Here is a 179,012-nt window from a genome sequence, read left to right on the forward strand (position 1 = left end):
GTTTCAGGGGAGCAGGTCATGAGACGCGATCGGAATGCGGAAGTACGAGAAAATCAGGGCGATGAAAAAGAGATTGTCCAGGCCGAGCGATTTTTCGATCAGGAATCCTGTAAAGAATAGAACCGCGGCCGTTCGCCCGTCCGGTTCACTCCCGGCAAGATCGAGCCCGACCCTAATGATTCTGATATAGAAAAAAGATCACGACATTGAAAGCGAGAGCGACGGTGATCCATCCCGCGCTCAATATCAGCGCCTCCTTGAAGGCTATCGTGCGAGCCTCGCGATGAAGTACACCGAGATCCAATGCCACCAAGAAGAATACGAAAACAATGAATGCCACCCACAGCCACATCAGTAACCCTCCCGATTCCGAAGATTCTTAAGTGCTGGTGCTGCGCCTCCATTTTGCACTTACTGCACTTACCGGACCAATCCTACGGGGCCCCGTGCGCTCAGCATTGACAGAGGCCAAGTCGCGCAGGAACTCTGTGAAGGATGAGACTGCCAGTCCTGCCATGCTAACGAATTGACCACGCGGCAGTGCCGCTCCTCCGATCGGCAGGCGCGGCTGCATTCAGACACGGTGCCGGCCAAGTCGAGGCTTTGCTGGCTTGCCCTCCTTGATTTCCTTCAAACTACGGCCGGTAAGAACAGAGCGATCGAAACGAGCGCTATCGATGTCCCACGACGGATCAGCGTACTCGTCGCGACTTTTGACGAGCAACCAATAGTCTCTTCGGCCAGAATTCATGGATCGATTTTTGGTTTGAATCAATGTGAAACCGCCGCGCAGTTTTTCTCCCTGCAGCACAATTTGAACTTTGCCGCGAGCCAGTTGCTCCTCTGGCGGCTGATTTTCCAGGGGCTCATATTTTCCCAAGTCCCAGACCATCACGATCCCTGCTCCGTATTGGCCGGGCGGGATCACGCCTTCGAACTTCGCATATTCGAGCGGATGGTCCTCCGTCCTTACGGCCAAGCGCTTGTCCGCAGGGTTCATTGAAGGGCCTTTTGGCACTGCCCAGGATGCCAAAACCCCATTTACGGCGAGCCGGAAATCATAGTGAAGCCGGCTGGCAGCGTGTTTTTGAACCACAAAGGCACGCGTGCGACCGCGTTGCCGCCCTCGCCCGACCGGTTCGGGTGTTTCCGTAAAGGCTCTTTTGCTGCGATATGCTGCGAGCGACACCTGTTGTCCTTTAGACCGATATAGAGTTCCGCCGGCGGTATTGGCGATTTCGCCTCATCGCACATCAGCCCTCACGCACGACATCCACCGGCCGCCTGTCATCCCGCAGGCCGAGAAATCGAGGGTGTCTTAACTTACCTCCTACCGTCCACTCGGTGAATCCGATCTGCGCGACGAGCTTCGGCTTCACCCAATGCACGCCGCGCCGCGGCAACCCATCCTCGGCAAAGGGGGAAATCGGCGTCTCCAGCCGAGCGAGCTTTTTGCCAAGACGCCGCAGCAGATCGTCGGCGAACCCCGTCCCTACCTTCCCGGCATACACGAGCTTTCCACCGCGATAGTAACCCAGCAACAACGCTCCGAACCCGCTGCGGCTCCCTCGTGGATCGGTGTAACCGCCAATGACAAACTCCTGTTCTCGCTTGCACTTGAATTTGAGCCAATCGCGCGTTCGCCTGGACACGTACACACTGTCCGCGTTCTTTGCGATGATACCTTCCCCTCCCGTCCGACACGCCTGTCGGTAGTAATCCTCGCCTTCAGTCGTGCGATGTTCTGTGAACCGCAAGGCGTCTTGGAAGTCAAAGGCCTGGCGAAGTACCTGCTTTCGGTACCGGAGCGGAACCCGCCGGATGTCGTAACGGTCCAGGTAGAGCAGGTCGAACAGATAGAACCATACCGGCACCTTGCGAACCAGTTCAGTCGGCGGACGCTCCACCTGCATGCGAGCTTGCAGCTTTGCGAAGCTGGTGATCAGGCCGTCGAGCGCGACAATCTCGCCATCCACAATAAAGCAAGTGGCTTCCTGCTGATGCATTGCCTGGATCACTTCGGGATATTTTGCATTCAGTCGAATTCGATTCCGCGAAAAGAGAGCCAGATCGCGACCGCGGCGAAAGGCGAGGCAGCGCTCCCCATCCCATTTCGGCTCAAATATCCATGCCTGTCGCGAGAAGACTTCATTCGTGAGCGTCGCCAACATGGGCGCAACCCATTTTGGCTGCGCGCGCCTTTGAAGCCGGGCCCTGGCGTCAGTGGGTAGTCGGTCGAGCAGATCGCGGCCGAACATGGGGCTCTCGCCTTGACCTCGCAAGAAGTCGCTAGACACCATCGTGTTACCTCACCGGAAGGGCTCCCAATCGTCTAAAGCGACGAACACGTTTTCTGATTTTGGCGTTCAGCAAGAAGCCGCTCCTGCCAACCTGGCACGACTCTTCCCGCACGGTGATCGCAACATCCTGATTTGTTGCATCGCCGATGCTGATCAACAAGATTGCGGTGGAGCGCAAGCGTAGGCGTGTTGTAGTACGTACTGACTAGCCTCGACCTGGCCTCCGATTTTGCGGTGAGCATCGCCAGGAGTACGCGCGTCACCTTTTCCAACTTCTCCGCGGCGCGGCGAGTTTCAGTTTCAACTCGGTTAAAATGGGACTTCTCCTTGCACGCACTCAGGATCATGCGCACTGGGGGGCCTCCAAGGGGCCAAGAACCCGCGCTAAATTCTCACGCCCGGCTCCGTCAGTGCTACCGCAGATGATTCCTGCACAAAATTGTCCAGAACAGCAGCCGCAGCCGCAGCAACAATGCCGGCGACAAAGCATGCGACGACGAACGCGCGCATTTTATTTCTCCTAATTCCGGTTACATCGAACGCAAGATGACACTCACCCGTTCCGCTATTGCTCGCGCTCTCTTCCTACTTTCCGATGCGGGGACGTCTTCTGATCACGTTGGCGCTTGACGAAAGGACGATCGACATGATGCTCGGCGATGAACTGGGCGACAATTTTCACGACGTCGGGCGGCATTGGTATGGCTTCCACATGGTTGGTATCCGCGTTGGTGAACCCTTCTCCCTCGGCTGGATCGGCCGTTACGGCGAGGATTTCATACGGCCCTGGCCCCGACGCAACTGGACGCAAGGCTGTCCATAACGCCGGTGTTCCCGACGCTAGGTTGTCTTGATAGTTGGCAGTCTCGGTTCGGTGCAGTTCGATCACGGCTTGACCTAAAAAAAACAAGGTCATGTCCTCTCGCGTGTCAACAGGTGTCCAAGGAGCGGCCGTTGGTGTTCCGGCAAGCACCGAAACCGGTCCCCACAGAAAGTCGGCCCAGACGCTTTTCGCCTTGCGCCGTTCAACCAAGACGCCAACCGGAATCACCGCAAGAGCTGTTGATCTCAATGAAACGCCTCCCTTCGGAGCGCCGGCAATTTCTCATGCAGAGTGAGCGCCGTCCCGCCGACGCTCATTCCGCCGTAGTCGCCGAAGGCGATCTCAACCGGACTTCATTTTGCGAGTTGTTGAGCGATCCAATGATCGTGGTGTTCTTTAGCCCAGTTGAGATCGACCTCGCCGGTACCCATGGCCTCGAATGCACCCTCCATTCCGATCGTACCGATATAGATGTGGGCCAAGATCAGGGCGATGAACAGAACGGCCACCACAGTATGAACGATCTGCGCGAGTTGCATCCCGGCGATGCCAAAACCAAAAAACGGGAACAGCATCAAGAACCCCGATACGGAGACCGCAGCGCCGCCCGCCATCGAAAACCAATAGACAAGCTTCTCGCCAAAGTTAAAGCGTCCGGCTGGGGCATGTTTGTTCTTGATGAAACCCCCTCCCTGCTTGATCCAGTCGAGGTCAATTTTTTGGAAAAGGTTGTCCCTGAAGAAGATCATGACAAGGAGGACGAGACCGATCGCAAACGAGAAGCCTGTAAAGTCGTGCACGTACTTTGCCGCCTGCGAGACGAGCGTGAAGGCGTCCGGGCCGATCACCGGCAACAGCAAAACTTTGCCGAAGGTGAGGTTAAGGCCGGTCAAGGCAAGAACGACGAACGACACCGCCGTCAGCCAATGCGCAAATCTCTCAAACGCCTTGAAGCGGAGGATTTTCTTTCCCGAGCGCCCCTCGGCAATCCGGATCTGTCCCACACTCAAGTACGCCAATCCAAGGATCGCGATGGTACCGAGGATTATGACCGCGCTGGCCCGATGCAGTAGCACCTCATGGACATACTGCCACGTTCGTCCAGCTGGTTCGATCAAAACACCGGCCCTGGGGTCGGGAATATCTACCCGACCTTCGACACGGGGGGACTGCTTCAGAAGCGTCTGCTCATCGATGACGCTGGCTGTTGGGTTAGGGGCGCCATCGGGGCCGCGTTTTTGCGCTTGGGTCGGAACCGCCGCGGCAATCGAAAGGAGGGCGACTGCGACGACAAGAAGGCGAACACGCACTGGAAACGCCATGACGACAACCTCTCTGCATTTCCACCTAACACTTCACTGCCCACTCCGCGTTGCGGTTCAAACTCGAACTGCCTCGCCATAAGCAGTCATCCAACCCCATGCGCCAGAACCGTAACCGCGCTTGAATACTCGTTCCTTGTAGATCTGAGCAATGACTTCGCCGTCACCGGCCAGCAACGACTTGGTCGAGCACATCTCGGCGCACATCGGTAACTTGCCCTCGCCGAACCGGTTCGATCCGTATTTTGCGAATTCCTCGGCACTGCCCGGCGCTTCGGGTCCGCCGCCGCCGGCGCAGTAGGTGCATTTATCCATCTTGCCGCGCGAGCCGAAATTGCCGACCTGCGGATATTGCGGCGCGCCGAATGGGCACGCATAGAAGCAGTAGCCGCAGCCGATGCAGAGATCCTTCGAATGAAGCACGACGCCGTCTTCGGTCGGATAGATGCAGCTGACCGGACAGACGGCCGCGCAGGGCGCATCGGTGCAGTGCATGCAGGCCATCGATTCCGAGCGCTCGCCGGGCTTGCCATCGTTGATGGTGACGACCCGCCGGCGGTTGATCCCCCAAGGCACCTCGTTCTCATTCTTGCATGCGGTCACGCAGGCGTTGCAGTCAATGCATCGATCCGCGTCGCAAAGGAATTTCATGCGCACCATCGCTTTCATCCTTTCATACCGCCAGGATCTGGCGATGGGTCGCCATCGGCTCCTGCATGACAGTCGCTAGATCGTAGCCGCAGGTCGTACGTGTTCATGCTCTCGCCGGCTACTGGGATATTCAGTAGCGCTGGCGGTCGCCGGCTCCCGTACCAAGGGGCAACCGGCGCAGCTTCCGCACCGCCAATCGCAAAGCGAAGCAGGTCGCGCTGGACCACCTTCGTCACAACATAAGCACCCATCCAAAAAATTAGAGCGCTAAAGCTGACTGGGTTTCGCTTTCCAACTGGACTTAGCGCCTTGGCAACGGGTCTGAAAATGACGGACGTCAATTACGAAAGATCAAACAGATCCCGACGACGACGGCCGTTCCATAGAATGCGGCGGCGACCTAGATCGCAGGGCCGACGATTAGGATCAGCAAGGCACGTCCTGCATCGATGGACATTTTGACGTTTGTCAACGACATTTCCGTCAGGCAATACCATGATGCTAAGAACTCGACTGCGGTACGTCGATGCGAACGCTCGCAAATTGCGATCCTTGATCGGTTCTAGGTTCATCTTGATCCTGGCGTAGCAATCGAGAGCTGGTGCCCGGCTATGATTCATTCAGTGATCGTGCGAATTGTCGATTTCTGCGCTCGCAATCGATGGACGATCGTTATTGCCGGCGCGCTGCTGATGCTTGGAGCCGCGGCCTTTGATGCCGCCCGCTTCTCGATCAATACTGACACAGAGGGTTTGATTTCTCAGGATCTGCCATGGCGTCAGCGCGAGCTGGAATTGTCCAAGGCTTTTCCGAGGAAAGGCATTCTGGTTGTCGTGAAAGCGACGGCGCCCGAAAACGCCGCGCGAGCGACTAGCGCGCTGGCGCAGGCCCTCTCGGAAAACCCTGATCTGTTTCCCACTGTGGAATTACTCGACAGCGGGGATTTTTTCGAACGCAATGGATTATTGTTCGAGTCTCCGGCCGATGTCAAAAGGACCGCGGAGGGATTGACGAGAGTCGAGCCGCTCATTGCGGCGCTCGCAAGCGATCCGAGTCTGCGCGGCGTTATGACGGCGCTCTCGTTTGCGGCCGAGGGCATCCGGGCAGGCCAAATCACGCTGGATCGGCTTGCGTGGCCTCTGTCATTGGCAGATCGAACACTCAGCCAGGTTCTGTCCGGGAAGCCGGCCACATTTTCCTGGCAGGAACTGTTGGAGAATCAGCCGCCGCCGGCAAGGCGGCTGCGGCACCTTATTGCAGTTCAACCCACGCTCGATTTTGCCGCGCTTCAGCCTGGTCACAAGGCGGAAGACGGGATACGGCAAGCAACCTTCGATCTGGACCTGCAAAACAAATTCGGCGCGACGGTTGATCTAACCGGTGAGGTGCCGATGAATGATGATCAATTCTCGGTCATCAGATACAGCGCTGTGCGCGACACGCTGACGGCGGTGTTCGGCGTTCTGATCATTCTCTGGCTGGCTCTTCGTTCCTGGAAAATCATTGCTGCGGTCTTCTTCAGCCTGATAGCCGGGCTTGCGGCGACGGCCGCTCTCGGCCTCGTTCTGGTCACCTCTTTCAATTTGCTCTCGATCGCATTGTTCGTGCTGTTTGTCGGCCTCGGAGTAGATTTCGCCATCCAGTTCAGCGTGCGCTACCGCGCCGAACGGCACGAGCACCCTGACTTGTACGACGCTCTGCGATCGGCTGCCCGCAAGGCGGGCGATCAGCTCTCAATGGCTACCGCGGCCACCGCCATCGGATTTTTCGCATTTCTGCCGACCAGCTATCGCGGCCTGTCGGAGTTGGGCCTGATCGCCGGTTGCGGCATGCTGGTCGCATTCGCCTGCAGCATCACATTGGTACCGGCGAGCCTGGCGCTGCTCAAACCTCCAGGCGAGCCCGCGCCGGTTGGCTTTCGAAGCCTCGCACCGCTCGACAATTTCCTTCAACGGCATCGCATTGCGGTAATCGTTGGCACGTTTCTCGTCCTTCTCTCCGGTATACCGCTGTTGTTCCATTTGGAGTTCAACTTCAATCCAGTCGATCTGCAAAATCCGAATTCTCCCTCCGTGGTGACCTATCGTGAATTACAGAACGAGCCGGAAGCCAGCGGCAACGATGCTCAGATATTGGCGCCGTCACTCGAAAGGGCGGATGAAACGGCCAAACGTCTGGCTGCACTTTCCGAAGTCTCACGAACATTGACGCTGAGCAGTCTGATCCCAGCCGATCAAGACGAGAAGATTGCCTCGTTGAAGGCCGCCTCGAAACAGCTTGGCCCAGCCCTCAATCCTCCGATGCGGCGGCCTGGCCCGAGCGATCGGGAGAATATTGCTGCCATTCAGAAGGCAGCCGACGTTCTTGGCCTGGCCGCAGGAAACGGAAACGACTCCGGCGCCGAGGCCGCACGGCATGTTTCGGATTTGCTGAGGCGCCTAGCGAGCTCAGATGCCGGCATCCGGGCCAAGGCTGACGCCGCGATGGTGCAACCGCTGATTTACGATCTCGACCTTCTACGCAAGTCTCTTGTCCCGGAAGTGGTCACTATCAAGACGATGCCGCCAGATCTCCTGCGCAATTGGGTATCGTCCGACGGCAGAGCCCGCGTTCAGGCGCTGCCAAGCGGCGATCCGAACGATACCAACGTGCTGCGCAATTTCGCGATCGCAGTACTTCGTGTTGAACCGTCGGCGACGGGGGGGGCGATCAGCCTCTATGAAGCCGCGAGGACAATCATGTCAGCTTTTGTCGAAGCAGGTGTTCTGGCAATCGCTGCGATCGCCATTCTGCTTCTTATAGCGCTGCGCCGCTTCACTGATATGCTGCTGACACTCATCCCCCTCCTCCTCGCCGGCGTCCTTACGCTTGAGGCTTGCGTGCTGATTGGCGTCTCGCTCAATTTCGCGAATGTCATCGCACTTCCGCTGCTGCTCGGCGTCGGCGTCGCATTTAAGATCTATTACGTTATGGCGTGGCGCGCCGGAAGAACCGGCCTGCTACAATCGACGCTAACCAGGGCGGTACTATTCAGCGCCTTGACCACTGCGATTGCGTTCGGGAGCATGTGGGCGTCGAGCTATCCCGGCATGTCGAGCATGGGCAAGCTGATGGCCTTGTCGCTGGTGTGCACGATGTGGGCCGCTGTGTTCTTCCAGCCGGTTCTGATGGGGCCGCCGCGGCAAGTGAAGGTATATTCTGATCAGGACGCAAATTGGCGCCAAGCCGCGGAATAGGCGTCAGTGCCACCACAAGACTTCGACGCAAAGCCGACGACGACGCGCTCGGAAGGACATGCGCGAAATAGACGCCGAAGTCCTTTTGCGGTTCGAATCCCATTCTGAAGTTCGCCGGCGCGGCGGGAGAAATGTGACGATGGGCCCGGCACTCTGGTCAATGGAGTTCTGACGGCCGTCAAGGAGAATTCCATTGGCGATCCCCATCATGGAATTATCCATCCTGAATTGATGATGATATGTTAACCAGGACAACGACACTGGCCATATTCGTGGCCGCCCTCCTGCATTCCTCGGTACCAAGTGATGCCCTACAAAGCCCCTTCTCAGGCTTGAGCGGGAGTTCGGGCGGCGGCTTCATCAAACTGGCTAGTGGCCAACGTGAACGCCTACGCTGCCGGGCGACCTATGGCGTCACCGAAAGCGATACACGACTGCAGCAATGCTTGCGCTGCGCAAGCGACAGCTACCGATTCGATGTGATAGCAACATTGTTTCAGAAAGGCGGGGCACTGCATGGAACCTGAAGCGAAACCAACCGCAACGCCTCCGGTAGTGTTTCCGGCCGCATGAGTGGTGGCGAGTTCCAGGCTAGAATTGACGGTGCCGGATTTTCAGCCCGTTTGACCCTGAATACGCGAGGTGACCGGCAATCCGTGGTGATTGGGTCGCCGGGTCACGATATCACTGAAGTCTCTGTCGCGGTCGCGCTCGCCAGAACAAGGTGAGGAGAACTCGAGCTTCTCACTATCGGTAGAACGGCTTGCCGCCCACCCGCTGTGCAAGTCTGCCCAAAAACGTCACCGTCGGCCGCAGGATCAAGAGGTCTGCGGCCAACGCCGCGAGCATGGCGAACGCGCTCAACCAACCGAACAGGCGGAGCGACGGCAGACCCGAGAAGACGGTTACAATCAGGCCACACGCAAGCACGATGGACGTCAGAATTAAAGGCGGACCAACCAGGACGGTTGCCCGCTCAACGGCAACGGCCGGATCCTCATCCGGTCGTTCCTCGTGCCGCAGCCGATTCAAAAAGTGAATGGTAGCGCTCAGGCCCAATCCAAAAGATACCGTCAGCGCCACGACGCTCGCGAACTGCAGGCCTTCTCCCAGAATCCATAACACCAATCCAGAGAGCACGATCGGGAATATCCCGGGCAGGATGCTCGCCAGCATGACGACGAACGAGCGGAACGCGAGACCGATGAAGGCGGCGACAAACAGGAACTCAAGCGTCAGACCTCTGTTCAACTTGTTGATCATGAGGGCGCTATTACGGGCGGCAATAGCCGACAGGCCCGTCACGGCTATTTTGTAGCTCGGATGCTTTGTGCGGACAGCATCCAGCGCTTTGTCGAGGCCTTCGATGACGGGCAGAAGCTGACTGGAATCGACGTCCGGAACGCGGCCGGAAACCAGAACGGCGTCCTGTTCCGCAGAAATGAAGCGACGCGTCAGATATTCGGGCAGGATATCGACATACTGCTTCAGCGTCGCCACGTCGGACTTGCCCAACTTCTCCGCAAGCCAGCGCCGCAGTGTCTCCAGCGACCATACATTGGCGATGCCAGGCTGCTTGTCGAGGGTCGCATGCACCTCCGCTATCACGGCAAGCGTTTCCGGATCATAAAGTGATTTGCCGTCGGGAACCTTGATCAGAATATCGATCGGATTGGCACCATTGAGCTTGGCATCGAGACGATGGCTCGCGGCAACGGCCTGCTCCCTGTCAGGCACCTGATCGGCCAATCGATAGCGAGGTTGAAGATTGGCGTAGACTAGCCCAAGGCCGCCGACAACCAGGACGCCGAGCAGGCTGTACAGCCCCGGCCGGCTCACCATCCGGGCAGCAACCCAGAAACAGAAACGCCGCAACACGTCTAAAGCGGAGTCCGCGCCCCTGACTTCCGCAACAAACATCGCTTCGTTCCGGACCAGCAGAACACCGAGAAGCGGCACCAACATCAGAACCGCGAACATGGCAATCAGAGTTGCGACCAGGCCGGCCTCGCCGAACGTCCGGATCAGATCGGATTCTGAAAATTGCAGCGCAATAAACGAAAGACCAGCGGTCACATGCGTCAGTACGCATGCCGGCCCGACCACAAGCATGGCGTTGCGAAATGCCTCGAGCCTCCCCTCGCCCTGCAGCAGCCGGTCGCGGGCTGCGAACGTCAATTGCATGCTGTCCGAAAAACTGATCACCATGATCAGCGGCGTCATGACGTTGAGAAACATGTTAAGGCGAAAATCAAGCCAGCCAAGAGCGCCGAGAGCCAGTACGATGGCGATCAACGGTGGGCCGGCGCCGATGAACATGAATGACAACCGGCGGAAGAACAGGATGGCGATCAAAGCTCCGGCCGCGAAGCCGAATGCATTGTAGAGCAGCCGATCGCGCTCCACGGCATTGCGGATCTCGAGCTGCATGACCGGTACTCCGGACAGGCGAGCGGTAAGTCTGCTGCCGGCCAGGTCATTATCGATTGTTTTCTGTACTTCGCCGATGACGTCGCGCAAACGGCTGCTCGCAACGACATCCGGGTCCAGTGCGAGCACAATGAGCGTCAATTGTCCATCTTCGGACAGCAATTTACCGCGAATGATCTCGTTGTTCAGGACGCGCTGGACCAGCCGGTCATATTCGGCGCCGGCAGGAAGCTGATCCGGAAACAGCGGCGCGGGCAAGTCGGTGCCCTTTGGCGGCTCGCGCGCTGAAAACAATGAGATAATGCCTCTTGTGCCTTCGATCAGTTGCAGGTCGGTGACTAGATCGCGCAGCTTTTCGACCGAATCGCGCACCAGCAGATCTTTGCCCTCCACCACGATGAGGACGTCGAATTCGTTCGACGGGAAGCGCCGCGTCACTTCTTCGAACGTCCTGAACTCGGGTGTCTCGGACCGGAACAGCTGGCTAAGGGAGTCATCGACCTTGATGCGCGCTATCCCGAATGCTCCCGCTATCAACAGCACGACGGTGGCAAGCCCAACGAGCCATGGAAAACGTAGCGAGACCAGACCGATGCGCTCCAGACCGTATGCGATGCTTCGCGAGGCGCTGATTGGACGCGAGTTGGGCTCTGGCTCTGTATATCGCAACGTATCCATGTTCGGTGCCCTGCGAGATGAGCATCCACGCGGCCAGCCGGACTTTGCCGCGAGCTTTCAGTTACGCTCTCAAGTCTACGAGCGTGCCTGCGCCGCGACCATGACGGGCATCAAATCCATGCTCCCAAGCGATCGATCTCGATTTTCAGTTCATCGTCCCTGCCCGCGCGTTCGGAGCTTCGGCTTGATGGTCGTCAGCGTTATCACACTTCCTGCGACGGAGCACGTCGGGCCGGCCCACCCGGTCCCAGTGGCTTACGCGGCCACGATGAGATAGCGCTTGAACCAATCGCACGCCAAGCGCGCTACTTCATCCAGTGCTCCGGGCTCTTCGAACAAATGCCCTGCTGCCCTTACAATCGCCAATCGCTTTTCGCAACGCAGCTGCGCGAGAGCGGCTCGGTTTAGCTCAAGCACTTTCTTGTCGTCTTCTCCGACAATCAATAACGTTGGAGCCCGAACGCGCGTCAAGGCCGCATCGGCCAGGTCCGGACGGCCGCCGCGCGAAACAACTGCGCCTACTGGATCGGGGCGGATCGCTGCGGCCGCCAGCGCGGCTGCGGCCCCGGTGCTGGCGCCGAAATAGCCTATTGTGAAGTTCTTGGTATCGGGGAACTGGATAAGCCAGTCGGTTATATCGACGAGCCTCTCGGCGAGCAGATCGATGTCGAAGCGCAAGTGCGCCGTGCGCGCATCGACCACTTCCTCGTGCACTGTTAACAGGTCGATCAGCAGGGTTGCCAGTTTCGCCTCGTTGAGCACACGGGCCACATACCGGTTGCGGGGGCTGTGGCGGCCGCTGCCGCTCCCATGGGCGAAAAGCACCACCGCACCTGCGTCCTCCGGGATGGTCAGATTGCCGTTGAGCGTCACGGAGCCAGCAGGGACGCTGACCAATTGTCCCTCAATCATGTGAGCTGCGGGACTGTTCATGGCATGCTTCCTTTTCGCTTGCGATGGCCCGACGCTCATACCGCGAACGGGAATGTTTCCGGAAGTTCTCCGGCTTCCCACGTCTCGCTGGTGTCGAGCGGCTTGAGAGCAACTGTCTCATCGAAATGTACCACCGCATCAAATTGGTCCGGTAGCCGCGCTTGGAAATAGTGACTCTGCCGCTCGGTTTCGGGACGGTAGATCACACCGATCGCGCGCTCGAGCCGAGGCACGCCCAGTTGCCGCATCACCACATCGCTGTCGTCTATGATCAGCAGGAATCGATCGCGCCCTGTAGCATGGAACAGCGCCTCGTAGCTGCCGGCGAGCGCCGGCCGGACGCGCTTGCGCTCGGCCGAACTGCCCCAATCGGAAGCGGCCGTTACCGTGCCACGATCCGTAGTAAAGCCGATCAGAACCGCGTCGTCGGCATATTTATCGCGTGTGAGCTGGCCGACATTCAATTCGCCGCGCCGGCCCATTTCCGTCGCGCGAGCGTCGCCGAGATGCGAATTGTGCTCCCAGACGGCAATTTTGGCGCGCCCGGCTTTTCGATCAAGGTAGCTGACCAGGGCGTCGAGCGTTTCAGCCATATGTCGGTCGCGCAAATTCCATGATGACACCGCCTCGAGGAACACCGAGCGGTAATAAGTCTCGGCGTTCTTCACCAGGCGAGCATTCTGTTCGGCATAGAAGAGATCATCATCCACGGCGCCGCCACGGCGCATACGGTCGGCCGTCCGGCGCTGCAACTCGAGCAACTGGTTGACAACCTCCTCCTCGCACGATTTGGAAAGGTTCAGGCGCGTCATCAAGCCGTAGGCTTGGGTATCCTCGCCGACATGATCGAAGCAGGCGTAACGTTCGCGCGCCTGGATCGCCGCCCCGGGATCGACCCTCTCCAGATAGCGGAGCACCGCTTTCATCGATGCGTGCAGGCTGTAGAGATCGAGCCCGTAGAAACCGACCTTTTCGACACCCGGCGGAAGCCCATCATTGTGTGCCCGAAGCCACTCAATGAACTCGACCACCACCGCGTTACGCCACATCCAGGTCGGGAAACGACGAAAATCGGCGAGCGCGTCTACCGCATCGACGTCTTCGCCAGCGCCGCGCACATAGCGATTGAGACGATAAGCGTCAGGCCAATCTGCCTCCACTGCGACCGCCGTGAATTTCCTTTCTCTGATGAGCCGCTTCGTGATTTCGGCCCGCTCGCGGTAGAACTCGTGGGTACCGTGAGACGCTTCACCGAGCAGAGCAAAGCGCGCCTCACCGATCCGCCCGATCAGCGGATCATAGTCGCGCACGGATCCGACCAGCGGATACGCAGTCTCGCGCAAGGCATTGACGAGCACATCATCTGCTGCGGGAGAAAGTGCGGCTTCAGCGTCGGACTTTCTTTGGCTCGCCAACAGCTCGCGCACCTCATCGTCTGTCGTCTGTGAAAACTCCTGATACCAACGACCCACCGCCTGGAATGGCTGCGGCGTGATTGCGCAAATGACTTCGTCGGCCCTTCTCTTCATTTCCTCGCAGGTATCGGGCGATGCCGTCGGGACCGCAACGACAATGCGCTTAGGCCCCTGCTGCCGTAACGCTTCGATCGCGGCATGCATGGTGGCACCCGTCGCCAACCCGTCGTCAACCAGGATCACCGTGCGGCCGCGCACGTCGGGCTGCGGACGGCCGTCACGGTAGAGGCGCTCGCGCCGTGCCAGCTCCTGCCGTTCGCGCGCCGCAACGGCATCGATCATAGACGCGGGAATGCCGAGGCCTTCGACGATCTCGTTGTTGAGCACGCGCACGCCACCTGTCGCGACCGCGCCCATCGCCAGCTCCTCATAGCCGGGGACGCCGAGCTTGCGAACCACAAAGACGTCCAGAGGAGCGTTGAGCGCGCGGGCTACCTCATAGGCGACGGGCACGCCGCCGCGCGGCAGCGCCAGCACGAGCACGTCCGGGCGATTGGAGTAGCCTGCAATTTTCTCGGCGAGGCGTCTGCCCGCATCTCGACGATCGAGAAACAGTCCTGGCATCATATCTCCTCCCTTGCCTGCGCAGCCGTTCGGCGCTGGCTTTTCGAATGAAGCTCGCCGCGCGGGCGGTCGGCCGCCAGTCGCTCCAAGGCAGAGGCCAGCAGCGGTGCAATGGCGACCGTTCGCAGTTCAGGCCAGTTCTCCTCGTGCACGTCCACCGAACCCGTCACCAATACCTCGCGAACGGCTGGAAGGCTCAGTTTCTCACGCGCATTCACGAGTCCTCTTCCACGAGCGACTCCTGAACTGGACGTGAGTAACGTTAAACCGATTTCGGCCACCTTGATGGTCGTCAACTCCGGAAACCTGTTCTCGCAACGAGACCGGCGAGATCGTCGGTGGCGTTTCAATCCTGCAAAATGTCGATCGGAAGAAGCGGGCCGAACAGGGGCTGCCGAAAGCGAAGCGCGGCTGCAGGCCGCCGTCGATCAAGCGCTGTTGGAACAAGGGAGCTGGGCCAGCAATTATCACAACTTCGTCGCGTCGTTGACGGGTTGACGCCAGTCAAGGTCTATGGCCGGGCGCGGGCGCCAGCCTGCTGCATTGAACGAACTCCGGTGTCGAGAGTTGGGAGCGGAACATGTCACAGACAGTTGCCGACATTCTGGTAAGTGCCCTCGAACAGATCGGCGTTCGGCACATCTTCGGACTGATCGGCGACTCGCTCAATCCGCTTGCCGATGTGGTCCGACGCAGCAAGATCGAGTGGGTCGGCGTCCGCCACGAGGAAGGCGCGGCGCAGGCCGCCGCCGGCCAGGCCAAGATCACGGGCACGCTCGCAGTGTGTGCCGGAACCACTGGACCTGGCAGTAATCATCTGGTCGCTGGTCTTTATGAAGCCGCCCGCGATCATGCGCCAGTGCTGGCCTTGTCTGGCGACATGCCGCGCAGGCTACATGGCACCGATTACATCCAGACCACCGAACCGGATCTCTTGTTTCGTGACGTGTCGCTCTACACCGAAACCATCTCGACCGCAGCGCAGGCACCGGCGGTCATCCATCAGGCGATAGCAGCCGCTTATGCCGGCCCGGGCGTCGCACATCTGACGCTTCCGCAGGACGTGATCGCAGCGAAAGCGCAAGGCAGCGTTCCCAGCATTTCAACCTTGATGCCGCGGTCCGAAGTCACCGCCAGCGAGGCAAGCATCGCCGAACTAGCCCGGCGGATTGAACAGGCGGACAAGATAGTGATGATGTGCGGCGCCGGCTGCCGCGGCTCGGTTGACTTGTTGTGCTCTCTCTCGGATCGGCTCAAGGCTCCGCTGATCCATACAGTCAAGGGCAAAGACCTCCTGCCCTACGACGATCCCCGCTGGATGGGCGGTCTCGGCATGATCGGGACGCGGGCCGTCTACAATGCCGTGATGCGTTGTGACCTGCTGCTGATGATCGGCACTGATTATCCCTATTCCAACTTCCTTCCCACCAAGAGCACGGTGATTCAGATCGATGATCGACCACAGGTGCTAGGTCGGCGCGTTCTGACCGCGCTCGGCATTGCCGGATCGGTCCGGCCGACGCTGAAACAATTACTCGGCCGGGTTGCCCAGAAGACCGATACCGAATTCTGGGACGAGGTCACCGACGAGCGCAGGAAATGGGACGCCATGCTCAACAAGCAAGCGGATATCAAGCGGAGCGACCATCAGATCCATCCACAGGCGGTAGCCCGGGCGGTTAGCGATCTCGCCCGTTCCGACGCGATATTCGTCCTGGATACCGGCCTAAATACGCTATGGTCCGCCAATTGGATCCGTCAGACCGGGACGCAGCGGATCATCGGATCCTTCAACAATGCGGCGGTGGGAACGGCCCTCGGCCAAGCCAATGGCATACAGGCGTTGAATCGCTCCCGCCAGGTGATCGCGCTGACCGGCGATGGCGGGTTCAATATGCTGATGGGCGAATTTCTGACAGCAGTGCATCACAACCTGCCGGTTAAGGTCATCATCTACAACAATTCGTCGCTCGGACTGATCACGCTGGAGGCCGAAAGCGTCGGACTGGTGCCATTTCGCGAAGCCATCGACTTTCCAAACCCGGATTTCGCAGCATTAGCCCGTGCGTGCGGTGGCCACGGATACATGGCCAAACGCCCGTGGGAATTGATGGCAGCGGTAGTCGAAGCTTTCTCGATCGATGGCCCGGCAATTGTTGACGCAACCGTCATTTCAAATGAAATGCCCAATTTACCGCACGTCGATTTGGAGATGATCGGGCATTTCGGGCTGGCCAAGATCAAGGAAGCCGTTCTCGCCGTAACCGGGGGATAGCGAGCACAGGTCGGCCTGGGCGCACCGGAACCAACCGCAGCCGGCGGCTACACTTCGCCCTCCCGCCCGAAAATTGACGATCATCATGGTCCGTCCAGGAATCTGGGCGCAGTGTCTACCGGGCATCGCGGAATGGTTGCGAAGAGGCGCAGATGTTCCCGATTAGGAATACTGTCCCGACCCGTTACCCGCCGGTGATCACGTGGGTGCTGATCGCCACCAACTGTATCGCGTTCCTGTTCGAGATCAGCCTGAGCCCCTACGAGCTTGAGCAGCTGCTGTATCAATTCGCGCTTGTCCCTGCGCGTTATTCCGAGATTCTTGCGTCCGATGAGATCAACCCGGTCATCGACGACGTCCTGCCGCTCTTCACCATGATGTTCCTGCACGGCGGGTGGCTGCACCTCATCCTGAACATGTGGACGCTATGGCTGTTCGGTCCGACGATCGAAGATCGACTGGGCCATAGCCGCTATTTGGCATTCTATCTTACCTGCGGCGTTGTCGCTTCTGTCGCGCATATCTTCTTCAACCCGGTCTCGATCGTACCGGCATTGGGCGCCTCGGGAGCGATCGCCGGCGTCCTCGGGAGCTACATGCGCCTGTTTCCCCTCGCCCGGGTGGTCGTGGTGGTCCCGATCCTATTCATCCCGCTGTTCTTCGAAGTCTATGCCTTCTTCTATGTCGGGTTCTGGTTCCTCATGCAGGTCTTGCAGGGAATGCTGGACCTGGCGGTAACGCCCACGCGCGCGGACGTCGCGTGGTGGGCCCATATCGGCGGGTTTGTGGCAGGCTTCGCACTTGTCCCCCTCATCGTCCAGTCCGAACGGCGTTACCGGGCCTACTATCGGGACGAAGGCGTGCTCGGCTTCGATCCTGAAGGGCGGATGTGAGGTACTATTCGTGGAGGCTTCCATGTCGATCGGTGATCTCTTCTGGATCTTCTTCATGTTCTCGGCCATCCAGCCGCTGTTGCGCCAGCGCATGCTCGAGGCGATGCGCGTGCGCAAGATCTCGCAATTGGAGGCCCGGCGAAAATCGCGGGTGATCCTGCTGGTACACCGGCAGGAAACCATGCGGCTACTGGGTTTCCCGATCGCCCGCTACATCGACATCAACGATTCGGAGGAGGTTCTGCGCGCCATTCAGATGACAGACGAAAATGTGCCCCTCGACCTCGTGCTGCACACGCCGGGAGGGCTCGTGTTGGCAGCGCTGCAGATCGCCAGGGCGATCCGCGAGCACAAGGCGAAAGTCACGGTCTTCGTGCCGCACTACGCCATGTCCGGCGGCACGCTGATCGCGCTGGCTGCCGACGAGATCGTGATGAGCAGCCATGCCGTGCTCGGTCCGATCGATCCGCAGCTCGGACAGTCGCCGGCAGTCTCGCTGATCAAGGTTGTCGAGGAGAAGCCGCTCGCCAAGATTGAAGATCAAACGCTGATAATGGCCGACGTCGGTCGCAAGGCAATTGCGCAGGTCAAACAGTCGGCAAGCGAGCTGCTGGAGCGGCGGCTGCCCGCCGAACAAGCCGCCAAGCTGGCGGAACAGCTCGCATCCGGTGCCTGGACGCATGACTATCCGATCTGGGCGTCGACCGCGAAGCGGCTGGGCCTCCCCGTGAACACTGACTTGCCTGACAGCGTTTTCGAGCTCCTGAAACTGTATCCGCAACCCGTCCGCATGCAAAACAGCGGCGGCGTGGAATATCTGCCGGTGCGGCGAAGTCTGCCGGACGGAGGGGATTCTGTGGAGGTGGACTGACGTACAGCGGGTCCGCCTCAGATCGCTGCCAAACTAGCATGGCATGCCGACGCGCTCATTAATGGGTCGTCTCGTCAACGCGCCCACCGACTATTCAAGCGCTTGCATGCGGATGCGCCCCCATCCAATACGAACTGAACCGAGAAAGCCGCGAGCAATATCTCGAGCAGCCGGGAAAGCACGGCATTTCCAATGTTGCCCAGTGTTGCCCAGTGTTTCACGATCGGCACGGCCAGAGCGAAGCAAATCACGCAGGTCAGGCACACGAGCAAAATGACGACAACCAGTCTCGATGTCGTGCCTGCGGCGCGGGACAACAATAGCGTGGTGGCAATTGCGCCCGGTCCGGCCATCAGCGGAATAGCCAACGGAAAGACGGCGATATCCGAAACATGCTCGGCCGGGGCGCCGAGCACGCCGCGCGGACCAGCGGTTCGCGCTGAATAACGTCGTCGAACTTCTCGGGTTCTTCGCCGTTGAGCGGCTGTACCCTAGCCATGATCTCCTTCTGCCGTTGCGTGCAAGACAAATCTGACTATTTCGGCGGCCTGAGCTCGCTTCTAAGCCAACCTACCGCATCACTCCTGAGCGGATCGATGGGGATTGAAAGTGTCGTGGACTGGCCGCACGTCAAGCAAGCAAAGGTGAGTACTTGATAACCGAGCGCGCCTGGCGCGGCCCTGCCCGCGGCCATAGCGCGTCCACACTTCGGGCATGCGGGTCTCTTGATTGTAGCAAACTCTTCGAGTGTATCAGATGGAGCCAGGAACATTGGTTTCGCCGGCGCGAGCCGCCCTTCTTTTTATGTGTGCTGCGAGCACACGTATGACTGAACCGCGCAGCCTACGTACTTATGCAATATCGGCCGCACGCAGGATGCGCTACGTCGTATTTTTACGTAGCAATCAACTTACGACCGGTCCATCGCAGCTGGTCGAATAACTGGCCAGTGATGACTGGCTGACGCGGCCGATACGATCTCGACGACAGTCAATGCGGGCGCGACGAGGCATGCGCAAATATAGATTATAGGCTCGTTGTCTCAATGCTGGGTCGCCAGCTTGTGAAATGCAGTTGGCCGGGCTTTCGATCAAGCTGCCAGAGTTCGAGGTCGGCAGATACTGGCACGGGTGTGTCGATTCGCCTGACGACAATCAGCGGCCGCGATCCTGGACCAATGGTGGAAATGTGCCGCCAAGGAAGAAACAGTGTTGAAGCGCTCACCCTTTGAAGCGAGCAACGAATTTCGCGAAGGCCGTGAGCTGATCGGCAACCACCTTCCTGGTCGGGCCGTCCTTCAGTTCCAGCGTATGCGGATCAAATTTGGTCTGGGCTAGTCCGACGAATACTTCCGGTGTCCCAAACACGAAGGCGCTGAGATAGGTAAGCGCCATTCGCAGATGATACTGCATTCGCGCGCCGCCCAGGGGACCGCCGGTGGCGGACTGAATGGCGACTGGCTTCTCCCTGAAGGGCTGGTTTTCCAGGCGTGACACCCAATCCAGCGCGTTCTTCAGGCCTCCGGGAATAGTCCAGTTGTATTCGGGCGAGACGATGATTATGCCATCGGCTTTCCTGATGGCTTCAGCGAAGGTCGTCACTTCACCTGGAAAGCCGACGGCCTGAACGTCCGCATTGTACAGGGGCATGCCGCCGTACGGCGGCGCCTCGGAAAGATGAAGATTCGAAGGCGCAAGCTTAGGCAGCGCCCTCATCAGCGCGGTATTGTACGAGCCCTTGCGCAGGCTGCCACTGATCGTCACCACGTTGAGTACCATTGACTACCCCTTTTGCTTGCATGAGACGCTGAAACACCTCACCTCAAGCGGCGATATTTTTCTTTGACGATTGCCCGCTTTCGCCACCGGCAGCAGCACAAAAATCGTATTCGAGGAACCAGAACGGCTGGTTGGCATTGCCGGTGGGCCCGTTCAGCGTTCCGGCTCCGCCTCGGCTTGCGCAGTTGGACGCGTCGCCGGGCGCTGCGGCTCGGCGCGATCCTCCGCAGGGCACGTCTCCCGGGTGAGATTCAAGGCGCAACAGATCAAACCCACATGGCTGTAGGCTTGCGGAAAAATTGCCCAGCATGCAGCCGGCGAACGGATCGTATTCCTCGGCGAGCAATCCCACGTCATTGCGACGCGAGAGGAGACGGTCGAACAGCTTGCGGGCCTCCAAATAGCGGCCCTGCAGAATGTAATTGTCAGCCAACCAAAAACTGCACGCCAGAAACGCTCCTTCTCCCGGGGGCAGGCCGTCACCGGGATTTGCGCGTTCATACCGCAGAACAAACTCGTCCTGGACCAGCAGTCTTTTTTCGATGGCCCGCACTGTATTCCTCATGCGCGGATCAGTTGCAGGCAGAAAGCCCACTAGCGGTATCAGCAGCAGACCAGCGTCGAGTCGTTTCGAGCCATAAGCCTGCACGAAACTTTCGATATCGCGGTCGAAGCCGCGGTCGCACACGTCGGCGTGGATCTCGTCGGCGACCGCTCGCCAATGTCGAGATGCCTCGATAGCTCCCTCGGCGGCGAACTCATTCGCGGCACGATCGAACGCAACCCAGGCCATGGCCTTCGAATGGACGAAGTGCTGTCGCTCGCCGCGTACCTCCCAAATGCCTTGATCAGGCTCGCGCCAAGCGCTGGCGAGATATCTCAGCATGATGGGCTCGGAGTGAAACTCGACTCGCCCCTGTCGACCGACAAGGATGCGCACAAGATCGGCGCGGTCTCCCGGTGTCATGAAATCGATAAGCGTCACACTGCCACCGTTCGTTCGAAATTCCGTTTCGAGGACCAAAGTGCCTGCGCGGTAGCACCGCAGGGTCTCGATCGGCTCATCCTTCGGTGCAATGAGCCACCGTCCATTTTCTGCTTCGCCAAGCAGGGCGGCAAAGCACGCAGCCGAATCGAATCTCGGCCAGCACAGCCAATCGATCGAACCGTTGCGCCCGACCATGGCTGCTGCCTTGCAATCGCCGATCATCGCATAGTCTTCGATCTTGAGCGCCATGCACGCCTCCGGCCCGGTCTGCGCGCGCTGCCCGCGCTGCCGCTCTCAGATATAATCCCTAAATTCCCTTTCGAAGCCCAGCCTGCTCGAAGACTGCTGGTGCTCATATCCCTTGATAAGCGATGAGTAAGCGGATCAACCGTATCGCGGTCAACACTGGATCCTTGGCCACAACCGCTCGGCGGCTGTTTCCGCAAGCGCATCGCCTTCAGAGCTTCCGCCAGCTTCGGCCATCGCGCTTCAAAAGCTCGACTGCGCCCGGGGGCCCCTCGCTGCCCGCAGGATAGAATTCCAACCCTTTGGTGCCCACTCTCTTCCAGGCATCGAGGAAAGGCTGAACCGTCCGCCAGCCGGCTTCCACGCCGCCGGCGCGTTGAAAAAGAATGTTGTCGCCGATCATGCAATCGTAGATCAAGGTCTCATAGCCCGTCGCGGGCTCGGCCTTGAAGTAATCCTTGTAAAGAAACTTCATTTGTACGCCGTTGATCCTGATCACAGGTCCTGGCACCTTGGTGTTGAATTGCAGCGTGATGCCTTCGGTCGGCTCGATGCAGATGACGAGATAGTTCTCAGCTAGTTGCTCGACGGGCGTGTATCGAAACATCGCAAACGGCGCTTCGCGGAATTTGATCGCCACTTCCGTGCGCTTCGTGGCGAGCGCCTTGCCCGTGCGCAGGTAAAAGGGGACGCCGGCCCAGCGCCAGTTGTCAATGTTCAGTTTCATCGCAACGTAAGTCTCCGTAGCGCTGTCCGGCCTGACATCCGGAGTCTTTCGGTAATCCGGGATCTCGGTGTCGCCGATTTTCCCGGCAGTGTACTGGCCACGCACGGAGTTTTTCAGCGCTTCCTCTTCGCTCTGGGTCTGGATCGCCGCCAGCACCCCGTCTTTTTCCGAACGCACGTTATGGGCGTCGAAATGTCTCGGCGGCTCCATTGCGATCAGCGATAACAGTTGAAACAGGTGATTCGGTACCATGTCGCGCAGCGCGCCGGTCGCGTCATAAAAGCTACCGCGGTGGCCAACGCCGAGCTGCTCATCCACAATGATCTGCACGTGATCGATGTGATGGCGGTTCCAGATCGGCTCGAACATTCCGTTGGCGAAGCGCAGCACCAGGATGTTCTGGACGGTCTCTTTGCCCAGGTAATGATCGATTCGGTAGATCTGGTGCTCGTTGAGGATGTTCAACAATTCCGCATTCAGCGCGCGCGCCGATGCCACATCCGTCCCAAACGGCTTTTCGATCACGAGCCGCCGCCAGGCGCCGCGATCCTCCTTCAACAAGCCGAGACGGCCGAGTTGGCGCACGATCGGTGCGAAGGCATCCGGCGGTGTCGCCAGATAAAACAGCCGATTGCCCCCTATGTCGCGCGCGGCTTCCAGCCGTTCAAGCTGCTCCCTGAGACGGTCGAAAGAAGGGTGGTCGCTGGGATCGGCCTCGACAGAGGTGATGCATTCTAGCAGGCGATTCGCGACCTTGTCTTCCACGGGGCGGGTTGCGAACTGATGCAGGCCCTTCATTAGGCTCTCGCGCAGCGCTTCGTTCGACATGCCGCAGCGCGCGACGCCGACGACGCAGAATCTTTCCGGCAATAGTTCGGCTGCCGCGAGATTGTAAAGCGAAGGGATCACCAGCCGGTTGGTCAGGTCTCCCGTGACACCGAAGATGATAAGGGCGCAGGATTGCGGCTACTGCTCGGGCTGGAAGTTTCTCACAAACGGCTGACCGTGGGGTTAACGATATCACGTCGCCCTCTGCGCCTGGGGCGGGAGCGACACCAATTATCCGCCCCAGGCTTATCAGGCCTGCTGAGCAGGTTCGATTTCAACGCGGTCATCCTGCTCGGCCGAATAGACAGAAGCGTGCTCAGCGTGAGCCCCCCTCTCCTTTACCAGCCGGGTGGCGGGCAATTGAAGCACCCGAGCATGCTGTCCTTCCGACAGGACATTCACAAGAACGATGGTGCCGTCGGGAAACAGCAGGCCATCGTGGTGCTGCTTTGGCGGTTTCGGTTTGATCACGCAGAATTGGGCGACACGGAAGCCTACGCTCTTGGTCAACAACCAGTTGCGATTGTATCTCACGTCCTGCTCGAATCCGAGCTCAGTGCCGGGCAGCAGACAAATGGCGACAGTGGGTTCGTCTTTGGCGGCAAAGCCGCGGGTCGATGTACCGCAGAAGCTGGTCGACACCAAACTCTCTCCAACCTTTGCTGGGCGTGACGTAACGGCATGTAGGCTGTAGTCGCACATGGATTTTCTCCGCTGGTTTTCCTGACCCGACCGATGATGCCGCAAACCGCCGAGCTATCCCTTGACCGCCGTCAAGATATTGGTGGCTTGTTTGGAAATCGCGACCGCCGGGGATGGTGGCTCTCATGATCGCATTCGAACAGCTGCTCGAAGCTGCGGCGGCAGCTCGATGTCCGAACAGATCGGATCCGATCCACCGGTGCCGACCTTGCGACGGTCAACATCGCAAGTCGTGGCCGCGCTACATCTCGGCACTCCGCCGTTCACCGCGGTGATGGGACTGTACGTGCGTTTGGCGGCTTCGTGCGCGTCTTGACTGGCGCTTCGTTCCCCTCGCGTCGCACCTCAAGCGCCATTGCAGCCTGGCCGTTGGCAAGCAAGCGCAATGTGTAGCTCCGCGCCGACGACGGCCCCCTCACCGATCGCAGCACCCACGCGCTTGACCGACCCGGATCGGACGTCGCCGGCGGCGAATACACCGCGCACGCTGGTTTCGAGCAGCAGCGGGCGGCCAGCCCCACTCTTCGAGCGGATGCTGGAGGGAATGTCCCATCCCGTCAGCACAAAATTCTTGCTGTCCAACGCGATCCCGGCGTCCTTGAGCCAAGCCGTTGCCGGGTCCGCGCCGATGAAGAGGAAGAGGTGGCGGATCGGCTTCTCAGTTTCTTCGCCGGTCGAGCTGTTGCGCCAGCGTACGCGCTCCAATTGCCCTTCCCGGCTGCCATAAAGCGCGACCACCTCCGTGTGAGTCAGCACCTCGATATTGTCGAGATTCGCGATCCGGTCGATCAGGTAGCGCGACATGCTCTCCGCGAGGCCTGGTCCACGGACCAGCATCCAGATTTTTTTTGCGAAGTTGCGCAAGAATACGGCGGCCTGGCCCGCCGAATTTCCGCCTCCGACCAGAACGATCTCCTCGTCCCGACACAGGCGTGCCTCGATCGGCGAAGCCCAATACCAAACGCCGCGCCCCTCGAAACTCGGTAGATTCGGCACGTTGAGGCGACGGTAGCGGGCGCCGGTCGCAACCACCACCGTCGAGGCCCTCACACGCCGGCTATTCCCCAGGCACAGCGTGATCGGCGCGCCGCTCACATCGAGCCGCGATATGCCCGCTGGGATCACCATCCGCGCGCCAAATTTCTGGGCCTGGACATAGGCGCGGGCGGTGAGCGCCTGGCCGGAAATGCCGGCGGGAAAACCGAGATAGTTCTCGATCCGCGCGCTGGCGCCGGCCTGCCCGCCGAAGGCACGGGCGTCGAAGACGACGACCGACAAGCCCTCTGATGCCGCATAGACCGCCGTCGAAAGGCCCGCCGGGCCGGCGCCTACGACCGCGACATCATAGGTTCGGCTCTCGTCGTCGATCGGCACCATTCCAAGCGCGCGCGCCAGCTCTGCCTCGCTCGGATTTTTCAGGATCGTTCCTTTCGGACACACGGCAAGCGGCAGGTCTGCCGGATTTGGAGCATATTGCTGAACAAGCTTCGCCGCGTCGGCGTCCTTTGCTGGGTCGAGCAATTGATGTGGATACGCATTGCGGGCGAGGAAGCCTTGCAGACGCACGATGTCAGGGCTCGATTCCGCGCCGATTAGGACCGGACCACCGGCGCCGGCCTCGACCAGCGCGACGCGGCGGAGGATCAAAGCCCGCATGATCCGTTCGCCGAGTTCGGGCTCCCCAATCATCAACGCGCGTAGATTTTCCGGCGGGATCAAGAGCGCTTGGACATCGTCGATAGCGTGAACATCGACAAAGGCAGGCTGGCCTGACAATTGTCCCACTTCGGCGACGAATTCGCCGGGTCCCTGCTCCACAATCGGGGCGCAATGGCCTAGCGGATCGCGCCTGACGACGCGCACCGAGCCCTTGATCAGCACACACATGCCCGGCGCGACTTCTCCGGTCACGAACAGCGCTTCGCCGGCATGGTAGTACCGCACCGTGCCGAAGCGACGAAGACGATCGATTTCATGTGCCGTAAGCTTGGGAAACATTTGCTCGCGGCGGCTATCAATCGTCGGCATCTGCAATCTCGCTGTCGGGGCAAGGTGCCACGTGTTCCTAGTGCGCCATCAGCAGCGGGATAGGCGCTTCATGCAATAGGCTGTAGGTCACTCCGCCGAGCAGCCGCTCGAGCAGGCGCATATGACTATATCCGCCCATGACAATAAGGTTCGCCTTCCGGCGCTCGGCCTCCGCCATCAATTGTGGCCCGACTTCGCTGGAGCGGCACTTGATGCGATGCAGGCTGGCCTCGATTCCATGATGCCGAAGATGATTGACGGCATCGATCCCCATCACGGCTTCCTCCTCGGTAGGCTTTTCGCCGGTCGCAACGATGACCGACACTTTTTCCGCCTTGTGCAGAAATGGCATCGCTTCGGCAAGCGCACGAGCCGCTTCCCGGCTCCCGTTCCAGGTGACCATGATGCGGTCGAAGGCGATCTTCGGCCGCTCCGTCTCGGGAACGAGATAGACGTTCCTACCAGAGCCGAACAGCACGCCTTCGACGAGCTTCTCAGGATCCATCGCGCCATTGGGACGAAGCGCCACGAAGGTGTCGGCGGAGCGCGCCTCTCGCGCGGCAATTTTGGCAACGTCGTCGGACAGGACATCGAACCGCCGGATCTCGACCACCCGATCCAGCATTCGCAGCCGCTTGGCTAGCGCCTCCTCCATCGCATCGCCAGTTTCGCGCGCATGCTCGACGATCGCGGCGGTGGTGTCGCCCTCGATCGGCCCCGGCAATGGCAGAACGTTGAGATACAACCCGATCACCACGCGGGTCTCGAGCCGCCGGGTCATATCGGCGACGGCTGCTAGGCGAATTTCATCGGAGGCGCCACCGTCCAGCCACACCATCACATCTCTGATCATCGCTCTCTCCTCGCTCACGACAGCCGTCGCGATGTTTGGCTACTCTGCCGTTCGCGCAGCTGCAGCAGCAGATCGAAAATACGAAAGCACTTCCGCCAGTGCTCGCTCGATGGATTCTTCAGCCCGGGATCGATGATGTTGAACGTATGCGCGAGCGCGACACTCAGACCTCCCGCGATGTCCGGTAGGCGAGTCTCGATATCCTCACCGTAAGCAAGGTCAAGCGGCGGGCGCGTGGCGAGGCGGTCGAGGATCGGCCGCAACTCGATCTCTTCGTCGAGCCTTTCGAATTCATGGATGCATTCCTGCAGTCCCTTGGTAATCGGCAGGTCGAACGGCTCCAACAGCACACGGCCATTCGCCTTGGCGGCCGCCTGGGCCCGCAGCAGGAGATCATAAAGTTTTTGGTTGACGAAATCGCTGTAGCGCTTGAGGTCCTGCTTGTCGACATCGAGGCTGGCGACGATTCGAAAAAATCGCTCGAATCTCGCCACGCTCATAACATGGCTGGTGAGCGGCTGGTTCGATTGCACGGCGGCGATCATCATGGCAGCGGTCTCCTCGCCTCATGATGCCGTGCGCAGGCCGGCCTCCCCCTTGATGGTCGTCAGTTTCGCGCGATTTTCTCGCACGGACATGAAATTGATCTTTATCACGGCGCCTTCCTCGATGTTGCAGCATCATAGTGGTGTGCACTTCAGCGCAGGTCACCATCGTGCGGCTGTCCTAATGCGGGTTTACCCTCCAAAGGAGGGAAGATAGACGAGGCCACCACCGTTGCGGCAGCCCTCGCGTCAGGCAGACTGCGGACACCAACACGCTGTTCCAGCCGTACCGGTGGGACCTTTTCAGGCTGCCGCATCGAATGGTCATGGCGTCGTTGACCCGCTCGCGGGCGCGCCAACCGGGCAACGTGCCGAGCTCCCTCGCGGCCTGTTACTACGCGCAGCGTGCATCTGCAGCCCTGATCGTGAGCGAGGCAACCCAGCTGTCGATGCAAGGCTAGGGTTACGCCTGGACTCCCGGCATCGACGCCACAAGCAGGTGGAGGCATGGCGTCAGGTCATGAGAGCGGCGGACCAGGCTGACGGATTGATCTTCAATCAGCTCTGGCATGCCGGGCGCATTTCGCGTCCGGCGCTGCAGCCCGACAATATGCTTCCCGTCTACCGACGACCTAGCGACCTCCTTAAGTTAGCAGCGCCCAGTTCCAGCGCCCGCTGCTCCTCGACGGACATCTCCGGCTCGAAAATCCGAAGCACTCCCTCGCGCCCGACGACGCTTGGAAGTGAGAGAGTGACGCGAAATCTGTCGTTATAGCTGCCGATCGGAATCACCGCTCGTTCATCGCGAAGAACAATTTCCGCGATCCGCGACGCAACGATACCAATGCCAAACTGGCTCGCGTCGTTGCCTTCGATGATAGAGATATTCGCGTAACGAACGTCTGCCTCGATCTGCCTGCGCAAACTGTGAGGCACTCGGCCACGAAGTCCGACGAGCTCGCCGACCGGCACGCCGGCGATCCGGGCGCTTGACCAGAGGAATACCTGCGAGATCCCATGTTCGCCGACCACCTGCGCCTCTACCTGATTGGCATCGATGCCGAAATGCGCCGCCAGATGAACGCGGAAACGCAATGTATCCAAAAACGTACCAGTGCTTAGCACGCGATCATGGCTTACGCTTGCGCGCGCAATATCGGCGAGCGGATCCGGCGGATCGGTCACGACCAATATCACCGCGCGAGGCGCGGCGTGCACAATGCGCGGAACGATCTCGTGATAAATCTCGGCATTCTTGTCGAGCAACCGCAACCTACCCTGGGGATCGCTGCGGTCGGTGGCGCCGCCCGCCTTTTCATTGATGCCGGCGGCAATCATGACCAGCTGAGCGTCGGCAAGCTCTTCATAGTCGCCATCAACAATGGTGGTCTTTGGGCCGAGCGGCGCTCCGTAACGAAGATCGGTGGCGACCGCCCTCGCCCGCTTAGGCGTTCGGTCCACGATCACAATCGTCCGGGCACTCCCCCGTACCACCATGGCAAGAGCACAGGAACACCCTACCCTGCCTGCTCCAACGATTCCGACCTTCATGATGAACCTGCGTTCCAAAGGGACCGTCAAGCGATGCCCCAACACGAGTGCATTATTTGTCGATCGCGTGAACGCCGGTTCGCAATGTTCGCTAGCGTTCGAGGACTTAACAATCAAGACCATCAAAATGTCTGAGCAGGCTTCATACGGATACAATCTCCGCATGCTTTACGGAACAAAACCCGGACAGACCGGCTTAGGCGGAAGCGGGCGTGCCGGATAGTATCGCAAGAGCGATGCATTTTTTCCCGAGCCGCATAGAAACTTCCTTCGCTGCTGGGACCGCAAGAAGCATGAACTGCGCAACGGCTTCAAGCATTGACCATCGTCAAGTCCTCTCACGAGCGCCTCGAATGTCAATCGGCGCAGGCTTAATGCGTCTTCCGTAAACAGTGATGTCGATCAGCTTGGGCGCGGTCGGTCGCAATCCCACAGCCTGTGATGAACAAGCATATAGTCCCTAGCTCCCTCCTGCGCACCGAATAATACGGACGAATTGATGGCTATCAAGGAATCTAGGAAGTAACAGTCTTAGTTTTCGCTACGCACGTCGGGCCTCGGCCCCATCCTTTCGTCGGGCAGGCGCCCGATCGGGTTGGCGAGATTGTACGCATCGAGATGAGGCCTCTGCATCGATCACCATCGCCCTGCGGCAGCTTGGGCTCGCTCAGGATGTCGTCAAGGTCGAGTGCGGTGACGTTGCCAGCGGATGTCCGATCGGAGCGCCCGGCGCGGTTCTGACCACTCGCCTGCTCTCTGCAATGAAACGCGACGATGTCCAGGCGCAGCGTGGCGAGGATGGCACCGGTGGCACTAGGGTATCGCCTGATGCTCGAGACGATTCACCCGATTGGCAAAATTCAACGTAGGAGAGCGGTTATGAAGGCGCTGGTATACCAAGGCCCCGGAAAGAAGGCGCTTGAGGATCGCCCAAAGCCAACGATTGCCGCGCCAACGGACGCTATCGTCAAGATCGTTAGGACGACGATTTGCGGCACAGATTTGCATATCCTCAAAGGCGACGTGCCGACCTGTACACCAGGCCGTATCCTTGGGCACGAAGGCACCGGTGTCATCGAAGAAGTCGGCGCCGCCGTCACCGCCTTTCGGGCCGGCGACCGCGTGATCGTGTCCTGCATCTCGTCCTGCGCAAAATGCGACTACTGCCGCCGCGGAATGTACTCGCATTGTGTCAACGGGGGCTGGATCCTCGGCAATACGACTGATGGCACCCAAGCCGAGTATGTCCGCATTCCTTTTGCCGAAACCAGCCTATACCGCATCCCCGCCGGAGCGGATGAGGAAGCATTAGTAATGCTGAGCGATATCCTGCCCACCGGGTTCGAATGCGGCGTGCTCAACGGCAAGGTTCAACCCGGCGCGACCGTCGCGATCGTCGGAGCCGGCCCGATCGGGCTTGCGGCGTTGCTGACGGCTCAATTCTACTCACCGTCGGAACTCATAGTGATCGACTTTGACGACAACCGGCTCGAAATATCGTCCCGCTTCGGTGCGACGACAACAATAAACAATAGGGACGGCAAGGCAGTTGAGAAAATCATGAAGATGACCGACGGTCGTGGCGTCGATACCGCGATCGAAGCCGTCGGCGTTCCCTCAAGCTTTCTCACTTGCGAGGACATCGTGGCGCCTGGTGGCGTCATCGCTAACATAGGCGTCCATGGCGTCAAGGTAGATCTGCATCTGGAACGCCTCTGGGACCGTAACATCGCGATCACGACAAGACTCGTCGATACCGTCACAACGCCGATGCTGCTCAAGACTGTACAATCACACAAGATCGATCCCAAGCGACTGATCACGCACCACTTCAAGCTCGACAATATCATGGACGCCTATGCGACGTTCGGCGAGGCGACCAAGACGAACGCTCTCAAGGTCATCATCTCAGTAACCGAAGCTTGACAGATAATCTAGGTAGACAGGCTTGACGGCGGTGCGACATTGATGGCGCGCAAAAAGCCGAAGAGCTCGGCTCCCTGCGCGAATTGACTCGCCACCGAGGGCTGAAGGCAGTTTGTTGGTAAGGTTCCCGAATGGATGAAATGGATGATGAAATGGATGAAGAGAGCGATCAGATAAACGGCTTTCCGCCCGTCACCGCAACAGTCGCTCCTGAAGTGTAGCTCGACAGCGGGTCCGCCAGCATAACAAAAGCCGTTGCAAGTTCGGCAGGCTGCCCTGCCCGCTTCATTGGGACCTGCTCGCCGAAATTCCTCACCGCTTGCTCTGGCATGGTCGATGGGATCAGCGGCGTCCAGATCGGTCCGGGCGCCACGGCGTTGACGCGGATACCCTTCTTGGCGAGCATCTGCGCAAGACCACCGGTGAAGTTTTGGATCGCCCCTTTGGTGGTAGCATAGGCGAGAAGGATCGGGTTCGGCGCGTCCGCATTGATCGACGTAGTGTTGATAATTGCGCTGCCGGGCTTCATGTGGGGCACCGCCGCCTTGGTTAGATAGAACATCGAGTGGATATTCACCTCAAAGGTCAGTTGCCATTCCCTGTCACTGATCTCGCTGATGTCTTCGAATGTCGCCTGATGGGCTGCATTGTTGACAAGTATATCTATGCCACCAAGTTCGTCGACAGCGTGTTTGATGATGGAGCGGCAATGTTCGGGATCACTAATGTCGCCGGCGATCAAGATACCCTTGCGCCCCTCTTTCTCGACCAACGCCTTGACCTCCTGCGCATCGTCGTGCTCGATTAGATAGGCGATAAGGACGTCGGCACCTTCGCGCGCATAGGCGATTGCCACCGCACGTCCAATGCCGCTGTCGCCGCCCGTGATTACAGCCCGCATGCCTTTCAACTTACCTGTGCCCCTGTAGCTACGCTCGCCATGATCCGGACGCGGATCCATCTTGGCGGTCCAACCGGGTGCGGGCTGTTTCTGATTGGGGTAAGGCGGCTTCGGATAGTCAGACAACATAAATATCTCCTCTTTCGCGTTAACCGCCATCGATAGGGCGCAAGTCTCTTTTTGATCGCATGGGCGCGCCTCTGATTTTTTAAGACATCGAGAGCGCGTTAGCTTTTTATTGGCGCTTCCCACTCTCGCCTCTCGAAGTGTCATGCCTCGCCGATAAAATTTCTAAACAAGCGCCAAATTGAACCTTGACGCTCGTCAACATCGCAAGTGTATCCTTCGGCTTTCGTGGACAAAGGAAGTTGATCCCTATCACGTATTTCCCTCACCTCTGCTGTCGGCGTACCGGCATCCATCATCGCGTCATACCCATTTCAGCTGTCGAATGTGCCTATTAGGGCGTGGGCGCCTCATCGACCCAGGATATTCCGAACTTGTCCAGGCCCTCGGCCAGGAAATCGCCCAACAGCGGTTCGCCGAGCAGGTAGCGCGCGGTCTCCCAACGCGGGTTGCGGTATCCGTTTCGCCGTTCAGCCGCCTGGCTACGCAGATCTTCCCACTCCTCAATCGTGCCATCGCCCCGTCCGAGCCACATCAACGCGACAAGGTCGATCTGTTCGTCCTCGTTCAAGGCCCTGATGAAGCTCGCCATCTCGGCAGCGACAGCGTCGCAACCATCGTCCTGCAAAACGTCGACTTCAGCATCATCAGTAGGATTCGATCCGGACTCCTCATCGGCCGGCAGGTCCTTGACATCAAACTCATGCGCTTTTTCGATCAGAAAGCTGACCTTTTCGCGTGAAACGGTTAGCTCGGACATCGCTTGCTCCCTTAGTTGCGGGCGTTTCGATCAACGCGCCGGACCACGAGATGATCCATGGCGTGATACCGCGGAAATGCGCCGCTTGCCGATCCGCCCGAGCGGCACGTTCCGCCAATCATCTATTGCGATCGATTGACAGGTTCGTGGAGTTGAATGCCTGAGGTCGGAGCTGTCTTCGTCTTGCAGCACTGTCGGGGGCGCTCGATCGCTCCCGAACTGATGATTCCGGATGCGGCTGAATCGGGCTATTTCTGCGGCATCCGTTCTGAACTTCGCTTGTGCGAAGAGCCGTTTGAAACTATGACGCCTGAGCATATGCTACTCGGCTCTGATCGCGAGCAGACGCCCGATTGGATGATCGCGGCATTTCTGCGCGCTCCAAAGCATGAGCATTCGTTTGTTTCTTTGAATTGGTGGAAGATCAGCCCGCCTTTACCGCAGATGGCGCCGGCAGCATCAGAGGATCTCTGAGGACGACGATCTGACGCACGCCGTCCGCGTCGATAATCTCAAGGCTGGTAAACTCCAGACCTTCGCCTTCGATGTATATTTCTCTGGGTTTGTGGATCAGATGGTCATGTCCTTCGAGCACGAGCGAGATTAGGTCGTCCTTTGGATCATAGGAAACCCCAAAGAACGGTAGCCAGTGCGCCTCGACCTGATCACCGAGCTTAAGCGACGTCACCTCGATCTCGGCACGTTTGCCGCCCAGTGCTTTCGAAATGAGATCGAAATAGACGCTCCACTGTGATTTTTCGAGTTTCATTCGGAGTCTCCGAGTTAGATTCCGCCAGATTCCCGACGCCAGTAACCGGCAGCCCGTTTCTACGCGCTGACAACGATCAATTTTCCACGAAATTTGCCCTGCCAACACAACGCATCCCGTCAAAGCCCAAGCTCAATCATCTCAAGAAGTGATCTTTGTCATCTATCGCGCGATAGCAAAGTTCGACGCCGTCTTCGGTGAAAGACGCTGCAGAAGATCTCCAGTACCTCACTAATTTCTTTCGCATCAGCAACGACTGAGTCAAAGTGCGATCAAACCCTCGATCGCTGACAGAAATGCAATGAATCAATGGGCTGATTCATCCTCCCGCTCAGAGATTGAGGAGAGCGATCCCGAGATCGGGGCGCTTTTTCCGCCGCATATGCTTGACTGTTTCGTTGATCGTGACTTCCAGCGTCGGCCGCACCGAACCTGACAGAAAGTGACCACCGCGCACCGAGCCATCCCGCAGACCAAGCACTGCGTGAAGGTGAAGGCTGGCCTTGCCGCTATCGCTCTCCGCCACATCGCCGATCAGGCTAAGGACTTCGCATTGCTCGTTGACAGCAATGCGCTTGTAGCTTTTGGCCGCGAGGTCGAACCAGCCAACTTCGGCATGCGCGAAGGCACCGATCGCCGTCACCGCGGCGCCGCTGACCTGCTCCTCATTCGCGAAATCGGTGATCGCCCCGAACGCCTCCTCTCCCTGGTCGAGCACGAGGACAAAGGTCCGCTCCGAACCGACAGTGACCGACTTTGCTTTCATCTCTGATTCCCGAGCGCGTTTGGGTCTAACGTCCGGCTGCGACTGCTCAGTTGATCGGCCCGAACGACGTCGTTCTGGCCATGGCGGTGAATTCGTATCTTTCGGACCGTTGTCATTAGTGACTCCTGCGATTCCACAGCGGGGCGCAAGGGGCCCCGGCGAGACGCGGTCGCTCCCGCTTCGGCTACTATTGCACCACAACAGCCGACACACGGTGGCTAGGCTACGTTCCGCCTGACGTGGCGGCCTTCCTTGACCTCCTCGATGATCTTCGCGCTGAACGCTTCGAGGTCACCGGGGTTGCGCGAGGTGATCACGCCCTGGTCGACCACGACCTGGGAGTCCTCCCATTTCGCACCGGCATTGATGACGTCAGTCTTGATCGACTTGTAGGACGTCATCATCCGTCCCTTCGCGATCCCGGTCTCGATCAACAGCCACGGTGCGTGGCAGACCGCGGCGACGATCTTCTGGGCGTCGAAAATCTCCTTGATGAACTTGAGGGCTCTTGGTTCGACCCGGAGCAGGTCGGGATTGATCTGCCCGCCCGGTAGCACGATCGCGTCGTAGTCCGACGATGAGACTTGATCGAGCGACTTGTCGACCTTCACCGGCCGACCCCAGTCCTTCATGTCCCACCCCTTGATTTCGCCGGTAGCCAACGAAATCACCTCGACGGTTGCACCCGCTTTCTTCAAACGGTCGCGAGGCACTTCAAGTTCGGATTGTTCGAAGCCATGGGTCGCCAGGATCGCGATCTTCTTGTCTTTCAGGTCCATCAGGAAACTCCTTCAGAAGAACTCCCCTATCAATCGGCTTTTCGCCCTATCGTTCCTGCGGCTTCAAACGCGCAATTTTTTATCTGATTGCGGTACGAAGCGATCGACTGTCCTGGCAGTGGCTAGATCATCACTCTTTTGATGGCCGCGGTAGATGCCATCCCATTGTTGCGTCGAGCACAAAGCCAACGGTCGCCGGAGTTTGGTTGCGCATGGGCATCTTTCCAGTGGTCCCCAGCGGGGGTTATCGTTCACTCCCCTCAAGCATTCCAGCCAACCCTCTAAATTCCGAACGAAAATGCTGATACTCGTCAATTGAGGATAAAAATAATTCACCTGTGCATCCGTGCAGCCTCGTTCCGCATACATTGACTGCGTCGCTTATGGACGGGCAGGCCGGGTGAGACCTAGAACTCTTTGCAAGGCCGTCACTCCGCAATGCTTACGGTCTGGACGAATGCTCCGAATTGACGCCCATCAAGGCGCCCTAGGCGGTCGCGCGCAAAATCTTAAAGCTTTGGGGGTCGTGACCGACCACTCGGGCTCGACCCGCATTCGGAATGTCCGCATTCAATCCGGAAGGTGTGATCATGAGCTTGACCGGCCTAGAAGTGTTTGACGAAACGCTTCACAAGACGAACACGTGGCTCAAGGAAATCGGAGAGATGCTAGGCTCCGATCGTCACGAGGCCTATCAGGCGTTGCGAGTGGTGCTGCATTGCCTCCGCGACCGCTTGACAACGGATGAGGCGGCTCATCTCGGCGAACAACTCCCGATGCTAGTACGTGGTATCTACTACGAGGCATGGCGTCCGGCCCGGAAGCCGGAAAAGATTCGGTCGCGGGACGAATTCCTAGCCTGGATTGACACGCGCCTCCCCAACACAGCGCTCGTCGACCGCGAAGATGCTGTAGGTGCCGTCTTCAAGACCCTCGAGAACCATGTCTCCGCAGGAGAAATCGGCCACGTAGTTCAGTCTCTGCCGAAGGAGATCCGCGCGCTTTGGCCAGTCACCTGGGCGTCGTCTGGCCCTGTCGCAAAGTAGGCAGCCCAGCCAGAAATTCGTTGCAACTAGCTGACACACGATAGATCTGCGAATGGAGAGGTTGATGGGCCCACGTGCTTACTGGAAGGGCTATCTGCGTGTGTCGCTAGTATCGTGTCCGATCCAGCTGTTTCCGGGGATCTCTGACCGCGAGAAAGTCCGATTTCATCTGATCAACAAGAAGACCGGGCACCGGATCAAATACTGCAAGCTTGATGCCGAGACGGGCAAGCAGGTAGACCCGCAAGACATCGTCATGGGCTACGAAGCCGGTAGGGGGCAATATGTCGCCCTCACCGAGGATGAGCTCAAGACGATCGAGATCGAAGGGACGCATACAATCGAGATCGACCAGTTCGTGCCACGAAGCGAGATTGACGATCTCTATTTGAGCCGTCCCTACTACATGACCCCGGCGGGAGACATCGGCCGGCAGGCCTACGTGGTCATCAGAGAGGCAATCAGGAAAGAGGGTATGGTAGCGCTCGGCAGGGTGGTGCTCACGACGCGCGAACATGTGATGGCGATTGAGCCGCGTGGCAAGGGCCTGGTGGGCGTGACGCTGCGATATCCCTACGAAATCCGGGACGAGAGGGATTATTTCGGTGATCTGCCAGAGGAGAGAGTACCGAGAGAAATGCTTGAGCTCGGGAGGAAAATAGTCGCGATGAAGGCTGGTCACTTTCATCCCGAACAATTTGAAGATCACTACGAGCGAGCCCTGCGAGCGTTAATTAAGAGGAAACAACGCGGCGAAAAGATCGATAAACCAAAGGAGCGGCCCTCGGCTGAGGTTATTGACCTGATGGATGCATTGCGCCAGAGCGCAGGAGATGGCCGCAGCACGCCTTTAGCGCATCATCAGCATGTCACTAGGAGATCCAAGCAAGTCGCGGCGAAACGGTCGTCGATGCGGGCCAGGAAGGCAAGCTAATTGGCGTCGCAGCGATACCTGCGAGGGCACTTAGCATCGTCTCCGATGACCAATCCTGCAATCTATCGCTTCGGCGCATTTTTCCGCGTTCCGCTCGCCCACGGAACTCGTGTCGGCGTCGACAAGCCCCGCGATAGCCACGCATTCATGCGTTCAGCTGTATCAACCTGGCTCAGTTTCCTGACCAATACATCCCTTTCGGAACCAGTAGGCAGCTTCGCGACCTCTTGTTGCAGCCGCTCCTTTGCTACCGCTAGCTGGTCTTCAAAACGGTGTGGCTTTGATCGATGGCGCATGGCGGACGGGACCTTTACCGAGCACGACCGTCAGACGAGGGCCCGACGGTGCCCGCGAAAGACGGTGCGTTCCCTGTGATTTGCGCCTGCTTACGCAGGTCCGCCGCAACCTCACGAAGCTGCCGCGCCAGCCTGCCGTTGTAGATTCGCGCCTCATAATCCGTAGCCAGATCAGCAATCAAGGCCGATTCGGCCGCCTGGATCTCTATCTCATCGATCCGCTTCTGAATGTCCTGCATGCAGCGCCTCAATTCGCTTTGACTTCACTGACTGGTAACTACTAAGAGTCCGACGCAGTCGGAAAGTCAGTACTTTTACGTAGCTGCTGATTATCTTTCCTCTGGTCGCGGCACGCTGCGCTACGAGCCAAACGCCGGCGGCGGAACGATCTTCCGGTTTACCTTGCCTTCTGCCAAAGCCGGCCGATGGTCGTTAAAAAGCGATTGGTCGGTTGACAACCGTCAACGCCCATTGAAGTCTCCTGGACTAAATTGAGCTCTCCTAGACTAAGCAGGAAATCCGGAGTGGGAAGATGCTGATATTCGGTGAACCTCGCCAACTTGATGATGGACTGCCACGCAAAACCGAGGATGACATCCAGCAGGAGTTGCTTGGACCTCGTGGTGTTCCCGGCAAGCCATCGCCGGCAAAAATGACGCCGCAACGCGCGAAGAAGACGCCGACATATCTGGATCCACCGCACACGGCCTAGCGTTGGCGATTTGCGCTCCATCATTCAATTCCCGCAAATCTTGGCGATGGTCTCCAGGCCTGCCGCCTTGCCGTTTCCTTGCGAGTACAATGGCCGACGCACGACGCCGGGTCCCGATCCAAGAGATAACACCATGCAGAGACCTCTTTGTGCAGTCACCGTCACCCTTGCACTTCTTGGCAGCGCAGGTTTCGCCGCTGCCCAGAAGGCCGATACCGCCCGAGGTGATCTGACATCGAGTCAGCAACAAATAATTAGCCAGGGACTTGCGGCCTCGCCATCGCAGTCCGCGCCCGGCAGCACGCAACCGCAGGTCGGAAGCAAGCAGCCGGACTCGATGAATGCGCAAGCGCTTCCCAACAACGTCACCGATCAGGTGCCGGAGGTCACGAGCCTTCTCTTTGTGAAGCTGCCCGACCGGATCGTGTTCATCAATCCCGACACGAAACTCGTGACCGAGAGTGCAGGGGAGCCTACGACCAGCGGCTCGAGCTGCGAGAACACCGTCCGTCGTTCAAGCTGTGGCACCGGCACCGCACCCCCATGCTAGTAACGCGCAAACGCCTCTACGGAACTCGACGGAAGCCTCCCCAAGGAGGGCTTCCTTCGCCGTGGCTTGCTGCGGTTGCCGTTGTCCTCTGCTGTTTGCCGGGGCAATACTCGGCGGCGCAACCAGTCGGGCTGGTTACGCTTGATGTCAACGAGGTCGCGAACGGCTATCCCGCGGAGACGCTGAAGTTGAAGACAATCGTCAACGACAAGAACGAGACGATCGGAAAGATCAACGATTTCATTTTCAGCAAGGATGGACGTGTCTTTGCCGTGCTTTCTGTGGGCGACTTCATCGGCGCCGGACCCCGCCTGGTCGCCGTTCCCTTCAACAGTTTGAAGCTGGACGATTCGCGCGGCTTCATCGTGCTTCCGGGAGCAAATCGCGCGGCATTGGATAAACTGCCTGTTTACCTGTACAACGCGCAACCTCAGGCGTCCTCGTCCAAGCGCTGATCACGGTCGCGCACCGATCAGTAGACGAGGCCCAGCGCTCCACGAGCACGCAGCGAAGCATCCGCCCACCGGGTCACGAAGGTTGAGCGAAAATTGAGCGTTGTCAATGCGGGGCTCCGTTCTATTCGTAGTCTTGCATAATCGGCAGTATCCTCCTGCCGGTGCCCCTTCCCCGGGGTCTTGTCTTCTCCCCAGACTTCGGCCGCCGGCGAAATCCGAGCGGCCCTTCTTTTTCGGCGAGCTAGCGACGTCTTGCGAGCTCACTATGATCAATCAAGGACATCTTGGTTCGGTTGGATGGGACAGCAGGAGACTTCGCGCGGCTGGCCGCTGTCAGCCGGATCGCCGCAACTTTCGAAAGTCATATCACCGGGCTGCTATTCAACGTCTTGCCGGCGGCTATATCAGGTGTGGTCCAGGATGCAGGGTCCCGTGGACCGGCAAAACTGCTGCACGATGCAAGGAAGGCCGGCGACGCCGTCGAAGCAACGGTACTGCAGCGGCTGGAGTGGTTGCAGCAACCAACCTTCCTCCGGCGGTTCGATGTGGAAGGCGAACGCGACGCCGCCGATACTGCTTCGCTCCTGGCACGAGCCGGCGATACCTTCGTGGCGCTTCGCCCGAACGGCCAACCAAACGAACCGCGGGGTCTGATCGAAGAACTCCTCGACGGCGCGGGACGTCATCTGTTTCTGGTTCCGGAGGACAAGAAAACCATGGCGCCCCTCGATCATGTCGTGGTTGCCTGGAACGGAAGCCGGGAATCTGCGTGCGTTCTTGTCCGAATCCCTCCCCTATCTGCAGCGAGCGAGGAAAGTTTGGCTTCTCGTGGTGGAAAACGAACGTCCGGCCGAGACCGATGCGCTGAGGAGCAACGATGCCGCGCAGCATCTGCGGCATCACGGCATCAACGCGGTAAAGTATCGCGCGGTCGGAGTGGACGACGAAATTGCCGACATCGTGATCGAGGAATGCCGGCGGCTAGGCGCCGACCTTCTCGTGATGGGCAGCTATGGCCACTCGCGCCTGCACGAATTGTTGCCAGGCAGCACGACCTCACGACTCCTGCATCATTGACCGGTACCACTGGTCATCGCCCACTAGGACGATGCCGGATGGCTGCCGGTTGACGATCGTCAAGGTCACCTCTGGAGTTGCGTCATAGGCTCGACGGGCACGCGCACGAGGATGAGCACGCGCACGAGGATGACATGGCCGCAGTCGATCCAGGAACACTTATGTGGGCCGCTGCCTGCGAAATGATCGAGCGCGCCGAGCGCTTGCATCGTCAATTCTTCCAGCCGATCACCGCCATCGCTTCCGCAGCCCGTTGGGAGCCTCCAATTGATATCATTGCGACCGATTCCGAGGCTCGAATAACGGTCGCTCTTCCCGGTGTCGACCGCGACGACTTGAAAGTGACGATCGACGATGATGGCGTTTCGGTCGTTGGCCTTCGCCGTCAGGGCACGATTCCGCGCGATGGCACCGCGGTCCGTCTCGAAATCCCTTACGGGAGGTTCGAGCGCCAGATTGCGTTTCCGACTACGGGCCTACGGTTCGGTCAATCGGAATACCGCAACGGATGTCTCGCGCTCACCTTCTTCAAGCAATCGATGGAAGGACCGATTGATGGCTGACGCATTCAAACGCGAATCCGGCACCACGACCGATCAAAGCCCGGCTGCCGTGCCCGAGGATGCAATCATCGTCTTGCCGGTTCGCAGTATACTGCTGTTCCCCGGTATCGTGCTGCCTTTGACGATTGCCCGGCCGTCGTCCATCGCTGCCGCACAGGAAGCCGTCCGCAGCGGTCGCAAAATCGGTCTGCTGCTACAGAACGACCCCACCGTTGAGGAGCCGGGGCCAGAGGATCTGCGGCGCGTCGGCACGGTGGCCGAAATCCTGCGCTATGTCACTTCGGAGGCGACCCACTATGCGATCTGCCGCGGTATAAACAGATTCCGCGTCAAGGAATTTCTTTCCGGTTTTCCCTACATCGTAGCGCGCATCGAGGAAGTCGGCATATCAGAGGTGATCACCCCCGAGGTCGAGGCGCGCATGAGTCTGCTCAAGATGCGCGCGCGGGAAGCGATCCAGTTGCTACCGAATCTGCCGCCGGAATTTTCAGCGGCGATTGAAGGCCTGGATTCGCCGTCCGTGCTCGCCGACTTTCTCGGCGGCATCATCGATATTCCTGTAGGCGAGAAGCAGGATCTGCTAGAAACCTTCGACGTAACCCAGCTTCTCGACAAGCTGCTCGGCCTGCTGGCGAAGCGAATCCAGGTCCTGCAGCTTTCAAAGGCGATTAGCGAACAGACGCAACAGACCCTTTCGTCGCAGCAGCGCGAGCACATTCTTCGCGAACAGCTTCGCCACATTCAGAAGGAACTAGGCGACGACGACGCCAAGTCCATTGAACTGAAAGAACTCAGTGACAAGATCGACAAGGCCGGAATGCCGAAGGAGGCCGAGGAGCAGGCCAGGCGGGAATTGAAAAGGCTCGAACGCATGCCGGAGGCCGCGGCAGACTATGGGTTGACGCGAAGCTACCTCGAATGGCTGACCGAGCTGCCTTGGTCGAAGCTGGATCCGGAGCAGATTGACATCGTCGAAGCGCGGCGAATTCTCGATGACGATCACTATGGCCTTGAGAAGGTGAAGCGGCGAATTCTTGAACACCTTGCTGTGCGCAAGCTCAATCCGGAAGGCAAAAGCCCAATCCTCTGCTTTGTGGGCCCTCCCGGCGTCGGCAAGACCTCGCTCGGCCAAAGCATCGCCCGCGCCACGGGACGCAAGTTCGTGAGATTGAGCCTCGGCGGCGTCCATGACGAAAGCGAAATACGCGGACACCGCCGAACCTATCTCGGCGCGTTGCCGGGGAACGTCATCCAATCGATCCGGAAGGCAGGAACGCGCAACCCGGTACTGATGCTGGACGAGATGGACAAGCTGGGTGCGGGATTTCACGGCGACCCGGCGGCGGCGCTGCTCGAAGTGCTCGATCCCGAGCAGAACGCGGCGTTTCGCGACAACTACCTTGCGATTCCCTTTGATCTCTCCAAGGTCATGCTGATTGGCACCGCCAACGTTATCGACAATATCCCGGCCGCGGTGCGCGACCGGATGGAGATCATCGAGATGCCGGGTTACACTGAGGAGGAAAAGCTGGCGATCGCCAAACGCTATCTCCTCGCGCGTCAACTGAAGTCCGCTGGTCTAACCAGCGAGCAATGTGAAATCTCGGACGACGTCGTTACAGCCATCATCCGCAACTACACGCGCGAAGCCGGCGTGCGGAACTTGGAGCGCCATATCGGCGCCATTTGCCGGCACGCGGCTATGCGAATAGCCGAGGCGAGCGTCACACGCTTTATCGCCGCGCCGACGGACCTTCCTGCCATTCTGGGGCCGCCGCGTTTCGAGCAGGAGGTCGCGATGCGAACTAGCGTGCCCGGTGTCGCTACCGGCCTCGCCTGGACTCCCGCCGGCGGCGATATTCTCTTTGTCGAGGCGACCAGCATTCCCGGCCGGGGCAAACTGATCCTCACCGGTCAGCTGGGTGCGGTGATGAAGGAAAGCGCGCAGGCGGCACTCTCCCTCGTCAAGTCACGCGCCATCGAATTTGGCATCGATACGATCGCGCTGCAGAAATCCGATGTCCACGTTCACGTCCCGGCAGGCGCCATTCCCAAAGATGGCCCAAGCGCCGGCGTGGCTATGTTTCTGGCACTGACTTCACTTCTGACCCGCCGCACGGTCCGGAGCGATACAGCAATGACCGGCGAGATTTCACTGCGCGGCCTGGTCCTCCCGATCGGTGGCGTGAAGGAGAAAGTGCTTGGCGCGCTGCAGGCAGGGATTACCACGATCATGCTCCCTGCCCGCAATCGAAGGGATATCGAGGAGGTCCCTGAAAATGCGCGCAACCGATTGCACTTCATATGGCTTGAGCGGGTCGACGACGCGATTGATGCTGCGCTAAATCGCCCGCAGACGCGCGATCCCCGCTTCGAGGAAACGCCACAAGTAGCGCCCGCGGAGCGGCAGGCGGCGCGTTCCCGATAGCCAGCATCTTCTGGAAGCAAACACCAGCCACGTCACCTCTTTATGGGCTCTGCCGGTGATGGATCATCGTGTGACAGCGTTCACCTAGTCCCGCGAGCTTTTCGAAGAGACTACCGAGGCAAGTCAATGACGGGCGTCAATGCATCCCTTGAGCGCATGGAATAGGACAATCAAGGTGCAGAGGCAGCAACACTTCAATTGATCGGAAACCAGGTTGCACTTGGGAGAATGTCATGGCGAGCAGCACAGTTAATTCCGTTTTCGGTGCCGAAACCACCTCGGCGAGCGAGAATTTGGCGCAGAATTGGTGGCTGTTCCTGCTGCGAGGCATTTTGGGTATCCTTTTCGGCGTTGTTGCGCTGATCTTTCCCGGCCCAACGATGCTCTCCCTGGTACTCCTGTTCTCGGCATACACACTTGTCGATGGCGTGGCCGGCATCATCTCGGCCGTAAGGGCGATCCGGCGCAAGGAGGAGCGGTGGGGATGGCTGATCTTCGAAGGCGCTGTTAATATAGCCGTAGCCATCCTTGCCTTTCTGTGGCCCGGCATGACTGTTCTGGCCTTCGTGTTGCTTGTTGCCGCCTGGGCAATTGTCTCGGGCGCGCTGATGACGGCCGCTGCTTTCCGGCTGAACGTCAGCCACGGCAGATGGTGGCTCGTTCTGGGCGGATTGTTATCCGTCGGCTATGGAGCGCTTCTGGTCGCCACGCCGCTCATCGGGGCGATCGTGCTGACATGGTGGATGGGCGCCTATGCCATCGCATTTGGCGTCGCACTCGTCATCCTATCCTTCAAGCTCAAGCTGCGTCTCAGACAGAACCAGCAGATCAACCGAACGGCTGCCCGAACGGCCGCCTAATAGAAGCAGGCAATGGCATTGATGTAAGAATAGTGGATCGCCTCAGCGCGGTCGCGCAACTCCGGCCGCGTTCCTCACAGTTGCGAAACCGATCGGGGCGGGTTGCCTCTTGCTGGATATCCGGGTGCAAGGCATGACGAACTGGGGCCATTGCGACAGGCAGGCAGTCCGATTACAACGACGAGGTTGCGGACGCAGCACGGCGGATCACGAGTCTCAGTCCGCGCGAGCGGCAGGTGCTTGACGGCTTCATGGACGGTCACTCCAACAAGGCGCGCGTGTGCAATCTCGGCCTCGGCGACGACGGTCGAAGTTCACCGCGCGTATGATGGACCGGCTTGGCATGCGCTAGCTCGCGCAAGCCCTTCTTTTGAGGATAGAGCTAGGCCCCTGCTCCCTGGTTCGCCAATATGGTCTTCCAGCGCAGCGCGGTTCAGGATTTTGACTGTACGCTTGCCCGCCAGCCTAATGGCACCCCGCTGCTGCAGGTTGGTGAAGGAGCGACATACCGTCTCGACCGAAACCGCAAGGTAGTCAGCGATATCGTAGCGCGAGACGGGCAGCACAACCTGTCCATCTTCGCCCGAGGAACGACCGTCGAGTGAAAGGAGAAAGGAACCGACCTTCTCGAGTGCGGTGACGCCCCCAACAATCATCAACTGGGCCTGGGATCTGCCTAACGCCCGGAAGGCTACGTCGCGGAGCTCGCGCGCAAACTTCGGATCACGCTCGGCCAGCTGTTCGATCCCCTCGCCGGAATAGCTGGCAAACGCAGTCTCGTCCACAATCGCTTCGATGGTGACCTCGTCCCCGTCGCCTCTCACAAAGAAGAAGTCTCGGGGCAGCATCAGATCAAGGATTTGCCGCCGTCCGTCGGTCCGGAGCGCGCACCTGCGAGCCGCCCCGGAGATGACGCAATACCAGTGACCGGCAGAACTCTCACTTCGTGGAACTTTCTGACCACGATTGCAAAGCACAATCTTGGCGAATGCATCTAGTTGCTTCAACGAATGGGCCTGCTCCGAAAGAATCCGCCGATAGTAGTCTGCCGCATGCGCGCTTGCTTTCATGATTTTACCCCTGTTTCGAAGGTCGCCGGCACTATCTGGTCCCATAAGTGTTCCAGGATGCCCACGTTCCACAGGTTCGCGGGATTTGCGTATCGTAAAATTACGTAACGCCGGCCGGCTCTGCGCCACGCCGCTCCGTCTGCAGCCATGGTGAAGATTTGTACGCCGCACAATTGACGGCAATCAACGAAGCAAGCGGCTCATTCTTCTTGAACGGTATCGATTCAATTCGGACCGCGACTCGCGCACGAGGGAAGACGATGTCATCCATCCTGACTGCCGGTATCGTCGCGCCGAACTTCACGCTGCGTATCACCCCCGACCAAGCCTGTCATTCTGGCGTTTTATCCAGCTGACTGGAGTCCAGTCTGCGGTGATCAGGTGACGCTATATAACGAGTTGCTTTCCGAATTTCACAAATACAACGCGGAGATACTCGGAATTTCGGTCGACGGCGTTTGGCGCCACCCGGCCTTCGCCCGTGACCGGCATTTACATTTCCCCCTGCTCGCTGACTTCGAACCCAAAGGCGCGGTCCAGGACGAATAGCGCACGCTCGCAAACGCCTTCGCTATCGCGATAGGCGCCGAATTTCTTTGCTACCGGCCAGGGAACGATCGCATGGAGCTATTGCTCACCGGTTGCGGTCAATCCCGGCGCAGATGGGATTCTCGACGCTCTCGAACAACTCTCCAACCAGGCAGACGCACATGGTCAACTTGAAAACGCCGATCAACAAATGTGACCATATCCGGGGACCGGCACACGCTGGGGGCAAGTCTCGTGGAGTACGGCGATTATCAATGCCCATTTTGCGCTTCGGCGTGTGCCGTCGTCGACCAACCGGAACCGTATTTCGAAGGACAAATACGATTTGTCTTCCGCCATTTTCCGCTAGCCGAAGTGCATCCCTATGCCGAGGTCGCGGCCGAAAGCGCCGAATTTGCCGGTGCGGCGGGCGTCTTCTGGGAAATGCATGAGGCGCTGTTTCGAAGCCAAGCTATTCTGAGTGTTCCGACGATCATGCGAATTGCCGAGAAGCTTAGGCTTTCCGAGACGATGATGCGCCATGCTCTCGAAACGGGACAGTTCAGAAGCAACGTACGGAACGACTTCATGGGCGGTGTACGCAGTGGCGTAAACGGCACACCGACCTTTTTCATCAATGGTGTCCGTCATGAAGGTCCGTTTGACTTCGCGTCCCTGGCGTCGGCAATTCAAATCCGCCTTACAGCCGATAGCCATGCTTGATAGACCAACTGGTCGGCGTCGGACGTGTCGAGCGATTAGCGGCCCACCACATTGACAACGATCATCGCCACTGCCGGGATTGAGGGTTTAATTCTGCAACCACGATCAACCCCAGGAGATACCCATGATTGCATTCAACAGACTTGGAGCCTCTCTTGACTCTGACACCCGCACGGCATCGCCGCACTCCCCCAGTCGCGCATTGCGAGCGCACAGGACTGCTCCCGACTGGATGATTTGGTTTGCGCTCGCGTCGATCACGGCATTCACTACCACTACTACTCCGGCACTTCCGCAAGCCGGCGTAAGTCTCGTCAAGGTCGACTTCTCGGTTGTGGCCAATGGTTACCGCATGAGCAAGCTGCTCGGCAGCAACGTTATCAACGACAAGAACGAAAAGATCGGAACCCTCGATGATGTCATCGCGGACAAGAAGCAGGTGAACTTTGCCGTGCTGCAGGTCGGCGGGTTCCTCGGCGTGGGCGGCCGCCTGATAGTGGTGCCCTATGAGAGCCTCGCCATCGATGACAACGGACAAAAGATCACCCTACCCGGCGCATCAAAGGAAGAATTGAAGAAGCTGACGGAATACCATTATAAATCGTCCTAGTCGGACTGGAGCGCGCGTCCGATGTCCGGACCTTCCGATGTGCTTGATCGGCTCCGTACACGAGAGGTGACGGGCGTCTTCCATTCCCGGAGAGCGCTCGACACCGCGGCGCAGGATTTGTTGTCCTCGGGATTTGACCGGGCCGACATCGACGTCAGCGCCTCGCCCGACGAACAGCAACGGCGTCTGAACTACCAGGCTATTCCGGCTGCCGACCTTGCCGACATACCGGCGGCGGCGCGGAGGCCCTACGTAGGCGGAGACGATCGGCTTGGCCTCGAAGTCGTCACGGCCAGCGTGGTCGGCTGCGTTGTCGCCCTTGTTATGGCGTTCTATCTCGTATCGCGCGAAATGACGCCACCGAGCGTTATCCTCGTCTCTGTCCTCGGCGGGATCGTCGCGGCCGCTGTTGCGATACGTCCGCTGCGACGGGTGATGCAGCGTGACCGGGTTCGCGGATTGGAACCTGCTGCCGAATGGGACGGGTTGCTGATCTGGGTACGGGTTCAGTCCCCGGAGAAGGAAGCGTTGGCACAGGAAATCCTGCTTCGCCACGGCGGAGAAGCAGTCCACATCCACGAAATCGATATCGCCAAGACGGCCGACGATCTCCCGCTTCACTCGCTGCGGCCCGATCCGTGGTTAGGGAACGAACCGCTGGGGCGGCCATAGTTCATCGTTCATTGGAGCCAGCATTGCGCAGCACTCTCGGGAAACGGCTTCATCGACCGCACAAACCTTGTGAGGAAGTTGATGATCGTCATGGCCGCATCCATTGGCCAGCATAGATTCAACTCCATCGGCAAAAATGATGCGCCGAGTCAGCTCACCGAGTCTCGTGCAGACCAGGAGAACAACATGAAATCCGATAACGAAATAGAGCGCGATGTTCGGGAAGAACTGAAATGGGATCCCGATCTGAATGCCGACGATATAGCCGTATCAGTCAATAATGGTGTCGTTACGCTGGCGGGGTTCACCCACAGCTACACCGACAGGCTTGAGGCCGAGGCAGCAGCGAAGCGCGTGGCCGGTGTTCTTGCCGTCGCAAACGACATCGAAGTGCGGCTACCAGCAATCGACCAACGTCCGGATCCGGACATCGCCCGAGACGCAGTTGCCGCACTGAAGTCACAGCTGCCAATTTCCCACGACCAGATAAAGGTCATCGTCAAGGATGGCTGGATCACGCTCGAAGGCACGGTGGAGTGGCGATACCAGAAAACCACCGCAGACACGGCGGTCCGCAAGGTCAAGGGCGTGAAAGGCGTCACCAACGTCATTACACTGAAGCCCAAAGTCCAGCCCACCGACATCCAGCGCAAGATCCAGGATGCCTTCAAACGCAGCGCCGAGGTGGATGCGGAGCGTATCAGCGTGGAAGTGAGGGGCAGCGAAGTGGTGCTGGAAGGCACCGTTCGTTCCTGGATCGAGCGCGAGGAAGCCGAGCGTGTTGCATGGTCGGCGCCCGGCGTCACAAAGGTCGACGACCGGATTGTCGTCCGGCCTTACTAGTCCTCCCCAAGCTAGCAGAACTTCACTCAAAGAAGGAGAATTCCAATGAGGTTAAAATCACTGGTCCCGTTTGGAGACGCCGGCGCATTGACGCGACCCGATTTCGGGCTATTCGGTCTGCATCGGGAGATCGATCGGCTTTTCAGTGAGTTCGCGCAAGGCACCGGCCCGAGCGGCAAAGCGAACATCGTTCCGAACATCGAAATTTCCGAAAACGACAAGGCAATCGAAGTTACAGCCGAGATGCCCGGACTCGAGCGCAAGGACGTCGAGATATCGATCGAGGACGACGCTCTCACCATTCGTGGCGAGAAGAAAGTCGAAGAACAGCAGAAGGATAAGAACGTCCAGCACAGCGAGCGCAGCTATGGTGTGTTCTATCGCGTGCTGCAATTGCCTTCCGGTATCGACCCTTCGAGCGTTCAGGCAACCATGTCGAACGGAGTCCTGAAAATCACGATTCCGAAGCCTGCCAAACCGGAGCCGAAGAAGATCGAGGTCAAGGAAGCCGCCTAGCCCCGCGGCTGCGGGACGCGCAAATCGTTCTCCTCACGGCGCTTTGTGCGTCCCGCTCAACCTGCTGATGCGAAAGCACACCAACACATCTGGTGGACGACGTCAGCTCCGTAACTGAGCGAGCGCGACTACATCGAAAGGAGCCAGTCATGGCGAAAGCAATCGGTATCGACCTCGGGACCACCAATTCCTGCGTCGCCGTGATGGAAGGAAGCAAGGCCAGGGTCATTGAAAACGCCGAGGGCGGTCGCACGACGCCGTCGATGGTCGCTTTCACCGATGAAGGCGAGGTCCTTGTCGGGCAACCCGCTAAGCGGCAGAGCATCACCAATCCGGAGAACACCGTCTACGCCATCAAGCGGCTAATCGGGCGGCGCTATGACGACCCGATCACCGCGAAAGACAAGGGTATGGTTTCCTATCACATCGTGCCCGGCGACAACGGTGACGCATGGGTCGAAGTGAGGGGCAGGAGGTATAGCCCAAGCCAGATCAGCGCTTTCATTCTGACCAAGATGAAGGAAACCGCCGAAGCCCATCTAGGAGATAAGGTAACGCAGGCTGTAATAACCGTACCTGCCTATTTCAACGATGCCCAGCGTCAGGCAACCAAGGACGCCGGACGGATTGCCGGCCTCGAGGTACTCCGTATCATCAACGAGCCGACCGCGGCCGCGCTGGCCTACGGCCTAGACAAAAAGGGCAGCGGAAAGATCGCCGTCTACGATCTCGGCGGCGGCACATTCGACGTTTCCATCCTCGAGGTTGGAGATGGCGTGTTTGAGGTGAAGGCTACCAACGGCGATACCTTCCTCGGTGGCGAAGATTTCGACAAGCGCATCATCGACTATCTGGCAGACGAATTTCGCAAGGAGAATGGCATCGATTTGCGCAGGGATCGCCTTGCACTACAGCGGCTCAAAGATGCCGCCGAGAAGGCAAAGATCGAGCTCTCGAGCGCCACCCAGACCGACGTCAACCTGCCCTTCATCACGGCCGACCAGAACGGGCCGAAACATCTCAATATCAAGCTCTCCCGGGCGAAGCTGGAAGCGCTGGTCGACGATCTGATCGAGCGCACCGTCGGACCCTGCAAGGCAGCGTTGAAGGATGCCGGGCTGCAGGCATCCGACATCAACGAAGTGGTGTTGGTTGGCGGCCAGAGCCGCATGCCGAAAGTGCAGGAAACCGTGCAGAACCTGTTTCAGCGTGAACCGCACAAGGGCGTCAACCCGGACGAAGTGGTCGCGATCGGCGCCGCAATTCAGGCCGGCGTGCTTCAGGGCGACGTCAAGGACGTGCTGCTGCTCGACGTGACGCCACTGTCGCTGGGCATCGAGACGCTGGGCGGTGTTATGACCAAGCTGATCGACCGCAATACAACCATTCCGACCAAGAAGAGCCAGGTATTCTCAACTGCGGAAGACAACCAGACGGCGGTCACCATTCGCGTATTTCAGGGCGAACGGGAAATGGCAGCCGACAATAAGCTGCTGGGGCAATTCGACCTCGTCGGGATTCCGCCGGCACCCCGCGGCGTGCCACAGATCGAAGTCACTTTTGATATCGATGCCAATGGCATTGTCAACGTCTCCGCCAAGGACAAGGCCAGCGGCAAGGAGCAAAGCATCCGGATCCAGGCCTCCGGGGGTCTTAGCGAGGCGGATATCCAGAAGATGGTCAGAGAAGCCGAAGCCCACGCCGAGGAGGACAAGCGCCGCAAGGAACTCGTCGAAGCACGCAACCAAGCCGATGCGGCGATCTACAGCACTGAAAAGACCCTGAAGGAATCGGAATCCAAGATCCCTGCCAATCTCAAGAAGGAGGTCGAACAGGCAATCTCCGATGCAAAGCAGGCCCTCACGGCCGAAAACCCGCAATCGATTCGCCAAGCGACAGATCGTTTGCAACAGACCGCCGCCAAGATCGGCGAGGCACTGAACCGCGCCGCCTCGCAAGGCGCCAACGCGCAGGCGTCGTCGAGCGGAAGCGGTTCTTCCGGTGAAGACGTCGTCGATGCCGAATTCGAGGAAGTCGACCCGCGCGACCGATGAGCATCGTGAAGCGCGAACTCGCACATGAAAACAGGCGAATGACATGGCAACAAACCCCGTGGACGAGGATCCTGACAGGGCGCAGGCGAATAGCCGCGAAACGCAGGTGAATAGCGTCGAGACCGGGAGCGGCGATCTCGAAGTCGAGAATGAACTTTTGAGGGAACGTTTGATGCGCGCGCTCGCCGAGACCGAGAATACCCGCCGGCAAGGCGAGCGGCGCACAGAGGAGGCACGGAGGTACGCTATCGCGAGCTTCGCCCGCGAACTGCTGCAGGTGGTCGACAATCTGCGGCGGGCGATCGGTGCCGGCAGTAACCGGGCTGACACTGGCCAGCAGGATCCATTGATCGAAGGCGTGACAGCAACTGACCGCATCCTGACGGAGGTCCTGAAGCGGTTCGGCGTGGAGGAGATGAAGGCGCTGGACGCACCGTTCGACCCCGAGAAACACGAAGCGGTGCTGGAGATAGATGCAGTCGGTCAGCCGTCCCGAAATGTGGTTCAGGTTCTCGAGAATGGCTACACGCTGCACGATCGTCTACTGCGGCCGGCGCGAGTTGCGGTAGCCAAAGCCCGACAGCCATCTCCGCAGGCAACACGACAGTGAGGCGGGCCGCGCGCGGCCCAACCGCGTACAAAGGAACGGGAGCGGATATTGGCTGCAGACCCTTATGCGACACTGGGAGTAAAAAAGGATGCCACGCAAGCAGATATCCAGAAGGCCTATCGCCGTCTCGCGAAGAAATCGCATCCTGACCTCAATCCCGGCGACAAGGCCGCCGAGGAAACATTTAAGGAACTCTCCGCCGCCTACGATCTGTTGAACGATCCGGAAAAACGCGCACGCTTTGATCGCGGCGAGATCGACAGTTCGGGCACTGAGCGACCGAGACGGCGGTACTATCGGGATTTCTCCGATCAAGACGGCTGGTCGACCTACACCAGCAACTCCGGTTTTGCCGATTTCGGCGACTTTTCCGGTGGCGAGGATATCCTCTCGGAGATTTTCGGTCGCGCGGGCCGCGGCGGCCGCAGACGGGGCCAAGATGTCCGCTATCATATCGACCTCGCCTTCCTCGATGCCATCAACGGCGGCAGGCAATCGCTGGTGCTTCCCGATGGATCCACGCTCGAGGTCAACATTCCGCCGGGCGTGCGGGACGGCCAGATACTGCGTCTGAAAGGTAAAGGCCGTCCGGCGGCCGGCGAAGGTCAACCCGGCGATGCCCTGATCGAAATCAGCGTTCAGCCGCACCCCTACTTCACCCGCAAAGGCGACGACATCTATCTGGATCTACCGATCTCGCTGAAGGAAGCGGTGTTGGGCGCTAAGATCAGCGTCCCCACGCCAGGTGGGACAGTTACGGTGACGGTGCCGAAATGGTCGAGCACCGGTCGCTTGCTCCGGCTGAAGGGGCGCGGCGTTCCGCGTCCTGACGGTGTCAAGGGCGATCAATACATTACACTCAAGCTGGTTCTGCCGCAAAAGCGGGATCCGGAACTCGAGAAATTCGTCGCCCGATGGCAGCCGGCCGCGGAAAGCCCGCGGCAATCGATGGGGGTTTGACATGCAGATGCAGGAATTCATCGACCGATCACATCTCGACCTCCCGACACTAAATGTGTGGATCGAAGCGGAATGGCTGGCCCCCATCGCTGCCAAAAGAAGATTGGACTTTTCTGATGCCGAACTTGCGCGGGTGCGCTTGATCCAGGATCTCAAGGCCGATTTCGGCGTCAACGACGAAGGCATTTCGATAATCTTGCACCTGCTGGATCAACTGCACGGGCTGCGTTGCCTGGTCCAGGATATCCAGACCATGGAGGCGCTGGATCGTACGAGGCATGGGGGCTGAAGCCGCATAACAATAAACGGCGCAAATCCTTCATTCAAAAAAGGAAAGACTGATGTCAATTCCCAAGGGCCCCGGTTCGTGGCTCGTCATCATTCTATTGTTGTTGCTGCTTGCAGCCGCCGGTTTCGTTGCGAATGAGGGCTTGCGCCTCGGAGATGCCGAGGTGCCCGCATCGGGTTACATTGCCATGGCACTCGGCGTGACCTTCTCGCTTGTCTTCGGCTTCGGACTCATGGCCATGCTCTTTTACAGCAGCCGGAAGGGCTATGACGAACCTGCCGTGCTGATTAAGGACCCCAAGCCAGGAGCCGATCCAGCGTCACCCGCCTCGGATTCGAAATAGCAAGCTTCGGATTCAGAAGCAGCAATCTTGTGCCGGCGCGGGATGTCAATCAAGCCGGCCGGTCAGCTCTGGCTTGTGGCGAAGGAACGCACCCCCTACGCAATCGCCATTGCCCCGCCCAGCGCACAGCGAGCAACCCTTTTGAGGAAACGAGAAGAGCAAACTCCTTCGAGTTCAAACCTCCAATCGAAGCGCTGACCGTCAGCGTCGCTGCACTGCCGGCTAGATCGTTGACGACACACTCCCGCCGCCAAGCGCCATCGATTGCCATCGAGTGCGCAGGGCGGCTGCGCTCAAATCTGCTCCGAATGTCGGCAGCCCTTCCTTTGGACATTGCCGTGCTTTCGCGCGACCTTCGCACCGGTCTCTTATCCCAAGACAAAGCCCGGAACGGATTGGGTCCCAGCGTATCCGTATCGATTGCTCACGTAGTATTCAGAGGTGCGATCGTTTTCCTTGAGCCGATGCTCCCACGTATTTGTGGTAGCGCAGTTGCGACTGGTCCAACGCTATGGATTGTGGTGTGGAGTTCGGCGAACATAGGGATGCCGAGCACAATCGCTACGCAGATTAGCGAGATCGACAAAGCAGTCTGCTTGTCTACGCAATACGTCAGCGGCCAATGCTGGGCTGGTAGCAATCGTCGAAACGACAGTGACGCGCACCCCTCGTCGCTGCACTGCCTTAACGACAGGCTGAAAATCTCCGCTTCCGGAGAATAGCACGATCTCGTCTAGTTGCTCCGCCAACGCCATTGCATCGACTGCAAGTTCGATGCGCATGTTGCCCCTGACTTTCAGTCGTCCACCAGCGTCCACATACTCCTTGGCCGACTTCGATACGATACTGAAGCCGTTGTAAGCTAGCCAATCGACAAGCGGCCGAATGCTGGACTGCTCCTGACTCTGAGCTATCGCTATGTAGTAGATGGCGCGCAAGATAGTCCCTCGGCTCCGGAATTTCTCGAGCAATTTTCGATAGTCGAGCTCAAAGCCGAGAGCCTTCGCGCTGAGATGAAGATCTTCCCCATCGAGAAAGAGCGCGATCTTCTCTACTCGGGTACGTGTTCCTCCGCCCCCGTATGTCATAGTAGACCAGCCGCCTGTGTTCGCCTCCGGGTGCTAGAAGCGGATACACGCCGTGATGCGCCTGTCTCGGCTATACGGGAGCAATTGATCGGCTTTTTACGCCTAACTGGGCAACCGCTCGTCAGCGAAGAGGTTGTGTCACCTAGCTGCGCCGCAAGGCTGCTCCGCCATCTCTTCGGTAGGTGAAGGCCGACGCGCAACCATCGACTTGTTGCCCGGCAAACGATAGACTGCAGCCATTAGCCAGATTGCTAGACTTTCCTAACCGGCCGAACGGATGTATGCTTTCGTGCCTATGATTCAGCGCTGAAGATTCAAGTGAGTGAAGATCTGAAACCAGCGATGCGGTCAAACTGCGGACGCGCTTCGCCTCGACATCATGGCGCGGCTGTCCTCACGCAGTTCGTGGTCAGGGCTAGCTCAGGGCGATAAGTTGGGACGGAATTGCTACCCGCCGAGCCGCATGGCATCGTGGTCGTTCTTCTCCTTAAGGCATTTCGATCGATAATCCTGACGGTGCGTTTTCCCGCCAGCCTGATCACGCCACGCTGCTGCAGGCTAGTGAAGCAACGACAAACGGTTTCGACCGAAACTGAGAGATACTCGGCGATGTCGTAACGCGTCAGGGGCAATACGACCTGACCCTTATCGTTCGGCGAACGACTCGCCAACGCAAGCAGGAATGAACCGACCTTTTCGACCGCCCTTACGCCGCCGATGATCAGCAATTGATCCTGAATCCGCGACAGGGTCTGAAATGCAACATTGCGGAGCTCGCGGGCGAACTCCACATCGCGCTGCGCCAATTGCTCGACCCTTTGACCAGAGTAACTCGCCAGCGCTGTTTCCTCGACGATTGCGTCAACCGTCAGATCTTCGTTGCTATCGACGACGACGAAGAAATCTCCCGGCAACATCAAGTCGAGAATCTGCCGCCGCCCGTCTGAACGGATGGCGGATCGCCGGACCGCCCCCGAAATTACGTAGTACCAATGGGCCGCCGGCTCCGAATTGACTGGAACCTCCTGGCTCCTGGCAAACAGTATAATCTTGGCATGCTCATCGAGCCGTTTCATCGCATGGTTCTGCGCGGCTAACATTCGCCGATAGTAGTCCAGTGCGCGCGTTTTCGCCTTCATGGCTGCACCTTACCTGTTCTCGTTATTTCTTATGCTGCCATTCCAACCACACCAACGTTGTGATGATCCAAACCTTTTGCACATCTCTGTAGCGTAAGAATACGTAATTGGCCGCCCAGGAGGTCTTTACGGACCGCAATAATTGACCGCAGTCACGACACGCTAGCGCCGCGTGCGCTGGAAGAGCGAAATTCGTCAATCAAGCGTAGACGGAGGAATACTCATGGCCACCTTGAAGGCGCAGATCAACCAAAGCGTAATATCCGCGGAGAGCTGACGGCCACCAGACCGACCAACAAGGAGAGTGCCAAAGAGACTACGATCACTTGTCCCATTCGTGAGACGCGACCGGACTTCGGATTGGCCGGGTTGCATCAGGAGATCGATCGGTCGTTCAATGAATTCGCCCAAGGACCAAATTCCAATGGCGGATCGGCGAATCTGCTTCCTACGATCGACATCGCAATACGATCGAGGTCGACTCCCGGCCTCGAGCGCAAGGATGTCAAGATATCCATCGACGATGACACCCTTTCAATTGGCGGCGAGAAGAGGATCGAAGAGGACCAGAAGGACAAGAACGTCCAGCACAGCAAGCGCTGCCACGGTGTGTTCATGCGCGTGCTGCAACTTCCCTGCGTCGACCCTTTGCGCGCACGTTGCGATGTCGAACGGCGTCCTGAAGATCACGATTCCGAAACCGGCCAACCCGGATCCGAAGAAGATCGAGGTCAAGGACGCTCCAATGAAAACGACCCGGGCGGCCCTCGCGGGACGCGCATGGGTACCTCCTCACGCGAGCGTGCGTCTTGTGACCTGCGCTAACGGCGTTGCAGTCGTCGCTGGAGGCAACCAATGGATATTGAAGGAAAATGGCGAAGCGAAAAGCCAGATTGACCGGACGAATCGCAGGATCTCGTTGACCGTCGACGGCGGTTTTCAACGCGCTTGACAGACGAATTCCTCACAGCCGTCCAGCACAGGCTACCGGTCGAGGTCGTCGTCTCGGCAACAATTCGACCCTAGGCCCCACACGGCCTCGTGCCGTTTCGCCGGACATTCGGCCGAACTGATATCGGCGCTGGCCGAGGTTTTACTCATCGAGAACCGCGATCGTGAAGGCCGTAGTGGTTGCCGATGAGATGCCAAACCCTAGCTCATCGCGATTTTGAGCAGGTCGAACACTTTGCACTCGCCACAAAAATCCGTGCTCGCTGTGACGGGCGGCCATTGCTCCGGCCCGTTTGGTTGACGATCGTCAGTGAGGACGGTTCTCCAGGTGGCTAGGATTGTAATGAGGCTCTTCCCTTTGCAGGAGCAGGCGATGGATGACGTGGCGACAGCGACAGCGACACCAACGCAAGAAGCGAGCCGGGAGACGGATACCGCACCGCTGTTCCGGCCGTACCGCCTTGGTCCATTCAATCTGCCCCATCGCGTGGTCATGGCCCCGCTGACGCGCTCGCGCGCCCGCCAGCCCGGCAATGTGCCGGGCGTGCTGGCGGCCTGCTACTATGCGCAGCGCGCCTCGGCCGCGCTGATCGTCAGCGAAGCGACGCAGGTGTCGATGCAGGGTCAGGGCTATGCCTGGACACCCGGCATTCATAGCCGCGAGCAGGTCGAGGCGTGGCAACGTATTACCGACGCGGTGCATCAGGCGGCGGGCCTGATGTTTTGCCAGCTCTGGCACGTCGGCCGCATTTCACATCCGGCGCTACAGCCCGACAACATGCTGCCCGTCGCTCCCTCGGCCATTATCCCTGCTGGAAAGGCCTTCATCGAGAACGAGCGTGGCGAAGGCACGCTCGTTCCCTTTATACGACCTCGCGCACTTGAAATTGAGGAGATGCCCTACGTGCTGGCGCAATATGTGCGTGCCGCAAAGAATGCAGTGGCGGCCGATTTCGATGGCGTGGAGATTCACGCGGCGAACGGATATTTGATCGACCAGTTTGTCGAGAGCGGCACCAATCGGCGCGCCGACGCCTACGGCGGCTCGGTGGAGAACCGCAGCCGCCTGCTGTTTGAAATCGTCGAGGCCCTGATGCGGGTCTGGGGACCGGATCGCATCGGCGTGCGCATATCCCCGATGGGAAAATTGAACGACATACATGACGACAACGCGCAAGCAACCTTTGGCTATGTGGCCGAACGACTGAGCGAATATAAGTTGGCGTATCTGCATATGGTCAACCCTGCGCTGGAGCAGATGCAGAATGGGACGGAGCCCGATCCAGACGCTCTCGATATGGCGAAGCTGGTCCGGAACAGGTTCAGTGGAACCCTGATCGTGGCAGGAGGCTTCGATGCCGAGAGCGGAGCACAGTGGCTTCGGGAGGGATGGGCCGATCTGATCGCGTACGGCCGGAAATACCTCGCAAACCCCGACCTGCCAGAGCGTCTGCGTCAGGGCGCGGCGCTCAACGCCGATGATCCCAGCACTTACTACGGGGGAGGTGAGAAGGGATATACCGACTATCCGTCGCTGGCCCAGGACCGCGGCGAACAGCCTAAGACGTGCGTGGACCAGAGCTGGCGATAATCAAGCTGGCATTTTGCAATAGCGCATTGATGGCCGTCATGGTCTATCTGATCGGCGTAGTGCCGCCCGGCCGAGCGTGATACGAGGATCCATGCGCCATGACATTTCAATCCATCAACCCCACCACCGGTGAGCCGTTTGCAACGTATGACGAATGGCCGACCGAGGAGGCACACGACGTCGTCTGCAAGGCTCATCGGGATTACCTTGCCTGGCGCCGAACCGGTTTCGAACACCGCGCTTCGCTGATGCGCAACGCAGCCGAGATCCTGAACAAGAAGGCGCGCGAATATGCGCAACTAATGGCGGAGGAGATGGGAAAGCCCCTCCAGGACGGCATCGCGGAAGCGGAGAAATGTGCCCTGGCCTGCGAGTTCTTTGCCGACAATGCGGAGAATTTCCTGACCCGTCACCCGGTATGGACGGAGGCACGCAGGACCTTCGTTGCGTTCAATCCTATCGGGGTGGTGCTCGCGGTAATGCCCTGGAATTTCCCGTTCTGGCAGGTCTTTCGCTTTGCGGCACCGAGCCTGATGGCGGGCAATGCCGCACTGCTCAAACATGCCTCGAACGTGCAGGGTTGTGCGCTCGCGATCGAACAGATCTTTCGCGACGCAGGCTTTCCCGAAAATCTGCTCCGCACATTGATGATCACAAGCAAGCAAGTCGAGGCCGTGATCGGGCATCGCTTCGTACGCGCGGTGACCCTGACGGGCAGCGGCGCCGCCGGGCGCGCCGTCGCGAGCAAGGCTGGCGCCATGCTCAAGAAGACGGTTCTCGAGCTCGGCGGCAGCGACCCCTATCTGGTCCTGGAAGATGCCGATATCGACTCCGCCGCCGCCATATGCGCCAGAGGGCGGCTGCTGAATTCGGGCCAGAGCTGCATCGCTGCCAAGCGATTCATCGTGGTCGAAAAGGCCAGACCGGCTTTCGAGAAACGCTTCGTCGAGCTGATGAGTCAGACCAAAATGGGAGACCCGTTCGAGCATGGGACAGAGATAGGTCCGCTGGCGCGGCACGATTTGCGCGACAGGTTGCACCGGCAGGTCGTCGCCAGCATCGGAAAGGGTGCACGCCTGCTGCTCGGCGGCGTCGTGCCCAATCATCCGGGAGCCTACTACCCGCGGACGGTTCTCACCGACGTGAGGAAAGGCATGCCGGCCTATGGAGAGGAATTGTTCGGTCCGGTTGCGGCAATCATCCCGACCCGGAACGAGGCCGAGGCGATTGCGGTCGCGAACGACAGCCCATTCGGACTTGGCGGCGCCGTGATCACCCGCGATCTTGCGCGCGGGGAAAGGATCGCAGAGTTCGAGATCGAATCGGGAATGGTCTTCGTCAACGACAACGTTCGTTCCGACCCGAGAGTGCCTTTCGGAGGTATCAAGGAAAGCGGCTATGGGCGTGAATTGTCCTGCTATGGCATCAGGGAGTTCGTCAACATCAAGACCGTGATAGTGGCGTGAGGCGCCTTGCTCCGCGGCTCATGAGGCTGCAGGCGCGGCCGATGGCGCATGCTGGCGCAACCATTGGCGCAAAGCCTCGGCACCCACAGCACCAGCGCGTTGCGCGACGATATTTCCTTTATGGAACAGCATCAGCGTTGGAATGCTTCGAATGTTGTAACGGGCCGACAGCTCGGCTTCGGCCTCTGTGTCAACCTTCAGAAAACGAAGTTCGGGTTCGAACTCGCCGGCGGCGCGCTCAAAAACCGGTGCCATCACCTTGCAGGGCCCGCACCACTCCGCCCAAAAATCGACCACGACGGGAATATCGTTGAGCTGGATGTGGGTGGCAAAGCCGCGAGCGGAAACCGGCGTCGGATGCCCCGTAAACAGGAGTTGGTGGCAATGGCCGCATTTCGCCCGGCGCGCATCTTTCCCGGCCGGAATTCGGTTGATGCTCGTGCAATGCGGACAAACGATGTGGCGACCTTGTGCACTCATGTCGGATGGCTCCCGAATTGGCCTCAATGCGTCGCCAGAGGTTGTTTGCGGTCGGGCGGCGGAAAGATCTCATCGAGATCGGCGAGATCCTGTGGCGTCAGGCGAACGTCGAGCGCACCACGGTTCTCGCGAACATGCTCCGGCTTGCCCGACTGCGGTATCGCACATACGCCGTCCTGGCGCAGCACCCAGGCCAGCGCAACTTGGGCCGGGGTCGCGCCGAGCCGAGCCGCAATCGTCTTGAGTGTGACATGACGCAACACGTGGCCCTGCTCGATCGGCGAATAGGCTATAACGGGAACGCCGCTGCGCTGGCACCACGGCAAGAGGTCGAACTCGATTCCGCGGCGCTCGAGATTGTAGAGCACCTGATCGGTCGCGACGTTGGTACCAGCGGGCAAGTCGACTAGTTCCTGCATGTCGCCGATATCGAAATTACTAACACCCCAGCTCCGGATCTTGCCTGCGCCCACTAAACCCTCGAAAGCATCGACGGTTTCTTCCAGCGGAGTGAGTCCTCGCCAATGCAGCAGATAGAGATCAATCTCATGCACCCCAAGCCGGGCAAGACTTCGGTTGCAAGCCGCTATCGTGCCTTGTCGGGTGGCGTTCTGAGGCAGCACCTTGCTCACCAGATAGATCTCGTCGCGCCGTCCCTTGATGGCCTCGCCGACAAGCCTTTCGGCGCCACCGTCGGCGTACATTTCGGCCGTGTCGATCAGGTTCATGCCGAGATCGATGCCGAGACGTAGCGCTTTGATCTCGTTGGGCCGGTTCAGCGGATTCTCGGCCATGTGCCAGGTCCCTTGGCCGAGCATTGGAATGTGCTCACCTGAAGGAAGTACGATAGTACGGGTGGCCTCCGTTGCGATCATGGGTGACTCCTCTGTCTTTCACTGCAGACTAATTTTCACGCATAACCCGGCGTGACGGATGGCGCAAAACTGAACATCGCCGCTGCCTGGATCGATAAACCAGATCACCGGCAGGAACGGGTTGAATATCGTGGAGCCCGTCACTGGATGCGCCACATATGCCTCGTTTAGCGATGGCCGGCCGATCGTCGGGTCGAGCTTGATGCACGAACCATTGTTCGCCGTCACGTCACGATAATCGTAGCGCGCCGAACATACAAAAAATTGATTTTCCTTCTTGTCGATCACATAGGCCGTGGCGGTCCGATAAGAGGCGTTGGACTTCACATCCGGCTCAGGGAGCAACTCGTAGCGCACGCTGCCTTGGGTGAACGCTGGGGATGCGACAGCGATCGCGAAACACGTGGCAATGCCTTGCATCATCTTTCGCATGGCCAATCCCGAACGAATAACCACGCTAGCCCGCTCCTGGCGAGGAAGCGTTGACCGCTGTCAATTCAGGAATGGAAACGGGCATTGCTGGCCGATAGCTGGCCAGGGCTGATCAGTCGATGTTACCCTCGCCATGCCGTCGGCGTTCGTTGCGCGCATGATCACACTGCGACCGCCCGACAAGATGCGCCTCTCATAGGGCTGTGAGATGAGGCGTTACATGCAGAGGAACGTTGCCCCGGTTCCCTGTCCGGTATGTGGAGCGCTGGACCGCTTCGTGATTGCAGCGACGGGTAAATTCGAACTAATATACGTCAATTGTCCGGGCGGCGATCCGCTGTATTGGCCCCGCCTCGCGAATAGCGAACTGCGTCCGCCTCAGTGAGGGCTCGCATCTAGCGTGAGGAATAGGCGATCGGCAACCCTCATCACATCGAGACCTGTTCCCACTACGCATCGATGCGGCAGATCCACGCCGCCATCGAGCATTGGCGGCATGGTGATTTCGAGTGTGCGATTGCTCTGGCCAGTACCGCGGCGGAAATGTTGCCCGACGTCGACGAGCCCCATTTCCGGGAGCTGCAAAACATCTCGCGCGTCAATGAGATATCCAACTGGTTGATCCGCGGCGCATCTCGAGAGCGCCTGAAAAGCGGTCAAATCGACACGGTAGTCATTGAAGAGCTCGACACCGTCCTCGCGATCCATCGCGCGATCCTGAAGTTCGAAGCGGTCTTTTGGAAGGACAAAACCCCGCAGATGAAGAGCTTTCGCAATTGCGCACGCACGCAATGCAGGTCAAATCCCAATCAGTCGTGAGGCAGAGCAGCGTGGTGACTGACACCGGGTGTAAAATTGCTCGTTGTCAACGACAGCGTTGACTCACGACGTTACCATCCAGATCGCGCCCTCAGCTCCAACATCCCGACGCGAGAGTGATGTGTTCCGAAAGCGCTTGAAACGACCCATTGCCATTTCGGCTGCTTGTATCCTCGCGCTGGCATCGCCGATACTATCGGTGCACGCACGCGACGACGGCCGCCATGCCAATTCGCCGCTGAAGGCCTGGTTCGACCAGCTGAGATCAGGCAAGGGACCCTGTTGCTCCGACGCCGACGGCACGGCGGTCAGCGATGTCGATTGGGAAACCCGCGACGGCCACTACCGCGTACGGCTCGACAATCAATGGATTGACGTTTCGGACGATGCCGTCATCACCGAGCCGAACAGAGTTGGAAGAGCCATGGTTTGGCCAATCCGCAACTATATGGGAACCACGGTCCGCTGCTTCATGCCCGGCAGCATGACTTGATTTGAAATGCTCGTGATTCATTGATCCCGAGGCACCTGATCTTAGACCAGCGCCGGGGTGACTTCCTCCGCCAGTTCGCCGTCAGTGCATGGCTTCTGTAAAATCGGCTTCTGCAAAAATCCGTGTCTTGCAATTTCCTTCAACTGGTCCATCTCGCCATTCGCGGTCATCAATATGAATGGCAGACTGCGAGCGTAGAACATCGGGCCTCCAGCCAGCACGTTCAGCGGTCGACTAGATGACTTCCGTCCGCTGTAAATCGGGCCGTGACGTTCTCTGGACGAACCAATTCGAGCGGGCCGGCTTGAGGCGCAGTACCGGTTATGTAGAGTCCTTCTGCCGCTCCGCCGGTAGCTCGGCAATCCGGTCATACTCCTCGGCGATCTTCAGCAGGCGATCGCGCGAGATTCGCATGCCGAACTGCTCAGCCAAGCGGGCGCGCCATAGCTCTCGACCATTGAGAAGATCGAAACGCCCGCAGGCATTGTCGGTCGTCGCGGCGACGAAAATCAATCCGCTGCGCGTTACCACCGCGCCGCCGATGTTTGGCGCGCCGGTCGCCAGCGGCAGCGGCAGGCACAGTTCAAAGGGGCCGGTATCCCGCGAGGTTCCGAGGGTCACCTTCCACAGCAACATGCGCGTCTTCAAAATCGACGGCAGAGAGCGGGCCCAAGGTGGTGCGGCGCAGGGCGTCCGGAAAATACCAAGCCACGGGCGAGCGCAGCGATATAGGGCGTGTTCAGCCCCCTCTTCGGCGGGGGCGCTTCGCCGACCTGGCTGCCGTCGGTAACCTTTTCGCCCTCAGCGCTGCCGCGCGGGATCAAGCGAATCTGAACGGCATCGTCATGGTGTCGAGCACCATGATCTTGCCCTCGGGATCGATCGGCCGCCGCCCCAGTCGGGGACGCCATCGAAGGCAGGATGGCCGATGATGCCGTCCGTACCGTGTGGCGGGTAGATGCCGTCATAGCGCAGGCGCCTGAATTCGATCCGGCACATCAGCTGATCGATCGGCGTCGCGCCCCACATCTGTCTCATTGAGCTTGGCCGGCGTAAGCGACGGCATGCCGACGGAAGACGGCTGGGTCGGTGAAACCGGCTGGCCTGGCGCGGCCCTGCGGTCTTTCCTCGACCGCTGCGATCGGCGTTCCGTTTTCGCGGTTGAGCAGAAATATCTGGCCCTGCTTGGTGGTTTGCAACAGCGCTGAGATCACTCCGCCCGAAGGTCCGGGCAGATCGACCAGCGACGGCCCGACCGGGAGGTCAAAGTCCCACTGATCGTGGTGGACGGTCTGGAACGAGCAGCCTTGTTCGCCGGAGGTGATATCGAGAGCGACAATCGAGCTTCCATATTTGTCGTCGAACGGCCTGCGGCGGCCGATGAAGTAGTCAGGGGTGGCATTGCCGAGCGGCAGATACACCATATTCCGCTTTTGGGGCGGCACCGCGTCGTCTTCGCGCCTCATGTCCCAGGCCCAGAGCAACGCGCTTGTTTTCGAATGGCAGGCACGCACGACACCGGATTGGCCCGTCCACCGCCTGATTATCGTGAAGGCGCTGCCGATAATCATGTGGTTGTTGATGACCAGCGGCGGATAGGCCGAACTGGCGCGCGCTGCGCTCTAGCTCTGCTGCTCGAGCGAGCCCTTGACAGCCATCAATTCCGGCCCGCGCCTCATGTGCTTTATTTTCACAACCGACGGCAACATCCAACATCGTGAAGCGTTGGGCACACCCTGCCAACCGGTCAAATTGCAAGGAGAGACAGCATGAGAACTTTCGTGATAGGCCTTGCGGGTATCATGACGACTTTGGCCGCATGGCCCAGCTCAGCTCAGGTCTGGGAAGAAGAAGTCGTTCGTCCTCCACCTCGCATGGTCGAACGCGACGTGATCGTGCGCGAGCCGGCGTGGCGTAGCTACGCCTGGGACGACTGCCGGATAGTAGTCGAGCGCCGCCAACGGCCCGACGGCACTTTGATCGTTCGCAAAGTCCGACACTGTTAGAATCGCGGACAGGTTCCTGCGCTGGCAGGCGGTCGGCGCGGCGAGGATCACGCCATGCCCGCTAAGACTCCGTCCATCTCAATAAGACCGTAGCGGCGGCGGTGGCCGCGGCGTCACGGAGGGCCCGCTCGCGGCCGGGGAGCTTGAGCTGCACCATGGATATTGGCCATTTCCTATCGAGGCAGTGAGTTGCGCCGTTTGGCGGCTCCCCAACAGTCGACGTTGGATTCGGATTCATGCGAATCGCACAGATTGCCCCCTTGGCGGAAAGTGTTCCTCCGAAGCTCTACGGTGGGACAGAAAGGGTCGTCGCGTGGCTGGTCGATGAGCTCGTAGCGCTTGGGCACGACGTGACCTTGTTTGCGAGTGGTGATTCGAGAACGCACGGCAAACTCCATCCTGTCTGGCCTCGTGCTCTTCGGCTCGGCCGCCCAGCCGCAGATCCCATGGCGGCGTGCACGGCTCTGCTTGAGGCGATGTCGAAGCGCGCCAAGGATTTTGATGTGATACACGCTCACATTGATTGGATACATTTGCCGCTGTTGAGCCGCCTCGCTGTACCTTTCCTCACCACAATGCATGGACGCCTTGATCTACCTGGCCTCTCTGACGTGGCTCGGGAGTTTCCAACGGCCCCTTTCGTGTCAATCTCAAACAATCAGCGTCTGCCGCTTGCCGCTGCGAACTGGTGCGGCACGGTCCATCACGGCCTCCCGATGGACCTATTTAGTCCTTCGTACCAGCCAGGCTCCTATCTGGCCTTTCTGGGGCGACTTACCGCCGAAAAGGGGCCTGAAAGCGCAATTCGCATCGCGCATGCGACGGGAATGCCGCTTCGGATCGCAGCAAAAATCCCTCGAGATGAGAGAGGCTATTTTAAACAGACTCTGGAGCCACAAATTGATGGCAAGCATATCCAACTTATCGGCGAAGTGGACGATAAGTCAAAGGCATCACTTCTTGCAGGTGCCGCGGCTCTACTGTTTCCAATTGAATGGCCAGAACCGTTCGGTCTTGTCATGATCGAAGCAATGGCATGCGCGACGCCTGTAATTGCCTATCGATCCGGCTCGGTGCCAGAGATAGTAGAAGAAAACGTTACGGGCTTCGTGGTCGAGGGTGAGGAGGAAGCAGTTCACGCGGTTAGCCGTCTCGGCCAGATTGACCGCCGCGGGGTACGTGTACGTTTCGAGGAACGCTTCACCGCAAATCGTATGGCACAGGAATACCTCGACAAGTACGAGTCCTTGATGCGCATCCGGAGGGTCTCGAAGGTCATCTGAGCCTACCGCGCGTTAGACCGTGCACATGCGTTGACGGCCGTCAATGCAGCGGACGCAATGGCAGCGTAGCTGCATGCAATAGAGTTCAAGCCTCCGAAGCCATCGATTGGTAGTCCGTGGGGCCGATACTCTGGTTTTGAATGTGCCAATCAAGGAGACCATCAATGGTGACTACAATGCAGCGCGCACCCGCGACGGAGAGCGGAACTGCGTCTTCCCTGATCGCAAGCGACCGCGTCGAAGGCACTGAGGTCTATGATCCACAGGGCAAGCACATCGGGAAGGTCGAGCGGCTAGTGATCGACAAGGCCGGCGGCCGCATCGCCTACGCGGTCCTGAGTTTTGGGGGATTCCTCGGTATCGGTGGAACCCACTATCCGATTCCTTGGCCGATGCTGAACTACGATGAGAAGCTCGCTGGATATCGCGTCGACATCACCGAGGAGCAACTCAAGAAAGCCCCGAAGGCCGAACTAGTGGAAAGCTGGGAGCAAGCGAACCCAGGCCGCGACGAGCGGGTCTATGGTTATTGGGAGCAACCCGCACCGGTGCAAGAGGGCCACACTTCGTCCCTCATCACTAGCGACAGCGTGGAAGGAATGCCGGTTTATGACGTACACGGCAAGCGCATCGGGAAGGTCGAGCGCCTGATGATCGACAAGCTCACCGGCCAGATCGCCTACGCGATCCTGAGTTTCGGCGGCTTCCTCGGCATAGGAGAGGACCACTACCCTATTCCCTGGTCGATGTTGACCTGCAATGAAAAGCCGGATGGCTTCCAGGTGGACATCACCGAAGAGGAGCTTCGGAACGCGCCGAAGGTCGAGCAAGGGGAAAACTGGGAGCGAACAACTCGGGCCCGCAATCAGAACGTCTACGACTATTGGCAGGTCAGATACTATTGGATTTCTGCTTCCGATTTTCCGTGAACCCTGTCGCGGGCCTCTCATCGAAGGCATCACGCCTCGGCGCCGCCGAAATCGGCGATACCAGCGCGGCGGATGCAGTGGCTTCGGTTGGCAATCCCGCCCTCCGGGCGCGCGCTCGAACTGACGGCAGAGGCGATAGCTGAGCGGTTCGGGCGCTACGATCTCGCGTTGGAATACGATCTCGCGTTGGAAATTGCATATCATGGATTAGCGAGCGAAGTCGTGCACTTGGTAGCGGAGGTCCGCCCCACCGCGATACCAACCTCGCAAAGAATTGAAACGTGATCTTCGGGTTCGGACGGCACAGTCCGTTCGACGCCGAGCTCGCCAAGTTTCACGCAGGTTGGCGAGCAGACGACCGTACAGCGAGCCGGTCAGATCATGGGACGCATACGGCAGCAGCCGGCCCTTTCCGAGCCCGACAAACAGATCAAAATACTCCCGCGCAGCGCCTTGCTCGCTCACGCTGCAGGCGGCCTTCCCCAACGAGGCATGATCTCGTCCGAGCGGCGTTCGCGTCGCCTATCAGCAGCGCAATCTGAGTCAAACCTTGACCCGCGGCAAGGCACTGCCATGTGAACGCCGGTTTGGCGCACCACCATTCCAGGATCGCGGCGGGTTTCCGGCGCATCGTCAAATGTCCTGCCCGCACTCCGGTCAAGATTGGTGGCCTTGCGATCCAACACAGACGACTGCGCTTGCGCGCGGACGCCGGCAATACCGCCATTGTTTCCGCGAGCCTATCGGCCGCCTTTGCGCGCCCCGACCTCGCGACGTCTTGCCGCGACCCGAAATTGACCATCGGATATCTTAATCACGTGAACGATGATGCTTCAGAAACAGGACATTCCACGAAAGAGGCTGCGCCGGCTCTCGCCTTTATCTTGGGGCCGATCACGAGAGTAATCCAGTTCGAAATCGGAGCGCCCCGGTCTGAGCTAAGCAACGCAGGTTCAAGATCTAAAGGATAATTTATTTGCCTGACGACGACTCGGCGACTCGCAAACTTTCACGTGCTGCAGCGCAGCGGTTTTTCTTGATCTCGGTTAGTTACTGACGGGCAGAGCCAAATGCGCGAACGGCCTGTCAGGCCTCGGTGTTTTTCAGCCGTTGTCTTGATTTCGCGGTATCTTGTGTACGCCAAGCAAAGGCGGGAAATTTCATCAACTTGTCTCGGGTAAGGCCGAACAGGCGCTCGACCAGGGCAAGCTTCAAAAGTTCGACGACAATCAATGTGACGCGACAACAAACAAGAGCCTGTGCCCATCAGCGCTGGATTGAACTTTGACGGCAAAATTGATGACCCTCAACGAACGTCGAGCAATGATGCCCGATGCTCCACTGCCACCCAGGCGCTGAGCAGAGGAGCAAGCCTCCGATGAGGATATTGATCGTACTAACTTCGCACGACCGACTTGGGGGCACTGGGAAGAAGACTGGCCTCTGGTTCGATGAATTCGCTACGCCCTATTACATCTTCAAGGACGCCGGCATCGTTCTCACACTTGCATCTCCCGACGGAGGCCTGCCCCCGGTCGATCCGAGAAGCGAGTGGGCCGAGGCGGAGACCGAAGCGACTATTCGCTTTCGGCGCGATGGTCACGCGCAAGCCGAGTTGGCGAACACCCGGACGCTGTCGAGCATTTCGGCCCGCGACCATGATGCCGCCTTCTATCCAGGCGGCCACGGGCCGTTATGGGATCTCGCCAATGACCCCCACTCAATCGCACTGATCGAAACCATGGCCTGCACGGGTCGTCCATTAGGGCTCGTCTGCCATGGGCCCGGCGCGTTGCGTTACACTATGGCATCCAATGGCCTTCCCCTTGTAGCCGGCAAATCCGTCACCGGATTTTCCAACCTCGAGGAGGCTGCAACTGAACTGACGGACGTCGTACCGTTCCTGGTCGAAGATATGTTGAGGAACAACGGCGGCAACTATTCCCGGAAAGAGAAGTGGCAGCCCTATGCCATCTCCGATTGCGATTTGATCACGGGACAAAATCCCGCATCCACGGAAGCTGTTGCCAACGCTTTACTCGATCGACTGGGGATCAAGGGCCAGACGCAAAAGTTGGGGACGTCGCGGCTCGGAGCGCCTGAATAGTACTGCGGGCTTTGCCCGAAAGCGCATGAAACCCATTCTAGGTTCACTTAACCTGTTTGACCGGCGACTTCACCGCCTTTTTCACTCCTGCCCTTCCGCCAGCAATGCCTTGCGGACCAGCTTGAACTCCTGCAGCGAAGGAGGGTCGACCTTGGGGAACTGCAGATCGAGCCTGTCGAGCGCGCTGACCACAGTGGAGCCGATCACCACTCGCGCGAACCATTTGTGATCGGCCGGCACCACGTGCCACGGCGCCGCCTCGCTTGAGGTATGCCCGATAACCTCCTGATACGCCGCTTGGTATTTCTCCCACAGTGCGCGCTCGGCGATATCGGCCATCGAAAACTTCCAGTTCTTCGAAGGCTCTTCCAGCCGCGCGAGAAAGTGCTGGCGCTGCTCTTCCTTCGATATGTTGAGGAAGAACTTCAGGATGATTGTGCCATTGCGCGCGAGGTAGCGCTCGAAGGAAGAGATGTCCTCAAACCGCTCGCGCCAGATATTCCTGGTAATCAGCCGGGCGGGAATCTTCTCCTTAGCGAGAATCTCCGGATGCACCCGCACCACCGCGGCAGCGCGATCACGCTGCGCCACATGAAATCATGATCGAGCTCAAGCGTTGACGGCTGCTTGAAGGAATGGACCTCGCAGCCCTGCGGATTGATGCCCTTGAAGATGCTCTTGATGGCGCTGTCTTTGCCGGCGGCGTCCATGCCCTGGAAGATCAGCAGCAACGACCAGCTGTTCTGCGCGTAGAGCTTTTCCTGGAAATCACTCAACCGTTTGTAGTTGGCCTCGATGATCTCCTCGCCCTGGCCCCTGTCGAGACCTCCCCTCTCTCTGGTCTTCTGCGATTTGAGGTGAAACTCGCTTGATCCGTCGAAGCGGAACGGAGCTACAAAAGGCTTCAACTCGACCACGAGAGATTGCGAAGACTTTTTGTTCATGATGGATGAGGTGTTGGTCAGGGTAATCAATTTCCAGCATGCAATTCTGCGCTGCTTCGATTGTGACATCGGCGACCGCATTACGTACTTTTACGGTGCGGGAAATTGCAACATTTAGTTGAACGTTCTTGCGGAGCGATCGTTCATCTTTCCGGCCGGCTTCCTCGAAAGGGTTGCGGCGCGAGTATGAATACAAGAACCTATCCCGTGGACTGCTATCGACGGATACCGCGCGAAGTGAAGCGGTTGGATCGTTCGCCAAGATCATGGCCTGCAATCATGGTCAGGAAATTCTCAAACAATCCGCGGCCTCCGGGCCACTGGAACTACGTTATCAATGGCGCCGTCCGCCGCTGCTCCGTGCGTTCGGATGGCCGGCGGTAGATGGTTGATCTAATACTTCCGCGGGATTTCGCTGTCTCGGATATTCAGAACGAGGCGACGATTGATGCCATCGCCGACTCGCTTGTCATCTCGCAGCGATAGGAGAGCCAGATGCCCAAGTTGAAGACCAAATCAGGCGCAAAGAAGCGCTTCAAGGTGACTGCCACCGGCAAAGTGATGGCGGCCCACGCCGGCAAGCGCCACGGCATGATCAAAAGGACCAAGAAGCAGATTCGGCAGCTTCGCGGCACCCGCGTGCTGTTCAAGACCGACGGCGACAACATCAAGAGATACTTCTTGCCGAACGCCTGAGCGCGAGCCGCGATCACGGTCCCAACCGAGTGGCGTCCCCGCTCGACCCGGCATGTCGCTTTTCCTCTGCCGGTGGGGACCAAGCTGACATTCAGTAAGGGAAATGTGAGCAGTTGCGACTTTTAAGTACGCTAACGCAGAACGGTCAAAATATTCCGTCGTTCTCCCCAGCCAACCACCCCTTGGATCCGCCACCTCCGGCTTGCGATCCGTCAATGCAAATAGCTGGGCCAGGGGGGATATTGAGCCAGCACAAGCGGAATGGCGAACATGGATACGGTACAAGTCGTTCTAGGCCTATTGCTTCTCCTGTTAGTCGGTGGCGTCGCATATTACCTGTTGCAGCATGGATCGCAGTCCCTGCGGCCGGGTCCGGCGACGCGGCGACAAGCCGACTTGCGGCGGCAATCGGAAACCCAGCGGGATTTTCAGCGCGTCTTTTCCATGACGAGCGCGCAGGGGAAGGAGGGCCTGATCAAGCGCTGGATGGATCGGACTGGTTGCGATCGCACGGAAGCCATGCGACTGGCAACGGAAGAGTGGCGCCGGGATAATCGCTGAGAGCCAAGTCTATCTCCAAGTCAGTTAAGCGCTAGGTCCGATTGCACCTTTAGCCCTGACTTGCTTTACGGCCGTCAACCAGCCTTCCGACGGACCAACCGGGCGTGAAGCGGCAGGTGCTGGACCGCATCGGAGCGCCGGTGGCTCGAAGCCTGAGACAAGGGCCAGGCGATCGGGCGCGCCAAGGGGGCTCGGAGGATGTCCGACGATGAGCGTTTCTCAATCGGCTCTCCGCGCATCATGCGACGACATCGCCGGACCGCTCCTTGAGAGCCCACGTGATGCAAGAGCCCACGTGATGCAGGTGGCTCTGTTCAAGAGTCGCGGATGTTGCGTGATATCAATGCGCCGCGCCGTCCGACCTCTATGATCGATGAGATGGCAGGCACACTGGTTGCCACATTCGCTGCACCCGAGCGCGAAGGAGCATCGCATGAACAGAAATGTACCCTTTGCAATCATCTTCCTGATCGCGATGGTCTGCGTTGCCATTGTTCTGATGCTCTGGGCCATGGAAGGAACCAGCAGCGGACGACGGGAGTTCCAGGCCTCCGACACGCCGCGAAGCGCATATACACAATCCAATGCAAGCCCCGTTCCAGCGGTCCCGGCACCCGATAACGATACCCGTGCCGACAGCGCCAGGGGCAGCAGCGATCCCCAAAACAAAAGCCGGTAGCGAGGTGGATCCACCCCTGGTCCGCTGAGCAACATCGTCCGTGCTATGCGCCTTCAGGACCATGGCCCCTGTACGGCGGAAGCATTCCAGGGAAAGCCTCGCGGCGCGTGCTGTGCCGTCAGCCACTGGTCGGTAGTAAAAGCCTCGATGGCCCAAGAGCCGTTGAACCGGCCGATGCCGGAGTTCTTCTCGCCGCCGAACGGACAGGTCGGCAAATCGATGACAGGCTGATCATTGACATGGGCCATACCGACTTGCATTCGCTGGGCAAAGTGCATGCCCCGGTGCACGTCGCGCGTGAACACGGCGCCGCTTAAGCCAAAACTCGTTTCATTGGCTACAGCCAACGCTTCCTCGGCATTGCCGACTCGGAGGATCGGCGCCACCGGCCCGAATATTTCCTCTGCCGCAAGTTCCATTTGGTTAGTAACGTTCACGAAGATATGCGGGGGCAATACCGATCCGTTCGGCTCGCCCCCGAGCATCTGCTTCGCGCCGTCTTCGCGGGCGCGGCCAATGCGTTCCATCAACTTGCGAAGCTGCGAGTTGTTGATGATCGGGCCGACCATGGTGTCACCGTCGCTTGGATCGCCGATTTTCAGCCTCGCGACCCGCGCGGCGAAGCGCTCGACGAACGTGTGATAAACAGCCTCCTCGACAATGATGCGGTTAATAGCGATGCAGATCTGGCCCTGGTGCAGAAACTTGCCGAACACTGCGGCCTCGATGGCCTGATCCAGATCGGCGTCCGCGAGCACAACGAAGGGAGCATTGCCACCGAGCTCCAGATCGACACGCTTGATGATCGGCGCCTTCGCCGCAAGTTCCGCGATGTTGCGGCCGACCGGCGTCGAGCCGGTAAACGAAACCACCCTCGGAACGGGATGACTGACGAAAGCGTCACCGATTTCGCTGCCCGCGCCGACCACGACGTTGAGGAGTCCCGCCGGCAGGCCGGCTTCCTCGAAAATTTTCGCCAACAGTAATCCCCCTGTCACCGGCGTATCGCTCGCCGGCTTCACCACGACGGCATTTCCTACCGCCAGTGCCGGCGCGATGGTGCGGTTGCTCAGGTGCAGCGGCCAGTTCCACGGACTGATCGCGCCGACGACGCCGACCGGTTTGCGCCACACCTGACTTTCCTTGCCCGGAATGTCGGACTGAATGATGCGGCTTTCGACGGCATGCGGCACCGAGGTGGCCCACAGCATGACGGTATGAGTCACTTCCCACTCGAGGTTCGCCTTGAGCCGCGTGCTGCCGGATTCGCTTATCAGCCAATCGGCGATTTCGCCGCGGCGGGCTTCCATGATCTCTGCCGCCCGGCGAAGTACGTGCGCTCGGACGGGCGGTGCCGAGGCAGCCCACTCCACTTGAGCCTTGGCACCCCCTGCAAATGCCGCATCAAGATCGCTGCGATCGGCCTGCTTGATTTCGAGGAGGACGTCGTCGGTATAAGGATTTGTGTCAACCAACCTGCTTTCTGCCCGGCCGTGGCGCCAGTCGCCAGCGATCGGAAGCAGTTCGAAGCGATCATAAGGTTGCAGGTCTATCGTTTGAATTTTTGCGCCAGGCTGTTCTGTGGCTTCGCCTCGATCGGAATTCCGTTTGGCTGTACGCGCGACCATGTCCATCCCCTTACCAGGTTGGCTTTCGTAACCGACGATGACGATGCTCCACCTTGAGGGCCGTCAACGTAATCGTCGGATCATGCGCCATCAGTTGGTCTCGCTTAGGACGGGCATTGCCCACGCCTTTACAGCCCACCTGCAGCGCGGCATGGCATCAATAAAATCTCGGGATCGAACCTCCGTGCGGCGTCGGCCGATCCGACAAGTCAAACATGATTTCATCAACGTAACACCAGCCCCAGCCTTCGGGCGGATCATAGGCTTCAATGATCGGGTGATTGGTTGCATGAAAATGCTTCGTTGCGTGGCGGTTGGGCGATTGATCACAGCAACCGACATGACCGCAGGTTCGGCAGACGCGCAGATGCAGCCACGGATCGCCCAGTTGCAGGCATTCTTCGCACCCAAGGGCACTGGGAACAACGTCGCGAATTCCCGCCAAATGCCTGCAGCCTTGTGCCATTCCATACTCAATGTCTGCTCTACTTGTAGCATAGCGTGCGGGCCGGCTGGACGGCCTTGACGGTCGTCAACTTTCCAGTGCTTCTGCCTTTCGAGGCAGCAGATCGTGCTTATGGGTCTCAATGAGAAGCCCAATACTGGAACTGTCGCCGCGCAAACCCGTTTCACTCACGATCAATCATGGCCGCCAGCACCTCGCCAAAATCAGAGAAGGTCGTCTACGTTGCCGTTGTGGGCAATCTGCTGGTGGCCCTTACCAAGCTAACGGCAGCCCTGCTGACCGGCAGCTCTTCCATGCTCAGCGAAAGCGCGCATTCTTTTGTCGATACCGGCAACGAGGCATTGCTGCTTTATGGTTATTACCGGTCGCGCCGGGCACCAGATCGAACTCACCCATTAGGCTATGGTAGGGAACTCTATTTTTGGAGCTTTGTGGTCGCGCTGCTGCTCTTCGCACTTGGGGCTGGAGTGTCTGTCTACGAAGGGATCACACATATTGCGGCGCCTTCTAATATTGAAAACATAGTCGTCAACTACATCGTTCTTGCGCTTTCGGCCGCATTCGAAGGCACGTCTTGGTATATCGCGCTCATTACGTTCCGTGCCGTCAAGGGCGATCTCAGCTACTGGGACGCCATCAGGCGCAGCAAAGACCCGCCTTCTTTCATGGTCCTTCTGGAAGACACGGCCGCGCTAATGGGCATCTCGATCGCGGCCCTCGGCATCTTCCTTGCGGATCGCCTGCAAATTCCGTCTATCGATGGCGTCGCCTCGATTCTGATCGGCAGCATTCTGGCGATCATGGCGTTGATCCTGGCGCGAGAGAACAAGGAGCTGTTGATCGGCGAGCGCGCCGATGAAGCAATCAGCACCTCGATACTTGAGCTTGCGGCAAGTCAGCCGGGAGTGGAGGGCGCAAACGGCGCGCTCACTGTGCATCTTGCGCCGGACCAGATTGTTGTGACACTGAGCCTCGAATTTTCGGATGATCTGCGCACGCCAGAAATCGAGCAATGTGTAGAGTCGCTTGAGCGCCGCATTCGGGAGAAGCATCCTGAAGTCGTTTCCGTTTTTGTCAAACCGCAGACAGCCCGAGCCTTCCGGTCCTCCCGCAAGGCCAGATTCGCTGAACGGCTCCGGCCCTAACCTTGAACGAAGAGCGAAGGTCCGCTTGAGCCAAAAACCGGGACTCGACCCGCTCCCTCCCCGTCCGTTCTACCGCAAAAGGCGGCTATCGGTGGCTGGCGCCATTAGGACACCGCGCATTCACGAACCACCGCCTATGGACTCGCAGGGCTCCATCAGGCTTCGAACCGAAGGCGAGTATCGTCCAGTTGCCTCCGCGACGCGGCTACGTGCCGCCGGACCAGCGAGTCGGCGAGCAGGCTCGATTCCCTCTCGAGGAGATCGCTTAAGTAGTTGCGGCTGAGCGGAGGGTGATCTCGCATGAATTCATTGCGATTTTGGATTTCCTCAGCACGCGGGTGCCAGTTCGCGGTGTTGTGGCCGAAACACCAATCTCGCTTGAGGCGGCGTCCATTTTTGATGACCGATAGCAGCTCGTGCTCAGATGCTGGGCGCGAAGCAGTGCGCGAATACTGGACGCGCCAGAGGACCATAGTCAGTCCGCACGTCGAGCCTGTAAGCTTTCATCGAACTGCGGATGGCGCGATCATCGCGGAAGTCCGGCAGTCAGTCCGCGATCTCGAAGGCAGGCCCCTTCAGGGACAGACGCACCGGTTTAAAGAGAAGACGATCGGGCACGTTTTCCCTCTTCGAGAGGGCAAGGTGGGTCGCTTTGACATACAGGATGCTCCCTAGAGCAGATTCCGATCAGGTTGAACTGTATCCTGCGGCCATGAAGTAGTTGGCGCATTCGGTAGGGGTGAATGCTCTGTAGGCGTCGGCGATTGCGGCTTCGAGTGTGTCGACGGTCCTGGCTGCGGCTTTGCGCAGGCTCGATTTGAATTTGGCAATAGAACCCTAAACTTGTTTTCGATCCGAAACACTAGGGGCAAATGCGATTCCTGAGAGGACGTTGTCCGGCACGATGGAAACAGTGCCAGCGTCGCGGAGCCACCGCCGCACTGCCTAGCCTGCTTGAGGTGCGCGCATAAAGAGCAGTCAGCGACGGACTACACAATGACGTCCGAGGTCCGCTCGGGCCGCCTTCGAGAATAGTTGCGGATATCGACCTACCAAGTGAATGAAGCTGAGCTCCCTGCCGTAGATCGGCGCGGGATTGCTGACTGCCGGAATCATCGAGAAATTTGGTGAGCTATGTTTCCTATGCTGTTTAGGGAAATCCCTTCACGACAAACTTAGAATGAACAGCCGATGTTCGTTGGAAGGGAATCAGTGTGATTGCGTTTGGTCGCCCCGCGCGGCTCACTAACGGCAGGAATACCTCCTCGACAATCTCCTTAATCGCGTCATCCGACAAGGGCTGGAAGGATCATGAGGATTTCATGGCGTGCAAGGTACCGTCGGAAGCGACACAATCCGCGGGGTGAGGCGGATAGAAGTGATTTCTCGACGTTCAATCGCACGCCCGAGAATGGCTTGCATGGTTCGTCAAGTTGCTCCCTCAGATGGGCTCTCATGTCCGAGAAGTTGGAATGCCTGTCAGCCAAGTCCTTCTGCATATAAAAAAACAACCTAACCATCTCTGGTCGGGCAAGATCGACAATCGGCGATGCAGTAGGCAGAGTTCCTCGCGGATGCTTCCGAGATTGGGCACGACGATTGGATTCTTGCCGGCGAACTGGCGGTGCATGCGAACCCCGCCGACGCCTTTTCTTCGTACGAACGGATAACATGACCTTTCATGCAAGCGAAAAGCGCTCGCCAACAAGGGCAGGAGCCTGCTTATGCCCCGTACACAGGAAGAACTCGATGCCCGCAACGCCGCGCTTGCAGTGATGCAAGCTTCCGGGAAGGCTCCGCCGTGCGCACCTCAATTCAGGCAAGCGCGCAACTCGCTGAGGCTACCCGACTACGGCGATGGTCCTACGGCGTCACACTAGCCGCGTGGCAACGTGCAAGCTGTGCGGCCGTTAACTCATAGGTTCAGCCAAATGCCGGATATCCGGTGGAAATCCGTTGGCCGCGGGCTGTTGGCGGCCTTCTTCGCTTACGGACCTTCTGGTCAAACAATCCAGGTTGAGCCCGATCTTGCGGGCACGCAGAGTCTAACAGACAACTGAGAACGTCGCTCCGCCGCCAAGCTCCGACCGTGAGTAAAAGCCTCTCAGTGAGATAATATTTTCTCAAGAAATAGTTGCGCACGATCGGACCGGGATTGCCGATTTCCGAAAAACGGTCCCGTCGGACAATCTTCCACTACGTCGCCCTTGTCCATGAAGACCGCGCGGCTGGCGACGCGGCGCGCAAAGCCCCATCCTGCCACTCGCGGCCAGGTCTCGATGTCTCGCGGTCCCTTCTTAGTGACCGTAACCGGTCTGATCGGTCGTTTTGCCGCGAAATACCCAGTAGGCGAAGGCGAAGTACGCCAGGATGAGTGGCACAATCACTGCAGTGCCGGCTCCGACGAAGGCGAGCGTCGGCGGGGACGACGCCGCCTGCCACAATGTCGCGGTGTAAGGCACTGCGTAAGGCCATATACTGATGCCGAGCCCGAGGAACGCCAGCAGAAACAGCAAGACCGCCAGCAGAAAAGGTAGCCAGTCGCGAGTGTCGGAAATCGCGCGCCAGGCGCAGAACGCGACACCCGCCGTCACGATCGGGACCGGTGAAAGATAGGCGATGTTGGGCCAGCTAAACCAACGCGTCGCGATCCGAGGAAAGGCGAGCGGCGTCCAAATGCTGACGATCGCGATGAACGCGAGCGTCAAAGGCAAGCTGATACGGGCAGCGAGACGGCCATAATGCGCGGTGGTGCCACTGCTCTTGAAGATGAGCCAAGTGGCTCCAAGCATTGCGTAAGCCGCAAGTAAGCCCGCCCCACAGATCACCGCGAAGACACTCAAGAATCCGAAGGTGCTGCCGCGAAAGGATCCATCTGCGACAGGAATTCCCTTGATGAAGGCGCCCAGCACGATGCCTTGGCAGAACGTCGCGAGCGTCGATCCACCGATGAATGCCAGGTCCCAAAGCCACCGGAAGCGCCTCGAGCGAAAACGAAATTCGAAGGCGATGCCGCGGAACACCAGCGCGAACAGCATGATCATCAGCGGCAGGTAAAATGCCGGTAGCAAGGTCGCGTATGCGAGAGGAAACGCTGCGATCAACAGAGTGCCGCCGAGAACCAGCCAGGTTTCGTTCCCGTCCCAGAAGGGGGCAATCGAGTTGATCATAGCGGCACGTTCCGCCTCGCCAGGCGCAAAGACAACCAGGATGCCGATGCCCAGATCAAACCCATCCATCACGACATACATGATGACGCTGAACACGACCGCGAGCCCGAGGAGAACAGGGAGCCAGTCCATCGCCTACTCCCCAGCCTGACCGGCCGGGGCGGATACCAGGCCGGGCTGTACCGCCGCAGGTTGTTCCGCGGCTTCGTCGATTGGACCCCGCAGCACGGTCCGAATGGCGTAAAACAAGAAGGCGATCAGCAATGCTATATAGACTAGGATGAACAGCGCAAATGATCCCGCGACGGCCGATGCCACGACAGGCGAGACAGCATCCGCGGTACGGAAGTGACCATAGACGACGTAAGGCTGCCGCCCGACCTCCGTTACGATCCAACCACAAAGTACCGCCAGAAACGGCAATGGGCTCGAACAGACGCAAGCAAAATGAAACAAGGGCGCCTCGTCGAGGCGCCTTCGCCACATTAGCCAGCCGCCTGCGAGAACCAGCACCAGCATCAAGAACCACAGTCCGACCATTATGCGGAAGGCGAAGAACACGTAAGGCACGTGTGGACGCTCCTGCGGGGAGACCGACGTCAACCCGGGCACCAGCCCGTTCCAGTCGTGGGTAAGGATTAGACTGCCGAGCCCCGGGACGGCGAGTTCGTAGTCGTTGCGCTCGTTAGCAACGTCCGGCCAGGCGAACAGAACGAGGTGTTGGCCCCGGCGCGTCTGCCAATCGCCTTCCATGGCCGCAACCTTGATAGGCTGATATTGGAAAGAGTTTCGGCCGTGCAAGTCGCCCAAGACGCCCTGAACCGGAACCAGAACCAGTGCGATCGACAGGGCAACGGAAAGTCCCGTCTGAGCAAATTCTTGATGGCTCCGCCGCCACAAATAGAACCCGCACACACCGATGACGACAAACGTGCCGGAGAGATAGGCGGCCGTTACCATGTGGAAGTACCGATAAGGCAAGGACGGGGTGAAGATCGCATCCATCCAACTCACCAGCGCGAACTTGCCGTCGGCTTCGAGTCGGAACCCGGCGGGCGTCTGCATCCAGCTATTCGCGGCCAAAATCCAGAATGCGCTGATGACCGCACCGAGGGCAACAGCAAGGCACGAAACGAAATGAAGTCGAGGGCTCACCCGGTTCATGCCGAACAGCATCACTCCGACAAAGCCGGCTTCAAGGAAGAACGCCGTCAGCACTTCGTAGGTGAAGAACGGCCCAATGACGTTCGCGGTCCGCTCAGCAAAGACGCTCCAGTTGGTGCCGATCTGATAAGACATGACCACCCCGGTCACCACGCCCATGGCGAACCCGAGGGCAAACAGGTGAACCCAAAAGCGCAGCAGAGCGCGATAGACCGGCCGCCCGGTGCGCAGCCAGCCTACGCTGATGATGACGATGAACCCGGAGAGGCCGATTGTGTAGGCCGGCCACAGAATGTGAAACCCGATTGTGAAGGCGAACTGCGCGCGTGAAAGGAGTAGGGCTGATCCGGTCATCGAAAGGCCTATGGATTTGCGCGCCGCCCAGTGGTTATCAGCCTCCGCCCGATCCTCGCAGACTTCACTGGCGTTTCGCGCCCAGCACGATCCGGGAATGATGACAGACGTCGACCGGTTGCTCTTCGGTTCGTCCATCCTGAAACACTGCCCGCATCTGATAGTTGCAATTCGTCTCTGTAAACTCCCGGATCGAAGTGGACTTTCCGGGCGGAAGCGGACCGTGCCCGAGCTTGTTCTCGCCCCATTCGGCAGTGCCGTTCGGCTTGATGTCCAGCTCCTTGACTGCGGTTTCGGTGCGGTTTTCGACTTCGATCTGCGGATTGAGGGGCGCCTGGGCCCATGCAGAAGGAAGCACCAACGCGAAGATGGTGAGGAGGACGCCCAGTTTCGCAATCATGGCTAATCTCCCTCGCTGCGGCGCTTTGCCAAGTCATCTGCCTGCAAGGTCGCAGCCTTGGCGCCAAACCGACCGGTAACGTAGTTGACAAGGTCTGCCAGCTCGCGATCGGCGTAACCCGCGCCGAAGCCCGGCATGTTCAGCCGGCCGCGCGCCGCGGAAAGATGGAAGCCCTTGAGCACGACCTGCACCAAGTTTGTCGCCTCCGGGTCATTCAAATCGCGTGTGCCCGCCAGACCGCGCCCATCCCAGCCGTGGCAGCCCGTACACGCGGCGGCAAAGATTCGCACACCAGCGCTCGCATGCAGGCGATTCAACTCGTCGGCGGGAGGGAGCCGAGAGGCGCTTATGGGTGCGTTACCGGCGCCCTCCAAATGCGCCGCCGGCACATTCGAAGTTTGCGGAGGAATCGTACGCAGATAGGTGACCATCGCTCCGACGTCGTCACGGGAAAGATAGCGCAGGCTGTTGTCCACCGCCTCGGCCATCGGCCCGGCGGCAGCCCCATGGGGGCTGTCGCCCGTAGAAAGGTATCGAGCGAGGTCAACCTCGCTCCAGCCTCCGATCCCGGTCGTCCGGTCCGGGGTAATGTTGTAGGCGTGCCAGCCCGCCATGACGGCACCAGCGAATCTCTTGTGAGGATCCAACCCATACAGGAGATTCCGTGGCGTGTGACATTCGCCGCAATGTCCGAGCCCTTCCACAAGGTAAGCTCCCCGATTCCACTCATGTGATCTCGAGGCATCGACCTCGAACCGCTGGCCGGGATTGTAGAGCCAATCCCAGAGGACCATCAGCCATCGCATGTTGAACGGGAAAGTCAGATGGTTATGTGGTGGCGCGTTGGCGACCGGCTCTAGACTGAACAGATAGGCCTTGATCGCGAGCACATCGTCCCGGCTGAGCAGGGTGTAGGATGGATAAGGAAACGCCGGATAGAGCCGCTGCCCGTCCTTGCCGATTCCCTCGTGCATGGCGCGCACGAAATCATCGTCACTCCATTGGCCGATTCCGGTGTTCGCATCCGGCGTGATATTTGGAGAATAGAGCGTCCCGAACGGCAGCTTGAATGCGCGAGCCCCGGCAAATTGCTTGCCGTCCGGTGCGGTATGGCACGACACGCAATCGGCGGCGCGGGTGAGATACTCGCCACGCTGCACGAGATCCGACCGGACATCCGCTGCCGCGGCCGAAAGAACCAGACCGACAAAGAGGGCGAAGGCCGCCATGAGGGACAGCGTTCGCTTCATCCTACGCACGACGCTTGAGCCCCTCGATGCTCTTGATGATCGGCAGCTGGCGAACCCGGTAGCCGCTCGCGGCGAAGATCGCATTTGTCAGTGCGGGCGCGGCGGCCACAGTGCCCGTCTCGCCAAGCCCGCCGGGCGTTTCGCGGCTCGGCACCAGATGCACTTCGACCTCTGGCGTCTCGTCGATCCGGATTGTCCGATAGTCATTGAAGTTACTCTGTTCGACGCGCCCGTTGCGCAACGTCACTTCGTTCCAGAGCGCGGCGGAAAGGCCGAACAGCGTTCCACCTTCGATCTGAGCGATCGCAGTGTCGGGATGCACGATCGAGCCGCAGTCCACGGCGCAGACGACACGTTGCAGAGTTACCAATCCGGCGTCCGATAGGGTTACCTCGACCACCGTGGCAAGATAGGTGTCGAACACATAAGCGAGTGCAATGCCTCGTCCGCTGCGCGGCGGAAGAATCTTATCCCAGCGGCTCTTTTCAGCGGCAAGATTTATCACAGCCAAGGCGCGCGGCGCGTGACTGAGCAGGCCGCGCCGGAACTGGATCGGATCTTGCTTGGCGACAGCGGCAATTTCATCCACAAAACTCTCGATCACCCAGGCATTGTGCGTATCGCCGACGCCCCGCCAGAACGCGGTCGGGATTGCGGGTGGCTCCTCGCGCACGTATTCGACCAGCAAATTGGGAAACGCATAAGGCATCTGAATGGCCCCGTCGACAGCATCGGGGTCGAGCCCGTCGCTCCGCATGGCCTGCGGGGCCCAGCGTGCAAAAATCGACGAGCCGACGATCCGGTGATGCCACGCGAGGAGCTTTCCGTTGGCGTCAAGGCCGGCTCGGAGGCGGTCGTGATAGAATGGCCGGTAAAGGTCGTGGCGGATGTCCTGCTCGCGGGTGAACACCAGTTTGACGGGCGCCCCAACCTGCTTGGAGATTGCGACCGCGAGCGCAACTCCGTCGAGTTCGAGGCGGCGACCGAAGGCGCCTCCTGAAAAGAGATTGTGCACCGTCACCTTCTCCGGCGGCAGACCCGCGAGCTGTGCGGCGATTTCCTGCGCGCGTGCTTGAACTTGCGTAGCCGTCCAGATCTCGCAATTATCCCCGCGCACGTCCGCAACGCAGCTCAGCGGCTCCATCGCCGCGTGGGCGAGGAATGGCATGTAGTTCCTGGCTTCCAGGCGCGTCGCTGCCGTCGACAACGCCTTGTCGACGTCCCCTTCATGTCGCGCCACAAGGCCACCGCGCTCGCTCGCGGCCTCGAGCGCGTGCACGATATCATCCATTCCGAGATGTTGGTTCGGGCCTCTATCCCAGGCGGGCTCCAACGCCGCCAGGCCCTGCTGTGCTGCCCACGTATTTTCGGCGACGACTGCGACGGCGTCGTCGAGGTGGAGCTTGTATCCGCCGACATCGAACTCCTGCGCTCTGATCGTCACCACGTGGTGAACTCCCTTGATGGATCGCGTGGGACTGTCGTCCAGAGAGTCAAGCTTGCCGCCAAATGTGGGGCTTGATGCGACCGTCGCGAACAGCATGCCCGGGAGCCGGACATCGATGCCATATTGGGCGGTGCCGTCAACCTTGCCCGGGAGATCCACTCGAAGTGGCGACTTCCCGATCAATTTGAACTGCTCTGGTTGCTTGAGCCGTGGATTTTGAGGCACCGGCTGTTGCGCCGCGGTCGCGGCAAGCGATCCGTAGCCGAGCCGGCGCTGCGTACCATTATCAAGCACGGAGGCGCGCTCGGTGCGGCATCGCGAAGGATCAACGCGCCATTCGGCTGCCGCTGCCGCAATCAGCATCTGTCGCGCTGCGGCGCCGGCGCGCCTCAACTCCATCCATGAGCTGCGCACCGACGTGGAATTGCCGGTGGCTTGCAGGTGCAGGATCGGATCGGCGTAGAGTTGTTCGTCTGGAGGCGCGGGCTCGATCGCGACCTGGTCGAGACCGACGTCAAGCTCTTCCGCCAGCAGCATCGACAATGAGGTGTAGACGCCTTGGCCGACCTCGCATTTGTCAATGACGAGGGAGATGCGGTCTTCGGAGTCGATCCGAATGAAGGCGTTCGGCGCAAATAGCGCGAGGCCTGCGCTGCTCGCCTCGGCTGATGCTGGCCTCATCTGATATAGCCCGAACCCGAGTACCAGGGTGGCCCCGGCCGCTCCAGTCCGCAAAATATGGCGCCTGGACACGCGTGCATTCATGTCACGTCCTCTTGGCAGTAGCCTGGCTGGAAACGGCCAGCTTGATTGCTTTGCGAATGCGCACGTAGGTGCAGCAGCGACATATGTTGCCAGCCATTGCGGCGTCGATCTGCGCATCGCTCGGGCTTTCGATTTCCGACAACAGGGCGGCGGCCGACATGATCTGCCCGGGTTGGCAATAGCCGCATTGCGGGACTTGGATCATGAGCCAAGCATTCTGCAGCGCACGCCCATGCGGTGTTGCGCCGATCCCCTCAATCGTCATGACAACGCGATCTGCGACCGTGCCGAGACGCGTCACACAAGTCCGCACGGCCTTGCCGTCAACATGCGCCGTACAGGCCCCGCACTGAGCGATCCCGCAACCGAATTTGGTTCCAGTCAGTCCGATGACATCGCGCAGGACCCACAATAACGGCATGTCATCGGGTACATCTACCTCGTGCGTCGCCCCATTTATCTGGAGTCTCGCCAATCTGTCGCTCCTCAGTTGGCACCCTGCTGCTCACCCCCAAATGGAATACATAGCCGCCGTCGGACTTCCTTGACAGCTGTCAACCTTCGATGACGAAGTTGCCAGGATGGTCGGCACCGACCCACGTTTGCCGATCCTGAGCTGAAGGCTGCTGCGGACGATCGCGCCACTTTGTTCGCCATATCTCGCTGGGGCGCGAAGTCGGATGCTGTTTCAAACCTCTGTGAGAACTTTGCATAGACCGGATGGGACCTACAGCGACGGAATCACCTGCGCCGAGGGGCCACTTTTTCAGAGGAGGCAGCCGATGGAAATCTTCTGCCTCCGCGAGAGCCCTTGCTACGCCGCTGGCGCTGGTGAAGGCGCGATCGATCGAGATCGTTTAGTCCCTGCGGGCAGCTCTTTAAGGTTAGCGCTGACCAGATGAGGCAGGAGAAAGAGATCCGATACCCTAACCGACAAATCGCGTGCTACCCAAAAACGTGATGAAGTCACGTCATTGCATGTCCATCGAATCTCAGTAGATGGCATGTTAGCGGTTCAAATTCGTGCTTTGATTGCTGAAATTACCGTCGAAACGTTGACGCAGCGCACAGATGAAGGCACGTCGTGGTGAATGCGCAATAGGCTTGCCGCGGTATTCGCACCAGCGGGAGAGTTCAAGTAGCTAGAGCCCTTGTACTCGTTTACCCACAGCGTTCCGCTGGAGTTGGGGCTGTCATGGTCAGGATTTAGGCGCGCCTCGAAATGGCGGATGCCGCCGGGGTTCAGCTCATTAGGAGAGAGTCCAATGAAATTGGAGGACTACTCCTCATGTCCGCGAAGGCAGAGTCGTTCGGTGCATTGCCTGTTAGCCCTCGTGCCGACCGCGGAAGAACTCGCGATCGTGCTGCGCGGCGTCTTGGTTGCAATCCTGGGCTTTAAGGTAGGAAGAACCTCGACTTCCTGCCGGACGCCACGGTACTGAGTGGCTTGCTGTCGGCAAGCATCGGTGGTTGCGGAGACTTGCAAGCCACCTCAAATTGCCGTTCCAAGCAGTTGGCTGGCTGGACCGTCCAAATCGGCACGCGCTGGGCGAAATCGATGATCGCAGCAATCGACGCGTGGGCATCACGGCAGAAAGATAGCCCCGCTCGCTCCGAAGCCATCCGCCGGCTTGTCGAGCTCGGGTTCACCGTAAAAGCTAAGAGCCGACCCGGCAGCGAAGACCGCCCGACGAGTAATGACCAGAAACAGCGGGCTCGCGAAATGGCGGTCAGCGCGATTGACAAGATGGCCGACGCCTCGGTCAGTCCGGACGACCAAGCCAGCCGTAAGCGGCGGCTCGTCAAAGGGCCCGAGGAATTCCAGAACGTCCGACGCGACCGGCCAAATCGAAAATGAACTGATGGACGCCGTCATCTGGTCGGTATCGGGCTGAAGGCGAAGAGGCCTGCTTAATGCTCGACAAGTTGATGCAGCTTCAGCTTTTTCATTGGTTGATCGTCGCTGGTCTCATCCTGGTGACAATCGGGTCTTTGGGTGTTCTCTTTGGGAGGTGAAAGCGCTCCTCCTCCGCAGAAACTGCCCGAGATGAAGCCGCGGAGCGCTAATAGTTTGGATCGCTCCCCGCAAAGGAACGTTTTAACACGCGGCGAGTCCTAGAGGCATCTTGCTCTTTGTTTTGCGTGCGGCGCAACTAATGGGAAAAGCGGCCGGATATGCGATCTCAGTCGGAATTGTTGGCTTCGGCGCCTGGGTCCTTGTCGCCGGCCTCTATTCCAGCGCACCCGCCTTTTGGGTTTGCGTCGCCCTCGTCCCCATTGCAGTGGGCGTCTGGAGCGCTTGCGGCCACATCTAAAAGACGTTGTCCCGATGGACCTGGCAGCGACCGAACGCGACTTCCTGCACGGCTTGGCTTCGGAATCCTGGACCAGCCCGCCGCTGTTTGACCATGAGCTCGTCGCCCGCCTGATCGAGCTTGGGCTCGTCGAGGCCGAACCACTCGCCTCGGGTGAAACCGAATACAGGATTACCGCGGCGGGCCGCGCTGCCTTGTCCTGATCCGCGCTGTCTGGGGAAAAGCGCCGTTAGGTCAGCCGGTCTGCATTTTCCGAATCGGACACAAGACCATCATCTGCTCGCGGCTAAATTGCGGAGCACGTAAGTGGGTCGGCTTTCAATTGGTCTTTTGATCGCGAGGTTTGCTGCTCACCGCCTATTTCGGCTTGTTGGCTTGGCGCATTTCAGACGACAAAGACCTCGACATCACCGGTGGAATTCCGCACGACACATACGGATGGAAGCCGAGGTCGGCCAACTGATCGGCCGCCCCCTTTCCCTCGCCCTCCGGTTGCGTCACGCTGATCAACAAAGATTTACTCAGGTTGAGTTCTTCGCATTTTGACCCGAAGCAGGCCAAGGCTTGGGGAATGTTCACGACAGCCGAACCCGTTCGAGCTGGACTAGGCATGGACGCGGAGCGTAACGACCTTCGTGATGAGCCCTTAGCCAGTGTTCCTGACCGCCTCAGCTAGAATGGCGTAAAACTGCTGCTTGCTGAATTCCTTAGGCTGCGGCCTCTCTACTGTGCTCCGCGACACCTTCTTTGCTACTAGGCGTGTGGAGGCGGCCGACGACGTTGGCCTTAGCTTCGCGGTCGGCCTTATCTCGGGTCTTGCTGTTGGCGGCTTGTGGCCACGCTTCGGGCCTAAACGGGTTAGCATGCCGCAGACTGCATTACGGCTACACCCGAGACGCCGCGCAATCTGCGCCGCGCTCTGTCCTGCAGCCCAGAGCCTTTTGAGCAGCGCTACGTCTTTGGCATCCCAGCCTATGGGAGATACATTATAGCTCCGACTGCCAAAGATGGGCTAGTCTAGTTTTCGTCCGGCTCGCGTACGACCGCCGGTTCGTCGGCGTCATCCTCCTCTCTGTCCTCTTCATCCTCGTCATCATCATCAGGATCTCGAGGCGGCATCGCGGTGCCCATAAGCACAAGCGACGTCAAGTCGATCGCTGTGGTGAAAACTGCTTCGGGGGTGTGTTGCTTCATGTTGTTGGTACTCCTCGAAAAGCACGCGCAGTCGAATATTCATGACGGACGACATGCGGATGTCCAGGCGCGATCGCTCCAATGCGACAACGAACAGGTCGACTGCAACAGCAAGGGCCGCACCCCCACACAACTGGCGGTTTACGAATACTTTATGTCCGAGGACGCAGCACGTTCTATGTTCACCAAAACCTCGCCGGTAGTGATTTCGGGATCTCCAAGATCGAGGTCATGCAGACTCGCTTGAACAAACTCCAGTATCTTGGCGTTCGCTGCATCGGCGCTTTCGCGGTCCTCGAATATCATCACAGCGACACCAACGCCGTTGCCCCCATCCAGCACATAGTAAGATCTGAATCCGCGCGATTGACTTAGGATCTGACCGACGCCGCTCTTGGCGAGGCGAGCAGCGTCCGCAACCGAACGAACCTTGGTGTACTTGCGAATGACTATGTACATGAGGCCACCACGCCATGCGGTTCCCGCCCCGCGCATCAAAGCATATCGGGTCCCAGTTGGACTAGGCCCTGCTTCCAAGATGGGTCACAAACGCCGGTCGGCGGGCCGCGCAACGCCTCTTTCTCCAGTGAGCCAACCTCGCCCCGCAAGCGGGGCGAGGTGCCGAGGCTCAGGAGCCGTCGAACTTGAACGATACGTTGAGTTTGGCGCGGTAGGCCTCTACTTTTCCCTTGGCATCCAATTGCATATCGAGTTTGACCACCTCTGCAATGCGAAGATCCCGGAGAGATTTTGCAGCTTGCTCGACCGCATTGGCGGCCGCCTTCTCCCATGAGTCGTTGCTGGTACCGATCAGTTCAATGACCTTTGTAGACGCTATCAGGCATGTCGTCCTCCTGTTCGGTATGAAGCAGAAAGCAGTGCTCCCTGCCATCGTGAAATCTAGCAACAGAATATCGGCGCTGACACGACGCGATTGTCTCGGGGAGATCGCCGGAGCCGAAAACGAGCAAACTGCATCTGGCGGGTAAGAGAGGGCACTGGCGGTTGGCTGCTGGGCAGCGCGAGAGGTCAGACGTCGGTCGCTCCGCCGCTTTCGCTTGCTCTGCCGCCGACTGAACAGGGTGCGGGGCATGCCGCCACCACCACCAACAACGCCTGACCGCCGATGGCCGCACCCAAAGCGTCGCTGCCACGAGCGACCGCCAAAAATTCCAGGCCCCCGGCAAAGCCCGATGGCAAGCCATCATCGGCGACGAACGACGCCCTCCCGCCGGACGCGTCCGACAAGGTTTCGTATACACCGGTGATCAGCAGGCCTCCGCCGTCATCGAATCCAGCCATCGACCACGATGGCTTTAGCGCCGGCACCGTCGGACGACAGTGACCTCGGGCCAGGCGGCTCGAACCATGAGGTCACGCGCAGCAAAAGCCTCCAAGCCCAATTCGGAGACGGATAGCATCGCGGGGGAGCAATCGCTTGATCAAGAAGATGAGGCGTTGAAACGCAAGCTTACGATCTGCCGTGGCTGCAAGTAGGAGATTGGGCTGTGACCCATGGCCTCGCGGCGCAACATGGAGCTACGGCACAAAGTCCAAGCCGATCCCCCGGCCCCATTTTGGCTATGGCTTCCTGACCAGGGCGCCGAAGGCAGTGGTCGCCCCCCAATCCCAAGGAGATGCCAATCATCCTGGCGAGCGACGAGGAGCGTGATGTTAGGACGCGCGCGCCATGGGACGAGGCCAAGGTGCTACAGCGGACGTTGTCGGATGATTGTGATGCGGGGCGGACAAAGAGGATGGAGCGGCAGCTTGAACGCGACAACTTTGGTCTGTTAGCTTGTCATTGGGCCATCCAGACGCGCCAGCCCAGCCTCGATCACGACGATGTCCTCCTCGATCTGCTGGATAGTACTCGTGCAGTCGATCCCGATACACACATTGAGGTCTGCGATAAGTTTCCGACGCTGTGCCCGAAGTTGATCAAGCGCCTTCTGGTCCTTGAGGGAAACGTAACCCTCTACGATCAGCCCAATAGCTCCTGACATCTCCCATAACCCCCAGCCTCAACGCGCCCCGAGTTCGTCTAAAACAACGCTCCTCCGCAACTTGTGCGCAGTAGCCGTCAAATGGGGGCCCACTATCAGCCCGAGCCGCCTTAAAGTCAGGAAAACGGCAGAAGCGTGTTACTGATGTTCTCCGCTCGGTCGGCCTGTTGGGTTTCGAGCAGCATTTTCCCAGCCAACTTTCCGGCGGCATGCAGAAGCGCGGGTCAATCGCGCGCACGCTGGTCTATCGGCTAGACGTCATTCTCATGGACGAGCCGTTCGGCGCGCTCGACGCCCAGACGCGCATGGTGATGCAGAGCGATCTGCAGACATTGTCAGTGGAAGCCGGCGCCACCGTCATCTTCGTCACGCATGACATCACCGAAGCCGTGCTGCTCGCCGACGATGTCGTCGTGCTGAGCCAGCGGCCGTCGAAGCTGCTGGCCAACATCGCCATCGACCTGCCGCGGCCGCGCAACATGTTTGAGCCATTTAAAAACCCGGGCTTTGATGCCGCCTATGACGCGGTCTGGACCGAGTTCCGTTCCCAAATTCAAGCCGGACAGATACATTGAACGAGCAAAAGGCAATCAATGATGTTGCCTACCAGTCGTCGACTGCGTCGAACGGACTGGCTGCGATTGGCTCGAAGACCCTCCAAGTAGCGGTCAAGCTGCTGCCGGGCATCGTACTCCTGATCTTCTGGCAATGGGCATCCGGCCGGCTGATCAAGGAAATCTATGTCAGCAAGCCGACTGCGGTCATCGCGCGGCTTTACGAGTTGCTCGCCTCCGGAGAGATCTACCCGCATCTGTGGGTCACCGGACAGGAGCTCGTGCTCGGTTATGTCATCGGCGTCGCCGGCGGCGTGTTCGCGGGCTATGCACTCGGCCGCTCGCCCCGGCTGGCGCGGATCTTCGAGCCCTATGTGATGGCCTTCTACGGCATCCCCAAGATCGCCCTGGCGCCGCTCTTCATCATCTGGTTCGGAATCGGCATCGGATCGAAGGTCGCGCTTGCCTCGATCATGGTGTTCTTCCTGGTCTTCTATAACGTGTTTGCCGGCGTCCGCAGCGTCGATCGCGAGCTCGTCAATCTCACGCTGGTGATGGGCGCCAATCAGCGCCAGTTGACCTATCACGTGTTCCTGCCTGCCGCGGCGCCTTTCGTCATGCTCGGCATGCGGCTTGCAATTCCGTACAGCGTGATCGGCGTGATCGGCGTGATCGTCGGCGGGTTCACGTCCTCGGTCCAGGGGCTCGGCCTCTTCATCCACGAGGCGTCCTCAACCTACGATCCTGCCGGCGTATTCGCCGGGATCGTGATCCTGCTCGGCTTCGTCACGATCGCCAATTTGATCGCCGGCGCCATCGAACGGCGACTGCTACGCTGGCGAACGTTTTCGGGCTCCGGCCCAATCGATGCCTAAACCGAAGAGGATGGTGCAATGCGCGTGACGATGAATTGGGCGAAGATCGCTACACTCACTGCGGCGCTCGCATTGTTACCCAGTCTCGCCGAAGCTCGGCAAGCCGTGAAGATCGGCCTGGGTGCACCGACGCTGAGCTTCCTGCCGATCTGGTCGCGGCGCGCGCTCGACACGTTCAAGCCACAAGGCCTCACTGCCACAGTCGCAGCGCTGCCGGGCGGCGATGCGTCCGCGCTCGCGGCGCTCGATGCCGGCGATATCGATCTAGCCGCAGTCGGCCCGGATTCGATGCTGCGCGCGGCCGCGAAAGGCCAACCATTCGAGATCGTCTACTCCCTGATGTCGGCAGCGCTCAAAGGCGCGACCTTCGGGCGGCGAGCGCGGTGGCCGACCACGAGCTTGCTCATGATATCGGTCAGCGAAAGTTCGATCGCACTCATCGTGCCATAGGGCACCACGAACGCACCCTTCTTGATCCATTCCGTCTTGATCATCGCGCCGATCCGCTCGGCCTTTTCAAGCATCGCATGGCCCAGGGCGATATCGGAGAGCGACAATCCGCGATGCCAGAGCAGATTGGTCTCGTCGTCGCTCTGCCGTCCCGGCTTCAGCCCAGCAACGATCTGCCCGAGTTCGGCGTGAAGCGTTGTCTCCGACAGTTTCCCGGCTTCGACATGGGCGCGGAGGCTGCCGAACTTGCCGCCCTTGCACACTGTCCCCAATCATCGCCGTCGAATACATCCGCGCATTGGCGACGTATCGCGGCGCTGGCGGCCGGCGGGTCATGCAAAGCGCAGGCGCTGGCCGACGCGGCGTTGGCTTGTCGAGGCGCGAGGCCTCCACGACGATGTCCGCACCCTGGAGGCAGGATTGCCAATCCTCGGTCGCAACGACCTTCTTGCCGAGATCCTGACTGAGCTTCTCGGCAAAGCTATTGCGGCTTTCCTCGCGGCGCGCGCCTTGGGGCCTGCTGGCCAATTTAAGCTTCTCGTGAGACTGATAAGGTATGTGCATTTTCCTTATCAGTCCGCGAACTGACTCCATTTTGTTAGAAAGCTTATCAGTCCGCGAACTGACCCATTCCGGCATTCTCTCTTGGGGCGTTCTAAGACAAGTCGAAAGTTACGCCGATCCTGAATTGACTTCGCCAGACTACTCGACACGGTAGACTCAGAAAGTCTTCAGGAACTATCAACGTGAACGCCCCGGGAATTGCCAAGCTTCGGCTTGCTCTTTCCTATTCCTTCGGTCCGCCGTTAGCCCATCGGCACCGATTGTGCTGAATGGATCCCAGGCGTCGACCGCTCCTCGTGTCTCGCGCTCACCTTCGTCCTCCTGTTTGATGGAAACGGGCCAAGACCAAGATTCCAACGTTATCAGGACGGGACAACCGGACTACCTCGCACTTCCAGGGATTACCTGAAGCGCTGATCTACCCGGCCGTAGTCGGCCTCGATCCGACCGGCTTGCAACCGGCAGGTGGTAAAAAGTATAATTGCGCCCAAGCCCCGTTCCTTTCAAATGGGAGTTGGGGGCTCCCGATGGAGCGTTGATCAGAATTTTTGAGAATGGGCTGGCGTCGCCTGGTAGGCATTTCTCGGTGAGACGCACCCGGCTCGACCGAACGGGGCATGTCGAATGAAGAATACGCTGATTGCGATTATGGCCGTCGCAATTCTCGTGCTTGGGGCGTTGGTCGGAGTTCTTCTTGAAGATTCTCAAACAGCAACGGTCGAGATCGACCGTGATCGCGCAGCCGTAAGCGCGGAGATCAGCGCCGCCAAAGAGCTCGCCACAAGGTACAGCGGCGGACTCATCGTCGGCTTGATCAATGTCCGCATTGCGATCCTGGAGACGACGGATGCAATGCTCGGGCAGAAGCGGACCGCCCTCCTCCGGCGCATCAACCTAACTTATCGCGCACCTTTCGACGCGGCACGACCTGCATCCGACGCCGAACTGGATGATATTCTAAAAGAACTCAGTCAGGCCCAAACCCGGGCCGCGGAATCGCGCAAAGGTGCGGAGCGGTACAGCGGTGGCCTGGTGCAGGGTCTCGCGCTCATGAAGGCTGAGACGGACGAGATCGCGGTGTCGGAGCTTCGCCTGAAGTTCTACTCAGCCAAGCACGGCTTCCCAATCCTACCGACAATTTCGGTCGACAAGCAGAACGCCACCCCACTGCCGCCCGGCAAGGCCGCGGGCGATAAGGAAGCGCTATGAAATTTCTATGTAGTGCCCACGTTGCGATCGGCGTCCTAGTAGCTGCTCCTGCCTCAGCCCAATCAACAGGAAAAGCGCCCCTCGGGCTTGAGTGGGGTCAAAGCCAGGATGATACCAAGAAGCTCGGCGTCGAGCTTGGCTCAGGACCGGACGACAGCTTTGGCAAAGGAGCTGCGCTCACCAAGCTTCCACAAGCTGTTGCTGACGCAGAAATCGTCTACGGATCCTATGGTTTTAACGACAAACTGTTCCGGATCGTCATTATCAGTAAGCCATTCGCCAATGATCCATTTGGGAATGGCGTAATCAGTCGGTATTCGGCGCTGCAGGGAATTCTTTCTGAAAAATATGGCAAACCCGCTCAGACACACCGGCTCGGTGATTCGATCTACGCCGAACAACGATACTTCGTGTCGGGAATCCAATCCGGCCGCACCTTCTGGTACTCAAACTACAGCACACCGGAACTAAGCATCCAATTAGGCATCGTTGCCGATGACCAATCCACGGCGCGATGGAAGATCATCTACGAGAACAAGCCACTGAACGCCCTGTTTGAGCAGTCCAAGCGCGCCAAAGAAAAGGGCAGCCTATGATCAATCAGCTCATAGGGTTGGAGTAACCTTCGTGAAGGCAATTGGAATAATCCTGGCCGCCGGGCTCTCCTCTACGCAGGGTTTGTCGTCGGCGAGTGCTATCACTTCGAGGTCTTTCAGAAGATGTTTGACTCCGCACGATCAGCTGACCGAGGATGTTGACCTCAAGCAGTGACAGCTACTACGGCTGGTCAATCAATGGATACTCGCCCAGCAGCCCGTTGGGATCGACATGATGATGAGTAGTCGGCTTCGCAATGTCTACCCGAACCCTCAGCGAGAGTATCGTCAAGACGACCTTGAAGAACTTAGACTGGCGCAAACTTGAGCAGCACCTCTCTACGCTCTTATTGGATCAAGCTTGCGCAACTCAGCTTCTCGGCCTTCTTCGCCGGAGCAGCGACCTTATACAGAAGCGCCTTGATCCGATTCGAAGTCGGGCTCGTGATGCGTTCCTAGAGAACCTCGAAGCGCACCTCCTGAAGCATCTTGGCCTCGATTGGGCGGGTAAAGTCGACGAACTCAAGGCGCTTGGTCATCATATCGAGGAGGGCTATGCGGAGATACTCCGGAGCCTCTCCCGGACACATGCCGCCCAATTAGCACCCGAGGTCCAAGCTGCTTCTGGGTTAGCCTGGTCGGCACATGCATTCGATGAGATGATGAAGGAATTCCAAGCCGACTTGGCGCGCCGAAGACGCATAAAATTGAGCCATTTCCGCGTACGACGTCGGGATGGCACATCGTATAATCCGGACGGCGCGCTCGGCAATTTGATCAACATCACGACCATGACCTTGATGTTGCTAGGCTACCAGCAATCTTGGTTCGATGACGAGGGATTCCTTATCTTACCAACATCGCAGGACCCCACGGGTGATGAAAATGACAAGATGACCGCCACACTATCGTTGGCCGCTTCATGGCGGCTTTGGGAACGCCTGGAGCAGCGCTGTAGATACTTTGGTGGCGAATTGAAAACTCTGGGTGCCCCCGCGCCACAATGGGTGCCGAAGGATGCCGCAAAGGCAATTAAGTACGAGCTCGTTACGCCTGAAGAGGCGCACGATTACTACGCCAATGTACGGCTTTCCGATCAGCTGGCGCGGACGTACCATGGGTTGCTGCAAAATACCAACTTGAAGACTTGGGCCTCAGGGATAGACGGTGCTCTTGAACTACCGCCGAAGGGGTACGTGTCGCCGGAGGAAGGCCATTCATGTATTTCGCTCAGCGACGTGCTCGGCTACTTCATCCTTGAGGACCAAGAGCGCCCGTGTGGCCTGAGACTTATCGAATGGATCCGCGGATATTCCACGCTGCAAAGCGTAATCGGCGAGCGTTACCGGGCGCTCGGTAAAGACGGACTGCGCCACATCGTTTCCCGCAGCGATTTGCGCTCACTCCTAGAACGAGTCGGCCTGAGGAATGGAACCGCCGACATCTTCATTGACCAAACCTCACTACGCAAAACGAGCCGTGATCTTTTCGACCAACCGCTCATGAGGATGCGGGATGGTTCGCTGATGCTCTTTGGCCCCGCGATCTTATATTGCGAGGCTGGTCGCGTAACGCTTTCTGCCGTCGGACGACAAGGCGAGCAGTTGGCGCGCAAAGGCAAGGCCTTCGAAAAGGAAATGCTGCGCTTTTTCACGAGTCAGGGACTAGCGGCAACAGCATTTAAGCTGAAGATCGAGGGAGAAGAATTCGAGTACGACGTCGTCGTGCCATGGGGCGATCATCTTTTCGTCTTCGAATGCAAGAATCGAACGCTGTCGGGCCATAATCCGGCGGCAGCTTACTATTTTGCCTTAGAGATGAAGTCTGCCGTAAATCAGGTCGCCCGTTTGGCTACCGCATTGCACGATCATGCTGACATGGTTCGCGACGTATCCGGGATCGAGACAAAGGACAAGATTATCGTCTCCTGCATTTTGAATTCGTTGCCGTACGCAGCGACCGGCGCGCGGAATGGCGTCTATATGACGGACGTTTCTCTTCTTAAACGTTTCTTCGGCAACTCGCGTGAACCAGCGACAACCAAACGCAGAAACTCTGCCACATCGCTCTGGCTTGGGGACAAACCCGAGCCAGCCGACTTTCTCTCTTATCTCCAAGAGCCCTCAGCACTACAGGACCTAATCGCACGGACGCGCTGCGCACCGTTTTATTTCGATCTTGGCGAACAGACTGCGGTCGCGGTGACGGATATAATGGACAAAGACACGCCTGTTATGAGCATGGGGCGACTTTTCTCCGCCGAATACGGGTTCATCGAACGAGCCAGCTCGCGTTCCGATCTACACAAGAGAAAACTTATGGAACGACAAGCCGTTCGGGAGGCCGACCGAAAATGGCGGAAAGCCCAGCCTCGCACCAAGTGACGCACTCGCTCTGGACACCGCGCTTTGTAGCTCCCGAGGTAGGCACATAAGTGTCGGGCTCTGCACCACTAACCTCGCCACATTGAAAAATCGGGGGATTTTCATCTGAAATTACCCGGGGGCGCTGCGCGTCGCTTGACCGCTTGGACCGGCTTGTTCTAATTTTGTTCTCATGGCCAAGTGAGTCCGCCCGAACCGCCAGGTCGGGCAAGATTCGCCCAAAGCCTTCGAGACAACAACTGCAGCCACCTCTTCGGGCAGGAACCATGCACGAGATCATCTGTCCCCACTGTGCCAAAGCCTTCAAGGTCGACGAATCCGGTTATGCGGAGATTCTGAAGCAGGTCCGCGACGTAGACTTTGAAAAGCAGCTGCATGAACGGCTGGAGTTGGCCGAACGCGATAAGCAGAACGCTGTGGAATTGGCCAGGGCGACTGTTAGCGGCGATATGCAGAAGACCGCCGCCGCCAAGGACGCGCAGATCCTCGAGCTGAGGTCCAAGCTCGACGCGAGTGAAGTAACCCGCAAGCTCGCCGTTACTGAAGCCCTCAGTACTGTGGAGAAAGAGCGTGACACGCTCGCGAACGCGCTGGCCCAGACCGAGCGCGAAAAGAAAGCTGCCTCAGAGCTTGCCGATGCCCTGCTGGCCGGCGAGCTGCACAAGGTCTCTGCTGCCAAGGATGAAGAAATCCAAGTGCTGAAGGCAAAGCTCGACGCTATCGAGCTTGAGAAAAAGCTCGCGGTGACCGAGGCCGTCGGCACGATTGAAAAAGAGCGCGATGAGCTGAAAAGCGGCATAAAGCAAGTTCAGCTTGAAAAGCAGCTCTCTGAACAGTCGCTCAAAGACAAGTACGAGACCCAGATCAAGGATCGCGACGACACGATCGATCGCCTCAAGGATATGAAGGCCCGGCTCTCGACCAAGATGGTTGGCGAGACCCTAGAACAGCATTGCGAGACCGAGTTCAACCGGGTGCGCTCGATGGCCTTTCCGCGGGCGTACTTTGAGAAAGACAACGACGCGCGGACAGGCAGCAAGGGCGATTACATCTTTCGCGACTCGGACGAGGCCGGCACCGAGATCATCTCCATTATGTTCGAGATGAAGAACGAGAGCGATAGAACAGCCACGAAGAGCAAGAACGAGGACTTCCTCAAGGAACTTGACCGAGATCGCGGCGAGAAGGGTTGCGAGTACGCCGTCCTGGTCTCACTGCTCGAGCCCGACAGCGAACTATATAATGCGGGTATTGTCGACGTCTTCCACCGCTTTCCGAAGATGTACGTCATCCGGCCGCAGTTCTTCCTGCCAATGATCACGCTACTGCGAAACGCGGCCACCAACTCTTTGAAATACAAGACGGAGCTGGCGCTCGTTAAGGCGCAAAACATAGATATTACGCAGTTTGAGAATCAGCTTGAGACTTTCAAGAACGGGTTCGCCAAGAATTACGACCTTGCCTCCAGGAATTTCCAGACGGCAATCAACGAGATTGATAAGTCCATCGACCATCTGCAGAAGACAAAAGATGCGTTGATCGGGGCTGACCGCAACCTGCGCCTGGCGAACGACAAGGCCCACGACGTGACGATTAAGAAGCTGACGCGAGGCAATCCGACGATGGCGGCCAAGTTCGCGGAGCTCAAAGCGCCAGCGGTTGAAGCTGCCGAATAAATGGCCGTTTGCACCGAAGTGGAACCGCAATTGGCTTGCCGCGCGGTGCGAGCGCACTATCCTGTTGGCGCCCGAGGCGGGGGGTCGGGGTACAGGCGGCGCTGCTGGCTTGGGCGACGACCTAGGGTGCGGTAGCAGCTCGATGTTCTAGCTTTTCTTCTCAATTCTCACGCAGTGAGGATCTCCAAGCAGCGATAAGAACCGCGCCCGGACAAAGCACCCTTTCACCCTCGGCCCTATGCATCTGAAGTCGCGCGAGCACTCGCTGCTCCATCTCGTAGGCGGCGACCGAAGACTGCCACTCTTGCTGCATGACTAGGCCCCACTTCTCGCCGAGAATCTCGTGCGGAATGTGCTTGTTAATGTCCTGAAGCCTTGCGGCGAGGTCCTGTGCGTGGCCGATCTTCCAGAGGTCCCGACTGCCGAAACGCATCGCATAGGTGTAGGCGGTCACGGCGGCGGTTCTGGACATCTCTCCGGACCAATCAGATGGACGAGGGCCAGTAGTTGGTTTCGCAAAGGTGGCGGCAAGACGCATCTCGGTCCGCGGTAGGATCATCTCAGTCCTTGGCAACGCCAGTACCGTGGCGGAGTCGTCCGCGTCGAGAAGCACAGCGCGTATCGTTGCCTCGTAGGTAAGTTGCTCCTTCAAGACGTCGATGAGCTTCATGCGGGGATCGTCGAAGCGCCACGCGCGCAGTATCGGCAGCGCCCTCGGGTGGACGAAGGTTCCGTCGGGATTAAGATCGTGGGCACCTAACGTGGACCGATCGACGAAATCCTCGGTGGCCACCGCGATGGGCGCGAATTCGGCGAGCCCGAGAAGTCTCCCCCGTTGCCCGGATAGTGTTGGTTCGCCCTGTGTGCCCACGAAGACCAGAAGGTCTCCCGGCCCCCACTTGGCGATGAGCGTTTCGGAATTACCGTGATTTCCGAAGGAAGCGACGGGGCAGCGGACGGGATCAAATTCGTAGCACCTCTTGGCAAAGACCTGCATGATTAGGCAGGTTTCCTGAGGTCGTCGAAGACCTCATCGAGATCAGCTTCGGAAACCGGCGGAGCCAATAGGCCTTTGGACATCTCACGCTTTTTGGCGAGCAGTCGATCTAGTGACATGTCAAACGATTTGTCTGCCCACTTCGGGTGCCGCGCTAGGGGCACGTGAACACTCACGGGCTTGGTTTGTCCAATGCGGTAAACGCGATCGTTGCACTGGTCCTCGACGGCGGGGTTCCACCACCGGCTAAGATGAACGACGTGATTCGCAGACAGGATTGTCAGGCCGACACCAGCAGCTTTTGGCGAGAGGATCATGACATCGAAAGCCTCACGCCCCTCCTCGAAATCGTCCACAAAGGCCTGTCGTCTTGCCCCCGGCGTACTGCCGTTAATGATGATGGGACGGGGAATGCCCATATCCGTCGCGATCGCTTCTGCCAACATCACTTGCATGGCGCGATGCTCGACGAAGACGAGAGCACGTTCGCCGCGGCGTTGGACGTTTCTAAGTATCTCAAAGGTCTTCCCGAGCCTTGCTGATTGACCAATCCAAGCGAGGCAATCTTCGCGCTTAGTCAGGTCGAACTTGCTGGGGTCTCCTGGGAATAGACTGATTCCTCGCAATCGCTGGACGGTCTCGAGCATAGCACCTCGATTACGCTCGCCCGGCGCCAGCGCCTTCTCGACCACGTCGTCGTAGTGCTTCGCTTGTAACGGCGGCATCTCGACAGGGTATGGGATAACTGTCTTGCTCGGAAGCGAGACCTTCACGTCCTCCTTCATCCGACGCAGAATGATCGAGGGCGCGCTCGCGCTCGGCTTCAGAAGAAGGTCGGACAGCGCGCGGTACCGGTCTATGTCAGCATCTCGATATGTCTTGGAGAATGTCTGAAGATCTCCAAGTAGGCCCGGCGACACGCGGTCCATTATCGACCACAGGTCTTCGATACGATTCTCGATCGGTGTGCCGCTCAGCCCAAGGACGAAGTCCGCGTTCATGGCCTTCGACGCCCATGTGTTCAGGGTGCCCGGCTCCTTGATCTTCTGGATCTCATCAAAGACCGCAACGGAGAACTTTATCTTCGCAAAAGCCACGTGGTTGTCGGCCAAGGTTTCGTAAGTCGTCAATACCCAGTCGTGGTCAGCGATCTTGCGCCAGTCTAGCGGTTCGATGTCTGCAGTAGCTTGCTCCATGTTTCTAAACTTCCGGATGCCTGATCCGAAGACATCTGCTCGGTTCGGTCCGAGCGCATCTGACGCGAGATGCAGTCCCACCTCCTTGATCCAGTTTTGGAGGAGGGCGGTGGGAGCAACAATGAGGATCGGAAGCGATCGGCTACCCTTCTTACGCGTTTGAATTTCAGAGTTCTTACGAATCCACGAGAGGAACGCCAGCGACTGGAAGCTCTTTCCGAGCCCCATATCATCGGCAAGAAGAACACCTTGCCAGCCGGCAAGCCAAGAGTGGATCAGCCATTTGAAGCCATCGGTCTGGTGCGGCTTGAAAGCATTTCTGCCGAGGCGTTCGGTGGGTGGGGCCGTTTCAACGAAGGCGCGCCGTGGTACCAGTGTCGCTTCGTAGCTAACATCCTTGAAGTTAGTCTTAATCTGGACGACGAACGAGCCCTTGTGATTGTGCTGGTCTTTCTCGTTTCCACCCGACCGATCTCCCGCATCAGTCGAGATAGCCAAATCAGGGTCCGTAGCAGCGTTTCCGATCACCTGCCCGAGTATCTGGTGAGCCTGCTCTACGCGGATCTCGACGCCCTTGAAAGCGACGTTGTCCCGCTTCTCCACCTCGGCCTGACGACACGCTTCATGCAGCTTCTCGACTTCCTCCCGTGTGACCTCGATCTCAGAGTCGCCCACTCGTACCGGAAATCGTTCGGGCAGCCATTGCGTGGAGGAATTCGACAACCACGATAGCTCGGGGCGCTCCCACAGCCCGAGTCCAGTCACCCGGTCGGAGTATTGGCGGGTCTCCACGAATAGCGCGTTGGAGAGGCCATCGGACGCTCCAAGTCCGAGCTCTTTCGCGATGGCTGCGCGCGGGTTTTTGACAAATTCTCGCTTCTGAGCATCCGGCGCCGAACGAGTAGTCTTGACGATTCTTAAAGCGCCCCTCAGATCCGGATCGATCAGTACGTACGTCGTGCGGCGTAACCGATAAGCCCGGCTGACTTCGTGTTCGCCCTCGAAGGCACGCTGGAAGGCAGTCTGGTCGGTCGCAGCTAAAAGCCGATTTGCTTCCTCGTCGACCAATTCGTCGAATGGGTTCTGGTCTGCTTCGCCGTCTGTATCGAGAGCCGGGGCGTTGTCGTCCAGAGACCTGGCTTTGCTGCGGCTCATAAGTACGGGGACAAAGTCTAGCGAGCCGGGGACGTCTCGGACATCGAGCGAGAATGAGCCAGCCTGAAATACAGTGAAGCTCCTAGTAAATTCATCAGCTTCGACCATGGCCGGGTCGACCCGGGCGAGCGCGGCCGTGACGGCGGCCCACTTCTCCACCCTTTCCTCGATTGGCTTCTGCGCAGCGGCGTTGAACGCCTCGGCTGCGGCGACGAGTTGGAGGAGCGCTCCTTGAAGAACGCCAGACCTGCCGCCCCACTGCAACAGAATGCCCATCCGCTGCGGGTCAATGATCAAATAGCTCGTGTCTTTCCAGATGAGGCGAACAGAGGGGTCGCTACTTAGGGTGCCCGCGAATGAGACGTCCACCATTACTGGTGCGGGACCAGGCAGTCCGATCGTACCGCCAAACGACGAAGTGAATTCGGCGGCCGTGTCATTAGGAATCAGAAGCTTGTTTCCGTCCCAGGTTGCGACCTTATCTCGCACGAGCGCGATTAGGCGGCGAGCGATGGGCTGCAACCGGTCTCCGACAGACGCCCACGCGTCTTGGCCGAGCTCCTTCGGAGCTCCGATTCCGAGAGTTCGTGGTTGGACGAGCCGTACAGCGACATGTTCGCTCTCGCATGTCGAAACAAACTTCGCGCTCATTCCTATCTCACCGTGTATTCGCTCTGCATGATCCGTGTGTTAGTAAGGGCAAAAATTTCGTCAGCCACCTTGCTCTGCCAGCTGTAGCCGTCCGGCGCCACGTGATTGTATGCGCGCCTTGTCCAACGCCGATCGGAAGCCGGAGCCATTACGTCGTTGGACATGTAGCTTTCGGAATGAAGTTCTGGCGCGCTCGGATCTTGAGCGTCGTGCCAGATGTTGCATCTTCCGTTGTGGCTCCATTCGGCGACTAGCCCGTTGCCGATGCGCAGAAGAAGACACGAGTGACCGCGCTCAATCGGTTTGCTTCCACCCTTGCTCCAAATTGAGTAGGGCGTTTCGCCATCGAACATCCGACGAGCGCGCGCGGCTCCGGCCCTGTCGAAAATCACGCACGCGTCGGAGATGAGGTTCCTGTCATAGACGGAGGTCCAGAAAGCCCTGCGGTATTTCCAGTGTCGTTCCAGTGCGATCTCGTCGACGACATCGAGAAATTGCCGCAATGACTGCTCGATGAGCCAGCGCTTGACGACATTTGTGCAGTTCATCGGCGACCATTTTGCCTGGCGCGTCCTCGGATCGCCGAATTTTCCGAGGAGAAACGCGAGCATGCGGTCGCGGATGGGCTTTTCTGGCATGTTGCCCGCGTGAGGCAGTACGAGAGCGTCAGCCACTAGTCCGCGATGCCTCTCAAACGGCGCGCCGCCCTTTCTCTTGCCGCACCAGGACGACACGGCTTCTAGCCGATGGGCCGGTTGCATTTCGGCGGCTGCGATGTGGCGAAGTCCCGCCGCAAATGCCGCTTCGGCTAACCCCGCCTCCGCAGCTAGGTTGCCGATACCTTCAATGGATAGGAGTTCGGATGGCGATAGCTGTCGGACGATAGCAGCCGAGGCTACGCGAGCCGGCGCCTCTGCGGCATCGAAGATACGAAACGATTGATGTGCGGCCGACCAAGCGCCGGTGAACTTGGGCGCGAGCCGGGCGAGACATTCGGCCACAGCCTGCAGCGTCTTTGAATCTTCAGGGAACCGCACGGCATAGGCACCGGCGAGCCTACGGAAGTGCGACTTGCGCGAAAGGGCTTCCACGAGGCGTAGGTATCGATCGAGCAGCTCGGGCTCATCCGCCAACGGACTCACGCCGTCCCAGACACACCAGGGAGCGCGGAGCATGTCCGACGAGTACGGCGACAATCCTGCGATGAGCGCGCGTCTGATCCGCTCCGCGATCTCGTCGAGGTCGGGCGGAGCACGAACTTCGACTGATTCTGTTGGCGGGCGTATGGCGCTTGCCGCGGCCTCAGTAGCGAGCTGCTTAGGAGCGTCGAAGCGAAAGCTTCGAAACGTCCGCAGGTCCTCCAAGGCTGCCTTCAGCGGCATCGAGAGGTCCCCTCCTGATTGAGTTGCGCCATGCGCTCGATTTGCTGTCGGATCTCGTCGTTGAGCGTCTTGATCGCGCGAATGTCGTCGATGCCGTACTTGGTTTCAGCGTCCATCACGAACCGGAGATCGATGCGGCGGTTTCTGGCCCAGAAGTCCCTGCCATCTGCCGCTGTGATTGGACGTGTGGAAGAGTACCCCGCGACCGAAAGGATCTGCTCACCACGCCGGTTCCGGAACTGCCGCAGCTCGGGTTGATCGGCGAGGATTTCACGATAGGTGTTGGTTGCCCGTTCCGTCGACAGCTGCCAATTGTTGCGATCACGTTGGACTGGGTCGGCCACTCCCGTGGAGTCAGTGTGCCCCTCCAGGAAGACCGTCTCAAGCACAGCGCCGCGATGGCCGGAGCAATGGTCCGTCGCTCCGTCTTGGCAGGCTGAATAGCGCTGGATGATCGGCTCAAGCACGCGCGCTATACGCGCCACGTTGTCCCGCGCGGCCGGGTCCAAATCGGATTTGTTCGGATCGAACCGGATGGCTCGCTCAGACAGCCTGACCACACCATTTTGCTCGTCGATCTCGACCTGTTGGATGCCCTCCGCCTCCAGTCTTGACTTAATGTCAGTGAGAAGCTTCTGACGCTGGTCGGCCGCGACCTGCAGTGCCTCAATCGGCCCGCGGATCGTCTGCTGGACCGACGCAATCTTCGTATTGACGTCGGCGCTTAATGCGGCGTTTTCGTTGACGACTGCCTGGAGGCAGTTACGGATGCGTTCCGCATCCTCGTCACCCTTCCTGAAGTTGAGCGCGAACATCATCAGCATAATGATGAACAAGAATAGCATTCCGACCATCATGTCGGTCATGGAGATGAAGTAGTTTTCGTCCTCCGCCTCGTGACTTGACCCCGCGTCTAGTTCGATCTCGCTCATCGCGGTTTACTCCGCTGCCTCTCGCTGCGCGATCCTGCCAAGAAAGTCCTGTAATGCCTCCGCAATATCTGTTGTGTTTGCCTCCAGTGCTGCCGCCGCTCCTGACAGACCAGTGATGGCGCGCCCGCAGTTGGTGTCGATTTGACCGACGAAGTCCTTGATGGACTCTTGGTACTTGTTCGACTCCTCGATGATCGAAGCGACGGCCGCCGCCAAAGACGCGTCGACGCGTTCGAACTTGGCGGAATACTCGCTCCAGAGCTTCTGGAGTGCCTGGTGTTGGACGAGGAGCGACTCTGCGAGCTGTCGTGCTGCACCTTGGCTTTCGTGCAACTCGACGACGGAGGCGCGCAGTGACTGCGACATCTCTTGAGCTGATGTTGCGATCTGCGACGAGGCGTGCACAAGTGGCTGGGTTGCCGCCGCAACTGCCTCCGCGGCTTTTCCAAATGAAAGAGCGACGCTCTCGGAGCGCTCAGTGCTCAGGCGGAGGCCTTCCGCTTGGCGGCTCATGGCGGATTCCGTCTCCTTAAACGTGGAAGACAGTCGCTCAACGTCGGAACGCATAGTGGAAAGGACTTCACCCATCCCCGAGCGCAACGCCTCCGCCGTGTGCGAGGCGGCCTTGGAAGCGGCCTCCATGACCCCATCGAGGGCGGCGCGCGAGCGATCCACTGAGGCGTTCGCCTCGGACGCCGCCAACTCGGTGACTTTGCGCATGTGCGATTGGAGCACTTCCATCTGCTCTTGAGAGCGCTGACGCATTTCCTCTTCGGCCACGCGGAAGCCCTCCGCCGCGCGCGCGACTTCGGTCCGGACACCGTCAAGCATATCCCCAATGCCCGAGCGGATGGCTCCGGCGCCATCTTCGGAAGCCTTGGCCGTCGAGCTCGCCAGCTTCTCGATAACTTCACGAAATCGGGCGGCAGCTTCAGCGGATTCCCGCGTCATCACGTCCTGAAGGCTCGACATGACCCGCCCGAATCCATCCATCTGGCTTCCGACCTTGGCCAGCACGTCCCGCAGACCTTCCTCCATGATTCCCGTAGCGCTTTTCGACGCAGCTTCTGTACTAGCCTGGACCAGATGCCGAGCTTCCTGGGCAGCCGACGTGAGGGTTTGGACCGCATGCTCGACGGCTTCCTTTCCGCCGATGCTAGATTGCGAAAGCTTCTCGGTAGCATCCGCGACCAGACGCGCGAAGTTGTCGGTCGCGCTTTCGATCTTTGTCGCGAACGCGTCCCCTGTCGAAGCCAGCTTTTCCTGCATAGCCCGAATTACCTCGCCACTGCTGGCGAGTGCGGCCGATATCTCGCGCAATTCCCGTCCAGCGCTGCCCTGGACTACTTCGCTAAATTGCTCCAGAAGCCCCTCAGTTCCAGTCTTGGTCGCGTTCTCCATCTGAGTGGCCGTAGCCTCGAGCGTTCTCGAGAGTGGCTCCACAGCTTGAGCGACTGCTGTTCCGATTGTGGGAGCGATCGCCGCCCCCAATTTCTGAAAGTACTGATCCGTATTCATCTCGCGCAGCTGCAGAAGCTGCTGCTGGCCAAGGTCTAAATTTTTAATCGCCAACGCCTGGGCCGAAACGGCCGACGTGCGCGCCTCCAGTGCTCGACAGAAACGATCAAACCCCATATCGATGAGGATGCCATACGACCGAAAAAACATGCTCAGAGCGATTGATGAGAAGAGGCCGGCAATGGACGTAGAGAATTTGAAGGTCGCGGCGTTCAAAAGCTCGCGCAAAGATTGCGTCATGTCGTTCGCGGAGGCGCCTGTGCCGTGGGAAGCTTTCGAGAGCGCGATTACCAACCCAATAAACGTGAGGAGCAGACCGAGACCAACAAAATAGCCCGGAATGCTAGGCATAAGGCGCAGACTGAACATGTGTTCGCGCGCGAGGCCGGAATTGAAGAAGCTTTGGGGGCGGACCGTCGAAAACCGAATGACTCGACCGTTCACTTTCTCGCTGACTTGGGTTTTTGAATAGGCGAACCAAGCGGCACCGATGAGCGGATCGATTGCAAGCGACTGGTTAAGTGCGTCGTAGTTGGCCTCAAATTCCTTCTGGTCCTTCAGTTTCTCAACCTTGCGACGGGCACGCCATAGGAGGAAACGAACGGGAACCACGTCCCCCAGAAGGAGCGCGAACGCGATAGCGATGGCACAGCGCACGATCTCTGATGCAAGTGCGTAGGCAAACTCGGGCCGGCTTACGTTGTCGATGTTGCTTCGAGTGACTTCTTCCAGGACCTCGCGAACTAAAATAGGATTCGCGTGCTCTACGATGAGAGGCAGATGACCTGACATCACGTAGAACGCAACAAAGATACCGATGAGAATCGGCGCCCTGATGATTGGCGACCAAACCAGCTTTGCACTCGAGATCAAGAAAAACGCCCCCAGAACTTATTCCGGACCGAAGCGCATACCCCGTGCTCATCGATCCTTGAATGATGGCCCTCTCACGCTTGCGGATTTGCAGAAAGTGAGCTCAAGCACCGCTCACGAATCGAACAATTGGTGAACGTGCTTGCCGGCATCTGCTGTCCGTTCTAAAGGCTTCGCGGGCCGCTGCAATCGCAACTTACGTATTGTCCCTAGCGCAACCGCGGTCAACTCGCGTAATCCCGGAAAAGTTGGACGCAGGCGCGCTCACGTGGGCTATGGCCTGTGACTTCAAGCGGTAGCCGGTTGCCAGCCATGGGTTGTGCCTCGGACGTTACAACGGACATCAATAGCGGGACCGAGAGGTCCAGAGGACGTACCGTCTATTCGGAAGCTGGCATCTATCCGCCGGCCAATCCTCTTGAGATAGCCTCATTTGCATCCGTGATTGTACGGGGCCATGTCTAGTACCGGCATTGTCCACGCAACTCGCTGCGAGGGAGCGAGTGATTGGCAACCCTTTCGCCGGCATTACTGGATCAGCTGCCCGCCTGATGCAGCACTCATAGGGTTTGGTCGCAAACAGAGGCAGTTTGTTGACTGTTAAGGAAACTCTCAAAACCTTATCAGTCCAGCCCTACTGGAACCGAGCGACTCGTACCTCGCCGGGTTCATAACCTGCAAGTCGCAAGTTTATATCTTGCCTCCTAACCAACTAAGTAGCTGCTCTTCAGCGATAAACTAAGTCGCCGCCCACCACGGGTCACTCTCTCTTGCGCCGTCTCGCCACGCCCAATGATCAGCGCATCCTCTGGCGTATCAATCACCCCAATCGCCGCCCGGAAGCCTCCACTTGGTCATGCCTGGACCACCGCTATCACCAGCGACGACGCCTATCACACGCGACGAGCCGCCGTCGAAAGACGGCGATAGCTCATGCTCTCCGATAGACGCGGCTCTACGACGCGAACCTGGTCGAGAGCATCCGTCAAATCGTACGGGACGACAGACCCCTCGGATGTACCAACGGTAAGATTCAACAACAGCAACAGCGCGCTTGCCTTTGCCTCATTGTCGATTATAGCAAGCTTCTTGACGCCGTTTTGCTCTCCATAAAGGCCGTAATCGAGCATCGACCAGCACTCGAAGGGCACCAAAAAGCGCTCTATCGCACTAACAGCCTCCGCGAATGCTTCGCGACACGTGGCTGGCAGATCGGCGAACGCCTTGCTTACACCTGGCGTCGAAAGCGAACGCTCCTGCGGCCACACATCTCTCAGGAATGGGACGGCAGCAGATCGGAACAACTCTTCGACAGTGCTTTGTTCTCCGTTCCGGCCTGGCTTGGCGGAAATTTCTGCGACAAACTGCTGCACCGAATTTGCTGCGGTCGCTCTGACTTCGTCGTCAAGATTTCGAATCATCTGCGAGATGCGCGCGTTCGGCAGCACGGGCGGCCGCTGTTCGCGGAATGCGTGAAGTGCCTCAACGACCACGCTGAAGGCTAGCCGCCCGCGAATTTGCCGTCCTAGCCTACGGTCTGTGGCCCGCTGGGCCATCGCATCCCCGATAACCTCTAATACGTCCTTGAAGCGCGTGGCGCGAGCGACCGCTCGCCAGAGAGTTAAGGAGGACACTTCCTCACTCAGCAGCGGAGCCACGAGATTGTCGTGGGTCCATTGACGATCGGCCTTCAGAAAATAAGGGAGCGCCTGGATCAGTCGGTGTCGTGCAATGAGGCCGCTGCGACCATGGGCCACAATGAGCGCATCACGCATTTGGCGGGCGTCCGTACCAAGAGCGAACGGAACGGCAATTTGTTCGAGCGGCGCACAAGCTACAAGAAACACCCCAACAAGTCTGCCGGCCGGCGTGTTGAGCGTGTCCAAATCTCTGGGTTCACGATCCGTCGCGGTCGCCGTGACGCTGAGATTAGGCTTGTCTTCGCTTTCCGCCTGATTGTTTGTCGCTGCGACGGCGGCTGGCCATGTCTTTTTCCATGCGGCCAAACCTTGCTGCGAGGCGACGACCTGAAAGCGCCAGCGCTCCAACCAGCTGCTGATGCCGTCGACCGCTACAGCTATTGTTGCTTCGGACAACTGCACCAGGAGGGCGAGCACGCGCTCTGCTTCCTGCTGTGAATCGCCGTGCACAGCACCAGTTGCGTCTGGCTGCCCAGGCGCATGAGTCCACCCAAAGCGATCCCACACTCGCGCAAACTCGCTGCCGCCTCGGTCGGCAACTTCCAGATCGTCAAGCACAAGCAACGTCTTTGTAGGCAGCCTCAGCCAGTCGTCGGCGCGCTGAGATGGATCATTGTTCAAGCTGCGGCGCTCACTTCCGAGCGCTGTCTCCAGCGCGCGCAGTCTCGGAACGCCATTGAGATCGTCATAGCTATTGTCGGGATCAGCAGAAACTTCTCTGACCTGAACCCCTTCGGGATAACCTGCCTCACCTGACATTCCGGCCAGGTCAGGAAATTTGACGACGTTCGAATCCAGGCAACGCTTCGCATCGGGTGGCAAGCTAACGCCAGCCAACTCAATCCGCTTCAACTCCCGCACTGTCCAGTGCAGCTGCCTCTCTTTGACCTTCTTCTTTTCGGTCGTTTTGGGCCAAAATCGTCTTGGTGGGCCTTTGAGTAACCGAGCCGTTAACGTTTTCTGCGCGGCCGCATTGAGCTCACCGAACCGCGCCGCTCGAAGCTCGGCGATCTCGGGATATGCATGCAAGTCCCAGAAATTTTCGTCAGCCAGCGTTGAGAAAAACTCCGCCACATCGGCGGGCGGTATGAGGCGCGAATTCCTTGCGGCGGCGGCCCACAATCGCGAGTGCACCAAAGAGCTCGTCAGCCGCCAGCGACGAACAAACGCCAACTCTGATTCAACATCGAGGCTCCCCAACCGCGATACGACCTCATAGAGCAACTTCACCGCAGGTGCGATGCCGTAGTTGTAAGCGTCTGGGTCATCCAGCCCCGCTTGCGTTCGCCCGCCAGGAACGAGGTAATAGACGCGGTTCAGATCTCCCAATTGCCAGATCTGGCGCTGCCCATCCCAACCTATGCGCCGCCCGATATCCAACCCATGATCGATGGCGCTTTCCAAAGAGCTCGCGAGCGCTCGCAGGAATGGAACGTCCTCGAACGTCCCTAATTCGAGCACGGTCAGATCGACGAGGTCTCCACTGGTAAGGCTGGCCGACAGAAGCTGGCTAACGGTCGTCGGAGCTCGCGTTCGATTCGTGAACTGTCTGCGAGATGAGCTGACAGGCCGGACCCGCAGTCGCGGAGCGACCAGGTCAACGATCGCCGCAATGACCGCCCCCGAGCGATCGCCGGCACGAAGCCTTGCCTGAATGTTGTATATAGACGACGACGAGCCGCGCTCGACAAGTTTTTCGGACCAACTCTCCTCGATCAATCGATATGCGGCCGCCCAAGGCTCCCGAGAAAGGCGACCATTCGGGTTATTTAAAAGGTGATCGATCGCCGCGCGCTCAACGCGCTTATCCGACCCGAGCTGAGCAGCCCATTCAATAGTGGCCGACTCAGTCAGGCGATCGTCCAAAAATGCTACCGCGGACCGAAACAGTGACCGATCTTGCTCGTCGAGATATGTCCATGCCGGGTTCATTTGCGGCGTACCCGTTCCTTCTCGGTACCAATCTTCATGATGGCATCCAGCCAACCGACGTCGGCTTTCGCCGCAGACGCCAAGGCCGAGAGCCGCGCCCGTTCGCTCGGGTTGCCTCGCCTAACCAGGTGGTCGAACAGATCTCGCTCCGGATCAGATGCCGAAACCCTGTTATTGCGAACAATACGCTTGATCGCAGCGTCAATCTTGCTTTGCTTGCCGTTTGCGACCGAAAAGTCCGCCCACTGCTCAAAGGTCGATCGCAGCACGCTGTGACCACCGTTCGAATCGTACCAAATCGGCGTAATGCCGCGCGCCTTCCAATCCTCGAGCGCCACCGGATCAGGAGCGTCCGTACCGAAGAACGTAAATCGTTCCTTGAGGTCGGTGAACCGAAAGCCGTCGGCCGCTACCGCGTTGAGCAGATACCGCATCGGCGGATCGTTTGCGCTGTAGCCGACCAATACGAGATGATACAGACGTGCCGCATCATAGATGAAGTCGGGAACGACACGCCGTCTCAGGTAGAACTCTCCAAAATCCTGATCGGACAGCACAAGTTCTGAAAACCGCTGGGGAGCGCGGTCAAGCGCACCGTGAATATGTAGGATGCCGGCAAACTCGTTCTGCGTACTCGGCCGCGGAATTGAGCCTAGTGAATAGGAGTTTACCTTCGGGCGAATACTGCTGGCTGCTTGCTCGAGAAGCAGATCGAAGTTTGTGGTAATAATGGTCGTAGGTCCACCCCGGTCGGAGAGACGAACCAGCGCGCGATGCAATGAACCAGGCCGACTTCCGGCCCCACGCAGACGAGTGGCGACTTCGCGCCGCACACGACTATCGCCACGCGTCTGGTTGTCCAGGCGGCGTTCGAGCATTCCGAGGACGACGTCATAATCCCCGCCAATAAAGCGCTTCACTTCCGCCGACTGCCGCTCGGTCAAACCGTCGCAATCTGCCTCAAACTGATTGTGAGCGCCGCGAGGAACGCGCTCTAGGACCGCATGCGTTCCCGTGTCGAGGTTCTTATAGACGTCGAGAACGAGTTCACGAAAATCCGGCAGAGCAGGCCGGGAAACCCCGGCCCCACATATGAACAGCACTTCCCCCCTGGCGTGCGCCAGCAAGAGCCGTTCCGGGATTGCTGCCGTGTCGGCTCCAAGGCTGATGACTCGATCCTCGATCGAGACATCAGCGCTCGCCCCGCGATCTACCGACGCCAAACGTTCCCCCACCGAATCCCAGAACTTGCAACCTGCGCGTTTGCATCAGCATCAACGCCACGAAATGGTCAAGCCCTACGATTGGCTCCTCAATCCAAGTGAGGCAGATGTGCTCAGGCTCTCGCCAACCCCATACCGCGGGGCACCAATCATCGGTTGATGAGTCTCGAACCGCGAAGCGCCAGCGGCGCCAATAGACACGCTCAAGGGATTATCGTGGTTCGTCAAGCTTTCGATCGCCCACCAATATCCAACAATCGAAGCGCAGGTTTTCGCGAAGACTGTCGTGTGATTGCTTGGCTACGATCTAAATCAACACGACTGGACGCTCGTCAGCCTTCTGTACAGGGCAGATCTGCGCCATCACCTCGAGCAAAGCGCGTCCCGCCCTTCGAGCATTCTGGACAATCAGCGTCCTGACGCGGTTCGACCAATTGCAGCTTCCCAGTCAGGGCATTGATGTGTTGGTAGTGCAACTGGCGATCCGCGCGCAGCCCCAGGTAATCCATGAGAAAATCATTCACGGCATGCCCTGCAGAGACCGCATTAAGACTGATCACGCTGGGGTTTGGCTCCTCGACGCCATAGGCCTGCGCCTTGCGCTCCGCATCCGTCTTGGCTTCTTTGGCCAGGAGATTGGGATCGATCAGCTGATTGCACCAAAGGCATCCGGCACCTGGTCGAAGAGGACGAATGGCACTGAACGCATCGATGACTTGCCCCTGCTCGTCGGCGCGGACTTTCGAGCCCAACTGAACGGCCGGAATGAGATATTGATGGACCAACGCGTTCACGACCAGGCGTGCCCGCATCGAGTCCGCCGCAAGAAAGATATAGTCGCAGGCTTTGAGGCGGTCCGCGACCGAAGCTTTGGCCACATCGGCATTGAAGTGCTCGATGTGCGCAGATTGGCGAATGCGACTTAGCTTGCCGCCGTCCTCAACAGAAACTCCAAACCAAATGTGGGTCGGCCCAGATCCCTCCCCGTATCGTGACTTCAGAAAATTACGCATCAGGGACGACCGCTTCGTAAGAACCTGAAACGTGTGCCATTTCGCTTGCTCCATGGTGTCGCAAACGCGCGAAATGTACGCATCAGGAATATCCTTGTGAAACAAGTCGCTCATCGAATTTACGAAGACCATCCTGGGCTTGCGCCAGTGGAAGGGCTGATCGACGCGCTCGGGCCGAAGCATCAAGTCAAAACCGCTTTCAAACGCATGTCCGGGCGTCCCCCGAAAGCGTTCCGAAAAGCGCTCCGCGTAGCAATTGTCGCAGCCCGCACTAATCTTCGTGCAACCCGTTACCGGATTCCAAGTGGTATCCGTCCATTCAATTGTTGTCTTGTTTGCCATGGCATGAACTCGTTCGGTAGAGGTTTCTTCTCTCTTGAGAAGTGAAGCAGGACGCTTCGGTCATCGTTTACAAGTTCGACTTTCGAAGCCACCCGCATTTCGCCTGTGCCGCTAGGCATGAATCCGCGAATGCCGAACCTCAAATGAAAACACGCCGCCGCGACCACAGGCAGCCTGTCTGTGAACAGCGTGCTGCACGCTCTGCACACCGGGCTTCGTCGTCCCAGCCGATAATTGATCAGAAAGTCAGTTGCGGCCGCGCGGGGCGGCGAGGTGCTTTCCGGTCGCTGTCGCCTTTCTCGCGCGACCACCTAAGATCGTCGGCGATGGCGCAGCCAAAGTCGAGCCGATGCCCCGTAAACTTCGGCGCGCCGCGCGGCCGGAGTCTGCTGGGCACGGCTCTGTTCAGATCACGAGGCTCGCCTTGTTCGTGGTTTGCCGGAGGTCGCACGGACGACAAACAACTTTTCGGCCGACCGCGGTATGAACTGGCTACGCCGTGTAAAGAGATCGACGACGCTGGAGTTCTGCCGCCACGAAAAGACGCGTTGCGGCACCATCAACGAAAGGCGGTTCTTTGCCCTCGTCATCGCGACGTATAGGAGTCGCCGCTCTTCTTCGACCTCTGCTGGCGTCTTTGCCCTCGACGATGGGATGCAACCATCCACCGCGTTCAAGAGGTAAACGTGGTCCCATTCTTGGCCTTTGGCAGAGTGAATCGTCGAGAGGACCAGACAATCATCATCCGACCGGCCCGGCTTGTTGGGGCCGACTGTGCCTTCCGGCGGCTCGAGAGTGACCTCCACAAGAAACTGCTCACGCGAGCTATAGCTGCTCGCGACAATGCAGAGCTGACCAAGGTCTGCCGCACGAAGCTCGGGATTGTCGTGCTTCATCAGCGGCAAATACCATTTCACCACCTCGGGCAGGCTGGCCTTCCAGGGCCGTTTCTGCAAACGCTTTACCAACCGAACGAATTGCCCCCAATGATCGCCGCAACCGCGAGGTTGGTCGGCGTCTCTGAGCACCAGCCGCCCCATCCGTCCTTCTAGTCGCCCTATCACCTTCATGGCTGCGCTCGGGCCGATGCCCGGCAGCAGCTTCAAGGCCCTCATAGCGGCCACTTCATCACGCGGATTTTCCAGCCAACGTAACAGGCTGAGCACGTCCTTGATGTGCGCGGCTTCGAGAAACTTGACGCCACCCCACTTCTCGAACGGTATGTTGCGCTTCGTCAACTCGATTTCGAGCTTCTGGCTGTGGTGAGACGAGCGCATCAAGACGGCTTGGGCACGAAATGGAATACCTTCCTCCTTTGCTCGAAGAATCTGGCTGGCGATATAAGTGGCTTGTGCCGAGTCGTTCTCGACAACCGCGAGGCTTGGCTTGCCCAAATTCGGCCGGTCGGACCAGAGGTTCTTGGCATATGCACGCGTCGAAAGGTTGATGACCGCATTGCACGCCTTGAGGATCTGGTTTGTCGAACGGTAGTTCTGTTCGAGGTTGATAACCCGGACCTTCGGCAGCACCTGCGGAAAATCTAGAATGTTCTCGACTGTAGCCGCCCTGAACGAATAGATCGCTTGGGCATCGTCGCCGACAACGGTGACGCCTCGGCCATCAGGTTTGAGGCCGAAGAGGATCTTGGCCTGAAGACGGTTGGTGTCTTGGTATTCATCCACCAGCACGTGGCTGAACCGAGTTCGTAACTGGTCGGCTATATCGGGCTGGTTCAGCATCTTCGCCCAGTAAACCAGCAGGTCGTCGTAATCGAAGACGTTCTGCTTGCGCTTTGCTGCCCGGTACTCAGTGAAAAGTTGCCGAAGCTGCTTTGTCCACTTCTTGCTCGCTGGGTACCTCGATTTCAGGACCTCCTTCAGAGGCATGCAGGCATTGATTTTGTATGAGTAGATTTCGAGACATTGGTTCTTGTCTGGAAAATTCACGTCCAGGGTCGAGAAGCCAAGCTGGTGTCTAACCATATCGAGCAGGTCGGCGCTGTCGCCTCTGTCCTTGATCGTGAAATTAGGGGACAAGCTCAATTGCTCCGCAAATTCTCGGACGAGCCGCGCGCCGACAGCGTGAAATGTGCCTGAGTACGGGATCTCACCGACATTCGTGCCTAGGACACGACCAGCCGTGGCAATCGCGCGGCGAGTCATTTCCTGCGCCGCCTTCCGCGTGAACGTAAGCAACAAGATGTTGTCGGGGCTCACTCCGCTTGCCAGAAAATGAACAACCCGGTTCGACAATGTCTCTGTTTTTCCAGTTCCTGCTCCAGCGATGATCAGTAGCGGCCGACCGGGCTGTGCGGGGGCAGACTTGTATCCATGCACAACAGCAGCGCGCTGCGTTTTGTTCATATGCTTCAGATGGTCGAGAGTCATGATTTTTCCTTCGTGAGATATTCGACTACCGACCCCTTTACAGGTTCGTTTTCTCGCGAAGCTTGATAGGCCGGTGAAGGAAACCAGCCCAACGTGCGACACCTTTCGACCACGAATTCAGAGACGCCGCCCAACTAGCCATGAATGCGGGTGCGAGACCTCGACAAGTCTGGTTTCGACACACGCAAGGCAACGCAACAAGCAGGCTGCTGAGCAAGCCTCAGAGCAAGCAAGCATCAGCGCACGTCGAGGTTCACGAAATGGCGGGTCGCACGCAGCGTCAGGCGCGTATCGATGCAAAGTTTCTGTTGCGTGCTCAGCTAGATGTTCTATATTTGTTCTCAGAAACTGATTGAATGAAATGCCTGGCAAACAAGCCAAGACTCTTTCGACTGACCATATCGACGATCTGTTGTTTTTCGCCGAGCGCTCTCGACATCCGCTCCGCAACCGTTTGATCGTTTTGCTCTCAGTCAAGGCTGGCCTTCGCGCGGCCGAGATTGCGAAGCTGAGCTGGGACATGGTCCTGGATCCAAGCGGCGCGGTCGGCGGCACACTGGCGGTACAAGATCAGATTGCGAAGAAGCGCAGCGGGCGAACGATTCCGATTCATGCGGATCTTCGACAGGCACTGGTCAAGGCGCGGCAACTTTGCAATGGGCGCGGTCCCGTAGTCCGGTCCGAGCGCGGCGGCGCATTGACGCCAATGACCATCGTGGTCTGGTTCAACCGCGCCTACAAACAGCTCGGGTTCGAAGGATGCTCGTCGCATTCCGGCCGTCGAACCTTCATTACGCGAGCGGCGCGAGCAGTTCACAAGGCGGGCGGCTCGCTACGGGACGTCCAACTGCTGGCCGGTCACCGGTCAATTCAAACCACGCAGCGCTACATTGATGGCGATAGCGACACCCAACGCAAGTTGATCGCAATGATTTAGCCGAAGGGGCTCTCACTGCGAACGTTGAGAAAGTCGTGCATCTAGATGTCAAACTCAATCGAAAGACACTCTGATCGGTTCCTCCGTGCGGAAGGCTTGATCCGGACCGTCTGTACAGTTGCCGGATCCATGTCGTTTCTCGATGAGATCGACGAGGAGTTCGGGCGGGCAGGTTTAGACCGAGCCGTAGCGCTCGGTGACACAGGCCCAATCGTAGACTGGCTTCTGACGACATTCAGCTTTCAGGGGATCTCCGACCGGGTCGCGCGTGACTACATTGAGAGGCATGGGACGGCTTCCTGGTCCGATATCAACGCAAGCTTTAGGCGACGGCCCTCTTGTCCTAAGCTCCGTAGCTACTGGCATTTCGACCATTGTCGATACGACAAGACAAGCGTCACTTGTTCGGAGCCCGATCATATCGATGCCTGCCCCCTACCCCGCCCTCACCTCCGTAACGGTCGCCTGAACCAGACGGCCTACAGCCTCTTTTTGTTCGTTCGAGACCTTGCGGACTGCGATCTTGTCGGATGGATCGACCGCCAACTGGAAACCGCAAGGGCCGCGCCCGGCACCACGATAGAAGCCGCGCGTCAGGAAGCTCTGGTCGGCCCCCTTCGACACGTTTACGGCGTGTCGGACAAAATCCTAATGATGACGCTTTCGACGCTGCTGATTGGTGCGCGCAACCAGCGGCCAATTTGGTTTGAGACCGGCAAAGCGATGATTGCCGTGGACACGCTGGTCCATAACTTTTTACATCGCACGGGGATCCTTGGAACCTGCGGCACTCCTCACACCTATGGTGCGGCCTGCTATGCTCCTGGCGGCTGCGCCGAAATCATTAGAACTTTGGCTGATCGAATTGATGTGCGCACGTTAAGCCGCGCGTTTCCGCAAAAATTTCCGCGTTTCGTGCAGAATGCCGTCTGGCGCTTTTGCGCAGGTGACGGCTTGAACCTGTGCAATGGCAACCGAATTGACGACCGGCAAGCCTGCGACATCGGCTATTGCTATCTGTACCAAAAATGCGGTCGAGAGCCGCTAAACAGTCGAAAAACTACAGCAAAATCAGTTGTTTATAGCGATATTTAAACAAAAATACTGTTTCATCTGGTCGCAGATTCAGCTATACTGATTACGCAAAGTCTTAGAACGGCTTTGTAACTTTCTAACACTTGGAGATACTTCCATGACTACTTGCCATCGGACTGACGTCGGGCCGCCGCCACTCGGTTCAACTCACATCGCTAGACCTGCAGATCACGGGGCCCTTTCGGGCCCCGTCTGCTTTTGAGGAGGACAAACATGGGAAAACCGAACGAAAAGAAGCCGACCGTTGCTCCGGACAACCTGTTCGTGTTCGGCATCGACGAAGAGGGCAAGCCGCGTGGCGCGCGCTTTGCGGAATTCAACGACAAGGTCGTAAGTGCTGCGAGCAACATGAGGCTCAAGTCCGTTCATGCGGCGTCGGCGGCCTTCAGTGGCATCGCAATGAAACTGCCGACCGGCAGACTGTACGCTAGTGGCAAAGCCTTCGTGCCGCCGATCCGACGCGACCTCGTCGATAAGTTAAATGCTGTCCTGGCGACGCCGGGAGACGAAAGTCAAACTCTAGAGCCCCCCACTACGTCAGCACCGACTGACGCGCAGACGGGGCCTTCCGACGAGCCGAAAGTTCCCGTCGCTGGGCTGCCAAAGACCTGGGACAGTGTTGACGTGGGTTCCGTCGTGCTGGCGATGGATGGCCCGGAAGACGGCTGGTGGGAGTGCGTTGTTCTCAAGCGCGAGGACGCAGTCCTAACCTTGCGCCTGCGCGACTACCCCAAGCAAGGCACCTATATCCGACATCTGACGCAGGTGGCCCTCATCAATCCTGGGGCGGAGTGACCTTGCGCAACTGGCGTTGAAGCTCGGACCACGGCCCGAGCTCTCTTCCTCATGACAGGGCAACGATCGACAAAAGCCCGGCCCTCCATCAAACAAACCATATCGGAGAAATAACCATGTCCATGCAATCGGACGCGGAGAAGACTCGTGTGCTGAACGATGAGTTGCGGAAGCACCTGCTCGGCGGCGGTGCAGTCATCACCGCAGGCATCGCCGAACTAGGACCTAATGTAGTCGAGCGCTTGCTCCTCACCCTTGCCGTATACGATGACTTTCATCACGCCAACGATCCTTACGAGCAGCACGATTTCGGTGTTTTTGAATTCGAAGGCACCCGGGTCGCGTTCAAGATCGACTACTACGATAAATCGCTGACCTTCCATTCGCCAAACCCGGCGGATCCCTCCGTCACTGAACGGATAATTACGATCATGAGGGCGGACGAATACTAGCTCCCTCGCAATCGACCAAGCCTACCCTGCCTGTTCGCTCAAGAGTTTGACGAGCGGCACCGACAATGCCTCAGCAATTCGAGCCATCGCTAAGAGGCTGGGGTTACGCCGCCCTCGCTCGATCCCGCCGATGTAGGTCAAGTCCAGATCAGCCTCGAACGCCAACTTTTCTTGGGTTAGCCGACGCTGCTGGCGAATACGCCGGACATTCTTGCCAACGATGACGCGCCAATCCTGCATTGCCGGATGGAGCACCATCGGGCATATAGTCTCTAGGGACTATATTCCCTATTCGCGAGAATATGGGGTCGAAGCGAGGGCAACTTCCAACACCTTCACTGGAACGAGGAACACCAAAGTGACTGAAGAGCTTTCTGCACCACCGCCGCTGCCGGATCTTGGGGCCGCTACCCAGCCGGGGCCAAACGAGTGGCACTACGTCGTGAACGGCGCTCGGCGAGGCCCGACGACCGCAACGACCATCAAGGACCTCCTGGACAAGAAAGAGATCGAGACCGACACGCAGGTTTGGCGAAAAGGTATGCCTGAATGGAAACCGCTCCGAGAGAGCGACCTCGGTGAACTTGTAGCCTCCGAGCCACCCGCCATTTCGTCGAGCACATCGGCAACGGCTACGTCTGGACGCTGGCCCTCTTACCAATTGTCCTGGGGGTGATCGAAGCGACGGTGAGCGCCAGCAATCAGGACGCTGCGGCCCGCGCTATAGCCTTCGGTATTCCGTACCATGCCAGCCGGGGGCTGCCGTTCCAGGTGCCCGTTGTCATTAACGCCCTGCTCGGTTGGCTCGATGATCGCAGGTTGAAACAGGCGGGATATGGTTCGCGACTCACCAGAGTCACAGCAGTTTTGATTACGCCGGTCTATCTGTTTCTGAGGGCGAAACGCCTGAAGCAACGCCCGTACTACGCAGTTGCCTGGATCCTCAGCATAATCGTGGGCTTCCTGATCTACGCATCCGTTGAAAGCTAGACCCATTGCTACTGCCGGGCTCCACCCCGAGCCCGGCTCTCTCCCCCGAGGGTCATTGCAGTACGACCCAAACGGTGGCGTCCGCTTCGCTGACACTTCGTCGGCAACGCCGCCAAACCAACTAGGCAAAAGAGATGAAATCTATATTTCTGTTGACGTTGTTGCTGTTCTCCGCCGCAGCTTCCGCCGAAGAAGTCAAGATCAAGTGGAAGGGCGACTACCCTCACAACTCAAGCAAGACCTGGACGAAGGACAACCCCTACGACTCCGGCTTCTCAAAGAACTTTAAGAACGGCACGCCGGAAGAGTTCGGCGAAGTGCAGAAGGACGGCGAACTGAAGGCTTTCATATACTCGCCACAGGCCGCCAAAGGTCCGGTGCCGTTCGTCATTCTACTGCACGGCTGCGACGGCCTCGGCACACTTTCCAAGGAGTGGGCGGCGCACGTCGCAGATGTGCTCAACCCACAAGGCACCGGCGTGCTGGTGCTCGACAGCTTCACCACGCGTTATGTGGATCGTTCGTGCGGCCCCGCTGACCTACACTGGGGTCGCCGCCGTGCCGACGATGCCTACTCCGCTCTCGACTACTTGCTCGAGAAGAAGCTGGCAAAGGCCGATGAAGTCTACCTTATGGGTTACAGCAACGGCGGCACGACGACGTTGGTGTCAATGACGACGCAGGAGGCCGACCATCAGCATCACTTTGCTGGCGCCTTCGCGGTGGCCCCAGGTTGCAGTCCATCGTTGCAGCATTCCGCGCTATATACGGGAGCGATTATCATCTTTATGGGTGACCAAGACGACGCGAACAATCCAAAATGGTGTGAAGAACTGGCGAAGAAGAAGCGATCAGTCCCGGTGCAAATGGTCGAGTATCGCGGTGCCAATCATGGTTTCCCAGTGAATGCGCCAGCGCACGAATTCATGGGCTGGCACCTGAGCTACAATCCGACTGCGGAGAAAGACATGATGGAGACCATCAACGCCGCGCTGAAGATGAAAACGTTCGGTGAAGGCGTTGAACTCCGATGACCACTACTATTTATTGAAGATCATCCTGGGTGTTTAATGGGCCAGAAATCGGAACCGCCAGGATTCGATCAGGTCTATGTCCTGGGTCTGGACCACCGAGGCCATCCACGGGGCGCTCGATTCAGCGTCCTAAGGGACAGCATCGTCTCCGCCGCAATGGACATGAATTGCCGCATCCTGATCCGACAGCCCGCCGATGTGACAGCACTGGCCGGAAAACTGCCGCTGGGCTACGTGCACGGCACCGGGAAGACGGTGAGGTTGTTGATCCCGAGAATTGGATACGATCTCTACAGACAGATTTTGGAAGCCGCGCGCACTGCCAGAATTCATGAAGAAACCAGAATCGCCGCTGCGATTTCAATGACCGTGCATTGAGTTTTTTTTCGGCTGGCAAATGGCAAATAACATGACTTGGGAGCGTCCCGACAGCTACGACCGGATGCTAATGCTGAGACAAGTATTAGCAATAAGCCTCGGCAATCTCTGAAGAATGCCCGCAAGCTGCGAGCGCTATGGCTTAGATTAAAAGCCAAGTGGTGAGACTTCCCGCTCCGAGTAGCCGATCGGAACGGGCTCTCTTTTGTTGTCGTCGGTGATCTCAAAGCGCTATTGCTTAGCCGAACTGAACCGCGACCGCAGACACAATACCCAGGTAAGCAATCCGCCTTCCAGACCGACCCGCCGGTTGAAGGAAGAGCCCCCAAGGACTTTTAGTTCCGACCTGGGAATTCACGAACGAGCTTACCATCGACCAACCCGCCACCTTTTCCCTCTGCATCGACCACGCGTGCTTCACGAGCTGTCATACCTTTCTCCACCACAAGCGGGTTGTTGTCATAAGATCCCCACTGCTTATGAAACGGCGCAACATCAAGGCGGCGGCAATCGGCGATGACATCGCGAACCCAATGCGGCCTTAATGTACGTGCACCCGCACCGCTTTCTCCTCCAGATATCAGCCAATCCGGCAAAAGCCCGTTGGTCGGCAACCGCACGGGCCCGAGAGCAGGCTCGTAAGATATGAAGCGAATAACCGCGGGTACTTTCTTTAGACGCTTCCACCGGGAATCAAACCGTGTCTGATCTTCGGCTGTTGTTCCGAGCCAAACGTTGGAATACCCATAGTGCCAATCGGAAGGCAGCATTTTTTCTATATTTTCTGGCCTCTTCGTAAGTACCAGCCAATCTAATGCATCGCATCTTTGGATCACCGCGAACAAGTCCTTGCGCCACGACGAATCAACCTGATTGTCAAAGACGTCCGCGAGCGAAGCGCAAAATACCCGGGGTCGATGGCCATTTTCCTTTTTAAACGTGCGGGCTTGCACGTTCCACTGGATAGGCTTTTTCCAATTTTGTTCTGACGTTCGTTTGCGCTCGCCGTGTGCGCCCCATTGCACCTTTTTATAGCGGTGATCCATCATTGCTTCGGCGTAGCAATTATCACAACCGGGCGACACTTTTTGGCAGCCAATCCACGGATTGAATGTATGATCGCACCATTCGATCTTTGTATTTTCACCCATAACTAAACTCCAAGGTTCAGAGCATCGCTCTGCCCGAAACAACGGTCCCGGTGGCATCCTTTACAAGTTTGTGTTTCTGCTATTGGGCGCGCTGGCCGCTTCGAACTCTCCAAGTGCTGCAGGCGATCTACCGCATCTATATTGATTAGAAGCGCCGCAGGATTACAAAGCAGTCCGCTCATACATTTGCCGACGATCTCAACATTGCTTGGCGCAAAGACATGAGCCCGATCCGCGTGTTGATAAACGCGGTAAGAGTCGCTCGGGCCATTCCAATTGGCACTCTCAGATCGAGTAGCCCGGAAATAACATCGCGAAGGCTCTCGTCCAAGTGATTGATGACGATAGCATCCCTATCGACCTCATAGCCGAGGGAAACCATCGGCCTTGGGGCAACATCAAAAGCCTCGCTTTGGTCGCCAACGAACGTCTCCAGTCGGCTCAGATCCAACCTTAGCGCGGATAGAGTTCTGACAAATCTCCCTCCGTCCAAGCCGCCGAGAACAACGCAGTTCTTCTCCGTGTGTAGATCAGTTCCAGTCATGTTTTTCCTCTTGTTTGCGACGGCACGCCGCCAGTGGCGTGGCTTTGCTACGCAGAGGGAATTTACAAGATCAGTTATCGACTCTAGACGCGCATACGCTATCCTAGCTGAGCCGTCGCTCCGCCGCCTTTGGGCCGTGCAGTTTCCTTCGCCGTCCCTCGACTACGACGCGGGTGCTGCTTGTCCGCCCCCTCGGCACCGAGCTGTCATCCACCTTCAAGGCGACGCGTTTGGCCGTCTTCAAGAGCTTCGCACCATCACCACCAGCTACTGCGAGCTTATCCAGGTGAAGGTGCTTCATAGCGTGAAAAAGCACGATCCGATCACCATGCCGGAGGTTCGCCTTGCCCTGCTTGAATTGCTGAAGAACTACGCCGTCCGCATTCGTAATCGGCCGACCCAGTTCATCTTCCCGATCTCGTACCGAAACCCGATAGCTTTTGCATGGCGATTTCAGAATATACGCCGAGTGCATGGGTAGCCGTCCCTGCTTGATCTTGCGAGTATGGGTGGCATCCAAACCATCCGCGATAGCCGCGTACCAGCCTGCCTGCACTAGCTTCCGGAGCCGTTTCTTCAGCTCCTTTCGCGTGACGCCCCACACCAGAGCATGCAGGTGCCAAAACATGCATCGTTTCCCGGCGTACCGAACCCTCTGCTGCAAATTGACGTAATAGGCTGGCTCGACCATTCCAAAATACGAGAATTCGCGTAGGCCATACCTGAGCCGGTTCTTGATGACTTCCAAGTCAGCCTCAGTTAGTCGGTCCTCCCGCGACCTAGCGCAGGTGACATCCATGAGAGACACGAAATAAACATCCCGGTTGTGGGTGGTGCCATCCCCACCGTCACAAAAGAAGCGCGACAATTCGTTGCTGATGGCTCGTCCCCAGATACGACGTGAAAAAGGGTTTACGGCCAATAGATCAAATCTAAACCTACCTTTCGACAGTTCGCGATCACCCCGCGACAATGTGTGGCGTTTGCGAGACAACTGAAAAGCACGGCGCAGGGCCGACTGCTCTACCGACTGCCAATAGTCGATCCTCGTGTTTCGGTAGAAAGTCATGTTCATCTCCAATCCGCTGCTGGAGATGCTTTACAAGTTGTCGCGTCATGCAGATTTGGGCGTAGGCGGCTTAAAGTGCCCAGTTGGGGGCTGTAGATCGTCTGTTGGTTGATTGGTGTGTTCAAGCAGCAAGCAGCAGCATCTATCTTGTGGCACGAATTATCAATCGCCAATGCTTAACAGGCTGCTGGGCGGTCTCTTTAAGAGAACACCGCATTGTCTCTCCGAGCAGCCGCGGGCCGCATGAGATCGATCCCAAGGATCGCCAGGTTGTTTGGATCGGATCTGTCGAGTTTTTAGCGCGGGCGCAGGAGGCTCCTGTTTGATTGGGCCTCGTCCGACTATTCTGAACCATGTCCTCGGATCGCACACCACGCCCACGTAGCAGCCACGGCATTTTTGGCGACTGACAAAGCCGCCATTGTCGCAACTCACGCCCCGCTGTTGGCGCAGGCTCAATGACCAGCTCCATCGAGCAAATCAGGCTGCCCCGGGGGATGACGAAGCGTTGGACGACGCGTCCGTCCTACCATTCCAGACTTTAGCAGGCGCGCATTGGTCCCGCTTCGGAGATCGCGAATGATCCTCCAGTCCCTTATCGGAGATGCGCGCATAGGTATTAGGCGGCACGCAAGCCCGAGAAAGACCTCCGGTTGCGCCGGAGGTCTTTCCCGCCTCAGATGAAGAGCGTGGTCACTCCTCTGATTCCTCCCAATCTTCGTCTTCGCCTTCGTCTTCGTCTTGGTCGCCAAGGCTATCCACACGCACAACGCGTTTCACGTGGAAATCGCCGTCACTTTCACTTACCCGCGATACGAGCACGGTGAGCCTCGCCCCCTCCTCTTGGTCCATTAGCTGGTCGCGGTCAGACGGCTCCAGCCAAAGGGCAAGCGGGACTTTTCCATCTGGAGTCGACGGTGGTTTGTTCGCCGCCGCCATTTGCCTTTGCTTTTTCTTTTTGCACCATTCGGAGTAGAGCTTCTCGATCCCCTCCTTCTTGAGGGTGGCAGCAGTATCCTTCACAGGCACCTGGCGCTCGCGAAGGAATTCCAAGGCCCCACACCGCTTCGATGCGAGTTTCCTGGCCTTGCGCGATGACGCACCCGTAGCTTTGGCGACAACCTCGAGAGGCCAATTGAAGGGACCTGACTTTTTTCGAACTTCCTTCTCCTTCTTCACTGCGCGCACGAACTGTTTCTGCAGCGCTTCGCTATCTAAAAGTTTGACGATGATGCGTTGTGCCGTCTGCAAGGTGTCGCGGAGCAGAGCTTGATGTCCCTTGTTGGACTTCCTGAACTTGCGTCCGCTGTTGTTGAGTTCCTCCAAAAAACTTTCGATCGTGACAGTCGCCTTTGGAGTGTTCACTTTGCCGCTCTGCTTGCGTGGGGAGGAAGGAGGGCCACTTTTTTTGCGCTTAGTCATGGAGAAGCCCCCCAAAAGCAGGAGCATTACCAAACCAGCGCGCCTCTTCTTCGATCGAAATCAAGGTACGCTTTCCGACTTTCCTCGGGAGAAGACGACCTTCTTTGATTTCCTTGTAGGCGGTAGTCCGTCCAATTCCGTTACGGAAACAGAACTGCTCCAAGCTGACGCAATTTCGTTCCGTGTATTCCGACTTGCTCATGGACATAATTCTCCACACCGCTCGGTCGAGCGGGAAGATCAGTTTCGGGTGAATCTGAAATTTGAGTGGGCTTAACGGTCGTCCGCTAGCTGCAGGCCTAATGCCTGCCGCGTCCGGCGCGAAGCACCATTCGAAACATCAGTCTTCGGTGAATCTGAAATTTGTGGATTCAACGGTCGGCCGCGAGTTGCAGGCATACCGCCTGCCGCGTCGAGCCACGAAGTAGCATTCAGCAACGTCTTCGCGGACACTCGTTGCCTGCAAGGCGGAGCTAATGCAATCCGCCGGCAGAGACATGAAGCCTCGACGTTCTAGTCGTCCAGCGACTCCGAACGTCTCTCCCAATCAGTTGGCCAGTCTAGGATCAGTTCAATTTCTGTCTTGATCCTAAGAGCCAGACTATCGCGTCAACCCACATTCTACAAGCTGTATTGCTGGATCCATCTTGCAATTTCTAGAACGTTGATCTTGCGTGAGACGATGCATGAACCGCTCAATCCGAAACGCAAGCCAACTCGTGAAGGGGTTAAAGCCGCGGAAAATTCGCGCCAAGCTGGAGGCGTTCATTGCCGCTCGGGAACGTCCGCCGAAGAGCGACCACTTTTCAGGTGTTTTGCGTTGAAGAAAATTTGAAGAAGCCAATCAAGACTGCGACCAACAATCGCGTAAGACCTTGATTTTGCTGGCGCTCCCTAGGGGAATCGAACCCCTGTTTCAGCCTTGAGAGGGCCGCGTCCTAACCGCTAGACGAAGGGAGCGTGAGGGCTAGCCAATAACCTCGAAAGTTGTCCGCCGCAAGGACCCGAACCGTCCTTTTAAGGCTCATTGGCAAATTTCAGCTTTCCGGCCGGCTTGAGCGTGTGCGCATCGAAGGTGCGGATCTCGGTGACCCCGCTGATATCGAGCGTGACCACGAGGCGGTCGCCGGCTACGCCGGTGGAGACGATTCTGGCGCCCTTCGGCAGGGTGGCGATGACGTCACCCACGGGTTCGGGCGCCCTTCCCTCCGACTTGAAAAGGCGGTAGCCCACCGCGATCAGGACGGCGCAGATGGCCAGCGCCGAGGTCAACCCCGCGATCAGCATCATCCGCCGCACCCGCGCGAACAGCGCGGCCTGCTCGGGGGTCGGTTCGGGAACAGCGGTATCAGACGTCGTCATGGATAGCTCAGGCTCAGCGCAACGGTTGGAGGTCGTGGTCGAAGGCGACGAGGGTTCGGCCCGGCTTGACCGCGTGCTGGCGGCGCGCCTTCCCGACCTGTCGCGATCAAGGCTCAAAGCCCTGATTCTGGCGGGCGCCGTGAGCGTGAAGGCCACCGCGGTCCGCGACCCCGCTTATCACGTCGCATCCGGCGATACGATCACAATCGACGTGCCGGAGGCGGCCCCGCCGGAGCCGAAAGGCGAAGATATCGCCCTCGATATCGTGTTCGAGGACGACGACATCATCGTCATCAACAAGCCGAAGGGGCTGGTGGTGCATCCCGCGGCCGGGCACGAGACAGGGACATTGGTCAATGCGCTGATCGCCCATTGCGGCACCTCGCTGTCGGGCATCGGCGGAGTGCGCCGGCCGGGCATCGTGCACCGGCTGGACAAGGACACGACCGGGCTGATGGTGGTGGCCAAGAACGACCTCGCGCATGCCTCGCTCACCGCCCAGTTCGCCGACCATGGCCGCACGGGGCCGATGCGGCGCGGCTACATGGCGTTTGCGTGGGGGCTGCCGGGCCGGCATCGGGGCACGGTCGACGCGCCGATCGACCGCCACCCGCATGCGCGGGAGAAGATGGCCGTGCGCCAGGGCGGCCGCGAGGCGGTGACGCATTGGGAGCTGCTCGAGAGTTTTGCGGGCCGCGATGGCAAGCCGATCGCCGGACTGCTGGCCTGCGAGCTCGAGACCGGGCGCACCCACCAGATCCGCGTCCACCTCGCCCATATCGGCCACCCCCTGATGGGCGACGCGGTCTACGGCCCGCATTTCAAGACCAAGGCCAACCAGCTCGGGCCGGAATCGCAAGGAGCTTTAACGGCGCTTGGCCGTCAGGCCTTGCATGCTTATCTGCTGGTACTTGAGCACCCCCGGACCGGAGAACTTCTTCACTGGGAGGCGGGTCTGCCGGAGGATTTGCTTCTCCTGGCGCGCGCTCTGAAAGCGGCGCTATGACGCAGGGGCTTTGAGAAAACCCTTACCTTACAAAAAGTTATAGCTGCCACACGGGGACGTGACGTCAGCAATCCTTCCCTTTTTGACCCCCGATGGGGTATATTGCGCCTGCGTTGGAAATGACCAACGCGGAACATCGCAGCTACGGCCGGCTTTAACCAAGCGGTCGTCTGCCTGGCCCGCCGCTATCGGGGGCCTGAACCTTTGGAGGGCTTAACAATGGCCCGTACCGCTGCTTTGCCGGTCCTCAATGGAGAGTCCGGCCTCTCTCGCTACCTCGGCGAAATCCGCAAGTTCCCGATGCTGGAACCCCAGCAGGAATACATGCTCGCCAAGCGTTGGCGCGAACACGATGATCGCGACGCCGCACATCAGCTCGTCACCAGCCATCTTCGGCTCGTGGCCAAGATCGCCATGGGCTATCGCGGCTACGGCTTGCCGATCTCCGAGGTCGTCTCGGAAGGCAATGTCGGCCTGATGCAGGCGGTGAAGCGTTTCGAGCCCGAAAAGGGCTTCCGCCTCGCCACCTACGCGATGTGGTGGATCAAGGCGTCGATTCAAGAGTACATCCTGCGTTCCTGGTCGCTCGTGAAGATGGGCACCACCGCGAACCAGAAGAAGCTGTTCTTCAACCTTCGCAAGGCGAAGAGCAAGATTTCCGCACTGGACGAAGGCGATCTCCGCCCCGACCAGGTGAAGATCATTGCCAAGCGCCTCGGCGTTACCGATCAGGACGTGATCGACATGAACCGCCGCCTCGGTGGCGACGCGTCGCTCAACGCACCGATCCGCGACGACGGCGAAGCCGGCGAATGGCAGGACTGGCTGGTCGATAATTCGCCCAACCAGGAAGCCATGCTGGCCGAGCACGAGGAGTATGATCACCGCCGCGACGCCCTGAACGGCGCCATGGGCGTGCTCAACCCGCGCGAACGCCGCATCTTCGAGGCCCGTCGCCTCGCCGATGAGCCGATGACGCTGGAAGACCTTGCCGCCGAGTTCGGCGTGTCGCGCGAGCGCGTCCGCCAGATCGAGGTCCGCGCCTTCGAGAAGGTGCAGTCCGCGGTCAAGGGCGCGATCGCAAGGGCCGAACAGGCCGCGCTGGAAGCCGCGCACTAAGCGCAGGCTTCCGCGGCCCACGAATTGGCGGATCGACAAGAGACAAAAAGCCGACGGCAACGCCGGCTTTTTTTGTTGTGTGTGTGAGCTGCAGCATGTTCGCGAGAAGCACCGGCGGGGCATCTTGAACGCACGCGACGGGTCAGCCGACCTACTATCATCGGGCCCGATCCAGAGAACGGACACACGCCGTGTCGATCATCCTGCAATCCACCGTCGGCGGCTTCTCCGCCCAGTTCATGCGCAAGCTTCCGCTGGTCGAGCAGGCCATGCGCGATCACGGCCTCGATCCGTCGGAGTTCGTGATCGCCAAGGATTATGCCTCGACCGCGACGATCCCGATCATGGGGCCGTTCTTCTTTAATTACAGCGTGTATTTCGGCGAGGAGACATTCACCGTCACCGAGCCGAACGACATGGTGTTCCTGGACTACTTCCTCAAACGCGTGCTCGCCGCAGACGGGCCGCCGGAATTGCCGGAGCAGCCGGGATTGATCCGGCGACTCTTCGGCTGGATGGCCCAGCCGGTGTGAGACGCTCGTCTCAATCACGCTTGTCGCAGGCCGCTTGCTGGTGTATGTGCTGCCGCCCCGGCGCGGCGTCGCGCCTTTTTCGTTCAGCGCTTTCGAGGGAGGCGGCATGAAAAGCAGATCGATACGTTCTGACCGCAGCCCATCTCTGATCGGCGACCGGTCTTAGACTGAACGCCGCTTCGCGGCTGCTCTCCATTCATTGCATCTGGCTACGAGGGGCGTGATGCAACACGGCGTCGCGCCGTGTCGTCATGTATTTGCGGTTCGTTACACCGCTCATCCACCCGCACAGCCGCGTGGAGAGCGGCTTCTTTCGTGCGTCCTGGTACATCCAGCGCAACAACTGTCCGGACTGGATTCGGCAGGAGCTCTCGGACCAGTTCACCTGGTTCGCGGAGCATCTGCCGCTTCCAGGGCGCATCGCGCGGCATTTCAAGCGGCGCGATTCGATCTGGGGCATTTGCTGGTTCGATCCTCAGGCACGCGAAGCCGTCAGCCGCGCGCGCTATTGCGCCTGGCTGCTCGAAGAGGGCGGCTTGCCGGTGCGCGCGATTACCACCTCGCGTCAGCGCGAAGTGATCTGGCGCGATGCGCACCAGATCGTCACGAAGCCTTCCGCCGATCTTCCCAAGGCATTTCCTTGAACAGGGGAGGGCTCGGTCGGCCCAGGGATAACGATGAAGTCCGGCACCGGAGGTCTCGGCCTCCGGTTGTCGGCTCGCCTGCTCAATCACCCCAAGTCCGCGCCAGCGTGGCGAGCCAGCAGCCTTCGCAGTAGCGGGCGTCCTTGAAGTCGATCCAGTTGTGGGCATAGACGTGGTCGAGCGGGATGCCGTAACGCGCGCGCAGGACCTGGACCAGGATCTTCCAGGCCGCGACCTGTGCCGCGGTCGGGCCGATCGTGACATCGGGATAATTGCCGGCGAACTCGACGCCGATCGAATTGTCGCGCACGACCTGATGATAGGTGACCGTGTTGTCGATATATTTGTTGTCGTTGCGGTTGGCGCCGTCGGTATGGGTCGGCACCAGATTGTCCGCGACCGACCAGTAGACCGTGCCGTCGGTCTCGACCCAGACCATCACGCCGCGCCGGGTGGGATTCTTCGATTGCTCTTGCGCGCCGCCGCGCGCTGAGCCGATTGGCCCTTCGGTCTGGTGCACGATGATGTTGCGCCAGGCATGGGCGTTGGCGACATCGCCCCATGGCGCAAGCCAGACGATCTTCAGGCCGGGAATGTCGGGCGTGCCGGTGCTGCGCGCGAGCTTGGTGAGCTCGGCGTCCATTGCGGCGGCAGGAGCAATCAGGAGAGCGGCGAGAACGGCCGCGAACAGGCGGGACAGCATCACGGAGATCCAACAACGGACCCGAGCGTAGCAGGGTTCAGGCGAATTTGCGCACGGCTTCGACCGGCTCGGGCGACAGCGGCGGCGCCGGATCATAGACCGCAAAGTCGTTCTTGCCGTTCTTCTTGGCCGCATAAAGGGCGTGGTCGGCGTGGGCGATCAGCCGGTCCGGGAATTGGCCGATGCTGCGGTCCCATTCCGCAACGCCGATCGAAATCGCAATCGGGATGTCGTTGCCGGAGCAGCCGACGGCATCCTGGCGGCAGACCTCGAGCACGCGGCGGGCGATCAGTGCGCCTTCGCGCAAGGAGGACGACGGCAGCACGACGCAGAACTCGTCGCCGCCGGTGCGGGCGAGCATGTCGCCGGGCCTCAGGCGCGTCTGCGCCATCAGGGTGAAGTGCTGGAGGCAGGCATCGCCCGCGGCATGGCCATGGGTATCGTTGATGGTCTTGAAGCCGTCGAGGTCGATCACAAGCAGCGAGAACGGCTCGCCGCTGCGCTCCGAACGGGCGCATTCCTCCGACAGCCGCTGCAACAGATGGCGGCGGTTGGCCACTCCCGTGAGATCGTCGAGCAGCGCGAGGTCGGCGACCTCGTTGCGCAAGCGGTCCATCGCCATCAGCAGGAAACCGAAATTGAGCGTCATCGACAGGAAGAGCAGCACCAGCACCATGACGGCGTGGGTCTGACCGCCCGCCCTCGCCGAGAAATCGTAACCGAGCAGATTGCCGACCGCGCGCATCACGAAGATCCCGATGATGGTGAGGATCACGATGCCGGACAGCCGCGCACCTGGACTGATGCGGCCTTCGGGCGGCGACAACAACAGACGCAGCGACAGTGCCAGGGGCAGGCCTTGCCCAACCGTGTAGCAGAGCATGCGCAGCTGCATTTGGTCGAAGCCGACCATGAAGATCACGACGCCGGCGAGGCTCAGGAGCCCCGTCACGACCATGAGGCGCAGATGCACCGGCCGGTCATAGAAGCGCTGAATACCCATCGCGGCGAGGCAGCTCGCCGCGATGATGCCGGCGGCGCCGAACAGCAGCGGTGCGGGAGAATCGACGAACAGGTGGACGAGCGCCGTCATCGCGCCGGCGGCGCCGACGAAGGCCGATGCCATCCAGTACCGCGCGGCCTCGAATTTCGGATAGGAGCGCGTCACATAGGCCCAGATCAGGCCGAGCGCCGAGAAGTTGACGACGAAGACCGTCCAAAGCGTCGGTACGTTCAGCATGACGCAAGCAGCACGCGCAGCGTCCCGCCCCCTGTCCCTGGCAGAAGTTCGTCCATGACCCGTCCCTGTGTTCTTGCGGAGGATCATGCGCGGTTGCGCTTAACGGAACCTGACTGCGATCGCCGAAAGCGCGCCCTTGGTTTTGGATTCATGAACGGCCCGTCTCGCTTATCAGATCGTTAGGCACGTCACCGGCGTGCATCGCAATCGCGTCGACACGCGTCGCAATGCGGATTCGCGGACCAAAATCACCCGAAAACGCATCTGAGCTGTGGATAACGTAATGACACAGATGTGACAGCGCGGGGCATAGACGCGCGAATCTGCTGAGTTTGTCAGCGAGGATGTTGCGAGGCTGGCCCTCCGCCGAGCGATCCTCGTGTCGCGTTTCACCATTAACCCTTAAGAGGATCCTATGGCTAAGAAAGCGAAGAAGGCGAAGAAGGCGACGAAGAAAAAGGCCAAGAAGGCTGCGAAGAAGAAGTAGCGCAGCAAGTTCTTTGCCCGGGCGGAGCATGCTCCGCTCGGGCCTCAGTGAGGTTAAGAGATCGAAAACGGCGGGCGCGAGGCCCGCTTTTTTATTGCCTACCGCTCGGCAAAGGCGAGCTTGGCACCTAACAGCGCAAAGCCGGCCGCAAAGGAGCGGCGCAGCCAGGCCATCACGCCGGGACGGGAGATGACGCGCTCGCGCACGGACGCCGCGCAGAGGCCGTAGACGACGAACACCACGAAGGTCATCGCCATGAAGGCGCCGCTCAATTCCAGCATCCGCGCCAGCACGGAAGCCTCGTCCGCCGCGATGAACTGCGGCAGGAAGGCGAGGAAGAAGATCGAGAGCTTTGGATTGAGGATATTGATCAGGAAGCCGGTGACGATGACCCGGCCGCTCGAGCGCTCCTTGATCTCGCCGTCGACCGCAAGCGCACCGGTTTCGCGCAGCGCCTGCCAGGACATATAGAGCAGATAGGCCACGCCGCACCATTTCAGCGCGGCAAAGGCGAGCGCGCTGGTGTGCAGCACGGCGGCAAGCCCGAGCATCGCCGCAATCATGTGCGGCACGATCCCGAGCGTGCAGCCGAATGCCGCCGCCACGCTGGCGCGCGAGCCGCGCGTGAGTGCGGCAGCCAGGGTATAAAGGACGCCGGTGCCGGGCGACGCAACGACGATGAGCGAGGTGAGCAGGAAGGACCAGGACATGCCTCGTCCCTACCATCCCTGACGCTTGCCGAGAAGTCACGACACGGTCAGCCGGGCCGCGACGCGCCTCAGTTCAGCTGGGCGATCTCGGCTTCCCGCAGCACATCGAGCGGCGCCCAGGGCTTCGCCCAGAACTTTGCGCCGTCAGGCAAGGGCTGCATCAGGGGGCGCCCCGAGGTGACGACGACGTCGAGCTTGGGGTTGCGGTCCTTGGCGACGTGGGCGAGCTCGACGCCATTCATGCGGCCTGCGAGCTGCACGTCGGTCAACATCAGGCAGAGCGCGCCGGCATTCTTGTCCAGCACGAGTTCGGCGGCCTCCGCACTCTCGCACTGGATGACGAGGTACCCACTCTCTTCCAGCAGGAGACAGAGCATTTCCCGCTGCATGGCATCGTCCTCAACGATCAACGCGGTCGCTGGATAGGTTTGGGCTTGTCCCATCTGGCTGCTCCAATGCTCGCATCCGCTTCAAGTCACGTGGGTTAAGGGGGCCGGAGGCGATATGGTTCGGTTCCATACTGAAAATATGTACATTGAAGTTCCATCTGGGATTGAGGGAGCCACCCATGACTGCGATCAGCGGCGCCGCCGCCATCACCGGAGCGGCGAGCGGCATCGGCCGTGCGCTGGCGATCGAACTGGCAAGCCGGGGCTGCGACCTCGCACTCGCCGACCGCGATGAGGGGGGCTTGAAGAGCCTCGCTGCCGAGATCGGCGCTCAGCGCAAGATCAGCGTGCATCGCGTCGATGTCAGCGAGCCCGACGAGATCGCGCAATTCGCGCGCGAGGCGATCGCGGCGCATCCCGCGCTGAACATCCTCGTCAACAATGCCGGTGTGGCGCTGCTTGGACAATTCGAGGAGATCGACCAGGCACAAATGGACTGGCTGTTCGACATCAATTTCTGGGGCGTGGTGCACGGCACCCGCGCCTTCCTGCCCCACCTGAAGATGCAGAGCGAGGCGCACATCGTCAACATCTCCTCGATTTTCGGCATCATCGCGCCGCCCGGACAATCGGCCTATGCGGCGGCGAAGTTCGCGGTGCGCGGCTTCTCCGAGAGCGTGCGGCATGAGCTTGCGGTCGCAGGCAGCCCGGTCCGACTGTCGGTGGTGCATCCCGGCGGCGTCGCCACGAGCATCGCGCGCTCATCGCGCACCGGCGTGGGCGTTACCGACAATGCGCGCCGCGTGCAGATGATCGACCGGTTCGAGACCGCGGCACGGACCACGCCGAAAGACGCGGCGCTGCGCATCATCAAGGGCATCGAGAGAAACGAGCCGCGCATCCTGATCGGCAACGATGCAAGGTTCATGGACATCCTGCAGCGCTTCCGCCCGGGGACGTACTGGGCGCCGATGCAGCGGAAGCTGGAGAAGATGGCGAAGGGGAAGTAGTGAGACGCGATGGTGTCGCCTCGCCCTCGATATCGTAGGGTGGGCAAAGCGAAGCGTGCCCACGACTTTTCGACAACGCCAGGGAATCGTGGGCACGGCGCTTCGCGCCTTTGCCCACCCTACCGGTTCTGCCCCCTACTGCCCCACCAGCCGATCCGCAAAATAGCCGATCGTCTTGCGGTAGATCACCGCCCTGTTCCACTCGCGCATCGCGTCGAAATTGGCGGAGCCTTCGTCATAGGGCTGGCCCATCTTGAAGCCGTTGGAGTGCAGCAGGTTCGCGGTCGAGGCGAGCACGTCGGGGACGCTGTGGCGGAGGTCGACGTGGCCGTCGCCGTCGAAATCGACGCCGTATTTGATGTAGGACGACGGCAGGAACTGGGTCTGGCCGATCTCGCCGGCATAGGCGCCGATGAGGTCGCGCAACGGCAGGTCGCCGCGCTGGACGATCTTGAGCGCGGCGAGCAGCTCGCCCTGGAACAGCTCGGTGCGGCGGCAATCATGCGCGAGCGTGGCAAGCGTGCGGATCACCGGCAGCTTGCCGATGTCGCCCTTGCCGAAATCGCTCTCCAGGCCCCAGATCGCGACCAGGATCTGCCGTGGCACGCCGAACTGCTGCTCGATGCGCGACAGCAGCGCCGCATGGCGTTGCAGCAGCGCGCGGCCGCCATTGATGCGGCCGGCGCCGACGCGGGTCGAGACATACTGCTCAAAACTTTTGTTGAAGGTGTAGCGCTGGCGCCGGTCGAAGGCGAGCACCGCGCCATCCTGGGTGATTCCGCCAAACGCCGCGCTGGTCACGCCCGCCGAGACGCCGGCGGCCTGCGCTTCCGCCGTCATGCCGGCGACAAAACTGTTGAAGTCGCCGCCGCAGCGCGCGGCCTCAGCCGACCCGCCGGCCAGACAAACGATGGAAGCGACGGCGAGAGCGTATCTCAACATGCGGGAAAATCCTTGGGGAACCATGCGCGGAAGGCGGCGTGCGATCATGCCCGGGAACTGGATTCGCGTCAAAGCGGACACGGAACCGATCATCTCGGTGCCCGCTTAACTGCCCCGAAACAAAAACCGAAAAACAACCCCATGCACAGTAGGAGCACGGCGACGATCATTGCTATTTTTCCGAATCGAGTTGACCCGTCGGGCAAAACAGGGGTATCGTACCAACATCACAGACTCCGGTCGTTGGCGCCTGCCCGCGCCGCATCCGAAGAGCGTCATGCGATCCACCATCATGCCCGACGATACGGACATCCCGCTGCGCATGGTGGCAGGCCTCCTGCAGCTCAATCGCGGCCACCGCGCGCGTGCTTGCTGCGTTGCGAGAGCGCGGTGAGATGAACAAACTATTTTGGCGATCCAAGCATCTGCTTTTCGAAATTGCACGAACGCGATGATGCCGTCAGTTGCATATCTGATGCGCTTGCTGCGACATCAACACCACGACGATTTATCTTGCCACCGCAGAGCGCAAGTTATAGCCTTCTATCTCAGGTTGTTGCCCTGCCAGCCCCGGGCGACGCTGAAGACCAAAAATAAACGGCGGGCTTTTCGGCCCGCCGTTTATTTGAGGGTAGGGTCGCATCGGACCTTGCGGGACGCCTGGCGCCCCGGTCGGGCGAATAGGTCGCCAATCGATTGCACAGAAAGCTGCCGGATTGACGCTGGCGGCCGTCGAAGTCATTTGACTGCGGCGCCCTGATCGACGAAAAGCCCGCCATGGCCAAAAAACCCGGAACCAATCCCAAAGGCGAATTCGCCTTTTTCAACGTCTTCTACGAAGACGGCTCCCAACGCTCCAACCGGCGCGTGCCCTCGGAGCTGCTCGGCGGCCTCGATGGCGATGAGCCCGCCCGCGCCTTCATCATGGAGCAGGACCGCGAGATCGCCGAAAAATCCGGCCGCCCGCCGCTCGAGATCAAGAGCCTCGACCGGGTTGGGGCGAAGAAGAAGTAGGCGCGGCTCGCGAAACGCGCGAAGCAACAGCACAAAGAAAAACGGCGGGCTTTGGGCCCGCCGTTTTCGTTTGTGCTGAGGCTAGATAGCGATCCACAGATATTCTGCCCCTTCCATCTATCGCCGAACGTCTACTTGCACCAAAATGTAAACTCGCCCACTGGTTTCACGCAAGACGTGTGGAACCTGCGAAGCGCCTTTTACGAATGCGCGTCGAGGAGCCGCGCGTTTTGGCCACAGGTAATAGGATAGACATTGTCTCCATGCGCAGTCCCTGCGACGCAGCATTCTATTGAATCGGATCAGCATAATTCTTCAGCACGAACACTCATTGTTATTTCGCAAGCCGATCGAAGAGCGGCCTTCGGGCGACACCTCCAAACACAAAGCGGGCTGATCACAATGGATGATCGAGCCAGTACAGGACATCAGAATGAAGTCGATAGCCATCTTCAATAACAAAGGCGGCGTCGGCAAAGATTCGCGACGAGCGTTAGACTACTCAAGTCGCAAAGAAAAACGGCGGGCTTTGGGCCCGCCGTTTTCGTTTGCATGGATGGTTGGATCAGTTATCCAAGAAGCTCCGCAGCTTCCTTGACCTTGACGGATGCTTCAGCTTCCGCAGCGCCTTGGCTTCGATCTGACGAATACGCTCTCTCGTCACCGAGAACTGCTGGCCGACTTCTTCCAGCGTGTGGTCGGTGTTCATGCCGATGCCGAAGCGCATGCGCAGCACGCGCTCTTCGCGCGGGGTGAGCGAGGCCAGCACGCGCGTGGTGGTCTCGCGCAGGTTCGACTGGATCGCGGCGTCGATCGGCAGGATCGCGTTCTTGTCCTCGATGAAATCGCCGAGATGCGAATCCTCTTCGTCACCGACCGGTGTTTCGAGCGAGAGCGGCTCTTTGGCGATCTTGAGGACCTTGCGGACCTTCTCCAGGGGCATGCCGAGCTTTTCGGCGAGCTCTTCCGGGGTCGGCTCGCGGCCGATCTCGTTGAGCATCTGGCGGCTCGTGCGCACGATCTTGTTGATCGTCTCGATCATGTGCACGGGGATGCGGATGGTGCGCGCCTGGTCGGCGATCGACCGGGTGATCGCCTGCCGGATCCACCACGTCGCATAGGTCGAGAACTTGTAGCCGCGGCGATACTCGAACTTGTCGACGGCCTTCATCAGGCCGATATTGCCTTCCTGGATCAGGTCGAGGAATTGCAGGCCGCGGTTGGTGTACTTCTTGGCGATCGAGATCACGAGACGGAGGTTGGCTTCCACCATCTCCTTCTTGGCCTGGCGGGCTTCGCGCTCGCCCTTCTGCACGGAGTGCACGATCTTGCGGAACTCGACGATCTCGAGGCCGGTCAGCGCAGCAAGCTGATGCACCTCGTGACGGAGGTCCTTGATGCGGTCCTTCTCGTGATGGACGAAGTTCTTCCAGCCTTTTGCGGAAAGCTTCGAGACACGGTTGAGCCAGCGCGGATCGAGCTCCGAGCCGGTGTAGTTGCGCAGAAAATCCTCGCGCGCGACGCCGTGGCTGTCGGCGAGGCGCATCAGGCGGCCCTCATGCGAGACGAGGCGCTTGTTGATGTCGTAGAGCTGCTCGACCAGTGAATCGATACGGGCCTGGTTCAGGCGCAGCGACTTCACCTCGACGATGATCTCGTCCTTCAGCTTCTTGTACTTGCGCTCCTGGTGCGGCGAGAGCGACTCGTTCTGGAGCTGGTTCTGGATGTCCTGCTCCTGAAGCTTGCGCAGCTTCTTGTAGCTGTCGGCGATCTTGTCGAAGATCTCGACCACTTTCGGCTTGAGTTCGGCCTCGATCGCCGCAAGCGACATCTGGTTCTCGAACTCGTCGTCCTCGTCCATGTCGGCTTCGGCCGCGGACTCCGCAGGATCCTTCTCGGCCTCGCCAACATTGCCGCCGACGGGCGCGGCGCGGAACGGGGTCGGCGCCGGGGGTGCTGCGGGCGGCGCGACATGCGCGGGCGCACCCACGACCGCTGCAGCCTGGACGCCTTCGGCCGGAGCTTCACCGTTCTCGCCGTTGGGACCGGCGATCATCGCAGTGTTCATGCCGGCCTTGGCATCGGGGCCGGCATAGGTCGCTTCGAGATCGATGATGTCGCGAAGGAAGATCTTCCCTTCGTTGAGCTCGTCGCGCCAGATGATGATGGCCTGGAAGGTCAGCGGGCTTTCGCAGAGACCCGCGATCATCGCCTCGCGGCCGGCCTCGATGCGCTTGGCGATGGCGATTTCGCCTTCGCGGGAGAGCAGTTCGACCGTGCCCATCTCGCGCAGATACATGCGCACGGGGTCGTCGGTGCGCTCGCCCGGCTCGCTCTTCTTGACCTCGGTGACGGCCTTCTGCGTGACCTCGACGAGCTCGTTGTCGGTCTCGTCCTCGCCGCCCTCGTCCTTGTCTTCCTCGCCTTCGCTATCGTCGGCTTCGGTGACGTTGATGCCCATGTCCGAGAGCATGGACATGATGTCCTCGATCTGCTCGGGCGAGGTCTGGTCGGACGGCAAAACTTCATTGAGCTGATCGAAGGTCACGAAGCCGCGCTTCTTGGCCTGCTTGATCATCTTCTTCACTGCCGCATCGGACAGATCGAGCAAGGGAGACGGCGCGTCCTGGGAGTCCTTCTCCGGCGCGTCCGCTGCCTTGTCGTCTTTTTCCTTATCCTTCGCCTGCAGCGTCTTTGCCTTGGTGGCCATCCATTGCTCCTAAACGCGCTTCACACGGAAGGCCGATCGGCCCGCCCGCCTGAATTCACTTGAACCTGTTGCTCGACGCTCTCGCTTCGTCAGATCTCGACACGGAAAGGGCGGCGCGAACATCTGATCGCCACCCCGACCCTTCTCTCGCCGGATTTGCCTAACGCTTCGTGAGCCTCTTTGTCGCAGCGGATGCAGGTGAAGTGCCAACAGCTATTGCGCGGATTCATTCCTGACGCGTCTGTTCTGCCTGCGGCCGCCTGGGGGCCAAAGTGCTACAAGACCGTTAAGCCTCGATTAACCCTGTTTTTGCCGCCAAACCTTGGATTTGGCGAGTCTTTTAGCGGTTCCGGCCCTAGCCGTCCGCATGATTCTTTCATCACACGCTCTTCTGGAACCGGCCCGACAGCTCGCCAAAACCCTCGATCAGGGCCTCGGTGCCGTCGACCTCGGCCAACCGAGCCTTCACATCACGCAGCCACGCCAAATTGGCCTCGCTGGGGTCCTCCCCCAAGGCCAGCTCGGCGTCCTTCAACTCTCTAAGTAGTGAATGGTATTGCCGATGCAAGACAACGAGCTGGTGCCACGTGGCAAGAACGTCGTCCCGCGCCGCGCCCTCGCGGGCGCCCCACACTGCCGCGGTGGTGATGCCGCCCTCAACTCTTTGAAGAAGCTGCGAAAATCCGCCCTTTTCGATATCGGCCCGCATCTTTTCGGCCAGCTCTCCGGGGTCCGGTGAGTGGTGATGATCGTTGGCGAAAGCGGCGATGATGCCGGCCCTGAGCTTGTGGGCCTCAGGGTGGGCGAATTCCAGCGCCATCACCTCTTCAAGGTACTCATGCAGCAGCCAGGGGTGGTTCATCAGGCTTTGCAGGATCAGGGCCTCCCGGCGGGAGATGGCGCTGCGCTGGCCCCGCATGATCGGGCTCGCCGCGAGCTGGGGACTGGCCGCCTGGTAGGGGCCGGAGGGCAGCGGAGCCGGACCGGGCGGGCCGCGGCGGCCTCCACCAAACCCTTGCCCGAATCCCTGGCCACCGAATCGATTCGCCTGCCCCCCGCCGCGGGGCTGGAACGGGCGACCGCCGCCCTGGCGGAAATTGCCCCGGCCGGCAAAGCCGCCGCGCCCGCCATCGGGCGAGAAGGTGCGCTGCAGCCGCTCGACGAACTCGTCGCGGTAATAACGCCGCACCACCTCGTCGCGGATGCCGTTGGACAATTCCTTGATGCGCGCTTCCAGCGCGGCGCGGCGCTCGGGGGTTGCAAAATTGCCGCCTTCGAGCTCACGCGACCAGATCATGTCGGCGAGCGGACGTGCCGCCGCGATCACCTCCTCGATCGCGCCACGGCCGCCGGAGCGCGCGAGATCGTCGGGATCCTGCCCTTCCGGCAGTAGCGCAAAGCGCAGGCTCTTGCCTGGCGCGAGAAAGGGCAGCGCGAGGTCGGCAGCGCGATACGCAGCCTTCTGTCCGGCGCGGTCGCCGTCGAAGCAGAGGATCGGCTCGTCCGCCATCTTCCAGAGCAGCGCGAGCTGGTTTTCGGTCAACGCAGTGCCGAGCGGCGCGACGGCGCCGGCGAAACCCGCAGTAACCATGGCGATGACGTCGACATAGCCTTCGACCACGATCAGCGATGCCCCGTCATGGGTGGCTTTGCGCGCGGTCTGGTGATTGTAGAGATTGTCGCCCTTGTGGAAGAGCGGCGTCTCCGGCGAGTTCAGATATTTGGCCGGAACATCCTTTTCCAGCGCGCGTCCGCCGAAGGCAATGACGCGCCCGCGCACATCCGTGATCGGAAACATCACGCGATCGCGGAAACGGTCGTAGGGCACGGGGATATCGTCGCCGGCCACCAGAAGCCCGGTCTCGACCATGTCCTCGACGGAGACGCCGAGCTTGCCGAGATGCTCCTTCAGCGCAAACCGCTCCGGTGGCGGCGGCGCGTAGCCCAGCCGAAACTGCAATTGCGTTGCCGGCGAGATCGCGCGGTCGGCAAGATAGCCCCGCGCTTTTGCACCGACGCGCGAGGCCAGTGTCTCGGAGAAAAATGTGGCCGCAAGCTCCATCACATCATGCAGCGTGCGCCGGCGCTGCTCGTGTCGCGCCGCATCCGGCGTCACCGCTGGCAACGGCAGGCCGGCCATGCTGGCGAGCCGCTCGACCGCTTCTGCAAACGGCAGGCCGTCGGTCTCCATCACGAAGTTGATGATGTCGCCGTGCTTGCCGGAGGAGAAGTCGTGGTAAAAGCCCTTCTGGTCGTTGACGTAGAAGGACGGCGTCTTCTCCTGCTGGAACGGCGACAGCCCCTTCCACTCCCGCCCCGCCTTCTTCAGCTTGACGCGCTTGCCCACGACTTCGGAGACCGAAAGCCGGGCACGCAGCTCGTCAAGGAATTGGGGCGTGAAGCGCATGGCCATTGGCTGTGTGTAGCGCGAACCAGGGTGAGTCGGGCGAAAGATCAGGGATATAGGTGCGGGCTGGCTAAAAGTCAGGTTTGTCAGGATTATACGCGCTGTTCACAGCCCCTTTCGGGCGCGGAGCGCCAGCCCGGATTGAAAGGGGCCTTGAACCCCGCCCGGTTCCACGCTTCGATAGGCCATGTTCAGGACCTTTCGGGGTGGCCAGAGCGGGGGCTGGCGTGTGACCTCGCTGTCATCAGTGACGGGCGAGCCCCTGCCCTTCGTGCCGGCGCTGTCGGTCAACGACAGCGACGCCGTCTCGTTGCCGCTGGTGCCCTCGCGCAATGCGTGGCGCCTGGTCGGCGTGCCCAGCAGCTTGCGCTACACCGAGCGCACCGAGAAACAGCAGCTCGTGAGCGTGCAGGCCGGCCTCGGCAGGCTGGAGGCAACCAGCGCCGCGCTGATCCCGATCCGCAAGTCGGCCGCCTGGTGGGAGCTGACACAGGAAGAGCGCCGCAGGATCTTTGAAGACAAGTCGCACCATATCGCGAGCAGTCTTCGTTTTCTGCCCGCGATCGCGCGCCAGCTCTATCACTGCCGCGACCTCGGCGAGCCCTTCGATTTCCTGACCTGGTTCGAGTTCGCACCCGCAGACGCCTCGCTGTTCGAGGAGCTGGTCGGCATGCTCAGACAGACCGAAGAGTGGACCTATGTCGAGCGCGAGGTCGACGTGCGCGTGGTGAAGGAAGTGCTGTCGGCTTAGTGCTCGAGGAAGCGGCCGGACTCGATGTGCGGCAGATCGGTGACCGGCCAATTGTAGATGTAGGTCCAGGCCGGCGCGGTCGTGCCATCCGCGCCGGTCACGTCGATCAGCTGGCGCAGATATTCCGTCGGCTCCGGAAAGCCCTCGCCACAGGCCTCATACATGTCGAGCTCGCGCAGGAGTTCGTCGCCTGCACGCAAGTGGAAGAGCTCACCGTGCGCCACGTCGGATAAGGCGTCGGACAGCAGCAATCCCGGATAATGCTTCACCAGCACGAGCCGGCCGCGGCATGTCGCTTCACCGAGGAAATCCGCATGCTGCGCCAGCAGCCGCGCCATTGGATGGTCGAAGCCGCGCATCAGGGTGCCGTAGACGAAGAGACGATCGGAGGTCATGGCCTTCTATAGCCGTCAATCAGCAGCGTGCAAATCGCGGCAGATTCACAAGACCTCCGCTTCCAGCTCCTCGCCGCTGCGCTGCTCGTCCGAGACCACCCTGATGCTGACGTCCATGACGTCGAAGGCATCCTGGGTGCCGACATAGATGCCGTGCAACGGGATGGCCTGGCGCGGATCGCGGGCGACCGCAACGCGGATGAGGTCGCGGGTGCCGACGATGCCGTTGGTCGGATCGAACTCGATCCAACCCGCGCTCGGCAGATAGACCTGCACCCAGGCATGGGTCGCGCCGCCGCCGACGTGGTGCTGCGCGATGTCTTCGGGCACGAAGATATAGCCGGAGACGAAGCGCGCGGCGATGCCGAGCCGGCGCAGCGCCTCGATCATGAACAGCGCATAGTCGCGGCAGGTGCCGGTGCCCCATTGCAACGTATCGAACGGGGCTTGCGTGCCGGGCTCATGACGCCTGCGGTATTTGAACTGCTTGCGGATGGCGTGCGTGATGCGGCACAGGATCGTGAAGGTCGGCGACGGCGCGTCCTCGTCGAGAAAGCTGCGCGCCCATTCCGCGATCTTGCCGTCGGGATCGGGATATTGCGGCGTGATGTACTGGACCAGATCGGGCAATTCCGCGTCGTGATAGACGAAGGGATAGAAGTAGGCGGGATCGTCCGGCGTCAGCGCGAATTCTTCCACCGGGTTGTGCTCGACGGTGACGTGCCAGTCGAAGGTCAGCCTATCCGCGCGCGCGTCGAAATCGGCGATTGCGACCGAATTGCCGAACACGTCGTGGATCCAGCGCAACGACATCGGCTCCGGCGAAATCTTGAGCCTGGAGTCGAGCACCCGCAGATCATGGCCGTCGCTTGGACGCAGCATGAATCTGTGCTCACCGAACGCCACGGGACGGTTGTAGCGATATTCGGTCTTGTGATGAATCGTCAGCAGCGGCATCGTCGGGAGATCATGGTGATTTTGGGCAGACCCATTGTGAATGATTCTTTGCCCAATTTCCGGGGGCGACTGCTTTTTCCATAGGCAATCAGGATGGCTTTCAACACAGCCGAGGCGACGGATCAACTCCTGGGACAAGGTGATATTCCGCCAGTGCATGAGGTGAATGCGGCAGGCACATCGCCCTTCCTGCTCACATCGGACCATTACGGCCGCATTCTGCCGCGCGCGCTCGGCGATCTCGGCGTCTCGGAAAGCGAGCTTGTCAGGCACATCGCCTGGGACATCGGCATCGCCGGCGTCGCCGAGCGGATGGCGGAGATGCTGGATGCGCATCTGATCGCACAGCGATATTCACGGCTCGTGATCGACTGCAACCGCGCACCGGGCGTGGCGAGCTCGATCCCTGTCATTTCCGAGGCAACGGCGATCCCGCGCAACGAGGGCATTTCGGACAGCGAACGCGCGGCACGGCGGCGCGAAATCTTTGAGCCCTATCATCACCGCATCGACGCGGCGATCGACAGCCGGATACACGCCAAGCGGCCGACGGTGCTGGTGTCGCTGCACAGTTTTACGCCTGTTTATGCCGGCGTCGCGCGGCCCTGGCACATCGGCGCGCTCTACAATCGCGACAGGGTGCTCTCACAGCTGCTGCTGAAACATCTGCGCGCCGAGGGCGATCTCGTCGTCGGCGACAACGAGCCCTATGCGGTGAGCGATCTCAGCGACTACACCATCCCCGTCCACGGCGAGGCCCGCGGCCTCGTCAACACTGGCATCGAGATCCGCCAGGATCTGATTGCGGATCAATCCGGCCAGCGGCAATGGGCGGAGCGGCTGGCCAGGATCTTTGCGGAGATCGAAATGGAGTTGAAGCCGGAGCTGTTGGCCGGCTAGCCGCCGCGCGTCGCGACGAACAGCGCGAGCGCGGCAAAAACCGCGGCGATACCCCACAGCACATAAGCGATGCGGCCTTCGCCGCGAGCATCCAGCGTAGCCTCGGCAGGGTTGTCGGGATTGACGTGGACCTCCACGGTCGCGCCGTCCTGATAGCGCGACATCAGCTTCTCCAGCATCTTGGTGGAGGCCTGTGGCGTGCCTGCCGCAACCCGCGCGCATTCATTGATGTAGCGGACATTCTGGTAGCTGTAGGTATAGGTCACGCGCTTGCCGAACATCTCGACGCCACGGCTTTCGCCCGGCTCGCTCGCCTCGTGATATTCCTCCATCTCCGATAGCTTGATGGTGCCCGGCACCACCGGCCAACGCGTCGCCATCGAGGCCTGCCGCCGCACCGCCCAGCCCATCAGCGCAATGACCAGGCCGAACGCGCCGAAGCCGACGACCATGCCGGCAAGATCGGGCCGGCCGACATGATGCGCGAGCCAGTTGTAGCTCTGGTTGAGGCCGAACGCCGAGCCGAAGATGATGGCGACCACGATCGCCGAGCCGATGCCAAGACAGCCCCAAAGGCCCTTCGGGAGGTCGCGCTCCAGCACCGCCTGATCGGGATGGCGCGGATTGTAGTAGACCGTGACGATGCTGCCGGCCGGGTATTTCGCGAGCTGCTCGGCGACCTGGAAATTGCCGAGATCCTCGCCGATCGAGATGCGGTTACAACTCAGCTTCCGGCCGCTCACCGAATATTCGTAAGCGACGTTAGCGAAGTTGCGGCTCTCCATGCGGTAGCCGTCCTCGCGCTCGTCGTCGGACACCCTGACCTCGCGCACCTCGGCGACTGATGTGACGACCTTGCCTGATGCCTGCGGCCAGCACCGCGCCTCGCGCGCCTGCCAGGTCTTCACGATGGCGGCAATCAGGACCAGCGCCAGCGGCGCAAGCAGCATCGCGTAAACCAGCGGAGGCAAATTCGGCACGGCAAAATCCTTCGTCAGCGGCAATGCTTCCTTGGACGCATCGCCACGGACGAAGGTTCAACCGGGTTATCGGCTCATTTGGCCCGGATCAGCGCCAGCCAGATGCCGCCGCCGATCATGAAGCCGCCGGACACGCGCGACACCATGCGGGTGCGGCGCGCCGAGAAAAAGCCGCGGACCTGACCGGCAAGCAGCGCGTAGATTCCGTCCGTCAAGCCGGCAAGCACCATGAAGGTGATTCCGAGCACCAGGACCTGCGACAGGTGATCCTTGCTCATGTCCATAAACTGCGGAATGAACGCGCCGAAGAACACCAGCAGCTTCGGATTCGACAACGCCACGACAAAGCCCTGCAAAAGGAAGCCGCCGCGAGGGGGCGGCGGCGGCGCGTCGGTGTCGACGCCTTCAACCGGAGAGCGGATCAGCTTGAAGCCGAGCCAGACCAGATAGGCCGCGCCCGCAAAGCGCACCCAGTTGAACCAATAGCCCATCGTCGCCATGAGCGTGGTGAGGCCCACCGCAAGGATGCCAATCACGATCAGCAGCCCGACCTGCACACCGAGAATGTTGGTCAGCGCCGCGCGCGTGCCGTGGCGCAGGCCGTTGGCGATGACGAGGGTGACGATCGGGCCCGGCAGCAGCGCGAGCGCAATGCAGGCAGCGACGAAGGCGAGATAGGCTTGCATGGACATCATGGGGAGGACTCGGCTTGGGGCGTTTGCTTGTATTAATGCATGGCACTTACTTCCCGTCCAGCGCCGCTGTCATCCACGCTTTCATCTCCTGCGTCTCCAGGAATGCGAGCGCCGCATGCTGCATCGCGCTGGCGTCGCCCCGCCCCTGCGCCGCCGCGACGAAAAGATCGCAGCGCCGTGAGACGGCAATTCCGACCGCGGCATGGCTCGCACCGTCATATATCGCGAGATCATAGCGCCGCGCACGACCGTGCATCTCGCCGACATGCACGACCTCGCCCGGCGTGGTCGCCGTAAAGCGTGGGGTGATCAGATCGATATCGGCGACACGATCGACCTCGTCGTCATCAGCGACGCCGCTGTCGCAATTGCAGAAGCCGCGCTTGGCGCGGACATAGAGCTCTGCGCCGTCGCAGGCGCCTCCCTCGCAGCGAAACGCGCGGCCCGCAGGCCAGCCGTCGCGCGGGAACGGCCAGGCGAACTCGCGCCAATGCGCCGATGTCGGCGTGGGCGACGGCCCGAGCTGATAGGCCCCGACGGCGGACATGCCGAGCGCGGCAAGGGCAAACGCGATCGTCGCCGCCGACCGCATCGTCAGTTCTTCGGCAGGCCGGCGACGGCGCGTGCCGGCCCGGTCAGTTCGAGAATGTGCAGGCCGGTGTTGGCGCGGTCGACGATGTAGATGTAGCCGCGGTCGTCGGTCTCGACATTGTTGGTCTGGATCGCGACCTTGCAGCGCTCACCGCCTTCGACCGGAATGCAGCGCTTGTCGGTCGCCTGCGTGATCGCCGGAATGAAATAGCCGACTTCCCTGGGATGATAGGGATCGCGGATGTCGAGCGCGCGCACGCCGGCATTGAAGAAAGCGATGAAGGCCATCTTCTTGTAATAGACCGGCGCCATGCTCTCGTTCGCAGAATGCGAGCCGAAGCGGCCGCCGCGCTGGCAGAATTGCCCGCTCGCCTCCGGCACGGTGTAGCTCGAGATCATCATCGGCCGCGTTTCGGTGGTGACGTCGGCGAACCACACCATCTGCCGCGCCTCGCCGCATTCGTTCAAGATCGCCTCGTCGACGATCATGACAATGTCGCGGGTCTTGCCGTCCTTGTCCTCGGCGAATTCCGCAACCGGCATGTCGAGCATCGGAAACGTGGTGTGCGCGCCGTTGAACGCCGACATCGGCATTCGCGAGATCTCGGGAAGGCGCAGATTGTCCGGCGTCGGCTCCTTAGGTCCGTTCAGAAGCTTGTCGCGATCAACGATCTGCAAAATGCCGCCCTTGTTGGTGCCGTAACCGAAATAGACCCGGTTGCCATTAGGCCCGGTCGAGATCGGCCCGTGCAACTCGGTCGGCACCGCACCGGTCGATCCGGGCTCCTGGCCGGGCAGGCCGAAGTCGCGGATTTTCTGCGGATGGGCGGGATCGGAGAGATCATAGATCTGAGTCATGCGCCGTGTGCGCCAATCCGGCGCGCCCGAGACGAGATAGGCAATGCCGGTGTCGCATTCCCACCAGCTCTTGTGCGTGTCCTTCAAGCCACTGAGGCGCGTGATCAGCGCGGGGTTGGCGGGATCGGCAACGTTCCAGATCTCATGCGCCTCGCTGCCAAAGGTGCGCAGCATATAGACCGCGCTGGGATCGCCTTTCGGCAAGCTCTTGCCGTCGCACACGCGCACCATCTGCGCGCCACCGGATTCATACTTGCCTTCCTGTCCCGGCAGATGCCTCAGATATTTGGGATGCGCGGGATCGGTGACATCGACGATCGAGGTGCCGTTCGGCTCCGCCTGGCCCGTCATCGGATTGACGGGCGCTGGCACGTCGTCGGTGCCGCCGTGGTGTCCGATATAGGCGATCCAGCGGTCGCCCTGGCGATGGATGGTCGGCTGATAGGCGCTGCGCGCCTGCAAGTCGTTGGTGCCCACCAGCTTCATGTTGGACGCCTCGGGCGGCGCCCCGATGGTCTGCTTCTGGGCATGAACAAAAGTGCTGCCGGCGAAAAGGACGAGGGCGGCAGCAGTCAGGACGCAACGGAACATCAAAGTCCTCCCGGAACCAATCTGCGTTGGCTGAGATTCAAGGCTAGCACAGCCGTTTGCAGGCGCCAAAGACATCATCTTGACATGCAACCTTTTGGTTGCCTATTATCGCCACCATGGATGAGGTCTTCAAAGCGCTCGCCGATGCGTCGCGACGGTCGCTGCTGGACAGGCTTCACGCCAGGAACGGCCAGACCTTGAACGAGCTTTCCGAAGGCCTGGAGATGACGCGCCAGGCGGTGACAAAACACCTGGTCATCCTGGAAGAGGCCCATCTGGTCACGACCATCAGGCATGGCCGCGAGAAGCTGCACTATCTCAACCCTGTGCCGATCCACCAGATCGGCGAACGCTGGATCAGGAAATTCGAGCGCGGCAAGCTCGCCGCACTCAGCGAGTTGAAACGCCAGTTGGAGAAGCGTGATGAGTAAGCCGCAATTCGTCTATGTCACCTACATCGAGACCACGCCGGAAAAGCTGTGGGAGGCGCTGACGTCGAGCGCGTTCACGCGGCAATACTGGTTCGGCGCCGAAGTTCACTCCGACTGGACGGTCGGCTCGCCCTTTGCGCTCACGCTCGACGGCGAGGTCACCGATTCCGGCGAAATCCTCGAGGCCGATCCGCCGCGGCGCCTGTCCTACAGTTTCAAGCACCACAAATATGAAGAGCTGCGCGGTGAGCCGATCTCGCGCGTCGTCTTCACCATCGAACCCTTTGGCTCGCTCGTGCGTTTGACTGTGTTGCATGACGGCTTCGTCGAGGGCGGCAAATATCTCGGCGCCGTCTCCAATGGCTGGCCGGCGATCCTGTCCCAGCTCAAGAGCCTGCTGGAGACCGGCAAGCTGCTCGGCATTCCGCGCGCGGCGCTCAACAAGGGGTTCGACGCAAAATGAATCTCGACCAATTCAAACCGCTGACGGTCTACACCATCTACATTGCCTCCACGCCGGAGAAGGCGTGGGAGGCGCTAACCTCGGCCGAGTTCAGCCGAAAGTATTTTTCCGGCTTTGCGGTGGAGATGCAGCCGAAGCTCGGCGGCAGCTTCATCGTGCGCGCGCCCGACGGTTCGGAGCACATCTCGGGCGAAGTGTTCGAGTACGATCCGCCGAGGAAGCTCACGGTGACGTGGAACGTCAACTGGCCCGACCTCGTCGCCAAGCTCGGCACCACGCTCGTCACCTACGAGATCGAGCCAGCCGGTGAAGCCGTCCGCCTCACCATGAGCGAACGCCACGACCGCGAGCTCAGCGACGACATCCTCTCCGGCGGCCGCACCGGCTGGCCCGCGATTCTGTCAGGGCTGAAGAGTTTGCTGGAAACAGGGAAGGCGCCGCAGATCAAGATGTCACCGCCAGCGCGGATGCTGGCGGCGTTGAAGGCGATGGGGATCAAGACGCCGTAGCGGCCAGAATCTGCGGCCTTATTGCTTCTTCTTCACCACCGGCGGATGAATCTCGTCGATCTTGCGACGACAATCCCCTTCCGAGTCGTGCGGGCCAGAGACGAAGGTCCCGCTGACCTTGGTCGCATACCAGCCCGACTCCACGCCGAGCCGCAGCGCTTCTTCTGTCTTGACGTGCCGTGGGGAGAGAATTTGCATCAGGTGCTTTCGGTTGGCGTTCGATCTCATATCGAAGCGCAATGGAATCTTTCAGGTATCCGTCGTGATGAGCAGGCTCCGCGGATGCGGGGAATGAGCGGCATCACATCGCCCGCGTATAGTCGTGGCGCCGCGTATGCGCAGAGACGACTGTTCTTTCCGACATTGGCGCACCGTGCGCGCAATCACGGCAATTAGCTATCGTTTTCTCGCCCCCGCCGGACTTTTGAAGCGCCGAATGCCGCTGTCGACGAAGCGTGCAGGCCGAGCAGGGACGGCGGGACGATTGTGGCGACGCCGCAATGCACGCGCAGCGAAATCTTGGCCATCGGCGCGATTTTCCAGCCGATACCTATGGACTGCGCAGACGATCGTGCCGCAAATTGTACCTCCAAGCAAACACGCGCGAAGAGCGGACCCGCCCCCACCGATGAGCCTGCGTACCCGGTTACTGATCCTCGTCATCGCGGCCATGCTGGTGCCGGCGAGCCTCGTTGGCTTGCGCTTCGTGCAAAACCGCACCAGCGAGATCAACGCGGCCCTGGCCAATCTGGCCGCATCCGCCGACGACATCGCGAGCGATCTGAACGAGAAGATTCAGGGCACCGCCCAGCTTCACTACGGCCTCGCCCGCGCCCGCGACGTCGACACGCGCGACAAGGCGGCATGCTCGGCGTTCCTGTCGGATGTGCGCGAAGAATATCCGCAGTTCACGGGCATCCTGACCATCGACCCCGACGGCAGCCTGTTCTGCGACTCGCTCCGGACCAACCGCGCGCTCGATCTGAATGATCGTGCCTATTTCAAGCAGGCGAAGGTCTCGCAGGGTGTCGTCGCGGTGGAGCCGGTGTTCGGTCGCCTGACCGGAATATCGGTGCTTCAGATCGCCTATCCGGTCCGCTCGGATGCGGGCGTGCTGAAATTCGTGCTGCTCGCTTCGTTCAACCTGAACAAATTCGCGGAATTTCACGATAAGCGTCTGCTCGCCGAGAAGGAGATCCTGTTCGTCGACAGCAAAGGGACTGTCCTTGTCGCCCCCAAGGGCAGCGGCTGGAGTGAGCCCGTCGGCGCGTCGATCGCGGGGTCCGACCTCTTCCGCTTTGCGGCAACGCCGGATGGCGAAGCGTCGCGAGAGGTCACCGATCGCCAGGGCCGCACACAGGTCTGGGCTGTCGCCCGCTCGCCGTCGATCCGCAAGGCCGGCCTCACCATCATGGTCGGACGCTCCAAGGACGGGCTGGTCGCGGAGGCGAACCGCCGGCTCTACGAGGACATGGCGATCCTCGCGGTGGCCTCGCTGCTGCTGCTGGCCGGCATCTGGATCCTCGCGACCGTCAGCGTCGGGCGCCAGATCGGACGGCTTGCCGCAATGGCAAAGCGGCTCGGGCTTGGCGATCTCAGCGCGCGCATTCCACCGCCGCATCCGAGCGGCGAGCTCGGCGGATTGATGGCCCTGCTCAACGGCACCGCCGAGTCGCTGGAGCAGCAGCGCGCCGCCATCGCCGACCTCAGCCACAAGCTCAGCCAGTCCCAGAAGATGGAAGCCATGGGCCAGCTCACCGGCGGCGTGGCGCACGATTTCAACAATCTCCTGACCGTCATTCTCGGCAACTCCGAGCATCTCGCCGACAGGCTGGCAGGCAACAAGGAATTGCAGCGGATCGCCAGCGATATCGCAACCGCCGCCGAGCGCGGCTCCGACCTGACACGCAGCCTGCTCGCCTTCGCGCGCAAGCAGCCGCTCCGGCCCAGAGAGATCGACATTGGCGAGAAGGTCGTCGGCATGGAGCAGCTGTTGCGCCGGTCGCTCGGCGAGCACATCGAATGCAGCTTCGCGTTTGGAACCGATTTGTGGCTGACCAGTGTCGATCCCGGCCAACTGGCAACCGCCCTGCTCAATCTCGTGCTCAACGCCCGCGACGCGATGCCTGACGGCGGCAGACTGATGGTCGAGGTGCGTAACAACTCGCTCGGTCAATCCGACCTCGACGTCAACGGCGAACCGCGCCCCGGCGACTACGTCATGGTGGCCGTGACCGATAGCGGCTGCGGCATGGCAGCCGATGTGGCCAACCGCGCGTTCGAGCCGTTCTTCACCACCAAGGAGGTCGGCAAGGGCACCGGGCTCGGCCTGAGCATGGTCTACGGGTTTGCGCAACAGTCCGGCGGTCTCGTGCAATTGCAGTCCGAACCGGGGCAAGGCAGCGTCGTCAGGCTGTTCTTCCCGCGCATCGCGGCGACGCTGAATGAGGAGACGGCTCCGGCGGAACAGATCATCGCCCCCGACGGAAGCGAGACCGTTCTCGTCGTCGAGGACGACGACATGGTGCGGGCCTATGTCGAGAGCGAACTGCGGACGCTCGGCTACCACGTCATCGCGACCTCGAACGGGCCCGCGGCGCTGGAGGTGCTGCGCCAGCCGGGCGACATCCACCTGTTGTTCACCGACGTCGTGATGCCCGGCGGCATGTTCGGGCCGGAGCTTGCAAGGCAAGCAACTGCGTTACGGCCCGATCTCAAAGTGCTCTTCACCTCCGGCTACAGCCAGAATCCCGTCAAGACGCCCGACGGGGTCGACGCCAGGATCCTGACCAAACCGTTCAAGCGGCAGGATCTTGCCGCGATGCTGCGATCGGCGTTATCGGCGTTATCGGCGCCGCCGCGCTAGCGAGACACCAGCAGCAGCGCCACGCCGAGATTGGCCGCGAACAGCGCGGCATCGATGACGAAGATCCGGAGCATCGGACCTTTCAGCACGGGCCAGTAAGCTACGCCGACGCGCCCGCCGCGCATCAAGACCGGAAGGTTATAGGCGAACTGGCTGAAGTGGCACGCGGCGAAGAACAGGAACAGCGCAAGCTGCGCCTCGATCGGCTGGAAGAACGACGGACGCGCGGCCAACAGATAGAGCGAGAGAAGGCCGATCGGCAGATTGATCCCGCCGAGGAAGGCCACGCTGGCCGCCAAGGTCGGCGCGATGGGATTGCTGCGCTCTTCACGCGGCAGGAGGATCTTCAGCGTGTTGGCTTGCGCGATGCTGAACTGGATGAAGGCGCCGCCGAACCAGAGCGCGTTGAGCAGCAGGACGAAATCCGAAAGGTGCATGATCATTTTCCGTAGAAGGCTTCGCTGCGCACCACGCGGCCCGCATCGTCGAAATCCATGAATTCGCTGGCGCGAGTGTCGCCGAGCTGCCACCACACCGTCAGCCGTGCGATCACGTGGTCCCAGCTCCAGCTCAAGATCTTAAGGTCCGCACTTTCGACGTGACCATAGGCCTCGCGCCAATAGGCCCGGATGTTCTCGGCACCCGTGACAACAAGCGAACCGGTCAGCGACAACGCCAGAGGACTGCGCATCTGCGCATCATCGGCAAAATGCGCGACGACGGCGTCGATATCGACCTTGCACCAGTTTGCGCACCACACCGCGACAAAGCGTTCGGCGGCTGCGCGATCCATTGTCTGCGCGCCCATATTCTGTCCGCTCATGACGCGGCCCTCCCCCGGCTCGTTGCGGGGAAAGTGGCAAAGCTTGCGCATCATGTCAACTATGTTGACTTTAAGACTCGTCAGTTGTTGTCGGCGATCGTCTCCATCACGGCCATCCACGCCGCCGCGCCGCGCGTCCCGACGCGATCGAACGCCTCGCGCATGACCTTGCGCTCGTGGCCCGACGCCGTTTGTTCGATGCGTTGCCCCGCAGCGGTCAGGCGCAAGAGCTTGGAGCGATGCTGCTCGGGCGACCGCTGCGATGTCAGGAGCTTGCGCTCCAGCAACAGATTGAGCGGCCGGTTCAGCGCCTGCTTGGAAATGCCGAGGATTTCGATCAGCGATCCGATGGCGATGTCGGGCCGACGCGCCACCACATACAGGATGCGATGGTGCGAGCGCGACAGGCCCTGCTTGGCGAGATAGTCGTCGGCCTCGAGCGTCATCCCGCGCCAGCCGTAATACATGAGCTCCAGCGCCGCATCGAGATCGTGCAGCTTCGCAAGGGAGGCGCGGTGAAGCCCCGCGGCTTGAGACGTCTTTGGCATCGTCAGAAACTAACCTCTCGCCCGCAGCTCGCGCCGGAGCACCTTGCCGGTTGCCGTCATCGGCAAGGTCTCGGCGAACTCGACGAAGCGCGGATATTCGTGCGCTGCGAGCTGCACTTTCACGAATTCCTGGATCTCGCGCGCGAGCGTATCGCCCGCAGCAAAGCCCGGGCGCAGCACGATCCAGGCCTTGATCGATTCCGTGCGGATCGGATCGGGAATGCCGACCACGGCGGCCATCGCTACCGATGGGTGCTTCATCAGTGTATGCTCGATCTCGGACGGGCCAACGCGATAGCCGGCGGTGGTGATGACGTCGTCCTCGCGGCTGACGTACCAGAAATAGCCGTCCTCATCCTGCACGCAGAGATCACCGGTGAGCAGGAATTCGCCGGCATATTTCTTCGCCGTCGCCTCGGGATTGCGCCAGTATTCGAGCATGGTCACGGGGCACGGCTGACGCACGCCGATGATGCCGCGGTGCCCGCGTGGCTGCTCCTCACCCTTGTCGTTGACGATGCGGACATCAAAACCCGGCGTCGCCTTGCCCATCGAGCCGGGGCGGATCGGAAACAGGTTCGAATTGCTGCCGATCACGAGATTGCACTCGGTTTGGCCGAATACCTCATGGGCGTTGACGCCAAAGGTCTCGCGCACCCAGCCGAGCAACTCACCGCCGAGGGACTCGCCGCCGGTAAAGATGCTGCGCAGCTTGACGCCGGAATGCTTCACGCCGGCCTGTCGCATCAGCTTCAGCGCCGTCGGCGGCAGGAAGACGTTGCGGACGTCGAGATCGGCCATCATCTGCATCGCCGCCTGCGGCTCGAATTTTCGCGCGCGATGACCGACCAGGGGAATGCCGTGATACCAGAACGCGAACAGGCCATTGACGAGCCCGCCGATCCAGGCCCAGTCCGCCGGCGTCCACATGAGGTCGCCGGGCCTGGGCAGGAAGTTGTGGCACATCTCGACATTGGGGAGATGACCGAGCACGACGCGGTGCGCATGCAGCGCGCCCTTCGGATTGCCTGTGGTCCCTGATGTGTAGATGATCAGCGCGGGATCATCGGCCGAGGTCTCGACGGTCGCAAATTCCTCGGATGCCGTTTCGATCGCCGACCAGAACGGTTTTGCGCCAGCGTGAACGGCGCCGCTTGTGACGTAGATGTCCTGCAAATAGGGCAACCGGTCGCGGACCTTTGTGAGCTTCTCCCAGCCGGCCTCATCGGTGATGATGGCTCTTGCTTGTGAATTCGATAGGCGGAATTCCAGCGCGTCCTCGCCGAACAGGGCGAACAGCGGGATCGAGATCATCCCCGAGCGGAGAGCGGCGAGATGCGCGATCGGCAATTCAAGTGACTGCGACAGGAACACGGCGACGCGATCGCCGCGCACAAGCCCATCTGCCTTCAGCACATTGGCAAAGCGCCGCGACATCTCGGCGACCTCGTCGAAGGAGGTGCGCGTGGTCGCGCCGTTCTCGTCAACATAGACCAGCGCGAGGCGGCCCGTGCCGTCGGCATGACGGTCGCAGCAGGCCTCCGCCATGTTGAAACGCGCCGGGATGTCCCAGCGGAAGTTGCGGTAGAGCTCGTCGTAGGTTGAGGCTTCGGTCAGCATGGACTTGATCCTACCGCACCGTCGCGAAAAACTTTCGCACTTCGCGCACGAACAGCTCGGGCTGCTCGAATGCGGCAAAGTGCCCGCCCTTCTCCATCTCGCTCCAATGGGTGATGTTGGAAAAGTTCGGCTCCATCCAGCGCCGCACCGGCGTGATGATCTCCTTGGGAAACACCGCAACACCGGTTGGCACCTTCACGGCCGGCGTCGTCCGGCGTTTGCCAAAGCTTTCCCAATAGAGCCGCGCCGACGACGTCGCCGTCTCCGTCGTCCAGTAGAGCATGACGTTGTCGAGCAGCTCGTCCTTGTCAAAAATGTTCTCGGGGTGGCCATTGCAATCGGTCCAGGCCCAGAATTTTTCCAGGATCCAGGCCGCCTGCCCACTCGGCGAATCCGTCAGCCCGTAGCCGAGCGTCTGCGGCCGCGTCGATTGCTGCTTGGAATAGCCGGAGTCGAGATCGACATAATGCTTGAGCCCCGCCAGCGCGCGCTTCTCCTCCGGCGTCGCCTCGCCCTCGACCTTCGGCGCCGCGTTGAAGGCGAGCGTGATGTGGATGCCGGCGCAATGCTCGGCGTCCTGCATGCCGAGCGAGGTCGTCACCGCCGAGCCCCAGTCGCCGCCTTGCGCGCCGTAGCGCGCATAGCCGAGCCGGTCCATCAGCTTCGCCCAGGTCGCGGCGATGCGGTCGACACCCCAGCCGGTGGTTTTTGGTTTGGCAGAGAAGCCGAAGCCCGGCAGCGAGGGGCAGATCACATGGAAGGCGTCCGCGGGATCGCCGCCATGCGCGACCGGATCGACGAGCGGCGCGATCACCTTCTGAAATTCGACGATCGAGCCGGGCCAACCATGGGTGACGATCAGCGGCAGCGCGGCCGGCTCTTTCGAGCGCACATGCAGGAAGTGGATGTCGAGCCCGTCGATCTCGGTGGTGAACTGATCGAAGCGGTTGAGTTTTGCTTCACGCGCGCGCCAGTCGTAACCGTCGGCCCAATAGGCGCAAATCTCCCGGATCCATTTCAGCGGCGCGCCCTGGCTCCAGTCATCGACCAGCTCCGCCTCCGGCCAGCGGGTGCGGGCGAGGCGTGATTTGAGGTCGGCGAGGATGTCGTCGCTGATGGCGATGCGGAACGGCTTGATCGCGGCGGTCATCGGTTAGCTCCCGATTGTTTATGCCGGGAGAGTAGACCGGATCGCGGCGGCGACAAAGGTGCCCATCCTCCCCTGGACGAGGAAGAGCTAGCCCGTCAGCGCCGCCTTCACCAGGCCGCTGGCCTTACCGAAATCCATCTGCCCGGCGTACTTCGCCCGCAGCGCCGCGATCACCTTGCCCATGTCCTTCATGCCGGCGGCGCCGGTCTCGGTGATGGCGTCCGCGATCGCCTTCTTCACCTCGTCGTCCGACATCTGCTTCGGCAAGTACGCCGAGATGACCGCGATCTCTTCCCGCTCCTGGGCGGCGAGCTCGGCGCGACCGCCCTTGTCGTAGAGCTCGACCGACTCCTGGCGCTGCTTGATCATTTTCTGGAAGACGCCGAGCAAATCGGCATCCGACAGCGGTGGCTTGCCGTTGCCGCGCGCCTCGATGTCGGCGTTCTTGATGGTCGAGTTGACCATGCGCAGCGTGGACAGCTTGCGCTCGTTCTTGGCCTTCATCGCCTCCTTGACCGCATTGTTGATGTCGTCGCGCAGCATGACCGTGATCCTCTCAATCCGTTGCGCCTGATCTAAGCCGTTTGCGGGAAAGAGGCCATACCGGGCCCACGGTTGATTGTTTCCGATCCGGCGGCCGAAACTGCGCAAAAATTACCCGTTCCAGCTTAAGTGCCTGAGGGGACCTGTCAAATATGCAAAAACGCATGTGAATCCGCCGTTTCCCGCTTTGACGGGCGCGCGTCGGGGGCTTATGAAGCGGGCTCATGACACAACATGAAAACGATACCGCCTGGCCGGACCATAAACCGACCGCGCTCCTCGTGCTCGCCGATGGCACGGTGCTCGAAGGCTTTGGTCTCGGCGCCGAAGGCCACGCCGTCGGTGAAGTCTGCTTCAACACCGCGATGACCGGCTATGAAGAGATCCTCACCGATCCCTCCTATGCCGGCCAGCTCATCACCTTCACCTTCCCGCATATCGGCAATGTCGGTACCAACGAGGAAGATATCGAGACGGTGAACATGGCCGCGACGCCCGGCGCGCGCGGCGTGATCCTGCGCACCGCGATCACCAACCCTTCGAATTACCGCGCCACCAAGCATCTCGACCAGTGGCTGAAGGCGCGCGGCATCATCGGCCTTTCCGGCATCGACACCCGCGCGTTGACTGCGCTGATCCGCAGCAAGGGCATGCCTAATGCCGTGATCGCGCACGCCAAGGACGGCGAGTTCGATTTGCATGGCATGAAGGAAGAAGCGCGCGAATGGCCCGGCCTTGAGGGCATGGACCTCGTGCCGATGGTCACCTCCGGCCAGCGCTTCACCTGGGACGAGACGCCGTGGCTGTGGGACAAGGGTTTTGGCCGCCAGGACAAGCCTGAATTCAATGTCGTCGCGATCGACTACGGCATCAAGCGCAATATTTTGCGCCTGCTCGCCGGCGTCGGCTGCAAGGTGACGGTGGTGCCGGCGACGACCTCGTCCGAAGACATTCTGGCGATGAAGCCGGACGGCGTATTCCTGTCGAACGGCCCGGGCGATCCGGCCGCGACCGGGAAATACGCAGTGCCTGTGATCCAGGACGTGATCAAGTCGGGCACGCCGACCTTTGGAATCTGCCTCGGCCATCAGATGCTCGGCCTCGCCGTCGGCGCGAAGACCAAGAAGATGCATCAGGGCCATCACGGCGCCAATCATCCCGTGAAGGACGAGACCACCGGCAAGGTCGAGATCACCTCGATGAACCACGGTTTTGCCGTGGACGAGAACACGCTGCCGAAGGGCGCGACGCAGACCCACATCTCGCTGTTCGACGGATCCAATTGCGGCATCCAGCTCGACGGCAGGCCGGTGTTCTCGGTGCAGTACCATCCCGAGGCTTCGCCGGGTCCGCGCGACTCGCACTATCTGTTCCAGCGCTTTGCCGATCTGATGCGACAGAAGAAGAGCGCGTAAGGCTCCGCTCTCTCGCAACCTGCTTTGACGACATTGAGCCCGGGCCTTTGTCCCGGGCTTTTTTCGTCAAGGGAACGCCGCCTCACGCCGCTCGTTGATCTCTGCTACGATTGTGCAGGAGCCCTGCCATGTCCGTAGTCCGCGGCTATGCCGAACCGCTCGCCATCGTCTTCGAGGATGACGGGCTGGTGCCGAACAACATTCTCCCCTTTCTGGTCTACCAAGGCGCGGTGAAGCTCGATCCGAAGCGCCCCGAGGAGACCATCGAAAACCTGTTCGAAACCAACAATTGGGGCGGCACGTGGCGCAACGGCGTCTATGACTACCTGCATTACCACGCGACGGTGCATGAGGTGCTCGGCGTCGCGCGCGGCCATGCCCGCGTTCGCTTCGGCGGCGATCACGGCAAGGAGCTCGACATCAAGGCCGGCGATGTCGCAATCCTGCCGGCCGGCACCGGACATCAGTGCATTAATGCGAGCGGTGATTTCTGTGTGATCGGCGCCTATCCGCCGGGATCAAAGATGGAGATCACGCGGGCCACGCCGGAGAATCACGCCAAGGCGTTGAAGACGATTCCAAACGTCGCGCGGCCGCCGGCCGATCCGGTGACGGGCAAGCACGGCGCGTTGATGCGGCTGTGGCGGTAGTCACAACAACGGTGCCGTAGGGTGGCCAAAGCGAAGCGTGCCCACCAATCGATTTGAATTGTGAGGATAGATGGTGGGCACGGCGCGCAAGAGCGCGCCTTTGCCCACCCTACGGCACCGTGCCCTTACGCCTCGTTGCCGCCTTCCTGGCGGGTGGCCTCGAACAGGAACCAGGTGCGACGCTCGGTCTCGTCGATAAAGTTTTCGAGGATGCTGGCGCTGGCGACATCGCCGGCGTCGTCGCAGACCTCGTGCGCTTTGCGCATTGCCGCGGCGACATGCTTGTTGTCCTGCATCAGCTCACGCAGCATTTCGCGCGGCGGTACGTAGTCCTCGTTGTTGTCCTTGATGGTCTGGAGCTTTGCGATCTGGCCGATCGATTTCACCGTGGCGCCGCCGATCTTGCGGACGCGCTCGGCGAGCTGGTCGGTCGTGGCGAAAATCTGGTCCGACTGCTCGTCGAGCAGCAGATGGTAATCGCGGAAATGTCGGCCGCTGATGTGCCAGTGGAAATTCTTGGTCTTGAGGTACAGCGCGAAGGCGTCGGCCAGAAGCACGTTGAGCGCCTCCGAGACCTTGTTGACCGCCTGGGGCTGCAGATCGGTGGGGGTGTCGAGGTCGGGAGAGACCTTGCTAGGGGCTTTGCTCACGGGAAACCTTCCTGTTAGGACGCGGACATTGACGGCGCGCCGTCGCACCCCTAACGCAAGGCGGGCAGCGCGGTTCCAACACAGGAACCGCTGGGCGGGATACCATGGACGATTGGATCGATTATTACGACTCGACGCATACGATCTATGTCAGCAAGCTGCATCGCGATTTGCACTTCCAGATCATCGCGCGGGACATCATCGGCTACATCACCTCGCCCGAGGCGACCGTGCTGGACTACGCCTGCGGCGAGGCGCTGTCGGCGGGCCAGGTGGCGGCTGCCTGCGGCCAGTTGATCCTGGCCGAGCCCGCACCCGGCGTGCGCGGCCGGCTGATCGCGCGGTTTGCGCCCAACACCAGGATCCGCGTCCGCTCGCTCGACGACGTCCGCAAAATGCAGCACCAGTCCATCGATCTCGTCGTGATGAATTCGGTCGCGCAATACATGACGGCGGAGGAGCTCGATGCCGCGCTCCTCAATGTCCGGCGCATCCTGAAACCGTCCGGCAAGCTGGTGCTCGGCGATATCCTCCAGCCCCATGTCGGCATGGGCCGGGACGTGACGGCGCTGCTGTCCTTCGGCCTGCGCCACGGCTTCCTGAAGGACGCGCTGATCGGGTTGGTCAGCACCGCGCTGTCAGATTACCGTCATCTGCGCTCGCGCATCGGACTCAAGCGCTACAGCGAGGACGAGATCACGGCCAAGTTGAAGGCGGCTGGCTTCGCCAGCCAGCGCGCCAACACCAATATCGGGCACAACCGCTGGCGCATGACCTTCATCGCCCGGCCGCCTCTGGTCCGTTAAGTTCCCTGGGTGCGTTAAGCATAACGATTGGCTGAGGTGGCTTGTCGCACCTCGATCGGCAATGATCGCCGCGGCCCGGTGGCGGAAGCGTCTACGCGAGAGCAGTGCATCGCTCTTCATCCTGGTTCAAATCCAGGCCGGGTCTCCACGCTTCGCCCCTTCGGGGCTACGCGTGGCGCAGCCACGAAAGGCCCGAGAGGGGCGAAGCGTGTCCGGCGTAGCTGAAGCGCGGCGAAAGCGAAGACGGACTTTGTCCGCGGCTCAATCCGCCTCAACCACATCGCACTCCGCAACAAGCTGAAGCCTGTCCGCGTCCTTGGCCGCTGACTTGAGCACGGCGTCGAGCAGGCCGGGAAAGCGTGCCTCGAGATCCTCGCGACGCAGCCGCATGAAGCGGTTGGTGCCCGCGACGCGCGTCAGCATCAGGCCGCATTCGCGCAGCTTCGCAAAGTGATAGGTGAGGTTCGACTTCCCGGAGAGGCCGTTGAAGTCGCCGCAGCAAAGCTCGCTGCTGACAGGTTCCTGCTGGGCGAGCTGATACACGATCGCCAACCGGATCGGATCGCTCAAGCAATCCAGAACCATCGGCAGCTCGATCTGCTCGCGGGCGGGGTGGGGAGGCGTGCGGCTCATGATCACTGAATCATAGCGATGCGGGCGGAATGTTCAATAGTTCTTGAACCAATTGACTCCGAGGCCGTCGTATTCGATAGTTCAATAAACATTGAACATAGGGTTATTTGCAATGAGCGTGTTCTGGCTAGCCTTGGCGGCATTCGCAATTGGCACCGAAAGCTTTGTTATTGCAGGCCTTTTGCCGACGATTGCCAACGACCTCTCAATTTCGGTCTCGGCCGCCGGTCAATTGGTGACCGCCTACGCCCTCACCTACGCCGTCGGCTCGCCGATCCTGGCGGTGACGTTGAACAACATCGACCGCCGCACGGTGTTGGCGTTGGCGCTTTCGACCTTCATCGCCGGAAACCTGTTCGCGGTGATGGCTTCGGGCTACGCGCTGCTGTTGGCCTCGCGCATGTTGATGGCGGTCGGCGCCGGGCTTTGCATGCCGACGGCGCTTGCCGTCTCGGTCGCCGTCGCCTCGCCGGAACGTCGCGGCCGGGCGGTGGCGCTGGTCACGTCGGGAATGACGGTCGCGACCGTCATCGGTGTCCCCCTCGGCAACCTCGTCGGCAGCCTGTTCGGCTGGCGCGCGACGTTCGCCATGGTCGCAATGCTGGGCGCGATCGCGCTGACGGGCCTGCTTCTTGGGCTACCCCGAGGCCTGCCCAAAAGCACAGCTTCGCTCGCCGAGCGGCTGGCCGTGGCGCGTCACGGCAACGTCCTGATCGCGCTCCTCATCACGGTATTATGGGCGCTCGGCGGCTTCACCATGTTCACCTATTTTGCTGTCCCGCTGCGCGCTCTGGGCTTCGACGCCTCGCACATCAGCCTCGCACTCCTGGTGTTCGGCGCAGCCGCGGCGATCGGGAATATGCTCGGCGGCCTCCTGGCCGACCGGCTCGGCACCGTCGTCACCGCGGCGCTCGGACTGATCGGCATGGCCAGCGCGCTTTTCCTCCATTCGCTGGTGCTGAAATTCCTCCCTGGGCAGGCGCATTATGCGATCCTGGGGCCGATTTTTCTCCAGGGCATTTCGGGCTGGGCGTTCTATCCGGCCCAGATCGCCAGCATTATCCGGATCGACCCGCAGGCCTCGATGGTCGCGCTCTCCATCAACGCCTCGGCCATGTATCTTGGCTTTGCGATCGGGGGAGCCTTGGGCGGCGCCGTGCTTGCGGCGTGGGGCCCGTCCGACCTTGGCTGGGTCGGCGGCGCGAGCGTCACAATGGCCCTTCTGGTGCATCTCGCCCGTGGCTGGCAGGCGCGGCTGAAACCCGTCAAAATTGCCGGTTGATGGGGCGTTTTTCGGGGTTTCGCCGCCCCGAAAACTGGTCTAAGACCCACCCGCGCGCGAGGGGCGACCCCGCGCTCTCGCACAAGGGGACGCGCGGCAAGCGCGCCCTTTTTTTGTGCCCGAATTCCAGCCCGCGAGCGGTGATGCCTAAACGAACCGACATCTCGACCATCCTGATCATCGGCGCCGGTCCCATCGTGATCGGCCAGGCCTGCGAGTTCGACTATTCGGGCACGCAGGCGGTGAAGACGTTGAAGGAAGAGGGCTATCGCATCGTCCTCGTCAATTCCAATCCGGCCACGATCATGACCGATCCGGAATTGGCCGATGCGACCTATATCGAGCCGATCACGCCCGAGATCGTCGCAAAGATCATCGAGAAGGAACGTCACGTCATTCCCGGCGGCTTCGCGCTGCTGCCGACCATGGGCGGACAGACCGCGCTGAACTGCGCGCTGTCGCTGCGCCGGCAGGGCACGCTGGACAAGTTCGACGTCGAGATGATCGGCGCGACGGCCGATGCCATCGACAAGGCCGAGGATCGCCAGCTGTTCCGCGAGGCCATGACCAAGATCGGGCTCGAGACGCCGAAGTCGCGGCTCGCCAATGCGTCCGAGCTGAAGAAGTCGTTCCGCGACAAGTATCAGGCCGAGCGCGCCAAGGCGTCCGGTGCGGCGCTCGAAGAGCTTGAGCGGCAGTGGACGCTCGGCGAAGGCGACCGCCGCAAGCGCTACCAGGAATATGCGCTAGGACAGGCCATGATGGCGCTGTCCGAGATCGGCCTGCCCGCGATCATCCGTCCCTCCTTCACCATGGGCGGCACCGGCGGCGGCATCGCCTACAACAAGGAAGAGTTCCTCGACATCATCGAGCGCGGCCTCGACGCGTCCCCCACCAACGAAGTCCTGATCGAGGAATCCGTCCTCGGCTGGAAGGAGTTCGAGATGGAGGTGGTGCGCGACAAGAAGGACAATTGCATCATCGTCTGCTCGATCGAGAATTTCGATCCGATGGGCGTGCACACCGGCGACTCCATCACGGTCGCTCCGGCGCTGACGCTGACGGACAAGGAATACCAGATCATGCGCGACGCCTCGCTGGCGGTGCTGCGCGAGATCGGCGTCGAGACCGGTGGCTCCAACGTGCAGTTCGGCGTCAATCCGGAAGACGGCCGCATGGTCGTGATCGAGATGAATCCGCGCGTGTCGCGTTCGTCGGCGCTGGCTTCGAAGGCCACCGGCTTCCCGATCGCAAAAGTCGCGGCCAAGCTTGCGATCGGCTACACGCTCGACGAAATCGCCAATGACATCACCGGCGGCGCGACGCCGGCCTCGTTCGAGCCGACGATCGACTACGTGGTGACCAAGATCCCGCGTTTCGCCTTCGAGAAATTCCCGGGTGCATCGACCACGCTGACGACGTCGATGAAGTCGGTCGGCGAGGTCATGGCGATCGGTCGCACCTTCCAGGAGAGCCTGCAGAAGGCGTTGCGCGGGCTCGAGACCGGGTTGACCGGCCTCGACGAGATCGAGATCGAAGGTCTGGGCCGCGACGACGACAAGAATGCGATCCGCGCCGCGCTCGGCACGCCGACGCCGAACCGCATTCTTCAGGTTGCGCAAGCCATGCGGCTCGGCTGGTCGAACGAGGACATCTTCAACTCCTGCAAGATCGATCCGTGGTTCCTCGGCGAGATGCGCGGCATCGTCGACATGGAGGAGAAGGTCAGGAAGCACGGCCTGCCCGGCAATGCCTTCGGCATGCGTACGCTCAAGGCCATGGGTTTTTCGGACGCGCGCCTTGCGGTGCTCGCCGAGACGACGGAGGCCGAGCTCACGGCGAAACGTCACGCGCTCGGCGTCCGTCCGGTCTACAAGCGCATCGACACGTGCGCGGCCGAATTCGCCTCGCCCACCGCATATATGTACTCGACCTACGAGTCCCCGTTTGCAGGCAGCGTTGCCGACGAGAGCACGCCGTCGGACAAGAAGAAGGTCATCATCCTCGGCGGCGGTCCGAACCGTATCGGCCAGGGTATCGAGTTCGACTATTGCTGCTGTCATGCCTGCTTCGCGCTGCATGACGCCGGCTACGAATCCATCATGGTCAATTGCAACCCGGAAACGGTGTCGACCGACTACGACACCGCGGACCGGCTCTATTTCGAGCCGCTCACCGCCGAGGACGTGCTGGAGATCATCGCGAAGGAGCGCACGAACGGCACGCTGCATGGCGTGATCGTGCAGTTCGGCGGCCAGACCCCGCTCAAGCTCGCGCATGCGCTGGAAGCCGCCGAAGTGCCGATCCTCGGCACCTCACCCGACGCCATCGACCTCGCCGAAGACCGCGACCGCTTCAAGCGCGTGCTCGACAAGCTGCGGCTGAAGCAGCCGAAGAACGGCATCGCCTATTCGGTCGAGCAGGCCCGCCTGGTTGCGACCGATCTCGGCCTGCCCTTGGTGGTGCGCCCGTCCTATGTGCTCGGCGGCCGCGCGATGCAGATCATCCGCGAGGAGAACCAGCTCAGCGATTACCTGCTCGGCACGCTGCCGGAGCTGGTGCCGGCCGACGTCAAGGCGCGCTACCCGAACGACAAGACCGGGCAGATCAACACCGTGCTCGGCAAGAACCCGCTGCTGTTCGACCGCTATCTGTCCGACGCCACCGAGATCGACGTCGACTGCCTCTGCGACGGCAAGGACACTTTCATCGTCGGCATCATGGAGCACATCGAGGAAGCCGGCATCCATTCCGGCGACTCGGCCTGCTCGCTGCCGCCGCACTCGCTCGATGCCAAGATGATCGAGGAGCTGGAGCGGCAGACCCGCGAGCTCGCGCTCGGCCTCGACGTCGTCGGCCTGATGAACGTGCAATACGCGATCAAGGACGGCGAGATCTACGTGCTTGAAGTCAATCCGCGCGCCTCGCGCACGGTGCCGTTCGTCGCCAAGGTGGTCGGCACACCGGTCGCAAAGATTGCGGCGCGCATCATGGCCGGCGAGAAGCTCGCCGACTTCAAATTGAAGAAGGCCGACTTCAAGCATGTCGGCGTGAAGGAATCGGTGTTTCCCTTCGCCCGCTTCCCCGGCGTCGACACGGTGCTCGGTCCGGAGATGCGCTCGACCGGCGAGGTCATGGGCATCGATCGCTCCTTCGCGGTCGCATTCGCCAAGAGCCAGCTCGGCGGTGGCACGCGGGTGCCGCGCAAGGGCACCGTGTTCGTCTCGGTGCGCGAGAGCGACAAGACCCGTATCGCGGAGGCCGTGCGCGAATTGCATTCGCTCGGCTTCAAGGTGCTGGCGACCTCCGGCACGGCGCGCTTCCTGACCGACGAAGGCATCCCGACCGAGAAGGTGAACAAGGTGCTGGAAGGGCGGCCGCATATCGTCGATGCCATCACCAATGGCGACGTCCAGCTGGTCTTCAACACCACCGAAGGCCCGCAGGCGCTTGCCGACAGCCGATCGCTGCGGCGCGCGGCCCTCTTGCATAAAGTGCCGTATTACACCACTCTTTCCGGGGCCGTGGCGGCCGCGCAGGGCATCCGCGCCTACCTTGGCGGAGACCTTGAGGTTCGTACCCTGCAGAGCTACTTTTCGGAAACCTGATCACGAGCGGAAGGCCAGGCCTTGAAGGTTAAGCCGTCCGCTAAGTGATTGGCGATGAAGCCACAATGGCCGGAGGAACTGTCCGGCCATGTGGTTGTTCTGTTCCGGCGCCAGACCCACATAACGCTCCGGGCGGCGGCATGTTCAGCCCCCGGACATACTGACGAATCAAGGTTGGCGCGCCCTCCGTTTTTGCAGGGCGCGCGACTGAAGGACGAGAGAAGAGATGGAAAAGGTTCCGATGACAGCGGGCGGCTTTGCCGCACTCGGGGAAGAATTGAAGAAGCGCCAGTCTGAGGACCGTCCGCGCATTATCGAGCATATCGCCGAGGCGCGTTCGCACGGCGATCTGTCCGAGAACGCGGAATACCATGCCGCGAAGGAAGAGCAGTCTCACAATGAAGGCCGCATCGCCGAGCTCGAAGACAAGCTCGCGCGCGCCGACATCATCGATATTTCCAAGCTCTCCGGCGACACCATCAAGTTCGGCGCCACCGTGACGTTGGTGGACGAGGACACCGAGAAGAAGGCGGTGTGGCAGATCGTCGGCGAGGTCGAGGCCGACGCCAAGAAGGGCCGCATCTCGATCACCTCGCCGCTGGCGCGCGCGCTGATCGGCAAGAAGAAGGGCTCGACCGTCGAGGTCAACGCCCCCGGCGGCGCCAAGGCGTATGAGATCACCAAGGTGGAGTGGCGGTAATCCACTCCGCAAAAGCAGCCTGAAAAGCCGCGCTCTGCGCGGCTTTTCTGTTTCGCAATGTGTCCAGCGCGCGATTGTGAACCGCACCGTCCTCCGTCATGCTCGGCGCTGCCGTCCGAGCAAGGGAGGACACGATGGACATCGATCGCATCGCCACGCAAAGCCAGCCTTATCTGCTCAGCCTCTTCCGCTTCATCACCGGGCTACTATTGTTTCACTATGGCGTAGCCAAACTGTTCAAGTTTCCCCCGGTGGAGATGTTTTCTGAGGTCACGCCGTTGTCGCTCTGGGGCGTTGCCGGCATGTTCGAATTCGTGCTGGGCGGCCTGCTGATGATCGGCCTCTTCACGCGACTGGCTGCCTTCATCCTGTCCGGTGAGATGGCCTTCGCCTATTTCATCGAGCACCTGCCGCACAGTTTCTTTCCTATCGTCAACGACGGCGCGCTGGCGATCGTGCTGTGCTTCGCGTGCCTCTTCTTCACAGCCGCCGGCAGCGGTCCGATCAGTGTGGATGCGATGCGGCGGTGACTCCTACCGCCGTCCCTTTACGTCCAGCGGCACGGCCGCCTCATACTTCGAATTGTGCAGCACCAGCGAGGTCCGCACGTTGCGCACGTGGGGCGCGGCGGTCAGGTGCGTCACAAAATCCTGGAAGGTCGCCATGTCGGGCGCGACGCATTTCAGGATGAAATCGACCTCGCCGGACAGCATCCAGCACTCCCGCACCAGCGGCTCGGCGCGCACGAATTCCTCGAAGGCGCGCAGATCCGCTTCCGCCTGGCTGGACAGGTGCACGGCGGCGAACACCGTGACGTCGAAGCCGAGCTTTCGCGCGTCCAGCAGTCCGCGGTAGCCGTGGATGTAGCCCTCCTCCTCCAGCGCCCGAACGCGGCGCAGGCATGGCGGGGGGGAGATCCCGACCCGTTTGGCGAGCTCGACATTGGTGATTCGGCCGTCGGCCTGGATCTCGGCGAGAATTTTGAGGTCGATCTCGTCTAGGTTCCGCGACACGTGATTGGAACTCCTGGCCTTACGGCGGTATCGGGTGGGTCTGTCGCAATCCTCATAGCCCAATCCGAGCCAACTGAGCAATTTTATTGCGCGTGCAGCGCAATCGACTTTTGTTCCTTGTTGGAAAAATCCGCCGACAGGGAATGCAATTCTTGCATAGCTCACCAGAAGGCTTAGATTAGCTCTGATATTTCAGCGCCTCCGCGAGGCCTCCCGGCACGTTCCGCGCCCGCGCTGCAATCCCCCGGTGAAAGGCGTCCGTGAATATGTCCGCTCCTGTTCATGCAAAGGTCGTCATTATTGGCTCCGGGCCCGCGGGCTACACTGCGGCGATCTACGCCGCGCGCGCGATGCTCGAGCCGATCCTGATCCAGGGCATGCAGGCCGGCGGCCAGCTCACCATCACCACCGATGTCGAGAACTATCCGGGCTTCGCCGACGTGATCCAGGGCCCCTGGCTGATGGAACAGATGGAGAAGCAAGCGGTCCATGTCGGTACCAGGATCGTCACCGACCTGGTCACCAAGCTGGAGACCACGCAGCGGCCGTTTCGCCTGACCTGCGACTCGGGCGATGTCTATCTCGCCGAAACCGTGATCCTCGCGACCGGCGCGCAGGCGCGCTGGCTCGGGCTGCCCTCTGAGGCGAAATTCCAGGGCGGCGGCGTGTCGGCCTGCGCCACCTGCGACGGCTTCTTCTACCGCAACAAGGACGTCGTGGTGGTCGGCGGCGGCAATACCGCGGTCGAGGAGGCCCTGTACCTCACCAACCATGCCTCGCAGGTCACCATCGTGCACCGCCGCGATCACTTCCGTGCCGAGCGCATCCTGCAGGAGCGCCTGTTCAAGCACCCGAAGATCAAGGTGGTCTGGGACTCCGCCGTCGACGAGATCTGCGGCACTGAGAACCCGAACAAGGTCACCCATGTGCGGCTGAAGAACGTCAAGACCGGTGCGCTTTCGGACGTGAAGACCGACGGCGTCTTCGTTGCCATCGGCCATGCGCCCGCGACCGAGCTTGTGAAAGACCAGGTCAAGTTGAAACGGTCGGGCTATGTCGAGGTCGCCCCGAACTCGACCGCGACCTCGGTGCCCGGCCTGTTCGCCGCCGGCGACGTCGCTGACGAAACCTATCGCCAGGCCGTCACGGCCGCCGGCCTCGGCTGCATGGCAGCCCTCGAGGCCGAACGTTTCTTGGCCCTGCGCGCCAGCGAGCGCGCGGCAGCGGAATAACGATCATGCCTCGAACACGCGACGGATTTACGGATATGGATTGGGACAAGCTGAAGGTGTTTCACGCGGCGGCGGAAGCGGGCAGCTTCACGCATGCGGGAGAGCAGCTCGGCCTGTCGCAATCGGCGGTGTCACGCCAGGTCTCGGCGCTGGAGCAGGAGCTCTCGGTCTCGCTGTTCCACCGCCACGCCCGCGGCCTGATCCTCACCGAGCAGGGCGACCTCCTGTTCCGCACCGCGCATGACGTGTTCATGCAACTGCAGGCGGCGCGCGCGAAACTGACCGACAGCCGCGAGCGGCCGAGCGGCGATCTCAAGATCACCACCACACCCGGCGTCGGCATCAACTGGCTGATCCCGCGGCTCGGCGAATTCACCGCACTCTATCCGGAGATCCGGATCTCGCTGATCGTCACCGACGAGGAGCTGGATCTGTCGATGCGCGAGGCCGACGTTGCGATCCGCACCCGCAAGCCGACGCAGCCGGATCTCATCCAGCGCAAGCTTTTCGCGATGGGCTTCCACGCCTATTGCTCGCCGGATTACATCAAGCGCTTCGGCACGCCGCGGACGCTGGAGGAGCTCGACTCCCACCGCATCATCACGCTGTCCGACGGCAACTTCGCGCCGCATTTGCAGAATCGCAACTGGCTGATCGAAGCCGGCCGCAACGGCTCGGGTCCGCGCGAAGCCTATTTCAAGGTCAACAACATCCTTGGCCTCGTGCGCGCCTGTCAGCAGGGTCTCGGTATCGCGGCACTTCCGGATTACCTGATCGAAGAACAGAGCCGCCTTGTGCAACTGTTCGGCGAATCGGATTCGATCCAGCTCGATACGTATTTCGTCTATCCGGAAGAGCTGAAGACGGTCGCGCGCGTGCAGGTGTTCCGCGACTTCGTGGTGAGCAAAGCGCAGCGCTGGCCGTCCTGATTTCCGCATGACTGACATGCGGCCTCGGCTGTTGCTGCATGCCGCGGGTCAAGCCCATAATGTTTACACGCTGAGCCTTCGCGTTGCGCATTTGTCCCCCTCCTCCAGTGGCGCGGGAGTTCAGTAATCCCTCTTGGAAGGTGATTGTGTCGGCCTCACGTGGCCAATACCTAAGCCGGGCCTTCGGGTCCGGCTTTTTTTCTGCCCAAACAGGCTTTCGCCTTCCGCGTGTATTGACAGTTTTGGGCATACCCCGCATCATTTCCAAATGATCACGAAGTCGTGCGCAATCGTCTCGAAAAAAGGCCCCCACCCGGGGACCTCGGATTTTTGCGCGCGCTAAACACGGCTTCGTCATCGCAAGCAAATCCCGAAAACCCCGCCGCCTGGACGGGGTTTTTTTCATGTGCCCTCCGTCTCAGGTTTTTCCTTGAGAAGGAGATAACAACATGACCGATTTGCGAACCCATATGCATGGGCTCTGGTTGCCGCTGGTGACGCCGTTTCGCGATGGCCGCCTCGACGAGACATCGCTGCGGCGGCTGACGCGGCACTACTGCACGCAAGGCATCGACGGCTTCATCCTGGGCGCGACCTCGGGCGAAGGCATGACGCTGCGCGACGCCGAGCTCGAACGCCTCGTCGCCATCGTCCGCGACGAGATGGCCGCCGGCCGCCGCAGCGTGCCGATCGGGCTTGGCCTGTCGGGCGCGGACACCTCGCGGATGAAGGAGCGGCTGGATGAGACCGCGCACTGGCCGATCGACTTCTATCTGATCGCGAGCCCCTATTACGTGCGGCCGTCGCAGCGCGGCATCCTCGCGCATTTCGAAGCGCTGGCCGATCACGCCGCCTGGCCGCTCGCGCTCTACAACATCCCCTATCGCTGCGCCGTCGGCATCACCAACCAGACCCTGCTGCGGCTCGCCGAGCATCCCAACATCATCGGCCTGAAGGATTGCGGCGCGAGCCGCGAGCAGTCGATCGCGCTGCTGCGCGACCGGCCGCAGGGCTTTCGCGTGCTCACCGGCGAGGACGCCAACTATTTCGAGGCGCTCAGCGACGGCGCCGACGGTGGCATTTTGCTGTCGGCGCATCTCGAGACCGCAACCTTCGCCGCCGTGCATGCCGAGCTGAGGCGCGGCAACCCGGATGCAGCAGAGGCGCGCTGGCAGGAGGTCGCGGAGCTGACGCGGCTGTTGTTCGCTGAGCCGAGCCCGGCGCCGGCGAAGTATTGGCTGTGGCGAAGCGGCCTGATCGACAGCCCCGAGGTGCGCCTGCCGATGGTGGAAGTGAGCAGCGAGCTTGCAGCCACGCTCGATCGCGAGATCGAGCGGAGGTCAGAAAAATCGGCCTATGAAGAACCGTTGGTGGCACTACGCCCCGACAGCCATATGGCAACGCCTATCATGCAGACCTGAGTATGGACGGGTCGAGGCATATCCGATGTCCGCCTGGCTGCGCCGCGACATCGGGCTGATGGACGAGGATGTGAAATCCGTGTGGGAGCACGTTGACGAGATCAGGCGCAGGCATTGTGGGTGGGTTTAGATACCGCCCTCGCCTCCGCCGCACGCGCGGAGGCAGCCCCTCACCCTCCCTCTCCCCGTAAGGACGGGGAGAGGGCGTGAGAGAGCATCGCGTGGTTAACCGGACGCGAACTCCGTTCGCACCTGCCGCATGGTGCATCCACGCCTCGTTTACGCAATCGCGCCTATCGTTTCCCTGCAAAGTCTTCAAACAGGGGGAATGACCATGGGGCAACGCGTTCGCCCGACCGCGGCGGAAATCTTCGCGCCCGCCGATCTTTTGCAGGGAATCCTGGTGGTGTCGTCGTTCGGCTTCTGGGCCGTGATGCTCGGCCTGATGCCGGTGCTGCTGTTTCGGGTCTGGCTCGCCTGACGGCGCAAGATCGCGGGGAAGGTTAACCCGTGGTGGCAAATGCGCTCAAAATGCGAGCGCTCTAGCGGCCCGGAATTTTAAAACATCCCACGTATCGTTCGACCCATAAGCGAAGAAATCGCGGGGGCGATCTTGAACAATCAGAATGATGCGGCGTCGCATTACGACGCCGGACAGCAGGGCTTTTCCACCGAAGACATTATCTGGGCCATCGGCATCTGGTCGGTGATCCTGACGCTGTCGCCGGTCATCGTGTTTTACATGCTGATGATCGCGTAACGTTACCATCAGTCCCAGAAACGCAAAACGCGCGGGACGCTCCGCGCGTTTGTCGTCCGGGGAATGATTGATGAAATTATGCCGCCTGCTTGTGCATTGCGCCGGACGCCGACGCCGTGCCGCGAATGGCTTTCACTGAACGCTCGATCGCCGCCCACAGCCTTCCGATTTCCTGAGCTGCACGGCTCTCGGCCTGATACTCACGCGCGCCTTCGCCGTGGCTAAGGGCCATCAACAAATCCGAACGGTTGGTGATCTGACCGCCCCACACCGGAGCGCGGAATTTTGCCAGCGCCTCGCGGGCAATCGTGACGATCGGGCTTTCGGATTCGTCGCGACGCGCCGGAGCACCGTTGAGCACGACCGCGTAGGGCTTGCGCGCCGCGCGGCACATCTGGATGGTTTCCTGCACCGCGTTGACGTCGAACACGCCGGGCCGTGCCGGGATGACCACCATCGTCGCGTTCTTGATGGCGTCGTCGACCACGGCCGAGAGATTCGGCGGCGTGTCGATCAGCACCCACTCGTAACCGTCGCGCTTGGCCGCGGAGACGATGCCGCTGACCGAGTTCACCGCCGCCTTGATCGGCGGCTCGTTGGTGCCACGCAGCTTGTGCCACAGCGTGAGCGAGCCTTGCGGATCCGCATCCACAAGCATCACCTGCTTGCTCGCCTTGATCTGCGCAGCAAGATGTGCAGCCAGGGTACTCTTGCCCGAGCCGCCTTTACGCGATGCAAAAACAATAACGTTCATACCTCTGGCCTCCAGATTGACCCCAGGCTACGAAAATGAATCACCGCGCTGATTCGTGAAAGATAAATTTATCGAGAGTTGACTCAGAGCCACTAAATAACAAGACGTGTTGGCTTTGAGTCACACTGCTGCGTGCGACGACAGACACGAACCGTCATGAATCGCTGTTCACGCGGCCATTCGCGCGTTTTCCGGGCCATTTCAAGGGGAAGAGCGGACGACAACCTCGCCGCGCAAATCCTCACGCGGTTTTTTCCGTTGCGCGTGGTCGCAATCGCTGCAGGCGCCCGCGCGGCCTGCGCGAACAAAACGAGTCCGGTGGCTGTCGCAAGGCTGATGCCCGTGAGTCAGTTTGACGCGCGGGGGTCGAGGGTGTCGTGAAAGGGGGCGCGGACGCCTAGCCGTCGTCGGTCTTTTTCTTCTTCTTCTTCGGCTTGGTCTTCTTCGCCACGACGGGCCTGATGTTGGTTGGTGCACCGGCGCGGACCTCGTCCGGCTCCGGCCCCTGGCGGAAGAACGCCCGGCATGGCGGCGACAGCTGCGCCTTCTTCCGGATCATGCAGGCGGTGATGGCATCGACGTTCGGGACGAACTCGCCGCACAGGCTCATCGCATCGGGCGTGCAGGCCTGCTGCTGCTCCGGCGTGTAGGCGAAGCCCGTGCCCGGCTGGACCAGAACGGCCAGCGCCAGCCCAAAGGTTGCAGCAGCCAAGGATGTCTTCAAGCGAAACGCCGGCATCGAGCCCCCCAAATGTCGAGTCGGGAGGGAGTGTGGGTGAACGGGCGTTCGTTGGCAACGAGGGCCAGGGCGAAACCCGGCGGCTGTGCGGTCTCGGCAACAGGGAGGTCGCCGATAGACTGGGGGACGGTGCTCCGCGCTCGGTCAACCTCTCCCGCTTGCGGGGGAGGTCGCGCCGAAGGCGCGGGTGGGGGCTCGTTCCGCATCGGGAGTGCCCCATTGCGGCGAGACCCCCACCCCAGCCCTCCCCCGCAAGCGGGAGAGGGGGCGCACCGACCTCGCGGCAAAGACGCCCCTCGGCCAAAACCCGAAAACAACCCCATGCACAGTAGCCAGGGCCCTGGGCGCCCTCGCGAATTTCCGCCCCTTACGGATTTTACGAATTTCCTTTGACACGTCGGGCAAAACACCGGCATGATGGCAGGATCGAGAGCTGCGTGGGGTGGTCGGCCTAATCTCCCCGTGAGGGGGAGGACCGTATGGCCACCGTGTTGATCGTCGCACCGGTGTTTGCGCTGATCGCGGCCGGCTATGCGTCGGTGCTGTTTCGCTTCGTCTCCGAGGGCGCGCACAAGGGCATCTCCGAATTCGCCTTCAGCATCGCGATCCCCGCGCTGCTGTTTCGCACCATCGTCGTCTCGGAATTCCCCGACGTCAGCCCGTGGCGGATGTGGGGCGCCTATTACGGCGCGCTCGCCCTCATTTGGATCGCGGCGCTGATGATCTCCGCGGTCATGCGCGAGCGGCGCGAGGACCGCGAGGATGGCGTGGTGTTCGCGATCGGCTCGGTCTACGGCAACATCGTGATGCTCGGCATTCCGCGGTGAACGGCGAGATGCGAAGCGTCGCCGCGATGAGCGCATTAAAACTGCTGGCGATGCCGGCGGTGGCGTTCGCGATGGCAAAGCTGTTGAACCTGCCGCCGATCGTGACAGGTGTCGTCGTGCTGTTCGCGGCGATGCCGACCGGCGCGAATGCCTACATCTTCGCGGTTCAGTATCAGCGGCTGGTGAATCCGGTGTCGGGCGCGGTGGCGCTGTGCACGCTGCTGGCGGCGGCGACACTGCCGGTGGTGGTGATGGTGGTGGCGGGGGTGAGGTGATAGCGCCGGTCCCAGCCGCCCAATTCCTGTTCGGCGTGCTGCCGGCGAACACTGACGTCGGCCTGGTCTATGGCATTGGCGGGATTTGTATTCTGGCAGGGCAGCGCCCAAAGGCGTATACCTAGATGTATCCATCAAACGAAGTTTGGATACGTATGGATATACAAGCGGACACGATCATCAAAAGATGAACGAGCGACGTAGCGCTTACATCGCGGCTCTCAGGGCTGCAGATCAGGACGACATTGGTCCTTTGATGAAGTTCGTTGGTCCGCGAGATGATCCTTGAAGCACAATGAGATTAGCGGTGACGTTGCCGACTTCCGCGTTTGACCCGATGCTCCTTTCGTCGCCGTCGAGGGTGTGATAGGTCCTGCAATTCTCCCAGTTCGGCGACGAACGCGCATCCAGGTAAGGGTAGATCATGCAGCAGTTGACGGACGAAGGCCGGCGGATCGTCGATGATGTGGCGCGTCGGCACGGATTTTCGAGTGACGCTGTTTTGTGCATGCTTCTGGCGGTTTCGGCCGGATACGGCAACCAGGCCCAATTCAATCATCCGGAATTCGGCGGCATGGGCCAATGGTCGATGGGCGGGATGATCATGATCGGCGACATGTTCAACAACTACCTGAAGGGCCGCGTCGATTCACTGTGCCAGGAGTTGTCCAGCCTGATCCAGGGACAACCGCTGTTCCAGATGCCCGCCCAAAGCCAGAGCCAATCCCAAGGCGGTGGAGGTGGCGGCGGCTGGCAGGGCCAGACCGGAGGCAGCCACCAGCAGCAAAGCAACGGCTACGGCGGCACCGGCGCGAGCCTTTTCGTGCCCAATGCAGCATCGGGCAGTTGGTGGCCCGCCGATCTGGGCATGGCAGGTTCGACGGGCGGTCAAAACAATCTGCGCTATGCCTACTTTCCCGCCGCGCGGCGGTTGGCCGTCGACATCAATGGTCAAGTGTCGGTTTACGATACGGGCCAGCACCAGATCGGTGGATTTTCGCAACAGCAAAGTGGCGATCAGTCGATTACCTTCACTAGTCAGTTCGGGCTGGTGCGCGTGGCCGACCTGCCGCGGATCAACCCAGTGAATACGGGCGCCGCCCCGCAGCAGCAGCCCCATGCCAGCCATTCCGAACCTTGGGTGCAACCCGAGCCTTCGGTGCAGGCGGCGCCTTGGGTGCAGCCCGCGCCTTGGGTGCAGCCCGCGCAGAGCGCGCCGTCGCCGCCACCGACAATGGCGAGTCCGCCACCAAACCAATTCGGTCCGCCGCACGCTCAGCACGACGAGATCGTTTCGCTGCTCGAAAAGCTCGCCGACCTGCACAAGAAGTGCATCCTTACGGACAGCGAATTCGAGTCGAAGAAGGCCGAATTGCTCAGCCGCCTCTAATCTCCTCGCAAGCGCGTCACCCACTCTGAGGGATGCCAGCCATTTGGCAGACGGCTACTTTGCTGGTCATCAAGCGCGCTTACGCCGCGCGCGGTGAAGGTGACGTGGAGGGCCTAATGGCGCTTCGCAGCGATGCCGACCGCCGCCAATGCCTACAGCTTCGCGGTTCAGTATCAGCGGCTGGTGAACCCGGTCTCGGGCGCGGTGGCGCTGTGCACGCTGCTGGCGGCGGCGACGTTGCCGGTGGTGGTGATGATCGTGACAAGGCAGCCTTAGCGCTGGCCGCGACCATCATCGTACCACCGCCTTGCTGCCTGCAGTGCACATGCAGTTCCGGTTGCGGAACCGAAATTTCGGCGAAAGCGCATTTTCCCAACGAGCGACAATTCGGTCACAGCCACCGGACGCGGCCGTTGATAGGCTTCGATCTGGAATGGGAATTGGAACGAGAATTTTAAAAGGTTTCTAGCGCGCGAGGGGACCCATGAAGCGCTTTGCAATTTCCGTACTTCTCTCCTTGATTGGAACGTCCGCCTTCGCCGCCGACATGGCGGTCAAGGCGCCGCCCCCACCACCACCGCCGCCGATCGCGACCTGGACGGGCTTCTACCTCGGCATCAACGGGGGATGGGGCTGGGGCACCACCAACCACACCGATTCATTCGGAACCACGACGGGTAATTTTTCCACGAACGGCGGCGTGGCCGGCGGCACCTACGGCTTCAACTGGCAGGTCAACCAGTTCGTCATCGGCTTCGAAGGCGATTTCGACTGGGCCGATATCAAGGGCACGTTCACGAGCCCCCTGCTGTGCAGCATCAACGGCGGCGCGACCTGCTTCTCCACGCTGCGAACCTTCGGCACCGATCGCATTCGCGCCGGCGTCGACGTCAATGGCTGGCTGCTCTACGGCACCGCCGGCGTTGGATATGGCGAGGTCCGGGCCGGTCAAAATCCGTGCGGCCTGACCGCGTTCGGCGGGTTCAGCTGCGACACGACATGGCGCACCGGATGGGTTGCCGGCGGCGGCGTGGAAAAGATGTTCGCGCCGCACTGGTCGGCCAAGCTCGAATATCTGCACTACGATCTCGGCAATTCGACAAATTACACGCCAACCACCATCGGCGCTGTCGTCCCTGTGCGGGTGCTCGAACGCGGCGATATGGTGCGCGCCGGGATCAACTACAAATTCGATTGGCCGGGTGGACCGGTGGTCGCGAGGTACTGAGCGCAACACAATGCGGTGCGACGAAAGCCCCGGCCAGGCCGGGGCTTTTGCGTTTGGGGGAATGCGGGCACGCGGACTGCCTATTTTTCCCGAACATTGGAACGATAGGACCCCGATCGTGCTTTTGAATTGAAAGTTTGTCTTGAGGAAGAAGAGGGAACGATGAGGGCCTGGCACCAGATCGCGAGTGCGACGACGACGATTGCATTTTCGATCAGCCTTTTCCTTGCCTCGCAGATGTACGTGACGTCTCGCGTATCCGCGGCTGAATCCGCAACCTTGCACGTCCTGAAGCTGCGAAACGCGGGGTATCGCGCGCTGCACGGTCATTGAGCCGGCATGCCGCTGGCCCTATCGCTGATCGTGGACGGCGATGTGCGGCTCAGGGATCGCGAGGCTCTGGAGACGCTGCGCGCCGCCCACCGTGTCGAGATGGTGGAATCGACGAGAGCCGTTGCCGAACGCGACATCACCCGGATGATCGCCACTCTCAACGCGGATATCGAGATCATCGATGCCGGATTGTCTCGGCTGAACGCTCCGCGCGAGGAGCAGGCTTGCGCCCGGTGGTTCCGAGGCAACGCCTCAAGACGACAGCGGGGCTCGCGACCCGCAATGGTGACGGCGGAGAGTGATCAGCTCAGGCTGCCCAGTCCATGATCGCGTCAATGAAGGTTTGAGCCTGGCGGATCGCGTCCAGTCGGGTCGCACAGACCCCGACCGAGATTGTCCGGCCCTTCCCGACGGTCCACTGCCAACCGGAAAGGTAGCGCATTTCGACGATCGAGAAGCGTACGCCGCGATGTTCCACGGAGGACCTCCGCTGACATGTTGCTGTGCGAGAAGACTACGCGAAATGACGAATGTGGTCTAGCGGGGGCGGCCGACAGACGTGGTTTCGGCTAGGCTTCAGGAATCGTGACGGAAGTTCGGCCCGACAGATCGAGGAGGCCCGTCATCGCAATTTGACAACGTTCAGGTCATGAGCCTGACGACTGCCGAAAGGGCTATTGAACACGCTGGCCCGCGCGCCAGGCCATCTCCCAGAAGTCTGCCTCGAGTCGGGTGGCTTCCTTGAAGATCGCAATCAATTCTGCCTCGCGGGCCGGCGTGGCGTAGAGATCGGCGAGATGCTCCATGTGCGCCCGCGCTTTGGCTGCGACCTCCTGGTACGGCGTGCCGGCATACTCGGCGATCCAAACGCGATAGGCGTTCGTCGCAGCGTCCGCATCGGGGCGCGAGGCGAGCCGCGTCGCGATCTCCGCGTACCCGATCACGCAGGGAGCAAGCGCCACCTTCAGTGCCAGCAGGTCGCCGCGCATTCCCGCATCGAGCACGTAGCGTGTATAGGCCAGCATCTCGGCCGCCGGAGCGGCCTGTTCAAGGTCGGTCGGGGATAGACCCCAGTCGGCACTGAGCTTCACATGCAGGTTCATCTCGACATCAAGGATGGCCGAAAGGCCGGCCGCTGCTTCGCGCATGTCGGCAAGTCTGGGCGACTTGTAGATCGAGAGCGCATACGCGCGAGCAAACTCGATGAGGAACAGGTAGTCCTGAACGAGGTAGTGACGAAACGCCGCTTCGGGGAGCGAGCCGTCTGCCAATCCGTTCGTGAAGGGATGCTCGGTGTAAGCCCGCCACTCAACGGATGCTTCTGTCTTTAGACGCTCGAAGAAACTCATGATCTTTTTCGCCTAGCTTGCTTTTCCATGAACGTCTTTGGCTCGCCACCGATAGCGCATTGCGAACCGAGGAGCTACGGCGACCGCGCACAAACTGGCTTTGAGCAGCGTCGCGGACACTCCCCGTGTCGAGAGTTTGGTGCACTGTCACCGTAGTGCCCGCGGTATGCATGGGCATCGAGAACCCGCCGGCTCACAAGGCTGGGGGATTTCTTTTCAAGGCGTCCGTCGGTTCACGCCGACGCTGCTTGTATCACTACCAATCGATAGAGGATTTCGCCGGGCCCCAACTCCATCTACCAGGCAAGTAACGATTGGTAGGAGCATCTGCGGACTCAGTCCCGCCCGTGTGTGCGGGCGCAAGATTGACCTTCGTTGGTGTTCCATTTGCGACAACCGAGCCGCTCAAGACCTTGCCGTCCCACTCGATAGTCCGTGTCCGATCGATTGACATGGTCCGATCTCCAGTGAACCGCCAAAATAGCAAGGCTGCGCGTCAGGCCCTGTGACTAAATGGCGACACCATCGTGGAGAGTGCGCGTCGGCAACAAGATATCCGGCATCTGACAACATGGCCCGCCGGTTCACGCTGGCCAAGATGACAGGACATCGCCCGGGTGTATCTTTGTCCCCGGGCGGGGCTTGATTCGTCATGCTGGAAGCAATTCTCGTGTTGCTAGGGATCGGGGCGGCAGCGCTTCTACTGATCGCATTCTGGGGATTGCACAAGCAGGCGTGAGCCGCGCCGAGCTCACGCATCTTCACCACAACAGATTTGAACTATTCGCCTCGTCATCCGTCTGACCCTGCGGAGGCGACACAAAGAATTACGGTGACAGTGCACAAAATTACTGCCACCTGATGAGGCGGAGTTTAGTGCACTGGACTG

173 protein-coding genes, 1 tRNA gene and 13 pseudogenes are annotated in these 179,012 nt (G+C 60.0%); 89 read left to right on the forward strand and 98 right to left on the reverse strand.

All coding sequences use genetic code 11. The features are described 5' to 3' along the window. Positions 1-3: 3 nt before the first annotated feature. From FXB40_RS50650 to fdh3B, 8 genes are all read right to left on the reverse strand, one after another. A complete protein-coding gene (locus FXB40_RS50650) occupies positions 4-186 on the reverse strand; it encodes a TerC family protein (protein WP_488226137.1) in 183 nt (60 codons plus the stop codon). Further along, positions 173-352, reverse strand: coding sequence for a hypothetical protein (locus tag FXB40_RS03100; RefSeq protein WP_148770754.1), 180 nt, complete (start codon positions 350-352; stop codon positions 173-175). The genes FXB40_RS50650 and FXB40_RS03100 overlap by 14 nt, the downstream gene beginning before the upstream one ends. Before the next feature lie 222 nt (positions 353-574). Beyond that, positions 575-1,189 carry a DNA polymerase ligase N-terminal domain-containing protein gene (locus tag FXB40_RS03105; protein WP_187436632.1) on the reverse strand — a complete coding sequence of 205 codons (615 nt, stop codon included), beginning with the start codon at positions 1,187-1,189 and terminating at the stop codon, positions 575-577. A gap of 64 nt (positions 1,190-1,253) precedes the next feature. Further along, on the reverse strand, positions 1,254-2,258 hold the full coding sequence (ligD, locus tag FXB40_RS03110; protein ID WP_148770756.1) for a non-homologous end-joining DNA ligase: 1,005 nt from the start codon (positions 2,256-2,258) through the stop codon (positions 1,254-1,256). 426 nt (positions 2,259-2,684) lie between these two features. Continuing rightward, the gene (locus tag FXB40_RS49815; RefSeq protein ID WP_283812869.1) at positions 2,685-2,810 is read right to left on the reverse strand and encodes a hypothetical protein; all 126 of its coding nucleotides are present in this window, start codon (positions 2,808-2,810) and stop codon (positions 2,685-2,687) included. Positions 2,811-2,865: 55 nt separating this feature from the next. Then, on the reverse strand, positions 2,866-3,372 hold the full coding sequence (locus FXB40_RS03115; protein ID WP_148770757.1) for a DUF3305 domain-containing protein: 507 nt from the start codon (positions 3,370-3,372) through the stop codon (positions 2,866-2,868). 104 nt (positions 3,373-3,476) lie between these two features. After that, positions 3,477-4,445 (reverse strand): formate dehydrogenase subunit gamma, encoded by a 969-nt coding sequence (locus FXB40_RS03120; protein ID WP_148770758.1) that lies wholly within the window; start codon positions 4,443-4,445, stop codon positions 3,477-3,479. A gap of 57 nt (positions 4,446-4,502) precedes the next feature. Continuing rightward, positions 4,503-5,105, reverse strand: a complete 603-nt coding sequence (fdh3B, locus tag FXB40_RS03125) for a formate dehydrogenase FDH3 subunit beta (protein ID WP_148770759.1) — start codon at positions 5,103-5,105, stop codon at positions 4,503-4,505. Positions 5,106-5,707: 602 nt separating this feature from the next. Here fdh3B and hpnN point away from each other — a divergent pair. Continuing rightward, positions 5,708-8,332, forward strand: a complete 2,625-nt coding sequence (gene hpnN / locus FXB40_RS03130; RefSeq protein ID WP_148770760.1) for a hopanoid transporter HpnN — start codon at positions 5,708-5,710, stop codon at positions 8,330-8,332. 747 nt (positions 8,333-9,079) lie between these two features. On the opposite strand, the gene FXB40_RS03135 is transcribed toward hpnN, so the two are convergent. From FXB40_RS03135 to FXB40_RS03150, 4 genes are all read right to left on the reverse strand, one after another. Next, positions 9,080-11,440, reverse strand: a complete 2,361-nt coding sequence (locus FXB40_RS03135; protein ID WP_148770761.1) for an efflux RND transporter permease subunit — start codon at positions 11,438-11,440, stop codon at positions 9,080-9,082. Between the two features lie 255 nt (positions 11,441-11,695). Next, entirely contained in the window at positions 11,696-12,373 is a 678-nt protein-coding gene (locus tag FXB40_RS03140; RefSeq protein ID WP_148770762.1) for a dienelactone hydrolase family protein, read from the reverse strand. A gap of 35 nt (positions 12,374-12,408) precedes the next feature. Beyond that, on the reverse strand, positions 12,409-14,412 hold the full coding sequence (locus FXB40_RS03145) for an erythromycin esterase family protein (RefSeq protein ID WP_246207320.1): 2,004 nt from the start codon (positions 14,410-14,412) through the stop codon (positions 12,409-12,411). Then, the gene (locus tag FXB40_RS03150; RefSeq protein WP_148770764.1) at positions 14,412-14,630 is read right to left on the reverse strand and encodes a hypothetical protein; all 219 of its coding nucleotides are present in this window, start codon (positions 14,628-14,630) and stop codon (positions 14,412-14,414) included. The genes FXB40_RS03145 and FXB40_RS03150 overlap by 1 nt, the downstream gene beginning before the upstream one ends. 34 nt (positions 14,631-14,664) lie before the next feature. Between FXB40_RS03150 and FXB40_RS03155 the strand changes: the two genes are divergently transcribed. The 4 genes from FXB40_RS03155 to FXB40_RS03170 all read left to right on the forward strand — a co-directional run bounded on the left by FXB40_RS03155 (position 14,665) and on the right by FXB40_RS03170 (position 18,451). Continuing rightward, positions 14,665-14,910: a hypothetical protein gene (locus FXB40_RS03155; RefSeq protein WP_148770765.1), complete on the forward strand. Its 246-nt coding sequence runs from the start codon at positions 14,665-14,667 to the stop codon at positions 14,908-14,910. Between the two features lie 82 nt (positions 14,911-14,992). Further along, the gene (locus FXB40_RS03160) at positions 14,993-16,687 is read left to right on the forward strand and encodes a thiamine pyrophosphate-dependent enzyme (RefSeq protein ID WP_027563654.1); all 1,695 of its coding nucleotides are present in this window, start codon (positions 14,993-14,995) and stop codon (positions 16,685-16,687) included. Between the two features lie 206 nt (positions 16,688-16,893). Beyond that, the gene (locus FXB40_RS03165) at positions 16,894-17,580 is read left to right on the forward strand and encodes a rhomboid family intramembrane serine protease (RefSeq protein ID WP_246207322.1); all 687 of its coding nucleotides are present in this window, start codon (positions 16,894-16,896) and stop codon (positions 17,578-17,580) included. A 22-nt stretch (positions 17,581-17,602) separates the two neighbouring features. Beyond that, positions 17,603-18,451 (forward strand): SDH family Clp fold serine proteinase, encoded by an 849-nt coding sequence (locus FXB40_RS03170; RefSeq protein ID WP_148770767.1) that lies wholly within the window; start codon positions 17,603-17,605, stop codon positions 18,449-18,451. Positions 18,452-18,525: 74 nt separating this feature from the next. Here FXB40_RS03170 and FXB40_RS03175 read toward each other — a convergent pair. The 8 genes and pseudogenes from FXB40_RS03175 to FXB40_RS03210 all read right to left on the reverse strand — a co-directional run. Continuing rightward, a pseudogene (locus tag FXB40_RS03175) lies at positions 18,526-18,858 on the reverse strand (MarC family protein); the annotation flags it as partial. Between the two features lie 813 nt (positions 18,859-19,671). Continuing rightward, complete coding sequence (locus FXB40_RS03180; RefSeq protein WP_148770768.1) at positions 19,672-20,229, reverse strand: NADPH-dependent FMN reductase; 558 nt, start codon at positions 20,227-20,229, stop codon at positions 19,672-19,674. A 153-nt stretch (positions 20,230-20,382) separates the two neighbouring features. Next, positions 20,383-21,466, reverse strand: a pseudogene (locus FXB40_RS03185) (glycoside hydrolase family 15 protein). A gap of 208 nt (positions 21,467-21,674) precedes the next feature. Next, a complete protein-coding gene (gene zwf / locus FXB40_RS03190; protein WP_148770769.1) occupies positions 21,675-23,138 on the reverse strand; it encodes a glucose-6-phosphate dehydrogenase in 1,464 nt (487 codons plus the stop codon). A 129-nt stretch (positions 23,139-23,267) separates the two neighbouring features. Beyond that, positions 23,268-23,720: a hypothetical protein gene (locus tag FXB40_RS03195; RefSeq protein WP_148770770.1), complete on the reverse strand. Its 453-nt coding sequence runs from the start codon at positions 23,718-23,720 to the stop codon at positions 23,268-23,270. A gap of 345 nt (positions 23,721-24,065) precedes the next feature. Next, on the reverse strand, positions 24,066-25,748 hold the full coding sequence (locus tag FXB40_RS03200) for an FAD-dependent oxidoreductase (protein ID WP_148770771.1): 1,683 nt from the start codon (positions 25,746-25,748) through the stop codon (positions 24,066-24,068). Between the two features lie 37 nt (positions 25,749-25,785). Beyond that, complete coding sequence (locus FXB40_RS03205) at positions 25,786-26,601, reverse strand: universal stress protein (protein WP_148770772.1); 816 nt, start codon at positions 26,599-26,601, stop codon at positions 25,786-25,788. 14 nt (positions 26,602-26,615) lie between these two features. Then, complete coding sequence (locus FXB40_RS03210) at positions 26,616-27,149, reverse strand: DUF1931 family protein (RefSeq protein ID WP_246207324.1); 534 nt, start codon at positions 27,147-27,149, stop codon at positions 26,616-26,618. 323 nt (positions 27,150-27,472) lie between these two features. Between FXB40_RS03210 and FXB40_RS48940 the strand changes: the two genes are divergently transcribed. After that, positions 27,473-27,607, forward strand: a complete 135-nt coding sequence (locus tag FXB40_RS48940) for a hypothetical protein (protein WP_246207327.1) — start codon at positions 27,473-27,475, stop codon at positions 27,605-27,607. Between the two features lie 160 nt (positions 27,608-27,767). Here FXB40_RS48940 and FXB40_RS03220 read toward each other — a convergent pair whose 3' ends face one another. Next, the gene (locus FXB40_RS03220) at positions 27,768-28,862 is read right to left on the reverse strand and encodes a lactate/malate family dehydrogenase (protein ID WP_347339743.1); all 1,095 of its coding nucleotides are present in this window, start codon (positions 28,860-28,862) and stop codon (positions 27,768-27,770) included. Between the two features lie 449 nt (positions 28,863-29,311). Between FXB40_RS03220 and FXB40_RS50095 the strand changes: the two are divergent. Further along, positions 29,312-29,566 (forward strand): annotated as a pseudogene (locus FXB40_RS50095) (hypothetical protein); the annotation flags it as partial. A 10-nt stretch (positions 29,567-29,576) separates the two neighbouring features. Then, positions 29,577-30,623, forward strand: coding sequence for a zinc-dependent alcohol dehydrogenase family protein (locus FXB40_RS03230; protein WP_148770774.1), 1,047 nt, complete (start codon positions 29,577-29,579; stop codon positions 30,621-30,623). A gap of 169 nt (positions 30,624-30,792) precedes the next feature. Here the strand turns inward: FXB40_RS03230 and FXB40_RS03235 are convergent, their stop codons facing one another. Together FXB40_RS03235 and FXB40_RS03240 are read right to left on the reverse strand one after the other, a co-directional pair. Beyond that, on the reverse strand, positions 30,793-31,653 hold the full coding sequence (locus tag FXB40_RS03235) for an SDR family oxidoreductase (RefSeq protein ID WP_187436633.1): 861 nt from the start codon (positions 31,651-31,653) through the stop codon (positions 30,793-30,795). Positions 31,654-31,984: 331 nt separating this feature from the next. Further along, a complete protein-coding gene (locus tag FXB40_RS03240; protein WP_148770775.1) occupies positions 31,985-32,410 on the reverse strand; it encodes a DUF3775 domain-containing protein in 426 nt (141 codons plus the stop codon). Positions 32,411-32,566: 156 nt separating this feature from the next. On the opposite strand from FXB40_RS03240, the gene FXB40_RS03245 reads away from it, so the two are divergent. After that, positions 32,567-32,884, forward strand: a complete 318-nt coding sequence (locus tag FXB40_RS03245; RefSeq protein WP_148770776.1) for a hypothetical protein — start codon at positions 32,567-32,569, stop codon at positions 32,882-32,884. On the opposite strand, the gene FXB40_RS03250 is transcribed toward FXB40_RS03245, so the two are convergent. The 3 genes from FXB40_RS03250 to FXB40_RS03260 form a co-directional block, all read right to left on the reverse strand. After that, on the reverse strand, positions 32,835-33,179 hold the full coding sequence (locus tag FXB40_RS03250) for a DUF5335 domain-containing protein (RefSeq protein ID WP_148770777.1): 345 nt from the start codon (positions 33,177-33,179) through the stop codon (positions 32,835-32,837). The two genes, FXB40_RS03245 and FXB40_RS03250, sit on opposite strands and share 50 nt — an antisense overlap. 331 nt (positions 33,180-33,510) lie before the next feature. Continuing rightward, entirely contained in the window at positions 33,511-33,945 is a 435-nt protein-coding gene (locus FXB40_RS03255; protein WP_148770778.1) for a PPC domain-containing DNA-binding protein, read from the reverse strand. 218 nt (positions 33,946-34,163) lie between these two features. Next, positions 34,164-34,724 (reverse strand): type 1 glutamine amidotransferase domain-containing protein, encoded by a 561-nt coding sequence (locus FXB40_RS03260; RefSeq protein ID WP_148770779.1) that lies wholly within the window; start codon positions 34,722-34,724, stop codon positions 34,164-34,166. A 560-nt stretch (positions 34,725-35,284) separates the two neighbouring features. Here FXB40_RS03260 and FXB40_RS03265 point away from each other — a divergent pair. Together FXB40_RS03265 and ku are read left to right on the forward strand one after the other, a co-directional pair. Then, positions 35,285-35,770 (forward strand): DUF2267 domain-containing protein, encoded by a 486-nt coding sequence (locus FXB40_RS03265; RefSeq protein ID WP_246207330.1) that lies wholly within the window; start codon positions 35,285-35,287, stop codon positions 35,768-35,770. Between the two features lie 64 nt (positions 35,771-35,834). Beyond that, positions 35,835-36,704, forward strand: coding sequence for a non-homologous end joining protein Ku (gene ku / locus FXB40_RS03270; protein WP_148770780.1), 870 nt, complete (start codon positions 35,835-35,837; stop codon positions 36,702-36,704). Between the two features lie 310 nt (positions 36,705-37,014). On the opposite strand, the gene FXB40_RS03275 is transcribed toward ku, so the two are convergent. Continuing rightward, positions 37,015-37,239: a hypothetical protein gene (locus FXB40_RS03275; RefSeq protein WP_148770781.1), complete on the reverse strand. Its 225-nt coding sequence runs from the start codon at positions 37,237-37,239 to the stop codon at positions 37,015-37,017. Between the two features lie 293 nt (positions 37,240-37,532). Between FXB40_RS03275 and FXB40_RS03280 the strand changes: the two genes are divergently transcribed. From FXB40_RS03280 to FXB40_RS49820, 3 genes are all read left to right on the forward strand, one after another. Further along, on the forward strand, positions 37,533-37,712 hold the full coding sequence (locus FXB40_RS03280; protein ID WP_057836313.1) for a hypothetical protein: 180 nt from the start codon (positions 37,533-37,535) through the stop codon (positions 37,710-37,712). A gap of 133 nt (positions 37,713-37,845) precedes the next feature. Beyond that, on the forward strand, positions 37,846-38,262 hold the full coding sequence (locus FXB40_RS03285; protein ID WP_148770782.1) for a hypothetical protein: 417 nt from the start codon (positions 37,846-37,848) through the stop codon (positions 38,260-38,262). Then, on the forward strand, positions 38,256-38,717 hold the full coding sequence (locus FXB40_RS49820; RefSeq protein WP_148770783.1) for a PRC-barrel domain-containing protein: 462 nt from the start codon (positions 38,256-38,258) through the stop codon (positions 38,715-38,717). The genes FXB40_RS03285 and FXB40_RS49820 overlap by 7 nt, the downstream gene beginning before the upstream one ends. 404 nt (positions 38,718-39,121) lie before the next feature. Here the strand turns inward: FXB40_RS49820 and FXB40_RS03295 are convergent, their stop codons facing one another. Beyond that, positions 39,122-39,451: a hypothetical protein gene (locus FXB40_RS03295; protein WP_148770784.1), complete on the reverse strand. Its 330-nt coding sequence runs from the start codon at positions 39,449-39,451 to the stop codon at positions 39,122-39,124. A 97-nt stretch (positions 39,452-39,548) separates the two neighbouring features. Here FXB40_RS03295 and FXB40_RS03300 point away from each other — a divergent pair, with 97 nt between their 5' ends. The 4 genes from FXB40_RS03300 to FXB40_RS03315 all read left to right on the forward strand — a co-directional run bounded on the left by FXB40_RS03300 (position 39,549) and on the right by FXB40_RS03315 (position 43,645). Beyond that, entirely contained in the window at positions 39,549-39,794 is a 246-nt protein-coding gene (locus tag FXB40_RS03300; RefSeq protein ID WP_187436635.1) for a universal stress protein, read from the forward strand. A gap of 134 nt (positions 39,795-39,928) precedes the next feature. Then, positions 39,929-40,357: an Hsp20/alpha crystallin family protein gene (locus tag FXB40_RS03305; RefSeq protein ID WP_148770786.1), complete on the forward strand. Its 429-nt coding sequence runs from the start codon at positions 39,929-39,931 to the stop codon at positions 40,355-40,357. Further along, the gene (gene lon / locus FXB40_RS03310; protein ID WP_148770787.1) at positions 40,350-42,785 is read left to right on the forward strand and encodes an endopeptidase La; all 2,436 of its coding nucleotides are present in this window, start codon (positions 40,350-40,352) and stop codon (positions 42,783-42,785) included. Before FXB40_RS03305 ends, lon begins: the two co-directional genes overlap by 8 nt. A gap of 233 nt (positions 42,786-43,018) precedes the next feature. After that, positions 43,019-43,645 (forward strand): HdeD family acid-resistance protein, encoded by a 627-nt coding sequence (locus tag FXB40_RS03315; protein ID WP_148770788.1) that lies wholly within the window; start codon positions 43,019-43,021, stop codon positions 43,643-43,645. 314 nt (positions 43,646-43,959) lie between these two features. Here FXB40_RS03315 and FXB40_RS03320 read toward each other — a convergent pair whose 3' ends face one another. Continuing rightward, positions 43,960-44,715 carry a helix-turn-helix domain-containing protein gene (locus FXB40_RS03320; protein WP_187436636.1) on the reverse strand — a complete coding sequence of 252 codons (756 nt, stop codon included), beginning with the start codon at positions 44,713-44,715 and terminating at the stop codon, positions 43,960-43,962. Between the two features lie 381 nt (positions 44,716-45,096). Between FXB40_RS03320 and FXB40_RS48945 the strand changes: the two genes are divergently transcribed. The 11 genes from FXB40_RS48945 (at position 45,097) to FXB40_RS03375 (ending at position 52,863) form a co-directional block, all read left to right on the forward strand. Next, positions 45,097-45,264, forward strand: coding sequence for a redoxin domain-containing protein (locus FXB40_RS48945; protein ID WP_246207333.1), 168 nt, complete (start codon positions 45,097-45,099; stop codon positions 45,262-45,264). Positions 45,265-45,498: 234 nt separating this feature from the next. Further along, the gene (locus FXB40_RS03330; protein WP_246207335.1) at positions 45,499-45,966 is read left to right on the forward strand and encodes a DsbA family protein; all 468 of its coding nucleotides are present in this window, start codon (positions 45,499-45,501) and stop codon (positions 45,964-45,966) included. A 124-nt stretch (positions 45,967-46,090) separates the two neighbouring features. Further along, the gene (locus tag FXB40_RS03335; RefSeq protein WP_246207337.1) at positions 46,091-46,576 is read left to right on the forward strand and encodes a PRC-barrel domain-containing protein; all 486 of its coding nucleotides are present in this window, start codon (positions 46,091-46,093) and stop codon (positions 46,574-46,576) included. A gap of 21 nt (positions 46,577-46,597) precedes the next feature. After that, positions 46,598-47,248: a hypothetical protein gene (locus FXB40_RS03340; protein WP_148770790.1), complete on the forward strand. Its 651-nt coding sequence runs from the start codon at positions 46,598-46,600 to the stop codon at positions 47,246-47,248. Positions 47,249-47,434: 186 nt separating this feature from the next. Beyond that, positions 47,435-48,091 carry a BON domain-containing protein gene (locus FXB40_RS03345; protein ID WP_148770904.1) on the forward strand — a complete coding sequence of 219 codons (657 nt, stop codon included), beginning with the start codon at positions 47,435-47,437 and terminating at the stop codon, positions 48,089-48,091. Between the two features lie 45 nt (positions 48,092-48,136). Beyond that, positions 48,137-48,607, forward strand: coding sequence for an Hsp20/alpha crystallin family protein (locus FXB40_RS03350; protein ID WP_148770791.1), 471 nt, complete (start codon positions 48,137-48,139; stop codon positions 48,605-48,607). A gap of 149 nt (positions 48,608-48,756) precedes the next feature. Continuing rightward, positions 48,757-50,661, forward strand: coding sequence for a molecular chaperone DnaK (dnaK, locus tag FXB40_RS03355; protein ID WP_148770905.1), 1,905 nt, complete (start codon positions 48,757-48,759; stop codon positions 50,659-50,661). A 43-nt stretch (positions 50,662-50,704) separates the two neighbouring features. Then, the gene (locus FXB40_RS03360; protein WP_148770792.1) at positions 50,705-51,271 is read left to right on the forward strand and encodes a nucleotide exchange factor GrpE; all 567 of its coding nucleotides are present in this window, start codon (positions 50,705-50,707) and stop codon (positions 51,269-51,271) included. 48 nt (positions 51,272-51,319) lie between these two features. Then, positions 51,320-52,231 (forward strand): DnaJ C-terminal domain-containing protein, encoded by a 912-nt coding sequence (locus FXB40_RS03365; RefSeq protein WP_148770793.1) that lies wholly within the window; start codon positions 51,320-51,322, stop codon positions 52,229-52,231. A gap of 1 nt (position 52,232) precedes the next feature. Beyond that, on the forward strand, positions 52,233-52,520 hold the full coding sequence (locus FXB40_RS03370) for a chaperone modulator CbpM (RefSeq protein ID WP_148770794.1): 288 nt from the start codon (positions 52,233-52,235) through the stop codon (positions 52,518-52,520). 52 nt (positions 52,521-52,572) lie between these two features. Further along, positions 52,573-52,863 (forward strand): hypothetical protein, encoded by a 291-nt coding sequence (locus tag FXB40_RS03375; protein WP_148770795.1) that lies wholly within the window; start codon positions 52,573-52,575, stop codon positions 52,861-52,863. A gap of 509 nt (positions 52,864-53,372) precedes the next feature. Here the strand turns inward: FXB40_RS03375 and FXB40_RS03380 are convergent. After that, positions 53,373-53,951, reverse strand: a complete 579-nt coding sequence (locus FXB40_RS03380; protein WP_148770796.1) for a LabA-like NYN domain-containing protein — start codon at positions 53,949-53,951, stop codon at positions 53,373-53,375. 377 nt (positions 53,952-54,328) lie between these two features. After that, positions 54,329-55,090 (reverse strand): helix-turn-helix domain-containing protein, encoded by a 762-nt coding sequence (locus tag FXB40_RS03385; protein WP_148770797.1) that lies wholly within the window; start codon positions 55,088-55,090, stop codon positions 54,329-54,331. Positions 55,091-55,450: 360 nt separating this feature from the next. Here FXB40_RS03385 and FXB40_RS47635 point away from each other — a divergent pair, with 360 nt between their 5' ends. The 3 genes from FXB40_RS47635 (at position 55,451) to FXB40_RS03400 (ending at position 59,098) form a co-directional block, all read left to right on the forward strand. Beyond that, complete coding sequence (locus tag FXB40_RS47635; RefSeq protein WP_187436637.1) at positions 55,451-55,915, forward strand: Hsp20/alpha crystallin family protein; 465 nt, start codon at positions 55,451-55,453, stop codon at positions 55,913-55,915. A gap of 499 nt (positions 55,916-56,414) precedes the next feature. Then, positions 56,415-57,632, forward strand: coding sequence for an alkene reductase (locus tag FXB40_RS03395; protein ID WP_148770799.1), 1,218 nt, complete (start codon positions 56,415-56,417; stop codon positions 57,630-57,632). A 98-nt stretch (positions 57,633-57,730) separates the two neighbouring features. Further along, the gene (locus FXB40_RS03400; protein WP_148770800.1) at positions 57,731-59,098 is read left to right on the forward strand and encodes an NAD-dependent succinate-semialdehyde dehydrogenase; all 1,368 of its coding nucleotides are present in this window, start codon (positions 57,731-57,733) and stop codon (positions 59,096-59,098) included. 18 nt (positions 59,099-59,116) lie between these two features. On the opposite strand, the gene trxC is transcribed toward FXB40_RS03400, so the two are convergent. From trxC to FXB40_RS03415, 3 genes are read right to left on the reverse strand one after another with little or no spacing between them, the layout of a single operon-like run. Next, positions 59,117-59,578: a thioredoxin TrxC gene (gene trxC / locus FXB40_RS03405; protein WP_148770801.1), complete on the reverse strand. Its 462-nt coding sequence runs from the start codon at positions 59,576-59,578 to the stop codon at positions 59,117-59,119. Between the two features lie 23 nt (positions 59,579-59,601). Further along, complete coding sequence (locus FXB40_RS03410; protein WP_148770802.1) at positions 59,602-60,453, reverse strand: aldo/keto reductase; 852 nt, start codon at positions 60,451-60,453, stop codon at positions 59,602-59,604. Between the two features lie 18 nt (positions 60,454-60,471). Further along, complete coding sequence (locus FXB40_RS03415) at positions 60,472-60,885, reverse strand: hypothetical protein (RefSeq protein WP_148770803.1); 414 nt, start codon at positions 60,883-60,885, stop codon at positions 60,472-60,474. Between the two features lie 459 nt (positions 60,886-61,344). On the opposite strand from FXB40_RS03415, the gene FXB40_RS03420 reads away from it, so the two are divergent. Both FXB40_RS03420 and FXB40_RS03425 read left to right on the forward strand, forming a co-directional pair. After that, positions 61,345-61,704: a hypothetical protein gene (locus FXB40_RS03420; RefSeq protein WP_148770804.1), complete on the forward strand. Its 360-nt coding sequence runs from the start codon at positions 61,345-61,347 to the stop codon at positions 61,702-61,704. Positions 61,705-61,852: 148 nt separating this feature from the next. Next, positions 61,853-62,197: a hypothetical protein gene (locus FXB40_RS03425; RefSeq protein WP_246207358.1), complete on the forward strand. Its 345-nt coding sequence runs from the start codon at positions 61,853-61,855 to the stop codon at positions 62,195-62,197. A 41-nt stretch (positions 62,198-62,238) separates the two neighbouring features. Here the strand turns inward: FXB40_RS03425 and FXB40_RS47640 are convergent, their stop codons facing one another. The 3 genes and pseudogenes from FXB40_RS47640 to FXB40_RS03440 form a co-directional block, all read right to left on the reverse strand. Continuing rightward, positions 62,239-62,400, reverse strand: coding sequence for a hypothetical protein (locus tag FXB40_RS47640; protein ID WP_187436638.1), 162 nt, complete (start codon positions 62,398-62,400; stop codon positions 62,239-62,241). A 118-nt stretch (positions 62,401-62,518) separates the two neighbouring features. Next, positions 62,519-63,235 (reverse strand): annotated as a pseudogene (locus FXB40_RS50655) (hypothetical protein). Further along, positions 63,232-63,792: pseudogene (locus FXB40_RS03440) on the reverse strand (hypothetical protein); the annotation flags it as partial. The pseudogenes FXB40_RS50655 and FXB40_RS03440, both read right to left, overlap by 4 nt. Positions 63,793-64,439: 647 nt before the next feature. Between FXB40_RS03440 and FXB40_RS03445 the strand changes: the two are divergent. From FXB40_RS03445 to FXB40_RS03455, 3 genes and pseudogenes are all read left to right on the forward strand, one after another. Further along, a complete protein-coding gene (locus FXB40_RS03445; RefSeq protein ID WP_148770808.1) occupies positions 64,440-65,486 on the forward strand; it encodes a glycosyltransferase family 4 protein in 1,047 nt (348 codons plus the stop codon). A 164-nt stretch (positions 65,487-65,650) separates the two neighbouring features. Next, a pseudogene (locus FXB40_RS03450) lies at positions 65,651-66,028 on the forward strand (PRC-barrel domain-containing protein); the annotation flags it as partial. 48 nt (positions 66,029-66,076) lie between these two features. Continuing rightward, complete coding sequence (locus FXB40_RS03455; protein WP_283812871.1) at positions 66,077-66,415, forward strand: PRC-barrel domain-containing protein; 339 nt, start codon at positions 66,077-66,079, stop codon at positions 66,413-66,415. Positions 66,416-66,622: 207 nt separating this feature from the next. Here FXB40_RS03455 and FXB40_RS50295 read toward each other — a convergent pair. Beyond that, positions 66,623-66,916: pseudogene (locus FXB40_RS50295) on the reverse strand (molecular chaperone TorD family protein); the annotation flags it as partial. An 877-nt stretch (positions 66,917-67,793) separates the two neighbouring features. Between FXB40_RS50295 and FXB40_RS03465 the strand changes: the two are divergent. Next, a complete protein-coding gene (locus tag FXB40_RS03465) occupies positions 67,794-68,522 on the forward strand; it encodes a type 1 glutamine amidotransferase domain-containing protein (protein ID WP_148770810.1) in 729 nt (242 codons plus the stop codon). A gap of 81 nt (positions 68,523-68,603) precedes the next feature. Here the strand turns inward: FXB40_RS03465 and FXB40_RS03470 are convergent. Continuing rightward, a pseudogene (locus tag FXB40_RS03470) lies at positions 68,604-69,466 on the reverse strand (PPK2 family polyphosphate kinase). A gap of 495 nt (positions 69,467-69,961) precedes the next feature. On the opposite strand from FXB40_RS03470, the gene rpmI reads away from it, so the two are divergent. Both rpmI and FXB40_RS03480 read left to right on the forward strand, forming a co-directional pair. Then, positions 69,962-70,162 carry a 50S ribosomal protein L35 gene (rpmI, locus tag FXB40_RS03475; protein ID WP_057836271.1) on the forward strand — a complete coding sequence of 67 codons (201 nt, stop codon included), beginning with the start codon at positions 69,962-69,964 and terminating at the stop codon, positions 70,160-70,162. Between the two features lie 994 nt (positions 70,163-71,156). After that, a complete protein-coding gene (locus FXB40_RS03480; protein ID WP_148770811.1) occupies positions 71,157-71,402 on the forward strand; it encodes a hypothetical protein in 246 nt (81 codons plus the stop codon). Between the two features lie 53 nt (positions 71,403-71,455). Here the strand turns inward: FXB40_RS03480 and FXB40_RS03485 are convergent, their stop codons facing one another. Together FXB40_RS03485 and FXB40_RS03490 are read right to left on the reverse strand one after the other, a co-directional pair. Next, complete coding sequence (locus tag FXB40_RS03485) at positions 71,456-73,030, reverse strand: aldehyde dehydrogenase family protein (RefSeq protein WP_148770812.1); 1,575 nt, start codon at positions 73,028-73,030, stop codon at positions 71,456-71,458. A gap of 157 nt (positions 73,031-73,187) precedes the next feature. Then, positions 73,188-73,496, reverse strand: a complete 309-nt coding sequence (locus FXB40_RS03490; RefSeq protein WP_148770813.1) for a UBP-type zinc finger domain-containing protein — start codon at positions 73,494-73,496, stop codon at positions 73,188-73,190. A 179-nt stretch (positions 73,497-73,675) separates the two neighbouring features. Here FXB40_RS03490 and FXB40_RS03495 point away from each other — a divergent pair, with 179 nt between their 5' ends. Both FXB40_RS03495 and FXB40_RS48950 read left to right on the forward strand, forming a co-directional pair. Continuing rightward, entirely contained in the window at positions 73,676-74,641 is a 966-nt protein-coding gene (locus FXB40_RS03495; RefSeq protein ID WP_148770814.1) for a cation diffusion facilitator family transporter, read from the forward strand. A 429-nt stretch (positions 74,642-75,070) separates the two neighbouring features. Then, positions 75,071-75,316, forward strand: a pseudogene (locus tag FXB40_RS48950) (nuclear transport factor 2 family protein); the annotation flags it as partial. A gap of 1,622 nt (positions 75,317-76,938) precedes the next feature. On the opposite strand, the gene cydB reads toward FXB40_RS48950, so the two are convergent. The 7 genes and pseudogenes from cydB to FXB40_RS03535 form a co-directional block, all read right to left on the reverse strand. After that, complete coding sequence (cydB, locus tag FXB40_RS03510; RefSeq protein WP_148770815.1) at positions 76,939-77,943, reverse strand: cytochrome d ubiquinol oxidase subunit II; 1,005 nt, start codon at positions 77,941-77,943, stop codon at positions 76,939-76,941. Between the two features lie 3 nt (positions 77,944-77,946). Continuing rightward, a complete protein-coding gene (locus tag FXB40_RS03515; protein ID WP_246207339.1) occupies positions 77,947-79,467 on the reverse strand; it encodes a cytochrome ubiquinol oxidase subunit I in 1,521 nt (506 codons plus the stop codon). Next, positions 79,394-79,729, reverse strand: a complete 336-nt coding sequence (locus tag FXB40_RS03520) for a hypothetical protein (RefSeq protein ID WP_148770817.1) — start codon at positions 79,727-79,729, stop codon at positions 79,394-79,396. Before FXB40_RS03520 ends, FXB40_RS03515 begins: the two co-directional genes overlap by 74 nt. A 2-nt stretch (positions 79,730-79,731) precedes the next feature. Further along, positions 79,732-80,979 carry a cytochrome c gene (locus FXB40_RS03525; RefSeq protein ID WP_210352121.1) on the reverse strand — a complete coding sequence of 416 codons (1,248 nt, stop codon included), beginning with the start codon at positions 80,977-80,979 and terminating at the stop codon, positions 79,732-79,734. Between the two features lies 1 nt (position 80,980). Then, on the reverse strand, positions 80,981-82,522 hold the full coding sequence (locus FXB40_RS03530; RefSeq protein ID WP_246207359.1) for a xanthine dehydrogenase family protein molybdopterin-binding subunit: 1,542 nt from the start codon (positions 82,520-82,522) through the stop codon (positions 80,981-80,983). Between the two features lie 150 nt (positions 82,523-82,672). Next, positions 82,673-83,308 (reverse strand): annotated as a pseudogene (locus FXB40_RS48965) (molybdopterin cofactor-binding domain-containing protein); the annotation flags it as partial. Beyond that, the gene (locus FXB40_RS03535) at positions 83,193-83,666 is read right to left on the reverse strand and encodes a (2Fe-2S)-binding protein (RefSeq protein WP_148770819.1); all 474 of its coding nucleotides are present in this window, start codon (positions 83,664-83,666) and stop codon (positions 83,193-83,195) included. The gene FXB40_RS03535 and the pseudogene FXB40_RS48965, both read right to left, overlap by 116 nt. 1,083 nt (positions 83,667-84,749) lie before the next feature. On the opposite strand from FXB40_RS03535, the gene FXB40_RS03540 reads away from it, so the two are divergent. Beyond that, entirely contained in the window at positions 84,750-85,049 is a 300-nt protein-coding gene (locus FXB40_RS03540) for a hypothetical protein (protein ID WP_148770820.1), read from the forward strand. Between the two features lie 471 nt (positions 85,050-85,520). Then, a complete protein-coding gene (locus FXB40_RS03550; protein ID WP_148770822.1) occupies positions 85,521-85,709 on the forward strand; it encodes a hypothetical protein in 189 nt (62 codons plus the stop codon). A 443-nt stretch (positions 85,710-86,152) separates the two neighbouring features. On the opposite strand, the gene FXB40_RS03555 is transcribed toward FXB40_RS03550, so the two are convergent. From FXB40_RS03555 to FXB40_RS03570, 5 genes are all read right to left on the reverse strand, one after another. Then, positions 86,153-86,515, reverse strand: a complete 363-nt coding sequence (locus FXB40_RS03555) for a GcrA family cell cycle regulator (protein ID WP_347339744.1) — start codon at positions 86,513-86,515, stop codon at positions 86,153-86,155. Positions 86,516-86,523: 8 nt separating this feature from the next. Beyond that, a complete protein-coding gene (locus FXB40_RS47645) occupies positions 86,524-86,700 on the reverse strand; it encodes a hypothetical protein (protein WP_187436640.1) in 177 nt (58 codons plus the stop codon). A gap of 141 nt (positions 86,701-86,841) precedes the next feature. Next, positions 86,842-87,159, reverse strand: coding sequence for a hypothetical protein (locus FXB40_RS03560; protein ID WP_187436641.1), 318 nt, complete (start codon positions 87,157-87,159; stop codon positions 86,842-86,844). A gap of 169 nt (positions 87,160-87,328) precedes the next feature. Beyond that, complete coding sequence (locus FXB40_RS03565; RefSeq protein WP_246207342.1) at positions 87,329-87,592, reverse strand: dodecin family protein; 264 nt, start codon at positions 87,590-87,592, stop codon at positions 87,329-87,331. A 137-nt stretch (positions 87,593-87,729) separates the two neighbouring features. Further along, on the reverse strand, positions 87,730-88,002 hold the full coding sequence (locus FXB40_RS03570) for a hypothetical protein (protein ID WP_187436642.1): 273 nt from the start codon (positions 88,000-88,002) through the stop codon (positions 87,730-87,732). A 455-nt stretch (positions 88,003-88,457) separates the two neighbouring features. Here FXB40_RS03570 and FXB40_RS50100 point away from each other — a divergent pair, with 455 nt between their 5' ends. From FXB40_RS50100 to FXB40_RS03585, 3 genes and pseudogenes are all read left to right on the forward strand, one after another. After that, positions 88,458-88,703 carry a hypothetical protein gene (locus FXB40_RS50100; protein ID WP_187436643.1) on the forward strand — a complete coding sequence of 82 codons (246 nt, stop codon included), beginning with the start codon at positions 88,458-88,460 and terminating at the stop codon, positions 88,701-88,703. A gap of 137 nt (positions 88,704-88,840) precedes the next feature. After that, positions 88,841-89,281: pseudogene (locus FXB40_RS03580) on the forward strand (ATP-binding cassette domain-containing protein); the annotation flags it as partial. After that, positions 89,278-90,135, forward strand: a complete 858-nt coding sequence (locus FXB40_RS03585; RefSeq protein WP_187436644.1) for an ABC transporter permease — start codon at positions 89,278-89,280, stop codon at positions 90,133-90,135. The pseudogene FXB40_RS03580 and the gene FXB40_RS03585, both read left to right, overlap by 4 nt. A gap of 389 nt (positions 90,136-90,524) precedes the next feature. Here FXB40_RS03585 and FXB40_RS50300 read toward each other — a convergent pair. Continuing rightward, positions 90,525-90,626, reverse strand: a pseudogene (locus FXB40_RS50300) (ornithine cyclodeaminase family protein); the annotation flags it as partial. 6 nt (positions 90,627-90,632) lie between these two features. Next, positions 90,633-91,092: pseudogene (locus tag FXB40_RS50305) on the reverse strand (ornithine cyclodeaminase family protein); the annotation flags it as partial. A gap of 681 nt (positions 91,093-91,773) precedes the next feature. Here FXB40_RS50305 and FXB40_RS03600 point away from each other — a divergent pair. From FXB40_RS03600 to FXB40_RS03615, 4 genes are all read left to right on the forward strand, one after another. Further along, positions 91,774-92,358 (forward strand): hypothetical protein, encoded by a 585-nt coding sequence (locus FXB40_RS03600; protein ID WP_148770826.1) that lies wholly within the window; start codon positions 91,774-91,776, stop codon positions 92,356-92,358. Next, entirely contained in the window at positions 92,355-92,954 is a 600-nt protein-coding gene (locus tag FXB40_RS03605; RefSeq protein ID WP_148770827.1) for a hypothetical protein, read from the forward strand. Before FXB40_RS03600 ends, FXB40_RS03605 begins: the two co-directional genes overlap by 4 nt. Positions 92,955-93,253: 299 nt before the next feature. Further along, complete coding sequence (locus FXB40_RS03610; RefSeq protein ID WP_246207345.1) at positions 93,254-95,338, forward strand: NERD domain-containing protein; 2,085 nt, start codon at positions 93,254-93,256, stop codon at positions 95,336-95,338. A gap of 266 nt (positions 95,339-95,604) precedes the next feature. Beyond that, positions 95,605-97,014, forward strand: a complete 1,410-nt coding sequence (locus FXB40_RS03615; RefSeq protein ID WP_148770829.1) for a DUF2130 domain-containing protein — start codon at positions 95,605-95,607, stop codon at positions 97,012-97,014. 160 nt (positions 97,015-97,174) lie between these two features. Here the strand turns inward: FXB40_RS03615 and FXB40_RS03620 are convergent, their stop codons facing one another. From FXB40_RS03620 to FXB40_RS03660, 9 genes are all read right to left on the reverse strand, one after another. After that, positions 97,175-98,011: a hypothetical protein gene (locus tag FXB40_RS03620; RefSeq protein ID WP_148770830.1), complete on the reverse strand. Its 837-nt coding sequence runs from the start codon at positions 98,009-98,011 to the stop codon at positions 97,175-97,177. A 2-nt stretch (positions 98,012-98,013) separates the two neighbouring features. Next, positions 98,014-100,884, reverse strand: a complete 2,871-nt coding sequence (locus FXB40_RS03625; protein ID WP_187436645.1) for a DEAD/DEAH box helicase — start codon at positions 100,882-100,884, stop codon at positions 98,014-98,016. 131 nt (positions 100,885-101,015) lie between these two features. Beyond that, positions 101,016-102,395 carry an EH signature domain-containing protein gene (locus FXB40_RS03630; RefSeq protein WP_148770832.1) on the reverse strand — a complete coding sequence of 460 codons (1,380 nt, stop codon included), beginning with the start codon at positions 102,393-102,395 and terminating at the stop codon, positions 101,016-101,018. Continuing rightward, positions 102,386-103,327: an OmpA/MotB family protein gene (locus tag FXB40_RS03635; RefSeq protein ID WP_148770833.1), complete on the reverse strand. Its 942-nt coding sequence runs from the start codon at positions 103,325-103,327 to the stop codon at positions 102,386-102,388. Before FXB40_RS03635 ends, FXB40_RS03630 begins: the two co-directional genes overlap by 10 nt. 6 nt (positions 103,328-103,333) lie before the next feature. Further along, positions 103,334-105,718 (reverse strand): anti-phage ZorAB system protein ZorA, encoded by a 2,385-nt coding sequence (gene zorA / locus FXB40_RS03640; protein WP_148770834.1) that lies wholly within the window; start codon positions 105,716-105,718, stop codon positions 103,334-103,336. A gap of 893 nt (positions 105,719-106,611) precedes the next feature. Beyond that, positions 106,612-109,284, reverse strand: coding sequence for a hypothetical protein (locus tag FXB40_RS03645; protein ID WP_148770835.1), 2,673 nt, complete (start codon positions 109,282-109,284; stop codon positions 106,612-106,614). Between the two features lie 62 nt (positions 109,285-109,346). After that, a complete protein-coding gene (locus tag FXB40_RS03650; RefSeq protein ID WP_148770836.1) occupies positions 109,347-110,573 on the reverse strand; it encodes an SIR2 family protein in 1,227 nt (408 codons plus the stop codon). Positions 110,574-110,905: 332 nt separating this feature from the next. Further along, the gene (locus FXB40_RS03655) at positions 110,906-111,928 is read right to left on the reverse strand and encodes a DUF5131 family protein (protein ID WP_148770837.1); all 1,023 of its coding nucleotides are present in this window, start codon (positions 111,926-111,928) and stop codon (positions 110,906-110,908) included. Positions 111,929-112,338: 410 nt separating this feature from the next. Further along, positions 112,339-114,315, reverse strand: a complete 1,977-nt coding sequence (locus FXB40_RS03660; protein ID WP_148770838.1) for an ATP-dependent helicase — start codon at positions 114,313-114,315, stop codon at positions 112,339-112,341. A gap of 361 nt (positions 114,316-114,676) precedes the next feature. On the opposite strand from FXB40_RS03660, the gene FXB40_RS03665 reads away from it, so the two are divergent. The 4 genes from FXB40_RS03665 (at position 114,677) to FXB40_RS03680 (ending at position 117,594) form a co-directional block, all read left to right on the forward strand. Continuing rightward, positions 114,677-115,252, forward strand: coding sequence for a tyrosine-type recombinase/integrase (locus tag FXB40_RS03665; protein WP_148770839.1), 576 nt, complete (start codon positions 114,677-114,679; stop codon positions 115,250-115,252). Between the two features lie 129 nt (positions 115,253-115,381). Continuing rightward, positions 115,382-116,347: a hypothetical protein gene (locus FXB40_RS03670; RefSeq protein WP_148770840.1), complete on the forward strand. Its 966-nt coding sequence runs from the start codon at positions 115,382-115,384 to the stop codon at positions 116,345-116,347. Positions 116,348-116,560: 213 nt separating this feature from the next. Next, entirely contained in the window at positions 116,561-117,142 is a 582-nt protein-coding gene (locus FXB40_RS03675) for a hypothetical protein (protein ID WP_148770841.1), read from the forward strand. A gap of 116 nt (positions 117,143-117,258) precedes the next feature. Further along, the gene (locus FXB40_RS03680; RefSeq protein WP_148770842.1) at positions 117,259-117,594 is read left to right on the forward strand and encodes a DUF3768 domain-containing protein; all 336 of its coding nucleotides are present in this window, start codon (positions 117,259-117,261) and stop codon (positions 117,592-117,594) included. Between the two features lie 21 nt (positions 117,595-117,615). Here the strand turns inward: FXB40_RS03680 and FXB40_RS03685 are convergent, their stop codons facing one another. Further along, on the reverse strand, positions 117,616-117,852 hold the full coding sequence (locus tag FXB40_RS03685) for a helix-turn-helix domain-containing protein (RefSeq protein ID WP_187436646.1): 237 nt from the start codon (positions 117,850-117,852) through the stop codon (positions 117,616-117,618). Between FXB40_RS03685 and FXB40_RS50310 the strand changes: the two genes are divergently transcribed. The 4 genes from FXB40_RS50310 to FXB40_RS03705 all read left to right on the forward strand — a co-directional run bounded on the left by FXB40_RS50310 (position 117,815) and on the right by FXB40_RS03705 (position 119,996). Next, positions 117,815-118,270 carry a DUF4339 domain-containing protein gene (locus FXB40_RS50310; RefSeq protein WP_148770844.1) on the forward strand — a complete coding sequence of 152 codons (456 nt, stop codon included), beginning with the start codon at positions 117,815-117,817 and terminating at the stop codon, positions 118,268-118,270. The two genes, FXB40_RS03685 and FXB40_RS50310, sit on opposite strands and share 38 nt — an antisense overlap. Further along, the gene (locus FXB40_RS03695; RefSeq protein ID WP_148770845.1) at positions 118,267-118,584 is read left to right on the forward strand and encodes a hypothetical protein; all 318 of its coding nucleotides are present in this window, start codon (positions 118,267-118,269) and stop codon (positions 118,582-118,584) included. The genes FXB40_RS50310 and FXB40_RS03695 overlap by 4 nt, the downstream gene beginning before the upstream one ends. 134 nt (positions 118,585-118,718) lie before the next feature. Next, on the forward strand, positions 118,719-119,618 hold the full coding sequence (locus tag FXB40_RS03700) for a dienelactone hydrolase family protein (RefSeq protein WP_148770846.1): 900 nt from the start codon (positions 118,719-118,721) through the stop codon (positions 119,616-119,618). Between the two features lie 36 nt (positions 119,619-119,654). Continuing rightward, the gene (locus FXB40_RS03705) at positions 119,655-119,996 is read left to right on the forward strand and encodes a hypothetical protein (RefSeq protein WP_148770847.1); all 342 of its coding nucleotides are present in this window, start codon (positions 119,655-119,657) and stop codon (positions 119,994-119,996) included. Between the two features lie 335 nt (positions 119,997-120,331). On the opposite strand, the gene FXB40_RS03710 is transcribed toward FXB40_RS03705, so the two are convergent. From FXB40_RS03710 to FXB40_RS03735, 6 genes are all read right to left on the reverse strand, one after another. Continuing rightward, positions 120,332-121,147, reverse strand: a complete 816-nt coding sequence (locus FXB40_RS03710) for a DUF5131 family protein (RefSeq protein ID WP_210352122.1) — start codon at positions 121,145-121,147, stop codon at positions 120,332-120,334. Positions 121,148-121,794: 647 nt separating this feature from the next. Next, positions 121,795-122,760, reverse strand: coding sequence for a hypothetical protein (locus FXB40_RS03715; protein ID WP_148770849.1), 966 nt, complete (start codon positions 122,758-122,760; stop codon positions 121,795-121,797). 693 nt (positions 122,761-123,453) lie between these two features. Continuing rightward, on the reverse strand, positions 123,454-124,182 hold the full coding sequence (locus tag FXB40_RS03720) for a hypothetical protein (RefSeq protein ID WP_148770850.1): 729 nt from the start codon (positions 124,180-124,182) through the stop codon (positions 123,454-123,456). Beyond that, on the reverse strand, positions 124,175-124,384 hold the full coding sequence (locus FXB40_RS03725) for a MerR family transcriptional regulator (RefSeq protein ID WP_148770851.1): 210 nt from the start codon (positions 124,382-124,384) through the stop codon (positions 124,175-124,177). Before FXB40_RS03725 ends, FXB40_RS03720 begins: the two co-directional genes overlap by 8 nt. 683 nt (positions 124,385-125,067) lie before the next feature. Continuing rightward, positions 125,068-125,142, reverse strand: a tRNA-Glu gene (locus FXB40_RS03730). Between the two features lie 57 nt (positions 125,143-125,199). After that, entirely contained in the window at positions 125,200-125,544 is a 345-nt protein-coding gene (locus tag FXB40_RS03735) for a hypothetical protein (protein WP_148770852.1), read from the reverse strand. On the opposite strand from FXB40_RS03735, the gene FXB40_RS03740 reads away from it, so the two are divergent. The 4 genes from FXB40_RS03740 (at position 125,543) to FXB40_RS03755 (ending at position 128,846) form a co-directional block, all read left to right on the forward strand. Then, positions 125,543-126,550, forward strand: coding sequence for an RluA family pseudouridine synthase (locus FXB40_RS03740; protein WP_148770853.1), 1,008 nt, complete (start codon positions 125,543-125,545; stop codon positions 126,548-126,550). The genes FXB40_RS03735 and FXB40_RS03740 overlap by 2 nt on opposite strands. 219 nt (positions 126,551-126,769) lie before the next feature. Next, a complete protein-coding gene (gene rpoH, locus FXB40_RS03745) occupies positions 126,770-127,669 on the forward strand; it encodes an RNA polymerase sigma factor RpoH (RefSeq protein ID WP_148770854.1) in 900 nt (299 codons plus the stop codon). Positions 127,670-127,860: 191 nt separating this feature from the next. Beyond that, the gene (locus tag FXB40_RS03750) at positions 127,861-128,202 is read left to right on the forward strand and encodes a hypothetical protein (protein ID WP_148770855.1); all 342 of its coding nucleotides are present in this window, start codon (positions 127,861-127,863) and stop codon (positions 128,200-128,202) included. Positions 128,203-128,453: 251 nt separating this feature from the next. Then, on the forward strand, positions 128,454-128,846 hold the full coding sequence (locus tag FXB40_RS03755; RefSeq protein ID WP_148770856.1) for a hypothetical protein: 393 nt from the start codon (positions 128,454-128,456) through the stop codon (positions 128,844-128,846). Between the two features lie 82 nt (positions 128,847-128,928). On the opposite strand, the gene FXB40_RS03760 is transcribed toward FXB40_RS03755, so the two are convergent. The 4 genes from FXB40_RS03760 to FXB40_RS03775 form a co-directional block, all read right to left on the reverse strand. After that, entirely contained in the window at positions 128,929-129,549 is a 621-nt protein-coding gene (locus tag FXB40_RS03760) for a peptidoglycan recognition protein family protein (protein WP_148770857.1), read from the reverse strand. Positions 129,550-129,586: 37 nt separating this feature from the next. After that, on the reverse strand, positions 129,587-130,789 hold the full coding sequence (locus FXB40_RS03765; protein WP_148770858.1) for a GGDEF domain-containing protein: 1,203 nt from the start codon (positions 130,787-130,789) through the stop codon (positions 129,587-129,589). Positions 130,790-131,374: 585 nt separating this feature from the next. Next, positions 131,375-131,986, reverse strand: coding sequence for a LysE family translocator (locus FXB40_RS03770; RefSeq protein WP_148770859.1), 612 nt, complete (start codon positions 131,984-131,986; stop codon positions 131,375-131,377). Between the two features lie 68 nt (positions 131,987-132,054). Continuing rightward, positions 132,055-132,429: a response regulator gene (locus FXB40_RS03775; RefSeq protein ID WP_148770860.1), complete on the reverse strand. Its 375-nt coding sequence runs from the start codon at positions 132,427-132,429 to the stop codon at positions 132,055-132,057. A 125-nt stretch (positions 132,430-132,554) separates the two neighbouring features. Here FXB40_RS03775 and FXB40_RS03780 point away from each other — a divergent pair, with 125 nt between their 5' ends. Next, positions 132,555-133,385, forward strand: coding sequence for an SDR family NAD(P)-dependent oxidoreductase (locus tag FXB40_RS03780; RefSeq protein WP_148770861.1), 831 nt, complete (start codon positions 132,555-132,557; stop codon positions 133,383-133,385). Positions 133,386-133,520: 135 nt separating this feature from the next. Here the strand turns inward: FXB40_RS03780 and FXB40_RS03785 are convergent, their stop codons facing one another. Further along, entirely contained in the window at positions 133,521-134,327 is an 807-nt protein-coding gene (locus FXB40_RS03785; protein WP_148770862.1) for a lytic murein transglycosylase, read from the reverse strand. Between the two features lie 777 nt (positions 134,328-135,104). Here FXB40_RS03785 and FXB40_RS03790 point away from each other — a divergent pair. Next, positions 135,105-135,341: a hypothetical protein gene (locus FXB40_RS03790; protein ID WP_027534326.1), complete on the forward strand. Its 237-nt coding sequence runs from the start codon at positions 135,105-135,107 to the stop codon at positions 135,339-135,341. 565 nt (positions 135,342-135,906) lie between these two features. On the opposite strand, the gene rpoD is transcribed toward FXB40_RS03790, so the two are convergent. Together rpoD and dnaG are read right to left on the reverse strand one after the other, a co-directional pair. Continuing rightward, complete coding sequence (gene rpoD / locus FXB40_RS03795) at positions 135,907-138,051, reverse strand: RNA polymerase sigma factor RpoD (protein WP_148770863.1); 2,145 nt, start codon at positions 138,049-138,051, stop codon at positions 135,907-135,909. A gap of 379 nt (positions 138,052-138,430) precedes the next feature. After that, positions 138,431-140,458, reverse strand: a complete 2,028-nt coding sequence (gene dnaG / locus FXB40_RS03800; protein WP_148770864.1) for a DNA primase — start codon at positions 140,456-140,458, stop codon at positions 138,431-138,433. A gap of 187 nt (positions 140,459-140,645) precedes the next feature. Here dnaG and FXB40_RS03805 point away from each other — a divergent pair, with 187 nt between their 5' ends. Continuing rightward, on the forward strand, positions 140,646-141,209 hold the full coding sequence (locus FXB40_RS03805; RefSeq protein WP_148770865.1) for a chlorite dismutase family protein: 564 nt from the start codon (positions 140,646-140,648) through the stop codon (positions 141,207-141,209). Here FXB40_RS03805 and FXB40_RS03810 read toward each other — a convergent pair. Next, on the reverse strand, positions 141,206-141,604 hold the full coding sequence (locus tag FXB40_RS03810; protein ID WP_148770866.1) for a gamma-glutamylcyclotransferase family protein: 399 nt from the start codon (positions 141,602-141,604) through the stop codon (positions 141,206-141,208). The genes FXB40_RS03805 and FXB40_RS03810 overlap by 4 nt on opposite strands. Positions 141,605-141,649: 45 nt before the next feature. Continuing rightward, positions 141,650-142,561, reverse strand: coding sequence for a transglutaminase family protein (locus FXB40_RS03815; RefSeq protein WP_148770867.1), 912 nt, complete (start codon positions 142,559-142,561; stop codon positions 141,650-141,652). Between the two features lie 93 nt (positions 142,562-142,654). On the opposite strand from FXB40_RS03815, the gene FXB40_RS03820 reads away from it, so the two are divergent. Continuing rightward, entirely contained in the window at positions 142,655-143,461 is an 807-nt protein-coding gene (locus FXB40_RS03820; RefSeq protein WP_148770868.1) for an N-formylglutamate amidohydrolase, read from the forward strand. Here FXB40_RS03820 and FXB40_RS03825 read toward each other — a convergent pair. The 4 genes from FXB40_RS03825 to FXB40_RS03840 form a co-directional block, all read right to left on the reverse strand. Further along, positions 143,458-144,441: a DUF3592 domain-containing protein gene (locus FXB40_RS03825; protein ID WP_148770869.1), complete on the reverse strand. Its 984-nt coding sequence runs from the start codon at positions 144,439-144,441 to the stop codon at positions 143,458-143,460. The genes FXB40_RS03820 and FXB40_RS03825 overlap by 4 nt on opposite strands. Positions 144,442-144,515: 74 nt before the next feature. Next, a complete protein-coding gene (locus FXB40_RS03830; protein ID WP_148770912.1) occupies positions 144,516-145,133 on the reverse strand; it encodes a LysE family translocator in 618 nt (205 codons plus the stop codon). A gap of 49 nt (positions 145,134-145,182) precedes the next feature. Continuing rightward, positions 145,183-145,728 carry a hypothetical protein gene (locus tag FXB40_RS03835; RefSeq protein ID WP_148770870.1) on the reverse strand — a complete coding sequence of 182 codons (546 nt, stop codon included), beginning with the start codon at positions 145,726-145,728 and terminating at the stop codon, positions 145,183-145,185. 2 nt (positions 145,729-145,730) lie between these two features. After that, complete coding sequence (locus FXB40_RS03840) at positions 145,731-147,176, reverse strand: LVIVD repeat-containing protein (protein WP_148770871.1); 1,446 nt, start codon at positions 147,174-147,176, stop codon at positions 145,731-145,733. A gap of 116 nt (positions 147,177-147,292) precedes the next feature. Between FXB40_RS03840 and FXB40_RS03845 the strand changes: the two genes are divergently transcribed. From FXB40_RS03845 to FXB40_RS03855, 3 genes are read left to right on the forward strand one after another with little or no spacing between them, the layout of a single operon-like run. Further along, the gene (locus FXB40_RS03845; protein ID WP_148770872.1) at positions 147,293-147,607 is read left to right on the forward strand and encodes an ArsR/SmtB family transcription factor; all 315 of its coding nucleotides are present in this window, start codon (positions 147,293-147,295) and stop codon (positions 147,605-147,607) included. Continuing rightward, a complete protein-coding gene (locus FXB40_RS03850; RefSeq protein ID WP_148770873.1) occupies positions 147,600-148,070 on the forward strand; it encodes an SRPBCC family protein in 471 nt (156 codons plus the stop codon). Before FXB40_RS03845 ends, FXB40_RS03850 begins: the two co-directional genes overlap by 8 nt. Beyond that, positions 148,067-148,579, forward strand: coding sequence for an SRPBCC family protein (locus FXB40_RS03855; RefSeq protein ID WP_148770874.1), 513 nt, complete (start codon positions 148,067-148,069; stop codon positions 148,577-148,579). The genes FXB40_RS03850 and FXB40_RS03855 overlap by 4 nt, the downstream gene beginning before the upstream one ends. A gap of 18 nt (positions 148,580-148,597) precedes the next feature. Here the strand turns inward: FXB40_RS03855 and FXB40_RS03860 are convergent, their stop codons facing one another. After that, a complete protein-coding gene (locus tag FXB40_RS03860; RefSeq protein ID WP_246207349.1) occupies positions 148,598-148,777 on the reverse strand; it encodes a hypothetical protein in 180 nt (59 codons plus the stop codon). A 430-nt stretch (positions 148,778-149,207) separates the two neighbouring features. Between FXB40_RS03860 and FXB40_RS03865 the strand changes: the two genes are divergently transcribed. Continuing rightward, entirely contained in the window at positions 149,208-151,445 is a 2,238-nt protein-coding gene (locus FXB40_RS03865; RefSeq protein WP_148770875.1) for an ATP-binding protein, read from the forward strand. On the opposite strand, the gene FXB40_RS03870 is transcribed toward FXB40_RS03865, so the two are convergent. The 6 genes from FXB40_RS03870 to FXB40_RS03895 form a co-directional block, all read right to left on the reverse strand. Beyond that, entirely contained in the window at positions 151,442-151,882 is a 441-nt protein-coding gene (locus tag FXB40_RS03870) for a hypothetical protein (RefSeq protein WP_148770876.1), read from the reverse strand. The genes FXB40_RS03865 and FXB40_RS03870 overlap by 4 nt on opposite strands. A gap of 2 nt (positions 151,883-151,884) precedes the next feature. Then, positions 151,885-152,253 carry a nuclear transport factor 2 family protein gene (locus tag FXB40_RS03875; RefSeq protein ID WP_187436654.1) on the reverse strand — a complete coding sequence of 123 codons (369 nt, stop codon included), beginning with the start codon at positions 152,251-152,253 and terminating at the stop codon, positions 151,885-151,887. Positions 152,254-152,348: 95 nt separating this feature from the next. Next, complete coding sequence (locus FXB40_RS03880; protein ID WP_148770878.1) at positions 152,349-152,816, reverse strand: MarR family winged helix-turn-helix transcriptional regulator; 468 nt, start codon at positions 152,814-152,816, stop codon at positions 152,349-152,351. A 9-nt stretch (positions 152,817-152,825) separates the two neighbouring features. Continuing rightward, on the reverse strand, positions 152,826-154,436 hold the full coding sequence (locus FXB40_RS03885) for an acyl-CoA synthetase (RefSeq protein ID WP_148770879.1): 1,611 nt from the start codon (positions 154,434-154,436) through the stop codon (positions 152,826-152,828). A 10-nt stretch (positions 154,437-154,446) separates the two neighbouring features. Then, the gene (locus FXB40_RS03890) at positions 154,447-155,586 is read right to left on the reverse strand and encodes an epoxide hydrolase family protein (RefSeq protein WP_148770880.1); all 1,140 of its coding nucleotides are present in this window, start codon (positions 155,584-155,586) and stop codon (positions 154,447-154,449) included. Between the two features lie 87 nt (positions 155,587-155,673). Further along, positions 155,674-156,129, reverse strand: coding sequence for a GatB/YqeY domain-containing protein (locus FXB40_RS03895; protein WP_148770881.1), 456 nt, complete (start codon positions 156,127-156,129; stop codon positions 155,674-155,676). A 224-nt stretch (positions 156,130-156,353) separates the two neighbouring features. Here FXB40_RS03895 and carA point away from each other — a divergent pair, with 224 nt between their 5' ends. Both carA and FXB40_RS03905 read left to right on the forward strand, forming a co-directional pair. Further along, complete coding sequence (gene carA, locus FXB40_RS03900) at positions 156,354-157,544, forward strand: glutamine-hydrolyzing carbamoyl-phosphate synthase small subunit (RefSeq protein WP_148770882.1); 1,191 nt, start codon at positions 156,354-156,356, stop codon at positions 157,542-157,544. A 128-nt stretch (positions 157,545-157,672) separates the two neighbouring features. After that, complete coding sequence (locus tag FXB40_RS03905) at positions 157,673-158,194, forward strand: cupin domain-containing protein (protein WP_148770883.1); 522 nt, start codon at positions 157,673-157,675, stop codon at positions 158,192-158,194. Between the two features lie 125 nt (positions 158,195-158,319). Here FXB40_RS03905 and FXB40_RS03910 read toward each other — a convergent pair whose 3' ends face one another. Further along, positions 158,320-158,844, reverse strand: coding sequence for a Dps family protein (locus FXB40_RS03910; RefSeq protein WP_148770884.1), 525 nt, complete (start codon positions 158,842-158,844; stop codon positions 158,320-158,322). Between the two features lie 104 nt (positions 158,845-158,948). On the opposite strand from FXB40_RS03910, the gene FXB40_RS03915 reads away from it, so the two are divergent. Continuing rightward, positions 158,949-159,650: a class I SAM-dependent methyltransferase gene (locus FXB40_RS03915; protein ID WP_148770885.1), complete on the forward strand. Its 702-nt coding sequence runs from the start codon at positions 158,949-158,951 to the stop codon at positions 159,648-159,650. Between the two features lie 261 nt (positions 159,651-159,911). On the opposite strand, the gene FXB40_RS03920 is transcribed toward FXB40_RS03915, so the two are convergent. Continuing rightward, on the reverse strand, positions 159,912-160,283 hold the full coding sequence (locus tag FXB40_RS03920) for an ArsR/SmtB family transcription factor (RefSeq protein ID WP_148770886.1): 372 nt from the start codon (positions 160,281-160,283) through the stop codon (positions 159,912-159,914). A gap of 112 nt (positions 160,284-160,395) precedes the next feature. On the opposite strand from FXB40_RS03920, the gene FXB40_RS03925 reads away from it, so the two are divergent. From FXB40_RS03925 to FXB40_RS03940, 4 genes are all read left to right on the forward strand, one after another. Beyond that, a complete protein-coding gene (locus tag FXB40_RS03925; protein ID WP_148770887.1) occupies positions 160,396-161,565 on the forward strand; it encodes an MFS transporter in 1,170 nt (389 codons plus the stop codon). Between the two features lie 143 nt (positions 161,566-161,708). Next, the gene (gene carB, locus FXB40_RS03930) at positions 161,709-165,173 is read left to right on the forward strand and encodes a carbamoyl-phosphate synthase large subunit (RefSeq protein ID WP_148770888.1); all 3,465 of its coding nucleotides are present in this window, start codon (positions 161,709-161,711) and stop codon (positions 165,171-165,173) included. 226 nt (positions 165,174-165,399) lie between these two features. Then, complete coding sequence (gene greA / locus FXB40_RS03935; RefSeq protein ID WP_027534300.1) at positions 165,400-165,873, forward strand: transcription elongation factor GreA; 474 nt, start codon at positions 165,400-165,402, stop codon at positions 165,871-165,873. A 134-nt stretch (positions 165,874-166,007) separates the two neighbouring features. Continuing rightward, positions 166,008-166,403 (forward strand): DoxX family protein, encoded by a 396-nt coding sequence (locus FXB40_RS03940; protein ID WP_148770889.1) that lies wholly within the window; start codon positions 166,008-166,010, stop codon positions 166,401-166,403. A gap of 3 nt (positions 166,404-166,406) precedes the next feature. Here the strand turns inward: FXB40_RS03940 and FXB40_RS03945 are convergent, their stop codons facing one another. After that, the gene (locus FXB40_RS03945; RefSeq protein ID WP_027534298.1) at positions 166,407-166,886 is read right to left on the reverse strand and encodes an Lrp/AsnC family transcriptional regulator; all 480 of its coding nucleotides are present in this window, start codon (positions 166,884-166,886) and stop codon (positions 166,407-166,409) included. Between the two features lie 266 nt (positions 166,887-167,152). Here FXB40_RS03945 and trxB point away from each other — a divergent pair, with 266 nt between their 5' ends. The 5 genes from trxB (at position 167,153) to FXB40_RS03965 (ending at position 171,228) form a co-directional block, all read left to right on the forward strand. After that, positions 167,153-168,118, forward strand: a complete 966-nt coding sequence (gene trxB, locus FXB40_RS03950) for a thioredoxin-disulfide reductase (RefSeq protein ID WP_148770890.1) — start codon at positions 167,153-167,155, stop codon at positions 168,116-168,118. A 5-nt stretch (positions 168,119-168,123) separates the two neighbouring features. After that, positions 168,124-169,047, forward strand: coding sequence for a LysR family transcriptional regulator (locus FXB40_RS03955; protein WP_187436649.1), 924 nt, complete (start codon positions 168,124-168,126; stop codon positions 169,045-169,047). A gap of 449 nt (positions 169,048-169,496) precedes the next feature. After that, entirely contained in the window at positions 169,497-170,468 is a 972-nt protein-coding gene (locus FXB40_RS03960) for a 4-hydroxy-tetrahydrodipicolinate synthase family protein (protein ID WP_148770891.1), read from the forward strand. Positions 170,469-170,802: 334 nt separating this feature from the next. Beyond that, positions 170,803-170,949: a hypothetical protein gene (locus FXB40_RS47655; protein WP_187434883.1), complete on the forward strand. Its 147-nt coding sequence runs from the start codon at positions 170,803-170,805 to the stop codon at positions 170,947-170,949. 132 nt (positions 170,950-171,081) lie between these two features. Continuing rightward, positions 171,082-171,228, forward strand: a complete 147-nt coding sequence (locus FXB40_RS03965; RefSeq protein ID WP_187436650.1) for a hypothetical protein — start codon at positions 171,082-171,084, stop codon at positions 171,226-171,228. Positions 171,229-171,304: 76 nt separating this feature from the next. On the opposite strand, the gene FXB40_RS03970 is transcribed toward FXB40_RS03965, so the two are convergent. Together FXB40_RS03970 and FXB40_RS03975 are read right to left on the reverse strand one after the other, a co-directional pair. Then, a complete protein-coding gene (locus tag FXB40_RS03970; protein ID WP_008135848.1) occupies positions 171,305-171,982 on the reverse strand; it encodes a ParA family protein in 678 nt (225 codons plus the stop codon). Positions 171,983-172,379: 397 nt separating this feature from the next. Then, positions 172,380-172,721, reverse strand: a complete 342-nt coding sequence (locus FXB40_RS03975) for a hypothetical protein (RefSeq protein ID WP_148770893.1) — start codon at positions 172,719-172,721, stop codon at positions 172,380-172,382. A gap of 479 nt (positions 172,722-173,200) precedes the next feature. Here FXB40_RS03975 and FXB40_RS48985 point away from each other — a divergent pair, with 479 nt between their 5' ends. The 6 genes from FXB40_RS48985 to FXB40_RS04000 all read left to right on the forward strand — a co-directional run bounded on the left by FXB40_RS48985 (position 173,201) and on the right by FXB40_RS04000 (position 177,101). Then, the gene (locus tag FXB40_RS48985) at positions 173,201-173,548 is read left to right on the forward strand and encodes an AEC family transporter (protein ID WP_246207351.1); all 348 of its coding nucleotides are present in this window, start codon (positions 173,201-173,203) and stop codon (positions 173,546-173,548) included. Continuing rightward, positions 173,545-173,823, forward strand: a complete 279-nt coding sequence (locus FXB40_RS48990) for an AEC family transporter (protein WP_246207353.1) — start codon at positions 173,545-173,547, stop codon at positions 173,821-173,823. Before FXB40_RS48985 ends, FXB40_RS48990 begins: the two co-directional genes overlap by 4 nt. A gap of 424 nt (positions 173,824-174,247) precedes the next feature. Next, entirely contained in the window at positions 174,248-175,213 is a 966-nt protein-coding gene (locus FXB40_RS03985) for an SHOCT domain-containing protein (protein ID WP_148770894.1), read from the forward strand. A gap of 132 nt (positions 175,214-175,345) precedes the next feature. Then, the gene (locus FXB40_RS03990) at positions 175,346-175,489 is read left to right on the forward strand and encodes a hypothetical protein (protein ID WP_246207354.1); all 144 of its coding nucleotides are present in this window, start codon (positions 175,346-175,348) and stop codon (positions 175,487-175,489) included. A 208-nt stretch (positions 175,490-175,697) separates the two neighbouring features. Then, positions 175,698-176,441 carry an outer membrane protein gene (locus FXB40_RS03995; protein WP_148770895.1) on the forward strand — a complete coding sequence of 248 codons (744 nt, stop codon included), beginning with the start codon at positions 175,698-175,700 and terminating at the stop codon, positions 176,439-176,441. 339 nt (positions 176,442-176,780) lie between these two features. Further along, positions 176,781-177,101 carry a hypothetical protein gene (locus FXB40_RS04000; RefSeq protein WP_148770896.1) on the forward strand — a complete coding sequence of 107 codons (321 nt, stop codon included), beginning with the start codon at positions 176,781-176,783 and terminating at the stop codon, positions 177,099-177,101. On the opposite strand, the gene FXB40_RS47660 is transcribed toward FXB40_RS04000, so the two are convergent. Next, on the reverse strand, positions 177,082-177,252 hold the full coding sequence (locus FXB40_RS47660; RefSeq protein WP_187436651.1) for a hypothetical protein: 171 nt from the start codon (positions 177,250-177,252) through the stop codon (positions 177,082-177,084). The genes FXB40_RS04000 and FXB40_RS47660 overlap by 20 nt on opposite strands. Before the next feature lie 196 nt (positions 177,253-177,448). Further along, entirely contained in the window at positions 177,449-178,123 is a 675-nt protein-coding gene (gene tenA, locus FXB40_RS04005) for a thiaminase II (protein WP_148770897.1), read from the reverse strand. Between the last annotated feature and the right edge of the window lie 889 nt (positions 178,124-179,012).

Origin of the sequence: Bradyrhizobium rifense (genome assembly GCF_008123425.1) — a bacterium.
Taxonomy (GTDB): Bacteria; Pseudomonadota; Alphaproteobacteria; order Rhizobiales; family Xanthobacteraceae; genus Bradyrhizobium; species Bradyrhizobium rifense.

What these genes read in the sequence shown, in the direction of transcription:
- FXB40_RS03100 (WP_148770754.1), bottom strand. Translation starts at nt 352, where the DNA reads ATGTGGCTGTGGGTGGCATTCATTGTTTTCGTATTCTTCTTGGTGGCA.
- ligD (WP_148770756.1), bottom strand. Translation starts at nt 2,258, where the DNA reads ATGTTCGGCCGCGATCTGCTCGACCGACTACCCACTGACGCCAGGGCC.
- FXB40_RS49815 (WP_283812869.1), bottom strand. Translation starts at nt 2,810, where the DNA reads ATGCGCGCGTTCGTCGTCGCATGCTTTGTCGCCGGCATTGTTGCTGCG.
- FXB40_RS03120 (WP_148770758.1), bottom strand. Translation starts at nt 4,445, where the DNA reads ATGGCGTTTCCAGTGCGTGTTCGCCTTCTTGTCGTCGCAGTCGCCCTC.
- fdh3B (WP_148770759.1), bottom strand. Translation starts at nt 5,105, where the DNA reads ATGGTGCGCATGAAATTCCTTTGCGACGCGGATCGATGCATTGACTGC.
- hpnN (WP_148770760.1), top strand. Translation starts at nt 5,708, where the DNA reads ATGATTCATTCAGTGATCGTGCGAATTGTCGATTTCTGCGCTCGCAAT.
- FXB40_RS03135 (WP_148770761.1), bottom strand. Translation starts at nt 11,440, where the DNA reads ATGGATACGTTGCGATATACAGAGCCAGAGCCCAACTCGCGTCCAATC.
- FXB40_RS03140 (WP_148770762.1), bottom strand. Translation starts at nt 12,373, where the DNA reads ATGAACAGTCCCGCAGCTCACATGATTGAGGGACAATTGGTCAGCGTC.
- FXB40_RS03145 (WP_246207320.1), bottom strand. Translation starts at nt 14,412, where the DNA reads ATGCCAGGACTGTTTCTCGATCGTCGAGATGCGGGCAGACGCCTCGCC.
- FXB40_RS03160 (WP_027563654.1), top strand. Translation starts at nt 14,993, where the DNA reads ATGTCACAGACAGTTGCCGACATTCTGGTAAGTGCCCTCGAACAGATC.
- FXB40_RS03170 (WP_148770767.1), top strand. Translation starts at nt 17,603, where the DNA reads ATGTCGATCGGTGATCTCTTCTGGATCTTCTTCATGTTCTCGGCCATC.
- FXB40_RS03180 (WP_148770768.1), bottom strand. Translation starts at nt 20,229, where the DNA reads ATGGTACTCAACGTGGTGACGATCAGTGGCAGCCTGCGCAAGGGCTCG.
- FXB40_RS03195 (WP_148770770.1), bottom strand. Translation starts at nt 23,720, where the DNA reads ATGTGCGACTACAGCCTACATGCCGTTACGTCACGCCCAGCAAAGGTT.
- FXB40_RS03200 (WP_148770771.1), bottom strand. Translation starts at nt 25,748, where the DNA reads ATGCCGACGATTGATAGCCGCCGCGAGCAAATGTTTCCCAAGCTTACG.
- FXB40_RS03205 (WP_148770772.1), bottom strand. Translation starts at nt 26,601, where the DNA reads ATGATCAGAGATGTGATGGTGTGGCTGGACGGTGGCGCCTCCGATGAA.
- FXB40_RS03210 (WP_246207324.1), bottom strand. Translation starts at nt 27,149, where the DNA reads ATGATGATCGCCGCCGTGCAATCGAACCAGCCGCTCACCAGCCATGTT.
- FXB40_RS48940 (WP_246207327.1), top strand. Translation starts at nt 27,473, where the DNA reads ATGGCGTCGTTGACCCGCTCGCGGGCGCGCCAACCGGGCAACGTGCCG.
- FXB40_RS03220 (WP_347339743.1), bottom strand. Translation starts at nt 28,862, where the DNA reads ATGCGGAGATTGTATCCGTATGAAGCCTGCTCAGACATTTTGATGGTC.
- FXB40_RS03230 (WP_148770774.1), top strand. Translation starts at nt 29,577, where the DNA reads ATGAAGGCGCTGGTATACCAAGGCCCCGGAAAGAAGGCGCTTGAGGAT.
- FXB40_RS03235 (WP_187436633.1), bottom strand. Translation starts at nt 31,653, where the DNA reads ATGTTGTCTGACTATCCGAAGCCGCCTTACCCCAATCAGAAACAGCCC.
- FXB40_RS03240 (WP_148770775.1), bottom strand. Translation starts at nt 32,410, where the DNA reads ATGTCCGAGCTAACCGTTTCACGCGAAAAGGTCAGCTTTCTGATCGAA.
- FXB40_RS03245 (WP_148770776.1), top strand. Translation starts at nt 32,567, where the DNA reads ATGCCTGAGGTCGGAGCTGTCTTCGTCTTGCAGCACTGTCGGGGGCGC.
- FXB40_RS03250 (WP_148770777.1), bottom strand. Translation starts at nt 33,179, where the DNA reads ATGAAACTCGAAAAATCACAGTGGAGCGTCTATTTCGATCTCATTTCG.
- FXB40_RS03255 (WP_148770778.1), bottom strand. Translation starts at nt 33,945, where the DNA reads ATGAAAGCAAAGTCGGTCACTGTCGGTTCGGAGCGGACCTTTGTCCTC.
- FXB40_RS03260 (WP_148770779.1), bottom strand. Translation starts at nt 34,724, where the DNA reads ATGGACCTGAAAGACAAGAAGATCGCGATCCTGGCGACCCATGGCTTC.
- FXB40_RS03265 (WP_246207330.1), top strand. Translation starts at nt 35,285, where the DNA reads ATGTCCGCATTCAATCCGGAAGGTGTGATCATGAGCTTGACCGGCCTA.
- ku (WP_148770780.1), top strand. Translation starts at nt 35,835, where the DNA reads ATGGGCCCACGTGCTTACTGGAAGGGCTATCTGCGTGTGTCGCTAGTA.
- FXB40_RS03275 (WP_148770781.1), bottom strand. Translation starts at nt 37,239, where the DNA reads ATGCAGGACATTCAGAAGCGGATCGATGAGATAGAGATCCAGGCGGCC.
- FXB40_RS03280 (WP_057836313.1), top strand. Translation starts at nt 37,533, where the DNA reads ATGCTGATATTCGGTGAACCTCGCCAACTTGATGATGGACTGCCACGC.
- FXB40_RS03285 (WP_148770782.1), top strand. Translation starts at nt 37,846, where the DNA reads ATGCAGAGACCTCTTTGTGCAGTCACCGTCACCCTTGCACTTCTTGGC.
- FXB40_RS49820 (WP_148770783.1), top strand. Translation starts at nt 38,256, where the DNA reads ATGCTAGTAACGCGCAAACGCCTCTACGGAACTCGACGGAAGCCTCCC.
- FXB40_RS03295 (WP_148770784.1), bottom strand. Translation starts at nt 39,451, where the DNA reads ATGATCGAGGGGCGCCATGGTTTTCTTGTCCTCCGGAACCAGAAACAG.
- FXB40_RS03305 (WP_148770786.1), top strand. Translation starts at nt 39,929, where the DNA reads ATGGCCGCAGTCGATCCAGGAACACTTATGTGGGCCGCTGCCTGCGAA.
- lon (WP_148770787.1), top strand. Translation starts at nt 40,350, where the DNA reads ATGGCTGACGCATTCAAACGCGAATCCGGCACCACGACCGATCAAAGC.
- FXB40_RS03315 (WP_148770788.1), top strand. Translation starts at nt 43,019, where the DNA reads ATGGCGAGCAGCACAGTTAATTCCGTTTTCGGTGCCGAAACCACCTCG.
- FXB40_RS03320 (WP_187436636.1), bottom strand. Translation starts at nt 44,715, where the DNA reads ATGAAAGCAAGCGCGCATGCGGCAGACTACTATCGGCGGATTCTTTCG.
- FXB40_RS03335 (WP_246207337.1), top strand. Translation starts at nt 46,091, where the DNA reads ATGATTGCATTCAACAGACTTGGAGCCTCTCTTGACTCTGACACCCGC.
- FXB40_RS03340 (WP_148770790.1), top strand. Translation starts at nt 46,598, where the DNA reads ATGTCCGGACCTTCCGATGTGCTTGATCGGCTCCGTACACGAGAGGTG.
- FXB40_RS03345 (WP_148770904.1), top strand. Translation starts at nt 47,435, where the DNA reads ATGAAATCCGATAACGAAATAGAGCGCGATGTTCGGGAAGAACTGAAA.
- FXB40_RS03350 (WP_148770791.1), top strand. Translation starts at nt 48,137, where the DNA reads ATGAGGTTAAAATCACTGGTCCCGTTTGGAGACGCCGGCGCATTGACG.
- dnaK (WP_148770905.1), top strand. Translation starts at nt 48,757, where the DNA reads ATGGCGAAAGCAATCGGTATCGACCTCGGGACCACCAATTCCTGCGTC.
- FXB40_RS03360 (WP_148770792.1), top strand. Translation starts at nt 50,705, where the DNA reads ATGGCAACAAACCCCGTGGACGAGGATCCTGACAGGGCGCAGGCGAAT.
- FXB40_RS03370 (WP_148770794.1), top strand. Translation starts at nt 52,233, where the DNA reads ATGCAGATGCAGGAATTCATCGACCGATCACATCTCGACCTCCCGACA.
- FXB40_RS03375 (WP_148770795.1), top strand. Translation starts at nt 52,573, where the DNA reads ATGTCAATTCCCAAGGGCCCCGGTTCGTGGCTCGTCATCATTCTATTG.
- FXB40_RS03380 (WP_148770796.1), bottom strand. Translation starts at nt 53,951, where the DNA reads ATGACATACGGGGGCGGAGGAACACGTACCCGAGTAGAGAAGATCGCG.
- FXB40_RS03385 (WP_148770797.1), bottom strand. Translation starts at nt 55,090, where the DNA reads ATGAAGGCGAAAACGCGCGCACTGGACTACTATCGGCGAATGTTAGCC.
- FXB40_RS03395 (WP_148770799.1), top strand. Translation starts at nt 56,415, where the DNA reads ATGGATGACGTGGCGACAGCGACAGCGACACCAACGCAAGAAGCGAGC.
- FXB40_RS03400 (WP_148770800.1), top strand. Translation starts at nt 57,731, where the DNA reads ATGACATTTCAATCCATCAACCCCACCACCGGTGAGCCGTTTGCAACG.
- trxC (WP_148770801.1), bottom strand. Translation starts at nt 59,578, where the DNA reads ATGAGTGCACAAGGTCGCCACATCGTTTGTCCGCATTGCACGAGCATC.
- FXB40_RS03410 (WP_148770802.1), bottom strand. Translation starts at nt 60,453, where the DNA reads ATGATCGCAACGGAGGCCACCCGTACTATCGTACTTCCTTCAGGTGAG.
- FXB40_RS03415 (WP_148770803.1), bottom strand. Translation starts at nt 60,885, where the DNA reads ATGCGAAAGATGATGCAAGGCATTGCCACGTGTTTCGCGATCGCTGTC.
- FXB40_RS03420 (WP_148770804.1), top strand. Translation starts at nt 61,345, where the DNA reads ATGCGGCAGATCCACGCCGCCATCGAGCATTGGCGGCATGGTGATTTC.
- FXB40_RS47640 (WP_187436638.1), bottom strand. Translation starts at nt 62,400, where the DNA reads ATGTTCTACGCTCGCAGTCTGCCATTCATATTGATGACCGCGAATGGC.
- FXB40_RS03445 (WP_148770808.1), top strand. Translation starts at nt 64,440, where the DNA reads ATGCGAATCGCACAGATTGCCCCCTTGGCGGAAAGTGTTCCTCCGAAG.
- FXB40_RS03465 (WP_148770810.1), top strand. Translation starts at nt 67,794, where the DNA reads ATGAGGATATTGATCGTACTAACTTCGCACGACCGACTTGGGGGCACT.
- rpmI (WP_057836271.1), top strand. Translation starts at nt 69,962, where the DNA reads ATGCCCAAGTTGAAGACCAAATCAGGCGCAAAGAAGCGCTTCAAGGTG.
- FXB40_RS03480 (WP_148770811.1), top strand. Translation starts at nt 71,157, where the DNA reads ATGAACAGAAATGTACCCTTTGCAATCATCTTCCTGATCGCGATGGTC.
- FXB40_RS03485 (WP_148770812.1), bottom strand. Translation starts at nt 73,030, where the DNA reads ATGGTCGCGCGTACAGCCAAACGGAATTCCGATCGAGGCGAAGCCACA.
- FXB40_RS03490 (WP_148770813.1), bottom strand. Translation starts at nt 73,496, where the DNA reads ATGGCACAAGGCTGCAGGCATTTGGCGGGAATTCGCGACGTTGTTCCC.
- FXB40_RS03495 (WP_148770814.1), top strand. Translation starts at nt 73,676, where the DNA reads ATGGCCGCCAGCACCTCGCCAAAATCAGAGAAGGTCGTCTACGTTGCC.
- cydB (WP_148770815.1), bottom strand. Translation starts at nt 77,943, where the DNA reads ATGGACTGGCTCCCTGTTCTCCTCGGGCTCGCGGTCGTGTTCAGCGTC.
- FXB40_RS03515 (WP_246207339.1), bottom strand. Translation starts at nt 79,467, where the DNA reads ATGGACGAACCGAAGAGCAACCGGTCGACGTCTGTCATCATTCCCGGA.
- FXB40_RS03520 (WP_148770817.1), bottom strand. Translation starts at nt 79,729, where the DNA reads ATGATTGCGAAACTGGGCGTCCTCCTCACCATCTTCGCGTTGGTGCTT.
- FXB40_RS03525 (WP_210352121.1), bottom strand. Translation starts at nt 80,979, where the DNA reads ATGAAGCGAACGCTGTCCCTCATGGCGGCCTTCGCCCTCTTTGTCGGT.
- FXB40_RS03530 (WP_246207359.1), bottom strand. Translation starts at nt 82,522, where the DNA reads ATGCTGTTCGCGACGGTCGCATCAAGCCCCACATTTGGCGGCAAGCTT.
- FXB40_RS03540 (WP_148770820.1), top strand. Translation starts at nt 84,750, where the DNA reads ATGATCGCAGCAATCGACGCGTGGGCATCACGGCAGAAAGATAGCCCC.
- FXB40_RS03550 (WP_148770822.1), top strand. Translation starts at nt 85,521, where the DNA reads ATGGACCTGGCAGCGACCGAACGCGACTTCCTGCACGGCTTGGCTTCG.
- FXB40_RS47645 (WP_187436640.1), bottom strand. Translation starts at nt 86,700, where the DNA reads ATGAAGCAACACACCCCCGAAGCAGTTTTCACCACAGCGATCGACTTG.
- FXB40_RS03560 (WP_187436641.1), bottom strand. Translation starts at nt 87,159, where the DNA reads ATGTACATAGTCATTCGCAAGTACACCAAGGTTCGTTCGGTTGCGGAC.
- FXB40_RS03565 (WP_246207342.1), bottom strand. Translation starts at nt 87,592, where the DNA reads ATGGCAGGGAGCACTGCTTTCTGCTTCATACCGAACAGGAGGACGACA.
- FXB40_RS03570 (WP_187436642.1), bottom strand. Translation starts at nt 88,002, where the DNA reads ATGGCTGGATTCGATGACGGCGGAGGCCTGCTGATCACCGGTGTATAC.
- FXB40_RS50100 (WP_187436643.1), top strand. Translation starts at nt 88,458, where the DNA reads ATGGAGCGGCAGCTTGAACGCGACAACTTTGGTCTGTTAGCTTGTCAT.
- FXB40_RS03600 (WP_148770826.1), top strand. Translation starts at nt 91,774, where the DNA reads ATGAAGAATACGCTGATTGCGATTATGGCCGTCGCAATTCTCGTGCTT.
- FXB40_RS03605 (WP_148770827.1), top strand. Translation starts at nt 92,355, where the DNA reads ATGAAATTTCTATGTAGTGCCCACGTTGCGATCGGCGTCCTAGTAGCT.
- FXB40_RS03615 (WP_148770829.1), top strand. Translation starts at nt 95,605, where the DNA reads ATGCACGAGATCATCTGTCCCCACTGTGCCAAAGCCTTCAAGGTCGAC.
- FXB40_RS03620 (WP_148770830.1), bottom strand. Translation starts at nt 98,011, where the DNA reads ATGCAGGTCTTTGCCAAGAGGTGCTACGAATTTGATCCCGTCCGCTGC.
- FXB40_RS03630 (WP_148770832.1), bottom strand. Translation starts at nt 102,395, where the DNA reads ATGCCGCTGAAGGCAGCCTTGGAGGACCTGCGGACGTTTCGAAGCTTT.
- FXB40_RS03635 (WP_148770833.1), bottom strand. Translation starts at nt 103,327, where the DNA reads ATGAGCGAGATCGAACTAGACGCGGGGTCAAGTCACGAGGCGGAGGAC.
- FXB40_RS03655 (WP_148770837.1), bottom strand. Translation starts at nt 111,928, where the DNA reads ATGGCAAACAAGACAACAATTGAATGGACGGATACCACTTGGAATCCG.
- FXB40_RS03660 (WP_148770838.1), bottom strand. Translation starts at nt 114,315, where the DNA reads ATGACTCTCGACCATCTGAAGCATATGAACAAAACGCAGCGCGCTGCT.
- FXB40_RS03665 (WP_148770839.1), top strand. Translation starts at nt 114,677, where the DNA reads ATGCCTGGCAAACAAGCCAAGACTCTTTCGACTGACCATATCGACGAT.
- FXB40_RS03670 (WP_148770840.1), top strand. Translation starts at nt 115,382, where the DNA reads ATGTCGTTTCTCGATGAGATCGACGAGGAGTTCGGGCGGGCAGGTTTA.
- FXB40_RS03675 (WP_148770841.1), top strand. Translation starts at nt 116,561, where the DNA reads ATGGGAAAACCGAACGAAAAGAAGCCGACCGTTGCTCCGGACAACCTG.
- FXB40_RS03680 (WP_148770842.1), top strand. Translation starts at nt 117,259, where the DNA reads ATGTCCATGCAATCGGACGCGGAGAAGACTCGTGTGCTGAACGATGAG.
- FXB40_RS50310 (WP_148770844.1), top strand. Translation starts at nt 117,815, where the DNA reads ATGACGCGCCAATCCTGCATTGCCGGATGGAGCACCATCGGGCATATA.
- FXB40_RS03685 (WP_187436646.1), bottom strand. Translation starts at nt 117,852, where the DNA reads ATGGTGCTCCATCCGGCAATGCAGGATTGGCGCGTCATCGTTGGCAAG.
- FXB40_RS03700 (WP_148770846.1), top strand. Translation starts at nt 118,719, where the DNA reads ATGAAATCTATATTTCTGTTGACGTTGTTGCTGTTCTCCGCCGCAGCT.
- FXB40_RS03705 (WP_148770847.1), top strand. Translation starts at nt 119,655, where the DNA reads ATGGGCCAGAAATCGGAACCGCCAGGATTCGATCAGGTCTATGTCCTG.
- FXB40_RS03710 (WP_210352122.1), bottom strand. Translation starts at nt 121,147, where the DNA reads ATGGGTGAAAATACAAAGATCGAATGGTGCGATCATACATTCAATCCG.
- FXB40_RS03715 (WP_148770849.1), bottom strand. Translation starts at nt 122,760, where the DNA reads ATGACTTTCTACCGAAACACGAGGATCGACTATTGGCAGTCGGTAGAG.
- FXB40_RS03720 (WP_148770850.1), bottom strand. Translation starts at nt 124,182, where the DNA reads ATGACTAAGCGCAAAAAAAGTGGCCCTCCTTCCTCCCCACGCAAGCAG.
- FXB40_RS03725 (WP_148770851.1), bottom strand. Translation starts at nt 124,384, where the DNA reads ATGAGCAAGTCGGAATACACGGAACGAAATTGCGTCAGCTTGGAGCAG.
- FXB40_RS03740 (WP_148770853.1), top strand. Translation starts at nt 125,543, where the DNA reads ATGGATAGCTCAGGCTCAGCGCAACGGTTGGAGGTCGTGGTCGAAGGC.
- FXB40_RS03735 (WP_148770852.1), bottom strand. Translation starts at nt 125,544, where the DNA reads ATGACGACGTCTGATACCGCTGTTCCCGAACCGACCCCCGAGCAGGCC.
- rpoH (WP_148770854.1), top strand. Translation starts at nt 126,770, where the DNA reads ATGGCCCGTACCGCTGCTTTGCCGGTCCTCAATGGAGAGTCCGGCCTC.
- FXB40_RS03755 (WP_148770856.1), top strand. Translation starts at nt 128,454, where the DNA reads ATGTATTTGCGGTTCGTTACACCGCTCATCCACCCGCACAGCCGCGTG.
- FXB40_RS03760 (WP_148770857.1), bottom strand. Translation starts at nt 129,549, where the DNA reads ATGCTGTCCCGCCTGTTCGCGGCCGTTCTCGCCGCTCTCCTGATTGCT.
- FXB40_RS03765 (WP_148770858.1), bottom strand. Translation starts at nt 130,789, where the DNA reads ATGCTGAACGTACCGACGCTTTGGACGGTCTTCGTCGTCAACTTCTCG.
- FXB40_RS03770 (WP_148770859.1), bottom strand. Translation starts at nt 131,986, where the DNA reads ATGTCCTGGTCCTTCCTGCTCACCTCGCTCATCGTCGTTGCGTCGCCC.
- FXB40_RS03775 (WP_148770860.1), bottom strand. Translation starts at nt 132,429, where the DNA reads ATGGGACAAGCCCAAACCTATCCAGCGACCGCGTTGATCGTTGAGGAC.
- FXB40_RS03780 (WP_148770861.1), top strand. Translation starts at nt 132,555, where the DNA reads ATGACTGCGATCAGCGGCGCCGCCGCCATCACCGGAGCGGCGAGCGGC.
- FXB40_RS03785 (WP_148770862.1), bottom strand. Translation starts at nt 134,327, where the DNA reads ATGTTGAGATACGCTCTCGCCGTCGCTTCCATCGTTTGTCTGGCCGGC.
- FXB40_RS03790 (WP_027534326.1), top strand. Translation starts at nt 135,105, where the DNA reads ATGGCCAAAAAACCCGGAACCAATCCCAAAGGCGAATTCGCCTTTTTC.
- rpoD (WP_148770863.1), bottom strand. Translation starts at nt 138,051, where the DNA reads ATGGCCACCAAGGCAAAGACGCTGCAGGCGAAGGATAAGGAAAAAGAC.
- dnaG (WP_148770864.1), bottom strand. Translation starts at nt 140,458, where the DNA reads ATGCGCTTCACGCCCCAATTCCTTGACGAGCTGCGTGCCCGGCTTTCG.
- FXB40_RS03805 (WP_148770865.1), top strand. Translation starts at nt 140,646, where the DNA reads ATGTTCAGGACCTTTCGGGGTGGCCAGAGCGGGGGCTGGCGTGTGACC.
- FXB40_RS03810 (WP_148770866.1), bottom strand. Translation starts at nt 141,604, where the DNA reads ATGACCTCCGATCGTCTCTTCGTCTACGGCACCCTGATGCGCGGCTTC.
- FXB40_RS03815 (WP_148770867.1), bottom strand. Translation starts at nt 142,561, where the DNA reads ATGCCGCTGCTGACGATTCATCACAAGACCGAATATCGCTACAACCGT.
- FXB40_RS03820 (WP_148770868.1), top strand. Translation starts at nt 142,655, where the DNA reads ATGGCTTTCAACACAGCCGAGGCGACGGATCAACTCCTGGGACAAGGT.
- FXB40_RS03830 (WP_148770912.1), bottom strand. Translation starts at nt 145,133, where the DNA reads ATGTCCATGCAAGCCTATCTCGCCTTCGTCGCTGCCTGCATTGCGCTC.
- FXB40_RS03835 (WP_148770870.1), bottom strand. Translation starts at nt 145,728, where the DNA reads ATGCGGTCGGCGGCGACGATCGCGTTTGCCCTTGCCGCGCTCGGCATG.
- FXB40_RS03840 (WP_148770871.1), bottom strand. Translation starts at nt 147,176, where the DNA reads ATGTTCCGTTGCGTCCTGACTGCTGCCGCCCTCGTCCTTTTCGCCGGC.
- FXB40_RS03845 (WP_148770872.1), top strand. Translation starts at nt 147,293, where the DNA reads ATGGATGAGGTCTTCAAAGCGCTCGCCGATGCGTCGCGACGGTCGCTG.
- FXB40_RS03850 (WP_148770873.1), top strand. Translation starts at nt 147,600, where the DNA reads ATGAGTAAGCCGCAATTCGTCTATGTCACCTACATCGAGACCACGCCG.
- FXB40_RS03855 (WP_148770874.1), top strand. Translation starts at nt 148,067, where the DNA reads ATGAATCTCGACCAATTCAAACCGCTGACGGTCTACACCATCTACATT.
- FXB40_RS03860 (WP_246207349.1), bottom strand. Translation starts at nt 148,777, where the DNA reads ATGCAAATTCTCTCCCCACGGCACGTCAAGACAGAAGAAGCGCTGCGG.
- FXB40_RS03865 (WP_148770875.1), top strand. Translation starts at nt 149,208, where the DNA reads ATGAGCCTGCGTACCCGGTTACTGATCCTCGTCATCGCGGCCATGCTG.
- FXB40_RS03870 (WP_148770876.1), bottom strand. Translation starts at nt 151,882, where the DNA reads ATGCACCTTTCGGATTTCGTCCTGCTGCTCAACGCGCTCTGGTTCGGC.
- FXB40_RS03875 (WP_187436654.1), bottom strand. Translation starts at nt 152,253, where the DNA reads ATGGGCGCGCAGACAATGGATCGCGCAGCCGCCGAACGCTTTGTCGCG.
- FXB40_RS03880 (WP_148770878.1), bottom strand. Translation starts at nt 152,816, where the DNA reads ATGCCAAAGACGTCTCAAGCCGCGGGGCTTCACCGCGCCTCCCTTGCG.
- FXB40_RS03885 (WP_148770879.1), bottom strand. Translation starts at nt 154,436, where the DNA reads ATGCTGACCGAAGCCTCAACCTACGACGAGCTCTACCGCAACTTCCGC.
- FXB40_RS03890 (WP_148770880.1), bottom strand. Translation starts at nt 155,586, where the DNA reads ATGACCGCCGCGATCAAGCCGTTCCGCATCGCCATCAGCGACGACATC.
- FXB40_RS03895 (WP_148770881.1), bottom strand. Translation starts at nt 156,129, where the DNA reads ATGCTGCGCGACGACATCAACAATGCGGTCAAGGAGGCGATGAAGGCC.
- carA (WP_148770882.1), top strand. Translation starts at nt 156,354, where the DNA reads ATGACACAACATGAAAACGATACCGCCTGGCCGGACCATAAACCGACC.
- FXB40_RS03905 (WP_148770883.1), top strand. Translation starts at nt 157,673, where the DNA reads ATGTCCGTAGTCCGCGGCTATGCCGAACCGCTCGCCATCGTCTTCGAG.
- FXB40_RS03915 (WP_148770885.1), top strand. Translation starts at nt 158,949, where the DNA reads ATGGACGATTGGATCGATTATTACGACTCGACGCATACGATCTATGTC.
- FXB40_RS03920 (WP_148770886.1), bottom strand. Translation starts at nt 160,283, where the DNA reads ATGAGCCGCACGCCTCCCCACCCCGCCCGCGAGCAGATCGAGCTGCCG.
- FXB40_RS03925 (WP_148770887.1), top strand. Translation starts at nt 160,396, where the DNA reads ATGAGCGTGTTCTGGCTAGCCTTGGCGGCATTCGCAATTGGCACCGAA.
- carB (WP_148770888.1), top strand. Translation starts at nt 161,709, where the DNA reads ATGCCTAAACGAACCGACATCTCGACCATCCTGATCATCGGCGCCGGT.
- greA (WP_027534300.1), top strand. Translation starts at nt 165,400, where the DNA reads ATGGAAAAGGTTCCGATGACAGCGGGCGGCTTTGCCGCACTCGGGGAA.
- FXB40_RS03940 (WP_148770889.1), top strand. Translation starts at nt 166,008, where the DNA reads ATGGACATCGATCGCATCGCCACGCAAAGCCAGCCTTATCTGCTCAGC.
- trxB (WP_148770890.1), top strand. Translation starts at nt 167,153, where the DNA reads ATGTCCGCTCCTGTTCATGCAAAGGTCGTCATTATTGGCTCCGGGCCC.
- FXB40_RS03955 (WP_187436649.1), top strand. Translation starts at nt 168,124, where the DNA reads ATGCCTCGAACACGCGACGGATTTACGGATATGGATTGGGACAAGCTG.
- FXB40_RS03960 (WP_148770891.1), top strand. Translation starts at nt 169,497, where the DNA reads ATGACCGATTTGCGAACCCATATGCATGGGCTCTGGTTGCCGCTGGTG.
- FXB40_RS47655 (WP_187434883.1), top strand. Translation starts at nt 170,803, where the DNA reads ATGGGGCAACGCGTTCGCCCGACCGCGGCGGAAATCTTCGCGCCCGCC.
- FXB40_RS03970 (WP_008135848.1), bottom strand. Translation starts at nt 171,982, where the DNA reads ATGAACGTTATTGTTTTTGCATCGCGTAAAGGCGGCTCGGGCAAGAGT.
- FXB40_RS03975 (WP_148770893.1), bottom strand. Translation starts at nt 172,721, where the DNA reads ATGCCGGCGTTTCGCTTGAAGACATCCTTGGCTGCTGCAACCTTTGGG.
- FXB40_RS48985 (WP_246207351.1), top strand. Translation starts at nt 173,201, where the DNA reads ATGGCCACCGTGTTGATCGTCGCACCGGTGTTTGCGCTGATCGCGGCC.
- FXB40_RS03985 (WP_148770894.1), top strand. Translation starts at nt 174,248, where the DNA reads ATGCAGCAGTTGACGGACGAAGGCCGGCGGATCGTCGATGATGTGGCG.
- FXB40_RS03990 (WP_246207354.1), top strand. Translation starts at nt 175,346, where the DNA reads ATGCCGACCGCCGCCAATGCCTACAGCTTCGCGGTTCAGTATCAGCGG.
- FXB40_RS03995 (WP_148770895.1), top strand. Translation starts at nt 175,698, where the DNA reads ATGAAGCGCTTTGCAATTTCCGTACTTCTCTCCTTGATTGGAACGTCC.
- FXB40_RS04000 (WP_148770896.1), top strand. Translation starts at nt 176,781, where the DNA reads ATGCCGCTGGCCCTATCGCTGATCGTGGACGGCGATGTGCGGCTCAGG.
- tenA (WP_148770897.1), bottom strand. Translation starts at nt 178,123, where the DNA reads ATGAGTTTCTTCGAGCGTCTAAAGACAGAAGCATCCGTTGAGTGGCGG.